Below are 228,532 nucleotides of genomic sequence, written 5' to 3' on the forward strand. Positions count from 1 at the left end.
TCGTAGTCCCAGTCGCCGATCTTCTGGTTGCCGCCGGCAACGTCGGTGGCGATGGTCTCGATGTTCATGCCGACGTCGATGAGGTTCTGCTTCACAGCTTCACCCCAGCGCTGCCAGGTCTCGCCATAGGCGAGCGGCAACAGGCGGATCTTCTCGCCCTTGTAGCCGGCTTCCTTCAGCAGGGCCTTGGCCTTGGCCGGGTTGTAGGGATATTTCGGCACGTCGTCGGTGTAGTATTTGATGGTCGAGGCGGACGGGCCGGTCGCGACCTTGCCGAGCCCGTTCCAGATCACGTCCTTGGCGAAGTCACGGTCGATCGCATACATGATCGCCTGCCGTACCCGTTTGTCGGCGAGCGGACCCTGGCGGTTGTTCAGCCACAGCCATGCCAGTGGCGAGAAGAATTCCCAGCCGGCGCCGGTGACGCAGGTGTCCTTCAGCTTCGACAGCCGCGGCACGTCGAAATTCTCCACCGAACCGCCGGGCAGCACGTCGACCTTGCCGGTTTCAAACGCAACCGAGCGCGCAGCGGCGTCGGGGATGATCTGCCAGTAGATCTCGTCGAGATAGGGCTTGCCCTTCTCGTAGTAGTTCGGATTCTTGACCAGGCGGATGAACGAGCCCTTCTGCCATTCCTTGAACATGAAGGGGCCGGTGCCGACCGGTGCATTGTTGTAGGGGTTGGTCTTCCAGTCGGTGCCTTCGTAGAGATGCTTCGGCACCATCGGCATCGAGCCGACCTCGAAGATGCCGAGGAACGGGCCGAACGGCTGCTTCAGCGTGAACACCACCGTGTAATCGTCGGGCGCCTCGACCTTGTCGACCTGCGCGAGGTTGTTGCGGGCGCGCGCATGGGTCTGCTTCAGCATCTCGACCGAGAACAGCACGTCCGCGGCGGTGAAGGGCTTGCCGTCATGCTAGGTGACGCCCTTCCTGAGCTTGAAAGTATAGGTCTTGGCGTCCTCGCTGGCGCTCCAGCTTTCGGCGAGCTCCGGCAGCGGCTCGAGCTTGGGGCTGTAGCGCAGCAGGCCCTCGAAGATGTTGCCCGAGACCATCTGGGTCGGACCGTTCTGGATCATCGCAAGCATCAGGCCGGGCGGCTCGGGCTGGATCACCGCGTTGATCACACCCCCTGTTTTTGGCTCTTGCGCCAGCGCCGAGGCCGTGAGGCCGCAAGCCAGGAGGACACCAAGCAACACTCGTTTCGGCATGTCTTATCTTTCTCAAGCGAGGCCAGCCGCAAACGCTTCGCGAGTCATGGCGTGCAAAGCTACGGCCGGCCCATCCCAGTCCCCATCCGATATCGAGGCTCACACAGTCTCGTTCGGCGCCGCAAGATGAAAGTCTCGACAGCGTTCGCACAAAAAATGTACAGCCCGTCCTGTTTTCACTTGATTCACGATCTTGTCACGGAGACAAGTCGGCCATGGACAATGCCACACGCTCCGAACGGTCCCGCAACGCTGCGCTCGAGGCGGCGATCGCGATCATCGCGCGCGACGGGCCCGGCCGGCTGACGCTCGATGCGATCGCGCGCGAGAGCGGCCTGAGCAAGGGCGGCGTGATGCATCAGTTCCGCACCAAGGAGGCGGTGCTGAAGGCGTTGCTCGATCGGCAAATGGCGCATTTCGAGGAGTTCTCGAACCAGTATCAGGCCAAGGTGGGCGCGACGTCTGCGAACCCCGAGCTCGCCACCCAGCTCGCGACCGTGCGCGAAGCCGCCGGTGCGCCGAATTCCGCGGCGCTGGCTCTGGTCGCCGCCATGGTCGAGAATCCGCAGCTGATGTCGCTGCCGCGCGAGCGCGAGATGAAGCGTGTTGCGGCGATCAAGGCCGAGGCCGCCGATCCGGATCTGGCGCTGTTGCGCTGGGCGGCGGCGAGGGGCCTGCTGCTGAGCGGCCTGTTCGGCATGTCTCCGCTCAGCAAGGCGGAGCATGATCGGCTGTTCGCGCGCTTGCTCGACGACAAGCAGTGGACCGGCCTCGAACAGCCGGCCGACCCGCGCTCCGCAAAATCCGGCGCGGCGAAGGCGGCGCCCCCGCGCAAGCGCAGCTGATTCGTCGTTAACGAAATCCCACCGGCGACTGCCCAAATCCGCGCCTGCGGCCAAATGTGCCACGGCGCCATTTCCGCACTTTACAAACCGTCTAGTCGGTTTTATAAATAGAAACACTGAGACGGCCCGAGGCTTCTGACATGGCCCCGGACGATGCCTTGGGCCGGTGTTGGTGAGCGCCGCAGCCGCGTCTGGTCCCTAAACGCGGTTGCGGTCCCCATCGCCTGTCCCAAACACCGCAAGAGGAGTCTGGAATGGATCGCTCGATCGCCCTGCGCGGTCTGGGAACGCTGCTGCTTTGCGTGGCCTCGGCCGGCTGCGCCTCGGTCGCGCCCGTGCCCTATGCCGAATTGGCGTCCTCGTCCTACATGGTGCCGGACAAGTCCGACGCCTCCGGCCGCGTGCCCTACCGCTACTCCACGCCGGTCGACTGGCGCGCTTATCACAAGGTGATCCTCGATCCGGTCGTGGTCTATCGCGGCAAGGATCATCAGTTCGGCGACATGTCCGACAAGGACAAGGCGGCACTGGCCGCCTACATGCAGAATTGCTTCGCCGAGCGGCTGCGCGGCCGCTTCGCGCTGGTGCGCGAGCGCGGACCGGAGACGCTACGGATCCGGTTGACGCTGACCGGTGCCGTCGCCAACACGCCGGTGCTCGGCACGCTCTCGCGCTTCGACGTCGCCGGCGCCGTCTACAACGGCGTGCAGGCCGCGCGCGATGGCGAAGGCACCATGACCGGCTCGGTCATCTACGGCATCGAGATCTTCGACGCCGCCACCTCGCGGCTGCTCTCCGCCTACGTCACCAAGCAATACCCCGCTGCCTACGACATCAAGGCCAGTGTCGGCGCGCTCGCCGCCGCCAATGCCGGCCTCGACAGGGGCGCCGATGCGCTGATGGCGCAACTGAACTGACGCCGCGATCCAACCAACGAAAGGTGCTGTCGATGAACATTCTCCTTCGCTTCCTGCTGCGTGTCGCGATCACCATCGTGATGACGGTCTTGGGAGGGCGCGCCGGCGTGGGCGCGCCGACCGATCCCAGCGGCACCTGGCTCGTCGAGGACGGCCGCGCCCGCATCCGGCTCGAGCGCTGCGGGCCGTCGCGCGACCGCATCTGCGGCTTCATCGTCTGGATGAAGGAACCGGCCGACAAGCGCGGCCAGCCGCTGCGCGACAAGGAGAATCCCGATCCCGACAAGCGGGCCCGTGCGCTGCTCGGCCATCAGCTGATCATGGGCCTGCAGGCGACGCCCGAGGGGCGCTTTGCCGGCGAAATCTACAATGCCGAGGACGGCAGATCCTATTCGGTTTCGCTGTGGCGCGATTCCACCGACCGGCTCAAGCTCAAGGGTTGCCTGATCAAGCTGCTGTGCCAGACCCAGACCTGGCAGCAGACCCTCGACGTCCAGCCCGGTCAGCTCGTCGGCCTGACCGGCGATCTCAACGGCCCGCGTGCCGACAAGGAATGGGCGGCCGTGCCGGCACCGAAGCCGATACAGGCGAAAGCGAAATAGCGCGCGGCTTCAGGGCGTGCGCAGCGCCCGCTGCAGCTCGGCAAGCGCCTCCGCGAGTTGCTCGCGATGCGCGATGTCGTCCTTGGGGAGGGCCGCGACGCTGCCCGCGAGCTCGCGCAGGATGCCGGCGAGCAGGCCGAAATTGAGGTGCAGGTGCACCGATTTGCGTTCATCGGCCGCGCCCGGATGCTGCAGCACCAGCGCAACGCCGCTGCCGTCGAGACGCGCCTCGAACCGGGATGAATGCTCGAACGTGCCGACATAGAACTTGTCGGGATATTCGAGCGCGATCTCTGCCTTGTCGGGAACCGGCTTGGACATGTCAGCCTCGTCAATATTCGCCATTGTGGCCGGGAATGAGCCGAGCCGCCTTGCGATAGGTCAGAGGCGGATCCGCTGCGAATTTGATCCGGATCAAAGCCAGGCCGCCGCTGCTGCGATCTGATGGTCAAACGCGTCAAGCTTCGCGTTCCCGGTCAAGTGCGAGTGCGTCGGCGATGGATGTCCTTTCCACCCTCCCCGAAACGGATTCAGATTCAGACGACCTCGCCATCCCTCCCGCGGATGAGGCCGCGGCGCGCTGCGCGCAACTGCTTCGCGATGCCGGCCTCCGGCCCACGCGTCATCGTCTGGCGCTCGCCCGGATGCTGCTGCTCGGCGATCACCGTCATGTCACCGCGGAAGGCCTCTATGACGAGGCGATGGCCGCCAATCTGCGGCTGTCGCTTGCGACCGTCTACAACACGCTGAACCAGTTCACCGAGGCTGGTCTGCTGCGCCGGATCGCCGCCGACGGGATCAAGTCGTTCTTCGACACCGATACATCGGTGCATCCGCACTTCTATCTGGAAGGTGAGGATGTGCTGGTCGATGTCGCCGGCGGGCTCGCCTTCACCAAGGTGCCGGCCCCGCTTCCCGGCCACGAGATCACGCGGCTCGACGTCATCGTCCATCTGCGGCGAAAGCGCCTGATGTAGCCGGGACATGACGGTCGTCTACCGCAACCCCGCGCGCCGGAACCCCTCCAGATAGTGCTCGCGATCGGCATCATTGGCCCACGGCAGCTGCGTCGCGATCCAGTGCAGCGAGATGTTGGGCTGGGTGCGACGGAGTTCGCCCAGCGCCGTCTCCGCGAGCAGGCTGTCGCCGGTCATGCCGGCGGACACCGCCAGCACGCGATAGCCGCCGGTGAGGTCGCCGCGGTGGCGGATCGCCTCGCGCGCCAGCGCGATCGCGTCGTGGTAGCGCTGCTCGGTGAAGCGCGCATAGCCGGCGATGCCGTGATAGATCGCCAGCGACGGATCGCGGGGTGAGAGCCGGATCGCCCGTTGCGCCGCCTCGAACGATTCTCCGGATCGTCCGGCATAGGACAGCGCCAGCGCGTAATAGCCCTGCGCCAGCGAGAAATTCGGGTTGAGCGCGAGTGCCTGCTCGAACTCGGAGAGCGCGTCCGCAAGCCTGCGCGTCGAAAAGCAGACGCTGCCGAGCGCGGCATGCGCCCAGGCATCCTCATGGTCGCAGCGCACTGCGGCGAGCGCGGCGGCTTCCGCCACCGGCGCCACCTTGGCAAGCTCGGCCCAGCCGAGATGCACGCCGAACATGTGGTTCGCCGCCAGCACCGCCAGCGCCTGGCCGTAATTCGGATCGATCGCGATGGCGCGCTCCAGCAGCGCCCGCGCGGCTTCGTGATCCTGCCGCGTTACGCGCCAGGTGTGCGAGAGCGCGCGCATCAGCAAGTCCCACGCGTCGAGGCTCGCGGGCGGCTTGCGATGGCTGCGGAAGTTCTCCGCCGCATGGATCTGCGGCTCGATTGCCGCGGCGATCGCGTTGGTGATCTCGTCCTGCACGGCGAAGACGTCGACCAGCTCGCGGTCGTAGCGTTCGGCCCAGAGGTGGCCGCCGGTGGTGGCGTCGTTGAGCTGCGCGGTGATGCGCACGCGGTTGTCGGCCTTGCGCACGCTGCCCTCGACGATGTAGCGCACCCCGAGCTCCTCGGCGATCTGCCTGATGTGGACCGCGCGTCCCTTGTAGGTGAAGGACGAGTTGCGAGCGATCACCATGAACCAGCGCTGCTTCGACAGCGCGGTGAGGATGTCCTCGCTGATGCCGTCGCCGAAATATTCCTGCGCGGGATCGCCGCTCATGTTCTCGAAGGCGAGCACCGCGATTCCCGGTCGCTCCGCCGCGATGCGCGCGGGGGCAGGGGCGGGTTCGGCAGGCGCAAGCGTGCCGGCCGCTTCCTCCCGGACGTCGCCGACGAAGCGAAAGCCCTTGCGCGGGATGGTCTTGATCAGCCGCTGTGTCGCGCCGTCGTCGCCGAGCGCCTTGCGCGCGGCGTTGATCCGGCTGTTCAGCGCCGAATCCGAGACGATGCGGTCGCTCCAGATCTGGCTGATCAGGTCATCCTTGCTGACCACTCGGGCGCGCTGCGCGACGAGATAGAGCAGCAGATCGAACACCTGCGGCTGCAACGGCACGGCTGCGCCGCCGCAGGTGAGCTCTCGCAGGTCGCCGTCGAGCACGTTGTTTTCAAAGACAAATCGCACGTTTCTGTCGTCTCAAGCAAAAATCAAAGTCGTCTCAGGCGAAAATCAACCGTCCGCGAAAGCCTGGGGCACTCCGATCCGGCATGGTGCGAAGACCAAACAGTGCCGATGCCTCGGCACAACGGAGCGTTTTATGACCCAACTTGATCACCATGTTGATTCCATCGGCCCGGAGGTTACGGGCTCACGCATTTTCAAGTTCATCGCCTTTCTGTACGGAATTGCGGCATATCTCGTGTTTTTCGTCACCATTCTCTATGCCATCGGCTTCGTCATGGGGCTGGTGGTGCCGAAGACCATCGACACCGGAACCGACACGCCGGCGGCTGAAGCCGTCATCGTCAATCTGCTGCTGATGACGCTGTTCGCCGTTCAGCACAGCGTGATGGCGCGCCAGCGCTTCAAGGCGTGGTGGACGCAGTTCGTGCCCAAGCCGGTCGAGCGGAGCACCTATGTGCTGTTCGCGAGCCTGTCATTGCTGCTCCTGTTCTGGCAGTGGCGCCCGATGCCCACGGTCATATGGGATGTCGGAAACCCCGATCTCGCCGTGACGCTGGTCACGCTGTCCTTCGCGGGCTGGGTGCTGGTGTTCACCTCGTCCTACATGATCAACCATTTCGAGTTGTTCGGCCTGCATCAGGTGACCAACCATCTCATCGGCAAGGAGGCGGCGCCGACGCGCTTCAAGACGCCGATGCTCTACAATTTCGTGCGTCATCCGATCTATCTCGGATTCATCATCGCGTTCTGGACCGCGCCGGTCATGACCGTGGGCCATCTGCTGTTCGCGGCCGTGACCACGATCTACATCTTCGTCGGCATCGCGCTGGAGGAGCACGACCTCGTCGATCTCTTCGGCGACGAATACCGGCAGTACAGGGAGCGGGTGTCGATGCTGATTCCCTGGCGCAAGTCGGTATAGTTCGCGCGTCTTTCCGTCGCGTCCGCCGAAAGGAGGACGCGCGGCGGCGTTGAGGCGCGTAACTGACCTTGCCGGATTCCTCCTCCATCGTTTCTCGGGGTGATTCCCCCTCACCCCGAAGCCTCTCCCCGCATCCATCTTCGCCGCGATTTCGGCGAACGGGAGCGGGGAGAGGAATTTCAACCTTCATCAACGGAGACGACCAAATGAAACACGTCGGAAACTGCTTCTGTGGCGCGGTCACGATCGAGGTCACCGGCGAGCCGGCGGCGATGGGCTATTGCCATTGCCGTTCCTGCCGTTCGTGGTCGGGCGGACCGGTGAACGCCTTCAGCCTGTGGAAGCCCGAAGCCGTGCGCATCACCGAGGGCGCCCAGCACGTCGAGACCTTCGCCAAGACGCCGCTCAGCCAGCGCAAATACTGCAAGAAGTGCGGCGGTCATCTCATGACCAACCATCCGCCGCTCGACCTGATCGACGTCTTCTCCGCCACCATCCCCACGCTCGCCTTCACGCCCGGCGTCCACGTCAACTATTCCGAGACGGTGCTGCCGATGCGCGACGGCCTGCCCAAGCTGAAGGATTTCCCGGCCGAGTTCGGCGGCAGCGGCGAGATGATGCAGGAGTAGGGGCTTTTTCCTTCTCCCCTTGTGGGAGAAAGTGGCACAGGCGGCCTTGGGCCGCCGTTATTAAGAACGCCGAAGCAAAAGAACGCCGAAGCAAAGCTTCGGCTATGGCGCCGGATGAGGGGTTCTCTCGACTCGCAAGATCGCTCGCGAGGATAGGAACCCCTCACCCGGCTTCGATGCTTCGCATCGAATCCACCCTCTCCCACAAGGGGAGAGGGTGCACCGTCAGTGTGGCGAGCTATCTCATTCCCGCGCGCCGAAACCCTTCGAGATAATGCTCGCGATCCTCGGCGCGCAGCATCGGCAGTTCGCGCCTCAGCCAGGCCAGCGAGAGGCCCGGCTGGGTGCGCTGCAGGCCCTGCAGCGCGGACGCCGCGAGCTCGGAATCGCCCAACATGCCGGCGGCAGCCGTCAGCACGCGATGGGCGCCGACGAAATCGGCGCGCTGCCGCATCGATTCACGTGCCATCTGCACGCTCGCCTCGTAATTGCGGCCGATGAATTGCGCATAGGCCGCAACGCCGCAATAGATCGCCGCCAGCGGATCGCGCGGGCTGAGCCGCAGCGCGCGGCGCGCGGCCACATCGCCGTCCTGCCATTGTCCCGCGTAGCACAGCGTCACGCCATAAAAGGCGTGCGCCATCGCGAAGTTCGGATTGAGCGTCAGCGTCAGCTCGAACTCCGCCAGCGAATCGTCGAAGCGGCGGCGGAATAGATAGGTATAGGCGAGGCCGTGATGCGCCCAGGCGTCCTCGCGGTCGGCCTCCACCGCCGCAAGCGCTGCCCGCTCGGCGACCTGCACGGTCGCGGTCATGTCGGCCCAGCCCATATGCGCGCCGAAGATATGGCTGGTCGCGAGCAGGCCCAGCGCCTTGCCATAGGCCGGATCGATCGCGGTCGCCTGTTCGAGCAATGCCTGCGCGGCGGCATTGTCCTCGCGCGTGATGCGCCAGTAATGCGACAGCGCGCGCATCACCAGGTCCCAGGCATCCAGGCTGCCCGGAGGCTTCTGCTGGGCGCGAAAGCTTTCGGCGGCGTAGAGCTGCGGCTCGATCGCGGCGATGATCGCTTCCGTGATCTCGTCCTGCACGGCAAAGATGTCGGCGAGCTCGCGGTCGTAGCGCTCGGCCCAGAGATGGCTGCCGGTCGAGACGTCGTTGAGCTGGGCCGAGATGCGCACGCGATCGCCGCTCCGCCGCACGCTGCCTTCGAGCACATAGCGGACACCGAGCTCGCGCGCGACCTCGTGGATGTGCACCGCGCGGCCCTTGTAGACGAAGGAGGAGTTGCGCGCGACGACGAAGAACCAGCGCAGCTTCGACAGCGCGGTGATGATGTCCTCGCTGATGCCGTCGGAGAAATAATCCTGCTCGCGGTCGCCGCTCATATTGGTGAAGGGCAGCACCGCGATCGCAGGCCGGTCGGGCAGGGCAAGCGCCTGCGGCGCCTGGGCGAGGCGGCCGAGCTCCGGTGGCACCGCGCCGAGCTGCGTCTGGACATCGCCGACGAAGCGAAAGCCCTTGCGCGCGATGGTGCGGATCAGCGCCTGGTTCGCGCCATTGTCGCCGATCGCCTTGCGCGCCGCGTTGATCCGGCTGGTGAGGGTGGATTCCGAGACGCTGCGGCCGTGCCAGATCTTGTCGATCAGCTCGTCCTTGCTGACCACCCGGTCGCGGTTTTCCATGAGGTGGACGACCAGGTCGAAAACCTGCGGCTCCACGGCCACGGGAACCTGCTCGCGGCTCAGTTCGCGCCGATCGGTATCGAGAAGGTGGTCCCGGAACATGAACTGCACGTCGAAAACTCAGTCCTCACAACGACATCAGGCAATGATGAAATCAAAATGGTCTTTGACTGGAGTCTGTGAGTCCGCCGAGCGGTCGACCCGGTTCACCACGATCGCGTGATGGCAGCCATGCTGTTTTCGGATGAGAATACAACCTCGGTGAGAATGTGAAGGCTTGTGGCGGATTGTCGCGAGCTGCACTGAGCCTGACGCTTGCCGAGCGTACAATCCATCGCCGTCACCCCCGCGCAATCGCGAAGCGATTGTCGCTGGAGGTGGCCGCTTCTTCAGCGGCCCTCGAAGGGCGACGGCCCGGCTGCATCCCAGCCGTTCATCCTTCGAGGCTCCCGGCGCGCCGCCTTTGCGTCGCGCCACTCGCACCTCAGGATGACGGATCAGATAGCTCGAGTCTTGGGCGCGAGATGATCGCGCGTCGCCGAATGTGTGGTCACGTCCGAATGTCCATTGCCGAACACCGCCGCCTGCGTAAGCTGCGCCCACACAAAACGCCAACCATAAAGAAACGCCCATGCCCGCTTTCCCAGCCTCGACCACCGTGCTCGACTCCATGCTGTTCCGCGACGCTTTCGGCACGCCCGGGATGCGCGAGGTGTTTTCCGACGTCGCGCTGGTCGGGCGCTATGCCGAGGTCGAGGTCGCGCTGGCCATGGCGGAAGCAAAGTGTGGTGTGATCCCGCAAGCCGCCGCCGACCAGATTGCGGCGCGGACGGATGTCGCCGCGCTCGATTTCGACCTGTTGCGGCAGGAGACCGACATCGTCGGCTATCCGATCCTTCCTTTGGTGCATCAGATGGTGAAGCAATGCGGCGAGGCCGGCCGCTACGTGCATTGGGGCGCGACCACGCAGGACATCATGGATACCGCCGTGGTCCTGCAATTGCGCGCGGGGCTCGAGCTCGTCGAGCGCGACATCAGCGAGCTGCGAAAGATCCTGGCGGACCTCTCGAAGCGCTACCGCGACACGCCGATGGCCGGCCGCACCCATCTCCAGCAGGCGCTGCCGGTGACCTTCGGTTACAAGACCGCGATCTGGCTAGCGATGTTCGATCGCCATGCCGAGCGTCTGGCGCAATTGAAGCCGCGCGTCCTGGTCGGCCAGTTCGCCGGCGCCGCCGGTACGCTCGCCTCGCTCGGCAACAAGGGGTTCGAGGTGCAGGAGGCGCTGTGCGCCGAGCTGAAGCTCGGCGTTCCCGCCTCGACCTGGCACGTCGCGCGCGACGGCTTCGCCGAAGCGGTCAATTTTCTCGCGCTCGTCACCGGCTCGCTCGGCAAGATCGCGCTCGACATCATGATCATGGCCTCCACCGAGTTCGCCGAGCTCTACGAGCCCTTCGTCAAGGGCCGCGGCGCATCCTCGACCATGCCGCAGAAGCGCAACCCGATCTCCTCGGAGCTGATGCTCGCAGCAAGCAAGGCGGTGCGCCAGCACGCCGGCCTGATGCTGGATGCCATGGTGCAGGATTTCGAGCGCGCCACCGGACCCTGGCACGCCGAATGGATGGCGATCCCCGAAAGTTTCGTGCTCTCCGCCGGCGCGCTGCATCAGGCGAAGTTCGCGCTCGCCGGCCTCATCGTGGACGAGGCGAAGATGAACGACAATCTCGGCATCAGCCGCGGCCTGATCGTGGCCGAAGCGGTCATGATGGGGCTCGCGCCCCAGATCGGGCGGCAGGAGGCGCATGACGTGGTCTACGATGCCTGCCGGCTCGCCAACGAGAAGGGTCTGACGCTGGCGGATGCGCTCTCGTCCGACTCCCGCGTTTCGACCCGCATCGACCGCGCGACGATCGATGCGCTGACTTCACCGAAAAATTACCTCGGCCTTGCGCCTGCCATGGTCGATCGGGTGCTGAAATCGGCAACGCGTTGAAAGCCAACATGCGCGAAATTGCGTATCTTTCATGTGTCGCAGGGCGCTCGCACACTTGTGTCCCGCGATGCTAGACCTAGATTGAACGGACAATTTCGGCAGAGGACCCCGCATGACCGACTACCGCAATTCCGCCACGACCATTGATCCCGTGAAGCTCGACCGGCTGGCCGAGGTGGCGGTGAAGGTGGGCCTGGGCTTGCGGCCAGGACAGGATCTGCTTTTGACGGCGCCCGCGATCGCGCTGCCGCTGGTGCGGCGGATCGCCGTTCATGCCTACAAAGCCGGCGCCGGCATCGTGACGCCGATCCTGTCGGACGAAGAGATGACGCTGGCGCGCTATCGCCACGGCCACGACAACAGCTTCGATCGGGCCGCCAACTGGCTCTACGAGGGCATGGCGAAAGCGTTCTCGGACAATACCGCGCGGCTTGCGATCGTCGGCGACAATCCGATGCTGCTGTCGGGTGAAGATGCGTCCAAGGTCGCGCGTGCCAGCAAGGCAAATTCCATCGCCTACCAGCCGGCGTTGGAAAAAATTGTCAATTTCGACACCAACTGGAACATCATCGCCTATCCGAGCGCAGCGTGGGCCAAGCTGGTGTTTCCTAACGATCAGGAAGAGGTCGCGATCGGCAAGCTCGCGGACGCGATCTTCGCCGCGTCCCGCGTCGATCGCGAGGACGCCACGGCCAATTGGGCGAGTCACAATGCGGCGCTGCGCGAGCGCACCAACTGGCTCAACGGCCAGCGTTTCCGCGCGCTGCAATACTCCGGACCGGGGACCGACCTCACCATCGGGCTCGCCGACGGCCATGAATGGGAAGGCGGCGCTTCGCTGGCCAAGAACGGTATCAGCTGCAACGCCAACATCCCGACCGAAGAGGTCTTCACCACGCCGCATTGCCGGCGTGTCTACGGTCATGTCGTGAGTTCGAAGCCGTTGTCCTACCAGGGCACGCTGATCGACAACATCGCGGTGCGCTTCGAGGACGGCAGGATCGTCGATGCCAAGGCCTCGCGCGGCGCGGAGGTCCTGAACAAGGTGCTCGACACCGACGAGGGCGCGCGGCGGCTCGGCGAAGTGGCGCTGGTGCCGCATTCCTCGCCGATCTCGCAGAGCGGATTGTTGTTCTACAACACTCTGTTCGACGAGAATGCGGCCTCGCACATCGCGCTCGGCCAGTGCTATTCGAAGTGCTTCGTCAACGGCGCCCAGCTGACGCCGCAGCAGATCGCGGCCCAAGGCGGCAACCAGAGCCTGATCCATATCGACTGGATGATCGGCTCGTCCGAGACCGACATCGACGGCATTCTGGCCGACGGCAGCAAGGTGCCGGTGTTCCGCAAGGGCGGGTGGGCGAAGTAACGCTGCTGCTCGTCATGCCCGGGGTTGTCCCGGGCATCCACGGTCTTTGTGCCGCCAGGCGTGGATGGCCGGGACACGCCCGGCCATGACGATCCGGGAAAGTTCAGACTCCCTTCACGCCGCTGCGTTGCGCAGCATCGGATTGTTGTCGACGCTGAAACGGTTGAATAGCGTCGTGAACGGGCAGCCGTCGGTCGCCCGCACGATGGCGTCGGACGCGGCGACCGCCTCGTAGAGGGCACCGACTGGATCGTCCGCCTCCGGCAGGTCGAGCGCCCTGCGGATTTCCTCGCGGGCTTCGTTGACCTCGTCCTCGTCGTCGAGTGTGGCCTCCAGCGCATTCGCTGCGCGGCGCATTTCCTCGAGATCACCGCCGGCGGAGAATTTGAGGATATCCAGCCAATACGGGCGGGCTGCGACGAGTTGAACGAAGGCCTCGAACGTATCGGCGATAATTCCTGCGCGGCCCTCCGATGAGACGTAGAGCACATTCTGCGACGGCAGCAGCACGAACGCACCGCCGGCGCCGTCACCGCCGATCTGCCGGGGGCTCTCGACGCCGTCGATGGTGAACCAGGGCTCGTCGTCCGGCGCGAACGAGACGTCGAGGCTGCCGAGCCGGGCGACGACCTCGCTGTTGGCTGTCAGAACCTCTGGGGTGAGGGGCATCGGCATGGCTCCTTCGATGGTCACTTGCGCGCACTTTGTCGCACCCCGGAAAAGACGGGTTCATGTGCGCGAATTTGCAGGCAAATCCCGACGTTAACCGCTTCGCATCTGCAACTTGCGGCTGATTTTCGGGGCCTGCGTAAGAAAGAATTAAAAACCGGCTACTAGCGTTCCAACATCTTTCGAAACAATCCGGGCCGAGACCCGGTCATTCATATTTTATTCCCTGGGGAAGTAGATGTCGCGCGCATTGATTGAAATCGGTAGTTGCAATGTGGACCTGGAACTGCGGCCGATCGAGCCGTCCTGGATCATCGAGGGCAATCCGGTATCGCGCTCGCACATCCTGTCCACCAGCGATGACGGCACCGCCTCGACCATTATCTGGCATTGCACCGAAGGTCGCTTCAACTGGTACTACGACATCGACGAGACGATCATGATCATGGAAGGATCGATCGTGCTCGAGAGCGACGGCATGCCGCCGAAGCGCTACGGTCCCGGCGACGTCATTTTCTTCCGCGACGGCGCGCATGCCAAGTGGCATGTCGAAGGCCACGTCAAGAAGATCGCTTTCTGCCGCAAGACCAATCCCGTCGTGATCGGCTTCATGATACGCGTCGTCAACAGGCTCAAGCGGATGTTCGTCTCCGCCGGCGAGCGCCGCCCCGCCTCGCTGCTCGGCGCAGGCTAGTCAGTTTTCAGGTTTCAAGGACGCTTCCCAGCGGCCACGACGAAGAGGGGGCGGGATCAACATCCCGGCCCCTTTTCTCGTCATGACGCAGATCTTGTCACGACGGCAAGTCGAGCCGGTAGACATCGATTGCAGTCTGCGAGAACAGCGATGTTTTCTCGGCCTCGCTCAGCGGTGCGGCGATGCGCTTGAAGGCGTTGAAGATCACCTGGTAGCTGCACTGGCCCTTGTCCGGCGGAAAATTGCTTTCAAACATCGCGCGTCCCGGGCCGAAGGCCTTGATGCAGGTCTCGATATAGGGCCGCCAGGCCGCGGCAAGCTGCTCCGATGACGGCGGCGTCTTGCGCAAATGAAAGTCGTAGCCGAGCAGGCACATCGCGAGGCCGCCGAGCTTCACCACCACGTTCTCGCATTTCGCGATCTCCTGGATCGACGCGCGCCACTGCGGAAACACCTCCTCGCGCCGCCCTGCAAAGCGGCCGATTCCGGCCGGGCCGCCGCAATGGTCGAGCACGATTCTGGTGTCCGGGAAGGCGTGCGCGAGCTCGGTCAGCTCGCCGATCTGCGGGTGGAACAGCCAGGCATCGAAGCTGAGATTCAGCGGCGCAAGGCAGGCGAAGCCCTTGCGGAAGGTCGGGTCCTGCAACAGTCCCTTCGGCCGGTTCGCATACATGCCGGCGACGGCAGGGTCCTCGTCCCAGGCCGAGGAATGCCTGATGCCGCGGAAGCGGCCGTTGCCCGCCGCGATCTCCGCCTCCAGCACCGGCCTTGCGGCGTCGCCCAGCAGCAGATTGGCGTGGCTGACGATGCCGGCGCAGATCGCCGCCTTGCCGTAAGCCCCGCTCGCGCTCATCGCGGCAACGCCGTTGGCGAACTCGACCTCGCCGACGGGCCTGAAAGCCTCGGGCCCATGCGCGCGATACATCGAGCGGCAGTCGACATAGACGGTAGCGACGACGTTGTGGCCGGAGGCGATGTCGTCCGCCATCTCCTCGATCAGGTAGCGGTGCCCGCGATTCCAGAGATGGTGATGGGGATCGACGATCGGGCGGGCAGGATCGATGATCTCCTCCTGATGTTGCGCGAGCCAGTCCTCGCGCGGCTCGACGAATAGCCCGCTGGTGTTGGCAGGCAGACCGCTTGCAGCCATCGGTGTTCGCTCCCTCTATGTTTCTTGTAGAGGGAGCCTAGCACCTGATCCCTGCAATCAGCAGCGCGCGTTGCGCAACCGCACCCGTCACCGCGAGCAGGCCACATCTCAGCGGTTCACAGAGGTCGTCATGCCCGGGCTTGTCCCGGGCATCCACGTTCTTTGTCGCCTAAAAGGAAATCCGTGGATGGCCGGGACAAGCCCGGGCATGACGCCAAGGAAGCTTCAGCGCTCCCGCCAGAGCGGAGCGTCTCACACGCCGTCGAGGACGATCACCGTCGGAGTCGTCGGCAGCGCATCGCGCGACATCCGGAAGGAACGCTCGCTGCGGCGGTCGATCTCGAACGGCTGGCCGATGCCGCGCAGGAAATCGTCGAGCGGAGTCGCGAAGCGGTGCATCGGAAGCACTACGGACGCACGCAGCCGCTTGGTGATCTCGGCGACGCCGCCCAGCGACATGGTGTAGGTGCCGTCGATCGGCACCATCACGATGTCGAGCCGCCCGATCTGGGCGAAGTGGCTGTCGTCGAGCTTGTGGTGGAGATGGCCGAGATGACCGATGCAGAGGCCCGCCACCTCGAAGATGAAGATCGAATTGCCGTCGCGGATCATGTCGGCGCCGGCATCGTCGCCGAAATAGCGGCGGATGTCGGTCGTGACATTACGAACGAAGGTGTCGCCGATGCGTTCCGACACGATGGCCGGCTTGCCGTCCTCGCTCCAGCCATGCAGCACATGCGGAATGCGTTTGTCGGGGAATAAAGTGTAGTGGGTGCTGTGCGCGCGGTTCATCGTGGCGACATCGGGCAGCCGGCCGACCTGATAGGCGCCGCTATAGTCGGTGGCGATGCGCAGGCCGCCGGGCGTGTCGATGTAATAGGTGGAATGGCCGGCATAGGTGATTTGGACCTCGGCCGCGGCTGCCGCCTGACGAAACGCCACCGGCATGACGCGAGGCGGGGCGCTCGCCATCGCCAGGCATTCGCTGCGCTGGGGCTGCTGGGCGAGAGCAGGTGAGAGGTGCGCGCCAAGCAGCGCCAGGACCGCCGAAACCAATCGCCACATGAAACCGTCCCCAATGACGCCCAGGGGAAAGTCTAGCGTGCAATGCAGCGCGTGGCCAATAGGGCGTGATCAACGGCGCGTCAGTGTCGCACCTTTCACGCCCGGTCCTCATTCATGCTTTGGGCTGAATTTCCAGGTAACGGCAACGAGGCCAGCCGTGATCAATCCGCTGATCAGGCCGGCGATGGGCATGGTCAGCAGCAGGGCGGCGGTGGCAGCCCAGCCGATCGAGGAGAAGGCCTCGGCAAAGGTCGCGAGCCGCGACGAGGTCTGGCGGCGGCGGAATTGGCTGCGCCGGGCCTGCACCCGGAACCAGAGCTGGATCGCTGTGGCGGAGGCCGCGCTGATGATGACGGCAGCGGCGCTGACGGCGGCCTGGATCGGTGACGCGAAAGCCAGCGCCGCGATCAACGGGCAGAAGATCACGGCGATCGCGAGCAGCACCACCTCGATTTTGGCGCGGATGACGCTGGACGGGGTCAGCGGCGCGGTTGCGACCAGGTCAGGCGCGTCCTCGCCGGAAATTGTCAGCCAGGCGAGCCCGCCGGCGAGCTGTCCCGCCGCCATGACGATAACAGGCGTGATCAGCGTCACCGCCGCGGAGCTGTCGGCAAAGCTTCGCCAGAGCAGCAGCGCCGGCGGCACCAGATAGAGCAACTGCATCAGGGTTTGCGAGATCAGCCAGGGATCGCGCCACAGCAGCGAAAATTCCTTGCGCCGCAGCGCTTGTTGCCGCGATCCGCTCCGGAACGGGCGTTGCTTGGCCCGCTTGCTGCCGGACCGGCCGTAGGCGGCCGCATCGATCGCGGTGTCGGCGAAGTGGCCCGAGAAGATCGCCATGACGCTTCCGAGCAGCATGAGGCTGAGGGCCAGGAGCAGCAACAGCGCCTCGCTGTCGCCCAAGGCCGCTCGCGCCGGCCACCACCAGATACTGTCGACATCGGGAGCGTGTTCGGCAAAGGTGCCCGATGTCAGGATGGTGATGCGCGACAGCGTGCCGTACGACATGATCGCGGCGACCTGCAACGCGATCACGAAGCCGGCGCCGATGATCGCGGCGAGGATCTGGGCCACGAAGCGCGTCCGCGCCGGGCCGATCAGGCGGAACAGCAGGATGGTGACGGCAATCGCGACCGCCGCGGCCGACAGGCCCATGGCGACGACGACGCCGAACGCCGCCAGCCAGCGCGCGCCGCCGCCGAACACGAGCACGTCGATGAAGGGCGTCGAGAACAGCAGCGCCAGCACCGTCACGGTGAGTGCGATCGCAGCGATGCGCACCGAGAACAGATTGGCCAGCGTCGCCGGCGAGGACATGATGAGGTCGAGATCGGCGCGGGCGTAAAACACCCGTGTCACCGATTCGATCGCCTGCGACAGCATCAGGGTCCAGGCGAGGAGAATCGTGGCCGACATCACGATCAGCGAGGATTTGTCGAGCGGTAGTTGCAGATTGGCGAAGCGGCCGATCACGGCCCATGCCGGCAGATGCAGCAGAACCGCGAAGGACAGCAGGCCGATCACGGCGGCGCGCGCCCGCTTGCGCCGGCCGCCGGTCATCATCGCGAACCATTCGCGCCAGGCGAGGCGCAGCTCGTGGCGCGCAAACCAGGAGAGCGCGGTCGCCGAGCTCATGCGGCTTCCTGGAGCGTCACCAGCGCGATGAAAAGATCTTCCAGGCTGGTGTCGGCATGACCGTTCTGCTGGCGTAGTTCGGTGAGCGTTCCTTCCGCGACCAGGCGGCCCGCGGCGATCACGCCGATGCGGTCGGCCATGCGCTCGGCAACCTCGAGAATATGCGTCGTCATGATGATGGTGCAGCCGGCCTGAACGCGCTCGCTGAGGAGGCCCTTCACGTGACGGGCAGAGACCGCATCGAGTCCGGTCAGGGGCTCGTCGAGAATGATGAGGCGGGGATCGTGCACCAGCGCGCCGGCGAGAGCGACCTTCTGGCGCATGCCCTTGGAGAAGCCCTCGCAGCGTTCGTGACGGTGCGGCTCGAGCCCGAGCGAATTTAGCAGCTCCTGCGCGACCGGTTCCGAGATGGATGGCGCGATGTCCCAGAGGCCGGCGACGAATTCGAGATATTCGAGCGGCGTGAGCTTGTCGTAGATCATCGGCTCGTCGGAGACCCACGCCATCACCTGCTTGGCCGCGACGGGGTTTTGGAGCGCATCGATGCCGAAGATCGAGACCCCGCCGTCGTCGGGCCTGAGCAGGCCCGCAACCATGCGCAAAGTGGTGGTCTTGCCGGCGCCGTTGGGGCCGACCAGCGCATAGAATTCGCCGGCATGAATGGTGAGATCGAGGCTATCGACCGCCAAACGGTCGAAACGCTTCGTTAACCCTCGGACTTCGAGCGCCGAGCTGTCCGGCTTCATGACGGCCACACCATTCGGTTTTGCATCGGTCGCGACCATGACCTGAAGATGTTTCGGCCCCGTGAATCGCGCCGCTGCAAAATCCGGCATCCACCTTGGACTAAAGGCAAGACACCCTGAAGTCACCGTTTGTTGACAGCGCTTGGCGGTTCAGGCTGAATTGACGCCGGGACAAGTGGCGCTAACGCGGCGAAATGACTGCGTAGCGGCTGGACACAAGATGCGACAAGGCGGTCGTCAAGAACCGCTGGTTGTATCGGGAGGACGCGGCGATGCTGGATTTCGTTCAGCAGCTGGTCAGCGGTGTTGCGCTCGGCTGTGTCTACGGCCTGATCGCACTCGGCTTCGTGCTCGTCTACAAGGCCACCGAAGTCGTCAATTTCGCCCAGGGCGATCTGATGATGCTGGGCGGCTTCTTCGCCTTCACTTTCATCGGCATGATGGGCTTGAACTACTGGATCGGCTTTGCCGGTGCAGTGGCCGCGATGGCGCTGTTCGGCATGCTGGCGGAGCGGATCGTGGTGCGGCCGATCCTCGGCTATCCGCAGTTCTCCATCATCATGGCCACCATCGGGCTCGGCTACTTCCTGCGATCGATCGCCGGCATGATCTGGGGCACCGACGATCTCAAGATCGAGACGCCGTTCAGCCAGGGCGTGCTGCGCATCGGCTCGCTGGTGCTGGCCTACGACAAGCTCTCGGTGATCGCGGCGACGATGATCCTGTGCACGCTGCTCTGGCTGTTCTTCAACAAGACCACGCTCGGCACCGCGATGCGCGCCAGTTCGGAGAACATGCTGGCGGCCTACTACATGGGCATTCCGGTCAAGCGGGTGGTGTCGATCGTCTGGGCGATCAGCGCGGCGGTGGCGACCTGCGCCGGCGTGCTGCTGGCACCGATCACCTTCATCCACTCCAACGTGGGCCTCGTGCTCGGCCTGAAGGCATTCCCGGCCGCCGTGCTCGGCGGCTTCGGCTCGATCCCGGGCGCGGTGGTCGGCGGCGTCCTGATCGGCGTGATCGAGAGCATGGCCGGCTTTTATCTCGCCGAGGGCTGGAAGGACGTCGCACCCTACATCGTGCTGCTCGCCGTGCTCTTGCTCAAGCCCGAAGGCCTGTTCGGCCTTCACGTCCGCAAGAAGGTCTGAACCGCCATGCGCTTCCTGTTCAAGACCGACTATGAGGACGACATCAGGCTGTTTCCGCATTCGGGCTACATCGTCTCCTACGGAGTCCTGCTGGCCGTGCTGCTGATCGCGCCCTATTTGCTCTCCAGCTATCTGATGAGCCAGCTCGTCTTCGTCTGCATCTACGCGACGGTCGGCGTGGCGCTGATGATCCTCACCGGCTTTACGGGGCAGGCTTCGCTGGGTCATGCCGCGTTTCTGGCGATCGGCGCCTACACGGCAGCCTATTTGCAGAAATACAACGTGCCCTTTCCGGTCTATTTCCTTGCCGCAGGCGCCCTGACCGGCCTGATCGGTGCGATGGTCGGTTTCCCCGCGCTCCGGCTCCAGGGCATCTATCTCGTCATCGCCACCATCTCCTTTGCCTTGATCGTCGAGGAGATCCTGGCGCGCTGGGAGAGCGTCACCAACGGCAACGAGGGCATGCGGGTCAAGACGCTGTCGCTGCTCGGCGTCGCGGTGCCGCGCGACAGTCCGACCTTCTATTTCCTCTGCCTTGCCGTGCTGGTGCTGACCATCATCGGCACGCTCAATCTGCTGCGCTCGCCGACGGGCCGCGCCTTCGTCGCGATCCGCGACAGCGAGACGGCCGCGCGCAGCATGGGCGTCAACGTCGCGCTCTACAAGGTCAAGTCCTTTGCGATCTCGGCGGCGATCACCGGCTTTGCCGGCGTGCTGTTCGCGCACAAGCTCTCCTTCATCTCGCCGGAGATGTTCACGCTGCAGCTCTCGATCGAATTCATCATCGTGATCCTGATCGGTGGCTCCTTCAGCCTGCACGGCGCGGTGCTGGGCGCGATCTTCATCGTGATGATCGACCCGTTCCTGACCTATTTAAAGGACGACATGCCCGGCATCATCGCCGGCATCGCGGCGACATTCGGGGCCGGGGTGGCGATCACGGGCAATATCCAGTCCAAGGTCGCGGCCTTCGCCTCGCTCAACGGCCTCAAGGGCGCGATCTACGGCATCATCATCGTCCTGTTCGTGCTGTTCGAGCCGCTCGGGCTCTACGGCCGCTGGCTGAAGATCAAGCTCTTCTTTCAGCTGTTCCCGCTCTACAAGCGCGCCACCTTCAAGCGGCAGAAGATCTACGTGAAGTCGGAGCGGAATAGATGAGCTATTTCCGCGCCGAGAACCTTTCGCTGCATTTCGGAGGCCTCAAGGCGGTCGACGCGGTGTCCTTCGCGGTCGAGCGCGGCGAGATCCTCTCGATCATCGGTCCCAACGGCGCCGGCAAGAGCTCGATCTTCAACCTGATCTCGCGGATCTACCGGCCGACCTCGGGCCGCATCTTCTTCGAGGACCAGGACATCACGGAGCAGCCGCCCTACGACATCGCAAGGCTCGGCATCGCCCGCACCTTCCAGAACATCGAGCTGTTCGAGAATGCCACCGTGCTGTCGAACCTCCTGGTCGGCCGCCACCGGCATTCGACCACGCAGCTCTGGCAGGAGGTGCTGTTCCTGCCCAGCGTGCGCGCCAACGAGAAGATACACCGCCGCCGCGTCGAGCAGGTGATCGAGTTCCTCGATCTCGAAGCTTATCGCGACAAGCTGATCTCGGGCCTTCCCTACGGCGTACGCAAGGTGATCGAGCTCGCGCGCGCGCTGTGCTCGGAGCCGAAGCTGATCCTGCTCGACGAGCCGTCCTCCGGCCTCAATGTCGAGGAGACCAACGACATGTCGTTCTGGATCCGGGACATGAAGAGCGAGCTCGGCGTCACCGTGCTGATGGTCGAGCATGACATGTCGCTCGTGAACCGCGTCTCCGATCGCGTCATCGCGCTGAACTACGGCCGGGTGCTGGCGATGGGCTCGCCCGCCGAAGTCCAGCAGCACCCCGACGTCGTCGCCGCGTATCTGGGAGCCTGACGCATGGACGCCGCGGTGACGCCGGACATCATCCTGAAACTCTCCAACATCGAGAGCTATTACGGGCCGATCATGGCGATCCGCGGCATCTCGCTCGAGGTGCCGCGCGGCCGCATCGTCACGCTGCTCGGCGCCAACGGCGCCGGCAAGACCACGGTGCTGAAGACCGTCTCCGGCATTCTCGATCCGCAGAAGGGCTCGATCGAGTTCATGGGCAAGCCGATCCAGCGCATGGAGGCGGACCGCATCGTGCGCCTCGGCCTCAGCCATGTGCCCGAGGGACGCGAGGTGTTCCCGTTCCTCTCGGTACGCGAGAACCTGATGATGGGGGCCTATCCGCGCAAGGACCGTGACGGCGTCGCGGAGGATCTGGAGCGCGTCTACGGCTATTTCCCGCGGCTGAAGGAGCGTATCAACCAGCCGGCCGGCCAGCTCTCCGGCGGTGAGCAGCAGATGCTCGCGATCGGCCGCGCGCTGATGAACCGGCCGACGCTGCTGCTGCTCGACGAACCCTCGCTCGGTCTGTCGCCGCTGCTGGTGAAGGAGATCTTCACGATCATCCGCCGCGTCAACGAGGAGCAGGGCATGTCGATCCTGCTGGTCGAGCAGAATGCCAAGGTGGCGCTGGAGACGGCGCATTATGGCTATGTGCTCGAGATCGGACGCGTCGTGATGAACGACACCTGCGACCGCTTGATGCATTCCCAGGACATCCAGGAATTCTACCTTGGCGCCAGGGAAGAGGGCGCGCGAGGCGAGCGGCGCTGGAAAAAGAAGAAGACGTGGCGTTGAGAGGACGTGGCGTTGAAGAGGCACTGGCGTAGAATGAACTGACCCGTCCGCAACAATAGACCGCCGGCAAGGCAGGCAGCGGAGGGACAAGCGACAAGGAGGGAATGCGCATGGCCAGACCGGCGGTGCTGACAGTCGCCGACACGATCGCGAAAAGCTTCTTGCGCGCCGCGGAGACGCGGGGCGACAGGCCGGCCATTCGCGAAAAGAAGTTCGGCATCTGGCAGCCGACGAACTGGCGCGAATGGCTGGCGATCTCCAGGGAGATCGCCTACGCGCTCCATGCGACAGGCTTCAGACCGGGCGAGGTCGCCTCCATCGTCGCCAACGCCGTGCCGGAATGGGTCCATACCGACATGGGCATCCTGTGCGCCGGCGGCGTCTCCTCCGGAATCTATCCGACCGATGCATCGTCCCAGGTCGAATATCTCGTCAACGATTCCCGGACGAAGGTGATTTTCGCCGAGGACGAGGAGCAGCTCGACAAGATCCTCGCCTGCCGCGCGCGTTGTCCGTCCCTGCACAAGATCATCGTGTTCGACATGGAGGGTCTCAGCGGCTTCTCCGACGACATGGTGATGTCGCTCGACGAGTTTCGCGCGCTTGGCCGCAACCACATGGTCGGCCGCGAAGCGCTGTGGCAGGAGATGATCGACAGCCGCAGCGCTGAAGATCTTGCCATTCTCGTCTACACCTCGGGCACCACTGGGCCGCCCAAGGGCGCGATGCATGCCAACCGCAGCGTCACGCATCAGATGCGGCACGCCAACGACTTCATCCCCGCGCAAGAGGACGAGGACCGGCTGATCTTCCTGCCGCTCTGCCACGTCGCCGAGCGCATCGGCGGCTATTACATCTCGGTCGCGCTCGGCTCGGTGATGAATTTTGCCGAGAGCCCGGAGACCGTGCCGGATAATCTGCGCGAGGTGCAGCCGACCATCTTCCTCGCAGTGCCGCGCATTTGGGAAAAGTTCTATTCCGCCATCACCATCGCGTTGAGGGACGCAACGCCGCTCCAGCAATGGGTCTACCGCCGCGCCATCCAGGTCGGCTACCGCATGGTCGATTGCCGCATCGAGGGCAGGGCGCCGCCGCTGTCGCTGCGCATCGCCAATGGCATCGCGTACCGGATCGCCTTCCGCAACATCCGCCGCATGATCGGGCTCGACCGCTGCCGCATCGCCTTCACGGGTGCGGCGCCGATCGCACCGGAGCTGATCCGCTGGTATCTCGCGCTCGGCATCGACGTCCACGAGGTCTACGGCCAGACCGAGAATTGCGGCGTCGCGACCATGATGCCGGCGGAGCGGATCAAGCTCGGCTCGGTCGGCACCGCGGTGTCGTGGGGCGAGGTGGCGCTGTCGCCCGACGGGGAGATCCTGATCAAGGGCGACTTCCTGTTCATGGGCTATCTGAACCAGCCGGAGAAGACCGCCGAGACCGTCGACCATCGCGGCTGGCTGCACACCGGCGACGTCGGCACCATCGACAACGAGGGCTTCGTTCGCATCACCGACCGGATGAAGGACATCATCATCACCTCCGGCGGCAAGAACATCACGCCGTCCGAGATTGAGAACCAGCTGAAGTTCTCGCCTTACATTTCGGACGCCGTGGTGATCGGCGACCAGCGGCCGTATCTGACCTGCCTCGTGATGATCGACCAGGAGAACGTCGAGAAGTTCGCCCAGGACCACGACATCCCCTTCACCAATTACGCCAGCCTGTGCCGGGCAACCGAGATCCAGCACCTGATCTGGCGCGAGATCGAAGGCGTCAACGGCAATTTCGCCCGCGTCGAGACCATCAAGCGGTTCTATTTGATCGACCGGCAGCTCACCCCGGAGGACGAGGAGCTGACGCCGACCATGAAGCTGAAGCGCGGTTTCGTGAACAAGCGCTACGCCGCCGAGATCGACGCGATGTATCGCGAGCGTGCGGTGGCGTGAATCATATCGTTTGAAAAGAGCGAAGGAGCGATGGCCCCCGTCCTTCGCACGATACGGGCCCCAAGGAGAGGAGACGTCAATGTCGAGATCGTTCAACGCGTTCGGCCTTGCTATCGGCGCCGTGGCGCTCAGCTGTCTGCCGGCCACAGCGCAAACCAAGGTTACCAATGACGGCATCTCGGCCACCGAGATCGTCATCGGTACCCATCAGGATCTGTCGGGCCCGATCAAGGGCTGGGGCGTGCCGGTGTCCAACGGCATGAAGATGGCGGTCGAGGAGATCAACGCCGCCGGCGGCGTACAGGGGCGCAAGATCAGGCTGGTGGTCGAGGACAGCGGCTACGATCCGAAAAAGGCCGTGCTGGCCTCGCAGAAGCTGATCGAGCGCGACAAGATCTTCGCGATGGTGGGACCGATGGGTTCGCCGACCGTGCTCGCCGCGCAGGATATCCTGCTCGATGCCGGGGTGCTTCAGCTGTTCCCACTGACCGCGGCCGAATTCACCTTCAAGTTCGATCCCGCCAAGCCGCAGGAGCGGCTGAAGTTCAACAATCTGCTGCCTTACGTGGAGAGCACGCGGGCCGCGCTGAAATACATGATGGAGTGGAAGAACTTCAAGAAGCCGTGCATCATGCATCAGGACGATGAGTACGGCAAAAACGTGCTCGACGGCTTCAACCAGCAGCTCGGCGCCATGAAGGTGCAGCCGGCCTCGGTCACGAGTTACAAGCGCGGCGCCTCCGATTTCAGCGCCCAGGTCGCCAAGATGAAGTCCGACGGCTGCGACCTCGTCGTGCTCGGCGCCGTGCTCCGTGAGCCCATCGGCGCGATGACGGAAGCCAGGAAGCTCGGCTGGGACGTCACCTTCCTCGGCGCCACGCCGACCAACGTGATGGAGGTGCCGATGCTCGGCAAGGAAGCCGTCGAGGGCCTCTACGCGGCGTCCGGGTTCGAGATCCCCTATGAGGACACTGCCAAGGGCAAGGTGAAGGACTGGCTGGTCAACTACAAGAAGATGTTCGGCACCGACGCCAACACCCAGGCCATCATCGGCTACAACGCGGTGATGACGTTTGCGTTCTACGCGGACAAGGCGGGCAAGGATCTCACGGGGCAGAAGATGCTCGATTCACTCGAATCGGGCGACAAGTTCCTCGACATCTTCTCCTCGCCGCCGACCAAGTTCTCAAAGACCGACCATCTCGCCAACACCATCACCCAGGTGCAGCAGGTCAAGGGCGGCCGCTGGGTGCTGGTGAAGGACAATCTGATGTTTTGACGGCTTACCCTCCCCTGGAGGGGGAGGGTCGATCGCGCGAAGCGCGAGCGGGGTGGGGTGATCTCTCAACACGGGCAGTGCTCGATGTGGAGAGACTGTCACCCCACCCCGCTACGCATTCCGCTTCGCTACATGCATAGCGACCCTCCCCCTCCAGGGGAGGGTAAGAGTCTACGACCCCCCGCCCGCCGTGCCGGAATTCACCGGCGCCAGCTCGTCTTCCCGGCAGCGCCAGCCGTCGGCGGCTTTCACGAAGGCGAACGTCCGCTGGATCCTGAGGCGGCGCGTGACGTTGAAGGCTTCTCCGGAGCGCTCCCTGCCGCCGATGCCCGGCTGCGGAAGTCCGGTCCTCGGGTCCCAGCAGGTGCCGGTGCAGGAGGATGCGATCTTGCTGCACGTCGTGAAGGGCGCCAGCACGACCATCTCGATCTCGCCGGTGACCTGCGCCTCCTGGTCGGCGATCTGGTTGTCGAGCGCGTAGACGCGGTTGATGCGGAGGAAATTGCCGCAGGAATTGGCGGCGTGAATCCGCGCGGCGCAGAAGTCGACGGCGTCGGTGTCGGGGATGCGGGCCGCGACCTGCCGGCCGAACACTTTCTTCGGATCGCCCTTGGCGGCGGCGATGTCGTTGGTCTTGCGCTTGAGATAGTCGGCAAGACACTCTTCCGCCGACTCGAGCTCGGCAAGCGGCACGTTCTCCTTGCCGACCAGATTGCACTTGCGATCGCGCTCTCGCGTCCACCGTCCGTATTCGGCGAAGGCAAAGCGTGCTGCTGTCGAGTCCAGCTTGCCGATCAGGCCGAGCACCTGGCCATTGAGCTCGGTTTCCGCAAGCGCCAGCGACGGGTCCGCGCAGATCACCGCGCCCGCCGCGGTGTTGGCCGCCAGACAGTCGAAATCCGGATCGCGCAGAATCGCGGCGCGCTCCTCGGTGACCTTGAGCAGGCACGCCTTCACCCGCTCGACATCGTCGGCGCGGATCGCGGTCTGGCCGATGATGCCGCAGCCGAGATTGCGCTGGCGGATCCAGATCGCGTTTTCCTCGATTCCAGGCAGGCGGTCGGGCAGGCGGGCCAGCCGGGCCTCGATCGCCGTGCTCAGCCTGTCGGCGGCGGCGGTCAGCTCGGCATCACCGCAGAACAGTTGATTGCCGGGGTCGCGGATCTGCTGGCAGTTATTTTTGGCGAACAAAGGCAGCTTGTCGGCGATGGCGCGGTCGGATTGCGCGAAGCCTGGTCCCGCGGGCAACGCCAGCAGCGCAAGCACAGTCAGCACGATGAACCGCATTCCAGTCGCCCCCGCATCGGAGGCGCCATGCTAGCGTTCCCGCCCGCGCGGTGGAATGGCTTTGTGGGTGTGAGGGCTACAGGCGGGCTCAGCGAGCCTCGGACATCCGCACGGGCTCGTCGACATATTTCATCACGGCCGACTGGTATAGCACGAACAGCGGCTGGTAGGTCTGTGCGGCCTCGTCCTCGACCATCGCCATGCGGCGGTTGTCGAGCATCAGCCAGTGGCCGTCGAGCTTTGCGGCGGCAACCGCGTGCTCTTCGCCAGCCCTGACATCGCGGACCACGACGATGCGGAGGTCCTCAGCCGCGACGCCCGCGAGCCGCAGCGCGGCCAGCTTGGCGATGGCGTAGTCTTCGCAGTCGCCGGCGCCCCGCGCAAAGGTCGCAAGCGGCGAGCTCCAGATATCGTCGGTGCCGTCATTGGCGGCCCGGATGGCAAGGTTGATGGCGCGGTTGGTCTCGCCCAGCCGCGCGCGGCCGTCGCGGCTGCGAGCTTGGTCGACGATGGCGAGCAGCTTCAGCGCCGCGGGCGAAGCGCAATTGTCCCGGTCGCCGTCGCAGAGCGCCAGCTGCACCATGTCGTCGTCGAGCTTGTGCGTCAGCGCCAGCCATTTCTGCTGCAGGCCGCCGGCGGAGATGGCGAAGGCGAACACGCCGAACGGCTCGGCGGATTTGCGCACGAGCAGGCCTGCGCCCGGCGACAGCAGCGTGCCGGCGCGAAGCTCGGCGGCCGATCCGAGCAGGATCAATCCGCACAGCACAACGATTGCGCGCCAGGCGCGCGAGCGAGCAGCGGTCTCCATCTGACATCCCCTTCCGGCTTCGCCTGGTCCCCCTTCGACCTCGACGTGCCGGGCTTTGTTGCTTTCGCGGAGATAGTGCGAGGCGGGCCGTTTTGTTCTGCTTAACGCGCCCGGCAGGGGGCCCAAAACCGCGGGACAGGCTGAAACGGGCCTGCCCAAATTGCGTAAAATTTTACGATTCGCCGGCTAGGAGGGCTCTGGCGGCCGCGAAATGGAACCGATTGCAGGCGCAGGTTGTGGGGGCGCTGATTCGGCGCTTTATGGCTAACAGCCCGCTATTTCACGGATTCTGTTAGTTAGGTCACAGATTTTGTCCCGTATTTGCCGCAGGGTGCTGCGGGGCGCCACGAACAAAAGATGACACAAGTATCTGCTGCTAAAGCGGTGCCGCTTATGACTTTGGATGACTTGGAATGAGCGAAATTATGCCAAATTCGACCTTGGCTTACTTGAGATATTACTTCATTTCCTCTGGGCGAGTGCCGCCATGTGGGGGGTCCCACGGCCAAGTGACGCGAAATCACACAAGCAATAGATGGTTTCGCTAAGGACTTGGTAATGCTATGCAAGCTTAGGCGGTCGATACTTACTTAGATTTTAACCCTTTTTACGGTGCCCGGTTGAATTACGCTGGCAAATTTGACGCCGCGATTTCCTTGGACGGCCAGGGTTTCCGCTCGCCCGCCGATGGCCCTGTCGATTCCTTTACGGCCAAGCCCATTACTGTAAAGGCGCACGGTCACGTGCCCGATGGCGCGGTCGTGGTTCCCGACCCGAACCTGATCTTCAACGGCGAGTTCAAGCGCGCGGGTCTCGACCTCGTGCTGTCTCACGACGGCCACGAGTTCGTCGTTCACGATTATTTCAGGGGCGACAAGCGCGCGGCGATCGCCTCGCCCGATGGCGCCCACCTCAGCGGCGACATCGTCAACGCGCTTACGGGCCACGTGCAATATGCGCAGGCCGCGGGCGGCATCGCCGCGGCCCAGATCATCGGCCACGTCACCAAGCTGTCCGGTAGCGCGACCGCGGTCCGCAACGGCGTCTCGGTCATCCTGAACAATGGCGACAACGTCGAGAAGGGCGACGTCGTCTCGACCGGCGGCGACTCGACGCTCGGCATCACCTTCATCGACGGCACCGTGTTCGGCCTGTCCTCCAACGCGCGGATGGTGCTGAACGAGATGGTCTACGACCCCAACGGGTCGAGCAATTCCTCGCTGCTCAGCCTGGTGGCCGGCACCATCACCTTCGTCGCCGGCGAGACCGCCAAGCACGGCGACATGAAGATCGACACGCCGGTTGCCACCATGGGCATCCGCGGCACGGCGGTGCTGACCCAGATCAACTTCGTCGTTCCCGCCGGCGGCGGCGATCCGCAGCCGCAGGCGAGCTTCCAGGTGCTGGTCGAGCCGAACGGCACGACCGGCTCCTACATCCTGTTCGACAAGGTCACGCTGCTGCCGATCGCGACGGTCAACCAGGCCGGCCAGATGATCCAGATCAGCGGCGGCAACGTCTCGATCACCAATGCGCTGATGTCGCCCGACATTCAGAAGCTGATCAGCGACGTGTTCACGCTGAAGTTCACCGACAACAACACCAACACCAAGCTGACCACGAACTTCACCGACACGATCACGCCGACCAGTGATGGTCTGATGCTCAAGACCCAGGGCGGCTATAGCGCGACCGCGGTCTACACGAACACCACTCAGCAGGGGTCGGATCCCGGGCATAATCCGGGGACCAGCAACCGCATTCCCGGTCCGCCCGATGCGCGCAGCCTCGATGCCAACGGCAATGTGAGGTCGGCGTTCTCGCTGACCGAGCGCGCCGACAAGACCGGCGACACCGTGGATTCCGACACGGTCTCCGGCCGGATCACCTTCGTTGATCAGAACCTGGGCGACCGGCCGACGGTGAGCGTCAATCTCGCCGGCGCGCCGAACTACGTCTACAAAAGCGCTGGCCAGCAAGACGTCACCGGCTCGCTCACCGATCTGCAGAAGCAGGACATCGCGGCAACGCAGATCCAGATCAGTGTGGTCCCGGACGGTGCCAACGCCAACAATGGATCGGCGGTCTGGACCTACACGATCCCCGACCACGTCTTCGACTTCCTCGCGGCCGGCGAAACCCTGACGCTGACCTACATGGTCCGCGTCGACAACAATTTCTCCGTCAACCCCGAAACCACCTTCATCCCGATCACCATCACGATCACGGGGACCAACGACAAGCCGGTGATCACCACCAGCGTGCCGGTCATCACCTTCGAGGGCGGCACCAGCGTTCCGGGTGGCCCGCTCAACAGCGATGTGCCGACCTCGGGGACGCTGAACTTCGACGACGTCGATCTCACCGACAAGCATACGGTGTCGGTGGCGCTGACCAGCGCGACCCTTCCCGATGGCACGGTGCCGCCGGGCCCGCTCGCGGCGTTCCAGAGCGCGATGTCGGTTGCCATCGCGGCGGGCGCCGACAGCACCGGCGATGGCACCGGCACCATCAACTGGTCGCTGGCCGATCTGCCGGTCTATCTCGCCGACTTCATCCCGAAGAACGCGGTGCTGACGCTGGTCTACACCGTGACGCTCACCGATTCGCAAGGCGCGACCTCGCAGCAGACCATCACCGTCACGATCACGGGCACCGACGCGCCTGCGGTGGTGTGGATCGCGACAGACAAGCCCGGCGTGCCCTCCGGCGGGTTCTGGAAGGATGCGGGCAACTGGGCGACCGGTACGGTCCCGACCATCAATGACGACGTCATCGTCATCACCGATCAGCTGCACGGCCTGACGCCGTCCTATCCGGTGACGATCGACACGGCTGCCTACGCCAAGTCGATCACGATGAACGACTTTGGCGGCCCGCCGCCGAAAGTGATCAACCAGAGCTCGCTGACGATTTCCGGCGCGCTCAACATGAGCGCCGATTCGATCTTTTTCAACGTCGCGTCCGGCACGATGTCGGTTGGCGGCAAGGCCGAGATCCTGAATACGGCCGTCTTCAACAATGCCGGCTATCTGACGCTCCGGGGCGGCGGTGATTTCGCTGTCGGGACGACAATCACTAACTCAGGCACGATCGAGCTGTCCGGCGGCACGCTGAAGACGTTGGCCACGATCCACAATGCCGGCGGCACGCTGAAGGCCGACGCCGGCACGACGTTGATCGTCGATGCCGCGACCGTCGACGGCGGCACCTTGACCGTTCTGGGTACGCTGGAGCTCGATGGCACCAGCTTGATCGAGAACGGCGCGCTGAACAATTCCGGCACAGCCAACGTCAAGGGTGCGGTCGAGTTCGCCCACGAGACCGTCTCCAACACCGCGACCGGTCTGATCAAGGTGCTGGCAAACGGCTGGCTGACGATCCATCAGGGCTCCGGCGTCACCAACACCGGCAACATCACCGTCGATGCCGCCGGCAAGCTGACGGTCAACGGCGCCACGATCAGCGGCGCCGGCACGGTCACGGACAACGGTGAGATCGACCTCACCGGCAATGCGGTGCTCAGCGGCGGGACCCTGAAGAACAACGCGATCTTCAACGTCAGCGGCACCGGCAACGCGCTCCACAACGAGGCGGTCACTAACGCCGCGACGGGCACGATCGAGGTGCTCGCGAACGGCGCGCTGATCATCGATCAGGGCTCGTCCGTCACGAACACCGGCAATGTCACGGTCGATGCCGCCGGCAAGCTGACCGTCAACGGCGCCACGATCAGCGGCGCCGGTACGGTCACGGACAGCGGCGAGATCGACCTCACCGGCAGTGCGGCGCTGAGCGGCGGCACGCTGAATAACAACGCGACCGTCAAGGTCAGCGGCACCGGCAACGCGCTGCATAACGAGGCGGTTACCAACAGCGCGACCGGCACGATCGAGGTGCTCGCTAACGGCGCGCTGGCCATCGACCAAGGCTCGGTGGTCACCAATACGGGCAACCTCACCGTTGATGCCACCGGCACGCTGACGCTTGCCGACGCCACGATCACCGGCGGCACCGTCAATGGCAGCGGCACGATCGACGTCACCGGCGCCAGCAAGATCGACGGCGGCGCGACACTGAGCACGAGCACCGTCATCGTTGATGCCCAGCTGACGCTGGACGGCATGACGGTGTCGGGTTCGACGATCACGGACAAGTCCAGCATCGTGCTGACTAACACCGTTCAGCTCAAGGGCGGCGCGACGATTCAGGGGGCCTCCGCGGCTTTGCTCGGTGCGATCACCAACAACGGCACGCTGGAAATCGCCGGCGCCGCGACGCTGCTCAACGACGTCGTGACCAATGGCGGTACGGTGAAGGTCGACGGCGGCCAGACGCTGACGCTGTCCGGCACGGAGATCAGCGGCGGCGCGATCAACGGCAGCGGCACCATCGACGTCACCGGCGCCAGCAAGATCGACGGCGGCGCGACACTGAGCACGAGCACCGTCATCGTCGATGCCCAGCTGACGCTGGATGGCATGACGGTGTCTGGTTCGACGATCACGGACAAGTCCAGCATCGTGCTTGCCAACACCGTTCAGCTCAAGGGCGGCGCGACGATCCAGGGGGCCTCCGCGGCCTTGCTCGGTGCGATCACCAACAACGGCACGCTGGAAATCGCCGGCGCCGCGACGCTGCTCAACGACGTCGTGACCAATGGCGGCACGGTGAAAATCGACGACGGCCAGACGCTGACGCTCTCCGGCACGGAGATCAGCGGCGGCGCGATCAACGGCGGCGGTACCATCGACGTCACCGGCGCCAGCAAGATCGACGGCGGCGCGACACTGAGCACGAGCACCGTCATCGTCGATGCCCAGCTGACGCTGGATGGCATGACGGTGTCTGGTTCGACGATCACGGACAAGTCCAGCATCGTGCTCGCCAACACCGTTCAGCTCAAGGGCGGCGCGACGATCCAGGGGGCCTCTGCGGCCTTGCTCGGCGCCATCACCAACAACGGTACGCTGGAAATCGCTGGCGCCGCGACGCTGCTGAACGATGTCGTGACCAATACTGGCACGGTGAAGGTCGACGGCGGCCAGACGCTGACGCTGTCCGGCACGGAGATCTCGGGCGGCACTGTCAACATCGCAGGCACGCTGGAGTCGATCGGCACGAACGCCATCGACGACGCGGACATCAATGTTGCTGACACCGGAACGATCTCCGTCACCAGCGGCACGCTGACGATCGATTTGGCGGTAAGCCATACGATCACCAATCACAATCTGATTCAGGTAAGTGACGGCGTGCTCGAGATTTCCGGCGAGTGGATCGTCAACGCCGCGGACCTCAAGGCGGTCGATGACGGTATTCTGAAGCTGACGTCTCTCGCGGTCGACAACGAGGTCGGAACAGTCACGGTCGGTGAAGGCGCAAAGCTCTATCTGTCGGGTGTGACGATCAACGACGGAAGCTTGGACAACTCGGGCAACCTCTATGCCGTCTCCGGCCTCAATACCATAACGGCCGTCGTCGCCAACGCCGGCGTCATCGAGGTTCAGGCCGGCACGCTCGATCTTGCGGGCGGCATTACCGGAGCCGGCGAAGTGATTGTGGACCTCGGCGCCACACTGGAGTTTTCGGGCGCGATCGGATCGGTTCACATCGTCAATTCCGGTTCGATCGTGAGTGCCGGCAGCGGTGCCGCGATCCACATCGAGCAGGCGGCCGGTTCGGTGATCGACAATAACGCCACCATCGGGCCAGCCGTCGGGCAGTTGACCTCCACGACCGACGCGATCGTCGTGGTCGACGGCAGTATCACGATCAACAACTTCGGCCACATCAACGGCAACATCTCGGTCGCCACCGCCACGTTCAACAACAACGCGGGCGGCACATGGACCGTCGCCGGCACCAGCGTGTTCGGCAACGCGTCCACGATCGTCAACCACGGCGATATCGATCTGCATGGGATCGGTCTGAATGTAGCCTCGATTTCCGTAACCGGACTTGGCATCGAGAACGACGCGACCATCAATAGTTGGGGCACCGCGTCGATCACTGGCGACATCACCAATACCGATACCGGCTCGATCGAGGTTCACACCGGCACGCTGACGCTGTTCGGTTCGCTGTCGGGCTCGGCGACGGGTTCGGTCATCGTCGATGCCCTCGCGACGCTCGTAGTGAAGGGCACGGTCGAGCAGACAATCACACTTGCTGGCGACGGCGCTGAGCTTCGGATCGATGCGGGGACCTTCGGCGGATCGATCGCGGAGCTATCCGTGGGCGACAAGATCGACCTATCGAGCATCGTCTATGACGACGGCACATCGGCGACATATAACGCGGCGACTCACGAACTCGTCGTGAGCGATGCCTACAGTCATACGATTACGCTGAGACTCGCCGCTGGCGTCGACTACAGCAATTATCATTTCGCCGGCAGCGATGATGGCACCGGCCACACGCTGATCACGATCAACGCGAACGACGATGCGCCGGTGTTCGACACCGCCACGGCGAAGCTGACCGCGAGCGTCTCCGAACAACCGAACGCCACCGGCGATTCCTTGACGCTCGATCCGACGTCGGCTGCGACCGGCTCGATCGATTTCAGGGACGTGGATTTGACGGACCTGCCGACGGTGACCAACGTCCATCAGGTCACCACCTCGCTGGCTGCGGACAGCACCGACCTCACCACGTCGCTGACGACCGGCGAGATCGCGGCGTTGCAGAGCGCGCTGACTTACCAGCAGACCGGCAAGAACAACGGCGCAGTCACCTGGCACTATTCGATCGCCGACAATGCGCTCGATTTCCTCGCCAAGGGCCAGACCGCGACGGTGGTTTCGACCATCACGCTCGATGACCACCAGGGCCACACCACGACGGCCGACGTCACCGTCACCGTCACCGGCGCCAACGATGCGCCGACGCTGGCGCCGGTGACTACGGGTCCACTCGTGGATACCGCCGTGTCCGACAGCTTCCCGGATATCACGGGGACGCTGGTCGGAGCCGACGCCGACCATGGCGAGACCGCGACGCTCAAATATGCCGTGCTAGATGCGACGAACCATCCGACGACGACTGTTGCGGGGCACTACGGCTCCCTGACGGTCAACGACGACGGTACCTACGACTACGTCCCCGACGCCGCCGCAATCAACGCGCTGTCGGCCGGATCCTATGCCGATACGTTCACGGTCCAGACCACGGACGCGCAGAACGCCGTCGGGACGGCCACGTTCAAGGTGAACGTGACCGGCGCCAACGATGCCCCGACGATCGCTGCCGCGAGTAGCGACAGCGCTGGCGGGACCGCGAACGAGGCCAATGCGGGTCTGGACAAGACCGGCACGCTGACCCTGTCCGATCTCGACGCCACCGATCACGTGAGCGTCTCACTCGACCACGTCACCATTTCGCTCGAGGGTCATCTGCAGGCCGACGGCGTCGGCAGCCTGTCGAATATGGACCTGCTGAACTATTTCACTGTGCCGTCTGGCGAAATCCTGAACGGCACGGCCAATCATGCCCAGTTCGGCTGGGAGTTCAATTCGGGCGATCAGGCCTTTGATTTCCTCGCCGCGGGCCAGACGCTTTCTCTGCAATACACGATCGTTCCGGACGACGGTCATGCCCCGACGGGCACCGGCAACGGCGTGGTCACAATCATCATCAATGGCACCAACGACGCGCCGACGCTCGACAGCACGACGTTGGCGTCTGTCGTCGGCAATGACAGCGATCCGGCTGGAAGCAAAATCAGCGATCTCTTCGCTACCAAGTTCCATGACGTCGACGCCAACGCGAGCCTGAAGGCCATCGGGGTGACGTCGGATGCCGCGACAACCGACCAGGGCGTCTGGCAGTACGAGCTCGGAGGCAGTTGGGTCGATATCGGTTCGGTCAGCGACACCCAGGCGCTGGTGCTGAGCTCTAATACGCTGATCCGGTTTGTCCCCGCGAACGGATTCAGCGGGACGCCCGGCGCGCTCGACGTCCATGCGCTCGACGACACCTATACAGGTACCGTCACTACGACGGCATCGGCTGCCACGATCGACATCACGAATGCAGGCATCGGCCACGGCGGCACCACGCCGGTGTCGGACCTGGCTGCATCGATCGGCATTGAGGTGACCCCTCCGCCAGACATCCTCGTCGCAAACGACGATACGATCGACAATTCTGCCTCGCCCTTGCCGGCAGATGGCTGGGTTCTCGATCCCGCGAACGGGCACTATTATCGCTTTGTTTCAATGGATTCCGTCGAGTACGGGACGGCTGCGACTAACGCCGCAAACGACGGCGCCTATCTGGCGACGATCACCAGCGCGGACGAAAACAGCTTTGTTCACTCAGTGGTGGGGAATCACGTCGGTTGGCTTGGAGGCACGACGGGCAATGCCAATTCGGATGGCAGCAGTGACGGAACAACGGATACCGGCGCGGTCTGGAGCTGGACGTCCGGGCCGGAAAACGGGACGCTGTTCTCCTACACCAATTGGGGTGGAGGCGAACCCAATGGCGGCTTCGGATCGACGTCGGCGGTCGTGCTGTTAAAAGCGGACGGGAGCTGGAATGACGCTCCACCCTGGTGGACCAATGATCAGGGTTACGTCGAGGAGTGGGGCGGGCAGGCCGGCCAGGTTGCGTTCCGGGAGAATACCGGGGCCACGCTGACCACCGCGCAATTGCTGGCGAACGATACCCATTCCGCGAGCAATCCCATCACCGTTACGTCGGTGGGGGGTCTCTCCGCCCACGGCGGAACGGTCGCGCTCAATGGCAACATCATCACCTACTCGCCGGCGACCGACTATTTCGGCGCCGACAGCTTCACCTACACCATCTCGGACGGCGTCAAGACCTCTACCGCGACCGTGTCCTTCACCGTTGACCAATCGCCGGTGATCGACACCTCGCATGTCGTCCATACCCACAACGAGAACAACAGCGACACGTTGACGGGCCTGTCGGTTTCAGGGCCGTCAGACGGGACCTACAGCCTGAGCGCTGTGACCGCCGGCTCCGCCGTTGGCAGCAGTGTCGCTCTCTCGCAAGGGGACGGTCTCTCTCTCAACGATGTCAATACAGACATCGCCAATGTGACCTACACCCCCGGACCGACGCCGCCGGCCAACGACATGATCGCCTTCACCGTGACCGACAGTCACGGCGTCAAGGATACCGTCAACCTGATCTTCAACGTGACCGAACAGAGCGCAGTGACTCTCACGGGCACGACAAGCAAGGATGTGTTCTTCGGCACCAACTACCAGGATCAGTTCGTGTTCGCGGCCAATTCGAACCACGATGTGATCGTAAATTTCACGTCCGGCGAGGACCACATCGACCTGTCGGCCGTCACCACCGCGAATGGCGCGACCTGGCTTGGTCAGCACACGACCCAGGTCGGGAGCGATACGCTGATAACGATCGACGCCCATGACAGCATCCTCTTGAAGAACGTTGCTCAGGTTCAGGCCAGCGACTTCATTTTCCATGCCTGAGAGCGGCGCAAAGGGGGCCGGCCGTCGGGACGTCCGATGTCGCTGCCATTTGCTCGGGCGGCGTGATATCCCACCCCCATGAAAACTCCCAAAATCCTGCGGCGGTGGTTTTCGCGAAAGTTCGGCTTTGCGCGGCTGATGTGTCTGGCGCTGCTGGTGCTGTTTGCCGGCGCGCGGCTGTGGGATCCGCCGCCGATCCAGGAATTGCGGCTGCGCACCTTCGACATGTTTCAGCTGATCGACCCGCGCCAGAAGGCGGCGCGGCCGGTCGTCATCGTCGACATCGACGACAAAAGCCTCGCCAGGCTCGGCCAGTGGCCGTGGCCGCGGACGCGGATCGCGGACCTGATCCAGAATCTCACCAACAACGGCGCGGTGGTGATCGGCTTCGACGTGGTGTTCTCGGAAGCCGACCGGCTCAACCCGGATCTGGTCGCGGGCCAGATGCGCTATCTCGACGACGCCACCCGCGCCAAGCTGCGCGAGCTGCCGAGCAACGACCAGATCCTTGCCGAAGCGATCAAGCGCTCGCGCGTCGTGCTGGGCGAGACCGGGCAGCGGGCCATTTCGTCGGAGATCGACAAGACGCTGCCGCTCACCGGCGTTGCGACCGTCGGAGAGGAGGGCGCCGATAACTTCCTGTACGAATTCCCGGGCCTTCTCCGCAACGTGCCTGCCATCGAGAAAGTCGCCGCCGGCCGCGGCCTGTTCACCATCCGCACCGAACGCGACGGCCTGATCCGCCGGGTGCCGATGGTGATGCGCGCCCAGGGCAACATCATGCCCTCGCTCAGCCTCGAGATCCTGCGGGTCGCGACAGGCACGCCGACCCTGCTGGTGCGCACCGACAAGACCGGCATCCGCGCCGTCCGGCTCAAGGGCGTGGAAATCCCGACCGACCGGAACGGCCAGCTCTGGGTGCACTATGCGCCGCAGGATCCCTCGATCTACGTGTCCGCCGCCGACGTGCTCGACAACACCGTGCCGCCGAACAGGATCGCCGGCAAGCTGGTGCTGGTCGGCACCTCCGCAGTCGGATTGAACGACATCAAGACCACGCCGGTGTCGAGGGCCATGCCCGGTGTCGAGATCCACGCGCAGGTGCTGGAGAGCGTGCTGAGCAGCGCGGTGATCTCGCAGCCCAACTATGCGCTCGGCGTCGAGTTGCTCGCGGCGCTCTTCATCGGCCTGCTCGTCATCATCTTCACGCCGAATCTCGGTCCGGTGAAGCTGGTGCTCGCGGGCGCAGCCTTTGCCGCGGTGCTGGTCGGCGTCTCCTGGTTCTTCTACGCGCAGTACCGCTATCTGATCGACTTCACCTATCCGTTGTTCTCGACCACCGCGATCTACCTGACGCTGATCTTCGCAAGCTTCGTGCGCGAGCAGCGCCAGCGCGTGCAGATCCGTGGCATGTTCGCGCAATACATGTCGCCGGTGCTGGTCGAGCAGCTCGCTCAGTCGCCGGAAAAGCTCGTGCTCGGCGGCGAGGAGCGCGAAATGACGATCATGTTCTCCGACGTGCGCGGCTTCACCACGATCTCGGAGACCTACAAGCACGATCCGCAGGGGCTGATCGCGCTGATGAACCGATTCCTGACGCCGCTCACGGACGTGATCATCGATCAGAAGGGCTACATCGACAAATACATGGGCGACGCCATCATGGCGTTCTGGAACGCGCCGCTCGACGATGCCGCGCACGAGGTCAACGCCTGCGAGGCCGCGATCCAGATGCTGGAGCGGATCGACGCCGTCAACAAGGTGCGCGAGCAGGAGGCCGCCGACGGCGGCCACGTCTACATCCCGCTCAATGTCGGCATCGGCCTCAACACCGGTATCGGCGTGGTCGGCAACATGGGCTCTGACCTGAAGAAGAACTATTCGGTGCTCGGCGACAGCGTGAATCTCGCGTCGCGCCTCGAAGGCCAGTCGAAGGAGTACGGCTTCCCGATCATCGTGGGATCCCGGACCGCGCTCGCGGCCAAGGACAAGTTCGCGATCCTCGAGCTCGACTTCATCATGGTCAAGGGCAAGACCGAGCCGGAGGTGATCTATGCCATCGCCGGCCGCAGCGACGTGATGCAATCGGGACCGTTCCAGCGCCTGCGCAACATCACCATCGAGATGCTCGGCTGCTACCGCAGTCGCGACTGGCAGGGCGCGCTCGACGCCATCGAACGCGGCCGCCGCAGCGAGGATGCCGACACGCTGGAAAAGCTGTTCAAGCTCTACGAGGTCCGCATCAAGGATTTCCAGCTCAACCCGCCGGCCGAGGGCTGGACCGGGGCCTATGCGCTGCTGACGAAGTAGGGCGGGCGAGAAGGCTCCGCTGGCGCCACAACAATGGTGTCGTCCCCGCGAAGGCGGGGACCCATAACCCCAGGGAGCGGTTATAGCGCGAGCTCGCAACTCCGAATCTTCGCCAAATCACTTCCTGTGGCTATGGATCCCGGGTTCGCGACTACGTCGCGCCCCGGGATGACGTCAGTGCTTGACGCGGCAGCTCGTCCCCTCACTCCACCCCGATCGTCGTCAGGTCCTGGAACCAGTGCTGGGCCTGCACGAGCTGCTTGATCTTCGGCGACAGCGCATGCGGGTTGGTGTCGTGCACGACCCACACCAGCGCGGCGTCGTCGACGATCAGCGCGTGGGCCTGGGCCAGCAATTCGTCCTGCTTGGTGGCATCGAAGATCTGCTTGGCTTCGTCGATCAGCGCGTCGACCTTCGGGTTCTTGTAGCCGCCCCAGTTGACGCCGACCGGCGCGATCTGGCCCGAATGAAAGAAGCGGACGATGGCGTAGAGCGGGTCGGAGGTGACGTAGGCGATGTTGTTGGCGGTGATGCCGGCGTTCATCTCGTCGGCCGCGCCCTTGCGCCAATGCGTATAGAGCGTCTCGAGCTCGACGACCTTGAAGTCGATGTCGATGCCGATCTCCTTGAAGCTCTGCTGCAGGAACTCGTTCATCGGCAGCGACAGCATCTGGCCGGTGCCGCCCTGCGCGATGATGAAGGTGGCCTTCAGCGGCTTGGCCTTGGAATATCCGGCTTCCTCGACCAGCTTCTTCGCGGCGGCAAGATCGTATTTCAGCTCGAAGCTCGGCTTGCCGAACCACGGGCTCGACGGATCGACCTGGCCCTTGGCGGGTTTTGCGAGGCCATTCATCAGGCCGACCACGGCCTCGCGATCGATTGCGAGGTTCAGCGCCTTTCGCAGGCGGATATCGGTCCAGGGCGAGCCCGGCAGCACGCTGAGGTGATAATTCCAGACGTGCGGCGTGACGTTGTCGACCAGCTTCATGCCGGCGGCCTTGAGCTGAGGCACGGCGTCCGGCGCCGGCGTCTCGATCAGGTCCACCTGTCCGGCGAGCAGCGCGTTGGTGCGCGTCAGCGCTTCCGGCATCGGCACCAGCACGAGCTTGTCGACCTTGGGAATGCGCTTCTTGTTCCAGTAATCCGGATTCTTCGTCAGCTCGGCGAGCTCGCGCGGCACCAGCTTGGTCAGCTTGAACGGGCCGGTGCCGGAGGGCTGGCTGGCGAACTTGTCCCAGTCCTTGCCGAGCTTCTCGTACTGCGCGGGGCTCGACACCAGGAACCAGAGCATCTGATAGGGGAAGAAGGAATCGACCGTCTTGGTGGTGATCTCCACCGTGGAATCGTCGATCTTGGCGTAGCTCGCGACCGACGGAAGCCGCGTCTTCACCTGTGCGCTCTGCCGCTTGTCGAATTGCGGCGCCTTGTCGTTGAGCACCTTGTCCAGATTCCAGATCACAGCGTCGGCGTTGAACTCGCTGCCGTCGTGGAACTTCACGCCCTGGCGCAAGGTAAAGCGCCACTTCGTTTTGTCCTTGTCGTCCACCTTCCATTCGGTGGCTAGCCCCGGCACCAGCTTGCCCGGCCGGTCGGCGACTTCCATCTCCCAGGCCACCAGCGGATCGTAGATCGTGTAGGCGGTGAACTGATAGGCGCCGGCGCCGCGATCGGGCTGGCCGGTCGTCAGCGGAATGTCCGCCATCGAGATGCCGTAGCGCACCACCGTTTCGGCATGCGCCGAGATTGCAGAAGCCGCCAGCGCAAGCACGGCGAGACAAGTCGATAGTCGGGTACGCATGGCCCAGGGCTCCAGGAGTAAATTGGGGAGAAGTCAGAGCCAAACTTGCAATCTTGATGCCAGAATAGGCAGCGCCGCGGCTTTGCGCCCCGACAATCACAAAGACTTGTCGTCGCAGGGGGAATTTGCAGAAAAAGTTTCTCTTTGGCATAGCCATTGCATACGTTTGCATCAAAATTAATCATCGTAAGCCGGAAAAGGATTGAGGCGATGCTTATCAAGACGACCACACGTGCGGCGCTGATTGCGGCGCTGGCTCTGACGACGGCGGCCGCGTGGCCGCACGTGGCCAGTGCCGAGACCGTGCTGCGCATCGGCATGACCGCTGCCGATATTCCGCGCACGCTGGGCCAGCCCGATCAGGGCTTTGAAGGCAACCGTTTCACCGGCCTCACCATGTATGACGCGCTGACCGGCTGGGACCTCTCGTCCGCCGACAAGGCGAGCACGGTGATCCCCGGCCTCGCCACCGAGTGGAAGGTCGACGACGCCGACAAGACCAAATGGACCTTCAAGCTGCGCCCCGGCGTCACCTTCCATGACGGCTCGCCGTTCAATGCCGACGCCGTGGTGTGGAACGTCGACAAGGTGCTGAAGCAGGATGCGCCGCAGTTCGACGCCAGCCAGGTCGGCGTCACGGCATCGCGCATGCCGACGCTGGCCTCCGCCAGGAAGATCGACGACATGACGGTCGAGCTCACCACCAAGGAGCCCGACAGCTTCCTGCCGATCAACCTCACCAATCTGTTCATGGCGAGCCCGGCGAAGTGGCAGCACTTCTATGAGAAGGCCGAAGGCGCCGATGCCAAGGCGAAGTCGCAGGCCGCCTGGACGGCGTTTGCCAAGGACGCCGCGGGCACCGGCCCGTGGAAGATGGCGAGCTTCACCCCGCGCGAACGGCTCGAGCTGGTGAAGAATGCGAGCTATTGGGACAAGGCGCGCGTGCCCAAGGTCGACAAGATGGTGCTGGTGCCGATGCCGGAAGCGAACGCCCGCACCGCGGCACTGCTCTCCGGTCAGGTCGATTGGGTCGAGGCGCCGGCGCCGGATGCGCTGCCCGAGCTCAAGCAGCGCGGCTTCAAGCTCTACGCCAACGAGCAGCCGCACGTCTGGCCGTGGCAGTTCTCGCGCATCGAAGGCTCGCCGTGGAACGACATCCGCGTGCGCAAGGCCGCAAACCTCTGCGTCGATCGTGAAGGCCTGAGGGACGGCCTGCTCGCCGGCCTGATGGTGCCGGCGACCGGCACCTTCGAGCCCGGCCATCCCTGGCGCGGCAAGCCGACCTTCGAGATCAAGTATGACAAGGCGGCCGCCCAAAAGCTGATGCAGGAGGCCGGCTTCGGCCCGTCCAAGAAGCTGACGGTGAAGATCCAGACGTCGGCGTCGGGATCGGGCCAGATGCAGCCGTTGCCGATGAACGAATATCTCCAGCAGGCGCTCGCCGAATGCTATTTCGACGTGAAGCTCGATGTCATCGAGTGGAACACGCTGTTCACCAACTGGCGCCGCGGCGCCAAGGACCCCAGCGCCAACGGCTCGAACGCGACCAACGTCACCTATGCGGCGATGGACCCGTTCTTCGCGCTGGTGCGCTTCCTGCAGTCGAGCATGGCGCCGCCGGTCTCGAACAATTGGGGTTTCATCAACAATCCCAAGTTCGACGAGCTGGTAAAGAAGGCGCGGCAGACCTTCGATCCCGCCGCGCGTGACGCTGCGCTCGCCGAGCTGCACGCAGCCTCCGTCGACGACGCCGCCTTCCTCTACGTCGCCCATGACGTTGGCCCCCGCGCCATCAGCCCGAAGGTGACCGGCGTCGTGCAACCGAAGAGCTGGTTCATCGACTTCTCGCTGGTGTCGATGCAGTAGCCTATCGCAACGTACTCGGTGCACCCTCTCCCGTTGTGGGAGAGGGTGGCTTCGCTTTAGCGAAGCCGGGTGAGGGGTCTCTCTCCGCGGATGCGGACCTCTCCATCGAAGCAATTTCGTCCGCGGACACAACCCCTCATCCGGCGCTTGCGCGCCACCTTCTCCCACAAGGGGAGAAGGGAAGAAAGAATCCGACGTGCTCGCCTATATCGCCAGACGCATCGTCTACGTCATCCCGATCGTCATCAGCGTGGCGCTGGTGTGCTTTCTGCTCGTGCACATCACGCCGGGCGATCCGCTCGTCGCGGTGCTGCCCGCGGATGCCTCGCAGGAGCTCGCGGCGCAGCTGCGCGCCGCCTATGGTTTCGACCGTCCGCTGCCGGTGCAGTTCGGGCTGTGGCTGCTGCGCGCGCTGCACGGCGATCTCGGCAATTCCATCGCCACCGGGCGTCCCGTGCTCGCCGAGGTCATGCGCGCGGTCGCCAACACCGTCACGCTGGCGATTGCCGCCGCCATCATCGGCTTCACCATGGGCATCCTGCTCGGTCTGATCGCCGGCTATTTCCGCGAGACCTGGATCGACAAGGTCGCGACGTCCTTTGCCATCGCTGGCGTGTCCGTGCCGCATTACTGGCTCGGCATGGTGCTGGTCATCATCTTCTCGGTTCAGCTCAACTGGCTGCCCGCGGTCGGCGCCGGTCCGAACGGCTCCAACTCCTGGGCCTGGGACTGGGCGCACATGAAATATCTGGTGCTGCCGGCAATCACGACCTCGGTGATCCCGATGGGCATCGTCACCCGCACCGTGCGCGCGCTCACCGGCGACATTCTCTCGCAGGACTTCGTCGAGGCCTTGCGCGCGAAGGGCCTGCACGAGACCGGCGTGTTCCGCCACGTCATCAAGAACGCCGCGCCCACCGCGCTCGCAGTGATGGGACTTCAGCTCGGTTACATGCTCGGCGGCTCGATCCTGATCGAGACCGTGTTCTCCTGGCCGGGCTCGGGCTTCCTGCTCAACTCGGCGATCTTCCAGCGCGACCTGCCGCTGCTGCAGGGCACGATCCTGATCCTGGCGCTGTTCTTCGTCTTCCTCAATCTGCTGGTCGACATCGCGCAAGCCGCGATCGATCCGCGCATCAAGCGGGGCTAGCCGATGAGCGAGCTTCCGTTGTCAGCCACCGCCGACGCCGCGCTCCAGGCGGCGCCCGCGACCAAGGCGCGCGGCTATTGGGCCACCGTCGGCCGCCGCATCCGGCGTGACAAGGTCAGCATGGCCTGCGCGCTGGTGCTGCTACTGATCTTCCTCTCCGCGATCCTTGCGCCGTGGCTCGGGCTCGAAGATCCCTACAAGGGCTCGATGATCCGCCGCCTCCGCCACATCGGCACGGTGGGCTATCCGCTCGGCACCGACGAGCTCGGCCGCGACATGCTGGCGCGACTGATCTATGGCGGGCGCCTGTCGCTGGTCATCGGCATTTTGCCTGTGATCCTCGCCTTCTGCATCGGCACATCGCTCGGCCTGGTCGCCGGTTATGTCGGCGGCAAGCTCAACACCGCGATCATGCGTACGATCGACGTATTCTACGCCTTCCCGTCCGTGCTGCTCGCGATCGCGATCTCCGGTGCGCTGGGGGCCGGTATCCTCAACTCCATCGTATCGCTGACCGTCGTGTTCGTGCCGCAGATCACCCGCGTCGCCGAAAGCGTCACCACCGGCGTGCGCAACATGGACTTCGTCGAGGCCGCGCGTGCCTCCGGCGCGGGGCCCTTCACCATCATGCGCGTGCACATTCTCGGCAACGTTCTGGGCTCGATCTTCGTCTATGCCACCAGCCTGATCTCGGTCTCGATGATCCTGGCCGCCGGCCTTTCCTTCCTCGGTCTCGGCACCAAGCCGCCGGAGCCGGAATGGGGACTGATGCTCAACACGTTGCGGACCGCGATCTACGTCAACCCGTGGGTCGCCGCGCTTCCGGGCGCGATGATCTTCGCGGTCTCGATCTGCTTCAATCTGCTCTCGGACGGCCTGCGCAGCGCCATGGACATCAGGAATTAAGATGATGATGCACATGCACACTGGCGTGGCACAGAAGCTCGTCATGCCCGGGCTTGTCCCGGGCATCCACGTTCTTTGTGTCGCGTGTCAAGGCGTGGATGGTCGGGACAAGCCCGGCCATGACGGTGAAGGACGGCGGCCATGAGCGAAACCAACACCCCCGTCGCCATGCTGGAGCCGATCGAAGACCTTGGCGGCGCCGCGCAGCCGCTGCTTCAGGTCAACGGTCTGACAAAACACTTCCCCGTGCGCGGCGGGCTGTTCGCCGCCAAGCGCACCGTCCGCGCCGTCGACAACGTCTCCTTCTCCGTCGCCAAGGGCGAGACGGTCGGCATCGTCGGCGAGTCCGGTTGTGGCAAGTCGACCACCGCCCGTCTCTTGATGCACCTGATGCCGCGCGATGTCGGCGACATCATCTATGACGGCATGACAGTCGGGCAGTCCCTGAGCTTGCGCGAACTTCGCCGCGGCATGCAGATGGTGTTCCAGGACTCCTACGCCTCGCTCAATCCGCGCCTGACGATCGAGGAATCCATCGCCTTCGGCCCGAAGGTGCACGGCATGGCGGAGGGCACGGCGCGTGCCCTGGCGCGCGAGCTGCTCGGCAAGGTGGGCCTGGTCCCTGCAAACTTCGCCAACCGCTACCCGCACGAGATCTCCGGCGGCCAGCGCCAGCGCGTCAATATCGCGCGTGCCCTGGCGCTGTCGCCGCACCTGGTCATCCTCGATGAAGCGGTCTCCGCGCTCGACAAATCGGTCGAGGCGCAGGTGCTCAATCTGCTTGCCGATCTCAAGCGCGAGTTCGGTCTGACCTATCTCTTCATCAGCCACGACCTCAACGTCGTCCGCTACATCTCGGACCGCGTGCTGGTGATGTATCTCGGCGAGGTCGTCGAGCTCGGCCCCGTTGACCAGGTCTGGGACAGCCCCGCGCATCCCTACACGCGCGCACTGCTTGCTGCGATGCCGTCGTCCGACCCGGACCGCCGCACCGAGAAGCCGCCGATCTCGGGCGATCCGCCCAACCCGATCGATCCGCCGCCGGGCTGTCGCTTCCACACCCGCTGCGCGTTTGCGGAGCCGCTCTGCGCAAATGCCGCACCAAAGCTGACGGCCGTCGATACAATGGGCCACGAAGCCGCGTGCTACATGGCGATCCCGGGTTCAGGCCATAGCCGCGCGCCCGCAGAGGAAACCGCATGACGAGACCGACACCCAAAGAGATCAAGCCGATTGCGCAAGTGGCCGGCGTTCCCGTCGACGACGAGATCGCAACCCGCATCTCCAATTCGATCGGGCCGGCCTTCGAAGGTTTTGAAGCCATCGCCGGCACGTTGCCGTTCGACCTCGAGCCCGCGCTCTATCCGATCGCGCAGACGCTGAAGGTGTCGAAATGAGCACTGAGCCAGCCTTGATGACGCTCACCGAGGTCGCGCGTGCGATCGCGATGAAGCAGGTGTCCTCGCACGAGGTGACGCGGGCGCTGCTGCACCGCATCGCGCAGTGGCAGCCGCATCTCAACGCCTTCATGTCGATCGAAGCGGAGGCTGCGTTGAAAGCGGCCGAGGCCGCCGACGCCGAGCTTGCCAAGGGCAATGTCCGCGGTCCGCTGCATGGCGTGCCGCTGGCGCACAAGGATATGTATTACGATGCCGGCAAGGTCTCGACCTGCGGCTCGCTGATCCGCCGCGATTTCGTGCCGACCGTGACCTCCACCGCCCTGCAGCGGCTGAAGGATGCCGGGCAGGTTCGCCTCGGCACGTTGCATCTGGCCGAGTTCGCCTACGGCCCGACCGGGCACAACCATCACTATGGCCCGGTGCGCAATCCCTGGAACGTCGCGCACATCACCGGCGGCTCCTCGTCCGGCTCCGGCTCGTCGGTCGCCGCGCGCCTGACGTTTGCCGCGCTCGGCTCCGACACCGGCGGCTCGATCCGCATGCCCGCGCATTTCTGCGGCGTCACGGGCCTGAAGACCACCGTCGGCCGCGTCAGCCGCGCCGGCGCGATGCCGCTGTCGCAATCGCTCGACACCGTCGGCCCGCTCGCGCGGACCGCGGAGGATTGTGCGCTGCTGCTGGCGTTGATAGCTGGTCTCGATCCCGCGGATTCGACCACCAGCCACGAGCCGCTGTCGGACTATGTCGCGGCGACCAAGGGCTCGCTGAAGGGCCTCAAGATCGGCGTGCCCGCGTCGTTCTATGTCGACGATCTCGACAGCGAGGTCGCGCGCGTGCTCGACGAGACCATCGCGGTGCTCAAGCGCGAAGGCGCCGACATCGTCAAGGTCGAGCTGCCGGACCAGCGGCAATTGTCATCGGCAAGCCAGCTCGTGCTCGCGGCGGAAGCGGCCGCCTTCCACAAGCGCTGGATGATCGAGCGTCCGCAGGATTACGGCCCGCAGGTCCTGATGCGGCTTCAGAACGGTCTCGCCGTGCCCGCCATCACCTATCTCGAAGCGATGCGCTGGCGCGGTCCGGCGCTCGCGGCTCACAATGCGGCCACGGCCGGAGTTGACGCGATCATCGCGCCGGCTTCGCCGGTGCCGGCACCGACGATCGAGGAGAGCGACGTCGGTGGCGGTCCGAACGCGCCGGCCATGGTGCAGCGCCTGACGCTGTTCACCCGTCCGGTGAATTATCTTGGCCTGCCGTCGCTGACCATTCCCTCGGGCTTCACCAAAAGCGGCCTGCCGGTCGGCATGCAGCTGATCGGCCGCTCCTTCGACGAGGCGACCCTGCTCACCATCGGCGCCGCGTTCCAGCGCGTCACCGACTATCACGACCGGATACCCAAGCTGCCGTCATGACAAAGCTCGTCGACATCTCAGGCCTCAACATCCGCTTCACCGGCGAGCGCACGGTCTATGCCGTGAACGACCTCAGTCTCTCGCTGGGCGACGGCGAGGTTCTGGGCCTGCTCGGCGAGTCCGGTTCGGGCAAGAGCGTGACATTGCGTGCGCTGATGCGGCTATTGCCGAAGAAGCGCACGCAGATCAAGGGCAAGGTCAACGTGATGGGCCGCGACGTTCTGGCCATGAACGACGAGGAACTCTCGTCGTTCCGCGGCCAGACGGTGTCGATGATCTTTCAGGAGCCCGCGCTCGCGCTCGACCCGGTCTACACCATCGGCGCGCAGATCGCCGAAAGCGTGGTGCGTCATGAGGGCAAGTCTTACGCAGAGGGCAGGGCGCGTGCACTCGATATGCTCGAGGTCGTGCGAATTCCCTCGGCCAGGCGGCGTCTCGACGCCTATCCGCACGAGATGTCCGGCGGCATGCGCCAGCGCGCGATGATCGCGCTGGCGCTGGCCTGCCGCCCCAAGATCCTGCTCGCGGACGAGCCGACCACCGCGCTCGATGCCACCGTGCAGATCCAGATCCTGCTGCTGTTGCGCGAGCTGCAGCGCGAGTTCGGCATGTCCGTCATCTTCGTCACCCACGACATCGGCGTCGCCATCGAGATCTGCGACCGCGTGGCGGTGATGTATGCCGGCCAGATCGCGGAGCAGGGCACGCTGCGCGACATCGTCCGCAGCCCGGTGCATCCCTACGCCAAGGGCCTGCTCGCCTCGACCATCCACGGCGCCAAGCGGGGGCAGCGCCTCGAAACCATCCCCGGGACCCCGCCCTCGCTGGCGGAGAAGCCGAACAGCTGCTCCTTCGCCCCGCGCTGCAAGCTCGCCGAGCCGCGCTGCCTGGAGCAATTGCCTCCCAATGTGGCGGTCGGACCGGGCCGGGCGGCGCGGTGCGTGCTGGCGGAGCCGGTGGCGGCGACGTAGCCGGTACGCTCCCTCGCCCCGTTCTTACGGGGAGAGGTCAGGAGAATCGCGGGCTACCAAATTCCTCCACGACAACACCGACTTGTCACACTTGGCCGCGCACCAAGCGTCGAACCCGTTTCTACTGTGCATGGGGTTGTTTTCGACATTTTTGTTCCGGCAAGCGCAACCAGGCGGCAGGGAACCGCATTCACACCCCATTCATTCCGGTTCCCGTTCCATGCGAGGCATTCACGCCAGAGGGATCTCACTGATGTACATTTCCAACGAAGGCCTGCTCGTCATCCTGTTCGTCGGCCTGGTGGCCGGCTGGCTGGCCGGAAAGATCGTGCGGGGTGCCGGGTTCGGGATCATCGGCGACATCGTCATCGGCATCTGCGGCGCGCTGGTAGCCAGCCTGTTGTTTCCGAAGCTTGGCATTCGCATCGGCACGGGCCTGGTGTCCGAGATCGTCTATTCCGCCATCGGTGCGGTCATCCTGCTGCTGGTCGTCAGGCTGGTGCGCAGCGGCGGCCGGCTTTAGCAGCTGCCTCGGCTCAATCGGAGCTTTCGCCTCTCCCCGGCTGGGGAGAGGCCGCGATGTCTGCTATAAAAAGCCGCAAAGACTGTGAAATACCTGACTTGCGTGCGAGGCCGTCAGGGGGTGATGTGACCCATCAGGGTCCCGGATTAAATCGGCTGCGCTCGGCGCAGCGGGAAGACCATGTTAATCCGGGTCGATTACCCCTGAACTGCCTGTGAAATCAGGGGCTCCGGCCCCTCACCTGAAAGAGATCAGACTGATGGCAGCCGTACCTGGCGTCCGCCGTTCAGAGCTCGGTGACGCCTTGCGCGCCTGTCGCACCGCGTTCATCGGCGTCGGCTTGATGAGCTGCATGATCAACCTGCTCTATCTGACCGGGTCGATCTTCATGCTCGAGGTCTACGACCGGGTGCTGCCGAGCCGCAGCGTTCCGACCCTTGTCGGCCTGATCGTCCTCGCCAGCTTCCTCTATGCCGCGCAGGGCGTGCTCGACATGATCCGCAACCGGATCCTGGGGCGGATCGGCACCGCGCTCGACGAGGCCCTCAACAAGCGCGTGTTCGACACCATCGTGCGCCTGCCTCTGCTGGTCGGCAACCGCAACGAGGGCCTGCAGCCGCTGCGCGACCTCGACAATGTCCGCTCCTTCCTCGGCGGTATGGGCCCGAGCGCGTTCTTCGATCTGCCCTGGCTGCCGCTCTATCTCGCCATCTGCTTCGCCTTCCACGTCATGATCGGTGTGACCGCCCTGGTCGGCGCCATCATCCTGGTCGGGCTGACGGTGGTCACCGAATTCATGTCCCGCCAGCCGGCGAAGGAGGCGATGGGCCTTGCCGCCCAGCGCAACGACATCGCCCAGTCCAGCCGCCGCAATGCCGAAGTCATGGTGTCGATGGGCATGACCGGCCGGATGAACCAGCGCTGGAGCGAGGCCAACGAAAAATATCTCGACGGCAACCAGCGTGCGAGCGACGTCGCCGGCGGTCTCGGCGCCGTCGCCAAGGTGCTGCGCATGATGCTGCAATCGGCCGTGCTCGCGGTCGGCGCCTATCTCGTCATCCACCAGGAGGCCACCGCCGGTATCATCATCGCCGGCTCGATCCTGTCCGCCCGCGCGCTGGCGCCGGTCGATCTTGCGATTGCGCACTGGAAATCCTTCGTCGCGGCACGCCAGAGCTGGCATCGCCTCACACGCCTTTTGGAGCAGATGCCGGCGCAGACGATGCCGACCCAGTTGCAGGCGCCCACCAGCCGCCTATCGGTCGAGGGCATCGCCATGGTGCCGCCGGGCGACCAGCGCCTCATCGTGCAGGACGTCACTTTCGCGCTCGCCGCCGGCAACGGCCTCGGCGTGATCGGACCGAGCGGCTCCGGCAAATCCTCGCTGATCCGCGCGCTGGTCGGTGTCTGGCAGCCCGTTCGCGGCAAGGTGCGGCTCGACGGCGCGGCGCTCGACCAATGGTCGAGCGACATGCTGGGTCGCCACATCGGTTATCTGCCGCAGGACGTCGAATTGTTCGGCGGCTCCATCGCGCAGAACATCAGCCGGTTCGATCCCGCGGCGACCTCCGACGGCATCATCGCCGCGGCCAAGGAAGCCGGCGTGCACGAGATGATCATCAAGATGCGTGAGGGCTACAACACGCAGGTCGGCGAGCAGGGCACCGCGCTCTCCGCAGGCCAGGCCCAGCGCGTGGCGCTGGCGCGTGCCCTCTACGGCAATCCGTTCCTGATCGTGCTCGACGAGCCCAATTCCAATCTCGACACCGAAGGCGACGAGGCGTTGACCCGCGCGATCCGCGGTGCACGCGACCGCGGCGCCATCGTCATCGTGGTGGCGCACCGACCGATCGGCGTCGAGGCGGTCGACCAGATCCTGGTGCTGCGCGACGGCCGCATGCAGGCCTTCGGACCGAAGGAGCAGGTGCTCGCGCAAGTGCTGCAGCCGCGCGTGACGCCGCCGGCACCGATCAAGATCGTCAGCGAAGGCGGCAAGTCATGAGCACGATGACGATAGGCGGCAAGCCAGCCGCGAAGAGGACCGTGCGGGACTCGATCCGCTTTCACCTGATGCTCGGGCTTGGGATCGTGCTGGTTCTCGTGGTCGGCCTCGGCGGCTGGGCATCGACCGTGCAGATCTCCGGCGCGCTGATCGCGCCGGGCCAGATCGTGGTCGAATCCAACGTCAAGAAGGTGCAGCACCCGACCGGCGGCGTGGTCGGCGAGCTGCGCGCCCGCGACGGCGACGTGGTCAAGGCCGGCGACATCGTGGTGCGACTGGACGATACCGTCACCAAGGCGAACCTCGCCATCGTCACCAAGAATCTCGATGCTGCGCAGGCGCGCGCGGCGCGGCTCCAGGCCGAGCAGCGCGGGATCGACACGATCGACTTCCCGCGATCGCTGCTCGATCGCGGCAACGATCCCGACGTCAAGGCGCTGCTGTCCGCTGAGACGAAATTGTTCGACGTGCGCGTCAACGGCCGTGCCGGCCAGAAGGCGCAGCTGCGCGAACGCATCCAGCAGCTCAACGAAGAGATTGCGGGTCTGTCCGCGCAGGAAAAGGCCAAGGACAAGGAAATCTCGCTGGTGCAGCAGGAGCTGGTCGGCGTGCGCGATCTCTATGAGAAGCATCTGGTGCAGATCTCGCGCCTGACCACGCTGGAGCGCGACAGCGCCCGCCTCAACGGCGAGCGCGCCCAGTACATCGCCTCGCGCGCGCAGGCCAAGGGCAAGATCACCGAGACCGAGCTCCAGATCATCCAGGTCGACAAGGACATGGTCAGCGAGGTCTCCAAGGATCTGCGCGAGACCAACGACAAGATCGGCGAAATGATCGAGCGCAAGGTCGCCGCCGAGGACCAGCTTCGCCGCGTCGACATCCGCGCGCCGCAGGACGGCATGGTGCTGCAATCGACCGTTCATACCGTCGGCGGCGTCGTCACCGCCGGCGACGCCCTGATGCTGATCGTGCCGCAGGCCGACGATCTCCAGGTCGAGGCCAAGGTCAATCCGGTCGACATCGACAAGCTGCAGATCGGCCAGAAGACGCTGCTGCGCCTCTCCGCCTTCAACCAGCGCACCACGCCCGAGCTCAACGGCGTCGTCAGCCGTGTCTCGCCCGACGTGACCACCGACCAGCGCACCGGCCAGAGCTACTACACCATCCGCGTCTCGCTGCCGGCGGACGAGATCGCCCGCCTCGGCGACTCCAGGATGATCCCCGGCATGCCCGTGGAAGCCTTTGTCCAGACCGGCGACCGCACCATGCTGTCCTATCTGATGAAACCCCTGCACGACCAGTTGATGCGGGCATTCAGAGAGAAGTGACGCGCGAAAGCGCGGCATCCCGGAGCGCGCTTAGCGCGCATCCGGGATCTCGTGCGCCGGGCTTGATTTCGTGGGGTGGGTTAGGCGAAGCCGTAACCCACCACTTCTATGTCTGCTGAAGCAGAGGTGGTGGGTTACGCTGCGCTAACCCACCCTACGCGTCCTCGTTCTTTGCTATAGTTCGACTCAAGCTCCAAGCAATCCGGCGGTCGAACCATGCAATCCCCACCCTCCGTCGCCACCAAATCCTTCACCGACGCCGGTCCCGCCGTCGCCCGGCTCGAAGAGATCTACGAGCGCAACACGAAATTCCTGCGTGACAGGTTCGAGGCTTATGTCAGCGGGGAAGCGATCACGGCCCGGGTGCGGGCCTATTATCCCTTCGTGCGCATCACCACCGCGACGCATGCGCGGCTGGACTCGCGCCTCGCTTACGGCTTCGTCGCCGGCCCCGGCGTGCACGAGACCAGCGTGACGCGGCCGGATCTGTTTCGCGCCTACCTGACCGAGCAGATCGGCCTCCTGATCCAGAATCATGGCGTGCCCGTCGAGATCGGCGAGTCCGCCGAGCCGATCCCGATCCACTTCGCATATCGCCGCGACATCAACATCGAGGCCGCCATCACCACCAGCGAGAATTCGCCGGTAGCGCGGTCGCTGCGCGATGCGTTCGACGTGCCGGATCTGGCCACCATGGACGATTCCATCGCCGACGGCACTTTCGAGCTTCAGCCTGGCGCGCCCGAGCCGTTGTCGCTGTTTCGCGCCGCCCGCGTCGATTACTCGCTGCGCCGGCTCTACCACTACACCGGTACCGACCCCGAGCATTTCCAGAACTTCGTGATCTTCACCAACTACCAGTTCTATGTCGATGCTTTCGCGCAAGCCTGCCAGCAGCGGCTGCAGTCCGGCGAGGCCGGTCTCGAAGCCTTCGTTGCGCCCGGCAATGTCGTCATGCGCAGTGGCGGGGCGACCAGCGGCGCAGCGCCGGCGCGCGTGCCGCAGATGCCGGCCTTCCACCTGGTCGCGCCGGGCTATCGCGGCATCACCCTGATCAATATCGGCACCGGTCCGTCCAATGCGCGCAATGTCACCGATCACGTCGCCGTGCTGCGCCCGCATGCCTGGCTGATGCTCGGCCATTGCGCCGGCCTGCGCAACACGCAGCGGCTCGGCGACTACGTGCTCGCCCACGGCTATGTCCGCGAGGACCATGTGCTCGATCGCGAGCTGCCGTTATGGGTGCCGATTCCGGCGCTGGCCGAGATGCAGGTCGCGCTCGAAGAGGCGGTCGAGGACGTCACGGGCCTCGAGGGTTTCGAGCTCAAGCGCCTGATGCGGACCGGGACGGTGGCCAGCGTCGACAACCGCAATTGGGAGATCAGCGGGCCCGAGGTGATCCGCCGCCTGTCGCAGTCGCGCGCGGTCGCGCTCGACATGGAATCGGCCGCGATCGCCGCCAACGGCTACCGCTTCCGCGTCCCCTACGGCACGCTGCTTTGCGTCTCCGACAAGCCGCTGCACGGCGAGATCAAGCTCGCCGGCATGGCCAGCGAATTCTACCGCCGACGTGTCGGCCAGCATCTCGAGATCGGCCTGAGGGCGCTGGAGCGGCTCAAGCAGCAGGAATCCGAGCGGCTGCATTCGCGAAAACTCCGCAGTTTCGCCGAAGTCGCGTTCCAGTAGAGCGCTTCAACCTCTTTGCGGCTGACAAGCCCGGCAATCCCAAGCATTGTCGGCGCGGGGGCCGACCGGACCGCTTTCCATGCCGCTGATGCGTGACAAGATCATTGGCCATGATCTCGAACGACTCGCCTTTCGCTTCACCATGCTGAGCGAGGGCGACATCGTGCAGTGCCAGATCAGCGACGCCGCGATGGACGAGCTGGCGGGCATGCAGGGCACCGAAAGCAGCGCGCGCCAGGCGCAGTTCCTGTCCTTGCGCGAGACCATCGAGCGGATCGCGTCGGATATCTATGACGAGGCGCCGCGGGTGCACGGCTATGTGGTGCGGATTTTCATGCGGCATTTGGGAAGGTGAGGCGTGCGCCATATTCCGCTGTCATCGCCCGGCTTGACCGGGCGATCCAGTACGCCGAGGCCGTCTTGATTGATCGATGGGCCGCGGCGTACTGGATGCCCCGCCTTCGCGTGGCATGACAGCCGTGTTTGTGGCGATGCTCTCCCGAGTCGCGCGAGTCGTCAAAGCAGCTCACTCCTCCAATTTCCTCAGCAACAACTTCAGCGCGGTCGCCGCAAAGACCTGCATATTCGCGAGCCGGTCGCCGCTCCCCGTCTCCAGCGTGATCACCTGCGCCGCGGGGCCGGATACCGCCATGCAGCTATGGCCGGCGGCGTCGCCGTAGCGGTTGCCGGTGGGGCCGGCGGCGCCGGTCTCGGACAGGCCCCAGTCGGCGCTGAACCGGCTGCGCATCTGGTCGGCGAGGAGTTTGGCGTAGGGCTCCGAGGAGGAGCGAAAGCCCTTCATTCCTTCATCCGAAATATCCATCAGCATGCGCCTGGCATCGCGGGTGTAGACCACGGCGCCGCCGAGGTAATAGGCGGAGGCGCCGGGGACCGCGAGCAGGCTCGCCGAGATCAGGCCTCCGGTCGAGGATTCGGCGACCGCAATGGTCTGTTTACGCGCGATCAGTTGGGCCGCGACCTGTTCTGCAATGCCGACGAGCTCTTTCATCCCTTGATCCTCTCATTCCTCGCAACCGAGCTGCGCCTTCCTAGCATATGCCAGTCGCCCTGGCCGAGTTGCGGACGACGGGCAGGCCTGCTTGAATGGCAGGTGCAAGACGGCGCGGTGAAGCGCTGCGCGAAGTAACGTCACGAGGAAACGCAACAAGGAGACGTGATGGCGTCCCTGATCGCCGGCGGGGTGGATTGCGACGTGCATCCGGCCGTGCCGCATCTGACCAGCCTGCTGCCGTACCTGAACGACTATTGGCGCGATCAGGTGACGACGCGCGGTATGGTCGACCTCGTCTCGCAATCCTATCCCGAGCATTCGCCGATCACGGCGCGTCCAGACTGGCGGCCCGAGAGCGGCAAGCCGGGCGAGAGACTGGAGGACATGCAGCGCCACGTGCTCGATCCCTTCCAGCTCGAGCTCGCCATCTGCAATCCGCTCTATGGCGTGCAGATGGTGTTCTCGGAAGATTTGCAGGCCGCCTTCTGCCGCGCGCTGAACGAGTGGCTCGCGAAGGAATGGCTCGATCGCGATCCGCGGCTGCGCGGCTCGATCGTCATTCCCACGCAAAGCGTCGACAAGGCGGTCGCCGAGATCGAGCGCTGCGCGCAGGACAGGCGCTTCGTGCAGGTCCTGATGCTGGTGATGGGCGACACGCTGCTCGGCAAGCGCGCGCTGTGGCCGATCTATGAGGCCGCTGAACGGCTCGACCTCGCCGTCGGCATCCACGCCGGTTCCGCCTATCACAATCCGCCGACTGCGGTGGGGTGGGGGTCCTACCACATCGAGGATTATGTCGGTCAGGCCCAGGCGTTCCAGGCTCAGCTCACCAGCCTGATCGTCGAGGGCGTGTTCGCCAAATATCCGCGGCTGAAAATGGTGATGCTGGAATCCGGCGTGTCCTGGATCTCCCCCTATCTCTGGCGGCTGCACAAATTCTGGCGCGGGGTGCGGATGGAGACGCCCTGGGTCGATCGCGCGCCGCTGGAAATTGTGCGCAGCAACATCCGCTTCTCGTTACAGCCATTTGATGCACCGCCGGAGGCGGAGACATTAATTCGCCTGTTTGATCATATGCAGTCGGACGAATTGGTCCTATTCTCCACGGACTATCCGCACTGGCAGTTCGACGGCCAGGACGCGCTGCCCGAAGGTCTGTCTCCCGATCTCGTGCGCAAGATCATGATCGATAATCCGCATGCGACCTATCCCCGCCTGAAAGAACTCCCTCCCAAGGAGGCAAGGCCATGAACATCCAGTTCCGCGAACAAACGGATTCCGTCGCCCCCCTCACCGTGAAAACCGCGATCGCGGATTGCGACATCCATCCGGCGCGCGCGACCCGTACCGAACTCTATCCTTATCTGGCCAAACGCTGGCAGCATCATCTCGAAGTCTACGGCGTCCACGCCTATCAGGGCATGATGGAAGGCCCGCCCTATCCGAAGGCCCAGCCCAACGCCTCGCGCCGCGACGCCTATCCACCGGAAGGCGGCCCGCAGGGCTCCTCGCTCTCCTTCATGCAGAAGCAGCTGCTCGATCCCAACAATGTGCAGCTCGGGGTGCTCAATCCGCTCAACACCGGGCAGGGCATCCGCAATCACGAGCTTTCGGCTGCGCTGTGCTCGGCGATCAACGACTGGCAGATCGACAAATGGACCAGCAAGGACAAGCGGCTAAAGGCGTCCATCGTCGTCGGCAATGAGGACGGCCTGTCCGCTGCCGCGGAGATCCGCGAGCGCGCCGGCGACAGGAATTTCGTCCAGGTGCTGCTGCTCAGCCGCAATGTCGAGCCGCTTGGCCAGCGCCGCTACTGGCCGATCTATCAGGCTGCGGAAGAGGCGGGCCTGCCCGTCGGCGTCCACGCCTTCGGCTTCGGCGGCAACCCGATCACGCCGTCGGGCTGGCCGTCCTATTACATCGAAGAGATGGTGGGACATTCGCAGTGCCAGCAATCGGCGCTGGCGAGTCTCGTCCTGGAAGGCGTGTTCGAGCGCTTCCCGAAGCTGAAGATGGTGATGATCGAGGCCGGCTTCGGCTGGGCGCCGTCACTGGCCTGGCGGCTCGACAAGGTCTGGCAGCGTCTGCGGAGCGAGGTGCCGCATGTCAAACGGCCGCCGTCGGAATATATCCGCGAGCAGGTGTGGTGGACCACGCAGCCGATGGAAGATCCTGAAAGGCGCGAGGATCTGTTCGACGTCATCAAATGGATCGGCTGGGACCGCCTGCTGTTCGCGACCGACTATCCGCATTGGGACTATGACGAGCCGTCGCGCGTGTTGCCGGCCGGCGTCAGCGAAGCCAATCGCGAGGCGTTCTATCTCGGCAATGCGAAGAAGCTGTACGGAATTGCTTGATGGCGCGTCATGTCATCGCGCCGGTGGATGAGCTTCCACCGGGCACGCGAAAATTCCTGGAGATCGACGGACGGCCGATCGCGGTCTTCAACATCAAGGGCGAATATTTCGGCCTGCTGAATCGCTGCCCGCATCAGGGCGCGGCGCTGTGCGAGGGCCCGTTGATCGGGCTCGCGCAGTCGAGCGATCCCGGCGAGATCGAATACACCAAACTCGGCGAGATCATCCGCTGCCCCTGGCACGGCTGGGAGTTCGACATCCGCACCGGCCAGTCCTACTGCGACCCCCGCCGCTTCCGCGTGAAAGCGTACCCGGCCCACGTCGAGCCGGGCGCGAGCGTTGTGAAGGGGCCGTATGTGGCTGAGACTGTCACGGTGAAGGTCGAGAGCGATTACGTGGTGGTGGAGCTGTAAGCGGTGCCCTTCACCCTCCCCCTCCAGGGGAGGGTGAAAGTCGGCGGCGATCGAAGTGACCATCAATGTCCCGCGACCGGCTCCGCCGCCGTGTCATAAGTTGTCACCGCCCTGCCGCCGCCGCGATAGACGACAAGCGCGGCGATGATGCCGAGCGCGGCCGCGAACATCAGCCAGAGACCGGGCGCGGCCTTGTTGCCGGTGTAGTCGATCAGCAGGGTCGAGGCGAACGGCGTGAAGGTGCCGAACAGCGCAGCCGCAAGCGCGAACGCCAGCGAGAAGCAGGTCGTACGCACATGCGCCGGCACGATCTCGACCAGCGCGCCGAGCATGGTGCCGCTGTACATGCCGAAATAGAACGAGAACATCATCTCGACCGCGAGCAGCTTGCCGAAGGTCGGGGCTGCCACCAGCCAGCTCAGCGCCGGGTAGGCGGTGAGCAGCGCCAGGGTGGCGATGCCGACCAGCACCGGCTTGCGGCCGATCCGGTCCGACAGCGCGCCGCCGACCGGATTCCAGAAGAAGTTGGTGACGGCGACGAGCAGCGTCACCAGCAGCGCATCCTGCGACGACAGCTTCAGCACGGTCTTGCCGAAGGTCGGCGTGTACACGGTGACGAAGTAGAACGTCGTCGTGGTCAGGATCGCGATCATCATGCCGAGCAGCACGATGCGCCAGTTGGCGAGCGCGGAGGCGAACACTTCGTTCGCGCTCGGGTGCTTCTTCATGGCGAGGAAGGCCGGTGTTTCCTCCAGCGTGCGCCGCAGGAAGAAGATCAGGGGAATGATCAGGCAGCCAACGAAGAACGGAATGCGCCAGCCCCAGGCGGCCACGGTGTCGGCCGGCATCACCTCGGAGAGGAGGAAGCCGAGGATCGACGCCACGAAGATCGCGACCTGCTGGCTCGATGACTGGAACGAGGTGTAGAAGCCGCGATTGCCGGGCGTCGAGATCTCCGCGAGATACACCGACACGCCGCCGAGCTCGACTCCGGCGGAGAAGCCCTGCAGCAGGCGGCCGATCAGCACGATGACCGGCGCCGCGATGCCGATGGTCGCATAGCTCGGGCAGAACGCGATCACCACGGTGCCGATGGCCATGATGCCGAGCGTGACGATCAGGCCCTGGCGGCGGCCGATGCGGTCGATATAGGCCCCGAGCACGATCGCGCCGACGGGCCGCATCAGGGCGCCGAGCCAGAACACACCAAACGTATTGAGCAGCGACGCCGTCTCGTTGGTGGAGGGGAAGAACGCCTTGCCGATGGCCGCGGCGTAGAAGCCGAACAGGAAGAAGTCGAACTGCTCGAGGAAATTGCCCGAAGTGGCACGCAGGATCGCGCCGATGCGCGACTTGATTTCGGGCGGATTGGTTGCTGGTCCAGCCATGACGTTACTCCCTGAAGACGCGGCCGGACCGGAACTCATTTCACGGCAAGGCGACAGATTGATGCTGTGACAATCTGTCCTACCCCTCTCGCGCAGGGCGCGGCGAGTCAACCGATTTTGCTAGGGAAGCTGATGATTTCTCAGGCTTTATTCTGCGTTGCCGCAATCATCCAAGCGCGGAACGCGGACAGCTTCGGGGCCTCGCGGCGGCCCTCCGGGGCGACCAGGTAGAAGCCGGCATCGGCCGGCAGCGCGATCTTGAAGGGCACCACGAGCCGGCCCTTGGCGATGTCGTCCTGGACGTAGGAGGTCCGGCCCATCGCCACGCCGATGCCGTCGATCGCGGCCTGGATGGTCATGAAGATCATGTCGAAGGTGATGCCGGGCTGCCTGGCAATATCGACCGGCAGCCCCGCCGCGGTCAGCCACAGCCGCCAATCGTCGCTGTTGGCGTTGGAGGTGTGCAGCAGCGGATAGCCTCGGAGATCCTCGGGCTTCCGCAACGGCTTGTCGCCGCGCAGCAGCGACGGGCTGCACACCGGAAACAGCTCGTCGGCCATCAGCCAGTCGGCGCGCAGGCCCGGCCATTGGCCGCGGCCGTAGCGGATCGCGGCATCGACATTGTCGCGCTGGAAGTCGACCAGGCTGGTCGACGTGGTGATGCGGACGTCGATGCCGGGATGCTGTTCCTGGAAATCGGTCAGCCGCGGCAGCAGCCATTTTGCCGCGAGCGAGGCCAGCGTCGAGACGGTCAACACCTTGTCGTCGTCCTTGCGCAGCAGCCGGTCGGTGGCGAGGCGGAGGTCGTTGAAGGCGGCGCGGACGCCCGGCAGGTAGTCGCGCGCCTCCGGCGTCAACGCCAGTGCGCGGTTCTGCCGGATGAACAGGCGGATGCCGAGCTCTTCCTCGAGCCTGCGGATCTGATGGCTGATCGCGGTCTGCGTCACGTTCAGCTCGCTTGCGGCCAGCGTGAAGCTGAGATGGCGCGCGGCGGCTTCGAAAGCCCGCAATCCGTTCAGGGAGGGCAATCTGGCAGTCATCTGGCAGCAGGATACATGACGTTATTTCATGCGAAAGGGTACAAATTGTCGTTTGTCGCAGTGCACTCAGAGGCAGATATTCGCAGGCAAGTTAGCTCAAGGAGCTGAAAATGTCCATTTTGACCCAGAATTCAGTGACAAATCATCATGCGTCTGGCCTGCTCTCCCAGATCGGGGAGACCCTGCATGTCTGGCACGAGCGCTATCGTAACAGGCGTGAACTGACCCACTGGACGGCCCGCGATCTGCACGACGTCGGCCTGTCCTGGACCGACATTGCCTACGAGGCTGACAAACCCTTCTGGCGGGCCTGATTGGCCGCCAGGCCGGCGCCGCCTGACTGTGGGGGCGCCGGCGGTCCCTTTCTGTCTTGGGCACGTGTCATGAACACTCTCCGCCTGGAAGACCTGAAGCAATATTCGGACACGCTGCATACCAGGGACGGCGGGGCACTCAACGTCCGTTTCGTCGAGCCGCGCGACACCGAGGAGCTTCAGCACTATTTTCGCTCGCTCACGACGCGGTCCCGCTACAACCGCTTCTTCGGCGCGATCAGCGAATTGCCGAAGGGCCTGCTGAGCGAATTCCTGGATGTCGGCGGGCGCGAACGCTTCACCGTGGTTGCGACCAAATTGGTCGACGGCTTCGAGACCATCGTCGCCGAAGCGCGCTATGCCTTCCATGCCGAGACCGCGACGCTGGAGTTCGGCCTGTCGGTCGATGACCGCTGGCAGGGCCACGGCATCGCCACTGCGCTCATGAAGAATCTGGAATGCCGCGCGGCTGCGCTCGGCGCCGAGCATCTGTTCGGCGACACGCTGCGCGCCAACGACACCATGATTTCGCTCGCGCGCAAATCCGGCTTCGCCTTCGTCAATCATCCCGATGACTGGAAGTTGGTGCGCTTCGACAAGGAAATCAGCGTCGCACCGAAAGACATTCCCTGCGCGAGCTGGCGCCTCGCCGCCCTTTCCCGTCAGGCCGAAAGCCCCTCAGCCTCGGCCTGACGCCACTGCGAGCCCGGCCTGGTCATCCAGAGCCGGGCATTTTTTTGCGCTCACACCCCGTCATCCTGAGGTGCGAGACGCGCGGAGCAACGCGCCGCGCGGGGAGCCTCGAAGGATGAGCGGCCCCGCTGCTTCCCTGGCATTCGCATCTCGGCAGCCACAGACGGGCTGTCGCCCTTCGAGGGCCGCTGAAGAAGCGGCTACCTCAGGGTGACGGTCAGCGATTGGCGAATGCCCTACTTCCCCGTGAACACCGCTTTCCGCTTCTCGATGAACGCCTGCACCGCTTCCTTGTGATCGGCGGTCGTGGTCAGGCGGATCAGCCGCTCGGCTTCGTGGTCGCGCGCGGTCTCGAAATCGAACAGCAGGGCTTCGTCGAGATTGTCCTTCATGTAGCGCAGCGCGAGGCGCGGGCCTTCGGCGAGCGACTTTGCCAGGGCGAATGCTTCGGCTTGCAGCTTGTCGTCGGGGACGACGCGGTTGACGAGGCCGATGGTTTCGGCCCGCGCGGCGTCGACGCGATCGCCGGTGAACAGCAGCTCGCGCGCCCGGGCGGTGCCGACCAGGCGCGTCAGCAGCCAGGCGATGCCGTAATCGCCGGAGAGCGCGATGCGGGCATAGCCGGTGGCGACGAAGGCCGATTGCGCGGCGATGCGGATGTCGCAGGCCATCGCGATGGCAAGCCCCGCGCCGACCGCGGGTCCGGGCAGGGCGGCGATGGTCGGCTTGCGTACCGAGACCAGCGCGCCGGTCAGCAGCCGCTGCCGCTCCTGGAGATCGGCGACCTTGTCGTCGAACGACATTTCAAGCTTCTTCGGGTCGCGATGCGCGCCCATGCCCTTGACGTTGCCGCCGGCGCAGAACGCGTCGCCCGCGCCGGTGAGCAGCAGCGCGCCGACATCGGGACTCTCGCCGCAGGTCCGGATCATCGAGCGCAGCGCGGGCGTCAGCGTATCCGACAGCGAGTTACGCGCCTCCGGCCGGTTCAGCGTGATCACCGCGACACGGTCGCGGATGACGCAGAGCAGTTCATTGGTGCCGGTGTCGATGGTCGTTTCCGTGGTCATTGTCGCTCCCTAATCTTGTAGGGTGGGCAAAGCGAAGCGTGCCCACCATTCCTGCTTCCGTGGCGTCAATGGTGGGCACGGCGCTTTGCGCCTTTGCCCACCCTACGGCAGTCACGTCTTAAAACGTCTCCACCCAGGGCCGCAGCTCCAGCTCCCAGCTCCAGGCACTGCGCGGCTGCTGCAGCACGTTCCAATAGCTCTCCGCGATCGCGTCGGGATCGAGCATCGAATCCGGCTTGTCAGGTGCTTCCGTGCGTGTCTCGCTCTTGATGCCGCCGTCGATGACGAAATGCGCGACATGGATGCCTTGCGGCGACAATTCGCGCGCCAGGCTCTGCGCGAGTCCGCGCAACGCGAACTTGCCCATCGCGAAGGAGGCGGATTGCGCGTAGCCCTTGACGCTGGCCGAAGCGCCGGTGAACAGGATCGCGCCAGACTTGTTCGGCAGCATGCGCTTGGCCGCCTGCTGCGCCACCAGGAAGCCGCCATAGGCGCTGATCGCGATCGCCTGGGCCACATCGGCCGGTACGAGGTCGACGAACGGCCCGCGCGTGCGGCCGCTGGCGTTGTAGACGACCAGATCGGGCGTGCCGATCTCGCGCTCGACCAGCCCGAACAGGCGCTCGACCTCCTCCGGTTCGGTGGCGTTGCAGGCATAGGCTTTTGCGTCGGTCTCGCTGCACAGCGCGCCGAGCTTTTCGATCTTGCGAGCGGCCAGCGCGACACGGATGCCCTGGGCGGACAGCAGCCGCGCCAGCGAGGCGCTCAGGCCTGCGCCGGCGCCGACGATGAGTGCGATCTTGTATTTCGGATGGTCCATGACGTGGTCCCTCGAGGATCAGGAGCCGCTGATCTATGCATGCCGCGCGCGAACAGCCAGCGGGGGCATCGAGGAGCATGATCACAATTCCGCAGAGCGAATTGCTCCCTCGCGGCGATCATGCCTCCCTGACAATTTGCGGCTTTATCCAATCTGTCGGCTGGAGCATGATCGACATCATCCCAAGCGGCAAGCGCAAAACAGCGCAAAATGTCCGCAGGGCGCGGAAACGAAGAGGACGATCATGCACAAGCCGGTCACAGCGCAGCCAAACAATGTCGCGGCCGCACCATCCGGCTTGCTGGCGCCCGATACCACTGGCATGAATTTCTATCGCGCCGATCAGGCGCTGACGGATCTGCTGCGTATCCACCTGCCGGAGCCATTATTCCGTCACATCGAGCCGCACCTCGATCGTCTCGGCGAGCTCGCCGGCGGCCGGCTCGATGAGTGCGCGCGGCTGGCCGACCGGCATACGCCGGTGCTGCACCAGCGCGACAAGTTCGGCCGCGACGCGCAGTGGATCGAATATCACCCGGCCTATCGCGAACTGGAGAACGCCGCATTCGGCGAGTTTGGCATCCACGCGCTCTCGATCCGCAAGGGCATCATGGGCTGGCCGGACAAATATCCGGTGGTGGCAAAACACGCCTTCACCTTCCTGTTCAACCAGACCGAGTTCGGCATGGGTTGCCCGATCAACGTCACCGATGGCTGCGCAAAGCTGCTGGCGAATTTCGGCAGCGAGGCGCTGAAGGCGAAATATCTCGATGGCCTCACCCAGACCGACATGAGCAAGCTGACGCAGGGCGGCCAGTTCATGACCGAGAAGGAAGGCGGCTCGGACGTCGGCACGCTCACGACGACGGCCGTGCAGGAGGGCGACCATTGGCGCTTGTACGGCGAAAAATGGTTCTGCTCGAATGCCGATGCGAAAGTGGTGATGCTGCTGGCGCGGCCCGAAGGCGCCGGCCCCGGCACGCGCGGCGTCGGCCTGTTCCTTGTGCCGCGCTTCCTCGACGACGGATCGCAGAACCACTACCGGATCGTGCGCCTCAAGGACAAGCTCGGCACCCGCTCGATGGCTTCGGGAGAGATCAAGCTCGAAGGCGCGATCGCCTATGCGGTCGGCAAGCTCGATCGCGGCTTCGTGCAGATGGCCGAGATGGTGAACTCGTCGCGGCTGTCGAACGGCGTCAAATCCACCGCGCTGATGCGCCGCGCCTATCACGACGCGATGACGGTGGCCAGGAATCGCGTGGTGTTCGGCAGCCGCATCATCGATCTGCCGCTTGGCCGAAGGCAGATGCTGAAGATCATGCTCCCGGTCGAGCAGGCGCTGTCGATGAGTTTTCTCACCGCCGACGCGCTCGACCGCGCCGAAGCGGGCAGTCAGGACGCAGCCGCGCTGCTGCGCATCCTGACGCCGACGCTGAAATTCCGCGCCACGCGCGATGCGCGAAAGGTCTGTGGCGATGCGCTCGAGATGCGCGGCGGCATCGGCTATATCGAGGAATTCGCCACCGCCCGCCTGCTGCGCGACGCGCATCTCGGCTCGGTCTGGGAAGGCACCGGCAACATCGTCGCGATCGATGCGCTCCGGCGCGCGGTCGGCCGGCATGGCGCTGAATCCGCGCTATCGGCCGATCTGCATGCCCGCCTCGACGACAGCGCCTCGGTGCCGCAGGCCTGGCGCGACAATCTGCGCGGCCTCGTCGATCGCGCCGTCGGTTTCGCGCGCGAGGTGGCCGGGACATCCGAGAACGAGGCCGATGCGCGGCGCGCCACCAGCCTGCTCTACCATGTCGCAAGCGCCGTTGCACTCGCCTGGGAAGCGCATCGCATCCACGACATGCGCGGCGATGCGCGCCGGCTGCTGCTGTCGAGGCTGGTCATCGATCATCGCGTGGCGCCGAACGATCCGTTCCGGCTGACGGAAAATGCCGCGCAAGGGAAGATCGCCGCGCTGCTGCTGGGCGATCGCGAGGCCGGCATGAGCGAGGTTGGCGAACTGGTTCTGGCGGCGTAGGCTGTGCTCGCGTTCAAACCAAGAAAAGCGACAGGGAGTGCTCGATGAAGGCCGCCGTCCTCTATGAAGTCAACAAGCCGCTGGTCATCGAGGATGTCAGCCTGCCGAAGCCGGGCCCGCGCGAGGTCCTGATCCGAACGACGGTGGCCGGTCTCTGCCACTCCGATCTCCATTTCATGGAAGGGCTTTATCCGCATCCGCTGCCCGCGGTGCTCGGGCACGAGTCCGCCGGCGTCGTCGAGCAGGTCGGCTCCGACGTGACCTATGTGAAGCCCGGTGACCATGTCGTCACCTGCCTGTCCGTGTTCTGCGGCACCTGCGATAATTGCACCACCGGCCGCACCGTGCTCTGCACCGACACCACCGTAAAGCTGCTGCCGGGCGTCTCCAACCGGATGCAATGGTCGAAGCCCGAAAAGCTGCACCAGTTCCTCAACTTGTCGTCCTTCGCCGAGCAGATGCTCGTGCACGAGAACGCCATCGTCAAAATCCGGAAAGAAATGCCGCTCGATCTCGCCGCGCTGATCGGCTGCGGCGTCATCACCGGATACGGCGCTGTCGTGAACACCGCGAAGGTGACGGCCGGCGAGACCGTGGCGGTGATCGGCTGCGGCGGCGTCGGCATGGCCGCGATCAACGGCGCGCAGATCGCGGGCGCCGGACGCATCATCGCGATCGACACCAATCCGGCAAAACTCCAGCTCGCCACCAAGCTGGGCGCCACCGACATCATCAATCCCGCCGATGGCGACGTGGTCAAGCAGGTGCGCGACCTCACCAATGGCGGCGTGCATCATTCCTTCGAGGTGCTCGGCCGCAAGGAGACCGCCGAGCAGGCGTTCGGTATGCTCGCCTCGGGCGGTACCGCGACCATCGTCGGCATGATCCCGTTCGGCCAGAAGATCGAGCTGCATGGTTTTGACTTCCTGCGTGAGCGTAGGATCCAGGGCTCGTCGATGGGCTCGAACCATTTCCGTGTCGATATGCCGAGGCTGGTCGATTTCTACCTGCGCGGACGGCTGCACCTGGAGGACTGGATCTCGGCCAAGCTGAAACTCAGTGAGATCAACGAGGGCTTTGCCAGCATGAAAGCCGGCAAGACGCTGCGCAGCGTGATCGTGTTCGATAGCTGAAGCAACACAGGTGTCATCGTCCGCGAAGGCGGGCGATCCAGTACGCCGCGACCGGAGTCGTGTAAGCCAACTACCGCCGCAGAGTACTGGATGCCCCGGTCAAGCCGGGGCATGACAGCCAAATGTGGAGCGCAAGGTCCCGCCTTCGCGGAGAGCTTCAATCGTCGAACATCTTCGGCGGCACGAACCCGCCAAATTCGCGCTCGATCAGCTCGGCGAGCTTGAGCGGCGTGCGGTCCTCCAGCCACGGGCCGACGATCTGCACGCCGACGGGCAGTCCATTCGGCGCAAAACTCGTGGGGATCGCGGTCGAAGGCAGGCCGGGCAGCGTTGCGATGCCGGGCCAGACGAGCTGGTCAGTATAGACGTGCTCCTTGCCGTCGATCGTGATCCGGCGCTTTTCCTGGTCCGGTGAATGGTCGTGCGGATAGGCCGCCGTCGGCATCACCGGGCAGATCACGGCGTCGAACGTCCTGAACAGCTCGCGCCATTGCGCGCGCAGCCGCGTGCGGCCGGCGTTCGCCATCTGCCAGTCGCGATGGCTGAGCGCGATGCCGCGCAGCCGCTCGGCGCCGAGGCTGGTGTCGCCTTCCGGCAGCGCCTCGGCCGCCTTCTTCGCGCCGGCATAGACGTCGGGCGGGAAGCCCGCCCCCAGGAACGACAGCAGCATGCGCATATAGAGCCGCGACGAGGCCGCGAAATCCGGCAGCAGCGGGCTGCTGCGCTCGATCCTGACGCCTGATCTGGCGAGGTTGTCGGCGAGCGTGTTGATGGTGCCGCGCACCGCGGTATCGGTCGGCAGCACCGGATCGGTATCGATCACCAGCACACGGAAATCCTTGAATGCCGTGTGTCGTGCGGCCGGCAACTCCAGCCGGTAGGCGAGGCCGGCATCGATCGGATCGGGCCCGGCCATCACGTCGAGCACCAGCGACAGGTCGGCGGCGCTGCGCGCCATCGGGCCGATCACCGAGAGGTCGCGCTCGAACGGCAGGGGCGGCAGCGGCGGCGGGGTGTGGCCCCGCATCGCCACGAGATTGAAGGTCGGCTTGTGTGCATAGACGCCGCAATGAAACGCTGGCACGCGCAGCGAGCCGCCGATGTCGGAGCCGATCGACAGCGGGCCGTAGCCGGCCGCGAGCGCGGCCGACGAGCCGCCCGAGGATCCGCCGGGCGTGCGGTCGAGATCATAGGGGTTGTTGGTGGTGCCGTAGATGTCGTTGTAGCTCTGCCAGTCGCCGAGCCCGAGCGGCACGTTGGTCTTGCCGACAACGACGGTGCCGGCGTCCTTCACTCGCGTCACCGGCAGCGCGTCTTCCTTGGCGATGAAATCCTTCTGCGCCGGAATGCCCCAGGTCGTCGGCAGGCCCGCGACGTTGTAGGATTCCTTCACCGTCATGGGCAGGCCGAGCAGCGGCTTTGTTTCGCCGCGCGCCAGCGCCGCATCCGCCGCGCGTGCGGCGTCGAGCGCACGATCGAAATCCCGCACGCAGATCGCATTGACCTTGCCGTCGTGCCGTTCGATGCGGTCGATCGCATCCTGCGTGAGTTCGACCGACGAGACCTTCTTCGCGGTCAACGCGGCCGACAGCTCGACCGCGCTCTTGTAACTCCATTCCGACTTGGCCACGACATGCTCCTGCGCTTCACTGACGGGATGATGCGCAGTTTGGCGAACGCTGCAACCGCCGTTTGACGGCGGTTGATATGCCGGTGAGGCTCGTCGGGCGGCGGCCAAAACGTCGGTGTCATCGCCCGGCTTGACCGGGCGATCCAGTACTCCGAGACGGTTGTGATTGAATTGAGGGGCCGCAGCGTACTGGATCGCCCGCTTTCGCGGACGATGACAGTGAGTGTGAGGCTGGAGCTACGCCGCCCCGATCAATATCCCCACCGCCAGCACGATGGCGCCGCCGAGCACGATCTGGAACACGGCCTGGAGGAACGGCGTGTCCATGTAGCGCGCGCGGATGAAGGCGATTGCCCACAATTCGAAGAACACGACGACACCGGCGATCGCGGTCGCGATCCAGAACGCATTGGCCCAATGGTCCGGCACGAGATAGGGCAGGGTGTGGCCGAGGCCGCCGAGCGTCGTCATCGCTCCGCAGGTGAGACCGCGCAGCCAGGGCGAGCCGCGGCCGGTCAGCGAGCCGTCGTCCGAGAGCGCTTCCGCAAAGCCCATGCTGATGCCGGCGCCGATCGAGGCGGCGAGGCCCACCAGGAAGGTCTGCCAGTTCTGGTGGGTGGCGAAGGCCGCCGCAAACAGCGGCGCGAGCGTCGAGACCGAGCCGTCCATCAGGCCGGCGAGGCCCGGCTGCACGTATTGCAGCACGAACATGCGGCGGTTGGTGCGATCCTCCTCCGCGCGCACGTCGGGGCTGAGAATCTGGTCCGTCAGCTTTGTGGCCATTTCCTCGTGGCCTTTCTCGGCTTCGGCGAGATCGCCGAGCAACCGACGAACGCCGACGTCCTGCGCCTGCTCGGCCGCCTTGACGTAAAAGCGTTCGGCCTGCATCTCCATCGTCTCGACCTCCCTGCGGATGGTCTCGAGCGACAGGTTTTTGGTGAGCCAGACCGGGCGGCGGCGCAGGAAGCCCTTGACGTCCTCGCGGCGGATGGGGGGCAGATGGGGACCGAAGCGCTGCTCGTAGGTTTCCAGCAGCATGTGGCGATGGCCGCGCTCTTCCTCCGCCATCTGCTCGAAAATCTTGGCGGAATCCGGGTACCGCTCCCTCAGATCCTCGGCGAAAGTCATGTAGATGCGGCTGTCTTCCTCCTCGGAGGAAATCGCGACCGCAAGCACCTCGCGCTCGGTCAAATCGGCAAAATTCTTCATCGGGCCCTACAGTTTAGAATTATTCTAATCTATAGGAGGTCGTTCGCGTCGGGTCAAATTGCTCGGCCGATTTTCAGTCGGGCCCATGGTGGAACCCGACACTGATCCCAGCCGTTCTTGAACCGGGAAATTTCGGCATCGATGGGGCTGTCATGAGCAAGGTAAAATATCGCTTGAACGATCCGCGGCTGGCGCCGCGGCGGACCAAGCTCGAGATTCCGGGCTGGGCCGGCAAGCGTGAGCCGCGTGCGGATGGCTCCCGGGAACAGGTCTGGCACTGCGTCCCGTTCTCGGAGGGCGCGCAGTACGGCATCGAGCTGTTCTATCCCTATGACTTCGAGCTCCACGTCAGCACGAGAGAGAATCGTCTGGTGTTGGAAGCTGATTGGGGCGAACCGCCGGACAGCGGCGTGCAGTGGCCGCCGTTCCGGAATTTCGGGGATGTCTTCTACACCTATCAGATACTGCTCGATCTGAAGGTCGAGAAAGGCATGGCGATCCGGACTGAACCGCACCCGCGGTTCTATACCGATCGGACCGACACGGTGCCGATCGCGGTACCCGCACTGGTGCGAAACTGGTGGCCGATGCTGTTCTTCACCGTCTTCAAGGCCCCGGCCGAGGGGCGTACCCACATCTTCAGGCCGAACGAGCCGTTCGCGCAGATCATCGTGATTCCAGAAGAAGCCAATTTCGAGCTCGAGCAGATGGACGCGGAGGAGGCTTCCGAGCGCGAACTGCAGGCCCGGCGAATCTACCACAGCCGCCCGACCCTATCGGCAGGGACCGAATGGACGTCATCGACGGATACGGTTTTCGATGGAACCTATCGGCATCTGCATCGCGCGGCCAAGGATAAGTCCCGGGAAGAATAGACCCGCCGTTTCCCCCCAACCAACGCTCGGGAGGAAAAACAGGGCCCGTAGGCCCTGGTCTGCTGTGGCGAGCGCGGCTCAATAGTCGCGGCGATAGAAACTGTGGTGGTGATGGTGATGATGGTGGTGATGGCGGAACCGATATCGCGGCACCACGACCACCCGGGGCGCGTAGCGGCGATAGAAGCCGTGATGGTGATGATGGTGGTGGTGATGATGGTGATAAAACTGCGCGAGCTGTACATTCTCGTGCGGCTGTACCGGTGCGGTTTCGTCGATAGCTTGCAGCGTTGCGGCCGCATTGGGAATCGGTTGCAGCAGCTCCGCGAAGGAATTTGCCTGCAGAACGTCCGTCGGGGCAGGCGTGGCTTGGGCGGAACCCACAGCGCCGAGCGCTGCCATGGCGCCCAATAGTCCCGCGATTTTCTTTTCCATAGATGTTCTCCATATCTCCGGACGCAACGCCGGCATCCCGCAACGCCAGCCATTGCCGAATGTTCCCGATAGTGGAGAATGTACGCTTCGATGCGCCGCGCGCGAGGCGCCTATGCTTTTGCACGCGCCAGGAAGTCGAGAAGCAGGCGACTCACCTCGGCCGGCTGCTCCTGCTGCACCCAATGACCGGCACCGTCGATCAAATGGCAGCCGAGCATCCTGGTGCAGGCGCTCGTCTGCATCGCCTCCAGCACGCCTGGGCGCTGATAAATACCCCAATCCTGCCTCCCCGAGATGAAGCAGGAGGGCACGTCGATGCTGCGGCCGGAGAACAGCTGCAACTCGTCGTTGAGCAGGCCTGTCGTGCCGTAGCGGTACCATTGCAGGCCGCCCTGGAATCCAGTCCGGCCATATTCGGCGCTGTAATAAGCGAGGTCGCTATCCGGCAGCCATTGGTTGGCGGCAATCGCGGCCGGCGACGGCATCTCCTTGCCGACCGTCTCGGCCATCGTCTCGCCGGCGTCCATCACGTAATAGGTCGGCAGTTTTGCCAGCTCATTCGCCGACCATGACTCAAGCGGATACGGCCTGTTGTCGGTCCAGTCCGCGCTCTTGTGGTGGTAATAGGCGCGCAGGAAATCATGCACGCCCTGCGGCGCGTGCTGCATGTCGGCGTTGGCCGCGCGTGTCGAATAGTACCACTGATAGTGTTTGCGCGGACGCGGCAGCGCGGCGAGCTCTCGATGCACGGGATCTTCGATCGCGGGTCTTATCGGCGCATCGACGGTGTTGAACGGCAGTGCCGGGGCGCCACCGAACGGTGCGCTCATCAATGTCACCGAACGAAACACGTCGGGCCGGATCAGCGCGCACCAGGCCGCGACCGGGCTGCCGAAATCATGTCCGGCGAGGTCAACCTGCCTGTAGCCGTATGCCGACACCAGAGCGAGCGCGTCACGCACGAGGTTGAGAAGAGAGAACGGCGTGAGATCGCCGTCGTAATCCGCCGTCCATCCCGTGGTGCGGCCATAGCCGCGCTGGTCCGGCGCGATCACGTGATAGCCGGCAGCCGCGAGCGCCGGCATCACCTTGCGCCAGGAGAAGGCGAGCTCCGGAAAGCCGTGCAGCAGCAGGATGCAGGGCCGTCCCCTCGTCTCGAAGCCGGCCTCGAGCACATGCATGCGCAAGCCGTTGATGCCGTCGATGTAGCGCGAGCGGATGCCGGCGGGGAGGGGAATGTCGGGGAGCGCGTTCATCGTTTCCTCCTTATCCTCCCCTGGAGGGGGAGGGTCGATCGCGCGAAGCGCGAGCGGGGTGGGGTGATCTCTCAACACGGGTAGTGTTCGATGCGGAAAGACCTTCACCCCACCTCGGTTCGCATTCCGCTTCGCTCCATGCGACCCGATCCTCCCCCTCCAAGGGAGGATGGGAGTTCGCGGCGCGAACTGCGCTACTTCAGACCGCCGCGCAGACGAAGCCGCTGCCCTTGCGCCGGATCTTCCCCACTGATGGCGAGGGGAAATGCGCGGTGCAGCACAGTGTGTGGGTGTCGCAATAACGCTCCAGGAAGCTGCGGCGGGTGGTGGCCGCCGCGGCCGGATCGACATCGAACTTCACCGACATCTCCGGATAGAGCGCCTGGATCGGCGAGTGCATGAGGTCGCCGCTGAAGACAGCGTCGTCCTTGCCGCGACCGAAAGTGAACGCGACGTGGCCGGGCGTATGTCCCGGCGTCGGCAGGATGCGGACGTGATCGCCGATATGATGGTCGTTGCCGACCGCCTCGTGTCGCCCCGCCTCGACCACCGGCAGCACGCTATCGACGAAGGGCGGCACGGGCGCCTTCGCGTTCTGCTCGGTCCAGTAGTCGAATTCCTGCTTGCCGAACACGTAGCGCGCCTTGGGAAAAGTCGGCACCCAGCGGCCGTTCTCCAGCCGCGTGTTCCAGCCGACGTGATCGACGTGGAGATGCGTGCACATCACGAAATCGATGTCGTCAGGCGAGAAGCCCGCGCTCGCGAGTCCGCGCAAGTACGTGTCGTCGGTCTTCATGTTCCATTTCGGCCGCTGCGGCCGCGGCTTGTCGTTGCCGATGCAGCTGTCGACCAGAATGGTGTGATGCGGCGTCTTGATTACATAGGACTGGAAGCAAAGGATCAGCGTATCCTGCTCGTCCAGAGCCTTCGCCTGCCGCATCCATGCGCGGTTCTCGGCCAGCACCTCCGGCGTCAAACCCGGCAACATCTCGAGCGCCGGCAGGAAGGTCGCCTCCTGCTCGATAATGCGATGGATGGTGAGGTCACCGACCGCGAATGTAAGGCTCATGAGAACTCCAGCTTCTATGCGGCCGGCGGCACCGAGATTTTCACGGAGGGCCGCTCCAGCATCTTCTGGTGGAACGCGTCGAGCTTCGGATAGGCCTTGCGCCAGCCGCAATCTGCGAAGCGGAAGTCGGCATAGCCGAGCACGCAGACGAGACCGATCTGCGAGATGTCGAACGGACCGTTCAGCACGTCAGGCATGTTCTCGAACCGCGCCATGCCTGTCCAGGCCCGGTTCCAATGGTCGTCCGACCACGCCTGCCATTGCAGGCCCTGCGGCCGTACCATCTTCTCGTAGCGGCACAGCAGCATGGAATCGAGCATGCCGTTGATCAGGGAGTGATTGGTCTTGGCCTTCCAGCGCCGCGGACCGTAGTCCGGGATCAGGCTGCCACCGGCCATCTCGTTGAGATATTCGACGATGACATAGGAATCCAGGATGACGTCGCCGTCGTTGGTGATCAGCACCGGCAGCTTCTTCAGCGGCGTGATCTTCGAATAGTCCTCGTTGGCCGTGCCCGGCACCACGGCTGCCGGCGTGAATTCGATCTTGTCGATCAGCCCGAGTTCGATCGCGGCGATGCGCACCTTGCGGGCGAAGGGCGAGGCGGCGGAGAAGGAGAGTTTCATGGCGGACATCCGAAAATGAAAATTGGGGGTCGTCATTGCGAGGAGCGAAGCGACGAAGCAATCCAGAGTGTCTCCGCGGTGGGATTCTGGATTGCTTCGCTACGCTCGCAATGACGGGGAGAGAGCGGGGGCCTTACGCCGCCACGATCTCCTGGCGCTGCTCGCCGAGACCCTCGATGCCGAGCGTGATGACGTCGCCGACATTGAGGAAGGTCGGCGGCTTCATGCCGAGGCCGACGCCGGGCGGGGTGCCGGTGGTGACGATGTCGCCGGGCTCGAGCGTCATGAACTGCGAGACATAGGAGATACACTTGGCCATGGAGAAGATCATGGTCTGGGTCGAGCCGGTCTGGCGGCGCTGGCCGTTGACGTCGAGCCACATCGACAGGTTCTGCACGTCCTTGATCTCGTCCTTGGTGGCGAGCCACGGCCCGACCGGGCCGAACGTGTCGTGCGACTTGCCCTTGGTCCACTGACCCAGGCGCTCGGTCTGGAAGTTGCGCTCGGAGACGTCGTTGCAGACGCAATAGCCGGCGACGTAGTTCAGCGCATCGGCTTCCGAGACGTATTTGGCGCGGGTGCCGATGATGGCGGCGATCTCGACCTCCCAGTCGAGCTTGGTCGAGCCGCGCGGCTTCTCGACGACGTCGTTCGGGCCGGACAGCGACGTGTTGGCCTTCAGGAAAATGATCGGCTCGGTCGGGATCGCAGCGCCGGTTTCCTTGGCGTGGTCGCTGTAGTTGAGGCCGATGGCGACGAATTTCGAGATGCCGGTCACGGGCGCACCGAACCGCGGCTTGCCGGAGACGGCGGGCAGCGAGGCGGGATCAAGGGCTGCCAGCTTCTTCAGCGACTCCGGCGAATAGGCCTCGCCGGTGAGGTCCTTCACATGCGCCGACAGGTCGCGCAACTGGCCGGATTTGTCGATCAGGCCGGGCTTTTCCGCACCCTTTTCGCCGTAACGAACAAGCTTCATTCTCGTTTCTCCCTGGAGATGGACCGATCGGTTAAATAGCTTCATGGAACAGGGCGGCGGGAAATTCAACCGCTCAAAACGGGGCGCATTGCAGCCCTTACTTTGTAGGGTGGGCAAAGGCGCGAAGCGACGTGCCCACCAATGCTTTTGGTCGACTGAGATTGGTGGGCACGCTTCGCTTTGCCCACCCTACGATTGCAGCGCCACAAACTTGAACGCGTCCCCATCCCGCTTGATATGCCCCGCCGAGAAATGCCCGCCGATCACCAGCGTCGGCGTATCGGCAAACCGGCCGAATAGCTCGCGGCGCGTCGCCGCCGACTGTGTCTGGTCGGAATCCGCCGTCGAGGACCAGCCGAGATGCTTCATCTGGCAGGGATGATGGGCGACGTCGCCGGTCAGCAATCCCTGCTCGCCGTCCGACTGGATCAGGATGCTCATATGGCCGGGGCTATGGCCGGGGGTCGGGATCATGCTGATGTCGTCGGACAGACGGTGATCGCTCGGAATCAAATCGGCCCGGCCGGCATCGACGATCGGCTTCACGGAATCGCCAAACACTGCCTGCTTGTCCGGCTCGGTCGAATGGTCGCGCCAATGCTCGTATTCGGTCCTGCCGAAGACATAGCGCGCCTTCGGAAAGGTCGGCACCCATTTGCCGTCGACGAGCTTCGTATTCCAGCCGACATGGTCGACGTGAAGATGGGTGCACAGCACGGTGTCGATGCTGTCGGGGGCAAAGCCCGCCGCCATCATGGTCTCCAGGAACGGCGTGGTCCGGTTATTCCAGGTCGGGACGTTGCGGCCCTGCTTGTCGTTGCCAAGGCCGGTGTCCACCACGATGCGCTGGTTCGGCGTCTCCACCACCAGCGAATGGATCGACATCTTCAGCCGGCCTTCTTCCGTCGCAAAGTGCGGAATCAGCCAGGGCAGCTTCTGGATTTCCTCGTTGCTCGCCAGCGGCAGGATGAAGCGGGTCGAGCCGACCGTCTCCAGCTCCACAATCTTGGTGATTTTGACCTTGCCGACCTTCCACTGCATGCGGTGTGTCCCCATGTTCTCATTTTGACGCCGAAAGATGCGCACTTTCCGTTGCGCAGCGCAATGGATCATCTGTCGTGATCCTGCGTTATCGAGGGAACCCATCGAGATCCAAAGGGGGAGCAGATGCCAGAGCTTTCGATTTCCACCGAGAAGGTGACCTTCATCATCGAGAAGGCGCGCGAATTCGACGTCAAGGAAGCCGCCTCCGATCCGGATTCGGGCTCCAATCCCGCGGACGATGGCGAGACGGACGTGCTGGAGGACACCGCGTCCGATCCGGTCGCCGGCGAGCTTTCGGGCTTCATCCTGGCGATGAACGAAGACGAGCAACTCGACCTCGTCACGCTGATGTGGCTCGGTCGCGGCGACGGTACGGTGGAGGAGTGGGACGATTTGCGCGCCCGCGCCATCGAGGCGCGCGCCGAATACAAGAAGCCCAGGCAAGAGGCGGTGCAATATCTGCTGGGCGAGCCGATGCTCGGCGATCTCCTGGCCGACGGCATGGATGAGCTCGGCATCGACTGGACCGACGAGCGGACCACGCCGGTTGTGTAGGGCTCACCGCGCGCAGTCGACGATCACGGTGCCGAGCTTGTCGCCCTTCTCGACGGCCAGGTGCGCCTGTGCCGTGTCCGACAGCGCGAACTGCGCCGCGACATTGTGAAGCCGCGGCCCCGCCGCCAGCCATTTCGAGATGTCGGCCTGCGCTGCGGCAAGCAACGCCGGCGGCAACGCGAACAGCACCAGCGCGCGCAGCGCGATGCACTTTTCCATCAGTTCGCGCATCGGGATTGTTGGCGTGCGGTTGCCGTTGGTGGCGTAGACCGCGATGGTGGAATTCACCGCCATCAGCTTCAATGTGGTTGCGATGTTGCCGCCGAAATCGACGTCGACGACGTGGTCGACGCCGCGTCCGCCGGTGAAGGCCATCGCCTTGGCGACGACATCATCGTCCCTGTAGTTGATCACGAGATCGGCGCCGGCGCGCCTCGCCTGCTCGCCCTTCATCGCGGAGCTGACCGTCGCGATCACCTGCGCGCCGCCCCATTTGGCGAGCTGCACGGCATAGTGCCCGACTGCGCCGGCACCTCCGGTGACCAGCACGGTCTTGCCGACGATCGGGCCGTCCGCAAACAGCGAGCACCACGCTGTCATCGCGGGGATGCCGAGCGTCGCGCCTTCCGCAAAGGAGAGACGATCCGGCAGCGGCGTCACCAATTGCTCGGCGAGCGCGATATATTCGGCTGCCGTGCCGAAGGCGCGGCCGTTGCGCTGGCCGTTGAACAGCCAGACGCGATCGCCGACCCTGAAGCGCGTCACGCCGTCGCCGACATGGTCGACGAAACCCGCGCCGTCGCTGTTCGGAATGACGCGAGGGTATTCCATAGTCCGGTAGCTGCCGCCACGTCGTCCGACATCGGCCGGATTGACGCCGGAGGCTTCCAGGCGAATGCGCACTTCGCCCGGGCCCGCGACCGGCGTCGGCATCTCACCAAAGGTGAGGACGTCGGCCGCCGGTCCTGTCTGCTCGTACCAGACTGCTCTCACAGCGTTCCCGGGAAGGCGCCACCATCGAGCAGGATGTTCTGCCCAGTGATGAAGCCGGCCTTGGCGCCGCACAGGAACGCACAGGCATAGCCGAACTCGTCGGGCTGGCCGAAGCGGCCGGCCGGGTTGAGCTTGGCGCGCTCGGCCAGGACCTGCTCGGGGGTCGTGCCACGCTTGTCGGCTTCGCCCTTCGCGGTGCTCGTCAGACGATCGGTCTCGAACGGGCCCGGCAGCAGGCCGTTGATCGTGACGTTGTTGATCACGGTCTTGCGCGACAGGCCGGCGATGAAGCCGGTGAGGCCGGCGCGCGCGCCGTTGGAGAGGCCGAGGATGTCGATCGGCGCCTTCACCGCGGCCGAAGTGATGTTGACGATGCGGCCGAACTTGCGCGCCATCATGCCGTCCACAGTCGATTTGATCAGCTCGATCGGCGTGAGCATGTTGGCGTCGATCGCCTTGATCCAGTCGTCACGGGTCCAGTTGCGGAAATCGCCGGGCGGCGGGCCACCGGCATTGTTGATCAGGATGTCCGGCTCGGGGCAGGCCTTCAGAACGGCCTCGCGCCCCGCGGGCGTCGTGATGTCGCCGACGATCTCGGTGACCTTCACGCCCGGATAGAGCTTCCGGATCTCGTCGGCCGTCTTCTTCAAAGCTTCGGCGCCGCGTGCGGTCAGCGTGACGTCAACGCCGGCTTCGGCCAGCGAGAAGGCGCAGGCGCGGCCGAGGCCCTTGCTAGATGCGCAGACGATGGCGCGGCGACCTTTGATCCCAAGATCCACTGTTTCACTCCCGTAATGTCAGGCAGGTTTTAGAGGGCCGCACTCTAGCCAATCGTGGTGCCGCTGATAAGGGAGGGGCCCGCACCAAAATGCATGCTCGCCGGCGCGGCGATGCAAATGCGCCTGATCAGATGCGCCGCTCCTGCTTGAGGCGGTCGATGGCGGCGGCGGCTTCCGGCGGCAGTGTCTTGAAGCCCATCTGTCCCATGGCCGAGAACAGCGGCCGCAGCCGCGAGCCGGCGAGAAATGGCGGCTGGCGGTTGGCCGGCACGATCTGGTCGAACACCAGGACCAGCGTGGTGGCGACGAGGCCGACCCTGATGGCGCCGAGCGCGGCGCCTCCGAGCCGGTCGCCGATGCCGGCCTCGCGGACCGTATCATCCAGCACGAAGCGGCCGATATAACCCAGCAACATGCCGACCACCAGAAAGATGCCGAAGAACCAGATCCAGGTCTGGAGCTGCGGTGAATTCGGATCGCCGGCGATCTGCGGCGCGATCATCGGCATCAGCGAAACCGCGATGGGGGCGGCAAGCAGATAGGCGAGGATAGTCATGGCGCTGCGGAGCAGGCCGGTCCGGAAGCCGAAGCCGACCGTGATGACGAGCGCCGCATAGACCGCGAGATCGAAACTGTTCATGAGCGAGAGCCTGCGATGGAACGAATGAACGTCCCAACGATCATTCCGGTTTCAGATCGCTAAAATCGTCTGTATTGATGGCTGCAAAGTTCGAGGGATTGCGCCCAAGGAAGTGTCAGGGAAATCGTCATGTCAGACCTATTCGACGTCAGTAAAGAAACCATCCTCGTCACGGGCGCAAGCCAGGGATTGGGGCGGCAATTTGCCCGGGTTCTGGCGGCCAACGGCGCGGCCGTCGTGCTTGCGGCGCGGCAAACGGACAAGTTGAAGAGTCTGGAACAGGAAATCCGCGGCAAGGGCGGCCGCGCTGCCGCGGTTGCGCTCGACGTCACCGACATCGCTTCGATCGCCAAGGCAGTCGATACGGCAGAAGCCGCGCTCGGTCCGATCACCGTGCTGATCAACAATGCCGGCATTGCCATCGAGAAGCTCGCGACCGAGCAGACCGAATCCGACTGGGACGCGGTGATCGGCGCCAATCTGAAGGGCGCCTATTTCCTCGCGACCGAGATTGCGCGCCGCATGATCGCGCGCAAGCAGGAGGGCAACATCGTCAACATCGCCTCCGTGCTCGGCACCGGCGTGCTGAAGGCGGTGTCGCCTTACGCGATCTCCAAGGCCGGCATCATCCAGGCGACCAAGGCGATGGCACTGGAGCTCGCCGGGCAGAACATCCGCATCAACGCGCTCGCCCCCGGCTATATCGACACGGAAATGAACCACGCGTTCTGGTCGACGCCGCCAGGCGAGCGGTTGGCAAAACGCATCCCGCAACGCCGCGTCGGCGCCGAGTCCGATCTCGACGGCGCCATCCTGCTGCTGGCCTCGAAGGCGTCGAGGTACATGACGGGGAGCGTCATCACCGTCGATGGCGGGTTTTTGCTGAATTGAGCCCAGCTGTCGTCCCGGGGCGCGCGTAGCGCGAGCCCGGGACCCATACCCACAGGAAGCAATTTGGCGAAGACTCGGAGTGATCATCTCGCGCCGCAACTACTCCCTGTGGTTATGGATCCCCGCGTTCGCGGGGATGACAACGGAGGATGATGCGACAGCTTCACACTACCGCATCTCCCCCCTGATCATATCCGCCGCCTTCTCCCCGATCATGATGGTCGGCGCGTTGGTGTTGCCGCCGATCAGCGTCGGCATGATCGAGGCGTCGACGATGCGCAGGCCTTCGACGCCGTGGACCTTCAGCGTCGGGTCGACCACGGCCATCGCGTCCAGGCCCATCTTGCAGGTGCCGACAGGGTGATAGACGGTGTCGACGCGGCTTCGCAGGATGGCGCGGATGTCGTCGTCGGTGCTGACATCGGACGTGAACATGTCCTTCTTCTGCAACGCGCGCATCGCAGGCGTCTCCATTAGCCGCCGCGTGGTCTTGAAGCCCGCGACCATCGTTTCCAGGTCGGCTTCCTCGCCCAGAAAATTCGGATCGATCATGGGTGAAGCGAGCGGATCGGCGCTTTTCAGCCAGACGCTGCCGCGGCTCTTCGGCCTGAGCAGGCAGACATGGCATGAGAAGCCTGCTTCCTTGTGCTTCTTGCGGCCATGGTCATCGAGCATGGCGATGATGAAGTGCAGCTGAATGTCGGGCACATCGAGATCGGGGCTGGTCTTCAGGAAGCCGCCGCACTCGGCGAAATTGGTGGTCATCAGGCCGCGCCGCTTGCTGCGGTACTGCTGGATGGCGCGAAGCAGGGACGGCAATCGGCCGAGCGACGCGTGAACGAAGTGCGGATAGTCGGAGGCGTAGACGAACACGAAATCCGGATGGTCCTGCAGATTGCGCCCGACGCCCGGCAAATGATGCACGACGCCGATGCCGTGCGCCGCAAGCGCTTCGCCATCGCCGACGCCCGACAGCATCAGCAGTTGCGGTGACTGGAACGCGCCGGAGGCGAGGATCACCTCGCGCCGGGCGCGCAGCTGCTTGGTCTGCTTGCCCTGCAGATATTCGATGCCGACCGCGCGGCCGCCTTCGAACAGGATTTTCGTGGCATGCGCCCCCGTCTCGACGCGCAGATTCGCGCGCTTGTCCATGTGGGGCTGCAGATAGGCGCGTGCCGCGCTCCAGCGCTCGCCATTGTGCTGGGTCACCTGGTAGCTGCCGAGCCCTTCGTGGTCCTCGCCGTTGAAATCCTCGCGGATGCGGAACTGTGCCTCGCGCGCGGCCTGATGGAAGACGTCATGGATCGGATTGTCCGAGCGCAATTTGTTGACATGCAGCGGGCCGCCCTTGCCGTGATACGCGCCGTCGAAATCGCTGTTGTTCTCGGAAGCCTTGAAATAGGGCAGGACGTCGGCGTACGACCAGCCGGCATTGCCGAGCGAGGCCCAGTGGTCGTAGTCCCATTTGTTGCCGCGGATGTAGACCATGGCGTTGATCGCCGAGGAACCGCCGAGGCCCTTGCCGCGCGGTTGATAGCCGATGCGGCCGTTCAATCCCTTCTGCGGCACGGTCTCGAAGGCCCAGTTGGCCGCGCTGTAGGGCAGAGCGAGCCCGAATGGCGTGGTGATCCGCCAATTGTCGTTCCGTCCGCCGGCATCGAGCAGCGCCACGGATGTCGCCGCATCCTCCGACAGCCGCCCGGCGACAGTGCAGCCGCCCGAGCCCGCGCCCACGACGACGAAATCGAATGTGTCAGTCACTGATGTTTCCCCCTGAGAGTCTTTTTGTTTGGTCGTCATTCCGGGGCGCGACGAAATCGCGAGCTATGATGCGCAATTGCGCATCTGAGAATCCATCTCACCACCATTGATGCGGACAAATGGATTCTCAGATGCGTAATTGCGCATCATAGCTCGCGCTACGCGCGCCCCGGAATGACTGATAGCTGCGACATGAACCGCATCAGCTTCTCCAGCCGCGCGATCTTGCCGCCATAGGGCGGGTAGAGATCGGCGAGGCGGTTGAACTTCGAGCGATAGAACACCGGCTTCAGCTTGCTGAACGTCTTGAAACCCCATTCGCCGTGATAGGCGCCGGTGCCGGAGGCGCCGACGCCACCCATCGGCTGGTTGGCCTGCGCGAAGTGGAACAGGCAGTCGTTGATCGTGACCCCGCCGGAGATGGTGCGCGCCAGCACCTCGTCGCGCGCGGCGCGGTCCGTGCCGAACCAGTACAGCGCCAGCGGCCGGTCGCGGGCGTTGACGAAGGCGATCGCGTCGGCCGGCGAGCGCGTGCCGAGCACCGGCAGCACGGGTCCAAAAATCTCCTCCTGCATCACCGCCATGTCTGCGGTCGCACCGACGATCAGCGTCGGCGGAAATTTGCGATGGGATTTCCAGTTGGGATCGTCCGCCTTCGCCGGCTGCAGGATCTTGGCGCCGCGCTGTGCCGCATCGGCGACGAGGCCTTCCAGCCGCGCGTAATGCCGGTCGGAAATGATCGAAGTGTAGTCCTTGTTGGCGGGATCGGTGCCGAACATGCGCCGCATCTGCGCGCGTACTTTTTCGGCGAAGGCCTGCAGCGAGCCCTCCGGCACCAGCACATAATCCGGCGCGATGCAGGTCTGCCCGGCATTGAGCAGCTTGCCATAGGCGATGCGCTCGGCCGCCTCCTCGAGATCGGCGGAGCCATCGATGATCGCAGGCGACTTGCCGCCGAGCTCGAGCGTGACAGGCGTCAGATTGCGCCCTGCGGCTTCCGCGACCAGCCGCCCGACCCGCGTCGAGCCGGTGAAGACGAGATGATCGAACGGCAGCGAGGCAAAGGCTTTTGCAATCTCGTCCTCGATGCCGGTGACGAGCAGCTCGGTTGCGTCGAACCTCGCGGCGACGGTCTCCCTCAGCAGGCCGGCGAAGTGCGGCGCGAGCTCGCTCGGCTTGATGATGACGCGATTGCCGGCGGCGATCGCGCCGATCGCGGGCGCCAGCGTCAGCTGGAGCGGATAATTCCAGGGCGCGATGATGCCGACCACGCCGAGCGGCTGCGGCATCAGCCGGTTGCGCGCGGGCAGGAATTGCAGCGTGGTGGCGATTCGTTGCGGTGCCATCCAGCTCTTCAGCTGCTTGGTCGCATGCCGGATCTCGGAGAACACCATCATCGTCTCGGCAATGGTGGTTTCGACCGCGGAGCGATGGCCGAAATCGGCCGAGATCGCCTGCCGGAAGCGCTCCTCGTTGTCGGCGACCACGGCGCGCAGCCGCGCCAGCCGGTCGAGCCGCTCGGCAAGGTCAGCCGCCGGCTCGGTCCGCGACCGCAAGACCATGGCCTGGAAGGAATCCGCCAGAGCTCCCAGCGGAACGCTCGTCGGGGATCGATCCAAGGCGTTTGACAAGGCGTTGCTCCCTGACATGGCGTTTCCCTTCGCTTTTGTTGCCGCAAGCTGGCCCTTTGTGGAACTTCTGGCAAGAGCGGGCCAAACCGGCCGGAATTCGGCCCACCGCCCTGTCATAAAGTCGAAAAAAACGTCCCCGCAGCCCTTTCCAAAGGCGGTGCGGGTTGGTACATACGCCCCGCACCCAATGGGCTTTGCCCGGGGTTGCCTTCCAAGGAAGCCTTTGGGACGGACCGAGCAAGCCACGCGAACAGCGTCGGCCCTTCATCCACCGTCCCCGGCATTTTCGCGAAGGCACGCAATGGTTTAACGCGGGGTGGAGCAGCCCGGTAGCTCGTCAGGCTCATAACCTGAAGGTCATAGGTTCAAATCCTATCCCCGCAACCAAATTTGGATTTCACCGGATCCGATACGAAAATGGCTCGCATCACGCGGGCCATTTTTGTTTGGGGCGCTGCTCGGTGAAAACGTCAGCGATACCTTCCCGTACATTCGCTGCTACGAGCAAATCCCCTCACTCCGGAAAACTCAAAATCATCTTCAACAATTTCGGAAACCGCGCGTTGATGTCGTCCTCGCGCACGACGTTGCGGTGCTGAACACCCTGCTTCGACGTCCGGATCAGGCCGGCCTCGCGCAGGATGCGGAAATGGTTCGACAGGGTCGATTTCGCCATGTCGGGGCAGGGCGCCGCCTCGGTGCACGACATACAGGCGTTTTCCGCGACGAGGCTCTTGACGATGCGCCGCCGCATCGGATCCGCGAGGGCTGCGAGCACCCCGGCCAGTGTGATCTCGTCCCGCGATGGGTGAACGAACTGCACCATGCCTAAAATATAGCACCTGCCTTGAACTCCTTCAATAGTTCACTAGTATTGAACTATTGAATATCGGCATCCCGCCGAACAACGGAGATATGCGATGACCAGGAGACTCGAAGGCAAAGTTGCGCTCGTGACCGGCGCATCCAAAGGCATCGGTGCCGAAATCGCCACGCGGCTCGCGGCCGAGGGCGCGGCGGTCGCCGTCAACTACAGCGCCAGCAAAGAGGCCGCCGACCGCGTGGTCGCGGCGATTCTCGCCAAGGGTGGCAAGGCCGTCGCGGTCCAGGGCAACCTCGCCGACGCCAACGACGTGAAAAGCGTGGTCGCGGAGACCGTCAAGGCGCTCGGTGCGATCGACATCCTGGTCAACAACGCGGGCGTCTACGAATTCGCTCCGCTCGAGGACATCACGCCGGAGCATTTCCACCGGCATTTCGACCTCAACGTGCTCGGCCTGCTGCTGGTTTCGGGCGAAGCGTCGAAGCACTTCAACGCCAATGGCGGGAGCATCATCAACATCTCCTCCGGCGTCTCGACCATCGCGCCGGCGAACACCGCCGTCTACACCGCGACCAAAGCGTCGGTCGATGCGATCACCGCCGTGCTGGCGAAGGAGCTGGCGCCGCGCAAGATCCGCGTCAACGCCGTCAATCCGGGCATGATCGCCACCGAAGGCGTCGTCTCGGCCGGCCTGCACGAAGGCGACATGCGTAGCTGGATCGAATCCACCACCCCGCTCGGCCGCATCGGCAAGGTCGAGGAGATCGCGGCCGCGGTGGCCTTCTTCGCGTCGGACGATGCGTCCTACGTTACGGGCGAGACGCTTCACGTCACCGGCGGCCTGCGCTGACGGCTGACCTGATTGGACTGTAACGGTCCCGATGGGAAAATGGCCCGCTTCACGCGGGCCATTTTGCTTTGACCGGGCGCAGCAGAGAGAAGGCCTGGCGCAGATCGTCACTTTTGCTGAATGCGACTGAGGTAATCGACGACAGCCAGGATGCGTTTTTGCACGACGACGTCCGGGTTCTGCTCCGGCCCGGCCATCTTCCAATAGGAGGGATCGACATAATGGGGCAAGTTGACGATGGGATTGAATCGGTCGCCCCAAATCGGCATTTCACGAATGCCGTGAGCGGGAGGTAGTTTCGATCCGTCGATGGCTTTGTAGACAGCGTCCGCGGGAAAGACGCCGTTGTTGTTCCTGGCCAGCATGGTCAAGTCAGCAGGCGCTATCTTGAGCTGGTCGCTGACCGGTCCTTTGCCCCTTGCATCGGCACCGTGACAACTCGCGCACGAAGATTGAAACTCCCCTTTGCCGACGTCGAGGTCTTCAGCCTGGGCGACGACGGCGAACCCGGCGGTCAGGCCGGAAATCATCAACCATTTCACGCCGCATTTGACCATGTCGCGCTCCGACGCCGGCTGGAAAGAACCGGATGGTAGCGGCCTGGCTCTCCGGCAGATTGACGCACGTCAAGACCGCGCACCGCGCACCGCGCGTCGAAGGACGAGAGGCGATTCCCGCCATTCGTGAGTAAATCTTATAAGTTTATGCCGATTTCAGTGTCTAATCGCGTGATCCTCCCTGGCGTAGAGTGCTGCGCAACAATGGAGGTCCATCATGCGCATCACACGCAGCGGGGCGCAGGCTTCGGCGAGCGGCCCTGCCGAATATTTCACCGGGACCGTGCGGATCGATGCGCCGTTCGCCGGTGAAGATCCCGCGCGCATCGGCGGCGCGACCGTCACGTTCGAACCGGGCGCCCGCACGGCCTGGCACACCCACCCGCTCGGCCAGACCCTGATCGTGACGTCGGGGCTCGGCTGGGTGCAGCGCGAGGGCGGCCCGATCGAAGAGATCAGGCCCGGAGACATCGTCTGGTTCGCGCCGGCGGAAAAGCACTGGCACGGCGCCACGCCCGCGACCGCGATGACGCATATCGCCATCGCCGAAAAGCTGAACGGCAGTCCGGTCGACTGGCTGGAGAAGGTGACCGACGCGCAATACGCGGCCGGGACCAAGACCTGAAGAGATCGAGAGGCAAGCTATGTTGGGAACTGTTCTTCACGGCCCCCGCGACATCCGTTGCGAACAGGTGCCGGAGCCGAAAATCCTCAAGCCCACGGACGCCATCATCCGCCTCGCCGCCACCTGCATCTGTGGCTCCGATCTCTGGCCCTACCGCGGCTTGAACGAAACGACCGGGCCCCAGGCGATGGGCCACGAATATTGCGGCATCGTCGAGCAAGTCGGCGGCGCCGTGAAGAACGTGCGGCCGGGGCAGTTCGTTGTCGGCTCATTCTGCCTGTCCGACAACACGTGTCCCCATTGCCGGTTCGGCTTCCAGTCGTCCTGCGAGCAGCGCGAATTCATGACCGGCGCGCAGGCGCCGCTTGCGCGAGTCCCCCTGGCCGACGGCACCCTGGTTGCGACGGCCGAGCTGCCGCCCGCCGATCTGATCCCCAGCCTGCTGGCGACGTCGGACGTGCTCGGTACCGGCTGGTATGCGGCCGACGCGGCGCGCGTGCAGCCGGGATCGACGGTCGTCGTCGTGGGCGACGGTGCCGTAGGCCTGATGGGCGTGCTCGCCGCCAGGCAGATGGGCGCAGCCCGCATCATCGCGATGAGCCGCCACAAAAAGCGGCAGGAGCTCGCGCTCGAATACGGCGCGACGCACATCGTGTCGGAGCGCGGCGAGGAGGGCATCGCCAGGATCAAGCAGCTGACCCAGAATGTCGGCGCCGATTCGGTCCTGGAATGCGTCGGCACCAGGGAATCGATGGACCAGGCGCTGGCATGCGCGCGGCCGGGTTCGATGATCGGCTATGTCGGCGTCCCGCATGGCGTCACGTTCGACGGGCAGCAGCTGTTCTTCTCGCAGCGCGGCCTGATGGGGGGACCGGCTCCGGTGCGCAGATTCCTGCCGCACCTGATGCATTTGGTGCTCCAGCGCAAGATCAATCCCGGCAAGGTGTTCGACCTCGAGCTGCCGCTTGCCGACGTCGCTGAAGGCTACCGCGCCATGGACGAGCGGCGCGCCGTCAAGGTCATGCTGCGCCTGTGATGGCGGGAGGGCGGAAGGTGCGTTGGGGCAGGCGAGGTGCCTGCCTTAAACGCGATCAGCCCCGGCATCATCATGACCTCGCTTGCCAAGGATGAGCTCGCAGGACCCTGGGGCCAGCTACCGGCTCCCATGAAAAACGGCCCGCCTCGCGCGGGCCATTTTTGTTTGGCGACCCGAAGTCCTCACAACTCCGGATCGTCTCCCCGCCAAGGTCAGGATCTGTGCGGGCAGACCATCGTCAGATGAAGCAGCGTCGGCTTGTCCGAGCCCTTCTTGTACTCCCACTCCAGCCGGATCTCGTGCCGGTGGGCATAGGCATCGCTGGCCGCGTGGGTGATGATGTTGGTCTTCATCGGGATCGGCGGCTCCGAATTGAAGCATTTCCGGACGCAGGCATCGAGCAGGTCGCATCGCGTCAGCGGAATCACGCCCGGCTCGTCCCTGGATAGCGGGACCGTGTTCGGCTGCGTGCTGAGATCGAGACGAGCGCGGCCCTTCTCCTTGTGCCAGTACTTGGCGCTTCCCTGCGGCCACTTCGACGGCGGATTCAAAATCAGGTGGTACTGGCCGTATTCCAAGGTGGGCAGGTCGATGTCGTCCGATGCCTTGAGCTTCGCGACGCTCTTTTTCATGTTCGCCAGGGGAAAATAGTTGCTATTCATCAAATCCCTGAAGGCCTTGCCGCCATACGTCCTGCCGCCCATCGCCCTATCCTTCGATATGATCCAATCAATCGGGACAACGTGCAGCCCGGCAAAGCTCGAGGACCACAATAAAAGCCTCGGTGCCCCAGGATGCCGGCCCCATTTTCGCGCGGCGACGACGCTACCACCCGAAAATGTATTTCGTCCAGAGAGCCACCTTTGCCAACACAGGTATGTTTCGCTGCAAGTTCGATTGCCATGCATGTCGCGATAGGTATTCTTACGCTGAGCTCCCCGCGAGTACCGGTCGGCAGAGAACGCCGTCGTGACTTTTGAAGGCACAGGAATGCATTGTGTCGCGTGTCAGTCGACGATCGACCCGAGCGATGGCTGGTGCCCTAAATGCGGGCTAGCCGTGCGACGCTCCGATCCCGATAGCGAACGTCGATTCGTCACGATCCTCCGCGCTGATGTCATCGATTCCACCGGGCTCATTGCCGAGCTGGAGCCGGAGGAGGCGGTCTCGCGGCTGGAACCGGCCTTGGCCGCGATGAGAGGCGCGGTGCGTCGGTTCGGGGGAATCGTCAGCAAGGAACTGGGCGACGGGGTCGCGGCGGTGTTCGGTGCTCCGATCGCGGATGACAACCATGCGCCGCTGGCCTGCCATGCGGCGCTCGAACTCGTCCGGCGCGTCGCAAGCCTTGGCGATGCCGGGCTGCAGGTGCGGGTTGGCCTCCATTCGGGACACGTGGTCGCCTACATGGTCGCCAGCGAGTTTTCTAAGGTCTACGAGATCGGCGGCGCCGCCCAGCATCTGGCAGCCCGGCTGGAGTCAGTGGCCGAGGCGAATCAAATCTACGTGTCGGAAGCCTGCCAGAAGCTCGCGGATGGGCATGTCCGGTTTGAATTCCTGGGTGGCAGGACCTTGCGTGGCTTCAACCAGCCCCTGCCGGTCTATCGAATCGTCGGCGCCAGCGATCTTTCGAGTTGGCGAGTCCGGCGCGCGCGCAGCGTTTCACGGTTCGTCGATCGTGTGACGGAGCGCGCGCTGCTCGGCCGCGCCGCAGACAGCGTGGTTGCGGGTCGGCAGACGGTCCTGCTGCTGGGTGATGCGGGCATCGGCAAGTCGCGGCTGGCGCATGAGTTCGCCCAGGAGCTCAAGGCCAATGGCTGGCGCCTGGTCGATGCCGAGTGTAGCCCGAACCTCCAGGGCGCGCCGTTCAGCACGCTCAAGCGCCTCTTGCTCTCGCTGCTGGAGGCAACCGCAAAGGATCCGGACGGCCCGGGAGACCCAAGAAGCGATCTGCCGCTGATCCAGCAATGTGCCCTCGATGCCGTGCTGGATCTGCCGATCTCGGAGCCGCAGTGGAACGAGCTGGAGCCTCACGCACGAGGACGGGCGATTGCCGATGCGAGCTGCACGATCGTCGCGAGCGCCGCCCGTCGTCACCGCATGGTGCTGCTGCTCGAGGATCTGCACTGGATCGACCGGGCCAGCGATGCGGTCGTGGCGGCAATTGCTTCGTTGCAGGCGCCCGATCTTCTCGTGCTCCTCACCTCCAGGCCGAACGGCATGCCGGTGTGGATCGCACGCTGCCACGCCGAGATCGTCGCAATGCGTCCCCTCGACGACGATTCGGGGCTCGCCATGCTGTCAGACATGCTCGGCCCCTCCGCGGCGAACGCCGATCTGAAGAACCGGATCATTTCGCACACGGCCAATATCCCCTTGTTCATCGAGGAGGTCTGCCGCGGACTGAGGGATAGCGGAACGCTTCGCGGTCAGTGGGGCGATCTCGCGCTCGTACGTCCCATCGATGAACTCGGCATTCCCAGCAGCATCCAGGGCGTGATCGCATCGCGTCTCGATCGCGTGTCGAGGCCGGAACGATCCATCTTGCAGATTGCCGCGGCACTCGGACCGCGATCGAGCGTCGCCATGCTGCGGCAGATCGTCGAGTTGCCCGAAGATGTCCTGCAGGACTGTCTTGCGGCGCTCGATCGTACCGAACTGCTGGTCAGGATCGACAGCGAGTTGCACGACGCACTCGAGTTTCGGCACGAGATGGTTCGCCAGGTCACGTACGACTCGATGGTCGAAAAGGTGCGCGAGGACATTCACGCTCGCATTCTAGCGACGCTTGAGCGCGACGACACGTTTGCCGATGAGCCGGATACGTTGTGCTATCACGCGGTGCGAGCCAAGAATTGGCAGAAGGCTTTTGGTCACGGCAGAAGCGCGGGACAAAAATGTTTGAGCCGGTCGGCATTTGCGGATGCGGCCAACTATTTCGAGATCGCGATGGACGCCCTCGATAGGACGCCTGTGACGGGTCTGCGGGAGGCCGCCGCCATCGATCTTCGGATGGAAGCGCGTTCGGCGTTCATCGCATCCGGTCACGTTGCCGAGTGGCTGGATCTGGGAAAAGAGGCCGAACGGCGCTCCGACGCGATCGATGACATCGGACGCAAGGTCGCCGCGATGACGGTCAGAGCCGGCGCGCAGAACTTCTATGGTGCGCCGGTCGAAGCGGTCGCGGTCAATGAAGAGGTCGTTCGCCTCGCGGAGGGGTGGGGCAATCTGGGGTGGCTCAATCTCGCACGATATGGGCTTGGGCAGGCCTATTTCCTCGCCGGTCGCTACCGTGACGCAGTGCTGACACTGGCACTGGCTCACGACCAATTGGCGAGTGTGGAAGCCAGCGCTCCGATCGGGACGACTCCAAAATACCTGCTCCTCCTCTGCTGCATGATGAAGAGCTTTACCCACACCGTCATGGGCGAGTTCGACGTCGCCGAACAGCTCCAGCAGCAGGCCGCTGCGATCGCGGAGGAGACGGGCCGTCCCTATGACCGCGTCGGAGCCGCCTATAGCGGCGGCTGGCTATTGCTTGGTCGCGGCGATCCGGCGGCGGCCGCCGCCATTCTCGAAGATGGCTTCGTCCTGGCGCAGAAGCACGGCATCCGGTTGTTCGTGCCGGTGCTCGCCTGTCACCTCGGCATCGCCTATCTGGAGCAGGGGCTGTTCGACCGGGCGCGCGGCATGCTGGCCGAGGCGCGGGAGGAGGCGAAGGCGGTCGGTTATACCTCGGCGGTGCTGCGCAGCTCGATCTACCTCGCGCTCGCCACCAGCGAGCTCGGCGACGTCCAGGCGGCGCAGAACATGCTGCGCGAGGCGCGCAACACCGCCCGCCAGCAGGGCTTCGCCGGTCTCGAGGCCGAGGCCCTGTTCGGCGTAGCCGTCGTGACGCCGGCCGCCGGCGCGGCGAACCAGGCGGCCAATCTCGCTGCCCTGCGCGCCGCCATCGCGATCGCTTCCGAGAGCGGCGCACGGCCGCTGCAGCACAAGGCCGAGGCGATGCTGAACGAGGCGCTCGCCCGGGGCGACGAGTTCACCTGAGCTTCGGGTCGAGGCTTGCGATCGTCCCGTCGTGGCGATGTTCCTGCCCGACGGGTTGATTGGATTTTGTAACTAATACAACGGCTTGGCTACTGTGCATGGGGTTGTTTTCGGCGTGTTTCGAGGAGAGGCCCCTGCGGTCGTTGTGACCAACCCCCTTGCACGAACGCCAAGGTCGGCTACCGTCGGCACCAGCCGCAAGGCTAGGCGACTTTTGTTTTACATTTTTTAGCATCCCATTTTGCCGGCGCCGCACAGGCGTGACGCCCATCGCGGAAGAGGCGGGGTCATGATCACACGGGACCAGTCAGCTCTGTTGGCGCCGGTCGAGCGCGATTTGCGGCTCGATCTCTTCCGCGGCATCGGCCTGTGGATGATCTTCCTCGACCACATCCCGCACGACGTCGTCGCCTGGCTGACGCTGCGCAATTACGGCTTCAGCGACGCCGCCGAGTTCTTCGTCTTCATCTCCGGTTATCTGGTCGGCTGGATCTACGGGCCGATCATCGCCGGCGGCTGGTTCATCGCTGCGCTGAAGCGGCTGTGGCGGCGTGCGGCCGAGCTCTACGTCGCCCACATCATGCTGTTCCTGCTGTTCACCGCGCAGATCGCCCGCACGGTCAGGCGGTTCGACAACCCGATGTATGCGGACGAGTTCAACGTTCACAACTTTCTCGACCATCCGGACATCCTGATCGGTCAGGCGCTCTCGCTGCGCTACAAGCCGGTCAATCTCGACGTGCTGCCGCTCTACATCACGCTGGTGCTCGCCGCGCCCTTCATCGTGTGGGGCCTGTCGCGCCGGCCGAACCTGACGCTCGCCGCCTCCGTGGTGCTCTACGTGCTGTCGCGCCGGTTCGACTGGAACATCGCCTCCTATCCGCCCGGCACGACCTGGTACTTCAACCCGTTTTGCTGGCAGCTGATGTTCGTGTTCGCGGCCTGGTGCGGCATCGGCCAGATCGGGAAGATCGCGACCTGGGTGTGGTCGAAGACGGTGATGGGCCTTGCCGCGGCGTGGATCGCCTTCGCCCTCCTGATCGTGATGACTTGGCACATCCACGCGCTCGAGGCGATGATCCCGAAATGGATGATCAAGGCGATCTACCCGATCGACAAGACCGACCTCGACATGCTGCGCTTCACGCACTTCCTGGCGCTGGCGATCTGGGTGATCCATTTCGTTCCCCGCCACTGGAGGGCGCTGCATTCGAAATGGCTGCGGCCGGTCATCCTCTGCGGCCAGCATTCCCTGCCGCTCTTCTGTCTCGGCGTGTTCCTGTCATTCTCCGCGCACTGGATCCTGACGCAATACACCGGGGGCGTCTGGGAGCAGCTCGCCGTGTCCTTCGCCGGCATCATGATTCAGATCGGTGCCGCGTGGCTGCTCGACCGCGCGCGCCAGGTGCCGGAGCTGTTCGTGAAGGTGACGGAGGAGGAGGAGCCTGACGAGGTCACGCCGCACAGCACGCCGGCGGCAACTGCCGCCATGGCGCCCGCCAGCCGTTGAAGAAACGCGTCGCCCGCCTTCTCGTGGAGAGTTTCATGTCCAGACGTTTGTTGACGATCGCCGGCGTCCTCCTGCTTCTCGCCGGCGGCGCGTCCGCCGAGCCGCCGTCGCGGGAGGCGATGACCGCGGCGCGCAAGCTCGTGGTCACGCTGAGGATCGCCGACCAGTACCGCACGGCGCTTCCGCAGCTTCTGCTCAAGCTGCGGCCCGTGGTCGCGCAGGACCGACCGGAGATCGAGCGCGACTATGACGCGATGACAGCGCCCGGCGCCGAGATTTACGCCCCCTACGTCGCCGCGATGATCGACCAGATCGCCTCCGTTTATGCCGCGACCTTCACGACGGAAGAATTGCGCCAGATCGAGGCGTTCTATGCCCTGCCTGCCGGGCAGAAATATCTGGAGAAGGCGGATGCCCTGGCGGTGGCCAGCGCGCAGATCGGCCAGGATGTCAGCCAGAAGGCCGCCGACGAGCTGAAGCTGCGCCTCATCGAGGCGCTGCGCCAGAAGGGACGCAAGCCCTAGAGCATGATCCGGAAAAGTGCGCAGCGGTTTTCCGAAAAGATCATGCTCAAACAATATTCTAAAGCGCGATGAGGATTCATCCTAATCTCATCGCGCTTTAGGCCAGAAACGCGCGGAACCGGCGCAGCGCGATCAGGAAGAAGACGACGCCGATCAGCGTGAGCGCGACCAGCTGCGGCCATACGGCCTCGAGCCCCGCGCCGCGGAACAGGATGGCTTGCGCGAGCATCACGAAATGCGTGTTGGGCGCCGCCAGCATGATGTCCTGGACGAATTGCGGCATGCTCTCCCGCGGCGTCATGCTGCCGGACAAGGTCTGCAACGGCAGCAGGATCATGATCAGCAGCAGCCCGAATTGCGGCATCGAGCCGGCGACGGTGGCGAGGAAGATGCCCATGCTGGTGGTGGCAAAGAGGTGCAGCGCCGCGCCGACGAGGAACAGCGCCACCGAGCCGTCGATCGTCACCGCCAGCCATCCCTTGACCACGAAGATGATCGATAGGGCGGAGGCGACCAGCACCACGGCTCCCATCGACCAGACCTTGCTCACCATGATCTCCAGCGGCGTGACCGGCATCACCAGCAGGTGCTCGATCGTGCCGTGCTCGCGCTCCCTGATCAGCGCCGCGCCGGTCAGGATGATCGAGAGCATCGTGATCGACATGATGAGGTGGTCGATCGCGCCGAACCAGGACCTCTTCAGCTCCGGATTGAAGCGGGCGCGCAGCGCGAGATCGATCTGCGGCGTCTGCGCCTGCCTGCTGCGCGCCAGGAATTCCGCGATCTCGGCGCTGACGATCTGTTCGACATAGCCGCTGCCGTTGAAGGCCTGCGAGATCCGCGTCGCGTCGACGTTGAGCTGGATGGTCGGCGCCTTGCGCGCCAGCAGGTCGCGCTGGAAGTCCGGCGGGATGTCGAGCGCGAAGGTGTCGAGACCGGCATCCATCCGCTGGTCCATCTCGTATTGCGAGATCAGCCGGGGGTGGAGAAGTAGGGCTCGGTGAACGCCATCCCGATCCGGGTCGAGATCGGCGAATGGTCCTCATCGACGATGGCGATCGCAGCGCGATTCAACGTCTCCGGCAGCGTGTTGGCGCCCTCATAGACCGCGAGCGTGAAGGAGTAGGCGATCAGCACGAGCAGCACCGGGTCGCGCGAGAGGCCCCGCAATTCCTTGATGCCGAGCTGGAAGAGGTTGCCGAGGCGCATGGTCAGCGGGCCTGTTTTTTCAGGAGCAGCGCGCCGGCGGCGAGCAGCACCGGGATCGTGACGGCGAGCGCAAGCAGGTCGTTGTGAAGCGTTGCGAAGCCGAGACCCTTCGAGAACGCGCCGCGCGAGATGGTCACGAAATGGCTGGTCGGGTAGATGAGCCCGATCAGCCTGCCCGCTCCCTGCAGTGAGGAGACCGGATCGATCAGGCCGGAATATTGGATCGCCGGAATCAGTGTGATCAGCACGGTGCCGAACAGTGCGGCGATCTGGCTCTTCATGAAGGCCGAGATCACCAGCCCCATGGCGGTCGTTGCCGTGACGTAGAGCAGCGCGGCGAGCGCGTAGGCCGGAAAGCTGCCTGTGAAGGGCACGCCGAAGACGGCGAGCGCGAAGGCGACGAGGAGGAGGAAGTTTCCGAATGCCAGCACGACGTAAGGCAGCTGCGTGCCGAGCAAGAACTCCAGCCGCGTCACCGGCGTGACGTAGAAATTGACGATCGAGCCGAGCTCCTTCTCGCGCACCACCGCAAGCGCCGCGAGCACAGCGGGGATCATGATCAGGAGCAGCGGGATGATGCCGGGCGCCATCGCGACGACGCTTCGCACGTCCGGATTGTAGCGATAGCGCATCGCGAGCTGATAGGTGCCGGCGATCGCCGTCTCGCCATAAAGCTCGCGGCCCTTTTGCGCGAGCCAGGTCGCGTGGATGGCCTGGGCATAGGAGCGCAGCGTCTCGGCGCGGGTCGGGTTCGCGCCGTCGACCCAGGCGCCGATTTCGACATGCCGGCCGTGACTGACGTCCCGGCCGAAGCCGGGCGGCAGTTCGATGGCGAGGCCAATCTCGCCGGCACGCATGCGGCGGTCGAGATCGGCATAATCCGTGATCGGGGATTTTTCGGTGAAGTAGCGCGAGCCTGCGATCTGGAGGCTGTAGTCGCGGCTGATCGCGCTGTCGTCGCGGTCGAGCACGGCGAAGGTCAGGTTCTCGACGTCCATGCTGATGCCGTAGCCGAGCACGAACAGGAGCAGCACGCTGCCGAGGACCGCGAGCGTGGCGCGGATCGGGTCGCGGCGCAGCTCCAGCGTCTCGCGCCGGGAATAGGCGAACATGCGGGTCGGATTGAACGTCGCGCTGCGCCTGCGCGGAGGCGCGGCCGTCGCAGCCGGCTCGGGCGATGCGGCCTCCGGCTGGCTGGTTTCATCCGCCGCGTCCGCACCGGCCTGTTCCAGGCAGGCGATGAAGGCCTGCTCCAGCGTGGCGGCGCCGTGCGCGGCGATGATCGCGGCAGGCGTGTCCGACGTCAGCACCTTGCCGGCATGCATCAGCGAAATGCGATCGCAGCGCTCGGCTTCGTTCATGAAATGGGTCGAGACGAAGATGGTGACGTTGTCCTTGCGCGCGAGCTCGGCCAGACTCTGCCAGAAGCGGTCGCGTGCGACCGGGTCAACGCCGGAGGTCGGCTCGTCGAGGATGAGGATGTCGGGCGCATGGATCATGGCGACCGCCAGCGACAGCCGCTGCCGCAGGCCGAGCGGCAGCGCATCGGGCATGGCATCGGCCACGTCGGCAAGATCGAACCTCGTGATCATCTCGTCGATTCGCGCGGCGATAGTCTCCGCCGGCAATTCGAACAGCCTTGCATGCAGATCGAGATTCTGGACGACAGTGAGCTCCGAATAGAGCGAGAAGCCCTGCGACATGTAGCCGATGCGCCGGCGCACGGACATGTCGCCGGCATCGATCGCCTTGCCGAAGAGCCGAGCGCTGCCTTCGCTCACGGGCAACAGGCCAGTGAGCATCTTCATGGTCGTGGTCTTGCCGCATCCGTTCGAGCCGAGGAAGCCGAAGATCTCGCCCTTGCTGATGCGGAAGCTCACATCGTCGACGGCGACGAAGCCATTGAACCGCCGGCTCAGGTGGTCGGCCTCGATCGCAATCTCGTCGTGGTCGCCGCTGCGCGGCGGGATGACGACGCCGGTATGGCTGCCGCGATCTGCCTCCGGCAAGAGCCGGATGAAGGCGTCATCGAGCGTGTCGGTGCCGGTCTGGCTCTTGAGTGAGGCGGGCGTTCCGGTCGCCAGCACGCGTCCCGCGTTCATCGCGATCAGGAAGTCGAACTGCGCGGCCTCTTCCATATAGGCGGTCGAGACGATCACGCTCATGCCGGGCCGGCCGCCTCGGATCGAGGCGATCAACTCCCAGAACTGGCGCCGCGACAACGGATCGACGCCGGTCGTCGGCTCGTCGAGAATCAGCAGCTCGGGATCGTGGATCAGGGCGCAGCAAAGGCCCAGCTTCTGCTTCATGCCGCCGGAGAGCTTGGCCGCCGGGCGGTCGGCGAAGGGGGTGAGTCCCGTGTCGCGCAACAGGCCCGCGATCCGCCGCGTTCGTTCCGCCTTCCCGTGTCCGAACAGGCGGCCGAAGAAGTCGATGTTCTCGAACACCGACAGCGTCGGATACAGGTTCTTGCCGAGCCCCTGTGGCATAAAGGCGATGTCGGGACACACGGCGCGGCGATGGCGCGAGCTCGCCATGTCGCCGCCGAGCACATGGACATGTCCTTCCTGAATCTCGCGCGCGCCGGCGATCAGCGCGAGCAGGCTGGATTTGCCGACGCCGTCAGGGCCGATCAATCCGACCATGCAGCCGGACGGCAGGTCGAGGGTAATGGCGTCGAGCGCCCGGGTCTTGCCGTAGCTCAGGCCCACGCCTTCCAGATGCACCACGCTGCCGGGCCCGGCCGGTGCGTCGGCTGCGGCAGTCGAGCTCATCGGGTCAGCTTGATCTTGAGATTGTCGGGCCATGGCGCGGCCGGATCGAGTTGCACATAGGCCATGCCGGGCAGGCCGGTCTTCACGTGCTCGACGTGCTGGCGCAGCAGCTCCGGCGCGATATGCGCCTTGATGCGGAACATCAGCTTCTGGCGCTCCTCCTCGGTCTCGACGGTCTTGGGCGTGAATTGCGCGACGTCGGCGACGAAGGTGGCCTTGGCCGGGATCACATATTGCGGAATAGCGTCGAGCACGAGGCGGACCTCGGATCCGATCGCAACGCGGCCGGCAGCGGCCGTCGGCAGGAAGAACGTCATGTAGACGTCGCCGAGATCGACCATGTTGAGGACGCGGCCGCCGGCCGCGAGCACCTCGCCCGGCTGCGACACCCGATATTGCACCCGGCCTTCGCGCGGCGCCTTCAGTACGCTGTCGTTGAGGTCGGCGTTGATGCTTTCGATCGCAGCCTTGGTGGCGTCGACCGAGGCGCCGGCATCGATCACCATGGCGCGGGAGGAGCTGATCGCGGCCTCGGATGCGGCGACCTGCGCCTGGGCAGCGGCAAGCGCCGCCTTCGCCGTGGCATTGGCCGAGCGGTCGTCGTCCAGCACCTGCTGCGACACCGCGTTCGTCCTGATCAACTGCTCGGAACGATCCAGCTTGCGGCTCGCGCTGTCGAGCTGCGCGATGCGCTGATCAACCACGGCCTCGGCAGCCCTGCGCTCGGCCTCGCGCTGGTTCACCAGGCTCTTTGCGGTCTCGACATTGATCGAAGCGCGCTGGAGTTGCGCTTCGGCCTGGCGGCGCTGCGCCTGCAATTGATCGGTGTCCATCCGCGCCAGAACCTGGCCGGCTTTCACGAAATCGCCTTCGTTGACCAGGATCTCGCGAATCCGGCCGGGTGTCTTGGTAGCGATATCGATCTCGACCGCTTCAATGCGGCCGTTGCCGCGGGCGAAGCCTGCCGGCAGCGGGTTGGAATCGCGGTGCAGCCAGTAGTAATAGCCGCCGCCCGCGACGAGGATGGCGATCGCCGCGGCGATGCGACCCGGTGTGAAGTTCATCTATTCATAACGCCGCCAGCGGCGCCCACATGTTGAGACACAAACGCCCGGCCGCAGCTGATACCTCTAGGGTGCAAGCTGCGCAGCCGGAACCGGCCCAACATTGCAGGGATTTTTGCGGCGCAACTTGATGCAGATCAGACTGCGCGACCGTCGCCTCTGCTCAAGGTTCAAGCAGCCTCCTGGCCTGGAAAGCTCCGGAAGCGCCTAGTGGATCGCCGCGTACATGATCCTTTCCTCCGTCGCGTCCAGCGCGGAGAATTCCTCCACGACCTTGCCCTGGCGCGAGACCAGGATGCGGTCGGAGAGAGCCATGATCTCGGGCAGGTAGGATGAGATGACCACGACCGCCTTGCCCTCGTCGGCGAGCTGGTTGATCAACTCGTGGATCTCGACGATGGCGCCCACGTCGACGCCGCGCGTCGGCTCGTCGAAGATGATCAGGTCCGGCTCCTGCACCAGCGATTTTGCGATCACGACCTTTTGCTGATTACCTCCCGAGAGCTCGACCACCTTGCCGTGGTCGCCGATGGCGCGAACCCTGAGCTTCTGGATCCAGGTCTTGCCAACCGCATCGGTTTCCCGCCGCGACAGGATCATGCGTCCCTTGGGAAATTTCGACAGCAGGCCGAGATAGATGTTGCGCGCGATCGAGGACGTCTCGAAGAAGCCTTCGACCTTGCGATCCTCGGTGACATAGGCGATGCCGGCCTTGACGGCCGGCGCCGGCACCCGGTAGCGCACCGGCTTGTCGTGCAGCAGGATTTCGCCGCCGTGGAAGAAGTCGAGCTTGAGCACGCCCGAGACGATCTTGAACGTCTCGGTGCGGCCCGCGCCGACCAGGCCGAACACGCCGGTGATCTGGCCTGCAAACACTGACAGCGAATTGTTCTTCACCATCGGCGCCATCTTCAAATTCTGCACCGTGAGCACGCGCGCGCCGGCCGACCGCACGGTGCTCTTTCGGGCGCCGTAGAGCGTGTTGGAGAGGTCGCGGCCGACCATCGCTTGAATGATGGCGGCGCGATCGAATTTGGCGGCATCGTCGGTCACGACATGCTTGCCGTCACGCAGCACCGTGATGCGGTCGGCCAGCAGCAGGGCCTCTTCCAGGGCGTGCGAGATGAAGACGATGGACACGCCGCGCTTCTTGAGATCGCGGACGAGGTCGAAGAAGTATTTCTTCTCCTCAGGCGTCAGCGCTTGATCGTTGGCCTCGCGCTCAGCCGGTCCATCGACAACTTCCTGTCGCCGGCGAGCTTCGCCGACACCGCGCGGCAGGCCGGAGAGATCGGTTTCATCGCGCTCGGGCTTGCGCTGGTCGTCATCGTCGGCGGTATCGATCTGTCCGTCGGCTCGAGCCTCATCGAAGTTCAGAAACCCTCCGGGCAGGTGACCATCCGCGCCGATCACCAAGATCGTCTTGAGCGATGGGACGCGCTGCGCGACGTTGGCCGCCTTGGTCCAGATCGCGCGATCGGCCGCTTCGGCTGGGATCACCAGCACAGTCGCGTTCTGCGCCTCGAGCAGGTCGGCGATCGCGTCTTCGTTGAGGAGATAGTTGATCGAACTCGCAACACCGGCGATCTGGGCACCTAGCAAAGCCGGAAACAGTGGCGGCAGGATCGGGCAGAGAAACGCGGCTGTTCCGCCGCTCTTGCCGATCCCGTGCGACCTGAACAGATTGGCAGCGCGAATGATGTCCGCAAGCAACTGACGATGCGTCAGCGTCACGTCATCAGGCTCGCGCGAGCCCCTGGTCAGCACCGTCAGCGCGGGACGGTCGGGATGCAGGCGTGCCGTGGCTTTGAACAGGTGCAGGAGATTGCGGGCAGGGATGAGGGAGTCGTACTGCCGCTGCTCCAGCGCCTCGATATCGGCGATGGTCCTGACCGGCTGCGTGAACCGCGTTGTGATTTGCGGCGACAAGGCGCTGCTCACGGGCATCGCCATTCGGGCGGCACGGCAAGCTGTGCAGCAGTTGACTGGACCTGACGCAAGCGAACGTTTCCCGCCTATTTTGTGGACTGCTTTTTGTTCTTCATAGGCCACATGCCGGAACGCGGCTTGCTCCGGAGCGCAAAGCTTTTGCTTCTCCGCGCAAACCGGTCTTGCGTGTAGGCGGCGGCCATCTAGAATCTCGATGCTTGGCCGACTTGTGCGATGCACAAACGACGTTCATCATGGCCTTGCAAGTGATGGGCGGACGATGAACCTGGTATTTTCGACGGACGATCTGGAGCCAGCCAAACGCTACGCTGCGTGGCAAGGCGCGATCTGCGATGTCTACGTCCATGTCGACGTGAATGCCGAGGAGCGGTCCGACTATCACGGCTTCATTCGCGAGGCCCGGTTCGGCGCCGTCACGATGACGGATGTCCTGCTGTCGGAGCAGCGCATCTCGCGCCGCGAGCGCCACATCGCAAAACTCGACAAGGATTGCTACTACGTCGAATTCGTCCAGCAGGGCCGGGTCAACGTGCTGCAGGCGGGCCAGACCTTGCTGTCGAATCCCGGCATGGGGGCGATCTTTTCGGCCTCCGAGGCCTACGATCTCGAATGTATCGGCAAAGTGCGATCGCTGTATCTCGAGATCCCGCGCAAGGAGTTTTCCGCGCGCCTCAGTGACGGGCGCCTGCCTGTCGTCACGACGATGGCGACGGGCCGCGGCCTTGGGCGGATCGCCGCCGAGTTCTGCGCGACGCTCGCCGCGGAAGGTGCGTCGCTGGACGAGGCCGCGAGGACGCGGCTCGGCGCCGAGCTGATGGACGTGCTGGCGCTCGCGCTCGACATGGGCGAGCGGGACGAATTCTCGGAAGATGCGAGCGCGCAGCAGGCGCGCCTGCGCTCGGTCAAGGCCTGGATCGAGGCGCATCTCACCGACGCGGATTTGTCGCTGGAGCAGATCGCGAAGAGCAACGGCGTCTCGCTCAGGCATCTGCACTATCTGTTCCGGCTCACCGATGTGTCGGCGTCCGAATGGCTCCTGGATCGCCGGCTGCAGCGCTGTTACGACCTGCTGACCCGCCCGGAGCTGCGGTCGCTGTCGATCACTGAAGTCGCCTATCAACTGGGCTTCAGCAGCTCGTCGTATTTCAGCACGGCGTTCCGCAGGAAGTTCGGCCACAGCCCGTCCGACTTGCGGCGGCGCTAGAGGACCTGCACCGCGCGGCGATGCAGGTCCGTCATCGGCGGCGTTACTTCACCAGCGGACAGCCGCCGTCCTTCAGCGGCCGGAAGGCCTGGTCGGCGGGGACTTCGGCAAGCAGCTTGTAATAGTCCCACGGGCCCTTCGACTCCTCGGGCTTCTTCACCTGGAACAGGAACATGCTGTGCACCATGCGTCCGTCCTCTCGCAGGATGCCGTTGTCGGTGAATGCATCCTTCACCGGCAGCTCGCGCATCTTTGCCATCACCGTCTTGGTGTCCTTGGTGCCGGCGGCCTGCACGGCCTTGAGGTAATGCAGCGTCGCGCTGTAGGTGGCGGCCTGGTTCATCGTCGGCATGCGCTTCACGCGCTCCATGAAACGCTTGCCGAAGGCGCGGGTCTTGTCGTTGAGGTCCCAGTAATAGGCCTCCGTGATGATCAGGCCCTGCGCCAGCTTCAGCCCCAGGCTGTGCACGTCGGAGATGAACATCACGATCGCCGCCAGGTTCTGGCCGCCGGCGACGATACCGAACTCGCCGGCCTGCTTGATCGCGTTGATGGTGTCGCCGCCGCCATTGGCAAGCCCGATGATCTTGGCCTTGGAGGCCTGGGCTTGCAGCAGGAAGGACGAGAAATCGGCCGTGTTGAGCGGGTGCTTGACGCTGCCGAGCACCTTGCCGCCGGCCGCCCTCACCACGTCGCCGGTGTCGCGCTCGATCGAATGGCCGAACACATAGTCCGCCGTGAGGAAGAACCATGTGTCGCCGCCGTTCTTGACGATGGCGCTGCCGACGGTGTGGGCGTTGGAATAGGTGTCGTAGGTCCAGTGTGCGGTGTAGGGCGAGCACGACTTTCCGGTGATGTCGGAGCTCGCCGCATCGGTCACGATCATGATCTTCTCATACTGCTTCGACAGCTCCATCACCGCGAGCGCGGTGGCGGAAGTCGGCAGGTCGATGATCATGTCGACGCCTTCGGTCTCCCACCATTTGCGGGCAATGGTCGAGGCGACGTCGGGCTTGTTCAGCACGTCGGCAGAGACCATGTCGATCGGCTTGCCGAACATCTGCCCGCCGAAATCCTCGATCGCCATCTTGGTGGCCTCGACATTCCCCTGGCCGCCGATGTCGGAATAGACCGAGGAGAAGTCGGAGAGCACGCCGATCTTCAGCGGCGTCTGCTGAGCCAGAGCCGGGTCGATGGCGAACCCGGCAAGCAGTCCGGCCGCAAAAGCGGCGCGCGCAATTCGATACATGTATACTTCCCCCCGTTTTTATATTTTGGTGCGCGAGCCTAGAGTTGACTCTCTGAGGCGTCAATTCTTGCGTGACGGCGCCGCGCCTCCGCATGATTTGACGCGGCAGGTTGCGCCGACTACGCTTTGGGCAAACGCGACATTCGTAAGCGCAATGGCCTGAGATGCGTCCAGGTCGGCCTTCACGCAGACTGAAATTCCCGGGGGACGGAAATGCCGAACGATACCGCAGCCACCATCTCGAAAGCGCGCGAGCACTCCATCGGCGATCTCCTGCGCCGCTCGGCAGGCCGCGAGCCGAACAAGCTTGCGGTGAGCTGCGGCCATGTGAGCTGGACCTTTGCCGAGATGGATGCGATCTGCAACCGGCTCGGCCGCGGCCTGCTCGGCCTCGGCGTCGGGAAGGGTGATCGCGTCGCCGTGCTCTCGCGCAATTCGCATGCCTTCGCGGCGCTGCGTTTCGCGCTGGCGCGGATCGGCGCGGTGCTGGTGCCGATCAACTTCATGCTCAATCCGGACGAGATCAATTTCATCCTCAAGAGCTCCGGTGCAAAGCTGCTCGCGACCGGCCCCGATTTCGTCGAGCCCGCGAAGGCCGCAAGCGCCAGGGATTGCGCGGTCGAGAAGATGATCTGGCTGCCGGGCGAAGAACCCGCGGCGCCGCCGGCGGGACTGACCACCTTCGACGATCTCCTCGACCCCGATGGCTCGTTCCTGGAAGCGTCCGTCGACAGCCGCGACCTCGCGCAGATCGTCTACACCAGCGGCACGGAGTCGCTGCCCAAGGGCGCGATGCTGACCCATGAAGCGGTGATGTGGCAATATGTCAGCTGCGTCATCGATGGCGGCATGAGCGTGGACGACAAGTTCCTGCACGCGCTGCCGCTCTATCATTGCGCCCAGCTCGACGTCTTCCTGGGGCCACAGATTTATCTTGGCGCCTCCGGCGTCATCACCGGCAAGCCGACCGCCGACAACGTCCTGGCGCTGATCCAGGCGCACAAGATCACCTCGTTCTTCGCGCCGCCGACAATCTGGATCGCGATGCTCCGCTCGCCGTCTTTCGACAAGACCGATCTGTCGACGCTGCAGAAGGGCTATTACGGCGCCTCGATCATGCCGGTGGAAGTGTTGCTCGAGTTGCAGCGCCGCCTGCCCAACGTCAAATTCTGGAACTTCTACGGCCAGACCGAGATCGCGCCGCTCGCGACCGTGCTGCGCCCGGAGGACCAGCTGCGCAAGGCCGGCTCGGCCGGCAAGCCCGTGCTCAATGTCGAGACGCGCGTGGTCAACACGGCGATGGAAGATGTGAAGGTCGGGGAAGTCGGCGAGATCGTGCATCGCTCGCCGCATCTCCTGTCCGGTTACTACAATGACCCGGTGAAGACCGCGGCCGCCTTCACCGGCGGCTGGTTTCACTCCGGCGATCTCGCCACCGTCGACGACGAGGGCCACATCACCGTGGTCGACCGCGTCAAGGACATGATCAAGACCGGCGGCGAGAATGTCGCCAGCCGCGAGGTCGAGGAGATGGTCTATCGCATCCCCGGGGTTTCCGAGGTTGCCGTCGTTGGCCTGCCCGATCCGCGCTGGATCGAGGCGGTGACCGCGATCGTCGTGGTCAAGACCGGCGAGAAGCTCGACGAAGAGTCCGTCATCAAGCATTGCGCCGGCCAGATGGCGCATTTCAAGGTGCCCAAGCGCGTGATCTTCGTCGATGCCTTGCCGAAGAATCCGAGCGGCAAGCTGCTCAAGCGCGAGCTGCGCCAGCGCTTCGTCGGCGGCGAGACGCTCGACAAGGCGGTCCAGAAGAGCTTCGGCACCTGAGATGGAGCGATCGGCATGAGAGCCTGGCAGGTCGCGCGCGACTGGTCGATCGAGGGGATGGAGCTGGCCGACCTGCCGGAGCCCGCCCCCGGTCCGGGCCAGGTTACCGTGCGGATGAAGGCGGCGTCGCTGAACTACCGCGATCTGCTCACGATTCAGGGCAAGGGCGGTGTCACTCGGTTGCCGCTGATCCCGTTCTCGGATGGCGCGGGCGAGGTGATCGCGCTCGGCGAGGGCGTCACCCGAGTCGCGGTCGGTGACCGAGTCTGTCCGATGTTCTTCCAGTCCTGGATCGACGGGAAGGTGTCGGCGACCAGCCGCCGCTATGCGCTCGGCGGCACGCGGCCGGGTGTGCTGCAGGAGGTGATGCTGCTCGACGCCGAGGGCGTCAGCCGCATTCCGTCGCATCTCTCGTTCCAGGAGGCTGCGACGCTGCCCTGCGCCGGGCTCACGGCATGGCGCGCCTTGTTCGAGGAGGCCAACGTGCGGCCCGGCGATACCGTGCTGGTGCAGGGCACCGGCGGGGTGTCGATCTTCGCGCTGCAGTTCGCAAAGCTCGCCGGCGCGAGCGTGATCGTGACGTCGTCGAGTGACGCGAAGCTCGAACGCGCGCGTGCGCTCGGCGCCGACCACACCATCAACTATCGTTCGGTGCCGGAATGGGGCAAGGCGGCTTCGGAGTGGACCGGCGGCGGCGTCGACCATGTCGTCGAGGTCGGCGGCAAGGACACCTTCTCGCAATCGCTCGAGGCCGCGCGGGTCGGTGGCAACATCCTGGTGATCGGCGTGCTCTCCGGCTTCTCGCAGCAGATCGCGATCCCCACCCTGTTTTCCAAGAACCTGCACGTCACCGGCCTGTCGGTCGGCAGCCGCCGCATGTTCGAGGGGATGACAGCAGCGGTCGGCCGCAACGCCATGAGGCCGGTGATCGACCGCGTGTTCGGCTTCGACGCAGTGCCCGATGCGCTCCGGCTGATGCAGCAGGGCGGGCACTTCGGCAAGATCGTGGTGGAGTTTCCGTAGCAGGTGCTCGGTCAGTCGGGGGCGCTCCACACGTTTCCCACCGTCATTGCGAGCGCAGGGAACCATCTCTCCGCGGAAAGATCCCGGTTGCTCGTTGCATCGATCTAATAACTGTACTATATGTACATTATTAAATGCGACGCAACGATGCGTTTGCTGGACCGGCACGATCGATGCATCGTTGTCTCGGCGGGCGCATTTTGTGGCCGCGTGAGCGGGGTTGATCGATGACGGCACAGCGCGACTACGAAATCTTCGAGGCCGGCGATGTCGCGCTCCAGTCCGGCGCTGTCTTCCCCGCGCTGAAGCTCGCCTACCAGACCTACGGCACGCTCAGCCCGGCCAAAGACAACGTCATTCTCTATCCGACTTCCTTCAGCGCCCAGCACTTCGACACCGAATGGCTGATCGGTCCCGACGGCGTGCTCGATCCCACGCGCTACTTCATCATCATCCCGAACCTGTTCGGCAACGGGCTGTCGTCCTCGCCGTCGAACTCGGCCGTGCCTTTCCCGCAACTGACCTATCACGACGCCATCGCGGTTCAGCATCGGCTGCTCATCGAGCGCTTTGGCATCACAAAGCTCGCGCTGGTCTATGGCTGGTCGATGGGCGGCATGCAGGCCTATCACTGGGCGGCGCTGCACCCTGACATGGTCGCGCATGCGGCGGTGGTCTGCGGCAGTGCGCGCTGTGCGCCTTACAACTACGTCTTCCTCGAAAGCGTGAAGGCCGCCTTGACCGGCGACCCCGCCTTTCGCGATGGCCGCTTCGTCGAGAAGCCCGTGGCGGGCTATCGCGCGATGGGGCGCGTCTATGCCGGCTGGGCGATGTCGCACGGGTTCTATCGCGACGAAATCTGGCGCGAGGCCGGCTTCACCTCGCTGGAGGACTATCTCGTTCGTGCATGGGATGCCGCGTTCGCGCGGCGCGACGCCAACGACTTGCTGGCGCAGGTCGGCATCTGGCAAGGCGGTGACATCAGCCGCTGCGCCGCCTTCGGCGGCGATCTCGACCGCGCGCTCGCGGCGATCAAGGCGCACATGCTGCTGATGCCGGGCGCCACCGACCGCTACTTCGACGTCCGCGACAACGAGGACGAGCTCGGCAAGCTGGTCAACGCGAAATCGGCCGTGCTGCATCCGATCCCGTCGCTGCACGGCCATCGTGCCGGCAATCCCGTCAACAATCCGCCCGACCAGGCTTTCATCAAGGCCGAGATCGCAGCGCTTCTCAGCAAATAGGTCAGGCATCCGATCATGAGCGACGCGACCGTTTCAGAGCCCGGCCACCGCCTCAAGCCGCTGACGCCGGCGATGCTGCGCGAATTGTCGGTGCGCTCGAATCTCAGGGGTGCCGCCCAAAGCCTCGGCCATTACGGCATGATCATTCTGGTCGGTGTGCTGATCTGGAAGGTGACGTCGAGCTACGGCGTGCTCCGGGCGCTGCCGCTGATGGCGGTGCAAGGCTATCTCGTCGCCTTCCTGTTCATGGCGGTGCACGAGACCGCGCACAAGACCGCGTTCAAAAGCCGTGGCCTCAATCTCGCGGTCGGCAATCTCTCGGCCTTCATCATCGGATTGCCGTATGAATATTACTGCCTGTTTCACTGGGATCATCACCGCTACACCCAGGATGCGGACAAGGACCCGGAGCTGATCGTCGGCGTGAAGCCGGCCACCGATACGCAGCTCGCGATCGCCTATAGCGGCCTGCTTCAGGTCGCCGGCCGGCTCCGGCTGATGCTCGGCCATGCCGTCACCGGCAAGGTCGTCGTGCCCTGGATTCCCGAAGGCAAGCGCGCCACCATCGTGACCGAAGCGCGGGCCTATGTCGCGCTCTATGCGCTGCTGTTCGCGCTGTCGCTATGGTTCGGATCGGCGCTGCTGCTCTGGGTCTGGATCGTGCCGCTGATCATCGGGCAGCTCTTCCTGCGGCCCTATCTCTATGCCGAGCATACCGGCTGCGACACCACGCGCAGCGCGTTCCAGAACACCCGCACCACCTATACCGGCGCGATCGTCAAATGGTTCGCGTGGAACATGCCCTATCACGTCGAGCACCACGCCTATCCCTCGATCCCGTTTCATGCGTTGCCGAAGCTGAACGAGATCGTTGACGGCGAGATCCTCTATCGCGGCCAGGGCTACATCAGAACGACACGCGAGACCTGGGCGTGGTTTCGCCGGCATCGGCAGGCGAGCTAGTCAGCCAGCAGCGTGGATGCGCTTGCCGTGCGGTGTTTGCCGTACCCGTAGAAATGCGGTTATCGCAATCCGAGCTTTTGCGTGTTTCCGATAAAGGACTTTACGCCGCGCTAAGCGCAAATTTCGATCGATTTGCGCACTTGGATACCTTGCCTGTCCGGAAGCGTCGGTGGCCAAAAGTAATTCAATCGCATCAATGGGTTGGAGGGCGCTCAGGCACGCCAGCGCCGCTGGTTAGCGATGTCTTACAGAGACGGGCGACTTTTAGCAAAAGGCTTTCACTACAAGTCTAGCCATCCTGCCTAGCGTCTCTGCCGGGAGACGACATGTCCAACGCCACGTCCAAAACGCAGCGCCCAGGCTTCAGGCGAATCGACCGGCTTGCGCGCCAGGTCGGTCGCTACGGCAGCGCGCTGTTCGGCGTCGCTGCGATCGGACTCGTCTGGATCATGATCTTCTACATATTCGCCGGAGACAAGGCGCGCACCGAGCAGGCGGTGCAGCAGAACGGAACAAATCTGGCGCGGACTTTCGAAGAGCAAATCGTTCGCTCGATCCGGGCCGCCGATCAGACCCTGCTCTACGTCCGGGACAGTTACGCGAGAGACCCGGATAATTTCGACTTCTCGCTCTGGATCAAGAACAGCCAGTTCCTGTCGGACTTCTCGTTCCAGGTCGTCATCATCGACAAGACGGGGATCATGTTGATGAGCAATATCGATCCGAGCATCAAGGGCCTCGATCTGCGCGACAGGGAGCACTTCCGCATCCACGCCGACGGCAAGGACGATGTCCTGTTCATCAGCAAGCCGATTTTTGGGCGGGTTTCGAACAAATGGTCGATCCAGCTGACCCGGCGGATCATCGCGAGGGACGGCGGTTTCGGCGGCGTGGTCGTGGTGTCGCTCGATCCGGAATATCTCTCGCGCTTCTACAATTCGATCGACATCGGCAGAAAGGGCTCGGCGTCGCTGGTGGGACTCGACGGCATCGTTCGCGCGCGCGGTGCGAGCGGTCCCTCGCTCATTGGTGAATCCGTTCGCGAGGCGCCGTTACTCGGGTATCTCTCGCATCGCTCGAGCGGGTCCTATGTCGCCCGCAGCACGCTGGACGGAGTGGAGCGCATCTTCTCCTTTCGAAAGGTCGACGGATACCCGCTGGCCGTCGTCATTGGGCAGGCCAAGGAGGAAGTCTTCGCAAACTACCGCCGCGAACGGGACAGGGACATCATCGCGGGTACATTGCTGAGCCTCGTGTTCGGCGTCGTCACCGTTCTCATCATCCGCTACCAGCGGGGTCTGGCGAAATCGCGGGATGCGGCGGAAGCCGGCTCGCGCGCCAGGTCAGAATTCCTGGCGATGATGAGCCACGAGATCCGGACGCCCATGAACGGCGTCATCGGCATGGCCGACATCCTGCTAACCACCGAGCTGTCTGCCGATCAGAAGCAGATCGCGGCGACATTGCGGGATTCGGCCGACTATCTCCTGCAGATTCTCAACGACGTTCTCGACTTTTCCAAGCTCGATGCCGACCGGCTCGAGCTCGAGCACATCGCGTTCGACATTCGCAGATCAGTGTCGGCGGTGGTCGACCTGCTCGCCTTGCGCGCCCAGGAGAAGGGCCTGCGGCTGTCCTGCACGGTCGGAGAAGCGGTTCCGCCGATGATCGTGGGCGACCCCGCGCGCATCCGGCAGGTGCTGTTCAATCTGGTCGGAAACGCCATCAAGTTTACCGAAACCGGCAGTGTCGAGGTGACCGTGAACGCTGTACCCGCCGGGCCGGGGCGATCGAGGCTGGAATTCGCCGTTCGCGATACCGGTGTTGGAATTCCCGCGGACGCCATCGGGTTGCTGTTCATGGAATTCTCCCAGCTCGACAGCTCCATCTCCCGCCGTTTCGGCGGCACCGGACTGGGACTTGCGATCTGCAAACGCCTTGTGACCTTCATGGGCGGCGAGATCTCGGTCCGGAGCACTCCCGGCGGAGGTAGCACGTTCGCATTCTCGGTCGAGGTCGCAGTCGGCAGCGGAGCCGCCACTTCCATGCGCCTTGACATGGAACAGTCCACACCAGGCCGGGCCGGGGGCGCGGACCTTGGATCGCTGCGTGTGCTGGTCGCGGAAGACAACATCACGAACCAGTTCGTGATCCGCAAGCTTCTCGAAAAGCTTGGTTCGAAGCCCGACGTCGTCGACACCGGCCTGAAGGCGGTGGCGGCCGTCGAAGGAGGCGCTTACGACCTGGTGCTCATGGACATGATGATGCCGGAGATGGACGGCCTCACCGCCGCTCGCGCGATCCGCCAGCTGCCGCCGCCGGCAAGAGACGTCCACATCATCGCGCTGACCGCCAATGCGACGCGGCAGGATGAGCTGGCCTGTGTGGCCGCCGGAATGAATGATTTCGTCACCAAGCCGGTGACGCGCGAACAACTCGGCGCGGCATTGCAGCGCAAGTTCGTCGCCGAGGAGAGGAAATGTATCGCATGACGACGTGCCCGGCCTTTGAAAAGGACACGCTTCGCCTTTTGGTTTCCGAGCTGGGACCGGAGGACACGGCGGAGGTTCTGCAGGCGTTTCTCGACGACACCGGCCGCAAGATCGGCGCGCTCGCTGCGATCCCTCCTGATCCGGCGCTGTTCCGGCGCGAGGCGCATTCCATCAAGAGCTCCGCCGGGACGTTCGGCTTCCTCGAACTGTCCGGTCTTGCGCTGAGCGTCGAGCAGGATGCGCTGCGCATGACGCCGGACCAGCTCGCGCGCGCTGCTGCGGCGTTGGGCGAAGTTTTCGAACGGACTGCTGATTTTGCAAGGTCGGTGCTGCTGGCCTCGAACATGGAGATTGCGCGATGAGAGAATTTTCCCGCGAGACGGACGAATCGCTGGGACGGCTACTGGTCGTCGACGATGATCTCGTGCAGCGGACAGTCGTCGGAAAGATCGGCGCGAAGACCGGCTATGATTGTCTGGTCGTGCCTTCGCTCGAGCTGAGCGAGTCGGCCCTGTCGAAAGAAGCGTTCGACGTCATGGCGGTCGATCTCTCTCTTGGCGAGCGCGACGGAATCGAGTTGCTTCGGTTCGTCGCGGAGCGAGACCTCCGCGACATGTCGATCGTGGTCATCAGCGGCTGCGATGGCCGCGTTCTGAAATCGACGAGGCGCGTGGCGGAAAGCCTTGGATTGTCGGTGATCGGCGTCCTCAGCAAGCCGCTCAACCTGGACGAACTGAAGGACCTGCTGCAGTTGCCGCGACGGAAGCGAGCTTCGGCGGATCTGCGGTCCGCGACGGTCGATGTCTCGCCGGAGCGCATCGCGGCGGGCATCCGGCAGGGCGAGTTTCTGGTCGAGTTTCAGCCGAAGGTGGAGCTGGAGAGCGGACGGGTCGTCGGGGCCGAGGCGCTTGCGCGCTGGCGCACCTCCGAATTCGGCATCATTTCTCCGGTGACGTTCATACCCATCGCCGAGCAGTGCGGCCTGATGCCCGAGCTCACCGACACGTTGCTCACCTCGGCGATGTCGCAGGGGCGCAAGCTGATCAATCGATATCCAGACTTCACGATCGCCGTGAACGTGTCCGGATCGTTGTTGTCGGATCTGACCTTGCCGGAACGAATCGAAGAGGTGCTGCGCAAGGAGCAGGTGCCGCCGCATTGCCTGATCGTGGAAATCACCGAAACGACCGCAATGGCGGATGTCGATCGCGCCACCGACGTTCTGGTGCGGTTGCGCCTGAAGAATATCGGAACCGCGATCGACGATTTCGGAACCGGCTATTCGTCGCTCGCGGCATTGGCAAAGCTGCCGTTCAGCGAGCTCAAGATCGACGGGTCTTTCATCAACGGCTGCGAAGCGGACGAAGATATGGCGAAGATCGTCGAGGCATCGGTCGGTCTGGGGCGCGCCTTCAACATGAAGGTGGTCGCCGAAGGCGTCGAGACCCCGGAGACGCTGGCACGAATCCGGCGTGCGGGATGCGACATCGGCCAGGGTTACTTCTTCAGCCCGTCCTTGCGGCTTGCCCGGGCTGAAAGTTGGGTGTCGCAGCGCAACGAATTCGTGAGCCAGCGCATAAACTGGCTGAACCACCGCTCGCAGGTCGCGCCCGACGGTGACGCTGCAGCGACCAGAATTGCCTAGATACGGAGATCGGAACGGAGCTGGGCTCGAGTCCGCAAAGCCCCGATCGCGGCGCGATCGGGGCTTTGTCGGACACGCCTGAAATCAGTAGATCCCGTACGCGCAGACATTCACAACGCGGACGCGCAGGCCGTGGCGGGTGCGGACGACGCGCTCCTGGTAGCAGTTGTTGAGGCCGGTGTTGACGTAGATGCCGCCAAAGCCCCAGCCGGGACCCCAGTGATGGTGGAAGCCGTGCGCCGAGGCGGCGGTGGGCGCCAGAGCAGCAGCGCCGAGCGAAGCGGCGGCGATCAGACCAAGTGCGAGCTTACGAAACATTGTCATTCTCCAGTGTGGCGCGGGGCCGTTGTTGTGTCCCTGCATCTCGGTCGAGCCCAAGCGCGAACGCGTTCATGGGGGAGTGGAGAATCGTGTTTCAGGATTGTTTCGTGGGCCTCGGCGACATGCGCCGATATCAGGCTTTTCGCGCCGCCCGCTTCGCGGCATGCGTCGATGCGCGATAGCGCGCGGCCATGGCCTGCGTCAGCTCCGCCATCTTCTCGCGCAGATCGGCCGGCTCCAGCACTTCGGCCTCGGGCCCAAGCCGCAGCAATTCGGCCGCTGCGTGCCATGACGTCTTGCCGGTCGGCACTCTGGCGATACGCCAGCCGTCAGCGTCAGCGGTCTCTTCAAGCTGCGTGCGCGCCTTGACGTAAGGCTGGCTCAGCGCATCGAGCAGCTTGACGCCGAACGGGGACAGCCGGACGATCGCGACATTGGGATGCATCTCGGCCTTGAGGCGGAGCGTCGCGGCCTGCCAATAGGCGGCGAGATCGAAATCGGCGGGGCGATCGAAGCGATCGTCGAGCGCGGTGCAGTCGAGCACACGCGCGATGCGATAGGTGCGCACGCTGCCGTCGACGAGACCCGCGATATACCAGCTGCCGCCCTTGAGCACGAGGCCGAGCGGCGCGACGCGGCGCTGCTTCTCGGCGCGCCAGCTCTGGTAACGAATCTGGATCAGTGTTCCGCGCAGAGCCGCGCCGGCGATGGTGCGCAGATATCTGGGTTCTTCCGCCTCGCCGAACCAGCCGGGCGCATCGAGGTGAAAACGCTCCTGCATCCGCCCGGCATCTTCGCGCAAGTTCGCAGGCAGTGCAGCCATCAGCTTGTTCTGCGCGGCGATCATCGCGGCATCCAGCCCGAGCGCGGCGGCCGGGCCCGGAAGTCCTGTAAGGAACAGCGCGCCCGCTTCGCTCTGCGACAGACCGTTCAACCGCACACGATAGCCGTCGAGCAGGCGATAGCCGCCCTCGGCGCCGCGATCGGCATAGACGGGAACGCCGGACGCCGCGAGCGCGTCGATGTCGCGATAGATCGTGCGCACCGACACCTCGCAAGCTTCCGCGAGCTCGGGCGCGGTGACCTGCCCCCTGGCCTGGAGGGTGGTGAGGATCGACAGCATCCGGCTCGCGCGCATGATCGCTTAAACCATACCTGACACAGGATGTCAGGTATGGTCCGCTACAACCGCCATCGCCAACCGGCCAGATGGAGACCTGCCATGACCGATTCCCGCCGCATCACCCTGTATTATTCGCCGCAAAGCCGCGCCACCGGCACGCGGGTGCTGCTGGAGGAGCTGGGGGCGCCCTATGATCTCCATGTCCTCAACATGAAGGCCGGCGAGCAGCGCCAGAGCGGTTATCTGGCCATCAACCCGCTCGGCAAGGTGCCGGCGATTCGCCATGGCGAGGCGCTCGTGACCGAGCAGGTCGCCATCACCATCTATCTCGCCGATCTGTTTCCGCAGGCGGGTCTGACGCCTGCGCTGGATGATCCGCTGCGCGGTCCCTATTTGCGCTGGATCGCCTATTACGGTTCGTCCTTCGAGCCGGCCCTGATCGACAAGTTCATGCAGCGCGAGCCGGCGCCGATCACGCAATCGCCCTATGCAGATTACGACACCATGCTGGGCGCGCTGGAGACGCAACTGTCGAAGGGGCCGTATCTGCTCGGCGAGCGCATGACCGCCGCCGACGTCCTGTGGGGTATCGCGTTCAGCTGGACCATGATGTTCGGCATCGTGCCGAAGAAGGACGTCTTCGTCCGCTATGCCGAGCGCATGACGTCAAGGCCCGCGTTCCAGCAGATCAATGCGGCCGATGACGAGATGGCGGCCCAGCATGCGGCGGCGATTGGGGCCTGAGCGCGCTCCTCAATCTCTGCTGTCGTCCCGGGGCGCGACGAAGTCGCGAGCCCGGGACCCATAGCCACAGGAAGGAGTCTTGCGAAGACTCGAAGTTACCAGCTTGCCGCCATAACCACTCCCTGTGGCTATGGGTCCCGGGCTCGCGCTTTGCGCGCCCCGGGATGACAGCGAGGATGAGGCGCGCCTTCACGCTCCCTGACACCCCTCTTCAAAACCGCGGCGCCCGCTTCTCTCCAAACGCCTTGATGCCTTCCTTGATCTCGTCGCCGCGCATGCTGTCGCGGTGGCGCTGGTCGGCGGCGCGTTCGTCGAGCTCGCCGCGGGCGAATTCGTTGATGGCGCGCTTCATGCCGCGCATCGCCTGCGGTGCGTTGCCGGCGAGGATGCCTGCGAGCTTGTCGACTTCCTCGTCGAGCGTCTCCTCCGGCACCATGGCGGTGAGATAGCCGATCCGCAGCATCTCCGGCGCGCTGATCTTCTGCGCCGTGAGGAACAGCTTCTTCGCGTTGTCGACGCCGAGCCGCGTCACGTAGCGCTTGATGCCGCTCCTGTAATAATGCAGTCCGAGCCGCGCCGCCGGCATGAACATCTCGGCGGTGTCGACCCCGATGCGGAAATCGCAGGCGAGCGCGAGGTCGGTCGAACCGCCATAGACGCCGCCATTGAGCCGGCAGATCGTCGGCACGCCCAGATCCTCCAGCCGGTTGACGACCACTTCGAACGCGGAGCCCGCGCTCTGCTGCTCGTTCGCGCTCACCGCGCGTTCGGCAACCGAGTTGAGGTCGTAGCCGGCGGAGAATGCACGGCCGGTGCCGGTCAGCACCAGCACGCGGATGTCGGGATCGGCCTCGATCCGGTCGAACAGCTTGACCAGGTCGCCGAGATCCTCGGCCTGAAGCCGGTTGAGATGCTTCGGCCTGTTGAGACGGATGGTGGCGCGCGCGCCGCTGATGTCGAGCACGGGGCCGGAGGCCGCGTCGGCGGTATCGGACATTGTTGTCTCCATTTACTTGTTTTCGAGCGTGCGGCGCCTGGCTTCCGCATCGATGGTCTCGGCGAGATCCGGATGCCGCGCCATCAGCACGCGGAAATCGACGAGGTCCAGCACCAGCAGCCGCGACACCTTCGTGGTCGAGACATTTGCGCCGCGCGAATTGTTGCCGAGCAGCGCCATCTCGCCGAAGAAGGCGCCCTCGCCGAGCTGGACCTTCTTGCCCGGCAGGTCGACCTCGACCTCGCCGGCGGCGATGAAATACATGCAGTCGCCCTGCGCGCCCTTGCGAATGATCATGGTGCGCGCCGGCAGCTCCATGGTGCGCAGCATGTGGGTGACGTCGGCGATGGCCGAAGGCCCGAGCGCTGCGAAGAACGGCACCTTGCTGACGGATTCCCAGGTCTTGAGGAAGTTGTCGCGGCGGGTCTCGGCGGCAAAGCCGGTCGCCAGAATACCGGTCCACAGGCCGAACACGCCGAGGCCGGAGATCATCACCAGCGCCGCCACCATGCGTCCGAGCGGCGTTACCGGCACGACGTCGCCATAGCCGGTCGTCGTCAACGTCGTCACCGCCCACCACAGCGCGGCGGGGACGCTGCCAAAGGTCTGCGGCTGCACGTCCCGCTCCAGGAAATATTCGGCGACGGAGGCGAGGAAGACCACCATCAGGAAGATCACGAGCACGCTCACCAGCGGTCCCGATTCCAGCACCAGCACCCGGCGAAGCTGCCGCAGGCCGGGAATGCCGGGCACCACTTTCAGGACCCAGAGCACGCTGAGCAGCCAGGCTGTCTTGGGCTCGACGCCGAGAAGCAGTGCGACCGGTACGGCCAGGGCGCCGACGGCATCGACCAGCCCGGCGGAAGAGGACATGTAGAGCGACAGGCGTCCCGTGCGCGCCATGTGACGCAGCCGGACCACCCATTCGAACACGAAGTAGACGAGGCAGGCCCAGAGCAGGGCATCGACCCAGCGGTGCGCCGTCTCATAGGCCGGGCTGACGGTCAGCAGCACCATGCCGAGCACGCCGACACCGACCGCCACATAAGCCGCCTTGGTCATGTTGCGGCCGGCCGTGGCGGCCACGAACTGGGCCAGAGCGGGGATCAGCGGCTTGGACATGCGGGGAGGCGGGCTCGGTCGTGGATTTTTGCGGTCCCGATCGGGACCTCGACGCCAAAGTGCCCGCCCGGGGAGGGGCCGTCAACGACGCGCTGGCCGCCGCAATCTCGTTGAACGGGGGGCGCGGACCCCAAGCCGCAGCGGACCGGGCCGCTATCTGAAATGCGGCGGCTCGTCGTAGCCGCGGCGACTGCTGAAGAACAGCAGCATCATCAGGCCGATGCCGACGACGACGAAAAACCCCGCTCCCAGCGCCAATGTCACATAGCCCCCGGCGGGATCGGATCACCCTCGATCGTCATCGCGAATAGGCGAAGTAGCCAACCGCCGTCAGCATTCCCAGAAGGATGACGATGAGGAGTGCACGCATGCTGCGTTCTCCGGTTGTATCTGGAAACCAACGGCTGTGGAAGGTGACGGTTCCCGCGCTTTGGCCGGTGATCACCGGAAATGCCGGCGTACCGCGGTCTCGAGCTCTCCGATCGATAGGTCAGGCACTCTGAGCCGTCTTCACCACCACGACATTGGTGTCGTCGTGCGGGGGAGGAGCCGTATCCTGGGCGACCTTGTCGGCCTCTCCGGCATGGCGCTTGAGGTAGTCGCGGCGCATGCCGATTTCGTCGCGGACGAATTCGTAGCCGAGCTTGAAGGTGTCGAGCCCGTCGGTGCTGATCGTGCCGTCCCTGAGGCCGATGACGGCGCCGCGCAAGATGCCCTCGAGCTCGTCCTGGAGACATTCGAGCTGATCGAGCGAATGGGCGTGCTCGATGCGTTCGCCGATGTCGAGAATGGCGGTGGAGAGCTCGCTGGCCTTCTCCGGCGCGATCCGGGTGATCTTGGCGTAGATCGCAGCGAAGATCGAGCCGATGACGCTGAGCGCGGCGGCGCCCAGATACATCAGGTCGCTGTACTTATCCATGAACGACTTGGTGTCGTCGTTGATGTAGTCGGCCGCCCCCTGATGCGCCATCACGAAGGCGTCCTTCTCGACGGAGGCCGGCTCGATCCTGCTGGCGAAGCCGTTGTCGAGGCGGAGCGCGGACTTGTTCTCGTAGATGGTGCGTGCGAGGTCGCCCGCCGTGCTCGCGGACATCCTGGATTGCGCGACCAGCAGCCATTCCAGCCCGATCGTGTCGAGGTCGTCGTCGGGGATCTCGGGAGAGGCCGACAGCGTGCCGGCTGTCAGCGTCTCGTTCGAGAGGCCGGGGAATTTGCGCGCCAGTGCCTTGGCCTCGTCGATGGCGTTCAGCGTGAAGCCGCCGCGTTTTGCGACCTGCTCATAGGCCTTGTCGCGCACCGCCCTGGAGGCGTGGACGATGGCGATCACCGCGCCGAAACCGCTCGACGGTGCAAACAGCTTGTCGAGCGTTGCGCCCTGCGGCGCCATCTGGACCCTGGCGGCATCAGGACCGTCGGGGATGTCGAGGATGCTGCGCACGAAGGCGAGCGAGGATTCGTTCTCGGCGACGACCGCGACCTTCTTCTTCTTCAGCTCGGCAAGTGACTTGATCTTCTTGTTGCCGGGACCGAGCAGGAGCACGAGATCGTGCTCGAGGATCGCGAGCGTGCGAGCTCGCAGCGGCACCTTGGCGTCGGTGCGCAGCACGGCGAGGTCGGCCTGCTTGCGGTCGAACTGTGCGAGCGCCTTGGCGTTATCGCCGTTGTTGACGATCTTGATCCGAAAGCGCGAGGCGTTGTTCTTCAGGACGGTGGCGAGCTTGGCGGCGAACAGCGCTTCGTCGCTGTTGGGGCCGCCGACGGCAAAGGTCAGCGTCTCCGAATTGTGCAGCAAGGCGCGTCCGCCCCAGACGGTCGCGAGCGACAAAAGCAGGGTCAAAACGACGTAGAGAAACACCTGCTGCTGATTGGTCTTGATCACCTTGGGGCGCCGCGGCGGCGGCTCTGTTGGTGACGTCGTGGGGCCTTCAGCACTCATGGCAGCACTCTGGCCTTATGTCTGGATGGCGGTGGCTCGCGGGATGCGATCGCGGCGGGCGCCCTATAATTCCTAAACGTCTGAAAAAAGAACGATATTATCTATCTTCAATGATAGCTCGCCGATGCCGGAAAGCAAATTTCGAGCCGAAGGTAACCTTACTCAACTCAGGCGCGGCGATTGGTCATCCTATCACCAGTTAGCCACAGTTGGCGATTTTCCGGTTCCCCCCGGCTGCAATCCGCCGCGGGAGATGTCATAAATCAGAGGTCCCGGCGATTTGACCGGTCCAAGAAGAAGTTGCGCTGAACGCTCCAATTTTTCTTGTCACCTCAATGAGGGCGTCAGCTTGTCGTTTCCACCCATGTCATCGGCGATTCCGGTCGAAGCGCTCATTGGCTGGATGTTGTTGCTCACCTTCAAGCACATCATCGCCGATTTCGTCCTGCAAACCGCGTGGATGGCGCACGGCAAGGATCAGAAGCACGGCTGGGCGCTGCCGCTGCTCGTGCACTGCCTGATTCACCTCGCGGTTGCGCTACCCCTGATCCTGATCGTGGCGCCCAAATTCTGGTTCGTGGCGCTGATCGACTTCGTGATCCACATCACGATCGACCGCGCCAAGGGACTCGTCTCGGCCAATTTCGGCGTCGACCTGCAGCATCCCTGGTTCTGGACCCTGATCGGCGTCGACCAGGCGCTGCATCATTTGACCGGCTTCGGCCTCTCCATCTTCATGGCGTCGAACTGAGGCTCTTTGCGGTTGAGCCTCGGCGATAGCATTCACGAGAGGTCGTCATGCCCGGGTTTGTCCCGGGCATCCACGTTCATCGTGCCGTGCGGCCAGGCGTGGATGGCCGGGACAAGCCCGGCCATGACGCCGGGAGAGCATTGTGCCCCACTGATTCGCGGCCGGCGCGCAAGCACCCCGGGTGACTACCGGCGAGGTTGGTTAACCTTTCATTAGAGAATTGCGCTGCATCTTCCCCACACGAGGGAGAACTGCAATGTTTTCAAGCCGCGACGCCTTTGAAAGCGATTTCTGCCCGGTTCAGGACGAACTCCTTGGCGAGATGTATCGCGCCAGCGAGAGTGGCCTGCCGAGGCTGGTTGAGAGTGTTTCCCCAGACGCACGCGCGAAGCTGGCGCTGTTCTGCTACCGCCGCAGCCATCTGCACTCGCTGGCTGTTGCGATCGCAGGCAGCTGCAATGAGCGCGACCTGATCGAGAACGGCGGCCGTGTCGGCTCGACGCTCTACGCGCTGTCACGCGAAAGCTCGGCAAAGGCATCGCCGTCGCTGTCGGGCGGCCGCAAGCCGATCACGCTGTCGACCAAGCCGCTCTCGGTGCTCGCGCCGCTCGATGACGAGCTCGACGACGAGATCGGCGAAGCGGTCCCCGCTTAGACGGCTTCGATCACCGGCAGCCCGAACTTCCGCCGCGCCATCGCGCATTCGGCATCGCCCGGCATGCAGGTGCGGCACACTTCCGGCCGCACGTCATAAATGCCGCAGGCCGTCTGCTTTCCGATCTCTCCCTTGAGCGCCGAACAGCGATCGCCCTCGCAGCGCATGCCGGATTGGCGGGCGTTGACGAACGCTTCCGGGATTGCCGCAAGCTCCTCGTCGCTCTCGATCGAGAAGCGCGGCCAGTTCTCCGAATAGCCGCAGCAGGCGCCGCAATTCTGGCAGCAGGTCGACAGGTCGATGGGGGAGGTCTCTTCCATCGTCGTCACGTGTCCTTTGGCGGGCCCCAGACCAGGCTCTGCCGCCATCTTGCGCGCAGCACGTCGCGCCTTTCCGGATATTTGTCGTCGAGATAGGTTGCGTCCACCACGCGGTCGGTGCGGAAGCTGCGGAAGTCGCTGCGCAGCTCGCACCAGGCCGCGAGCAGGCGCACGGCTTCGAGATAGCCGACCGAGATCGGCCAGATCATGCGCTCGCTGGGGCGGCCCTGTTCGTCGCGATAGCGCAGCATGATCTTCTTGCCTTCGTGGATCTGGGCGCGCGTGCGCGCCATGTCCAGGCGGTCCGGCTCCCTGTTCCAGCTTGGCCGCGCGCGGCTCGCGGGCTCCAGCACAAACGGGCGCAGCCGTTCTGGCACGGTGTCGGCAATCTTGGCCATCAGATCTTCGGCCGCGCGTGCCAGCGTGGAATCGGCATGGCCTGCGACCCACTGCGCGCCCAGCACCGCCGCCTCGATCTCGTCGGGTGTCAGCATCAAGGGCGGCAGGTCGAATCCCTTCTCCAGGATGTAGCCCATGCCGGCTTCGCCGCGGATCGGCACGCGCTGGCCCATCAAGGTCGCGATGTCGCGATAGATGGTGCGCTTCGAGGTCTCGAGCTCGGCCGCGATCGCATCCGCGGTCAGCGGCTTCCGCGTGCGCCTCAGCACCTGGATGATCTGAAACAGCCGGTCGGCGCGTCTCATGATGATTCTCTCATCGGGGGCGGATCAGACAACAGCGCGTGGATGCTGACAGGATGTTGGCAGCAGGGGAGTTCTATACCGGGACAACACATCGACTGAAGAGGATTTGTCCATGATCATTCCAACCCATGTCGGCTCGGCGGCGCCGCTGTGGCGAGCGCAGCTGTGGCACGCCCGTGCGTTCGGCCGCCTCGTCTCGCTTGATCTCATGGCCGTCGACCTCCGATTTGCAGTCGCAAGCGTGGTTGCACGCTCGCTGGCCCAGGCCGCGGACGCGCTGGTTCGCCATGTGATGGGCCGCGCCTGGCGGGGAGCCCGTTTCGCAGAAGATATCACGGCTGCTGCCACCATGGTGGCAGCAGCCCGGCACTAGGTTCCGTCAACTCTTTCGGTCGTTCAGGAGAGCTTTCATGATCACGCTTTATGGCTTTGGCGCCGGCTTCGGCCTGCCGGAAATCAGCCCCTTCGTCACCAAGACCGAGGTGCAGCTGAAAATGGCGGGACTGCCCTACCGGAAGGACCGAGCGATGCCCCCGGCCTCGCCCAAGGGGCAATTGCCGTTCATCGACGACGGCGGCGAGGCGGTGGCCGATTCCACCTTCATTCGCGCCCATATCGAGCGCCGCTACGGCTTCGATTTCGACGCCGGCCTGTCGCTGGCCGAGCGCGCGCAGGCCTGGGCGTTCGAGCGCATGATCGAGCATCACGTCTATTGGGCGCTGGTCGGCGCGCGCTGGGTCGATCCGGTCAATTTCGCCAAGGGCCCGGCGCATTTCTTCGACGGCGCACCGGAGCACAATCGCGAGAAGCTGCGCGAGGACGCGCAATTCCGTGTCGCCGAGAACTATCTGCTCTCCGGCCTCGGCCGCCACGGGCCGGACGACGATGTCGATCTCGCGGTGCGCTCGCTGTTCGCGCTGTCGGTGCAGCTCGGTAACAAATCCTACCTGATGGGCAACAAGCCCTGCGGCGTCGATGCCACTGCCTTCGGCGCGCTCGCGGGAATTCTCACGCCGTTCTTCGAATCCGGACTGCGCCAGCGGGCCGAGGGATTTCCGAACCTCACCGCCTATGTCGACCGCATGATGGACGCGTACTATCCGGAGTTCGCCTGGGCCCCGCTGCGGCAGGCGGCCTGAGAAACAAAAAGAGCCGGCCCATCGGGCCGGCTCTCGTCATCTCAAACCTGTCGCTGCGTCTACTTCACCAGCGAGTACTTTCCGTTCTTCACGGTGAGCAGGATGCGTGAGCGCTCGTCGAGGCCGTAGCGGTCCTTCTCGGTGAAATTGTAGACGCCCTGGCTCGCGGCCATTTCCTTTTCCGACAGCAGCGCCTGACGGATCGCTTCGCGGAATTCCGGCGTGCCGGGTTTTGCCGTCTTCAGTGCCGCCGGGATCACGCGCTTGAGGATCTCGAACGCATCGTAGGAGTGACCGGCGAACTGGCTGCGGCTGTTCGGGCCGTACTTGCCTTCATACGCCGTGTTGAGCGCGAGGCCCGGCTTCTTGGTGGCGGCCTCGTCCGGCTGGTCTTCGGGATCCATCACCGGACCCGACGCCATCAACACGCCTTCGGCTGCCTTGCCGGCGATGCGGATGAAATCCATGCTGGCCGCGCCATGGGTCTGATAGATCAGGCCCTGATAGCCGCGCTCGCGCAGCTCGGTCTGCGGCAGTGCGGCCGCGGTGCCGGAAGCGCCGACCAGGATCGCGTCGGGATTGGCGGCGACGAGCTTGAGCACCTGTCCGGTTACGGACGTGTCGGGGCGGGCGAAGCGCTCTTCGTCGGCGATGGTCATGCCCATCGGCCCGGTCTGGGCCTTCAGATCGTTGAACCAGAGGTCGCCATAGGAGTCGGAATAGCCGATGTAGCCGATCGTCTTCACGCCCTTGGACTTCATGTGATCATACAGCACCTTGCCCACGATCGGGATCGGCTGCGGCATCGCCACCGACCACTTCATGCGCTCCGGCGTGATCGGGAATGGCGCGAGGCCGAAATGCGGAATGCCGGCTTCATTGGCGACGTTGGAGACCGCGATGGTCGGCGGCGTCAGCGCCGAGCCCATGATGATGTCGGCCTTGGATTCGGTGACGAAGCGGCGGGCGTTGGTGGTCGCGGTGGTGGGATCGCCGCCGTCGTCGAGCACGATCACCTTCAGCGGCACGCCGCCGATTTCCTTCGGCACGAATTCCAGCGCGTTGCGCTCGGGAATGCCGAGTGCGGCGCCGGGGCCGGTCGTGGTGGTGGTGATGCCGATGGTGACTTCGGCGGTCTGGGCCAGTGCGGGCAGGGCCGGCAGGGCAAGCGTCGCCGCGGCGATGGCGGCGGTCAGGTAAAAGCGTTTCATTTATTCCTCCCTTTACGTTGTTTCTTTGAAAGCAGAAATCGGGGGGTAATTCAGCCCCTCTTTTGGCGATGCGGCGATTTAGCTCCGGACCTCACTCCCCGTGAATTTGGCTACCATTTCCGCAGGAAATGGAGCCGATTTCAGCTTGTCGGGGTTAACGGGGTCGCGACCGACCAGCACGCGGGTCTCAAACCCCTCGATCGCCAGCGCCTCGCCCTTGTAGACGTTGTGCTTCACCTCGAAGCTCGAGCGCTTGATGCTCTCGATTTTGGTTTCGATGGTGATCCAGTCGCCATAGGTCGAGGGGATGTAGAATTTGGACCGCGTGTCGACCATGGGGATGCCCACCAGGCCGTATTTGCGGACCAGATCCTGCTTGGAGAATCCGGCGACCTCGAACAGGGTCGACGTCGAATCGTCGAACATCGCGAAATAGCGCGGGTAATAGACGATGTTGGCGGGGTCGCAGTCACCCCACTGAATCTGGACGTCGCGCCGGTTCACGAACATGTAGAGGGCCTTACTTCGGCGCCATGCGCAGCGAGCCGTCGAGACGCACCACTTCGCCGTTCAGGTACGAGTTCTCGACCATGTGCAGGGCAAGGGCCGCGAACTCGTCGGCATTGCCGAGCCGGCGCGGGAACGGGATCGCGGAGGCGAGCGAGTCCTGGGCCTCCTGCGGCAGGTTGGCGAGCAGCGGCGTGAGGAACAGGCCGGGCGCGATGGTGAGCACGCGGACGCCGAACTGCGCCAGCTCGCGCGCGATCGGCAGTGTCATGCCGACGATGCCGCCCTTGGAGGCCGAATAGGCCGACTGGCCGATCTGGCCGTCATAGGCGGCGACGGAGGCGGTGTTGATGATGACGCCGCGTTCGCCGGTCGCCTGCGGCTCGAGCTTGGACATCTCGGTCGCGGCAAGGCGCAGCATGTTGAAGGTGCCGATCAAATTGACCTTGATCACCTTGTCGAAATCGGCGAGCGCCATCGGGCCGTCGCGGCCGACGACGCGCTTGGCAACGCCGATGCCGGCGCAATTGACCAGCACGCGCGGCGCGCCGAGGGCCTTGGTCGCCTGCGCGATCGCAGCTTCCGCGGAGGCGGCGTCGGAGACGTCGCAGGTCACGGCGACGCCCTTGATCTCGGCCGCAACGGTTTCCGCGAGCTTGGTATTGAGGTCGAAGACCGCGACCTTGGCGCCCTGCGCGGCCAGTCTTCGCGCAGTCGCGGCGCCCAGTCCCGATGCGCCGCCGGTGACGATGGCTGCCTGATCTTTCAACAACATGGCGTTCTCCTATAATGATGGTTTCTTAGCCGACCGATATCACACGGTCCGAGGGATTGGCAGCGTAGAGCTCGTCGATCAGTGCGCCGCGATGCTCCAGCACCGCGCGCTGGTTGATCGAGCCCTTGTCGGTGACCTCGCCCTTGTCGATCGACAGTGGGGTGTCCAGCAGGATCGCGCGCGTGATCCGCGTCGAGGACCCCGTGGCCTGGCTCAGGAAGCGCGTCAGGCGCTCGCGGAAGGCTTCGCGCACCAGCCGGTCGCGCGCGGTGACGGTGAGGTCGTCGGCCGGCAGCGTCGGGTTGATCAGCCGGCAGCCGTCGAGATCGAGCAGCACGAGGGCAGAGACCTCGTCGCGGTTGATGCCGGCGATGACGACGTCGCGTACCAGCGGCGCGCAGGCCGCAACCAGACGGGCGCGCAGCGGGCCGACGCTGACCCAGGTGCCGCTGCCGAGCTTGAAGTCCTCGCTGACGCGGCCGTCGAAGTCGAAGCCGGCATTGAGATCGTCGGGGTCGACCGCCTTCAGTGCATCGCCGAGCTTGTAAAAACCTTCCTCGTCGAAGGATTTCGCGGTGATGTCGGGCTGGCGCCAGTAGCCGGGCATCACGTTCGGGCCCTTGCAGCGCACTTCCATCTTGCCGTTGTTCGGCACCAGCTTGGCGTCGTTGCCTGATACTGGCAGGCCGACATGGCCGGAGCGGCTGGTGCGCGGATTGACCGACATGAAGAACGGCGCGGTCTCGGTGGCGCCAAGGCCGGTCAGCATCGGCACGCGATAGCCTTTTTCCTTCACCGCGAGCTCGTCGAGGCTGTTCCAGACGTAGGGCGAGAGCGCCGCGCCGGAGAAGAACATCGCATGCAGCCGGTCGAAGAATTTTGCACGCAGGCCCTGGTCGTCGCGCAAGTAAGGCAGCAGCGACTCGTAGCCCTTGGGCACGTTGAAATACACCGTCGGCGAGATCTCCTGGAGATTACGCACGGTCTCCTCGATGCCTCCAGGCATCGGCTTGCCGGCATCGAGGTACATCGAGCCGCCATTGTACAGCGTCAGCCCGATATTGTGGTTGCCGCCGAAAGTATGGTTCCAGGGCAGCCAGTCGATGATGACCGGCGGCTCGTCCTTGAGGAAGGCGAGCGTCTCGCGCAGCATCACCTGGTTGGCGCAGATCATGCGCTGGGTGTTGATGACCGCCTTGGGATTGCCGGTCGAGCCCGACGTCAGCAGGAATTTTGCGATCGTATCGGGGCCGATTTTGTCGTGCACCGCGTCGAGATCGTCGCGGACCGGCGTCGCCATGAGGTCGGCGAGCAGCGTGACGTTGCGGCCCGGCACGCTGCCATAGGAGGCCGCGATCTCGGTGCCATCAGAGACATTGGCGGCAAGCGCATCGGAAAACTTGTCGGCATCCTCGGCGAAGACGAGGCCGGGCGTCAGCAGCTTCATCAGGTAAGACAGCTTGCCGTAATCCTTCGACACCAGCGAATAGGCCGGCGACACCGGGCAGAACGGAATGCCGGCATAGAACGCGCCGAAGGCGAGCAATGCATGGTCGATCGAATTGCCGGAGAGGATCACCACCGGCCGTTCCGCCGACAGGCCGCGCTGGATCAGCGCGGACGCGATATGCCGGCTCGCGGTGAGCAGCTCGGCATAGGTGATCTTGCGCCAGCCGCGGCCGCCTTCGCGCTCCGCCATGAAGACGCGGTCCGGCGTGGTGGTCGCCCAGTGGTGCAGGCGGTCGGTGATGCGGACGGGATAGTCACCGAGCGGCTGTTTTGGCCTGAGGTAAATCGTGCCGTCGTCGCGACGGTCGATGTCGACGACCGGATCGCCGAACGAGATCGGCCGCAGCGGGAAAGTGCTCGCGCCGCGCTCCATGCTGGAAGAGGACGGCTGCGCGCTCATGGCTTCGGCTTCACCTTGGCGGTCTTGTGCTCGAGAAATTCGCGGATCCTGCGCTTGGCCTCCTTGTCGCTTTGCGCGACCGTTGCCATCAGCGATTCCATCAGCAGGCCGGTCTGCGGATTGGCCTCCGCGATCATCGGCAGCGCCTGCAGCACGGCGAAATTCGTCAGCGGCGCGTTGGAGGCGATCTTGGTCGCTAGCTCCAGCGCCTTGCCGAGCCCGTTGCCGGCTTCCGTCAGATATTGCGCGAAGCCGTAGGAGGCGCCCTCGGTCGCGGTGTAGACGCGCCCCGTCAGCATCATGTCCATCATCCTGGCAACGCCGATCAACCGCGGTAGCCGCACCGAGCCGCCGCCGCCGACGAAGATGCCGCGTTGTCCCTCCGGCAGCGCGAAATAGGTCGAGGGCTCGGCGACGCGGATATGCGCGGCGCAGGCGAGCTCCAGCCCGCCGCCGATCACCGCGCCCTTCAGCGCCGCGATCACGGGCACGCGGCTGTACTGGATGCGGTCGAATACCCGGTGCCACATCTGGGAATGGAGCAGGCCGCCGGTGGCGTCGTGGTCCTGCAGTTCGGAGAGGTCGAGGCCGCTGGAGAAATGGTCGCCGATGCCGTGGATGACGACCGCGCCGATGTCCTCGGGCAGGGACGCAAAACACTCGCCGATCTCAAGGATGATGCCGTCGTTGAGCGCATTGCGCTTGGCGGGGCGGTTCAGACCGACGGTCAGAACCCGGTCCGCCCGCTCGATCCGGAGCAGCCCGGAGGCGCCCGCGTCAGCGGTGTTGGCGTTTCCCTGTGTCATTTGCGTCCTTATCAGAATAGTTATGTTGTATAACGAATTCCGGGGGAGTCAATACGGGGCTGACGTCTCCCGGTGCGTCGCAACGGGCGGTCGGGCCTGGACGTTCGGTGGTATTCGTTAGTGCGCGAAGATGTTGCCGGTCTGGATCGAGCAGGTCGGCGATCCCGTGCTGACACTGGTGATCTCATACATGGCGCCATCGGGCCCGCGGCGCCTGATCTGGGCACTGCCTTCCTTGGCGTCGATTACTGACAGCGAACAACCGGCGAAAGATGAATCGAAGCTGGCAATGTACCGACGGGCGCCGCTGGCAAAGGCCTCGGTGCCGATCAGCTTGTCGCCTTGGAAACTGACGCTGCGGGATCCGCCGCCCTCGCCCGGCGCGAGTTCTCCCTCTCGGGTTGCCCTGCCTCCGCGCACCTCCGCGCGCAGGAACGGACGACCTGCCGAGCTTATATATACTATCCGCGTATTGACGTTCGAAAAGCTGACACTGGTGCCGTCCGCCCGCTTGCCGGTCCCGCTCGTGCTCCATGACATCGTGACTGTCTTGTCTAGGAGGCCGGCTGGCGCGCCGCCTGCAACGGCGGGACCCGCGAACAGCACGCCAGCGCATCCAAGCATTCCCAGCAAATGGCGCATTGATCGAACGTTCATCATCGCCCCCCAGAAATCAAATCTGCTAAAACTAATATTCGCAATCGCTCGATACTAATTTTGCGGCCCTCTCTCTGCAAGCAACCTCCCGGGCGATGCCGACCGAGTCACACCACCTGATGCACGTCGATCACCACGCGGTCGGCATGCCGCGCGGCGGAGCCGACGAAGATGCGCTCCATCAGCCAGCGATACTTCTCATGTCCCGTCTCGAACCTCGGGACCGTGCGGAAATAGATCAGCTTGGGATCGACCGGCTCGCCCCGCTTGAGCTTTTGCAACAGCTCGACCGGGCCGAAGCGCATGCCTTTGTTCTCGACATAGACGACGGCGCCGTCGTCAGTTTCGAATGCGTACTTCGCCTCGAGGTCGATCAGCTCGTTGGGGCGGATGGTCTGGAAGTCGGCGCCGAACGGCAGCACCTTGCCTGATATCGCGCCCGTCACCTCGCCACCGATGATCGGGATGATGCGGCGGACACCGATGCCGGTCTCGCCGGCGGTGACGACGTCGCCGATGCGCGCTGTGATGGTGAAGACGTATTTTGTTTCGAGCGTCGGTGTGGTCATCGCTTATCTCCAATCGATCGCGCCATGCGCAGGGCCTTTCCTTCTCCCCTTGTGGGAGAAGGTGGCGCGTAGCGCCGGATGAGGGGTTGTCTCCGCAAGTGCAAGTGTGCATGCGGAGACAACCCCTCACCCGTCTCGCCACTATCGCGGCGAGCCACCCTCTCCCACAAGGGGAGAGGGGGAGACTGCGCCGCGCCGTCCGTGTCGCATTCTCAATGCGCCATCATCCGCGTCGGCAACCACGTCGCCAGCAGCGGGAAGGCGATCAGGATCACCAGCCGCACGAGGTCCGTCGCCACGAACGGGATCACGCCCCTGAAGATGGTGGAGAACGACACGTCCTTCACCACGCTTTTGATGACAAAGACGTTCATCCCGACCGGCGGATGGATCAGGCCGAGCTCGACGGTCATCACGATGATGACGCCGAACCAGATCGGATCAAAGCCGAGATGCATGATGACGGGGAAGATGATCGGCACGGTCAGGATGATCATCGCCATGGCGTCCATCAGGCAGCCGAGCACGAGATACATCACCATGATCAGCGCCAGCACGCCGTAGGGGCCGAGGCCGAGGCCGGTGAGGAACTCGGTGACCTTCTGCGGCGTCTGCGTCACCGTGAGGAAATAGCCGAAGATCAGCGCGCCGATCAGCACGGTGAACACCGCGGCCGCGGTGCGCGTGGCCTGGAGCAGCGAGGCCAGGATCTTCTCGCGGTCGAGCCGGCCGGTCAGCACGCCGATGATGAAGGCGCCCGCGGCGCCGACGCCGCCGGCCTCCGTCGGCGTGAAGCGCGGCAGGAAGGGCAGGCCGTAGAGGCCGCCGATGACGAACACGAACAGCAGCACCGGCGCCCAGATGTCCTTCAGGCCGGCGAAGCGCTCGCGCCACGGCAGCACCTTGCCCTTGGGCAGGAAGTCGGGCCGGAAATAGCCGATCAGGAAGATCGTCATCATGTACATGGTCATCGCCAGGATGCCCGGGATGATGCCGGCGATGAAGAGCTTGCCGATGTCCTGCTCGGTGATGATGCCGTAGACCGCGAGCACCGTGGAGGGCGGCAGCATCGCGCCGAGCGTGCCGCCGGCCGCGATCACGCCGGTAGCAAACGACTGCGGGTAGCCGAAGCGGCGCATCTCGGGGTAGGCGACCGCGGAGAAGGTCGCGGCGGTCGCGACCGACGAGCCGCAGATCGCGGCAAAGCCGCCGCAGGCGCCGACGGTGGCGATGCCGAGCCCGCCGCGCAAATGCCCGACAAAGCCGTTGGCGGCGCGGAACAGCTCGCGGCTCATGCCGGAATTGCTGACGAAGGAGCCCATCAGCAGGAACATCGGAATGACGCCGAAAGTGTAGTCGGTGACGGTGCGCATCGAGGTCTGGCCGACCAGCTTCAGCGCCGGCGTCGCGCCGACCAGATAGGTGAAGCCGGAAACGCCGACGAGGCCCATGGCCATGCCGACGGGCACGCGCAGCAGCATCAACGCGAACAGGGAAACGAAGCCGATTACGGCGACGGCATCGGTACTCATGGTTACTCCGTCGCCTTCAGCTTGGGGTCGTGCATCTCTTCGGGATGGAAGATCAGCCGGTAAGTGCGGATCGCGATCAGCAGCACGGCCGCGGCGTCGCCGATCCAGGCGATCGCGAAGAACGGCCAGGTCGGCATGTGCATGTCGAAGGTCTGGACGTTGTCGTTGTAGGTGCCGCGCACCTTGTCGAACAGCGTCCAGGTCTGCACCGTCACCACGAACAGCAGCACCAGGGTCGCGAATACGTCGATCCAGCGCTGGTAGCGCGGCCCGACATTGCCCCAGACGAGGTCGACCGTGATGTGGGTGCCGCGATAAGAGGTCGCGGCGATGCCCCAGAAAATCAGGATGCCGAGCAGCATGCGGCCGATGTCGAACGAGTCGGGGATCGAATAGTTCAGCGTGTTGCGCAACAGCACCGACAGGAAGATGTCGAGCGCGACGATGCCGACGAAGGCCGCCGCGATCCATTCGATCGAGTCGATGACGCGATCCATCCAGGAGCGCTTCATGGGTGTTTCCTAACGGGTGACGTCATTGTTTGATCCGGATCTCGCCGCGCACTCCGCCTCTCCCCGCGTGCGGGGAGAGGCCGCATCGCATCGAAGATGCGAGGCGGGTGAGGGGGACTCTCCGCGAATCCATCTTTCACTATTCTTGCGGAGGCAGCCCCTCACCCCAACCCTCTCCCCGTAAGAACAGGGAGAGGGGGAGGAAGAGCCCGCCATCGCCTCACTCCGCCAGCGCGTTGTACTTCTTCAGCGAGGACTTCAGATCCGCCATCGCGGCGTCTGGATCGGCGCCGGCCTTCTTGGCGCCGTCGCCCCAGGTCTTGACCAGCGGTTCGGCGGCCTTCTTCCACGCGGCGGTCTGGTCGGGCGTGAGCTTGTAGACCTCCTGGCCGGCTTCGGCCTTGACCTTGTCGATGCCGGCGTCCTCGAACTTGCCCCAATACTCGCCGACCACGCCCGCCATTTCGGTCGAGCAGTTCTTGTCGATGGCCGCCTTCTGCTTGTCGGACATCGCATTGTACTTGTCCTTGTTCATCACGAACACGAAGGTCGTGACATAGAGCGGCGCGTCCATGTGGAATTTGGTCACCTTGTCGACGCCGAACAGGACCAGAGAGCCCCACGGGAAAGTCACGCCGTCGGCGACGCCGCGCTCGATGATGTCGCGCACTTCAGGTGCGGAGGACTGCACGTTGGTGCCGCCCAGTGCGGTGACGAAGTTCGCCATCGTGGCATGAGCCGGGCGGATCTTCATGCCCTTGACGTCCTCGGGCGTCACGATCTTCTTGGTGCGTACATGGAAGGACGACGGCGAGTGGACGAAGGCGAGGCAGTATTTGACGTCCTTCATCTCCTTCTCGGCATATTTGCGATACCAGGCGTCCAGTCCCATCGAGCCGCCCTTGGCGTCCGAGATCAGGAATGGCAGTTCGCCGGCGCCGATGATCGGGAAGCGGCCGGGCTGGTAGCCGGGATTGACATAGGTGACGTCGGCGATGCCGTCGCGCGCCATGTCGTAGTGGTCGAATGCCTTGCCGAGCTGCTGGGCGGGAAACACCTTGCCCGTGATGGTGCCGCCGGAATCCTTGTTCACCGCGGCTACCCAGTCTTCCAGCGACTTTTGCAGCGGATGCGAGGCCGGCACCCAGTGCGAGACCTTCAGGTCGAAGGTCTTGTCCTGCGCGAACGCAGGCGTCACGCTTGCTGCGAGCAGCAAAGCCAGACAGGCTTTCTTCATCGGTCGTCTCTCCCTGTTTTCGACGGCGGGCTTCGATGGCCCGGTCTCTTTAATTAACATGTTATCTAATTGGCCGGCGCGTTCAAGCCGGAACTGGCCTCTCGTTGACGTCAAACAATGTTGCATGGATTTGTCGCAGCCAGCGGCGACGCGCACTCCCCTTTTGCCCAACCGTTATATGATATAATTATCGTGCGCGGACGACCGCGACAAGCGAGCCGCGACGAAAGCCTACAGGATCGGGAGGAGCAAGTATTGCGGACAAAAGTCGCAATCATCGGGGCCGGGCCGGCAGGATTGTTGCTTGGGCAACTGCTGCATCAATACGGCATCGACAATGTCATTCTGGAGCGGCAGAGCCCGGATTACGTGCTGGGGCGCATCCGCGCCGGCCTCCTGGAGGAAGGAACGGTTGGGCTGCTCGATCAGGTCGGGGCCGGCGCGCGGGCGCATGCCGAAGGCCTGGTGCATGAGGGCATCGAGCTCGCCTTTTCCGGCCGCCGTCACCGCATCGACATGAAGGCCGCGACCGGCAAGACGGTGATGATCTACGGCCAGACCGAGGTCACGCTCGATCTGATGAATGCGCGCAAGGCCGCCGGTCTCACCACGGTCTACGAGGCGAGGGATGTGCAGCCGCATGATTTCGACGGTGCTCACCCGCGCGTGACCTGGGTGAAAGACGGTGTCACCCACACGCTCGATTGCGACTTCATCGCCGGTTGCGACGGCTTTCACGGCGTCAGCCGCGCCAGCGTCCCGTCGTCGGCGATCGAGGAGTTCGAGCGGGTCTATCCGTTCGGCTGGCTCGGCATCCTGTCCGAGACGCCACCGGTCAGCCATGAGCTGATCTATTCCAACCACGCCCGCGGTTTTGCGCTCTGCACCATGCGCTCGCTGAAGCGAAGCCGGCACTATGTGCAATGTTCGCTCGACGACCATGTCGACCAGTGGCCGGACGACCGTTTCTGGGACGAATTGAAGCGCCGGCTCGACCAGGAGGCCGCTGACAGCCTCGTCACGGGCCCCTCGATCGAGAAGAGCATCGCGCCGCTGCGCAGTTTCGTCGCCGAGCCGATGCGCTTCGGCAGGATGTTCCTGTGCGGCGATGCCGCCCACATCGTGCCGCCGACCGGCGCCAAGGGCCTGAACCTGGCCGCCAGCGATGCGCATTATCTGTCGAGCGCGTTCCGCGAGTTCTATGACGAGAAGTCCAGCGCCGGCATCGACGCCTATTCGGCGAAGGCGCTCGCGCGGGTCTGGAAAGCCGTGCGCTTTTCCTGGTGGATGACCTCGATGCTGCACAAATTCCCCGACAACGGCAGCATCGGCGCGCGGATCCAGCTCGCCGAGCTCGACTACGTCACGCAGTCCCAGGCCGCGATGACGTCGCTGTCGGAGAACTACGTGGGGCTGCCGTTCTGACCACAGGTGTCATGCCCCGCGGAGGCGGGGCATCCAGTACGCCGCGGCTCATTGATTGAACCACGACCGTCTCGGAGTACTGGATCGCCCGCTTTCGCGGGCGATGACAGTCTTGGTGAGGCACGGCGGAGGCCGTTTCAAACGCCTGCGCAAATGCCGTTTAAAACTTTGTAGTTGATGCAACCGTCACGTCCCTCGCGTTCAATGCTGCCGACACAGAAACGCGAGACAGCCATGACCAGTACCGACATTCCCGCCGGCTTCGAGCCGCATTTCCGCAAGGCTCCGCTCACCGATCCCTGGGAGCCGCTTTACTCGAAAAAGACCGACAAGGCCGTGATCATCGGCCTGCGTCTGGCGACGCCGCACACCAACGCGCGGGGGCTGATCCATGGCGGTCTGATCGCGGCGCTGGCCGATGCTGCCATGGGCTATAGCTGCGCACAGGCGACGGGCTGGACGACGTCGTTTGTCACGATCTCGCTCTCCGTCGACTACGTCGGCTCCGCCGAGATCGGCCAGTGGCTCGCGATCGAGGGCGAGGTGATCAAGACCGGCAGCACGATCTGCTTCGCGCAGTGCCTGGCAAAAGCCGACGATGCCGTGATCGCGCGCGCCAGCGGCACGTTTCGCGTGGTGCCGAAGAAGGGGTAGCCTTGCCCTCTCCGTGCCCCGGACGCGGTGCGGCGCGAAGTGCCGCTCCGCAGAGCCGGGGCCCATCCATCCGCAGCTCGTACCCGGGCTTTTCTGGGCCCCGGCTCTGCGCAGCAACGCTATGCGTTGCAGCGCATCCGGGGCACGAGAATCACCCAAACCGCCACTCCGCCGTCTCCACCACGAGATCGACGAACGCGCGCACCTTGGCCGAGAGCAGGCGTGAGGTCGGATAGACGATGTGGATCGGCAGCGCCGGCGGCTCGTATTGCGCCAGCACGATTCTGAGCCGGCCGCGCTTCAGCCCCTCGGCGGCCTGATAGGCCAGCACGCGCGTGATGCCGCCGCCGGCTTCGGCGTATTGCAGGGCGGCGTCGGCGCTGTTGCTGGTAAAACGAGGCGTCGGCATCACCTCGACCTCACGGCCGTCCTGCACGAAGCGCCAGCTGGCGGACGGGCCGAACTGGATGGTCTGATGCGCGAGCAGCGCTTGCGGCGTCTTCGGCTCGCCGTGACGCTTCAGATAGCCCGGCGTTGCCACCACGATCCGCCGCATCTCGCCGACCTGGCGCGCGACCAGCGAGGAATCGGCGAGGTGACCGATGCGGACGGCGGCGTCGACGGCATCCTCAACGAGGTTGACGAGGTGGTCCGACAGCCGCAGCTCGCAGGTCACCTCCGGATAGCGTTTGAGGTAGGCGGTCATGACAGGGCCGACATGGAGCCGGCCGAAACCCACCGGTGCCGACACCACGAGACGCCCGCTCGGCCGATTGCGCTCCTCGCGCGCGGAGCCGTCGGCCTCCTCGACGTCGGCGAGGATTCGCCGGGCGCGCTCCAGATAGCGCGTTCCGACGTCGGTCAACGTCACTTGCCTTGTGGTCCGCTGCAGCAGCCGCGCGCCGAGATGCTCCTCCAGCGCTGCGATCAGCCGGGTCACCGCCGAGGGCGACAGGTGCAGCTTGCGCGCCGCCGGCGCAAAGCCGCGCAGGTCGGCGACGGTGACGAAGACATGCATGGCTTCAAGGCGGTCCATGAACATTATTGCATATATCGCAATGATGAAGTGTCAAGCGGCCTGATTGTTTTGACGTCCGGAAGGTCCATGTTTTGAGGCGAAAGACGCAGAGATGCGCCGGAATCTTCAGGAGATGTTCCGATGACGACTGCAGCCCATACCTATGCCAGTGACGTAGCCTTTACGCCCGCGGTGAAGCAGATTCAGACCCGCAAGGGGTCGCGCGAGGCGTATGCCCGGGCCGAGCAGCACGGCTGGCGTACCGAAGTCGATGATAAGCTGGCCGGCTTCCTCACTGAGGCCAACAGCTTCTATTTCGCCACCGCGGCAGCGGACGGCCAGCCCTACATCCAGCACCGCGGCGGCCCGAAGGGGTTTCTGAAGGTGCTGGACAAACAGACGCTCGCCTTTGCCGACTACGCCGGCAACCAGCAATTCATCACGCAGGGCAATCTGACGGAGAATCCAAAGGCCTACATCTTCATCATGGACTACGCCCATCGCCGCCGGGTGAAGATCTGGGGCGAGGCTCGCGTGGTCGAGGATGACGAGGCGCTGACGGCGTCGCTGATGCCGAAGGGCTATAGGGCGCGGCCGGAGCAGGTGATCCTGTTCAAGATCGCAGCGTGGGACACCAACTGCCCGCAGCACATCCCGCAGAAGTTCGATGCCGCGGATGTCGCGGCCGCGCTGGCGGCACGGGATCAGCGGATCTCGGAGCTTGAGGCGGAGTTGGCGGCGCTGAAGGGCGAGAAGGCCGGCTAAGCACCTGTCTCCGCCTCTACCGCCGCCAGTGTCATGCCCCGCGAAGGCGGGGCATCCAGTACTCCGCGGCGTTTCGGTTCAAGCACAGCCGCCTCCGGAATACTGGATCGTCCGCCTTCGCGGACGATGACAGCCCAGATTAGGGAGGCATCTCAGAACTATACTGCGCTCGCGCCTTCATGCTGGAAGCCGAGATAGCTCGCCGCAACCCGCTCGTTTGCCGCGACGTCGCTGGCCTTGCCGCTCAGCACGAACTCGCCAAGCTCCATCACATAGGCCTGGTCTGCGATCTTCAGCGCGGCCTGCGCGTTCTGCTCGACCAGCAGCACGGAGACGCCGGCGGCACGCAGCTCTGTGATGATGCGAAAGATGTCGGCAACGATGATCGGCGCGAGCCCGAGGCTTGGCTCGTCCAGCATCAGCAGCTTCGGCTCGCCCATCAGCGCGCGGCCCATCGCGAGCATCTGCTGCTCGCCGCCGGAGAGCGTGCCGGCGAGCTGCTTGCGGCGCTCCTTCAGCCGGGGAAACAGCGTGTAGACGCGCTCCATCGAGGCTTTCGCCTTGCGCTTCTCGATGCGGAAGGCCCCGAGTTCCAGATTGTCCTCGACATTCATGGTCACGAACAATTCGCGGTGCTCCGGGACGAGGCCGAGTCCCATCGCGACGCGGTCCTCGATCTCGAGCCGGGCGAGGTCCTGACCGGCAAAGGCGACGCGGCCCTTCAGCGGCAGGATGCCCATGATGGCCGACAGCAGCGTGGTCTTGCCGGCGCCATTGGCGCCGACGATGGTGACGATCTGGTTGGCCCCGACCTCGAGCGAGACCGAGCGCACCGCCTCGACCTTGCCATAGGCGACATGCGCATCCGCGACGGACAACAGCGCGCTCATGCCGCCACTCCCAGATAGGCCTTGATCACTTCGGGATTGGTCTTGATCGTGGCGGGTGTGCCTTCCGCGATCTTGGTGCCGAAATCGAGCACCACGATACGGTCGGCGAGGTTCATGACGAAGCCCATGTCGTGCTCGACCAGCAGCACGCTCATGCCGCCGTCGCGCAATTCGCGCAGCAGCGTCGCGAGGCGCTGCTTCTCCATGTGGCGCAGGCCCGCGGCCGGCTCGTCGAGCAGCAGCAGCATCGGATCGACGCAGAGCGCGCGCGCGATCTCGACGATGCGCTGCTGGCCGAGCGACAGGCTGCCGGCGAGCTGATGCATCTGCTCGGCAAGGCCGACCCGCTCGATCTGGCGCGCGGCTTCCGCCAGCAGCCTGGCCTCATCGGCGCGGTCGAGCCGCAGCATCGAGGAGATCGGCCCGGAATGGCCGCGCAGATGCGCGCCGATCGCGACATTCTCCAGCACGGTCATATCAGGGACCAGCTTGACGTGCTGGAAGGTCCTGCTGATGCCGAGCTTGACGATCTCCTGCGGCGGCGCGTTGTCGACCTTGTTGCCGAGCACGGAGATCGAGCCCGAGGTTGCCGACAGCACGCCGGTGATCAGGTTGAAGGTCGTGCTCTTGCCGGCGCCGTTCGGCCCGATCAAGGCGACGATCTCGCGAGCCTGGACGTCGAACGAAACGTTGTTGACCGCGATCACACCGCCGAATTGCTTGCGCGCCTTCTCGACCTGAAGCAGCACGCCGGACTGGACGGCCGAGCGGGTGCGTTGTTCCAGTTTCAGCGAGGTATCCGGCTTCCTGCCGCGGGTGCGTTCGGGCAGGAGCGACATCAGCCACGGCCAGACGCCGCCGGGCGCGAGCTGGAGCAGCGCCACCAGCATGATGCCGAACACGATGGTCTCGACCTGGCCGGAGCCGGGCAGGATCAGCGGCAGGTAGCTTTGCAGCACCTCCTTCAGGACCACGACGATCGCCGCGCCCAGCACGCCGCCCCAGACATAGCCGGCGCCGCCGACTACCGCGATGAAGAGATATTCGATGCCGGCCTGCGCGCCGAACGGCGTCGGGTTCACCGCGCGCTGAAGATGCGCGTAGAGCCAGCCGGACAGGCCGGCGAGCACGGCGGCGTGAATGAACACCAGCAGCTTTGCGCGCGGGGTATGCACGCCGAATGCTTCGGCCGCGACATGGCCGCGGCGCAGCGCGCGAATGGCGCGGCCGGTGCGGGAGTCCAGCAGGTTCATCGTGAGCAGGGCCGAGACGATCACGGCGACCCAGATCGCGTAATAGATCGAACCGGGCGAGAGCATCTTCAACGCGCCGATCGACAGCGGCGGGATCGCCGAGATGCCGTCGTTGCGCCCGAGGAATTCCAGCTTGCTGAACAGGTAGAACAGGCCGAGCCCCCAGGCCAGCGTGCCGAGCGGCAGATAGTGGCCGGAGAGACGGACCGTGACCAGGCCGAGCAGCACCGCCAGCGATCCGCTGACCAATAGCGACAGCGGCAGCGTTAGCCAGGGCGACAGGCCGTAGGTCGTCGACAGCACCGCGGTGGTGTAGGCGCCGAAGCCGACGAAAGCTGCCTGTCCGAACGAGGTGAGGCCGCCGACGCCGGTCAGCAGCACGAGGCCCATCGCGACCAGCGCGGCAAGGCCGATATTGTCGAGCAGCACGATCCAGAACGGCGGCATGCCGGGGACGAACGGGATCGCCGCCATGACGAGTGCGAAGACGAGGGTGGGAAGCCGGCTCTGCATCTTGGCCTCAGTCCTTCTCTTCCTCGACCGCGGGGGCTGCGAGCGAGCGCAGCAGCAGCACGGGGATCAAGAGCATGAAAACGATCACCTCCTTGTAGTTCGAGGCATAGAAGGACGAGAACGCCTCGACGATGCCGACCACCAGCGCGGCAATTGCGGTGAGGGGATAGCTGACGAGACCGCCGATGATGGCCGCGACGAAGCCTTTCAGGCCGATCAGGAAGCCGCTGTCATAGTAGAGCGTCGTGATCGGCACGATCATGATGCCCGACAGCGCGCCGATGACGGACGCCAGCAGGAAGGCGATCTGCCCGGACAGCGTGGTGCGGATGCCGGCGAGCCGTGCGCCGAGCCGGTTGACGGCGGTCGCACGCAGCGCCTTGCCGTAAAGCGTCAGGCCGAAGAACAGCCAGAGCCCGACGATGAAGGCGATGGTGATGCCGTAGACTGTGAGGCTCTGGCCGGTGAAGCGCAGCGCGCCGGCGGTGAAGGAGCCGGACAGCACGGCAGGCCCGCGCTGGCCTTCGGCACCGAAGAACAGCAGGCCCAGTCCTTGCAGCGCCAGGTGCACGCCCACCGATGCGATCAGCAGCACCAGCACCGAGGTGTGCGCCAGCGGCTGGAATGCGACCCGGTAGAGGAACAGGCCGATCATCGCGACGATCACCAGCGAGAGCGCGATGCAGATGGCGACCGGCGGCTTCTGGCCGGCGAAATAGACGGTCAGCGCCAGCACGGCGGCCGGCAGCACGATATTGGTGAGGAAGCTGCGTACGACCAGGCGTCCGTGCAGCGCCTTGCGGGCCACGAACATGTCGAAGGCGAAGGCGCCGATGCCGAGAGCGAGCGCGAGGTTTGCCGTGCCCGGCATCTGGCCCGCCGCGAGCGAAGCGTAAGTCAGCGCGCCATAGGTGACGAATTCGCCCTGGGGAATCAGGATCACCCGGGTGACGGCGAACACCAGCACCAGCGCCAGGCCGAGCAGCGCGTAGATCGCGCCATTGGTGATGCCGTCCTGCACCAGGAACAGCATGATGGTGGTGTTCAAGACCGGACGCTCCCCCTCAAGATGGCGGACCGGTCTCCGCGATTGCGGTGGATGGTCCGCTCACAGCCATTGAAATACGACGGCGATATTTGATATGGTCCATAACAATTATCAAATATAACTTCAAGGGTGGCAGACGACCTTCCCGAATTTAGCGGGATTACGAGCACGAGGCGATGACCGTTTCCAAAACTGCTGAAAAACCCGGTGACGCGACCAAGGGCCGCAAGGACGCAGGCGACGCCCAAGGCCAGGGTCATGCCGACGTCCTCCAGCTCGGCGAGCTCTCGGAGCAGCTCGGCTATGTGCTCAAGCGCGCCCAGCTCAAGGTGTTCGAGAACTTCCTGCGCTGCATGGCCTCACTCCAGCTCACGCCCGCGCAGTTCTCCGTGCTGCTGCTGGTCGAGAAAAACCCCGGCCGTAACCAGACCGAGATCGCCTCCACGCTCGGCATCCTGCGCCCGAACTTCGTGGCGCTGCTCGACAATCTCGAAAGCCGCGACCTCTGCGCGCGGATCCGCTCCACCAACGACCGCCGCTCGCACATCCTGGTCCTGACCGACAAGGGCAAGGCCGTGCTGACGCGCGCCAAGAAGCTCGTCGCCACCAAGCACGAGTCGCGGCTGAACGAGCTGCTCGGGCAAGCCAACCGCGAAGCCCTGCTCGAGATGCTGTCGAAGATCGCCAACGAGTTTTGAGAGGCGGCGCGGCCAACCCCATTCTCCGCCGTCATCGCCCGCGAAGGCGGGCGATCCAGTACTCCGAGGCGGATGTGATTGACCGAGAAGCTGCGGCGTACTGGATTCCCCGCCTTCGCGGGGAATGACAGCGAGACCTCGGCAGCCGCCTCAATCCACCAAAATCACCCGGATATCGTTCACATTCGTCAGCGTCGGTCCCGGCTGCAGCAGATCCCCCGTCGCCTCGAAGAACGTCGTCGCGTCGTTGTTGTCCAGATACGCCTGCGGTTGAAGTCCCTGCGCCTTCATCTTCGCAAACGTCGCCGCATCGATCAGCGCGCCGGCGGGGTCGGTGGGATGGCCGGCGCCGCCGTCGGCGCCGTCGGTGTCGCCGGCGAGCGCAGAGATTCCGGCGGTGTCCTTCAACAGGTCGGCGAGCGCCAGCGCATATTCCTGGTTCGGGCCGCCGCGGCCGTTGCCGCGCACGGTGACCGTCAGCTCGCCGCCGGAGAGGATCGCGAGGCGCTTGCCTTGCGCGCGCGCCGCAAGCGCCAGCCTGGCGTGATCGGCGGCGACCTCGCGCGCTTCGCCTTCGAGATCGGCGCCGAGATCGATGATCTCGTAGCCGGCGTCCCTGGCGAGTGTCACGGCGGCGTCGAGCGATTGCTTGGGCCGTGCGATCAGCTCGAACGTCGCGCGTGCAAAGGCAGCCTCTCCCGGCTTGGCGCTTTCATTGGCGGGATCGTCGAGCGCGCGGCGGACGGCGTCGTCGATGTCGAGCCTGTATTTCGCGACGATGGCGCGCGCGTCCGCGAGCGTGGTCGGATCTGGCACCGTGGGGCCGGAGGCGATCGCGGAAGCGTCGTCATGCGGCACGTCGGAGATCGCGAGCGTGACGATCTCGGCGGCATTTTTGCCGGCGCGCGCGAGGCGGCCGCCCTTGATGCGCGAGAGATGCTTGCGCACGACGTTCATCTCGCCGATTGGCGCGCCCGAGCGGAGCAACGCCTTGTTGACCGCCTGCTTCTGCGCGAAGCTGATGCCGTCCACCGGTGCGATCCAGTTCGCCGAGCCGCCGCCGGTGAGCAGCACCAGCAGCAGATCGTCGGGGCCAGCCTCGCCCGCCAGCGCCAGCGTGTCGGCCGCGCCCTTGAGGCCAGCCTCGTCAGGCACCGGATGCCCGGCCTCGACCACGCGGATGCGGCGCGTCGGCACGCCGTAGCCGTGGCGCGTGGTGGCGATGCCGACGAGGCGCTCCGGCGCGAGCCCGAGCGTGTCGAGATAGTGCCGCTCCGCCGCCGCGGCCATCGCGCCCGCGCCCTTGCCTGCGGCCAGGCAGATCACGCGCCCCTTCGGTGCGGGCCGCAGATGCGGCGCCAGAATCGTGTTCGGATGGGCGGCGGCAACGGCGGCATCATAGAGCGCGCGGAGCAGGGGACGTCGGTCGGTCATGACGAAAAGCCTTCGGCGAACTGTAGCAGCGACATGCCTAGCGCATCGGGCGCCAAAGCGTAAGCAGGCTTTGCCATCATTCGATTATGCAATCGCGTGATCATAATAGGGACGCAAGCAAAAGCCCCCTGCGAAGGTTCGCAGGGGGCTGCTGTCGTGCGCGATGGAGGCGGTTAGCCGCCTGTGTCGGCGCTGATCACGTCGCCGAACAGTTCCCAGCGCTCGCCCTTGAAGCGCTGGAGCTGGAGCGAGCTGATCGGCGCGAAGTCGCCCGGCCCGGTGTTGATCTTGATGCCGGGCAGCAGCATCTCGGTGCGGAAGTCCTTCAGGCTGGCGGCCTGCTTCATCACGTTCTCACGCGTGAGATCGTCGCCGCACTGTTTCAGGACCTGAACCAGTGTCTGTGCGACGCCGTAGCCGACGACCGTGCCGTTGTCGGTCTTGTCGCCTTCCGGAAAGTACTTCGTCATGAACTCGACATAGGCCTTCATGCCGGCGTCGTTGTCCCACTGCTTGTCGGTGGTGTCCTTCAGATATGCGGCCGAAACCACGTCCTGTGCGGCATCGAAGCCCGCCGGCTTGATCACGCTGCCGACCGACGCCGAGACGTTGTTGAGGAAGTGCAGCGGCTTCCAGCCGATCTCGGCGTTCTTCTTGATGGCCTGCGCGGCAAACTTCGGCGTCGTGATGTTCATGAAGACGTCGGCGCCGGTGGCCTTCAGCTTGATGATGTGGTTGTCGATCGTCGGCTCCGAGGTCTCGTAGCTCTCTTCCATGACGATCATCGAGGCGGCCTTGGACCCGAGGCCGTCCTTCAGGCCCTTGAGGTAGTCCTTGCCGTAGTCGTCGTTCTGGAACAGCACCGCGATCTTGGCGTCCGGCTTGTTCTTGAGCAGCCATTTCGCGTAGATCTGCGTCTCGCTCTGGTAGGAGGGCTGCCAGCCCATGGTCCAGGGAAAGTTCTGCGGGTCGTTCCACTTGGTGGCGCCGGTGGCGACGAACAGCTGCGGCACCTTCTTCGAGTTCATGTATTTCTGGATCGCCGAGTTCGACGGCGTGCCGAGCGAGTTGAAGATGAACAGCACCTCGTCGCTCTCGACCAGCTTGCGGGCCTGCTCCACGGCCTTCGGCGGCGAATAGGCGTCGTCATAGCTGATGAAGTTGATCTTGCGGCCGTTGATGCCGCCCTCTTCGTTGATCTTCTTGAAATAAGCGGCTTCGGTCCGTCCGATGATGCCGTAGGCGGAGGCCGGTCCGCTATAGGGCATGATGTTGCCGATCTTGATCTCGGTGTCGGTCGCGCCGGAATCGTATTTCTTCTGGGCCGATGCAGTGGAGGTCGAGGCCGCAATGAGCGCGAGCGCGAGCGACGCGGCCGCGAGTTTGCCGGTGACAGCAGGCATTCCTATCTCCCTATTTTCTTGGTGTGTGCGTCCCTTTTCTTGTCTGATTGTTTTTGGCGACGCGGTCGCAATTCAATACGATTTGCGCGAAAGCTTCAAGGAAAAGCCCCCGCGGCAAAGCCGCGGGGGTTGCGTCTTTAGTTGACTGCTCGAGCTCAGCCGCCGACGTCGGCGCTGAGGATTTCACCAAACCGCTCCCAGGTCTCGCCCTTGAACCTGATCAATTGCAATTGCGAGAGCGGCGCGAAGTCGGTGGCCGAGGTGTTGACCTTGATGCCCGGCAGCAGGCCGGCCGGCTCGTAGTCCTTGATGCTGGCCGCCTGCTTCATGACGTTCTCGCGGCTGAGATCGTCACCGCAGGCCTTGAGCACGTGCACGAGGCCCTGACTCACGATGTAGGCATACATCACCGACGCGTCGGCACGGTTGGCCTCTGGATAGTATTTGTCCAAGAACTGGTTCCAGCCGATCATCGCCGGGTCGTTCTTCCATTGCGCATCGGTCGGGTCCTTGAAGTATTGCGACGAGATGATCTCCTGCGCGTTCTCGAAGCCGGCCGGCTTGATGACACTGCCGATCGAGCCGGAGACGTTGTTGAGGAAATGCAGCGGCTTCCAGCCGAGCTCGGCGTTCTTCTTGATCGCCTGCGCCGCGAATTTCGGCGTGGTGATGTTCATGAAGACGTCGGCACCGGACGACTTCAGCTTCACGATGTGCGAGTCGATGGTCGGCTCGGAGACTTCATAGCTGTCCTCGATGATGATCAGCGAGGCTGCCTTGGCGCCGAGCCCGTCCTTGAAGCCCTTCAGATAGTCCTTGCCGTAATCGTCGTTCTGATAGAGCACCGCGATCTTGGCATCCGGTTTGTTCTTCAGGATGTACTTCGCGTAGATGATGGTCTCGCTCTGGTAGTTGGGCTGCCAGCCCATCGTCCAGGGGAAGTTCTGCGGGTCGTTCCACTTGGTGGCGCCGGTGGCGACGAACAGTTGCGGCACCTTCTTCTGGTTCAGATATTTCTGGATCGCCGAGTTCGGCGGTGTGCCGAGCGGGTTGAAGACGATCAGGACCTCGTCGCTCTCGACCAGCTTGCGCGCCTGCTCCACGGTCTTCGGCGGCGAGTAGGCGTCGTCATAGCTGACATAGTTGATCTTGCGCCCGTTGATGCCGCCCTCCGCGTTGATCTTGCGGAAAAAGGCCTCCTCGGTCTTGCCGATCACGCCGTAGGCGGAGGCGGGTCCGCTGTAGGGCATGATGTTGCCGATCTTGATTTCGGTGTCGGATGCGCCGGTGTCGTATTTCTTCTGTGCCGATGCTGCCGTGGACAGGGCGGCAGCCAGCAGGAGGGCAGCCGAGAAGGCCCCCAACCGCACATGCATTGCAGGCATCTTGATCTCCCTGGACGAGGTTTGAATGTGTCGCTTGTTCTTGATTGGGAGCGATCGTTGCGCGTCGCTCCGTCCTCACATTCAATACCCATCTATCGCCGCCAGCAAGGAAAACGCCCCTGCAGAACCGTCGCAGGGTGCGCGATCTATTCGGGGCGGTGCGGAATATTGCGGTGCGTGAGATTTTGTGCGCCGCTAATTAGCTGCGCTTAAGTTGCCTGACTTGAAGCTGGCTATCTTGAATTGCGCGGCAATCAATGCCCGATCTCGCTCGAGATGATGTCGCCGAACAGTTCCCATTTCTTGCCCTTGAAGCGCATCATCTGCAACTGCTCGATCGGGGCGAAATTGTCGGCTGCGGTGTTGATCTTGATGCCGGGCAGCAGCGTATCGGGCGCGAAGTCCTTCAAGGAAGCGGCCTGCTTCATGACGTTCTCGCGGGTGAGGTCGTCACCGCACATCTGCAGCACCTTCACCATGGTCTGCGCCGCGGCATAGCCGAACACCACGCCGGCATCGAGCTTGTTGGCCTTGGGGTCGTATTGCGCGAGGAAGTTGTAGAACTTCTTCATGCCGTCGTCGGCGTTCCACTGCGGGTCGGAGCCATCCTTGGTGTAGCTCGCGGACAGGATGCCTTGCGAGATCTCGATCCCCGCCGGCTCGAGCACGCCGCCGACCGAGGCCGAAACGTTGGAGATGATGTGCACCGGATGCCAGTTGATCTCGGCCGCCTTCTTGATCGCTTGCGCGGCGAATTTCGGCGTGGTGATGCTGATGAAGACGTCGGCGCCCGAGTCCTTCAATTTCACGACGTGCTCGTCGATCGCAGGCTCGGAGGTGTCGTAGCTGTCCTCCATTGCGATCATAGAGGTCCTGGCGCCGAGGCCCTCCTTCAGGCCTTTTAGGTAGTCCTTGCCGAAATCGTCGTTCTGGTAGAGCACGCCGATCTTCGCGTCGGGCTTCTCCTTCATGACGTATTTGGCGTAGATGCGCGCCTCGCTGGCGTAGCTCGGCTGCCAGCCCATGGTCCACGGATATTGCCTGGGATCGTTCCACTTCGAGGCGCCACTGGCCACGAACAATTGCGGCACCTTTTTCTCGTTCATGTATTTGCGGATGGCGCCGTTGGTGGAGGTGCCGAGCGAGCCGAAGATCAGCAGCACGCCGTCGCTCTCGACCAGCTTGCGCGCCTGCTCCACCGTCTTCGGCGGCGAATAGCCGTCGTCATAGGAAATGAACTTGATCTTGCGGCCGTTGATGCCGCCCTCGGCGTTGACCTTGTTGAAATAGGCCTCCTCGGCCTTGCCAATCACGGCATAGGCGGAGGCCGGCCCGCTATAGGGCATGATGTTGCCGATCTTGATCTCGGTGTCGGATGCGCCGCTGTCGTATTTCTTTTGCGCCAGCACCGGGCTGTTTATCGCAGTGCACAACGCGAGCGCGCCTAAAATGGACGCAACCTGAAATCGAACGGCAGTCATCTTTCTCCCACCCCGGAATGGATCGGCGCGCCGCATTGAACAAGATTGCGGCCTGACGTCAACAAAAAGCCCCCGCGGTTTCCCGCGGGGGCTTTGTCTTTTCGGATGAGATGAGATTTGGACTATGGCACCAATGTCATTCGGAGGCGATGTCGCCGCTGATGATCTCGCCGAACAGTTCCCACTTCTCGCCCTTGAAGCGCTGCATCTGTAGCTGCGAAATCGGCGCGAAGTCGGTGGCGCTGGTGTTGATCTTGACGCCGGGCAGCAGGGTGTCCGGTGCAAAATCCTTCAGGCTTGCGGCCTGCTTCATCAGGTTGGCGCGGGTGAGGTCGTCACCGCACATCTCCAGCGTCTTGACCAGGGTCGAAGCTGCGCCGTAGCCGTAGACCATGCCGGTGTCGGTCTTGTCGGCGCCGGGCATGTACTTGTCGACGAACTCGTTCCACCTCTTCATGCCGGGATCGTTGCTCCACTGCGGGTCGGTGGAATCCTTGGCATAGGCGGCCGACAGCACGCCCTGCGACGCCTCGAAGCCGGCGGGCTTCATCACGCTGCCGACCGAGATCGACACGTTGGTGAGGATCTGGAGCGGCTTCCAGCTGAGCTCGGCGGTCTTCTTGATGGTCTGCGCGGCGAACTTCGGCGTCGCGTAGATCAGCAGCACATCGGGATTGGCGGCCTTGATCTTGACGATGTGGCCGTCGATCGAGGGCTCGGAGATCTCATAGCTCTCTTCCATGATGATCATGGACGCGCCCTTGGCGCCGAGGCCGTCCTTGGTGCCCTTGAGGTAGTCTTTGCCGAAATCGTCGTTCTGATAGAGGATCGCGACCTTGGCGTTCGGCTTTTCCTTCATCAGCCATTTCGCGTAGATCTGCGCTTCGCTCTGGTAGGAGGGCTGCCAGCCGATGGTCCAGGGGAAGTTCTTCGGGTCGTTCCACTTGGTGGCGCCGGTGGCGACGAACAGCTGCGGGATCTTCTTGGCGTTCAGGTACTTCTGGATCGCCGTGTTCGAGGGCGTGCCGAGCGGGTTGTACACGGCCAGCACCTCGTCGCTCTCGACCAGCTTGCGGACCTGCTCGACGGCCTTCGGCGGCGAATAGGCGTCGTCATAGGTGACGAAGTTGATCTTGCGGCCGTTGATGCCGCCCTTGTCGTTGATCATCTTGAAATAGGCTTCTTCGGTCTTGCCGATGATGCCATAGGCCGACGCCGGACCGCTGTACGGCATGATGTTGCCGATCTTGATCTCGGTATCGGACGCGCCGGTGTCGTATTTCTTCTGGGCAAGTGCTGCGCCGGAGGTGAGGGTCGCGACCGCCGTTACGAGTGCGGTGGTTCGCAGTATTCTTTCGAGAAGCAAAACGAAGTCTCCTTGCTTGAGTGGTTTCAGTTCTTCCTGAGCTTACCGGCGAGTTGTTGGCCCAGCATCGCGACTTGCCTTGCGCCATGCGGCACGAGGTAGATGACGAGGAACAGCAGCACGCCGAACACCGCGCCGGAGAGGCCCTTGGAGATGCCCTCCGCCATGTTCGGCACGAAGATGATGAAGGCGGCGCCGACGATCGAGCCGGGCAGCCAGCCTACGCCGCCGACGACCATGCCGAGGAACAGCGAGATCGCGAGCGTGATGGTGTAGCTGTCGGGCGCGACGAACTGCACCGCGATGGCGCCGAGCGAGCCGGCGATGCCGGTGATCGCAGCCGACACGCCGAAGGCCAGGGTCTTGTACAACGCAACGTCGACGCCCATGGCGGAGGCCGCGATCTCGTTGTCGCGGATCGCCATGAAGGCGCGGCCCGAGCGGGAGCGCAGCAGGTTCACCGAGAAGATGTAGATCGCGAGCACGACGGCAAGCGAGAAGTAGTACAGCCACATGTCCTGCGACATCGGCAGGCCGAACGGCGCATCGGGCTTGGTCACGACGAGGCCTTGCACGCCGCCGGTCCAGTGCTCGAGGAAGTTCAGCTTGAGGAGCTGCGGCATCGCGGTGGCGAGCGCGAAGGTCGCGAGCGCCAGATAGACGCCGGACAGCCGCAGCGCCGGCTGTCCGAACAGGAAGCCGAAGGCGAAGCAGACCACGCCTGCGATCGGCAAGGTCAGCGCGTAGTTGACGTTGAAGTGCTCCATCAGCACCGCGGTCGTATAGGCGCCGACGGCGTAGAAGGCGCTCTGGCCGAGCGAGAACTGGCCCGAGCCGCCGGTCAGGATGTTCAGCGCCAGCACCGCGAGCCCGTAGATCAGGAGCATCGTCATCTGGAAGATGATGAAGTTCTTGACGAAGATGGGCATGATGATCAACGCGGCGAGCACTACCAGCGAGGTGCCGGTGCCCAGCGTCATGGCCCGCTTCGGAACGGCCTCGACCGCCTGATGGCCTTCTGCAACGACTTCTTCTGCAGCGCTCATGATCAAACTCGCTTGACGATGTGCCGGCCGAACAGGCCAGCGGGTTTGACGACCAGGACGGAAATGATCAGCGCGAGCGCGATGGGCAGTTTCAGCTCGTTGCCGACGCCGGGGATGTAGGTGCCGGCGAGATTTTCGAAGATGCCGACCAGGAAGCCGCCGACGACGGCGCCGAACGGGCTGGTCAGCCCGCCGAGCACCGCCGCGGCAAAGCCGTAGATCAGCACGCCGCCCATCATGTTGGGCTCGAGGAACACGACCGGGGCGATCAGCATGCCGGCGATCGCGCCGATCGCGGTCGCCATGCCCCAGCCGAGCGCGATCATCCAGCTCGTGTTGATGCCGACGAGGCGAGCCGATTCAGGCACCGAAGCGGCCGCGCGCATGGCGAGACCGATCCTTGTGTACTGGAAGAAGAAGTAGAGGGCGAGCAGCAGCATGATCGTGACCCCGATCATGCCGGCCTGGTGAGTCGAGATCAGCTGGCTGCCGAGGAACGGCGAAGAGCCGAACGGGGTAGGATACTGCTTGATGGTGAAGTCCCAGATCAGGCCGGCCGACGAGTTGATGATCGCAAACAGCGCGATGAAGCCGGCGACGTTGGTCAGCACCGGCGCCTTCGCCAGCGGCTTGAACAGGATGCGCTCGATCGCGATGCCGGCGATGAAGGAGAAGATCAGCGTGACCGCGAAGGCAGCCCAATAGGATAAGCCCCACTGCATCAGCTGCCAGGAGATGAAGGTCGAGAACATCGCCATCTCGCCCTGCGCGAAGTTGAGGTGGTCGATCGCCTGGTAGATCATGACCACGGCGAGCGCCATACAGGCGTAGATCGCGCCCGTGGCGATGCCGGCCAGCACTTGGTTGGTGAATAGCTCCATCGTGCCGGCTCCTCAGTAACCCAGATAGGATTTGCGGATTTCTTCGTTGTTCGCGATGTCCTTGGCATTGCCCGACATCACGATGCGTCCGGTCTCGATCACGTAGGCCTGGTCGGCGAGCTCGAGCGCGAGCTGGGCGTTCTGCTCGACCACCAGGATCGACACCTTGTCCTCGCGGTTGATCTTGCCGAGGATGCCGAACAGGTCGCGCACGACCAGCGGGGCGAGGCCGAAGGACGGCTCGTCCAGTAGCATCAGCCGCGGCCGCAGCATCAGCGCGCGGGCGACCGCGAGCATCTGCTGCTCGCCGCCCGAGAGCGTGCCAGCCTGCTGGGTGTGGCGCTGCTTGAGCACCGGGAAGTGCGCATACATCCGCTCGATGTCGGATACGATGCCGGCGCTGTCCTTGCGGGTGATGGCCCCGAGCTGCAGGTTTTCTTCCACCGTCATGGTGGTGAAGGTGCCGCGGCCCTGCGGCACATGGGCGATGCCGAACCGCACGATGCTCTCGGTGGAGCGGTTGTTCAGCGGCTTGCCGTCGAACTCGATCCCGCCGGTGGAGCGCACCATGTTGCAGATCGCGCGCAGCGTGGTGGTCTTGCCGGCGCCGTTGGCGCCGAGCAGTGTCGTCAGCGATCCCTCGTTGAGCGAGAAGGACAGGCCGTGGAGCGCCTGGACCTGGCCGTAATAGGCGCGCAGGTCCTTGACGTTGAGCAGCGTCGTCATTGGTCCTTGCTCCCGAGATAGGCCTTGATGACGTCGGGGTCCACCTGCACCTGGGCCGGCGTGCCTTCCGCGAGCTTCTTGCCGAAGTTCAGCGCCACGACGTGATCGGCGATCGACATCACGAGGCCCATGTGATGCTCGACCAGCAGCACGGTCATGTGCCGTTCGTCGCGGATGCGCCGGATCAGGTCGCCGAGCACGTAGACTTCCTCGTGGTTGAGGCCGCCGGCGGGCTCGTCGAGCAGCAGGATCTTCGGATCGGCCGCGAGCGCACGTGCCAGCTCGACGCGCTTCTGCGTGCCGAAGGGCAGGCCGGACACGACGGTGTGGGCGACGTCCTCGAGCTTGAGATAGGCGAGGATCTCGTGAACTTTCTTGTTCACGTCGTTCTCGCTGCGCCGGACCCACGCCAGTCTCAGCGAATCGCTGATGATGTCGCTGGAGGTCTTCGAATGAGCGCCGACGCGGACGTTGTCCATCACCGTGAGGTTCGGAAACAGCGCCACGTTCTGGAAGGTGCGGCCGATGCCGATCTCGGCGATCCGGTGCGGCGGCCGCGACAGGATGCTCACGCCATCCATCAGGATGTCGCCGGAGGACGGCTGGTAGAGCCGCGAGAGACAGTTGAAAAGTGTGGTCTTGCCGGCGCCGTTGGGGCCGATCAATCCGAGGATCTGGCCCTTGTGCATGTCGAAGGACACGCCGTTGAGCGCGACGATGCCGCCGAACACGACGCTGACGTCGCGAACCGCGAGCAGGGGCGATGTTCCCTGCGCGAGCTGTGCCTGCGTCATGTCGTCTCGCCCACGACGTTCAGTGGGCGAAGGGGCGATGCGAACCGCTCCCGGTTATGACAAAGGCTATCTGAACCCCTCGGCCACTCGAGCAACTTTTCCTCCTGATTTCAGCTTTTTGCTGACTTCTTTTTGGATTGCGGCATCAGTCCACCGAGTGCCGCTTCGATGTTCCTTACCATCGCAAGCAGACGCGGTCCAATGTCGTTGATCAAACGCTCTTCCGTGAAGCGGAATGCGGGCGCGCCGCAATTGAATGCGTAAGGTCCGGTTCCGTCGTTGAGCCTGAGCGCGACGCCCGCGGCGCCGATGTCGTCATGCCAGTCGCCGACGGAAATCGCGAAGCCGTATTTCGCGACGGTTTCGCCGGAACGCTCCAGTCCGTCGCGCATCTTGGGCCAGCGGCTGCCGTAATGTTCACGCAGGACGCGCGACACTTCGGCGCGATTGTCTTCGTCGAGCGCCCAGAAATAGGCGCGGCCCATCGCGCTGGTTGCAATCGGCACGCGAGAACCGACGTCCAGTTGAACGCCGACCGTCTCGCTGCCGCGACTCTGCCCGAAATAGATCATGCTGTGACGGTCGCGGCCGCCGATCGCGACGGCGCCGCCCGTCGCGCGCATCATGTCGTCGCGGAACGGTTCGGACAAATGCCGAACACCGAGATTGGCCAGCGCCGCGTAACCGAGCGCCATCGCGGCCGGCGCGAGCTGATATTTCTCGAAACGGGGAACCGGTGTCAGGTAGCCAAGCTTCGTCAACGTGTAGGTCAGCCGTGACACCGTCGGCTTCGGCAGATTCGTGCGGGCCGCGATTTCCTGGTTGCCGAGAAGGCCGTCGCTGGGGTGGAATGCGCGCAATACATCAAGTCCGCGGGAAAGCGCGACGACGAAATTCCGGTCGGTCGCTGTCTTCTTTCCTGTACGCTTCATCCCTGATCTGCTTCTTGCGCGGAGTCGTTGACAACGTCCGTGCTTCAAAATAACCCTGCCGTCAAGATGCGGAATTAAATTCCGCACCGCGAAATCGAACAAAGTAGCATCCCCACCAAGGAGGGACACCGTGAGCGAAGTGGTCAAGCTTGAGCGTCATGACGAAGTCGGGATCGTCACGGTCAACAGTCCTCCGGTCAATGCGCTGAGTGCCGCAGTCCGCGGTGGAATTCTGGAATGCATCAAGGCCGCGATCGCCGATCCCGCCATCAAGGGCATCGTGCTGACCTGCGCCGGCCGCACCTTCATCGCCGGCGCCGACATCACCGAATTCGGCAAGCCGCCGAAGCCGCCCGGCCTCAACGAGGTGCTGGCCGAGATGGAGAACTCGCCGAAGCCGATCGTTGCCGCGATTCACGGCACCGCGCTCGGCGGCGGCCTTGAGGTCGCGCTGGCCTGTCATTTCCGCGTGGCTGTTAAAGAGGCAAAGCTCGGCCTGCCCGAGGTGAAGCTCGGCCTGTTGCCGGGCGCCGGCGGCACCCAGCGCCTGCCGCGCGCTGTCGGCCCCGAGCTTGCCGTCAAGATGATCGTCGGCGGTGACCCCATTGGCGCTGCTGAAGCGCTCAAGAACGGCCTGATCGAGGAGATCGTCGAAGGCCCGGCTTCCGGTGGTGAGGCTTTCGTCCGCAAGCTGCTCGCCGAGAAGCGTCCGCTGCGCCGCCTGCGCGACGACGATTCCAAGCTCGCAGCTGCGAAGGCCGATCGCTCGATCTTCACCAATGCGGTCGCTTCGATGACCAAGAAGTCGCGCGGCCTGGAAGCGCCGTTTGCGGCCGCCGACGCCGTCGGCGCGGCCATCGACCTGCCGTTCGACGAAGGTCTGAAGAAGGAGCGCGAGGGCTTCTTGAAGCTCGTCGCCAGCGACCAGTCCAAGGCGCAGCGCTACGCCTTCTTTGCCGAGCGCGAGGCGGCCAAGATTGCCGGCGTCCCCGAAGGCACCAAGTCGCGGCCCGTTAACCGTGTTGCCATTCTCGGTGCCGGCACCATGGGCGGCGGCATCGCGATGTCGTTCGCCAATGCCGGCGTGCCCGTCACGCTGATCGAGACCGGCGAGGAGCAGCTCAAGCGCGGCATGGGCATCATGCAGAAGAACTGGGAAGCCACCGCCGCGCGCGGCGGCATCCCGGCGGATGCGCCGGCCAAGCGCATGGCGCTGATCAACGGCGTCGTCGGCATCGAGAACGTCGGCGATGCCGACCTCGTCATCGAAGCCGTGTTCGAGACCATGGCGGTCAAGAAGGAAGTGTTCGGCAAGCTCGACCAGTACGTCAAGCCGGGTGCGGTGCTCGCCTCCAACACCTCGTACCTCAACATCGACGAGATCGCGAAGTCGACCAAGCGTCCGCAGGACGTGCTCGGCATGCACTTCTTCTCGCCGGCCAACGTCATGAAGCTGTGCGAGATCGTCCGCGCCGACAAGACCGCGCCGGACGCGCTGGTGACTGCCGTCACCATCGCGCGCAAGATCGCCAAGGTGCCGGCCGTGGTCGGCGTCTGCGACGGCTTCGTCGGCAACCGCATGCTGGCGCAGCGTGGCAAGCAGTCCGAGAAGCTGCTGTTCGAAGGCGCGCTGCCGCAGCAGGTTGATGCCGTGGTGACGAAGTTCGGCATGCCGATGGGACCGTTCGCGATGGGCGATCTCGCCGGTCTCGACATTGGCTGGCGCTCGCGCAAGGACCGCGGCATCAAGTCGGAGATCGCGGACGCGCTGTGCGAGGCCGGCCGCTTCGGCCAGAAGACCGGCAAGGGCTATTACAAGTACGAAGCCGGCTCCCGCTCCGCGCTGCCGGATCCCGAAGTCGAGAAGCTGATCGACGAGACGCTGCTCCGCCTCGGCCGCAAGAAGCGCGTCGTCAGCGACGACGAGATCCTCGAGCGCATGATGTATCCGATGATCAACGAGGGCGCGAAGATCCTCGAAGAGGGCATCGCGGCGCGGCCCTCCGACATCGACGTGGTCTGGCTCTACGGCTATGGCTGGCCGATCTATCGCGGCGGCCCGATGTTCTGGGCCGACAGCGTCGGTCTCAAGCACATCGCCGATCGCCTGGCCTTCTACGCCAAGGAAACCAACGATCCGAGCCTCGAGCCCGCGCCGCTGCTGAAGAAGCTCGCGGCCGAAGGCAAGACCTTTGCCTCGCTGGCGGCGGGCTCGAAAGCGGCGTGATGGCCGCTGTCTATCCTCTCGTCATTCCGGGATGGCCCGAAGGGCCAGGCCCGGAATCCATTCCGCCGTCGAGTATGCCGCTCGATGGATTCCGGGCTCGCGACTTCGTCGCGCCCCGGAATGACATCTGATCCAGTCGCAGAAAATGACCCATCCCGGCGAACAGTTTTACCCCGAGGGCGTGCGTTGGGACGATCCCATCGCCCAGGGCACGCTGCCAGACCTGTTGTCGAACGCCGCCGCGAACTACGGCCCGCGCACCGCGCTCGAATTCCGGGAGCGTCCGATCACCTATACCGAGCTCGCCGCGATGGCCGAGCGCGCGGCGGCGGCGTTCCTGCGCGCCGGCTGCGGCAAGAATAGCTCCGTCGCGCTGTTCCTCGGCAACACGCCGGACCATCCCGTCAATTTCTTCGGCGCGCTCAAGGCCGGCGCCCGCGTCGCGCATCTGTCGCCGCTCGACGGCGAGATCGCGCTGACCCACAAGGTCTCGGACTCCGGCTCGCGCCTGCTGGTCACCTCGAATCTCGCGGCGCTGCTGCCGACGGCACTGAAGTTCCTGGAGAAGGGCCTGATCGACCGCCTCGTCGTCTGCGAGGACGACAATTGGGGCAAGGTCGGCACGCCGCAGGCCGCGATCCCTGATGATCCCCGCATCGTCACCTTCAAGGCCTTCGTCGAGGGCGCGGCCGCGCCGGCGCAATGGCCTGTTGTCACGGCCGACGACGTCGCGCTGCTGCAATATACCGGCGGCACCACCGGTCTGCCCAAGGGCGCGATGCTCAGCCACGGCAATCTCACCGCGGCGGTGTCGGTCTACGACGTCTGGGGCAAGCCGGCGCGGGCGGCGCGTGGCGGTGTCGTCGAGCGCGTGATCTGCGTGCTGCCGCTATTCCACATCTACGCGCTCACCGTCGTGCTGCTGTCCTCGCTCAGCCGCGGCAATCTGATCTCGCTGCACCAGCGCTTCGACGTCGAAGCCGTGATGCGCGACATCGAAGTGAAGCGCGCGACCTATTTTCCGGGCGTGCCGACGATGTGGATCGCGATCGCGGCGCTTCCGGATCTGGACAAGCGCGACTTTTCCTCGCTCGCCACCGTCGGCTCCGGCGGCGCGCCGCTGCCGGTGGAAATCGCAAGTCTGTTCGAACGCAAGGTCGGCAAGAAGCTCAAGAGCGGCTGGGGCATGACCGAGACCTGCTCGCCCGGCACCGGCCATCCGCCCACAGGCCCGGACAAGCCGGGGTCGATCGGCCTGATGCTGCCCGGCATCGAGCTCGACGTCGTCTCGCTGGAGAACCCGACCAGGGTGCTGCCGCCGGGCGAAGTCGGCGAGATCCGCATCAAGGGCCCGAACGTCACCCGGGGCTACTGGAACAAGCCGAAGGAATCCGCGGAGTCCTTTGCCGACGGCCGCTTCCTCACCGGCGACATCGGCTATGTCGACACCGACGGCTATTTCTTCCTGGTCGACCGCAAGAAGGACATGATCATCTCCGGCGGCTTCAACGTCTATCCGCAGATGATCGAGCAGGCGATCTACACCATTCCGGGCGTGCACGAGGTGATCGTGCTCGGCATCCCCGACCAGTATCGCGGCGAGGCGGCCAAGGCCTTCATCAAGCTCAAGCCCGGCGCAAAGCCGCTCACGCTCGACGAGCTGCGCGCGCAACTCGCCGGCAAGGTCGGCAAGCACGAATTGCCGGCCGAAGTCGAATTCGTCGACGAACTGCCGCGCACGCCGGTCGGAAAACTGTCGCGCCACGAATTGCGCCAGCAGCAGAAACCCGCACAATCCACTCCATAGACAAGAAAGCTCACAGGAGGATCCGATGGATCTCGCATTCACGAAAGAAGAGCAGGCGTTTCGCGAGGAAGTGCGATCATTCTTCCGCGACAACGTGCCGCCGGATACGCGGCGCAAGCTGGTCGAGGGCCGTCATCTCTCGAAGGACGAGATGGTGACGTGGTGGCGCATCCTCAACAAGAAGGGCTGGGGCACCAGCCACTGGCCGACGCAGTATGGCGGCACGGGGTGGAGCTCCGTGCAGCACTACATCTTCAACGAGGAGCTGCAGTCCTATCCGGCGCCGCAGCCGCTCGCCTTCGGCGTCAGCATGGTCGGCCCGGTCATCTACACCTTCGGCAACGAGGAGCAGAAGAAGAAGTACCTGCCGCGCATCGCCAATGTCGACGACTGGTGGTGCCAGGGCTTCTCCGAGCCCGGCTCCGGCTCCGACCTCGCCTCGCTGAAGACGAAGGCCGAGCGCAAGGGCGACAAGTGGATCATCAACGGCCAGAAGACCTGGACCACGCTGGCCCAGCACGCCGACATGATCTTCTGTCTCTGCCGCACCGACAACAATGCCAAGAAGCAGATGGGCATCTCCTTCATCGTGTTCTCGATGAAGTCGAAGGGCGTCACGGTGCGTCCGATCCAGACCATCGACGGCGGCCACGAAGTCAACGAAGTCTTCTTCGACAACGTCGAGGTGCCCATCGAGAATCTGATCGGCGAGGAGAACAAGGGTTGGGATTACGCCAAATTCCTGCTCGGCAACGAGCGCACCGGCATCGCGCGCGTCGGCGTCTCCAAGGAGCGGCTGCGCCGCATCCGCGAACTCGCCGGCAAGGTCGAATCCGCAGGCAAGCCGATCATCCAGGACGCCGCCTTCCGCGAGAAGCTGGCGGCCTGCGAGATCGAGCTGAAGGCGCTCGAGCTCACCCAGCTCCGCGTCGTCGCCGACGAAGGCAAGCACGGCAAGGGCAAGCCCAATCCGGCGTCGTCCGTGCTGAAGATCAAGGGCTCCGAGATCCAGCAGACCACCACCGAGCTCCTGATGGAAGTGATCGGACCCTTCGCCGCGCCCTACGACGTGCACGGCGACGACGGCTCCAACGAAGCCATGGACTGGACCGCCCAGATCGCGCCGAGCTACTTCAACAACCGCAAGGTCTCGATCTACGGCGGCTCCAACGAGATCCAGCGCAACATCATCGCCAAGGCGGTGCTGGGGCTGTGATCGATTGAACAAATGACGCTGTCGTCCCCCGCGAAGGCGGGGGACCCAGTACGCCGCGGCGGTCGTGAGTCCCATAGACGCTTGCGTTTACTGGATTCCCGCTTTCGCGGGGATGACATCCGAGGGTGAGGCGACGGCAGGGCAATTTCCGCCGATTTGGAGAGAAACATGGATTTTGATTTGACCGAGGAGCAGCGGCTTCTCAAGGATAGCATCGACGGCCTCTTGACCGATTCCTACGATTTCGAGAGCCGCAAGAAGTATATGAAAGAGAAGGGCGGCTGGAGCAAAGCCGTCTGGGGCAAGCTCGCCGAGCAGGGCCTGCTCGGACTTCCCTTCGCGGAAGCCGATGGCGGCTTCGGCGGCGGCGGCGTGGAAACCATGATCGTGATGGAAGCGCTCGGCAAGGCGCTGGTGCTCGAGCCGTATCTCGCCACGGTCGTGATCGGCGGCGGCTTCCTGCGCCACGCCGGCACCGACGCGCAGAAGGCCGCGCATGTGCCCGGGATCATCGACGGCAGCAAGACGCTCGCTTTCGCCCAGCTCGAGAAGAACTCGCGCTATGATCTGTTCGACGTCACCACGACCGCGAAGAAGAAGGGCGACGGCTGGGTCATCGACGGCGAAAAATTCGTCGTGCTCAACGGCGAGAACGCCGACACCTTGATTGTCACCGCGCGCACCAAGGGCGCCCGCCGCGACACCGGCGGCATCGGCGTGTTCCTGGTGCCGGCGAACGCGAAGGGCGTGACGAAGAAATCGTATCCGACCCAGGATGGCCTGCACGCCGCCGACATCACCTTCACCGCTGTCGAGGTCGGCGCTGATGCCGTGCTCGGCAATCCCGAGGACGGCCTCGCGCTGATCGAGCGCGTCGTCGATGAGGCCCGCATTGCGCTCTGCGCCGAGGCGGTCGGCCTGATGGACGAGTCGCTCAAGACCACGGTCGAGTACATCAAGACGCGCAAGCAGTTCGGCGTCGCGATCGGCTCGTTCCAGAGCCTGCAGCATCGCGCCTCCGACATGTTCGTCGCCGCCGAGCAGGCGCGCTCGATGTCGATGTTCGCGACCATGGCCGGCGATTTCGAGAACGCCAAGGAGCGCAGCAACGCGATCGCCGCGGCCAAGGTGCAGATCGGCAAGTCGCTGAAGTTCGTCGGACAGCAGGCGATTCAGCTCCACGGCGGCATCGGCATGACCATGGAGGCCAAGATCGGCCACTACTTCAAGCGCCTCACCATGATCGAGAACAGCTTCGGCGATACCGACTATCACCAGCGCCGCGTCGCGGATGCGGGCGGGTTGATCTGATCCACGGGTGCTGTCATCCCCCGCGAAGGCGGGGGATCCAGTACGCCGCGGCCTCTCGATTCAAGTCGCGCCGTCTCTGGAATACTGGATCGCCCGGTCGAGCCGGGCGATGACACCGAGCAAGTTGTAACAACGAGCCCAACACCCATGAAAAACACCCCGTTCGATCTCACCGGCAAGGTCGCCATCGTCACCGGCTCCAGCCGCGGCATCGGTCGCTCCTCCGCCGAATTGCTCGCAAAGCTCGGCGCCAAGGTCGTGGTGTCCTCGCGCAAGGCCGACGCCTGCAAGGAAGTCGCCGACGGCATCAATGCTTCCGGCGGCGACGCCACCGTCATCCCCTGCAACATCGCGCGCAAGGCCGAGGTCGAGGCGCTGGTTGCGGGCACCATCAAGCATTACGGCAAGATCGACATCCTCGTCTGCAACGCCGCCGTCAATCCCTACTACGGCCCGCTGCTCGACATCACCGATGAAGCCTTCGACAAGATCATGGGCAGCAACGTCAAGAGCAACATCTGGCTCTCGGCGCTGGCGATCCCTGGGATGGCCGAGCGCGGCAACGGCTCCGTCGTCATCATCTCATCGATCGGCGGCCTGCGCGGCTCCACCGTGATCGGCGCCTACGGCATCTCGAAAGCGGCTGACTTCGCGCTGTGCCGCTCGCTCGCCGGCGAATGGGGCCCGAAAGGCGTCCGCGTCAACTGCATCGCGCCCGGCCTCGTCAAGACCGATTTCGCCCGCGCCCTCTGGGAAGACGAAGCCAACCTCAAGCGCCGCACCGCCACCACCCCGCTCCGCCGCATCGGCGAACCCGACGAAATCGCAGGCGCCGTGGCGTACCTGGCATCAGATGCGTCGAGCTTCATGACGGGCCAGACCATTGTCATCGACGGCGGCGTGACGACGGCGGCGGTGTAGGAAGTTTGCGATATCTCCGAGTTCGTCGTCCCGGACAAGCGAAGCGCAGATCCGGGACCCATAGCCACAGGGAGTGGTTTGGCGAAGACTCGTGGTTGCCGGCTCGGGCGACAATGTTCTCCTGTGGCTATGGGTCCCTGCTTTCGCAGGAACGACGACGGAGCTTGGGGCGCGCTCAGGGATATTGACCTTGCGCTTCCAATCCGCTCCCTTTGGCCCGACAAATGATCCCCTCACGGGAAACGCCAAGAAAACGCCAGGGTAGCTACCATGTCTTTCGTCCTCGCCATCGACCAGGGCACCACCTCGTCGCGCGCCATCGTTTTTCGCAGCGATATCTCGATCGCCGCCCGCGCGCAGCAGGAGTTTCCGCAGCATTTTCCGGCCTCGGGCTGGGTCGAGCACGAGGCGGAGGACATCTGGACCTCGACCGTGATGGTCTGCCGCGACGCGATCGCGCAGGCCGGCATCACCGCGAAGGACATCGCCGCGATCGGCATCACCAACCAGCGCGAGACCACCGTGGTGTGGGACCGCGCGACGGGGCAGGCCGTGCACCGCGCCATCGTCTGGCAGGACCGCCGCACCGCCGACATCTGCGCAAAACTGAAAGCCGACGGCCACGAGCCGGTGATCTCGGAAAAAACCGGCCTGATCATCGATCCCTATTTCTCCGGCACCAAGGTCGCCTGGATTCTCGATCACGTCCCCGGCGCGCGTGGGCGCGCCGCGCGCGGCGAGCTGATGTTCGGCACCGTCGATTGCTACCTGCTCTGGCGCCTCACCGGCGGCAAGGTGCACGCCACCGACGCCACCAACGCCTCGCGCACGCTGCTGTTCAACATCCACACCGGCCAGTGGGACGACCAGCTGCTGGAGATCATCGGCGTGCCGCGGTCGATGCTGCCCGAGGTGAAGGATTCCTCTGCCCATTTCGGCGAAAGCACGCCGGACCTGTTTGGCGGCGCCATCGCCATTTCAGGCATCGCCGGCGACCAGCAGGCCGCGACCATCGGCCAGGCCTGCTTCCGCCCGGGCATGATGAAGTCCACCTACGGCACCGGCTGCTTCGCGCTGCTCAACACCGGCACCACGCCGGTGGCCTCGAAGAACAAGCTGCTCACCACCATCGCCTATCAGCTCGACGGCAAACGCACCTACGCGCTCGAAGGCTCGATCTTCGTCGCAGGCAGCGCGGTGCAGTGGCTGCGCGACGGCCTCGGCATCATCAAGCACGCCGCCGAGACGGGCCCGCTCGCCGATCAGTCGGACTCGATGCAGAGCGTCTACCTCGTCCCTGCTTTCGTCGGTATGGGCGCGCCCTACTGGAATCCGCGCGTGCGCGGCGCACTGTTCGGCCTCACCCGCAACACCGGCCCGGCCGAGCTCGCCCACGCCGCACTGGAGAGCGTCTGTTACCAGACTTTCGATCTCTGGGCCGCGATGCGGGCGGACTGGCCGAGCTCGGAGACCGCCAGCGTCGTGCTCCGCGTCGACGGTGGCATGACCGCCTCGGACTGGACCATGCAGCGCCTCGCTGATCTCCTGAATGCACCGGTCGACCGCCCCGTGATCCAGGAGACCACGGCGCTGGGCGCCGCCTATCTCGCCGGCCTCCAGGCCGGCGTCTATCCCGAGCCGACCAAATTCGCCGACAACTGGCGCCTCGAGCATCGCTTCAAGCCGGCGATGAGCCAGGCGACACGCGAGCGGAAGCTGGCCGGCTGGGCGCGCGCGGTGAAGGGCGTGCTGGCGAGTGATGAGGGGGAGGAGTAGCGCGCCTCTATCCACGCGGTCGTCCCTGCGAGAGCAGGGACCCACACCGCGGAATCGATCTGGAGATTGCGGTAGGAGTACCGAACGCAGAGTCTTCGCCAAACCGCTCCCTGTGGCTATGGATCCCGGATCTGCGCTCCGCTCGTCCGGGACGACGACGGAGTGTGTCGCGCCAATTCTGGAACGTTCTCGCAATGAAATCGAGCAAACAAGGATGATCCTCCCCGACGGCTATTCCGACGTCCCGGCCGGCAAGATCGCCGCCGTCGTCACCCATCTGGAGATGACCGCACGTCCCGCGCGCCGTGACGATCCGCCGGGCAGCTGGACCCTGCGCAAGGTCGACGCGCCTGCGCTTCATTGGTATCGCGATCTCCACCGCCGCGTCGGTGAGGAGTGGCTGTGGTTCTCGCGGGCGCGCATGAACGATGCGGAGCTTGCCGCGATCATCCACGCGGCGGGAATCGAAGTCCATGCACTGGTCGTGGACGGCCGCGATGAAGGCCTGCTCGAATTGGACTTTCGCGAGGCCGGCCAGTGCGAGCTGGTCTATTTCGGCGTCACCGCCGGGCTGATCGGCACCGGCGCCGCCCGCTTCCTGATGAACCGCGCGATGGAGATGGCGTGGTCCCGCGACGTCCGCCGCGTCTGGGTGCACACCTGCACTTTCGACCATCCGTCCGCCGTCGCGTTCTACCAGCGCTCCGGCTTCCGCCCGTTCCGCCGCCAGATCGAGATCGCCGACGATCCGCGCCTCGACGGCACCGCCCCGCGCGATGCGGCGCGGCATGTGCCGATCATCGAGTAGTGTGCATCTGCTTCCCCGCATTCCGCTCCGCTCTACGCGGGCTACAAGCTCAAAACACCTCCTGCTTCGCCCTTGCCAGCGAAAACCCGCGCTGCATCGCGTTGAAGCAGGTCAGCCCGGTCTGCTCCGACCGACACGTAAACCCCGCCCGCTGCCACACTTCGCCATAAGCCAGCACCGGCAGCGACGGGTCCATGATGGTGTCGCCGGCGCAGATGCGGCCCGCGTTGCCCTTCGCGCTCATCTCGAAGGCGTTGCCCCATTCCAGCTCGCAATCGGCGGGGCGGCGCGGGCGGGTGTCCAGGTTCATGATGTCGCAGCGGAGCACGCCCTGGCCGTTGTCGGTGAAGAACTGGCAGGCGATGTTTTTGGACGGCGTCTGGAAGCCGATCGGGCGGTCCTGGGCATAGGCCGTGACGGTCGATAGAGAGATGCCGACGAGGAAGAGTAGAAAATATTGCATGGGATTTCTGCCCCGAATGAACGCGTCATGCCCGGACTTGATCCGGGCATCCATCAATCTCTAATCTGAGGAGAGATGGATTGCCGGGTCAAGCCCGGCAATGACAGGAGATATGCAGATGTTCCTGATCGGCCAATACGACTCCCCCTTCGTTCGCCGCGTCGCGATTGCGCTGCGGCTTTACGGGCTCGCCTTCGAGCACAGGCCGTGGTCGACCTTCGGCGATGCCGACAGGATCGCGCCGTATAATCCGCTGCGCCGTGTGCCGACGTTGGTGCTTGATGATGGCGAAGCGCTGATAGAGAGCGCGTTCATTCTCGACCACCTCGATGAGCTTGTCGGTCCCGACAAGGCGATGCTGCCGCGCGCGGGCGCCGAACGGCGCCGGCATCTGCGCATCTGTGCGCTCGCCTCCGGCCTCGGCGACAAGGCCGTGAGCCTAGTCTATGAGCGCGTGCTGCGAAAGGAGCAATTGGCGCTGTGGGTCGCGCGCTGCGAGGCGCAGATCAACGACGTGCTCAGGGTGCTGGAAGACGAGCGGGCGAGGGTGCCGACGCCCTACTTCCTCGGCGAGCGCATCGGCCACGCCGACGTGATCGTCGCCTGCGTCCTCCGCTTCACCCGCGAAGCCCATCCGCAATTGTTCGAACCAGCGCGCTATCCGGCGCTCGCAGCGCATGCCGAGCGTTGCGAGGCGCTGGCGCCGTTCCAGGAGATCGTCCAGCCGCTGGCGCCGCCGAAGGGGTGAGCAGCCTTACCCTCCCCTGGATGGGGAGGGTCGATCGCGCGCAGCGCGAGCGGGGTGGGGTGGGGTGATCTCTCCACTCGGGCACCGCATCTGTGGAGAGACTGTCACCCCACCTCGGTTCGCTTTCCGCTTCGCTGCATGCGAACCGATCCTCCCCCTCCAGGGGAGGATGGAGACCGGGAGTGCCGACTGACCGATCTCATCGCGCTAGGCAAAGCCGACCTTGATCAAGATGGTCAGAAAAAGTCCCCCGACGACCGCGCAGACCGCGGCGCCGATCAGCGGCCCCAGCGCGCCTTCACGGCTTGCAGGCTCCAGCACCGCATGCCCCGGCCGCTCCGGATCGTAATGGACCTGAACGGTCTGCCCCGGATGATACTTCGCTGCGGCCTTTTCGGCGACTTCGCGCAGCCCGGAGATCATGGTGCCGCCCCAGTTGATTTCGGTGCCGATGAAGTCGCGCTGGCCGACCTTGTAGGCGTAGCGGAGGTCGACCTGATAGCGGTGTACAAGCTTTGAAGTCGTCGGCCTGTTGTCGTGTTCGGTCTTTTCCTCGATGATCTCCTCGACCAGGGCGCAACGGGTGACCTTGCCGGCCGCGGTCGGCCAGCGCAGGCTGGCGCTCGCCAGCCGGCGCGTGCTGACATACTCGATCACGCAGAACACGCCACCGATGAGCACGATGACCGGCAGCGCGAAAGCGAACAGCGGCACCCCGTTGCCGGCGTAGAGCACGTGCCCCGCGACCGAATGCGCGGTCAGGGTGGCGGCGATCAAGCCGAACACGATCGTGAATGCGACGAGCGCGGCGAGGTTCTGCGCCGCGGCCGGCTCCAGCAGCGCCTCGGCCGGCTGCTTCGGGTCGACATAGACGTCGACATGGGCGCCGACCGGATAGCGTCCGGCCAGCTTGGCCGCGAGCACCTTCGTCGTCATGGCGATGCCGCCGACGAAGACCTTGTCGCCTTCCAGCTCCTCGCCGCCCGCACGATAGCGATAGCGGATGACCGGCTTGGCATCGTTCTGATCGTCGGAGACGTGGGCCTCGGGTTGCTCGACGGTGGAGACCGTGATGATGCCCTCCACCTTGTCCCAGTTCCGCGCGGCCTGCATCCGGCCCCGCATACGCACCAGATTGACCAGCATCAATCCGAACAGAAGGACCGAGATGCCGGCGGCAATCTGCGTCCACATCAATTGTTGGGCATTCAGCATCCCGTTCCCTGCTCCCCTGCGGCGACCGCCATTGGTCGCGGCGGGCGGCCGGTGCGTTCACGGTGCCAGGCAGGCTTCTTACCGTCCCCAGGAGAGGGAGGGGAATCGCATATGACTTTTCGGAGGGGCCGGAGCGAGCGCCTCGTCCTTCGAGACGACCGCTTCGCGGTCTCCTCAGGATGAGGCTCCGTTGCAGCGATATCCGTTGAAATTGCCGCCACGCGCTCCGCCCTCATCCTGAGGGCCCGCCAAAGGCGGGCGTCTCGAAGGATGGCCGCAGGCGAGCTGCCTCCGACTTTCTTTCATATGCGATCCTCCCCCGCAAACGCCCTCCAGGGGAGGATGAAGACTTCACCCTCTATCAGCCTGTCTCCGCGTGCAGGGGTTGACGTCACCCGCCGCCGTTTTCATGACGATCGGATTTGGCGACAGCCTGATGCCGAAGAACAATTGAGAGCCGGACACCTTGTCCTCTGCTCCCTCATGAACGTCGAGGTCGAGCTTCGCCGCGATCTCGGATGTCAGCTTGGCCTTCTCCTCCATCGAAATCTTGTTGGTATATCTGATCTCGTAGACGACATCGGCCTCCAGGACGGACCGCGTCTGGCACACGACGCCGCCGCCCGAAATGTTCTGGGTGACCGCGTCCTCGCATTCGGACTTCAGCAATGCATTCCGTGTCGAGATCAGCGACTCGTCGGAGATCAGCAGGATGTTGGCGTTCTCGAGCTTGAGGTTGACCGCCTCGACCTGCTGCATCCCGGCGACGGCCGACAGCTTGTCCCTGACCTGGGCCGACACGTCGAGCTTCTTCTCGAGCGACTGCTTCAGGTCCCGGTCCATCGTCCGCGATTTCTGGATCTTGTTGACCAGCAAATTCGGATCGACGTCGCAGGTCGGATGCAGTTCCAGCCTGCCATTGCTCAGATATTCGATCGTGTTGATGGTGCCGGGACCGCCGAAGGTGCTTGGCGGCACCACCTCGAAATATCCGGTCTCGGAGAGGATGGCGGTGATCGTCTGTTTCTTGCGCGGGTATCCGGCGTAGACAGCAACCATCACCAGCGCGATCGCGACAAAGACGCCGCTACTTAGCCAAAACCACCCGCCGCCAACTACTTTCCCGGGCAGCACAACTGATTTTTCTCGCCGCATGGCACGTAGCCTTTCGGACAGTCCGCCGCGGCAATCGTGGGCAGCACGACGAGAGCGATCGCGGCGACGAACAGTGCAATGAACTGCTTCATATGTTCGATCCCAAGCAAATCGTCGGTTTGGTAGTGCACCGATAGACTAACCAACCGAGGTTGAGTGGACAAGTGAACGAGTTCACACGGGCGCGGTTCCCGCGAGATAATCATGCGGCGAGTTGCAAGGCGGCGCGGCTTTCGTGTCGGTTGCAGTTGAACACAGCTGTCGTGCCCGGACGCAGCGCTGCGCTTCCCTGGCGATGCGCAGCATCGTCCAGTGCAGCGGTGCGCTGCAGAGCCGGGGCCCATCTCATCGCATTCTCGGGTGCCGCCTTCTGGATCGCGGCTCGCGCTTCGCGCGTCCGGGACACGAGATTGGCGCACAGCATCTGACGAAGCCCGAACGCGCGGCTGGCGATGATGGAATATTACAGGTGTTTTGCCCGACGGAGCAAGCAAATTCGCTAAAACAGAAATTCTTCAAACCTTTCAACCCCATTCCTACTGTGCATGGGGTTGTTTTCGCACTTCTGTTTTGAAGGCGGGGCCTACCCCGCCCCCGCGCGCTTCTTCTGCCAAACCAGATGCACCGCGCAGGTGCAGCCCGGCGGATGCGAGGCGAGGTCCTTCGACGTCTCGTCGTTCGCCGGTGTCGCCGCGAACGCCTTGTCGGCTCCCTCGCGCGACGGGATGTAGTTCAGCACCGGCGCGAGCCAGCGCTCGGTCTCCGCCACCGTCATGCCCTTGCGCGCGGCGTAGTCCTCGACCTGGTCGCGCTCGATCTTGCCGACGCCGAAATAGTAGCTCTCGGGGTTCGCAAGATAGAGCCCGGACACGGAGGAGCCCGGCCACATCGCAAAGCTCTCGGTCAGCTTCACGCCGGCGGTGGCTTCGGCGTCGAGCAACTCGAACAGCGTCGCCTTCTCGGTGTGATCGGGCTGGGCGGGATAGCCCGGCGCAGGGCGGATGCCCTGGTATTTTTCGAGGATCAGCTCGTCGGTCGACAGCGCCTCGTCCGGCGCATAAGCCCAGAACTCGCGGCGCACGCGGGCATGCATGCGCTCGGCGAAGGCTTCGGCGAGGCGGTCGGCCAGCGCCTTGCACAGGATCGAGGAGTAGTCGTCGTTGGCCATCTTGAAGCGGTCGGCGACGGCGTCCTCGCCGATTCCGGCGGTGACGACGAAGCCGCCGACATAGTCGGGAATGCCGGTGTCGGCAGGCGCGATGAAGTCGGACAGCGCCGCGTTGAAGCGGCCCTCGCGCTTCTCGAGCTGCTGGCGCAGCGTGTGCAGCGTCGCGATCGTCCTGGTGCGGCTCTCGTCGGCATAGAGCACGATGTCGTCGCCTTGCGCGTTCGCCGGCCAGAAGCCGACCGTGGCGCGCGCCCGGAACCATTTCTCCCTGACGATCAGGTCGAGCATCTTTCGCGCGTCGTCATACAGCGAGCGGGCGACCTCGCCGACCTTGGCATCGTCGAGGATGGCGGGGAAGCGACCGGCGAGCTCCCAGGTCTGGAAGAACGGCGTCCAGTCGATATAGGGCACGAGCTCGGCGAGGTCGTATTCGTCGAAGCTGCGAATGCCGAGGAAGGTCGGCTTCACCGGCTTGTGCGCGGCAAAATCGACCGGCACGCGGTTGGCGCGGGCTACCTCTAGCTTCAGCCGCTTCTTGTCGGCCTGCGCGCGGAAATGCGCATCCGAGATCTTTGCGTATTCGGCACGCACATCGGCCGCATAGGCCTCGCGCCTCTCCGGCGACAGCAGCGAGGAGGCGACGCCGACGGCGCGGCTGGCGTCGTTGACATGCACGACGGGACCGGCGCGATAGCTCGGATCGATCTTCACGGCGGTGTGCACGCGGCTGGTGGTGGCGCCGCCGATCAACAGCGGCAGCTTCAGTCCTTCGCGCTGCAATTCGGCGGCGAAGAACGCCATCTCGTCGAGCGAGGGCGTGATCAGGCCGGACAGCCCGACGATGTCGGCCTTCTCCGCCTTCACGGTCTCGACGATCTTCGAAGCCGGCACCATCACGCCGAGGTCGATGACCTCGAAATTGTTGCACTGGAGCACGATGCCGACGATGTTCTTGCCGATGTCGTGGACGTCGCCCTTGACGGTTGCGAGCACGATCTTGCCGGCGGAGCTTGAGCCTTCCGTGCCGATGCCGTTGGCAAGGTTGCGCGCCTTCTCCTCCTCCATGAACGGCATTAGCCAGGCCACCGCCTGCTTCATCACGCGCGCCGATTTCACCACCTGCGGCAGGAACATCTTGCCGTCGCCGAAGAGATCGCCGACCACGTTCATGCCGGCCATCAGCGGGCCTTCGATCACGTCGAGCGGGCGCGAGGACTCCTTGCGGGCCTCCTCGGTGTCCACTTCGATGAATTCGGTGATGCCGTGCACCAGCGAATGCGACAGCCGCTTGGCCACCGGCCATTCGCGCCAGGCCAGATCGGCTTCCTTGGTCTGGGTCTTGTTACCGCGGAATTTCTCCGCCAGCGCCAGCAGGCGCTCGGAAGCGCCGGGGTCGCGGTTGAGCACGACGTCTTCGCACACCTGGCGCAGCTCGGCGTCGATGTCGTCATAGACGATCATCTGCCCGGCATTGACGATGCCCATGTCCATGCCGGCCTTGATGGCGTGATACAGGAACACCGAGTGCATGGCCTCGCGCACCGGCTCGTTGCCGCGGAACGAGAACGACAGGTTGGAGACGCCGCCCGAGATATGCGCGCCCGGCAGGTTCTGCCGGATCCAGCGCGTCGCCTCGATGAAGTCGACGCCGTAATTGTTGTGCTCCTCGATGCCGGTCGCGATCGCGAAGACATTCGGATCGAAGATGATGTCCTCCGGCGGGAAGCCGACGCGGTCGACCAGGATGTCGTAGGCGCGCTTGCAGATTTCGGTCTTGCGCGCGAACGTGTCGGCCTGGCCGGCCTCGTCGAACGCCATCACCACCACGGCCGCGCCGTGGCGGCGCGCGATGTTGGCTTCGTGAATGAACTTCTCCTCGCCTTCCTTCATCGAGATCGAGTTGACGACCGGCTTGCCCTGCACGCATTTCAGGCCGGCCTCGATCACCGAGAATTTTGACGAATCGACCATCACCGGCACGCGGGCGATGTCGGGCTCGGCGGCAACGAGGTTGAGGAAGGTCACCATTGCCGCTTCGGAGTCGAGCAGGCCCTCGTCCATGTTGACGTCGATGATCTGCGCGCCGTTCTCGACCTGGTCGCGCGCGACCTGCAGCGCAGCCGTGTAATCGCCGGCGGTGATCAACTTGCGGAAGCGCGCCGATCCCGTGACATTGGTGCGCTCGCCGACGTTCACGAAGGGAATCGCGTCCGTCAGCACGAACGGCTCGAGGCCGGAAAGCCGCAGGCGCGGTTCGATCTCCGGCACGATGCGCGGCTTGTGCGGAGCGACCGCGGCCGCAATCGCCGCGATATGCTCCGGCGTGGTGCCGCAGCAGCCGCCGACGATGTTGACCAGGCCGTCACGCGCGAACTCGCCGACCAGGCGCGCCATGTATTCCGGCGTCTCGTCATACTGGCCGAATTCGTTGGGCAGGCCGGCGTTCGGATAGGCGCACACCAGCGTATCGGCGACGCGGCCGATATCAGCGATATGCGCGCGCAGGTCTTCCGCGCCGAGCGCGCAGTTGAAGCCGATGGTGACGGGCTTGGCGTGCCGCACCGAATGCCAGAACGCCTCCGGCATCTGGCCCGAGAGCAGGCGGCCGGACTTGTCGGTGATGGTGCCTGACACCATCACCGGCACGTCGATGCCGCGCGCTTCGGTGATCTCGGCGATCGCATAGAGTGCCGCCTTGGCGTTCAGCGTGTCGAAGATGGTCTCGACCAGCAGCAGATCGACGCCGCCGTCGAGCATTCCGTTGATCTGCTCGCCATAAGATTTGCGTAAGTCGTCGAAGGTGACGGCGCGGTAGCCGGGATTGGAGACGTCGGGCGAGATCGAGGCGGTACGGTTGGTCGGGCCGATGGCGCCGGCGACGAAGCGCGGCTTGCCGTCCTCGGCCTCGACGCGCCGTGCGGCATTGCCGGCGAGGCGGGCACCTTCGCGCGCCATCTCGTAGACGATGTCGGTGAGGTCGTAATCGGCCTGCGCGATCGAAGTGGTGGAGAAGGTGTTGGTGGCGACGATGTCGGCTCCGGCGCGCAAGTAGGCGGCGTGGATGTCCTCGATCGCCTTGGGCTGGGTCAGGATCAACAGGTCGTTGTTGCCTCGCAGGTCGCGATGGAAGTTCTTGAAGCGCTCGCCGCGGAAGGCGGCCTCGTCGAACTGGAGATTCTGGATCATCGTGCCCATGGCGCCGTCGAGCACGAGAATACGCTCGCGCGCCGCATTGAGCAGGGCAGTTCGCTTGGGAGAGATGGGTACCGTCATTTCGATTACGCCGCCTTCTGCGCGCTCTTGGCGCGGATGCCGAGCAAATGGCTGATCGCGAATACGAGATCGGCGCGGTTCATGGTGTAGAAATGGAAGGTGTTGACGCCGTTCTTGGCGAGCTTCTGCACCTGGCCGGCCGCGACGGTCGCGGCGACCAGCTTGCGGGTCTCGGCGTCGTCATCGAGGCCTTCGAACTTGGCGGCGAACCAGTCCGGCACGCTCGTGCCGGCGCGGGTGACGAAATTCCGGGCCTGCTTGAAATTGTGCATGGGCATGATGCCCGGCACGATCGGGATGTTGATCCCCCGGGCGCGGACGCGATCGAGATAGCGGAAGTAGAGGTCGTTATCGAAGAAGACCTGCGTGATCGCGCGGGTCGCGCCGGAATCGACCTTGGCCTTCAGCGTGTCGATATCCGCGTCGAAGTCGCGCGCTTCGGGGTGCTTCTCGGGATAGGCCGAGACAGAAACTTCGATATCGGCGTGCCGCTTCTTGATCCCCGCGACGAGATCGGCCGAGCTCTGGTAGCCGTCGGGATGGCTGGAATAGGGCGTGCCGATGCCGCCGGCCGGATCGCCGCGCAACGCCACGATGTGGCGGACGCCGACCTCGTGATAGCGGTCGACGATCTCGTCGATCTCCCCGCGCGAAGCGCCGACGCAGGTCAGATGCGCGGCCGGCAGCAGCGCGGTCTCCTTCAGGATGCGGGCGATGGTCGAATGGGTGCGCTCGCGGGTCGAGCCGCCGGCGCCATAGGTCACCGAGACGAATTTCGGATCGAGCGGGGCCAGCCGGTTGATGGTGTCCCAGAGATTCCGCTCCATATCTTCCGTCTTGGGCGGAAAGAACTCAAAGGAGATCGCAGGCCGCTTGACGGCCAGGTGACCGTCTTGCCCGTCGGCGTGGGCAGGCGTCGTCGGATCGGTCATGGCACCACTCACTCCAGATTTTGGCGGCCGGCGGTCAGCTCTAATTGGAAGAGGCTAAGATAGGGCAAAGGGGGGCTTCTCGACAGCCCATCGGAGATGGGAAATAGCCCATCAATTGCGAATATATGTCAAATATTGCGCTGCATCCTTTCCGAGTGGGAAGTCCTGGAAGAAAATAATTACCTAGAAATATCAGATATATGGTCAAATATTTGAGGCTGGTGGGTTGGCTTGTCTCAGGTGGGCAATGTGTATGTCGCGTTACGGAAGGCAATTTTGTCCCAACGTTGCGTTCCGGTCAGGCAAGCGGGTTCGCGGCCGGCACACGTCAGACCTGCGCTATGTGCCCATTGCCGCTCCGCCAGCCTCCACTAGGTTAGCGCGCCATGATTCCGCTTTCAGTCCTCGACCTCTCCGTCGTCACCACGGGCACAAAACCCGCCGCGGCGCTGCGCAACAGCATCGATCTGGCGCGTCACGTCGACGGGCTCGGCTATGTCCGCTATTGGCTCGCCGAGCATCACAACCTCGCCTCCGTCGCGAGCCCGGCGCCCGATGTGATGATCGGGCAGATCGCGGCGGTGACGAAGCACATCCGCGTCGGCTCCGGCGGCGTCATGCTGCCCAACCATGCCCCACTGGTCGTGGCCGAGCGCTTCAAGATGCTGGAGGCGCTGTTTCCCGGCCGCATCGACCTTGGCCTCGGCCGCGCGCCTGGCACCGACGGCGCCACGGCTTACGCGCTCAGAAGCCGGCTCGACCGCCGCGAGGGCGACGATTTCCTGGAGCGGCTGCACGAACTGATTTTGTGGCAGACCCGCGAATTCCCGGCGGGACATCCGTATCACAACGTCGTGGCGATGCCCGACGACACGCCGTTGCCCCCGATCTGGCTGCTCGGCTCCAGCGATTACTCGTCGGAATTGGCGGCCCAGGTCGGCATGGGCTTCGCCTTTGCGCATCACTTCGCATCCCATGATGCGATCGACGCGATGGGGCATTACCGCACCCGCTTCCAGCCGTCGGCTTGGCGCGCGAGCCCGCATGCGATCCTCGCCGTCGCGGTCATCACGGCTGACACCGACGAGGAGGCCGAAAAGCTCGCGACGTCCTTCGACCTCAACCGGCTGCGCCGCGACCGCGGCCAATATCTGCCGCTGCCGAGTGTCGAGGAGGCCGTGGCCTATCCCTATACGGACTCTGAGCGCACCTCGATCCTCCGCAACCGCTCGCGCCTGTTCGTCGGCAGCCCCGCGACGGTGCAGACGAAGCTTCAGCCGCTGCTCGATTCCAGCAAGCCGGATGAGCTGATGGTGATCACGGCGGTGTACGACCACGACGCGCGGAAGAGGTCGTATTCGCTGCTGGCGGAAGCTTTCGGGCTTAAGGCGGCTGCGTAGAAGCTCTCATGCCCCGGACGCGGCGCAGCACGCAGTGATGCGCTGCAGAGCCGGGGCCCATCGCGCTCCGAGCATCGCAGTCTCTGGGGCCCGGCTCGCGCTTTCGCGCGTCCGGGGCACGAGATCATTCCATCGTCGCGCGGAACGGATGGCCCGGATACACACCGACGATGCGGAATTCGCGCGAGAAGAATTTCAGTTCCTCGATCGCGAAGGCGAGGCCCTTGTCGTCAGGATGGCCATCGACATCGGCGTAAAACTGCGTAGCGAAGAAATTGCCGTCGACCATGTAGCTCTCTAGCTTGGTCATGTTGACGCCATTGGTGGCGAAGCCGCCGAGCGCCTTGTAGAGCGCGGCGGGAAGGTTGCGCACCCGGAAGACGAAAGTGGTAACCAGCGGGCCCGAACCTTGCGCCGCCCATTTCGGCTCGCGCGCCAACACCACGAAGCGCGTGGTGTTGTGGGCCTCGTCCTCGATGTCCTCGGCGAGGATATCGAGCCCGTAGATATTCGCGGCGAGGCGCGAGGCGATCGCGGCGACGGTCTTGTCGTTGCGCTCTGAGATGTCGCGGGCGCTGCCTGCGGTGTCGGCATGCACGATCGGTTTGATGCCGAGCTTGCGGATGATGCGCCGGCACTGGCCGAGCGCATGGACATGGCTCTCGACGGACTTGATGTCTTCAATCCTGGTGCCCTTGACCGCCATCAGTTGATGGCGAATGGGCAGAAACCATTCGCCGATGATGAAGAGGCCGGAGGCCGGCAGCAGGTGATGGATGTCGGCGACGCGGCCGGCGACCGAGTTCTCGATCGGGATCATGCCGAGATCGGCCTCGCCCGACGAGATCGCCGACAGTGCGTCCTCGAAGGTGGCGCAGGGCATCGGCTCGGCGTCGGGATAGGCCTCGACGATGGCGATATGGGAATTGGCCCCAGGCTCGCCCTGGAATGCGATTTTCAGCTTGCTCATGACGGGCCTTGTAACAGCGGCTCAGGATTTGGAAAGGATGCTGCGGGCGGTCTCGAGGTCCGCCGGCGTGTCGACCCCACGGGGCACGGTATCGACGATGGTGAAGTCGATCCGCATCCCGGCTTCCAGCGCCCGGAGCTGCTCGAGCTTCTCCTGCAACTCCAGCGGCGAGGGCGGCAGCCGGACGTAGCGCTCCAGCGCGGCGCGGCGATAGGCGTAGAGGCCGATATGGTGGTAACGCGGTCCGTCGCCGGTCGGGGCGGTCGCGCGGGTGAAATAAAGTGCGCGCATCCGCCTGCCACCTACCGAGGTCCCCACCGCTTTCACGACGCTCGGTGCGAGGTCCTCCTCCTCGGTATGGATCTGCGAGGCCAGCGTCGCGATGTCCACGGCCGGATCGTCCAGCGGCGGCAGCACATCGCGGATGTTGTCGGTCGTGATCGTCGGGAAATCGCCCTGGAGATTGATCACGATCTCGGCCTGCCCGCCCGGATCGAGCTTCTGCATGGCCTCGTGTATACGGTTCGAGCCGTTGGGGTGGCTGGGGCTGGTCATCACCGCCTCGCCGCCATGGGCTGATACCACAGACGCGATCTCGGCCGTGTCGGTCGCCACCGCGACCCGGCCGATCCCGGCGGATTCAGCGCGGCGCATCACATGGACGATCATCGGCAGGCCGGCGATGTCGGCGAGCGGCTTGCCGGGCAGGCGGGTGGCGGCCATGCGGGCCGGGATCAGCACCAGGATGCGGGGATCGATCATCGGTTCAAAGGCCTGGAAACGGGGCGTTTTCCGCGCCGGGAAATGGGGTGGGGACTGGCCGAAGGCCGGTTCGCTTATACGGGTTGCCAGACCCCGGGCAAACCGATATCTCAATGGCAAAACTCGGGGAAACAATAAGGAACGTTTGATTCTCCCGAGGCTCGTCCTGGCGGCCGTTCGGCCGCTTATTCCTTCTTGCGGTGTGGGGCCTGGCCGGAAATGGACTCTTTCGAACTCAACAAGATTCTCGGTGCGGTGCTCGGCACCTGTCTCATCCTGCTGGTGACGAGCTTCACCGCCAACGCGCTGTTCTCGCCCAAGCTGCCGGAAAAGCCGGGCTTCGAGATCGCCGTGAAGGAAGATGCCGGCCATGGCAAGGAAGGCGGCGCTGCTGCCGCGGCCTCCGAGCCGATCGAAAAGCTGCTCCAGACCGCCTCCGTCGAGAAGGGCGCTGCCGCTGCCAAGAAGTGCGGCGCCTGCCACACCTTCGAGAAGGGCGGCCCGAATCGTGTCGGCCCGAATCTGTTCGGTGTCGTCGGCCGCGCCCGCGGCACGGAAGCCGGCTTCAATTATTCCGCCGCCATGAAGGGCAAGGGCGGCAATTGGGATTTCGAAGCGCTCAACGCGTTCATCACCAACCCGAAGGCCGCCGTTCCCGGCACCGCGATGGGCTTTGCCGGTATCCCGAAGGACTCCGAGCGCGCCGACGTGATTGCCTACCTGAACTCGATGTCCGACAAGCCGGCCCCGCTGCCGACCGCGTCGAAGTAAGGTTCTCGGCGTCGTCAGACGATCTGCGGCCAGGCCACGTGCCTGGCCGTTTCCGTATCCAGGCCTCGCGGTGAGTTTATCGGGGCGTTTGGCCGCATCGGATAGGCTGACTGGCCTTCCAAGATGAGGAAAAAGCAACATATTCCGTCGAAACCTCGCCTATATTGGGAACTTAAAGGAGTAGCCTCCTTCAAGACAGGAATGTTGATTTGGCCATTACCCGACGCGATCTCCTGCTCACCGGCACTGCTGCCGTAGCGCTCCCCGCTCTTGGTTCCGTTGCGGGCGCCCCCGTGATCGGCGCAGCCCATGCGCAATCCGCCGGCGAGGCGGCTTCAAGTGCGCTCCCCTGGCGTCATGCCTTGTCGCTGTTCGGAAAGGTCAAGTACCCCGCTGACTTCAAGCGCTTCGACTACGTCAATCCGGACGCGCCCAAAGGCGGTGTCGCACGCCAGATCGCGGTCGGCACCTTCGACAATTTCAACATCGTGGTGTCGGGGGTGAAGGGACAGGTCGCCGGCGCCGTCGCATTCATCTACGAATCCCTGCTGACGCCCGCGCTCGACGAAGTCTCGACCGAATACGGCGCGCTGGCCGAAGCCGTCAGCCACCCGGACGACTTTTCCTTCGTCTCCTATCGCTTGCGGCCGCAGGCCAAATGGCACGACGGCAAGCCCGTCACCGCGGACGACGTGATCTTCTCGCTGGATTCCTTCAAGAAGCATCACCCAATGTACTCGGCCTATTACAGCCATGTGGTGAAGGCCGAGAAGGTCGGCGAGCGCGAGGTGAAGTTCGTGTTCGATGCGCCGGGCAACCGCGAACTGCCGCAGATCGTCGGGCAGCTCACGGTGTTGCCGAAGCATTGGTGGGAAGGCACGGACGCGCAGGGCCGCAAGCGCGATGTCTCCGCCACCACGCTCGAAGTGCCGCTTGGTTCCGGCCCCTACAGGGTCAAGGAGTTCGTTGCCGGACGGTCGATGACGCTGGAGCGGGTCAAGGATTATTGGGGGCGCGATCTGCCTGCCAATGTGGGCCGCAATAATTTCGACGAGATGCGCTACGAATATTTCCGCGACGCCACCGTGGCGATCGAGGCCTTCAAGGCCGATCAGGTCGATTGGCGTACCGAGAACAGCGCGAAGAACTGGGCGACGGCCTACGACTTCCCGGCCGTGACGGAAAAGCGGGTGATCCTCGAGGAGTTCGCCAACCGCAGCTCCGGAGTCATGCAGGCTTTCGTGCCGAACCTGCGCCGCGCCAAGTTCAGTGATCCCCGCGTGCGTCGTGCGCTCAACTACGCGTTCGACTTCGAGGAGATGAACAGGCAGATCTTCTACGGTCAGTACAAGCGCGTCAGCAGCTATTTCGACGGCATCGACGAACTGATGGCAACCGGGGTGCCGCAGGGCAAGGAGCTCGAGATTCTCGAGACCGTCCGCGCCGACGTCCCGCCCGAAGTCTTCACGACGGCCTATACCAATCCGGTCGGCGGCAGTCCGGAAGCCGTGCGCGACAATCTGCGCGAGGCGTTGCGCCTGTTCAAGGAGGCCGGCTACGAGGTGCGCGACCGCAAGCTGGTCGACGTCAAGACCGGTGCGCAGTTCACCATGGAGCTGCTGAACCAGGATCCGAGCTTCGAGCGGGTCACGCTGTTCTACAAGCCGTCACTGGAGCGGCTCGGCATCGCCGTGAGCGTGCGGACGGTCGATCCGACCCAATACGAGAACAGGACGCGCGAGTGGGATTTCGACGTCGTCACCAACTCCTGGGGCGAGTCGCAGTCGCCGGGCAACGAGCAACGCGAGTTCTGGTCGTCCAAGACGGCCGATATTCCCGGCTCGCGCAATATTAACGGCATCAAGAACCCTGCGATCGACAAGCTGATCGAGCGGGTGATCTACGCCAGGGATCGCGACGATCTCGTTGCGGCAACCAAGGCGCTCGACCGCGTGCTGCTGTGGAATCACTACGTCGTGCCGCAATGGACCTATTCGAAGGTGCGCACGGCGCGCTGGGATCGCTTCGGCCGGCCGGCGGAACTGCCAAAATACGGTCAGTCCGGCTTCCCGTTCGTCTGGTGGTACGACGCAGACAAGGCGGCGCGGATCGCAAAGAAGTCGTGAAGGACGCTGCCCGCATGACGCAGATGTCACGCCGCCATGTGCTGGCCCTCGGTGCCGGCGGCGCCCTCGGGGTGTCCCTCGGCGCACCGCTGTCGCGCGGTGCGCCGGCTTCGGAAGCGGGAGGCGAGGCGCACGGCATCTCGGCGTTCGGCGATCTCAAGTACCCGGCCGATTTTCACCATTTCGACTACGTCAATCTCGATGCACCGAAGGGAGGCATGTTCTCTCTCATTCCGTCGGTGCGCGCCTACAATCAGTCCTACCAGACCTTCAACTCGCTCAATGCCTACATCCTGAAGGGCGACGGCGCGCAAGGCATGGACATGACGTTTGTGCCGCTGATGGTGCGCGCAAGCGACGAGCCGGACGCGATGTACGGGCTTGCCGCGAGATCCGTGCAGATATCGCCGGACAGGCTGGTCTATCGCTTCACGATGCGGCCCGAGGCGAAATTCCACGACGGCACCAGGCTCACCGCGCACGATGCCGCGTTTTCGCTGATGTCGTTGAAGACCAAGGGCCATCCGCTCATCATCGTGCAGATGCGCGACTTCGTCAGCGCGGAAGCTGTCGACGATGCGACACTCGTCGTCACCTTCGCCAAGGGACGGGCGCGCGACGTGCCGCTCTATGTCGCGAGCCTGCCGATCTTCTCGAAGGCTCATTATGCGTCTCGCCCGTTCGACGAATCGTCGCTGGAGATTCCGCTCGGCTCGGGCCCGTACAAGGTCGGCAAGTTCGAGGTCAATCGCTACGTCGAATTCGAGCGCGTGAAGGACTGGTGGGCTGCGGATCTTCCGGTCTGCCGCGGCAGCTATAATTTCGATGTCGTTCGCTACGAGTTTTATCGCGATCGCGACGTTGCCTTCGAAGGCTTCACCGGCAAGAACTATCTCTATCGCGAGGAATTCACCTCGCGCATCTGGGCGACGCGCTATGACTTTCCTGCCGTGAAGGATGGTCGCGTCAAGATGGAGGTCGTGCCCGACGATACGCCGTCCGGCGCGCAAGGCTGGTTCATCAACACGCGTCGCGACAAGTTCAAAGACCCTCGTGTGCGCGAGGCCTTGATCAATGCCTTCGACTTCGAATGGACCAACAAGACCATCATGTACGGTGCCTATGCCCGCACCGTGTCGCCGTTTCAGAATTCGGACCTCATGGCGGGCGATGCGGCCCCTTCGCCCGAGGAACTGAAGCTGCTGGAGCCGTTCCGCGGTCAGGTCCCGGACGAAGTGTTCGCGGCGCCGTTTACGCCGCCGGTCTCGGACGGCTCCGGGCAAGACCGAAGCCTGCTCCGCAAGGCGCAGCAACTGCTGACCGAGGCCGGCGTGCCGATCAAGGACGGCAAGCGGGTATTGCCGAATGGCGAGGTATTCAGGATCGAGTTCCTGCTGGACGAGCCTTCGTTCCAGCCGCATCACGCGCCCTACATCAAGAATCTGGGCACGCTCGGCATCGAAGCGAGCGTGCGTCTCGTCGATGCCGTGCAATACAAAGTGCGCCAGGAGGATTTCGATTTCGACATGACGATCCAGCGCTTCAGCATGTCGGCGACGCCGGGCGATGCCATGCGCTCGTTCTTTTCCTCCCAGGTCGCGGCAACCAAGGGCTCATACAATCTCGCGGGCATCGCCAGCCCGGCCATCGACGCCATGATCGAGAAGATCATGGCGGCCGACAGCCGCGAGGAGTTGACCATCGCCTGCCGCGCCTTCGATCGTCTGTTCCGCACCGGCCGCTATTGGGTGCCGCAATGGTATAACAAGACGCACCGGCTGGCTTATTGGGACCAGTTCGGCCATCCGCAGAAGCTGCCACGCTACGCCAACGGCGTCGGTGCTCCCGATATCTGGTGGCATGACGGCGCCAAGGCGGCCAAGCTCGAGCAGGCGAAATAATCATGAGTGCCTATATCGCCCGCCGCATTCTCCTGATGATCCCGACCCTGCTCGGGATCCTCTTCGTCTCCTTCATCGTCGTGCAGTTCGCGCCGGGCGGCCCGGTCGAGCGCGTAATCGCGCAGCTCTCGGGCGCCGACACCGGCGGGACCTCGCGCATTTCGGGTGGCAGCGATTTCGCGCAACGCGCGCCGGGACAGGTCGGCGCCGGCGCGGATGCCATCAACTCGAAATATCGGGGTGCGCAGGGCCTTGACCCTGATTTCATCAAGAAGCTCGAGGTGCAGTTCGGCTTCGACAAGCCGGCGCCGGAGCGCTTCGCGCTGATGGTGTGGAATTTTGCCCGCTTCGACTTCGGCAAGAGCTATTTTCGCGACGTCAGCGTGCTCCAGCTCGTCAAGGAAAAGCTCCCCGTCTCGATCTCGCTCGGCATCTGGCTGACGCTCCTGACCTACCTGATCTCGATTCCGCTCGGCATCCGCAAGGCGGTCAAGGACGGGACACGCTTCGACACCTGGACGTCGTCCGTGCTCGTGCTCGGCTATGCCATACCCGGCTTTCTGTTCGCGATCCTCCTGATCATCCTGTTTGCCGGGGGCTCGTTCTTCAACTGGTTCCCGCTGCGCGGACTGACGTCGGACGGCTGGTCGCAATTTCCCTGGTACTGGAAGATCATCGATTATTTCTGGCATCTGACGCTGCCGCTGATCGCCATGGGGCTCGGCGCGTTCACCACCATGACGTTCCTGACCAAGAACTCGTTTCTGGACGAGATCCGCAAGCAATACGTCATGACCGCGCGCGCGAAGGGCTGCAGCGAGAACCGGGTGCTCTATGGCCACGTCTTCCGCAACGCGATGCTGATCGTGATCGCAGGCTTTCCCAGCACCTTCATTCACGCCTTCTTCTCGGGCTCGCTTCTGATCGAGACCATCTTCTCGCTGGACGGGTTGGGATTGCTCAGCTTCGAAAGCGTTCTCAACCGCGACTACCCCGTGGTGTTCGGCACGCTCTTCATCTTTTCGCTGGTCGGGCTCGTGGTCAACCTCATCTCGGACCTGACTTACATGTGGATCGATCCGCGGATCGATTTCGAGGCACGGGAGGTCTGATGACGCTGACCGCCCCCACCCCGATCGAGACCACCGCGAAGTCGCCGCTCGGCGACGCCGTGCCGATCACGCGCAAGCCGTTCGTGCCGTCGCCGCTCAACAGGCGGCGCTGGCAGAATTTCAAGGCGAACCGGCGTGGCTACTGGTCGCTCTGGATCTTCATGTTCCTTTTCGTGGCCTCGCTGTTCGCCGAACTGATCGCCAACGACCGGCCATTCCTGGTCAAGTTTGACGGTCATCTCTACTGGCCGGCCTTCGTGACCTACTCCGAAACGACCTTCGGCGGCGATTTCGAAACCGCAGCCGACTATCGTGACCCCTATCTGCAGAAGTTGATCAAGGAGAAAGGCGGCAGCATCGTCTGGCCGCTGATCCGCTACTCCTACGACACCCATAATCTCGATCTGCCGACGCCGGCGCCGTCGCCGCCGACCTGGATGCTGACCGAAGCGCAGTGCAAGCCTGTGGTCGAGAAAAAGGGGCTCAAAAGCTGCCGTGACCTCGAATACAACTGGCTCGGGACCGACGATCAGGGCCGCGACGTGATCGCGCGCCTGATCTATGGTTTCCGCATCTCGGTGCTGTTCGGCCTCTGCCTGACCATTGTCTCCTCCGTCGTCGGAATCGCCGCCGGCGCGGTGCAAGGCTATTTCGGCGGCTGGATCGACCTGCTGTTCCAGCGCTTCATCGAGATATGGACCGCGATCCCTTCGCTCTATCTGCTGCTGATCCTGTCGTCGGTGCTCGTGCCCGGCTTCTTCGTGCTTCTTGGCATCCTGCTGTTGTTTTCCTGGGTGTCGCTGGTCGGACTCGTGCGCGCGGAATTTCTGCGGGGGCGCAATTTCGAGTACATCCAGGCGGCGAGAGCGCTCGGCGTGTCGAATGCCGTGATCATGTTCAAGCATTTGCTGCCGAACGCCATGGTCGCGACGATGACGTTCCTGCCGTTCATCGTCTCCTCGTCGGTCATGACGCTGACGGCCCTCGACTTCCTCGGCTTCGGTCTGCCGCCCGGCTCGCCGTCGCTCGGCGAGCTGCTGGCGCAGGGCAAGTCCAACGTGCAGGCGCCCTGGCTCGGCTTTTCCGGCTTCTTCTCGGTCGCGATCATGCTGTCGCTTTTGATCTTCATCGGCGAAGCGGTGCGCGACGCCTTCGATCCGCGCAAGACCTTCAGGTAGACGATGGACGCGATCAACCAGCCCCTGCTTAGCGTGCGCGACCTCTCGGTGGCCTTCCACCAGGGTGGCGCCACGACGCTTGCGGTCGACAAGGTCTCGTTCCAGATCAAGCGCGGCGAGTGCCTGGCGCTGGTCGGCGAATCCGGGTCCGGCAAGTCGGTCAGCGCGCTTTCGATCCTGAAGCTGCTGCCCTATCCGAACGCGTCGCATCCCTCGGGCAGCATCCGCTTCAAGGGACGCGAGCTGATCGACCAGTCGGAGCAACAGATGCGGGAGATTCGCGGCAGCGACATCTCCATCATCTTCCAGGAGCCGATGACTTCGCTCAATCCGTTGCACACGATCGAGGCGCAGATCGGCGAGATCATCCAGCTGCACAATCCGACCAGCAATGCGCAGGCGCGCAAGCGGACGCTGGAATTGCTGACGCAGGTCGGCATCCCCGAGCCCGAGACGCGGCTTAACAGTTATCCGCACCAGCTTTCCGGCGGCCAGCGCCAGCGCGTGATGATCGCGATGGCGCTCGCCAACGAGCCGGATTTGCTGATCGCGGACGAGCCGACCACTGCGCTCGACGTCACCGTGCAGGCGCAGATCCTGGCGCTGCTTGCCGACATCCGCGCGCGGCTCGGCATGAGCCTGCTGTTCATCACCCACGATCTCGGCATCGTGCGCCGCATCGCCGACCAGGTCTGTGTCATGAAGGGCGGCGAGATCGTCGAGCAGGGACCGGTTGAGCAGGTCTTCAAGACCCCGAAGCACACTTATACGCGGGACCTGCTGGCGGCGGAGCCGAAGCCGGATCCGGCGCCGCCGCAGCCGGGCGCGCCGGTGGTGATGTCGGCCGACGATCTGAAAGTATGGTTTCCGATCAAGCGCGGCTTGATGCGCAAGACGGTCGGCCACATCAAGGCGGTCGACGGCGTCAGCCTCGCCGTGCGCAAGGGCGAGACGCTCGGTGTGGTCGGCGAATCCGGCTCGGGCAAGACGACGCTGGGGCTCGCACTGCTGCGCCTGATCTCCTCGAACGGACGCATCGTATTCCTGGGCAAGGACATCCAGGGCTTGCGCTTCAAGGAGATGCGGCCCTTCCGGCGCGACATGCAGATCGTGTTCCAGGATCCGTTCGGCTCGCTCAGCCCGCGCATGTCAATCGCGGACATCATCGCCGAAGGCCTCTCCGTGCACCAGCCAAAGCTGTCGCGCGAGGAGCGTGAGGCGCGCGTCGTCAAGGCGCTCGAAGATGTCGGGATGAAGCCGGACACCCGCTACCGCTATCCGCACGAGTTTTCGGGCGGGCAGCGCCAGCGCATCAGCATCGCGCGGGCTGTGGTGCTGGAGCCGGATTTCGTCGTGCTGGACGAGCCGACCAGCGCGCTCGACATGCTGTTCCAGGCGCAGATGGTGGACCTGTTGCGCGAGCTTCAGCGCAAGCGCGAGCTCACCTACATGTTCATCTCGCACGATCTGCGCGTCGTGGCCTCGCTTGCGAGCCATCTCATCGTGATGCGCGGCGGCAAGGTGGTCGAGGAGGGACAGGCGGCCGAGCTGTTCAAGAACCCCAAGACCGATTACACGCGTGCGCTGTTTGCGGCGGCGTTCCGGCTGGAGACGGCTGGGAACGGGTCGGTCGCGACCTGATCTTGCGTGATCACGATCACGGCGGCTGAGCGATCGCCGCGACATCCTGTACGCATGGCCGCGAGGCAGTCTCGCGACGGCGACAGGAGTGCAGAGATGACGTTCATTGCAATCGACGCGGAGGCGACGCGCGAGCTATCCGCGATCGAGCTCGACGGGGTCGTCGGGGGCGCGGCTCCGCGGGGAGGTTACGGTCAGATTTACGACGTGCCGCCGCCGCCGCGCGTTGTGAATGCGCCCCAATTGGGCGGCGGAGGCCCGACGAACCTGCCGCACTTGCATGCATTCTGAGGCGAACGGACCTCGGCAAGGCGGGTAGGGCGGGCGATGGGTTTCGCTCCGCTCTACCCATCCTGCGAGGTGTCGCTAGAGTCGTTTGATCGCCATGACCTCGCTGCCGGCCGCCTTGATCCGCGCAAGGGCCGGTTCGATCGGCTCGATCGCCGTTGCCATATGGTGGGCGTTGGCGTGGACCATGGTGCCGCCGTCGCGGACGATCGCGACATGGCCCTTCCAGAAGATCAGATCGCCGCGCCGTAAGCTGTTGCGTTCGTGCGGCTCCAGTGCGCGGCCGAGCCCTGCCTGCTGCATGTCGCTGTCGCGAGGACAGCCGATGCCTGCGGCGGTCAGCGATACCTGCACCAGACCCGAGCAATCGATGCCCAGACTGCTTTTGCCGCCCCAGAGATAGGGCGTGCCGACGAAGCGCTCGGCGACGGCGACGAAATCCGGCTCGCGATGATCGAGCGGCGCAAGATGCGTTCTCGGCAGAAAGGCGCCGTCGGGTGTCACGGCGAAAGTGCCGTCCTCGCGCGCCACCGCGATCTTGGAGCCAAGCACCAGCGTATCGGCCGGCGGTAGCTTGATCGAAGGTCCGGGGAAGGCAAACGTCCGTAGCGCACTGACGACGTGGGTCGGTGTGGCGGTTGGCTTCATGAGCGCTGCATCGGGCAACCAGCCGACATAGCCGTCGCCATCGAGCTGGCCCCAGGCCCAGCCCTCGCCGTTGCGATCGTAGACCGTGACGCGCTCGCCGCGCAGCGCTTGCGTCATCAGCATGGCGCCCGAGGAAGGCTGCTCGCGCACCGGCGCGATCGGATCGACCACCTCGAACGCCTCGCCGGTGACGAAGCGGTCCGCTTTCACCTTGCCTTCGAGGTATTTCGCGGCGAGGTCGCCGCGCGCTGGCGTCAGCCTTCGGTCGATTCTTGGTTCGATTCCGGGATCAATTCCTGGATCATGCATAGCGCTCACTCAGCAATGCGTAGATGGCACGCGCGGCTTGGCATTCGCCGCCTTCGGGCCGCGCCGGCTTCGCCGAAGGCGTCCAGCCGTAGATGTCGACATGCAACCAGCTTTTGGCCTGCTCGACGAAGCGTTGCAGGAACAGCGCGCAAATGATCGAGCCGGCGAAGCCGCCGGACGGCGCGTTGGTGATGGTGGCGGTCTTGGAATCCAGCCACGCATCGTAAGGCGGCCATAGCGGCATGCGCCACAACGGATCGTTCTCCTTCACCGCGCAGCGCGCGACGTCGGCAGCAAGCGTCTCATCATTGGTGTAAAAGGGCGGTAAATCCGGCCCCAGCGCGACGCGTGCGGCGCCGGTCAATGTGCCGAGGTCGATCAGGAGGTCCGGCTTCTCCTCGTCGGCCAGCGCCAGCGCGTCGGCGAGCACCAGCCGGCCTTCCGCGTCGGTGTTGCCGATCTCCACCGTGATGCCCTTGCGCGAGGTGAAGATGTCGAGCGGGCGGAAAGCGTTGCCCGCGACCGCGTTCTCGACCGCCGGAATCAGCACGCGCAGCCGGACCTTCAGCTTGGCGTCCATCACCATGCGGGCCAGCGCCAGCACGTTGGCGGCGCCGCCCATGTCCTTCTTCATGATCAGCATGCCGCTCGACGGCTTCAGGTCGAGTCCGCCGGTGTCGAAGCAGACGCCCTTGCCGACCAACGTCACCTTGGGATGAGCCGGATCGCCCCAACCGATGTCGATCAGCCGCGGCGCGCGGTCGGAGGCCATGCCGACGGCGTGGATCAGCGGAAAGTTCGTCTTGAGATCCTCGCCGATGGTGCAGGCGAAGCTTGCGCCGAATTCGGCCGCGAGGTCTTGCGCGGCCGTAGCCAGCTCCGCTGGCCCCATGTCGTTGGACGGCGTGTTGATGAGATCACGCGCCAGCATCGCGGCATCCGCGACGCGAGCGATCTCGGCCGCATCGACGCCATCAGGCGGCACCAGCCGGACGTCGGGACGATCAGCCTTGCGGTAGCGCGCGAAGCGGTAGCACCCAAGTGCGAAGGCGAGCGCCGCCAGCCGTGCATCGTGCGGTGCGTTGGCAAAGCGGTAAACGCCTGGCGGCAGCAGGCCGGGCAGCGCGCCCGACCGGAACAGATCGCGCGATCTGGCATCGTCGTCCTCGAGACCGAACAGCACTTGCGCGATCGCACCGTCGGGCGCGGGCAGCGCAAGGCAGCCGCCCGGCTTGGCGGCAAAGCCATTGGCGGTGGCGAATTGGCGCTGCGGCGGCGGCAGTGTCTCGCGCACCGCATCCCAACTCGATCTGGTGACGAAGGTGATCGGGATGGCGGCGGACGATGTCTCGAAGATGGCAGGCATTGGCGGGTCCAAACAGGTCCTACGAACGGACGAGACTTCGCAGAGTTTTGCCGCGGCCGCAATCGGCATTGCTGTCTCCGCGCGGCGAGCCGCTACTCGCGGCAAGCCGGCCATGCTAGGTTCCGGCAACGGCTGCCGGATCTGCAGACAATTGTGCAGGAGACTGCCGGCGACCGAAGACGGAGCCTGCCGGGAGGAAATGCAATGGAATTTGTGTGGAGCGTGGTCACATTCATCGGCCAGGCCGTCGAGGCAATTTTCGGCTATGTCGAGCATCACCATTGGATATTCGCATTCCTCGCCGGCGGTTACGTCTTCTATCTCCACGACCGCTCCGTCCACGCGCGGTTCGACGCACTCGACAAGCGCATCGACGAAATCCGCAAGCGGCTTGCCATCGAATATTGATCGAGCGAGACGAAACCATCGCCGGGCGATCTCGTATTCCTTGCTTGAGAACTGCCGTTCACGAGAGCGCGGCCGCGGGGCTTTACTAGCGCTACGGTTGTGGCATTATCGATGAATATTATAGATTGTGCCGGGCGGTTCTGCACGTCGAGCGCATGGACGCTGCGGTAAACGGTCGATACCCACCTCAGTCGATAGCAGCCTGGAAACGTTCGTCTAAGGCATTTCTCTCAATCGTTTGGGCGACGCAGCATTCGCAATGAGCGGCGCAAAATGGATAGATCGTTCGTCATTGCGCAGATCTCCGACCTGCATCTGGACGGGTCAGGCCGGCTGCTTGCGGCGATCGAGGCGCTCAGCGCCGAGATCGGCCAGAGGATGGCGGCCTTTGCCGATGCTCCCGATCGCATTCTGCTGATCACGGGCGATCTCGTGGACGACCCGACGCCGCGCGCGCTCGACGAAGCGCTCGCCGTCATCGCGTCCTTCCGGCAGACCGGCCTGTTCACCGACATCCAGGCGATTGCCGGCAATCATGACATCAAGCGCCCCAACCAGCGCGCTGGTCTCCACGACGCCTATGACTACCTGCATCTGCCGCGGACCTCGAAGAGCGTCTACTACCGCCAGGCCGGACTCGATCTTGTGCTGCTGGATTCCAACCGGGCGAGCCTCACGACGCTCGCGAGCGGCAATATCGACGAGAACATCTACCAGGCGATGGTTGCGGATTCCGCGCGGCTGAGCGTCGAGCTCGCAGGCAGCATGGGTTCGGCCGGGCGTGCCGATTTTGCCGAGCCGGCCGAAAACCTGGTGCGCGTGCTCGCGCTGCACCATCATCCGTTGCCGCAGGCGACCGGAGAAGGAAAGCGGTTTCTCGGCGTGCCCGACGAGCCGCTGATGTATCTGGCCGCGCCCGCGACCTTCCTCGAAGCGGCAACCTCGCTCAACGTCAATCTGGTCCTGCACGGACACAGGCATGTCGAGGGATTGACCCGCTATTCGATCCCCGATCCGCGCGCGACATGGAGCAAGAGCGGTGAAGCGTTCTGGCGCACGATCTATGTGCTGTCCTGTCCGTCCTCGACCGGGCAGGCCGGTGACGATGCCGGTTTCAATATCATCCATTTTGGCCCATCGTCTCATGCCGGCCGCACCGAGCATCGGTTCGCGATCACCCGCTACTCGCGGTCGCGCAACGATGGCGCCTTCAGGCCGCTCGATTCGAACCTGCCTGACGGCGTCATCAGGCTGCCGGCAGGGCGGGATTTTTCCCGTGATCCAGCCGTCCAGTCGGCGATCGAGATCGGCTCATGCACGACGCTGAAGCGAGATCAGGTCGCAACATTCGCCCGCCGGCTCCTGAGCCGCCGCGCCTTCTATGTCGACGCCGAGGTGGACTGGGCGAGCGCGCTCCACGTCTATCTTGTCACCTCGCAGGCCTGGGGTGATCTCGAGGGCAAGGCCGCGAGGTCCGCACGCAAGCACGACGTCGAGGCGCTTGCCACGGCGAAATTGATGCTGCACCGGTTGATCGAGCTCTCCGCCGACGTGCTCGGCATCGATCGTGTTCAGCTCGACGAGCTTCGTACCAAGCGTCTGTTCAATCGCGACGATCTCCGGCGCGAATGGACGGGCGCGCCGCGCGCGGGAATCGACATCGCGGAGCAGCTGCGGCGAAGGCTGCAATTGCTGCGGGATCTGGACGGGCAGGTGAGGGCGATCGGCCCGGACCTCGGCCTTGGTGGCGACCCGCCGCCGCAGACGCCGCCGTGAAGGAGCGGAAAATACTGCGTTAACCGGCCGTTAGGGTTAACAGTCTATTGCTGGCGCGTTCGGCTCGATCAATCGGCTCGAGAGTCAAAGCGTCATGCGTCAACGGTTCAGTCTTGCCCGGCTTCTCGCGTCCACCTCGCTGGTCGCGGTAGTGGCCATGGGCCTCGGCGGCTGCACGGCCATGTCGAAACTCTCCGATGTCACGGGCTCCGTCGGTCCGCGGGCGGAGGCCGCTCCGACCGATCCCGCGCGCGCCGTCGAAGCCTATGGCGAGCGCTATCGCGCCAATCCCAAGGACGCCGACGCGGCGCTCGGTTACGGCCAGGCCTTGCGCGCCAACGGCCAGCGTGCCCAGGCAGCCGCCGTGCTCGAGCAGGCGACCATCGCCAATCCCGGCAACAAGGCGCTGCTCGCCCAATACGGCCGCGCGCTCGCCGACAACGGCAATTTCCAGCAGGCCTTCGACGTGCTGTCGAAGGCCCACTCGCCCGACAATCCGGACTGGCGCCTGCTCTCGGTGCAAGGCACCGCGCTCGATCAGATGGGGCGTCACGAGGAGGCGCGTTCCTACTATGCGAGCGCGCTGAGAATCGCACCGGGTGATCCCGGCGTGCTCTCCAATGTCGGCCTGTCCTACATGCTGTCGAAGGATCTGCCGAAGGCCGAGGAGGCGCTGCGGCAAGCCTACGCGTCGCCGCGCGCCAGCAGCCGGGTGCGGCAGAATCTCGGTCTCGTCGTCGGCCTCCAGGGCCGCTTCGCCGAAGCCGAGACCATCGTGAAGGCTGACCTGCCGCCGGATCAGGCCGCGGCCAATGTCGCCTACCTCAAGGACATGCTGAGCCGCAACGATGCCCCGCGCGGTGCGCCGAAGCGGACTCCAGTCGCCTCGCTCAGCCAGCCCGACTGATCATCTGATCTTCCACGCTGGAAGCCGCCTGCGGACCGCGCGCGGTCCGCGCCTGCTTCAGTGCAGCTCGGAGATCTTGATACCAGTCGGTCCGAGAATGACGACGAACAGCACCGGGAGGAAGAACAGGATCATCGGCACGGTCAGCTTCGGCGGCAGCGCGGCGGCCTTCTTCTCGGCTTCGTTCATGCGCATGTCGCGGTTTTCCTGCGCCATGACGCGCAGGGAATGGCCGAGCGGGGTGCCGTAACGTTCCGCCTGCTGGAGCGCAAGACAGACCGACTTGACGCCCTCGAGCCCGGTTCGCCGCGCCAAATTCTCATAGGCGACCTTGCGATCCTGCAAATAGGACAGCTCGGCCGTGGTCAGGGTGAACTCCTCCGACAGCGCGATCGACTGGCCGACGATTTCAGTGGCGACTTTCCGGAACGCCATTTCGACCGACATGCCGGATTCGATACAGATCAGCAGCAGGTCGAGCGCGTCGGGAAAGGCGCGCTTGATCGAGAGCTGGCGCTTGGAGATCGCATTCCTGAGGAACAGCATCGGCGCCTGGAGGCCGAGATAGGCCGCGCCGACGCAGATGCCGATCTTGATCGGCATCGACTGCTCCATATGCGCGATCAGGAAGACGTAGACGACCGAGCCGACGAACAACACGATCGGGGCGACCATGCGGGCAAACAGGAAGGTGATATAGGGCGCATGGCCGCGGTAGCCCGCCATGATGAGCTTGTCCCGCGCAGCCTCCTGCGCGAGCCATTTGGTCAGGTTGAAATCCTCGACGACCCTCGAGACGAGCTGCTTCGGCGTCTGGCGCAGCGTGACCTTCTCGTTCTTGTTGAGGCGCTCGCGCTCGCGCTGCCGGATTCGCTCACGCTCGCTCGCCACCGCCTTCATGCGCTTCGAAAGACCTTCGCCGGCGAACAGCGGCATCACCAGCGTATAGACGGTCGCGCTGGCGGCGATGGCCGCCAGCAGCATGGTCATGAAGTGGACGTCGTGCAGCTTCGTGACGAGGAGATCGACCATACGGCACCATCAGAAATCGAAATTGATCATCTTCTTCATCACCAGGATGCCGATCGACATCCAGACGACGCAGGCGACCAGCATCAGCTGGCCGGTGGGATGAGTCCACAGCAGCGAGATATATTGCGGCGTCGAGAGATAGACGAGGAACATGACGATCGGCGGCAGCGAGCCGATGATGCCGGCCGAGGCCTTGGCCTCCATCGACATCGCCTGGATCTTCTCTTTCATCTTCTTGCGGTCGCGCAGCACCTTGGAGAGGTTGCCGAGCGCTTCGGAGAGATTGCCGCCCGACTTCTGCTGAATCGATACAACGATGCCGAAGAAATTGGCTTCCGGCAGCGGCATGCGATCATAGAGCCGCGTGCAGGCCTCGCCGAGCGGCATGCCGATCGCCTGCGTCTCGATAATCTGGAGGAACTCGCTGCGCAGCGGCTCCGGCGCGTCGGCCGCGACGACTTTGATCGATTCGAACAGCGGCAAGCCGGCCTTGATGCCGCGGACGATGACGTCGACCGCATCTGGCAGCGCCTTCAGGAATTTCGCTTCGCGCCGATTCTTCAGATAACCCAGCGCCCAGCGCGGCAAGCCGAAGCCGCCGGCGAAGGCGAGGCCGGCGGCACCGAGCATGCCGCCTCCGCCGAACAGAACGCCGGCGAAAAACACACCCGCCACGACAGCGGACACGATCCAGAATTTCTGCGGTGTCCAGTCGAGGCCTGCCTGTGACAGGCGGACGCTGAGCGGTACGCTCTTCTCCTGCTGGCGCCGCGCCTCGAGATCCTTGAGCGAGGTCTCGACCTGTTCGCGGCGCGATCGCTGGCTCTTTTCAGCTTGCTTGACCGCAGGCGCCTCTGCACGCGCGATCGACGCGCGGCGGCCTTCCGCCTTCCGTTCACCGGACAGGAGCGGATAGAGGAACACCCAGGCGATGCCGCCGACGGCGGCGGTGGCGAGGAAGGCGAGGGCGAGGACCTGGATGTTCATGACTGCGCCGATCTCATCATGTCTTCGGCGCGACTTCCGCCGCGTCGAGCGCAGCGGCAAGGCGTTTCTCGTCGCCGTAATAGCGCGCGCGCTCCCAGAACTTCGGGCGGCCGATGCCGGTCGAGCGATGCCGGCCGATGATCTTGCCGTTGGCGTCCTCGCCGACCATGTCGTAGAGGAAGATGTCCTGGGTGATGATGGTATCGCCTTCCATGCCCATCACCTCGGTGATGTGGGTGATGCGGCGCGAGCCGTCGCGCAAGCGCGCCGCCTGCACGATGACGTCGATCGAGGCGCAGATCATCTCGCGAATGGTGCGTGACGGCAGCGAGAAGCCGCCCATCGTGATCATGGATTCGCAGCGCGAAAGGGCTTCGCGCGGATTATTGGCGTGCAGCGTGCCCATCGAGCCGTCATGGCCGGTGTTCATGGCCTGGAGCAGGTCGAACGCCTCGGGTCCGCGGACCTCGCCGACGATGATGCGTTCGGGGCGCATACGCAGGCAGTTGCGCACCAGCTCGCGCATGGTGACCTGCCCCTCACCCTCGATGTTGGGCGGTCGGGTTTCCAGTCGCACCACGTGGGGCTGCTGGAGCTGGAGCTCGGCGGCGTCCTCGCATGTGATGACGCGTTCGTCGTGCTCGATATAGTTGGTCAGGCAGTTGAGCAGCGTGGTCTTGCCCGAGCCGGTACCGCCGGATATCAACACGTTGCAGCGGACGCGGCCGATGATCTGGAGGATCTCGGCGCCCTCCGGCGAGATCGCGCCGAACTTGACCAGCTGATCGAGCGTCAGCTTGTCCTTCTTGAATTTTCGGATGGTGAGCGTGGGCCCGTCAATCGACAGCGGCGGCACGATGGCGTTGACGCGGGAGCCGTCGGCGAGACGCGCGTCGCAGATCGGCGAGGATTCGTCGACGCGCCGGCCGACCTGGCTGACGATGCGCTGGCAGATGTTGAGGAGCTGCTGGTTGTCGCGAAAGCGGATGCCGGTCTTCTGGATCTTGCCGTTGACTTCGATGAAGACCGTGTTGGCGCCGTTGACCATGATATCGGCGATGTCGTCGCGCGACAGCAGCGGCTCGAGCGGACCGTAACCCAGCACGTCGTTGCAGATGTCGTCGAGCAGCTCTTCCTGCTCGGCGATCGACATCACGATGTTCTTGATCGCGATGATCTCGTTGACGATGTCGCGGATTTCCTCGCGCGCGGATTCAGAGTCCAGCTTGGCGAGCTGGGCAAGGTCGATGGCCTCGATCAGCGCGCCGAAGATGGTTGCCTTGACCTCGTAGTAATTGTCCGAGCGGCGGGACTCCATGGATGGCGCCGGCTTCGCCGGGGCGAGCGGCGGCGAGGCGATGGCCGGCGGGGGCGGCGCGCGCGACACCGCGGGCGCCGGAGCCTGGACAGGCTCTGGCGACACGGCGCCGGGCTTGGGAGCCCGAGTATCGGTGTCTGTTCCGCTACGCTTACCGAACACTTAACAACTCCATGCGGCGGCTTATTTTCCCCGCAACTTGTCAATCAGGGGTGAAAGCAGGGACGACTTTTGCTTCTTCGTCTCGCTGCGGCCGGTCAGGCGCTGGGCGATCTGAAGGAACATCTCGATCGATTTGTGGTTGGCCGAGATCTCCGCGATCATCTGGCCGTTGTTGGCGGCCGAGCCGAATATCTGCGGCTCGAACGGGATCGAGACGACCGGCTGGCTCTCGATCGCCTTGGCAAACTCCGCGGCGGCGATTTCGGGCCGTTTCGGGACGCCGACCTGGTTCAGGCAGTAGAGCGGCGGCCGGTCGTTGGGCCGAGAGGCCTTCAGGAGGTCGAACAGGTTCTTGGTGTTGCGCAAATTGGCGAGGTCGGGCGCCGCCACGATCAGGATGTCGTCCGCCCCGATCAGGGCGCGCTTGGTCCAGCCCGACCATTGGTGCGGAACATCGAGCACGATGCAGGGCATGGTGGAGCGCAACGTGTCGAACACGGCGTCGAAGGCGTCGGTGCCGAAATCATACACCCGGTCGAGCGTCGCGGGCGCCGCCAACAGGCTGAGATGATCGGTGCATTTCGACAGCAGGCGGTCGATGAAGGCGGTATCGACCCGATCCGGCGAGAACACGGCGTCCGCAATACCTTGCGGCGGGTCCTGGTTGTAGTCGAGCCCGGCGGTGCCGAAGGCAAGGTCGAGATCGGCAACGACCGCGTCCATCGCGAGATCGCGCGCGATCGCCCAGGCGACGTTGTGGGAGATGGTGGACGCGCCGACGCCGCCCTTGGCGCCGACCACTGCGATGATACGGCCGACTGCCTTGGCTTCCGGCGCGGAGAACAGGTTGCAGATCGAGCGCACCACGTCGATCGCGCCGACCGGCGCGAGCACATAGTCGCTGACGCCGCGGCGCACCAGCTCGCGATAGAGCGTGACGTCGTTGATGCGGCCGATCACGACTACGCGGGTGCCGGCGTCGCAGACCGTGGCGAGATGGTCGAGCCCGCTCAAGAGGTCGTTGCGGCCATCGCTCTCGAGCACGATCACGTTCGGCGTGGGAGCCGAGCGGTAGGCTTCGATCGCGGCCGCCATGCCGCCCATCTGGATCTTCAGATGGGCCTTGCCGAGGCGGCGGTCCTCGCCGGCCGACTGCACTGCGGCTGCTGTCTCCACGGTCTCGCAGAACGCCTGGACCGACACGCGCGGCGCGGGCGCAATATGTTCCTCGACCGGGGGAGGCGCATCCGGCTGCTCTTCTTGAGTCTGGCGAGCGTAGCTGATCATTTGCCGGTATCGCTGAGTTTGGCCTTGTCGGCTTCAGGATAGGTGGTCGCTGTCGTCACTCCCCTGCGATACTTCTCGAAGGCCGTGGTGCGACGCGCCGTGTAGGACGGCGTTTCGGGCCGCGGCTGCTCGAGGTCCGACGGATTGTCGACCATCGCAGCGAGGTTGCGCTGCGAGGCGCAGCCGTAATTGTAGTAGTCCTTGTTCTCGAACCAGCTCTTGTTCTTCATCGAGGGGCCGATGTCCTCCGGCCAAAGTCCACAGGGACCCGCGACCGCGGCGATCCTGGAATAGGTGAGCCGGATCGGTGGCAGGAAACGCTTGTCTTCCGGCTGGTAGGGGCGAACGCTGACTCCGCGCGGTGGAACACCTGCCGCCGCCAGCATCGCCTGGATTTCGCGCATCGTGTCTGCGACCGGACGCGCGTTGGGCGTGCCGGATGGTGCGTCGATACGGATGGCGCCGGTACCCTCGTGCAGCCAGGCCGATGCGACGCCCATCACGTCGGCGCGCTGGGCCGCGGTCAGCCCGCCGCGGGCGTGGCCGACGAAGACGACGATCGAGCGGTTCTGTTCCTCGATCGCGATCGGGTGACGTTGCTTGTAGTCGTCGGGAATCGAGGCGGTGGTCACTTCGTCGTGCTGGCAGCCGCCGAGTGCAAGCGCGATACCGACAAGCACGCCACCGAAGCCGATGGCGCGTTTGCGAATCTGGGGTGGTCTTGTGATCATAACTGGGTCCCCGTTCCGCATCAGTCGGTGATGAAGCCGTATGTGCCGCGGTAGTTCTTGGCCGGCTCGGTTTTGCCGGGCACGCCGTAGATGCGGTTGATATTGCCGATCAGCTCGGCCTGCGGATCCGCAGGCGCGGCGAAGCCGTCATCCGGCCGCGACAGGTCCTTCGGCGCGACCGCGCGAACGACATAGGGCGTCACGATCACGACCAGCTCGGTGCTGTTGTTGACGAAGTCGCGGCTGCGGAACAGCGTGCCGAGGATCGGAAGCTGCATCAGTCCCGGCAATCCGCTGACCGCCTGCTTGGTCTGCTGCTGGATCAGGCCGGCCATCGCCATCGCGCCGCCGGAGGGAATTTCCAGCGAGGTCTCCGCGCGCCGGGTCTTGATCGAGGGCACCGTCAGCGAGTTCACCGACGTCGAGGTCACGGCCTGAGACAGCGTGATCGCATTCTCGTTCGACAGCTCCGAGACCTCGGTCATCACGCGCAGGCTGATCTTGCCCTCGCTCAGCACCACGGGGGTGAAATTGAGCGAGATACCGAACTTCTTGAAGCTGATCTGGGTGGTACAGACATGCGTAGTGGGATCGCACGAATAGCCCGCCGGGACCGGGAATTCACCGCCGGCGAGGAATGTCGCTGACTCGCCCGAGATCGCGGTCAGGTTCGGCTCGGCCAGCGTCCGGATCACGCCTGCCGTTTCCATCGCGCGCAGGGTCGCCTGCACCGACGGTGTCGCGCCGAATTTCGTGGTCAGTGCGTTACCATCCACCAGGTTCTTGCCGAGAGCCGTGAAGGGGTTCGAGTTGGAGAAACTCACCACCGACGTGCCGTAGTTCAGGTTCGCGGTGAGGTCGATGCCGAGCTGCTTGACCACGGTGCGCGCAACCTCGGCGACCGTTACCTTCAGCATGACCTGGTCGCGGCCGCGGACCACGATCGAATTCACCACCTTGTCGATGCCGCCGGTAAGGCGCACGGCGAGATCGTTGGCCTGCTGTGCTTCCAGCGGATTCGCCGCCGTGCCGGTCAGGACGACGCCGTCGCCGAGCCCGTCGATCTGGATGTCGGAGTTGGGCAGGACCTGCTTCAGCGCGGCCCGAAGGCCATTGAGGTCGCGCTTGACCGCGATGTCATAGGCCGCGATCTGCTGGCCGGCGGAGTCGAAGAACACGATGTTGGTCTGACCGACCGAGGCGCCGATGATGTAGGCGCGCTGCGATGACCGCACCACCGCATTGGCGATCTTTGGATCGGCGACAAGCACGTCCTTGATGTCGCGCGGCAGGTCGATCACGATCGACTTGCCGACGCCGAGCGAGAGGAAGCGTGCGTTCATCTGGCCGTCGGCGGCTGCGACCTGCGCAACGGGCCGGTAGTCGGCGGCGACCACGGGCGTGAGCACCGGGTTGAGCGTCAGTGCGAAGACGGCCGAAAACGACAGGGCGCGGACCACAGAGGTCCGCATCGTTGCCAGATCTGCCCCGCATTTCATATCGACAGTCCTCATTGTGCCTTCGCCGTCGAGCTTGGGATACCGTAGCGAATGATCGAAACGCTATCGCGCTTCCGCGTGGAGTCATCGAGCGTGATCTCGCTCATCTTGACGTCGACGATGCTGCGCAGCGCCAGCGACAGCGTGCCGCTCTGCCGGGCCGCGGACAACGTCGCGGTCTGGGCGGGATTGAGCTCGAGGGTGACGGTCTTGCCGATCACCGCGTTCTGGCCGTCCTTCTCCTTCGGCGCCTGGTCGATCGCCAGCACGCGGACATTGGCCAGGATGATCTCGGACGTCACGATGTCCTGGGCGGCGGCGCTCTGGTCGGGATTCTTGAGGCGGCGCGTCAGAAGCACGTCGACGCGATCGTTCGGCAGGATGAAGCCGCCGGCGCCGGTCTCCGGCGAGATTTCGGTCGAGATCGCGCGCATGCCGGTCGGCAGGATCGCGGCCATGAAGCCGGAGCCCTCGGCCTTGACCAGCTTCTGGTCGCGGATCGGTTCACCCTGGATGAAAGGGGCGCGCGCAATCGAGCCGGTGACCTGGGTCACGCCCTCGGGACGCTCGTTGCGGCGGATGAAGGTGGCGCTGGCGGTCGCAGCCGGCCAGGTCTGCCATTGCACGTCTTCCGGCTTCACGGTCTGGCCGAGGCCGATGTCGTTCTTGGCCACCAGGACGTCGACGGTCGGAAGCTGCGCGACCGGAGCCGCCGGTGGCGGCGCAGTGTCCGAGCCGCTCGCCAGGTACGCGGCGACACCGCCGGCGCAGATGGCGACCGTCAGGACGACAATGCGTGCCCTATTCATACGCTTCACTTTCCAACAAAACGCCGCGACGCTGCCGCCGCCGTAATCGGCAGTTGACCAGCTATTCGTCAAAGCATGGTTAATGAGGCGTATCTAAATCGCCTTAACGCCGGGTTTACCCGGTGTGTTCAGCGCAGTGCGAGATGGGCAAGGTCGATCGCCTTCACCCATTCGGTCTCCGGGTAGACCGTCAGCGCGCCAAGCGTGAGCGCGATGCCATACGGAATCCCGCTCTCCTTGGCGTGCAGCCGTGCGAGCCAGGCCTGGCCCGCCAGTCCGTAAGGCAGCGGCCATTGCCGGAACTGGAGCAGGAGCAGCGTCAGCGCTCCGCCGAACAGCGAAGCGTACAGCAGGAAATCCATCAACTGGGCGAAGCCGAACCAGAGCGCAACGGAAGCTGCGATCTTGGCGTCCCCGCCGCCCATCCAGCCCATCGCAAAGCAGGTGAAGGCCACGGCCAGGAGCAATGCACCGGCGCCGACATGGGTCAGCATCTCGTAAGGTGCCATGCCACCGGCAAGAGCGAGCACGAAGAAGCCGGCGACCAGCGCCAGCGACACGCGGTTCGAGATGGTCATCGTGAAGAGATCGCTCGCGGCGGCGAATGCCATCAGGGCCGGGAAGAGCAGAAGGCGCGCAAGGTCGAGGATCATGGGCTGCGTCTTGAGCCTGGGTTCGTCGCGGGATCGAAGCGTCGCCGCATGCTAGCCGGCAGTGCTAAACAAACCGAAAACGGAGGCTGCGGCTTTGTGTGCGGGAAGCCGCCGATGGCCCGCTCACCAAATGCTGGCAATGCGCAACGCGATGGCGGCCATCGCAACCAGCAGCGCGAGGCAAACCCAATAGGCCGGCGTCTCGGTTGACGCCGTCTCGCTGGCCGCAACCGCGGCATCGGTTCTGTACTTGCGCAACGCCACTTGAACTCGCCGTACTCAAAAAAACAAAGGCCCCGGAGATCCGGGGCTTTTGCCATCGTTGGTCGGTCGCTTACTTCAGCGAAGAGCTGATCGAGCCGAACTTGGTGTTCAGCGAGGTGCCGAGATTGTTGACGACCGTGATGATGGCCAGCGCGATGCCGGCGGCGATCAGGCCGTACTCGATGGCGGTGGCGCCGGATTCATCCTTCGCGAAACGTGCAATCAGGTTCTTCATGAACTAAACTCCATCGGGGGTTGGATCGCCTCGTTCGGCGCTGTGATTGACGCGATGACCATGTGAGCCGAGCTCTTTCGGTAGAGTTAATTCGATCGCTCAAACCCGTTTCCTGCCCGATGCTTTTGCCCAGAGTGAATTTCGCCTTAAGGCGGCCGTTGAATTTCGTTCCGGCTCCAAATGCAGCGCAATCGCCGCCGACTTCATCCTCCCTTAAATTTCGCGGAGTAGGCCTAGGCAGGATCAGGATTCGGAAGAGAGGCGACGATGTCCAGCTTACCCATGCAGGTCGCCCTGATGCTCGGCGAGACCATCGAGAAGGTGATCCCCGTCACCTTCGTGCTCGCGGCGGTCTTCACCGTGCTCGAGCATTTCTGGGCGTGCAATCCCGGCGCGCCGTGGTGGCGCAAGCGCGAGATCATCACCGACATCTGCTACTGGTTCTTCGTTCCGGTGTTCGCCCGCACCATGCGGATCGGGCTTCTGATCGTCGGTGCCGGTGCCCTCTTCAACATCCACGACGCCGACGAGCTCATCGCCTTCTACGACGATGGCCATGGCCCGCTGGCGCAATTGCCGCTGTGGCTGCAGGCCGTCCTGTTTCTGGTGCTGTCTGATTTCATGCTGTACTGGGTGCACCGGCTGTTCCACGGCGGCGGGTTCTGGAAGTACCACGCCATCCATCATTCGTCGGAAGAGATCGGCTGGATTTCCGCGGCCCGGTTCCATCCCGTCAATCTCTTGCTCGGGACGATCAGCGTCGACGTCGTGCTGCTGATAGCCGGCATTTCCCCGAACGTCATGATCTGGGTCGGCCCATTCACCACCTTCCATTCGGCCTTCGTGCACGCCAACCTGAACTGGACCTTCGGGCCGTTCAAATATGTGCTGGCGACGCCGGTGTTCCACCGCTGGCACCACACGGGGCTCGAAGTGGGCGGCGACACCAATTTCGCCGGGACGTTCCCGATCTGGGATGTGCTGTTCGGTACCTTCCGCATGCCCGCGGGCGAACTGCCGAAGGATTACGGCAAGGACGAAGCGACCATGCCGAAGGAGATCGCCGGCCAGCTCGCCTATCCGTTCCGCCAGTAGCCGACCTTCTGGGGCAGCAAAACGCCAGTCCGTTCAAACAATAGTCGGCGAGTTTGCGGAACGTTCACGAATTAAGGGCAGGTTAGCCGGGTCGGGCACCGGCTCCGCTGTATCTAGTCGCTTCTGCCGGTTTGTGACGTCCCGGGGGTAAGAGTATGCGTAAAGAGTTGCTGCGCCGCCATGCGCGCGTTTGTCTTCTGGTCGCGGCCGCGGTGCTGGCATCGCCGGCTGCCGGCCTTGCCGAGCCCACTGCCGAGACCATCGCCGTCAATGTCGACCAGGCCAAGCTGGTCCGGCTCCCCGGCAAGGTGGCGACCATCGTGGTCGGCAATCCCCTCATCGCCGACGTCACGCTCCAGCCTGGCGGCATGATCGTCGTGACCGGGAAGGGCTACGGTGCCACCAATTTCATCGCGCTCGACCGGGGCGGCGAGATCCTGGTCGACCGCCAGATCCAGGTCGAAGGTCCGAGCGACCGGCTCGTCACCGTCTACCGCGGGATCGAGCGCGAGTCCTATAGCTGCATGCCGGTCTGCCAGCGCCGCGTGACGCTGGGTGATAGCGACACCTATTTCAACAACACGATGAGCCAGGCCGGTTCGCTGAGCAGCAGTGCCAGCGGTGGTGCCGGCGCGGGCGCCAAACCCAACTAGACTAAGCAGGGCTAGTTGGCGGGTTGGCCCGGGCAGGATCGTCTGATCCTGTAGAGCGCGCAGGCTTCCTTCGGACATGAAAAAAGGCCGTGCATTGCGCACGGCCTTTTCCTTTGGCTTGCTGGAGAACCGATACGGGCCGAAGGCCCGCAGGCTCAACCTGCGGCGCGGAGATTGTCCGCTGCCGACTTGCCGGAACGGCGGTCGGCCACGATCTCGTAGGAGATCTTCTGGCCTTCGCGCAGCGAGCCGAGGCCGGCGCGCTCGACGGCGCTGATGTGTACGAAAACGTCCTGGCCGCCGTCGTCGGGCTGGATGAAGCCGAAGCCCTTGGTCGCGTTAAACCACTTCACGGTTCCCATGCTCATGGGGTAGTCCCTTCTCAGATCACACAATGTCAAAGCCCGCTCGCGCGGGCAGGTTAGATCGAATTTTTGGAAGGGTCGTCAGCGTGTCTGAACCGGCTGTACCGGTGGATGCTAATGTCGTCCGGCCGAAAATCGATTAGCTCATTTTATTGGAGTTAGAGCCCCAAAACAATCCTGACGTGCACGATTTTTTGATCCGCCGTGCGCGCACGGCGGATCAGAATACAGGCCGGAATTTTAGTTCCGTGCTTGCGCGCGGATTGGCCGTTTAGCGGCGACGGAACTGGCCGCCGCGCTGTCCGGGACGGGGAGGTCCGCCCACGCCACTGGGACGCTCGTCCTTGTGACGGAAAATCAGCCGGCCCTTCTCGAGGTCATAGGGCGACATCTCCACCGTCACGCGGTCACCCGCCAGCGTCTTGATGCGGTTCTTCTTCATCTTGCCGGCGGTGTAGGCAACGATCTCGTGTCCGGCGTCGAGTTGCACGCGGTAGCGCGCGTCGGGGAGGATTTCGGTGACCAGTCCTTCGAACTGGATCAGCTCTTCCTTAGCCATGAATATCTCCAGGTCGTGGACGGCTAGTGCGAATGGGGTTTGCGGTTCGGTTGGGCAGTCGGCCGACTCTCACGGCGCAAAAAGGCCACGCCTTGTATCCCATCAGATGCTCCGGCGCTATGCGCGGAACGCTGTTCTGAACGGTCGTTTTGCGACGAATGCCCCTTCCCACCGGAGTGAGGGCGACGAGGCCCCTTCGAGGTCTTCGGGCCGTTGCCAGGCCTGCTGTCAGCGCGCCGGCCTTCACCGGGCCGTCCTTCGCCCTGCTTGCTGGCGCTGTGGTGGCGTCCGTCGGAATGCCGTTCGTCGTTACGCCGTCCTTCACCGCTCCGCGCGCCTTGCGGACGCTGGCCCGGGCGGCCTCCGCGGCCCTGTCGTTGCTGCGCCGGGGGAGGACCCGCATCGCGGCGGCCGGCGTCGGTGCGGAGATCCTCACGCGGCAGTGCGACCTTGATCAGCCGCTCGATGTCGCGGAGATAGGCAAGCTCCTCGCCGCCTGCGACCAGAGAGATCGCGGTGCCTTCGGCGCCGGCGCGTGCGGTGCGGCCGATGCGGTGCACATAGGTCTCGGGCACGTTGGGCAGGTCGAAATTGATGACGTGGGTGATGCCGTCGACATCGATGCCGCGGGCGGCGATGTCGGTGGCGACCAGGGTGCGGATATCGCCGGAGCGGAACTGGGCGAGCGTGCGCTCGCGATGGTTCTGCGACTTGTTGCCGTGGATGGCGCTGGCGGGAATGCCGGCCTTCTCGAGCGTCTTCACGACCTTGTCGGCGCCGTGCTTGGTGCGGGTAAAGACCAGCGCGCGGTTGACCGGCTCCTGCTTCAGCAGCTGGGCGAGGAACGCCGGCTTGGCGGAGAAGTCGACCTGGATAATGCGCTGCTGGATCCGCTCCACGGTCGATGAGACCGGAGTCACCGCGACGCGGGCGGGGTCACGCAGCATGGCGTCGGCGAGCTCGGCGATGTCCTTCGGCATGGTGGCCGAGAAGAACAGTGTCTGCCGCTTGATCGGCAGCTTGGCGACGATTTTGCGGATGTCGTTGATGAAGCCCATGTCGAGCATACGGTCAGCTTCGTCGAGCACCAGGAATTCGACGCTTGAAAGCTTCAGCCCGTTGCTCTGCACGAGGTCGAGCAGGCGACCGGGCGTGGCGACCAGCACGTCGACGCCCTGCATCAGGGAGCGGACCTGGCGGCCCATCGGCACGCCGCCGATGGCGAGCATCGAGGACAGGCGGATGTGACGGCCATAAGCGTTGAAGCTGTCGAGGATCTGGCCGGACAGCTCGCGGGTCGGTGAGAGCACCAGGACGCGGCAGGTCTTGGGCTGCGGCTTGATGCGGTTCTCGAGCAGGCGATGCAGGATCGGCAGCGCGAAGGACGCGGTCTTGCCGGTTCCGGTCTGGGCGATGCCGACGACGTCCCGGCCGGTCAACGCCGTAGGAATGGTCTGGGCCTGGATGGGGGTGGGGGTGACGTATTTCTCTTCGGCGAGAGCACGGGCGATGGGTTCGGCGAGGCCGAAGTCCTGAAACGAATTCAAAAGATGGGTTCTTTCCATGTCAAAAGCGGGCAGCCGGCGCTTTCAGCGCGGCGCGCGCAAAAGGGTGTCTAGAAGACACCTGCGTGTTTAGGGTGTCGGATGGCTTGGGAGATATGGGGCAAGCCAGAGGCCCGGAGGGGCTTAAGAACACGCGGCTCGCAACGACCCCTTGATTCGAAAAGAGGTCTCGTGAGCTCATATGGAACATCGAGGGGGCGCTTTCAAGGCAAGTCTTCGCCAAAGGGCGATTGCAGTGCAAAAATAGTTGTGCCGGAAAATTAGACATAGGCACCGATTTGCTCAAAAAACGGACTGACTGCCGCATTGGCATACATTTTATTGGCCCAATTTTTAGGCGTTTGACTTGTGTCGAAACTTGGATTGCGGTAAAATTGTCTAGTCTGACCAATAGGTTGGCATGTGCTCAGCCCATGGCATGGTTCTTGCGATTCCGTTAATCGCAGGCGGCCGTGGGGCCGTTTCGCAGCGTCTTTTTCACGTCTGCGTCAGGGAGATGATACAATCATGCTTACCAAATCCACTCACGATATAGCGGCTTCATTTAGCCGCCGCGGTCTTTTCGCCGCGACCGCCGGACTGATGCTCGGTCTGGCTTCCATTTCCGGTGCAAAGGCCGCGGACGACACCATCAAGGTCGGTGTGCTTCACTCTCTCTCCGGCACCATGGCCATCAGCGAAACCACGCTGAAGGACACCATCCTCTTCCTGATCGACGAGCAGAACAAGAAGGGCGGCGTGCTTGGCAAGAAGCTCGAAGCCGTGGTCGTCGACCCCGCCTCGAACTGGCCGCTGTTCGCCGAAAAGGCCCGCGAGCTGATCACCAAGGACAAGGTCGCGGTCGTGTTCGGCTGCTGGACCTCGGTGTCGCGCAAGTCGGTGCTCCCGGTATTCAAGGAGCTGAACAACATCCTGTTCTACCCCGTGCAGTACGAGGGCGAAGAGTCCGAGCGTAACGTGTTCTACACGGGCGCTGCACCGAACCAGCAGGCGATCCCCGCCGTCGACTATCTGATGAAGGACGAGAAGGTGAAGCGCTGGGTGCTCGCGGGCACCGACTACGTCTATCCGCGCACCACCAACAAGATCCTGGAAGCCTATCTGAAGTCGAAGGGTGTCGCCCAGGAAGACATCATGATCAACTACACGCCGTTCGGTCATTCCGACTGGCAGACGATCGTGGCCGACATCAAGAAGTTCGGCTCGGCCGGCAAGAAGACCGCGGTGGTTTCGACCATCAACGGCGACGCCAACGTTCCCTTCTACAAGGAGCTCGGCAACCAGGGCATCAAGGCCAAGGACATCCCGGTCGTGGCGTTCTCGGTGGGTGAGGAAGAGCTCGCCGGCATCGACACCAAGCCGCTGCTCGGCCATCTTGCCGCCTGGAATTACTTTCAGTCGATCAAGTCGCCGGAGAACGAGAAGTTCATCAAGGCGTGGCAGGCCTACACCAAGAATCCGAAGCGCGTGACCAACGATCCGATGGAAGCGCACGTGATCGGCTTCGACATGTGGGTCAAGGCGGTCGAGAAGGTGAAGTCCACCGATCCCGACAAGGTCATCGACGCTCTCCCGGGCATCGAAGCCAAGAACCTGACCGGCGGCACCTCCAAGATGCTTCCGAACCACCACATCACCAAGCCGGTATTCATCGGCGAGATCAAGGCGAACGGTCAGTTCGACGTGGTCTGGAAGACCCCGGGCCTCGTGGCCGGCGACGCCTGGTCGAAGGAGCTCGATGGCTCCAAGGACCTGATCGGCGATTGGGTCGGCAAGAAGTGCGGCAACTTCAACACCAAGACCAACAAGTGCCTCGGCTCGGGTTCCTGATCCGGATCTGACGCTCCACTTCACGACCGGAGAAGGCGGCTATCCCGCCGCCTTCTCCACCATTTTCTGCCGGGGTCATTCACAGTGTCAGCCAATTTTCCCGCCCGTCTCGGTTCGCTCCTGCTCTCGTTATTTTTGATTGCGTTCGCACTGCCTGCCTTCGCTGGTCCATTCGAGGATGCGGTCGCCAAATTTGCCAACGATGATTATTCCGACACGGAAGAGGCGATCGGCGTGGTCGCGGGCAGCGGCAATCCGCTGGCCTTCCCCATCATCAGCGCGCTCCAGGACGGCCGGCTCATGGCCGACCTCGATAGCAAAAAGGTTTACGTCACCGGCGCCGACGGCAAGTCGATCGACGCCGCGACCGGCCAGCCCGTTGCCAGCGTTCCCGACAGCGCGAGCGCGGTCCGCCTCAACAACCGCCTGCGTCGCAGTGTCGATGCTGCGATCGGCGGCCTGACGCTGCAGTCTCCGGACATCGGAACGCGGCTGCAGGCCGCGCAATCCGTCTTCAAGTCGCATGAGGAGACTGCGCTCGAGGCGGTCGATGGCGCGCTCGTCAAGGAGACCAACAAATCCGTCAAGGCTGCGCTCGGCGACGCCCGTGCGGCGATCCTGCTGTTCAAGTCGGACGCCACCGAGGTCGAGAAGCTCGAAGCGGTCGCCACCCTCAAGGCGCGCGGCGACCAGGAGGCGATGGCCCTGCTCACCGGCATGGGCGATCAGCCGGCCTCGGTAACGAAGGCCGCCGCGAGCGCGATCGGCTCGATCCAGAGCTCGCTCGCGGTCTGGTCCACGGTTCAAAATGCCTGGTACGGCCTCTCGCTCGGCTCGGTGCTGCTGCTCGCGGCGATCGGGCTGGCCATCACCTTCGGCGTGATGGGCGTCATCAACATGGCGCATGGCGAGATGGTGATGATTGGCGCCTACACCACCTTCGTGGTGCAGGAGGTAATCCGCACCCGCTATCCCGGCCTGTTCGACTATTCGCTGCTGATCGCCGTGCCGCTCGCCTTTCTCGTCGCTGGTGCGCTCGGTGTCGTGATCGAGCGCAGCATCATCCGCTTCCTCTATGGTCGTCCGCTGGAAACGCTGCTCGCGACCTGGGGCCTGTCGCTGGTGCTGCAGCAGGCGGTGCGCACCATGTTCGGCCCGACCAATCGCGAGGTCGGCAACCCCTCCTGGATGAGCGGCGCGTTCGAGCTCGGTCAGATCACCATCACCTATAACCGGCTCTGGATCCTCGTCTTCACGCTCGCGGTGTTCGCGATCCTGCTCGCGATGCTGCGCTATACCGCGCTTGGTCTCGAGATGCGCGCAGTGACGCAGAACCGCCGCATGGCCGCCTCGATGGGCATCGCCACCTCGCGCGTCGATGCGCTGACCTTCGGTCTCGGCTCGGGCATTGCGGGCATCGCCGGCGTCGCGCTGTCGCAGATCGACAATGTCAGCCCCAATCTCGGCCAGAGCTACATCATCGACAGCTTCATGGTCGTGGTGTTCGGCGGCGTCGGCAATCTCTGGGGCACGCTGGTCGGCGCCTTCACGCTCGGCATCGCCAACAAGTTCCTGGAACCCGTTGCCGGCGCCGTGCTCGGCAAGATCGCGATCCTGGTTCTCATCATCCTGTTCATTCAAAAGCGCCCGCGCGGGCTGTTCGCGCTCAAGGGCCGTGCGGTGGAAGCATGACCCCTCACATGCTGACGCGATCGCTGGACCGCGGCGCGACGATCTTCCTCGCCGTCGTCGCGGCCTGCGGAATTCTCATCCCGCTGTCCAACCTGCTGCTGCCCGCGGGCTCGTTCCTGCAGGTGCCGACCTATCTGGTCGCGCTCTGGGGCAAATATGTCTGCTACGCCATCCTGGCGCTCTCGATCGACCTGATCTGGGGCTATTGCGGCATTCTCTCGCTCGGCCACGGTGCCTTCTTCGCGCTCGGCGGCTACGCCATGGGCATGTACCTGATGCGGCAGATAGGCACCCGCGGCGTCTACGGCAATCCGATCCTGCCCGACTTCATGGTGTTCCTGAACTATTCGAAGCTGCCCTGGTACTGGTATGGCTTCGACATGTTCTGGTTCGCGGCGCTGATGGTGCTGTTCGTGCCCGGCCTGCTCGCCTTCTGCTTCGGCTGGCTCGCCTTCCGTTCCCGCGTGACCGGCGTCTATCTGTCGATCATCACGCAGGCGATGACCTATGCGCTGCTGCTCGCCTTCTTCCGCAATGATTTCGGCTTCGGCGGCAACAACGGCTTGACCGATTTCAAGGACATTCTGGGCTTCAACGTGCAGGCCGAGGGCACCCGCGCCGCGCTGTTCGCGCTGAGCTGCCTCGCGCTGATCGTCGCCTTCCTGATCTGCCGTTCCGTCGTATCCTCCAAGCTCGGCAAGGTTCTGATCGCAATCCGCGACGCGGAATCGCGCAGCCGGTTCCTCGGTTACCGCGTCGAATCCTACAAGCTTTTCGTGTTCACGCTGTCGGCCTGCATGGCCGGTGTCGCCGGCGCGCTCTATGTGCCGCAGGTCGGCATCATCAATCCATCCGAATTCGCGCCGGGCAATTCGATCGAGGCGGTGATTTGGGTGGCGGTCGGCGGTCGCGGCACGCTGATCGGCGCGGCGCTCGGCGCCGTCGTCGTCAACTACGCCAAGACGTTCTTTACCTCGGGCATGCTCGCGCCTTACTGGCTGTTCATGCTCGGCGCGCTGTTCATCCTGGTGACGCTGCTGCTGCCGAAGGGCATCGTCGGCACCTTTAATGCCTGGTGGGACCAGTCGAAGGAAAAGCGCGCCGCGACCGCGGCGAGTGCCGCGGCCGAAGACGGCGTCACCGAACCTGACATGGCGGAGTAGGCGGCAATGAACGTCATGGACACCCGCGCAACTTCCGCGATGCTCTATCTCGACGGCGTGCACGTCTCGTTCGATGGCTTCCACGCCATCAACAACCTGTCGCTGACGCTCGAACCCGGCGAAATGCGCGCCATCATCGGCCCGAACGGTGCCGGCAAGACCACGATGATGGACATCATCACCGGCAAGACCAAGCCCGACGAGGGCACGGTGCTGTTCGACGGCGTCACCGACCTGACGCGGCTGGACGAGACTCGCATCGCCGAGCTCGGCATCGGCCGCAAATTCCAGAAGCCGACGGTGTTCGAGAGCCAGACCGTGCAGGACAACCTCCTGCTCGCGCTCAATGTCGATCACAGCGTCAAGGGCACGCTGTTCTGGCGCGGCAGCAAGGCCGAGTCCGAGAGTATCGACAAGGTGCTGGAGACGATCCGCCTCACCGAGGCGCGCAACCGCCTCGCCGGCAGCCTCAGCCACGGCCAGAAGCAGTGGCTCGAGATCGGCATGCTGCTCGCGCAGGATCCGAAGCTCCTGCTGGTCGACGAGCCCGTCGCGGGCATGACCGACGTCGAGACGCATCTCACGGCGGAACTGCTGAAAGAGATCAACAAGACCCACACCGTGATGGTGGTCGAGCACGACATGACGTTCGTGCGCGAGCTCGGGGTCAAGGTGACCTGCCTGCACGAAGGCACGGTGCTCGCGGAAGGAACCATCGACCAGGTCTCGTCCAACGAGCGGGTCATCGAAGTGTATTTGGGACGCTGAGCAATGCTTGAGGTCAAGGACATCAACCTGTTCTACGGCGCGGCGCAGGCGTTGCGCGGCGTCTCGATCGCCGCAGAGCCCGGCAAGGTCACCTGCGTGCTCGGGCGCAACGGCGTCGGCAAGACCTCGCTCCTGCGTGCCATGGTGGGGCAGTATCCGATTTCCTCGGGTGCGATCATGCTCGACGGCAGCGACATCACCGGGCTTAAGCCCTATGAGCGGGCGCGCAAGGGCATCGGCTTCGTGCCGCAGGGCCGCGAGATATTTCCGCTGCTGACGGTCGAGGAGAACCTCAAGACCGGCTTCGGTCCGCTCAAGCGCGAGGATAAGCACATTCCTGACGATGTGTTTTCGCTGTTCCCGGTGCTGCAATCCATGCTCGGCCGGCGCGGCGGCGACCTCTCCGGCGGCCAGCAACAGCAGCTCGCGATCGGGCGTGCACTGGTGATGCGGCCAAAGCTGCTGCTGCTCGACGAGCCCACCGAAGGCATCCAGCCCTCGATCATCAAGGACATCGGCCGCGCCATTTCCTATCTGCGCAACCTCGGCAGCATCGCGATCGTGCTGGTCGAACAATATCTCGACTTTGCCTGCGAACTCGGCGACAGTTTCGCGGTGATGGATCGCGGCGCGGTAAAATTCACCTGCGACCGATCCAATCTCGACCCGGCCGAAATCAGCCGCCAGATGGCGCTGTAAGTCATTCCGACGCGGCCGGCTGGGGAGGCGGATGCGGAGCGACCTATCAGTCACATCAGGAGTTTTCGAGGCCAACCGTGCCCGTGGCGCTGTTCGCTTCGACGTCCACGCGCGCGATGGCGTGACGCGGCGCGGCGTCCTGCATGAGTCCGGCTCCCTGCGCGTGCGCTTTCCTTCGCCGGAGGGCGAGGGACTCTCCGGCGTGTTCGTCAACACGGCCGGCGGTGTCGCTGGCGGCGATCGCTTCGACATCGAAATCACGGCCGCTGACGCCGCGCGGCTGACGCTGACCACGGCGGCGGCAGAAAAGATCTACCGCGCGCCGGGACAGGCGGCAGAGCTCAGTATCGCGCTCAAGGTCGGCGCCGGCGCGCATCTCGGCTGGCTGCCGCAGGAGACGATCCTGTTCGATCGCGCCCGGGTTCATCGCCGCTTCGATATCGCGCTCGACGAGACCGCTTCGCTCCTGCTTTGCGAGATCGTCGTGTTCGGCCGTACCGCGATGGGCGAGCGGATGGAGCAGGGCGAGTTCGTCGACCGCTGGCGGCTCGCCCGCGGCGGCAAGCTGGTGTTCGCCGAGACTGTCAGGCTCGATGGCAATATCGGCGCGAAACTTGGGCGATCAGCGGTGGCCAATGGCGGCGCCGCGATCGGTACGGCGCTGATCGTTCCCGGCGACGAGGCGCTGGTTGAGCGTATCCGCGAGGCGTCGGACTCCTTCTCCGGCGAGGTCGGGATATCCGCCTGGAATGGATTTGCAATGGCGCGGTTCTGTGCCCAAGATGCGGCGCGCCTGCGTGCCGACATGATGGCCGTGCTGGCGCGCACCGGTGCGGCGCTGCCGCGGCTCTGGTTGAATTGAAGTGTTGAACGGAAGAGATTTCGCATGAACCTGTCTCCCCGCGAAAAGGACAAGCTTCTGATCTCGATGGCGGCGATCGTGGCGCGCCGGCGGCTGGATCGTGGCGTCAAGCTCAACCATCCCGAGGCGATCGCGATCATTTCCGATTTCATTCTCGAAGGCGCACGCGACGGCCGCACCGTCGCCGAGCTGATGCAATCCGGCGCGCAGGTGCTGACCCGCGACCAGGTGATGCCGGGCATTCCCGAGATGATCCACGACATCCAGGTCGAGGCGGCCTTTCCGGACGGCACCAAGCTCGTCACCGTGCACGAACCGATCAGGTAGGAGGGAAGCATGATCCCCGGCGAACTCTTCATCCAGGACGGCGAGATCGAGCTCAATGCCGGCCGCAAGACGGTGACGCTGACGGTGGCCAATACCGGCGACCGCCCGATCCAGGTCGGCTCGCACTACCATTTCTTCGAGACCAACCCGGCGCTGAAATTCGACCGCAAGAAATCCCGCGGCATGCGCCTCGACATCGCCGCCAGCACCGCCGTCCGCTTCGAGCCCGGCCAGACCCGCGACGTCCAGCTCGTCGCCGTGGCGGGGAAGAAGACGATCTATGGTTTTCGCGGCGAGGTGATGGGGAAACTGTGAGCGTGATGAGCGCGAGCGCAACGCGACGCGATTGAGATGAGTGCCGTGAGCTACAGTGAGGTGAGCGCAACTGTCTCGCTCCCTCCCCCCTTGCGGGGGAGGGCAGGGGAGGGGGGTCTGCCGCGAACTCGGACCCAAGTAACTTCGCGAGCCTGCGTCGACCGCGGATGTTGCCATCAAGGAGCGGTGTGACCTCGATGCTGCCCGCCATCCGTCTCATCTCTAAAGCCGCTGAGCTGGCCGCGCGCCGGCACAATGGTATGGCGCGCAAGGGGCGGGGGAACGAACCTTACATCAATCACCTCGCGGAGGTTGCGAACCTGCTCGCGACCGCGACCGACGGTGCCGATGCCGAGCTCGTCGCAGCCGGCTGGCTGCACGATGTCATCGAGGACACCGACACCACGCGGGACGAAATCGCGCAAAGATTCTCCGACCGGGTCGCCTCGCTCGTCGTCGAATGCACTGACGACATGAGCCTGCCGAAGGCCGAGCGGCGGCAGAAACAGATTGCGGACGCTCCGCACAAATCGCCAGGCGCCAAGCTGATCAAGATCGCCGACAAGATCAGCAACATCGGGGCGCGCATCCATTCCGATCCGTCCGCCGAAGAGCTCGAGGATCTCGCCGACTACACCGGCTGGGCTGAGAAAGTCGTTGCCGGATGTCGAGGCGGCAACGGCGCGCTCGACCGGATCTTTGACGACACCGTCGAGCTTGCAAGGAGCACGCTATGACGGACTGGCTGCGCATGTCGATTTGCATTGGCGCGGTTGCCGTTGTTGCATCGGTTGCGCTCGGCTCCAGCGCGCGTGCGGCCGAAGGCGACGTCCAGTGGCGCGTCTCCGATCAGGACCATAGCGCGCTTCTCGTCACTGCGGACAGTGAGGCCACCGACAATTTGGGTCCGTTGCTATTCCACTGCAAGAAGGGCTCCGGAAGGGCCACAGCCGAAGGCGACATGAGCGAAGACGCACGGAGCGCCATCGCGGCGACGATGCTTCACGATGAGGAGCCAAATCTCGTGGTGACGCCCGAGGATGCCAGCGCCTTCGGACCCGAGTTTTTCACCGGCATGAACGGATGGCGCTATCGTTTCCAGCTGTCTGTGACAGGGCCTGCGTTCGAGCAGTTCGAACGCACCGGTGGTTTCCGCTTCAAGCTCGGCGATAGCTCGGTCAGCAGCGATTTCAAGTTGGGCCTGGAGAACATTCGCAAGTTCCAAGAGCTCTGCAAGCGTCCCGCCACATGAACCGTTCACGTCGAATTCAATCCCGGAGTTGGAGCACACCATGTCCGTCAAGATGAAGCGTTCCGTCTATGCCGACATGTTCGGCCCGACCACCGGCGACAAGGTGCGGCTGGCCGACACCGATCTCATCATCGAGGTGGAGAAGGATTTCACCACCTATGGCGAGGAGGTGAAGTTCGGCGGCGGCAAGGTGATCCGCGACGGCATGGGGCAGTCGCAGGTCACCAACAAGCAGGGCGCGGCCGACACGGTCATCACCAATGCGCTGATCGTCGATCACCGGGGCATCGTGAAGGCCGATGTCGCCATCAAGGACGGCATGATTTCGGCGATCGGCAAGGCCGGCAATCCCGACATCCAGCCGGGCGTCACCATCATCATCGGCCCCGGCACCGACGTGATCGCGGGCGAAGGCAAGATCCTCACCGCCGGCGGCTTCGACAGCCACATCCATTTCATCTGCCCGCAGCAGATCGAGCACGCGCTGATGTCCGGCGTCACCTCGATGCTGGGCGGCGGCACCGGCCCGTCGCACGGCACTTTCGCGACCACCTGCACGCCGGGGCCGTGGCACATGGGGCGGATGATCCAGTCGTTCGACGCCTTCCCGGTCAATCTCGGCATCTCCGGAAAGGGCAATGCCTCGCGGCCAGCAGCCCTGGTCGAGATGATCAAGGGCGGCGCCTGCGCGCTGAAGCTGCACGAGGATTGGGGCACGACGCCGGCTGCGATCGATAACTGCCTGTCGGTGGCCGACGATTACGACATCCAGGTGATGATCCACACCGACACGCTGAACGAATCCGGCTTCGTCGAGGATACGATCAAGGCCTTCAAGGGCCGCACCATCCACGCCTTCCACACCGAGGGCGCCGGCGGTGGTCATGCCCCTGATATCATCAAGGTCGCAGGGCTCAAGAACGTGCTGCCGTCCTCGACCAATCCGACGCGCCCCTTCACGCGCAATACCATCGACGAGCATCTGGACATGCTGATGGTGTGCCACCACCTCGATCCCTCGATCGCGGAAGATCTGGCGTTCGCCGAGAGCCGTATCCGCAAGGAGACCATCGCGGCCGAGGACATCCTGCACGATCTCGGCGCGCTCTCGATGATGTCGTCGGATTCCCAGGCCATGGGCCGCCTTGGTGAGGTCATCATCCGGACATGGCAGACCGCGGACAAGATGAAGAAGCAGCGCGGATCGCTGCCGCAGGACAAGGGCAGGGACAACGACAATTTCCGCGTCAAGCGCTACATCGCCAAATACACCATCAATCCGGCGATCGCGCACGGCGTGTCGAAGCTGATCGGCTCGGTGGAGAAGGGCAAGCTCGCCGATCTCGTGCTGTGGTCGCCGGCCTTCTTCGGCGTCAAGCCGGATTGCATCGTCAAGGGCGGTATGATCGTCGCAGCTCCGATGGGCGATCCCAACGCCTCGATCCCGACGCCGCAGCCGGTGCACTACCAGCCGATGTTCGGCGCCTTCGGCAAGGCGCGCACGGCGTCGTCGGTGGTGTTCACGTCGAAAGCCGCGATCACCGGTGGCCTGGCGCGCAAGCTCGGCATCGAGAAGAAGCTCTATGCGGTCCAGAACACCCGCGGCAAGATCTCCAAGAAGAGCATGATCCACAACGACGCCACGCCCAATATCGAGGTCGATCCGGAGACCTATGAGGTCCGCGCCGACGGCGAATTGCTCACCTGCGCACCCGCCGAGGTGCTGCCGATGGCGCAGCGATATTTCATGTACTGAAATAGCGCCTCAACGCATGTCCCGAGCGCATATCCGGGTGGTCTTTCCGGTTTTGCGTTCGGTCCCGCCTGGTCTAAGGTCCCGCCCGGTATCGTGAACCCAGAAGAAAAGCCGGGAGGATTTCTCGTGATCTACGTCGTTGCCACCCTGACCATCAAGCCCGAGACGCGCGCCGAATTCATTGCAGCCGCCACCGCCTGCATCAAGGAGACGCGGAAAGAACCCGGCAATATCGCCTATGACCTGCATGAGAGCGTCACCGATCCCGCCAAGATGGTGTTCGTCGAGCAGTGGGAGAATGCCGAGGCCCTGGTGCCGCATCGTGGCATGGAGCACATGAAGACCTTCGGCCGCGTCGCGGTGAAGTGCTTTACGGCCCCGCCGAAGATCGAAGTGATCACGCCCGAGAAGGTCGACGTCCGCTAACAAGAACAACAGGGAACAATCCCATGATCTACGTCATCGCCACCACGCCCATGAAGCCGGAAAACAAGGACGACTTCATCAAGGGACACAAGGCCTGCACCGTCGAGACCCTCAAGGAGAAGGGCTGCATCTCCTATGACGGCAATGTCAGCGTCAACAACCCCAATCAATATGTGGTGGTCGAGCGCTGGGAGACCCGCGACGATCTCACCGCGCATGCCAAGGCGCCGCACATGAAGGTGTGGCGCGAATATTCCGCGCAGATGAAGACGGGACCGACGGTGATCGAGATCATCAGCGACGGCAAGGTCGAGAAGCTCTGAGGATATAGCGCATGATCCGGGCGACGCAGGTCAAAGGACAGCACCGCTTCACCGAAGCCGCAGCGGATACGGTCGTGCTCGATTTCGACGATCGGCACCGCCGCCGCATGGCGATGACGGGGACGCGGGGCCTCGAGTTCCTGCTCGACCTGGAGAATGCCGTCGCGCTGCGCGGCGGCGACGCGCTGGTGCTGGAAGACGGCCGGCTGGTCGAAGTGGTCGCGGCGCCCGAGCCGCTGCTCGAGATTCGCGGCCACGATCCGCATCATCTCATCCGCGTTAGCTGGCATCTCGGCAACCGCCATTTGCCGACGCAGATCATGGCCAAGAGCCTGCGCATCCGCCGCGACCACGTCATCGAGGCCATGGTGAAAGGCCTCGGCGCGCGCGTGATCGAGATCGAGGCTCCGTTCGATCCGGAAGGCGGCGCCTATGCCGACGCCAGCCACGCGCATGGCCACGACGAACACGCCCATCACGATCACGGTCATGATGATCACGGGCACGGTCACCATGATCATCACGGCCATGACCATGCCGCGCATGACCATGGCCACGATCACCACCACCATCACGACGAGCATTGCGACCATCCCGACCATCATCACGGCCACAAGCATGCTCATGACCACAAATGAGCCGGTTCGTGCCGGTGACCTCGCCGAGCGCGAGGCGGCGGCGCTGTACCGGCTGATGACATGGCTGTCGCCGGCGTTTCCGGTCGGCGGGTTCTCCTATTCCAGCGGCATCGAATGGGCGGTCGAGGCGGGCGATATCATCGACATTGCGACGCTCGCGGACTGGCTCGACGCGATGCTCGGCGACGGCTCCGGCTTTTGCGATGCGACGTTCCTGGTCCATGCTTACCGGGCCGCTGAGGCCGGCGAGGAGAGCACTCTAAACGATATCGCCGAACTCGCCGCCGCCTTCGTGCCGTCGCGCGAGCGGCAACTCGAGACGACCTCGCAGGGCCGCGCCTTCGTCGAGATCTCTCGTGCCGCATGGGACGCGGAGGGCCTCGATGCCATGGTTGCGGCGTGCGGCGCGCCACTGGTCTATCCCGTCGCCGTGGGCCTGGTTGCCGCGATGCACGGCGTGCCGCTGGCACCGACCCTGCACGCCTTTCTTCATGCGCTGGTTTCGAACTGGATCTCCGCAGCCAGCCGCCTCGTTCCGCTCGGCCAGACCGACAGCCAGCGCGTGCTGGTGAGGCTGGAAGCCGTGGTCGCCGCGACCGCCAATCGTGCGCTGAATGCGACATTGGACGATCTCGGCGGCGCGACGTTTCGCGCCGATCTCGCCAGTCTCCGGCACGAGACGCAATATACGCGGCTGTTTCGGTCGTGAGCAGTGCGGCCTTCACCCCATCAAGAGAGAACGAGTGATATGTCGAAATCTCACGGCCCCTTGCGTGTCGGCGTCGGTGGCCCGGTCGGATCGGGCAAGACCGCGCTGATGGACCTGCTCTGCAAGACCATGCGCGAGCGCTATGACATCGCCGCGATCACCAACGACATTTACACCAAATGGGACGCGGAATTCCTGGTGCGCTCGGGCTCGCTGACGCCCGACCGCATCGCCGGCGTCGAGACCGGGGGCTGCCCGCACACGGCGATCCGCGAGGACGCCTCGATGAATCTGGCCGCGGTCGCGGACATGCGTGCGAAATTCCCCGGCCTTGATCTCGTGCTGATCGAATCCGGCGGCGACAATCTCGCTGCCACTTTTTCCCCGGAATTGGCCGACCTCACCATCTACGTCATCGACGTCGCCGCCGGCGACAAGATCCCGTCCAAAGGCGGCCCCGGCATCACCCGGTCGGATCTTCTGGTCATCAACAAGATCGACCTCGCGCCCCATGTCGGCGCCTCCCTGGAGAAGATGGACACGGACGCCAAGCGGATGCGCGGCGCGCGCCCCTTCGTCATGACCAATCTGAAGAAGAGCGAGGGGCTCGACCAGATCGTCGGTTTCATCGAGGCCAAAGGTGGCTTGAAGCGGGCGGGCTGATGGCGCGACGACATGGCGCACGTGGTTTCCGCCGTTGACGCCCGTGGGAGGCCGTATTTGCGGAACAAATTTCGGACACGGGGATTAACTACCTCCGTTGTCCGAAGCGAAGCCGTCATGGCCAGCCCATCGGCCGGGCGGATTAAGCTTTTCAGGCAACCGAAGTTGCGTACTGATGCCTCCTCATTCATTATCTCCGGTACTGGGGTCCACTCTGTTTCGGCACAGTCCCGTTCGAGCGGCTTTCACATGCTCCGTGTTTATTGCCGACCTGCCGCTTTTGCCTGAGTAGTCAATTGGTCCGGCTGGGATTCATCATCGGCTTCATCGCTCTGCTCGGGGTTCTGCTCTCCGGGCTCGCGGCCTATCGCGTCCACGACCAGGAGCTGGCGCTGGACCGGATCGCGCTGGCGCGTGCGATCGACGTGCATGCGAGCCTGGTCCAGGACCGGCTGACGGAGCGCGAGCTGCTCGCGCGCGTCGCCTCAGGCCTGTTCCGCGCGCCGTCCGTGCTCAAGCCGAACATGCTGGAGCCGCTGCGTTCGGCCATCTATGCCTTCAAGACCGACTTCGTGGTGGCTGGCTGGATAGCCAGGCTGCAGCCGAACGAACTGACCGCGGCGCAGGCTGCGATCGCGGCCGCCGGCTTCCCCAATCCGCAAATCCGCGACTACGGCGACAAGCCGATCGATCCCTCCAGCCTTACCCGGCCGATCGACGTGCTGATGGACCTCGAGCCGCGCAGCGACGAGACCAAGGCGCTGCCCGGCCGCAGTTATGATCTGGACCCGGTGCGCAGCGCGATGCTGGCCCGCGCCAGGATCGAGAAGAGGTCTGTGGCCTCCGACCCGGTGCCGCTCCTGCGCGGCAACGGTCCGGTCGGCGTCATCGTCGCGGCTCCCGTCATTCCCGAGGGCGCGACCGAGCCTGTCGGTTTCATCACGTTTTCCTATGAGCTTGCCTCGCTGATGCTGACCAACGACGACATGTCGTTGTTTGCGGTCGCCCTCAAGGACCCGCGCAAGGACGGCGGCGAGCTCGTTGCCAACGACCAGGGCGCGGTCTCTGCGCGCACCACGGCGGAGGATGGGCCGGCTCCATCGGCGACGCGCACGGTCAGCTTCGGCGGGCGCGACTGGCAGCTCGGCTATTACGCGAAGTCCAATTCGGCGCGTCGCGCCGAGCAGACCGCGATCATCGTGGCGGCGATCGGTTTTGCCATCACCGTGATGGTGTGCGGCCTGTTCGGCTATGTCGCCTACAACAATCTGCGGCTCAGCCGCGAAATCCAGGTGCGGATCGGCTTCGAGCGCCGCCTGACCGCGGTGATCGACGAGCTCAACCACCGGGTCAAGAACATCCTGGCGGTGATCCAGTCGATCGTGACGCGCACGCTGCGTCACGGTTCGGACATCGACGTCGCGCGCGAGCTGCTGATCGGCCGCATCCATGCCATGTCCAACGTGGTCTCGCTGCTCAGCGAGAGCCAGTGGCAGGGTGTCAAGCTGAAGGGCCTGTTCGAGGCGCGCGCCATTCCGCATGCCGACCGCATCGCCGTCACCGGCCCCGATATCGCCGTCAGCGCGCGTGCGGCGCAGAGCCTGTCGCTGCTGTTCTTCGAGCTCGCCTCGCACTCCGACGAAGGCCTGTCGCTGGTCGGCAAACATCCGCACATCACGGCCAATTGGACGGTGACGGGCGAGGGGACCGACGAGGTCTTTCATTTCCGCTGGGAGGAGTTCAACACCAGCGAGGCGACCCGGCGCCCGGATTCCGATTTCGGTCTGATCCTGCTCGACCGTGTCGCGCCTGAAGCGTTGGGCGGCACCGCAAAGCGCTTCTTCACCGACGTCTCCTACGTCTACGAATTGACAGCGCCGATGGAGACGGTGGTCGACATGACCGAGCGCGACCGCACGGAAAAGCTCTCTCAGCCGGTGAAGCCGGTACGATAGAGGGCGCGCTTCTAAAGCGTTTTCGAGCGAAGTGGATACCGGTTCGCGTAAAGAAAACGCGTCAAAAGAAGAAGCTAGAGCCCCGCTCCGATTCCATCGGAGCGGGAAAGGCTCTAGCCCTTCGGCCGCAACACCAGATCGACCAGGGTGCGCGCATAGGCCGGCGTGATCGGCGCGATGCCGAAGACGTAGCGGTAGAACAGGCTGCCATAGATCGCGTCGTAGAGATCCTCTGGCTGTCCCTCCGCCAGAATGCTGCCGTCCTTCTGGCCGGCGGCGATCATCTCGACCAGCGCGTCACGGCGGAATTGCAGATAGCGCGCGTAGAACAGCTCCGCCGAGCCGGTCTTCGAAATGCATTCGGAGATGACGGCGAGCTGGACCTTGCCGAATTCGTCCTGAAGCGCCTCGGCATAGGCCGCGGCATGGCGGCGTGCGCGCGCCGCGGGCGTGCCGGAACTCGCAGGCGGTAGCGGCAGCATCTGCGCGGCGTGGTGGAGGAAGGCGTCGATCAGCAGCGCTTCGCGCGATGGCCACCATTTGTAGATCGTCATCTTGGAGACGCTGGAGTGGCGTGCGATGGCGTCGATGGTGGTGGCGGCAAGGCCCGTGGCGGCCATCAGCGCGTAGGCGCTTTCGAGAATGGCGTTGGTGGTCTCGATCGACCGCGGCCGGCCGCGCCGGGGCGCGCTGACGGCCTCATCACCCCCGCCTTTCACCATCGCCAGGCCCGGTCCTCTCATACAAAGCCATTCGGCATAGCGCAGCCACAGCTTTCGGCCTAGCAGAATCGCACGATTATTTGACCCGACCGTTTTCGAGCGAACGAGAATTCAGAGTCCCGCTCCGACTCCATCGGAACGGAAGGGGCGCTAGGCCTGCTGCCGGAAGGCCGCCGGAAGGTCCTGCCGCTTCGACCAGGAAATATAATAGGCGACCGCGGTCATGGCCGCGAAGCCGACGAGGCTCACCGCGATCTGCATCACCACGAGGTTCGCCCCGGTGATCAGGATCAGATGCCCGGCGAGCGACAGGAACACGGCGACGCAGAAGACCGCGAGCCATTCCTCGCCGCATGTGATCACCGCCTGGAGCGGCCGCCACTTCAGGCCGGGGTGATCGGCCGGGATGAGATGGGTCGCGATGAAGGCGAGCGCGAGGAAATGGACCACGCGATAGGGTGCGAGGTTCTCCTTGTCGGTCGGCGCGATGCTGTTGAGGAGGAAGTCCGGTAAATAGGCCGATAGCGCCGGCGAATGGCGCATCAGGGTGACGGCCATCGCGAACACGATATAGGCGCCTGCCAGCAGCCGCAGCCAGGCCATGTTGTGCAACGCGCGGCCGGATGCGCCGGTCACCGCGAACCAGCCGCCCAATACCATCAGCATCTGCCAGCACAGCGGATTGAAGGTCCACTCCTGATCGGGGTAGACACGGAAATTCCAGTCGAACCAGCGGGCCGCAAGATACAGTGCGACCGACGCCGCAAGCGTCAGGTTCGGCCGCCGCAACAGGCCCCACAGCGCAAACGGAAAGAACGCCATCAGCGGGATCATCAGTTGCAGGAGGTCCAGGTTCAGCGGCTCTTCCTGCAGCACGAGGCCGCGGACCAGAATGCGCAGCGGGTGCTCGAGAATGCCGGAGATGTTGTATTCGTGGATGATCTCCGGCGCCATCGATTGTGAGGCGACATAGGCGATGGTGTCGATGTAGATCACGAACAGCACGGCATAGGCGGCGTAGAGCCGCCAGACGCGACGGAAGATGCGCGTCGCCGCAACGAGATAGCCGCGTTCCAGCGCCATCCTGCCGTGGATGATGGCGACGCCATAACCCACCACGAACACGAACAGGTCCGCCGCGCCGCTGAAGCCGAAGTTTCGCAGCGTCAGCAAATTGACGACGTTATTCGGGATGTGGTCGACGAACACCGACCAGTTGGCAATGCCGAGCGTCAGATAGAGCCTGGCGTCGTGATGGAATGCGGCGGGGTTCGCCTTGACCGACGGTCTCATCGCGGAAAATGACTTCTGGAATCAGGGGCGCTGCTTTTAGCGGCAACTACCTGCCTATCCGAGTAGCGTTTGCGTGATGGAGACCGGATTTTTCCCGGGTGACGCAAAATTGCGCACAGGCGGCGCCGTCAATTTCCAGCAGATATGTCGGTCCAGGCTGCCGCGAAATCCTGCTGGCGCCTCATCGCTACTCGGCAGGTTCGGCGGATGCCTCGTCGGATACACCGGCGCGGCTCGCCATGATGCCGAGCGCGACGCCGCCGATCGCCAGGATCGGCAACAGCCGCTTGATGCCGATGGCGCGAACGATCTGAAGGCCTGTGGCTATCAGCATGGGGTCGGCGAGCATGCTTTGCGCCGCCGACTTCGCTGCACGCTCAGCGGCGATCCGGGCGCGCTTCTGCATCTCGCGCTTGTAGCCCCAATAGGAGCCCGCCGCGGTGAGCGTCAGCAGGAAGAAAATGCCGGCACCTGCGAGGCAGGCCTGCACCGCGCCGTATGTCTCCAGCACCGAGATGAACGCGGCAGCACAGAGGAAGCATGTCGTGATGAAGAGCGCGAATGCCGCGCCAGCGGCGAGTGACGTCAGCCGGACCGTCGTTCCGGTGGATGCGCTGATGCCGTCGATGATGCGTTGCAACATGGACTTGCTCCTCAAATCCCCACAAGCCAATAGCGGCGGCGCCGCAGCGCCGCCGTAAACTCACGAACGCCGCGCGCTCAACGGCGCCAGACGGCACCGATCAGGAAGCCGATGCCGAGTGCGATCCCGACGGTCGCGAGCGGCCGCTGCGTGATTGCGTCTTCAAGGGATTCCTCGATCGAGCCATAGGCCTCCTGCGCCGCGCCCATCATGGCGCTGCCGCGCTCGGACATGTCGTCGAAGGTCGAATCCATGTTCTCGCGGGCCTGCTTGTAACCGCGTCGGGCCTGCTTACCCGTCGCGTTGGCAAAGGTGTTGAGTGCGTCGGTGATCTGGTCGGTGAGGGCGGCGATATCGTTTTTCACGGCTGCTACATCCTTCTCGAGGCGTTCTGCGGTGGCTTTGTCGGTCCAGTCTCTCATCCTGGCTTCGCCATCGGCTATTGACATGACAGGCTCCGAACTGTTGGCGGTGAGACGGGCGGAAAACGTTTCGTTGTCGGGGAAGTTCCGTTCGGGAAGATTCGTCATCCCTGCGGAAGCTGCGGCGAATTTTCCGGCATCAGATGCTCCTTCATGATCAGCCCGACGATCAGGAGCGGCGACGACAGGAACGCGCCCATCGGGCCCCACAGCCAGGTCCAGAACGCCAGCGCGATGAAGACGGCGAGCGCGTTCAACGACAGCCTGCGGCCGATGATGGTGGGCGTCACGAAGTGTCCTTCCAGGAAGGTGATGCCGCCGAAGGCGAGCGCCGCCATCAGGCCGCCGCCGATGGTCGGGAAGGCGACCAGCCCGACCACCGCCAGCACGACGAACATCGCGACCGGCCCGATGATCGGGATGAAGTTGAGCGCAGCCGCAAGCGCGCCGAGTCCGGCCGGATTGGGCATCCCGGTGACCGCACAGACGATGCCGGTGGTGATGCCGACGCCGACATTGATGACGGTGACGGTCAGCAGGTAATTGCCGAGATGAACCTCGATCTCGTTGAGGATCCGCAGCGTGCGCAGCCGCGCGTCGCGATCGCCGAAATTCATGATCATGGCGCGCCGCAGATCGCGCCAACTCGCGATGAACAGGATCAGGGTGGCGAAGAACAGGAGGAATTCGGCGAAGGTCGGCGACAGGAATTCCAGTGTCGCTTGCAACCATTCGGCTTTCGGCAGCGGAAGGCTCGGCAGTCCCTCGGAGCCGCCGACCATGGTCTGCAGCTCCTTCCATAGGGCCAGCGGCCGGTCGAACACGTGCATCTTCTCCTTCAGCTGCGCGCCCAGCTCCGGCAGGCGTGAGCTCCACTCCATTGCAGGCACTGCAATCAGCGCGACGACGAAGGCGACCACCGTCGTCACCGCGATCACGATCAGCACGGCGCCGAGTGCTCGCGGCACGCCCCGCCGTTCCAGAAAGCTCGCGGCCGGCGAGAGCATGGTGCCCGCGACGACGGCCATTACGACCGGGAGGAAAAACGCCTTGGCAAAATAGAGCACAGCGATCACAGCGATCAGCAGCAGGCCGGCGAGGGCGTAGGCGACGAACTCGGTGCGGCGAATGACCGGCGGCAGCTCGCTACGGCTGTCGGGAAGCGGGGCACCTTCGCTATTGCCGGACATCAAGCGTTCACTGGGAAGGACGCGCACAATATCTCTCCCGCACGGAGGTGTCCGGGCGCCCATTGGTGATCATAAAACGCCGGGGAAGCGTTCCGGTTCCATCGCGGTTTCGTGAAGTTGCGCTCGCTTGACTGTGACGTCGATGCCGCGACTGGCCGTGGAACTTGAGTCGGTCCTGCTGCGTTTGTTGAGAAGCCGCATCACAGAGATGCACATCCCACGGGGCAAGCCCATGACAAAGTTCTCTGCAGTCCGTCGCAGCCTCTCGCCGCGCGCCGTCACCGCTTTTGCCTTCGCGACCGCGTTGCTGGCCATGCCGTTCGCGGCACAGGCCCAGACGCTCGGTTACGCACCGATGCAGCCGCAGGGCTATCCGCAAGACCAGACGTATTCGCAGGGTTACGCAAACCAGGGCTATGCGACCGACGAGCCGCAAGCGGCCGACGAAGATGCTGTGCTGCCCGATCGGCTGCGCCGGCAGATTGTCAGCTTCGACCGCAACGAGCCGGCCGGCACCATCGTGATCGATACCGCCAACACCTACCTTTACTATGTGCTCGGCAATGGCCGTGCCATGCGCTACGGCGTCGGCGTGGGGCGCGAGGGCTTTACCTGGGCGGGAGTGCAGACTGTCAGCCGGAAGGCGGAGTGGCCGGACTGGCATCCGCCGGCTGAGATGATCGCGCGCCAGCCCTATCTGCCGCGCTTCGTCGCCGGCGGTCCCGGCAATCCCCTCGGGGCCCGTGCGATGTATCTCGGCTCGAGCGAATATCGCATCCACGGCACCAACGATCCCACCACGATCGGCAAGTTCGTCTCGTCCGGCTGCATCCGATTGACCAACGAGGATGTGAGCGACCTGTTCAGCCGCGTCACTGTCGGCACCAGGGTCGTGGTGCTTCCGAAGAACGCGCCGCTGATGGCGAAGGGCGGCGATCCCGTTCGCAAGCGTCCTGCCGTGACGACACTGCCCTCGGGTCGGCAGGCCCTGAACGTCACGACATCGGCCGTGAACTGAGAGTTGAGCAGATGAAGAGACGTTCGATCGGCAAACTGGCCGGCAGCGCGGCGGCGGTCTTCGCCGTCGCCTCCCTCGGTCTCGCGCTGGCGCCATCGGCGCATGCGGAGGATTTCTTCTCGGCGCTGTTCGGCGGATTCGGACGGCGGCCGCCTCCGCAGATTCAAATGCCCTTCGCCAACGAGGACTTGCCGCGCTATGACACACCGCGCCAGCGCGCTTCCTATGGCGGCGGCACGGCCTATTGCGTGCGCGGCTGCGATGGCCGTTATTTCCCGGCGCAGGGAAGTGATGCCGAGAGCAAGGCGCAATCCTGCAAGAGCTTCTGCCCGACCTCGGAAACATCACTGGTCTATGGCAGCAATATCGACAACGCTACGACCGAGGCCGGGAAATCCTACTCCGACTTGCCGAACGCGTTCCGCTACCGCAACGAGATCGTTGCGGGCTGCACCTGCAACGGCAAGGATCCGGCGGGGCTCGCGCAGCTCAAGGCCGAGCAGGATCCCACCTTGCGCAAGGGCGACATCGTCGCAAGCGCGGACGGCTTGGTGGTCGCCAACCGCAACGCCAACGATCGCCGCGGTGTCGCGATGAACTTCTCGCCCTTGCCGGAATCGGTGCGTGCCAGATTCCGGCAGGTGCCGGTGGTGGCGAAGGAGTAGGATATAAGCGGTTGGCTGAGTAGCCGCGCTAACAGCCGAATTGAGACTGTCGTCCCGGACAAGCGAAGCGCAGATCCGGGACCCATAACCACAGGACGTAGTTTGGCGAAGATTCGGAGTTGGCGGCCAGCGCCATAACCAATTCCTGTGGGTATGGATCCCCGCGTGCGTGGGGACGACACCGAGGGTGTAGCGCTAATGCAGCCCTACGCCGCGCGGATCTTGCCCAGGAAGTCGCTGACCTGTTCACCGAGCTGGCGGCTCTGTGTCTCCAGTATCTCCGATGCCTGCTTGACGTTGTCCGCGGCTCCGGCTGCGGTGTCGGCATCGGCCTTCACGCCGGTGATGTTGTCGGAGACGTTCTTGGTGCCTTGCGCGGCATATTGCGTGCTGCGGGTGATCTCCTGCGTCGCCGCGCCCTGCTCCTGCACGGCGGCCGCGATCGCGGTGGCGACTTCGTTGACCTCGCCGATGATGCCGCCGATCGCCTGGATCGCGTTGATGGCGTCACCGGCGACCTTCTGGATGTCGGCGATCTGCTCGGAGATTTCCTCCGTTGCCTTCGCGGTCTGGCTCGCCAGCGACTTCACCTCCGAGGCGACCACGGCAAAGCCGCGCCCGGCCTCGCCGGCACGTGCGGCTTCGATCGTGGCGTTGAGCGCGAGCAGGTTGGTCTGCGCCGCGATCGTGTTGATCAGGCCGACGACCTCGCCGATACGGCCTGCGGATTGCGCCAGCCCTTGAACGGTGCCGTCGGTCTCGCGGGCCTGGTTGACGGCGCGGCTGGCGATGCCTGCGGCATGGGCGGCCTGCTGGCTGATGTCGTTGATGGAGGCGGAGAGCTCTTCGGCGGCGGCCGCGACGCTCTCGACGCTGGAAGAGGCTTCGTTTGAAGCTCTGCCTGCAACTTCGACGCGCTCATTGGTCTGGCGCGACACTTCGGACAGATCGCCCGAGGTCTTGCGCATCTCGCTGGAAGCCTCGCTCAATTCGCCCAGTGATTTGTGCACCACGCCTTCGAACTCGCCGACATAGGTCTCGATCGCGCGCTGGCGCGCGGCGGCGCCGGCGTTGCGTTCGCGCTCCTGCTCCTCGATCTTGAGCTTGTCGACCGCCTGTTGCTTGAAAGTCTCTAGCGCGCCGGCAAGCGAGCCGATCTCGTCCTTGCGGTCGAGATAGCCGCTGTCGACGCCTAGATCGCCACCGGCGACCTTGAGCATGGCATCGCGAATCCGGTGCAGCGGGGTGATCACGCGGCGGCTGACCGCGAGCATTGCGGCGCCGGTCAGAACGATTGCGGTGACGAGCAGGGCCAGCTGGACCAGCAGGGATTGCAGGGCTCCGGCGCGCTGGGCAGCGGCGTGATCCCTGGCTGCGGCGAGCGCGGAATCGGCGAGCTTGATCGCGCTTGCCATGCGGCCGACCGAGAAGGGGCTCCACTGGTTGGCGGTCATCGACGCCTTCTCGCCTTTGGCCACCGCCGCGATGATGCCATCACGCGTGCCGGTATATTGCGGGTCGAAATAGACCGACTTGGTGTCCGCCATGGACGCGGACAGCGCCGGGGGCAGTTGCATGCCAGTGGCGGCCAGCTCGATCGCGCTCCAGGCGGCGTCGGTAGCACCGACGAATTTCGTGAAGGCCAATTGTGCCTCCGGCGGGACCTTGCCGCTGGTCAAGGCATTGCCGACGATGACCGATGATTCGCCGGCGTTCTGGCGCAGCAGCCAGGCCATCTGCTTGATCATCAGAAGCTGGTCGATCGTGGCGTCCTGGTGGTTGACACTGGTTGCGAGCACGGGCGACAGCTTTTCAAGGATGGTCATCAGTCCATCCTCGCTATCGAGATATTCCTTGGCGAGCGCGAGCCTGCGTGAAGCCTTGGGCTTGGCGACTTCGGTCCAGAACTCGCCTTGCTGCGCCAGCAGCGCCTTGTTCAACCGCGCCAGATCGGCCACGATCGTGTCACGCTGCGGAATGTCGATCGAGGGAAGGATGTCGATTGCGCGCGCCAGGGCCGGCATCAGTTCGTCGCGAATGCCACGAATGTATTTCTCGATGTCGGGATCGACCTGGATGTCGCTGGTCAATTGGCGGTTTGTGGTCGAGCGGTCGGCCCGGATGTTGGCCATGGCCTTGAATACGTCGGCCGAGGCCGCGGCAATGTCGACGATCCGGCTGGCCTGCTGAAGCCGAATCCATGAGCTCCATGCGCTGATCGAGAAGCCGATGACGACGACGAGCGCGGTGGAGAAGATCACCGCCTTCAGCAACGTGGAAACGGACAAGCGATTGAGCATCAGACACTCCGGTACGCGATTCAAAGTTCGTGCCCCCGAACGGCAGCCCCACGAACTTCGAAACCAAGGGATGCACGCAATCGACGCGCGTGCCCCGAGGCATGCGCCTGGAACTCATTTGGCCTGAAAAGGGTAAAGACTTAGACAGCGTTCCGGCCGTAAAATTACGGGGCAATCGTGGTGGTGGCAGGCTGCATTGCTGGCGTTTCAGACTACGCTAGCGCCCCAATGTCCGCCGTCGTCCCGGACAAGCGAAGCGCCGATCCGGGAGCCATAACCACAGGACGTAGTTTGGCGAAGACTCTGCGTTGTCAGCTCGTACGACAACATCTCCCTGTGGCTATGGATCCCCGCTTTTGCGGGGATGACATCGAGAGTGTTGCGCTGACGCGGCTTACGCCGCGCGGATTTTGCCGAGGAAGTCGCTGACCTCGTGGCCGAGCTGGCGGCTCTGGGTCTCCAGCATCTCGGAGGCGTGCTTGACGTTGTCCGCGGCGGCTGCGGCAGCGTCGGCATCGGTCTTCACGCCGCTGATATTGTCTGTGACGTTCTTGGTGCCCTGCGCCGCGAATTGTGTGCTGCGCGTGATCTCCTGGGTCGCCGCACCCTGCTCCTGTACTGCGGCGGCGATCGCGGTCGCGACCTCGTTCACTTCACCAATGATGCCGCCGATGGTCTGGATCGCGTTGATGGCGTCGGTCGCGACCCGCTGGATGTCGGCGATCTGGCCGGAGATTTCCTCGGTGGCCTTTGCGGTCTGGCTGGCCAGTGATTTCACCTCGGAAGCGACGACCGCGAAGCCGCGGCCGGCTTCCCCGGCGCGCGCGGCTTCGATCGTCGCGTTGAGTGCGAGCAAATTGGTCTGCGCCGCGATGGTGTTGATCAATCCGACGACTTCGCCAATGCGTCCCGCGGACTGTGCCAGTCCCTGCACGGTGCCGTCGGTCTCGCGCGCCTGGGTGACGGCGCGGCTGGCGATGCCCGCGGCATGGGCGGCCTGCTGGCTGATGTCGTTGATCGAGGCAGAAAGCTCCTCGGCGGCGGCAGCAACGCTATCGACGCTCATGGAGGCGTCATTCGAGGCCTTGCCCGCGACCTGGACGCGGTCGTTGGTCTGGCGCGACACCGCCGAGAGATCGCCGGAGGTCTTGCGCATCTCGCCGGAAGCTTCGCTCAGTTCGCCCAGCGTCTTGCGCACCGCGCCCTCGAATTCACCGACATAGGCCTCGACGGCGCGCTGGCGCGCGGCTGCGCCGAGATTGCGTTCGCGTTCGTGCTCCTCGATCTTGAGCTTCTCGGTGGCCTGCTGCTTGAAGGTCTGCAGCGCGCCCGCCAGCGCGCCGATCTCGTCCTGGCGGTCGAGATAGCCGCTGTCGACCGCAAGGTCGCCGCCCGCCACCTTCAGCATGGCGTCGCGGATGGTGTTGAGCGGAGTGATGACGCGGCGGCTGACCAGCGCGATGGCGCCGACGGCGAGCCCGATGGCGAGCGCCAGCAGCGCGAGCTGAACGATCAGCGCGCGCTGGGCGGCACCGCGCTGCTCCTGGGTATGGCCCTTGGCGGCATCAAGCGCGGATTCGGCCACCGCGACAGCGCTCGCCATGCGGCCGACCGTGATCGGGCTCCACTGGTTGGCGGTCATCTCGGCCTTCTCGCCCTTGACCAGTGCGTCCGCGAGACGGTCGCGCAGGGCCAGATATTGAGGCTCGAAATAGGCCGTCTTGGCCGCAGCCATGGCGGAGGCAAGGCCAGCCGGCAATTGCATGCCCGAGGTCGACAATTCCAGCGCCTTCCACATCGCAGCTGTGCCGCCGACATATTGGGTATAATTGTAGCGGCCCTCCGGCGTGATCTTGCCGGCCGCAAGCCCGGTCGAGACGATCAGCGAGGCTTCGCCCGCGGTGTTGCGCAGTAGCCAGGCGCTCTGCTTGATCGACAGCAACTGGTCGATCTCGGCGTCTTGGTGGTTGACGGTCGCGGCCAGGGTGTTCGACAGCTTGTCGAGCACGTCGAGCAGGCTCTGCGTCGTCTCCAAATATTCCTTCGACAGGCCCGCGCGGCGCTGGTCCTTGGGCTTGGCGACGTCCTCCCAGAACTGCTTCTGCTCCTCGACCAGCAGCTTGTAGAGACGCGACAGCTCCGGCACCATCGTCCCCGATTGCGGGAAGTCCATGCTCGGCAGCAGCTCGAGCGCGCGTGCCATCGCCGGCATCTGCGCATCGCGGAGCGCACGCAGATATTTCTCGATCTCGGAATCCATCGGCTCGGTCGCGTTCAGGAGCCGCGTGGTGGTCGAGCGGTCGGTACGCAGATTGTGCATCGCCTTGAACAGATCGGCGGAGGCATCCGCAATCTGCGAGATGCGGTTTGCGGTCTTGAGGCGATCCCAGGACGCATAGGCGGTGAGCGAGAGCGCAATCACCACACAGACCGACGTGATCGCGATCACCGCCTTCAGCAGTGCGGATACGGTCAGACGATTGAGCATCGAAGTCCCCCCAAGTCCTATTTTCAAAGTACGTGAAGACGCCCGGCAACATGGAAAACAGTGGGCGCCGCAGATCGGCAATCGCATGCCGTTCGTGGCGCGCGGCCCAAACGGTTTCTGCATCTGAAAGGAAAAGGGTAAAGTTTTAGGCAGACAGCCTGCCTGTAGAACTACGGAATTACTAGAAGTTGTAATGGGTTGCCTGAATGGAACCGGCGCGGGAGATGGGCGTTAGAATACCGTTAGCAATTTGCCTGAAGGGGGCCTCGCGATGTTGGTCGGCGTACTCGTCACATTCCTCGTCGTCATTCTCGTGCTCTATCTCATCAACATGCTGCCGATGGACGGCCGCGCCAAACAGATCGCGCGGGTGATCGTCATCATCATCGGTATCGTGTCGCTGCTGAAATATCTGGCGGTATTCTAGCCGTCCTGTCTCGACCCAAACAAAAAAGCCCCGGCGTGAGCCGGGGCTTTTGGTGTTCGCATGATCCGGCTCAGCCGGCCGCTTTCGCCTCGCGACGACGGGCGGTGAGGATGTATTCGGTGTAGCCGTTCGGCTGCTCGCGGCCCTTGAAGATGAGGTCGCAGGCGGCCTTGAAGGCGACGCCGTCGAAGGCGGGCGCCATCGGCTTGTAGATCGCATCGCCTGCGTTCTGCTTGTCGACGACGACGGCCATGCGCTTGAGCGATTCCATCACCTGCGCTTCGGTGATCACGCCCTGGTGCAGCCAGTTGGCGAGATGCTGGCTGGAGATGCGCAAGGTGGCGCGGTCTTCCATCAGGCCGACGTCATGGATGTCGGGGACCTTGGAGCAGCCAACGCCCTGGTCGATCCAGCGCACCACATAGCCAAGGATACCCTGGCAGTTGTTGTCGATCTCCTGCTTGACGTCGTCGGGCGCCCAGTTCGACTTCGACACCGGAATGGTGAGGATATCGGAGAGCTTGGCGCGAGGGCCGCCCTTGGTCAGCTCCTGCTGGCGGGCGGTGACGTTGACCTGGTGATAGTGCAGGGCGTGCAGTGTCGCCGCGGTCGGCGAGGGCACCCAGGCGGTGGTGGCGCCGGCCTGCGGATGGGCGAGCTTCTGTTGCAGCATGTCCGCCATCTTGTCGGGCGCGGCCCACATGCCCTTGCCGATCTGGGCGTGGCCGGGCAGGCCACAGGTCAGGCCCATGTCGACGTTCCAGTCCTCGTAGGCCTTGATCCAGGCTTGCGCCTTCATCTCGTTCTTGCGGATCATCGGACCCGCTTCCATCGAGGTGTGGATCTCGTCGCCGGTGCGGTCGAGGAAGCCGGTGTTGATGAACATGATGCGCTTGGAGGCGCGCTGGATGCAGGCCTTGAGGTTGACGGTGGTGCGCCGCTCCTCGTCCATGATGCCGATCTTGAGCGTGTTCTCGGGCAGCGAGAGCATCTTCTCGACGCGGTCGAACACCTCGCAAGCGA

The 228,532-nt window shown here is 64.3% G+C and carries 200 protein-coding genes, 1 tRNA gene and 4 pseudogenes (2 of these 205 cut by a window edge); 104 read left to right on the top strand and 101 right to left on the bottom strand.

From position 1 onward, the window contains the following. Window positions 1-1,211, bottom strand: a pseudogene (locus tag F8237_RS19085) (ABC transporter substrate-binding protein) (it extends 340 nt beyond the left edge of the window). 215 nt (window positions 1,212-1,426) lie between these two features. On the opposite strand from F8237_RS19085, the gene F8237_RS19090 reads away from it, so the two are divergent. From F8237_RS19090 to F8237_RS19100, 3 genes are all read left to right on the top strand, one after another. After that, window positions 1,427-2,056: a TetR/AcrR family transcriptional regulator gene (locus tag F8237_RS19090; protein ID WP_151646916.1), complete on the top strand. Its 630-nt coding sequence runs from the start codon at window positions 1,427-1,429 to the stop codon at window positions 2,054-2,056. A 254-nt stretch (window positions 2,057-2,310) separates the two neighbouring features. Further along, window positions 2,311-2,973, top strand: a complete 663-nt coding sequence (locus F8237_RS19095) for a DUF3313 domain-containing protein (RefSeq protein ID WP_151646918.1) — start codon at window positions 2,311-2,313, stop codon at window positions 2,971-2,973. A gap of 32 nt (window positions 2,974-3,005) precedes the next feature. Continuing rightward, entirely contained in the window at window positions 3,006-3,575 is a 570-nt protein-coding gene (locus F8237_RS19100) for a DUF2147 domain-containing protein (RefSeq protein WP_151646920.1), read from the top strand. Between the two features lie 9 nt (window positions 3,576-3,584). Here F8237_RS19100 and F8237_RS19105 read toward each other — a convergent pair whose 3' ends face one another. Continuing rightward, the gene (locus F8237_RS19105) at window positions 3,585-3,896 is read right to left on the bottom strand and encodes a hypothetical protein (RefSeq protein ID WP_151646922.1); all 312 of its coding nucleotides are present in this window, start codon (window positions 3,894-3,896) and stop codon (window positions 3,585-3,587) included. A gap of 176 nt (window positions 3,897-4,072) precedes the next feature. Here F8237_RS19105 and irr point away from each other — a divergent pair, with 176 nt between their 5' ends. After that, a complete protein-coding gene (gene irr, locus F8237_RS19110) occupies window positions 4,073-4,552 on the top strand; it encodes a Fur family transcriptional regulator Irr (RefSeq protein ID WP_151646923.1) in 480 nt (159 codons plus the stop codon). Between the two features lie 18 nt (window positions 4,553-4,570). Here the strand turns inward: irr and F8237_RS19115 are convergent, their stop codons facing one another. Next, window positions 4,571-6,121: a winged helix-turn-helix domain-containing tetratricopeptide repeat protein gene (locus tag F8237_RS19115; RefSeq protein ID WP_151646925.1), complete on the bottom strand. Its 1,551-nt coding sequence runs from the start codon at window positions 6,119-6,121 to the stop codon at window positions 4,571-4,573. 133 nt (window positions 6,122-6,254) lie between these two features. Here F8237_RS19115 and mddA point away from each other — a divergent pair, with 133 nt between their 5' ends. Both mddA and F8237_RS19125 read left to right on the top strand, forming a co-directional pair. After that, window positions 6,255-7,043 carry a methanethiol S-methyltransferase gene (gene mddA / locus F8237_RS19120; protein ID WP_162006122.1) on the top strand — a complete coding sequence of 263 codons (789 nt, stop codon included), beginning with the start codon at window positions 6,255-6,257 and terminating at the stop codon, window positions 7,041-7,043. A 206-nt stretch (window positions 7,044-7,249) separates the two neighbouring features. Continuing rightward, window positions 7,250-7,672, top strand: a complete 423-nt coding sequence (locus F8237_RS19125) for a GFA family protein (protein ID WP_014439467.1) — start codon at window positions 7,250-7,252, stop codon at window positions 7,670-7,672. A 238-nt stretch (window positions 7,673-7,910) separates the two neighbouring features. On the opposite strand, the gene F8237_RS19130 is transcribed toward F8237_RS19125, so the two are convergent. After that, window positions 7,911-9,467, bottom strand: coding sequence for a winged helix-turn-helix domain-containing protein (locus F8237_RS19130; RefSeq protein WP_151646927.1), 1,557 nt, complete (start codon window positions 9,465-9,467; stop codon window positions 7,911-7,913). A 520-nt stretch (window positions 9,468-9,987) separates the two neighbouring features. Between F8237_RS19130 and F8237_RS19135 the strand changes: the two genes are divergently transcribed. Next, entirely contained in the window at window positions 9,988-11,349 is a 1,362-nt protein-coding gene (locus F8237_RS19135) for a class-II fumarase/aspartase family protein (protein ID WP_151646929.1), read from the top strand. A gap of 112 nt (window positions 11,350-11,461) precedes the next feature. After that, the gene (locus tag F8237_RS19140) at window positions 11,462-12,718 is read left to right on the top strand and encodes an aminopeptidase (protein ID WP_151646931.1); all 1,257 of its coding nucleotides are present in this window, start codon (window positions 11,462-11,464) and stop codon (window positions 12,716-12,718) included. A gap of 114 nt (window positions 12,719-12,832) precedes the next feature. Here the strand turns inward: F8237_RS19140 and F8237_RS19145 are convergent, their stop codons facing one another. Further along, window positions 12,833-13,387, bottom strand: a complete 555-nt coding sequence (locus tag F8237_RS19145) for a hypothetical protein (RefSeq protein WP_151646933.1) — start codon at window positions 13,385-13,387, stop codon at window positions 12,833-12,835. A 238-nt stretch (window positions 13,388-13,625) separates the two neighbouring features. Here F8237_RS19145 and F8237_RS19150 point away from each other — a divergent pair, with 238 nt between their 5' ends. After that, complete coding sequence (locus F8237_RS19150) at window positions 13,626-14,081, top strand: cupin domain-containing protein (protein ID WP_151646935.1); 456 nt, start codon at window positions 13,626-13,628, stop codon at window positions 14,079-14,081. Between the two features lie 97 nt (window positions 14,082-14,178). On the opposite strand, the gene F8237_RS19155 is transcribed toward F8237_RS19150, so the two are convergent. From F8237_RS19155 to F8237_RS19170, 4 genes are all read right to left on the bottom strand, one after another. After that, window positions 14,179-15,231 carry an amidohydrolase family protein gene (locus F8237_RS19155; protein ID WP_151646937.1) on the bottom strand — a complete coding sequence of 351 codons (1,053 nt, stop codon included), beginning with the start codon at window positions 15,229-15,231 and terminating at the stop codon, window positions 14,179-14,181. A gap of 252 nt (window positions 15,232-15,483) precedes the next feature. Then, the gene (locus tag F8237_RS19160; RefSeq protein ID WP_151646939.1) at window positions 15,484-16,296 is read right to left on the bottom strand and encodes an MBL fold metallo-hydrolase; all 813 of its coding nucleotides are present in this window, start codon (window positions 16,294-16,296) and stop codon (window positions 15,484-15,486) included. 108 nt (window positions 16,297-16,404) lie between these two features. Further along, window positions 16,405-17,931 carry a permease gene (locus F8237_RS19165; RefSeq protein ID WP_151646941.1) on the bottom strand — a complete coding sequence of 509 codons (1,527 nt, stop codon included), beginning with the start codon at window positions 17,929-17,931 and terminating at the stop codon, window positions 16,405-16,407. Next, a complete protein-coding gene (locus F8237_RS19170) occupies window positions 17,928-18,677 on the bottom strand; it encodes an ABC transporter ATP-binding protein (RefSeq protein WP_167527481.1) in 750 nt (249 codons plus the stop codon). The genes F8237_RS19165 and F8237_RS19170 overlap by 4 nt, the downstream gene beginning before the upstream one ends. 272 nt (window positions 18,678-18,949) lie before the next feature. Here F8237_RS19170 and F8237_RS19175 point away from each other — a divergent pair, with 272 nt between their 5' ends. From F8237_RS19175 to F8237_RS19200, 6 genes are all read left to right on the top strand, one after another. Continuing rightward, the gene (locus F8237_RS19175) at window positions 18,950-19,825 is read left to right on the top strand and encodes a branched-chain amino acid ABC transporter permease (RefSeq protein ID WP_151646945.1); all 876 of its coding nucleotides are present in this window, start codon (window positions 18,950-18,952) and stop codon (window positions 19,823-19,825) included. Between the two features lie 6 nt (window positions 19,826-19,831). Next, window positions 19,832-20,983, top strand: coding sequence for a branched-chain amino acid ABC transporter permease (locus F8237_RS19180; protein WP_151646947.1), 1,152 nt, complete (start codon window positions 19,832-19,834; stop codon window positions 20,981-20,983). Beyond that, entirely contained in the window at window positions 20,980-21,738 is a 759-nt protein-coding gene (locus F8237_RS19185; RefSeq protein ID WP_151646949.1) for an ABC transporter ATP-binding protein, read from the top strand. Before F8237_RS19180 ends, F8237_RS19185 begins: the two co-directional genes overlap by 4 nt. Before the next feature lie 3 nt (window positions 21,739-21,741). Next, window positions 21,742-22,530 carry an ABC transporter ATP-binding protein gene (locus F8237_RS19190; protein WP_151646951.1) on the top strand — a complete coding sequence of 263 codons (789 nt, stop codon included), beginning with the start codon at window positions 21,742-21,744 and terminating at the stop codon, window positions 22,528-22,530. Between the two features lie 110 nt (window positions 22,531-22,640). After that, window positions 22,641-24,479, top strand: a complete 1,839-nt coding sequence (locus tag F8237_RS19195; RefSeq protein WP_151646953.1) for an AMP-dependent synthetase/ligase — start codon at window positions 22,641-22,643, stop codon at window positions 24,477-24,479. A 79-nt stretch (window positions 24,480-24,558) separates the two neighbouring features. Further along, complete coding sequence (locus F8237_RS19200; protein ID WP_151646955.1) at window positions 24,559-25,758, top strand: ABC transporter substrate-binding protein; 1,200 nt, start codon at window positions 24,559-24,561, stop codon at window positions 25,756-25,758. Window positions 25,759-25,929: 171 nt separating this feature from the next. Here the strand turns inward: F8237_RS19200 and F8237_RS19205 are convergent, their stop codons facing one another. Together F8237_RS19205 and F8237_RS19210 are read right to left on the bottom strand one after the other, a co-directional pair. Next, window positions 25,930-27,045, bottom strand: a complete 1,116-nt coding sequence (locus F8237_RS19205; RefSeq protein WP_151646956.1) for a lysozyme inhibitor LprI family protein — start codon at window positions 27,043-27,045, stop codon at window positions 25,930-25,932. 88 nt (window positions 27,046-27,133) lie between these two features. Continuing rightward, window positions 27,134-27,853 (bottom strand): transglutaminase-like cysteine peptidase, encoded by a 720-nt coding sequence (locus F8237_RS19210; RefSeq protein WP_151646958.1) that lies wholly within the window; start codon window positions 27,851-27,853, stop codon window positions 27,134-27,136. A gap of 620 nt (window positions 27,854-28,473) precedes the next feature. On the opposite strand from F8237_RS19210, the gene F8237_RS19215 reads away from it, so the two are divergent. Then, complete coding sequence (locus F8237_RS19215) at window positions 28,474-37,329, top strand: VCBS domain-containing protein (protein WP_162006123.1); 8,856 nt, start codon at window positions 28,474-28,476, stop codon at window positions 37,327-37,329. A gap of 78 nt (window positions 37,330-37,407) precedes the next feature. Beyond that, a complete protein-coding gene (locus tag F8237_RS19220) occupies window positions 37,408-39,639 on the top strand; it encodes a CHASE2 domain-containing protein (RefSeq protein WP_151646962.1) in 2,232 nt (743 codons plus the stop codon). 202 nt (window positions 39,640-39,841) lie between these two features. Here the strand turns inward: F8237_RS19220 and F8237_RS19225 are convergent, their stop codons facing one another. Then, a complete protein-coding gene (locus F8237_RS19225) occupies window positions 39,842-41,437 on the bottom strand; it encodes an ABC transporter substrate-binding protein (protein WP_151646964.1) in 1,596 nt (531 codons plus the stop codon). 210 nt (window positions 41,438-41,647) lie between these two features. On the opposite strand from F8237_RS19225, the gene F8237_RS19230 reads away from it, so the two are divergent. From F8237_RS19230 to F8237_RS19285, 12 genes are all read left to right on the top strand, one after another. Beyond that, entirely contained in the window at window positions 41,648-43,303 is a 1,656-nt protein-coding gene (locus tag F8237_RS19230; protein WP_151646966.1) for an ABC transporter substrate-binding protein, read from the top strand. A gap of 196 nt (window positions 43,304-43,499) precedes the next feature. Continuing rightward, window positions 43,500-44,453 carry an ABC transporter permease gene (locus tag F8237_RS19235; protein ID WP_151646968.1) on the top strand — a complete coding sequence of 318 codons (954 nt, stop codon included), beginning with the start codon at window positions 43,500-43,502 and terminating at the stop codon, window positions 44,451-44,453. Between the two features lie 3 nt (window positions 44,454-44,456). Next, on the top strand, window positions 44,457-45,359 hold the full coding sequence (locus F8237_RS19240; protein WP_014439493.1) for an ABC transporter permease: 903 nt from the start codon (window positions 44,457-44,459) through the stop codon (window positions 45,357-45,359). Between the two features lie 141 nt (window positions 45,360-45,500). Then, window positions 45,501-46,562, top strand: a complete 1,062-nt coding sequence (locus F8237_RS19245) for an ABC transporter ATP-binding protein (RefSeq protein ID WP_162006124.1) — start codon at window positions 45,501-45,503, stop codon at window positions 46,560-46,562. Then, entirely contained in the window at window positions 46,559-46,756 is a 198-nt protein-coding gene (locus tag F8237_RS19250; RefSeq protein ID WP_014439495.1) for a hypothetical protein, read from the top strand. Before F8237_RS19245 ends, F8237_RS19250 begins: the two co-directional genes overlap by 4 nt. After that, the gene (locus F8237_RS19255; RefSeq protein ID WP_151646970.1) at window positions 46,753-48,168 is read left to right on the top strand and encodes an amidase; all 1,416 of its coding nucleotides are present in this window, start codon (window positions 46,753-46,755) and stop codon (window positions 48,166-48,168) included. The genes F8237_RS19250 and F8237_RS19255 overlap by 4 nt, the downstream gene beginning before the upstream one ends. Beyond that, complete coding sequence (locus F8237_RS19260) at window positions 48,165-49,139, top strand: ABC transporter ATP-binding protein (RefSeq protein ID WP_151646972.1); 975 nt, start codon at window positions 48,165-48,167, stop codon at window positions 49,137-49,139. The genes F8237_RS19255 and F8237_RS19260 overlap by 4 nt, the downstream gene beginning before the upstream one ends. Before the next feature lie 253 nt (window positions 49,140-49,392). Beyond that, complete coding sequence (locus tag F8237_RS19265; RefSeq protein ID WP_151646974.1) at window positions 49,393-49,662, top strand: GlsB/YeaQ/YmgE family stress response membrane protein; 270 nt, start codon at window positions 49,393-49,395, stop codon at window positions 49,660-49,662. Between the two features lie 259 nt (window positions 49,663-49,921). Further along, on the top strand, window positions 49,922-51,664 hold the full coding sequence (locus F8237_RS19270) for a type I secretion system permease/ATPase (RefSeq protein ID WP_151646976.1): 1,743 nt from the start codon (window positions 49,922-49,924) through the stop codon (window positions 51,662-51,664). Further along, window positions 51,661-52,992, top strand: coding sequence for an HlyD family type I secretion periplasmic adaptor subunit (locus F8237_RS19275; RefSeq protein ID WP_151646978.1), 1,332 nt, complete (start codon window positions 51,661-51,663; stop codon window positions 52,990-52,992). The genes F8237_RS19270 and F8237_RS19275 overlap by 4 nt, the downstream gene beginning before the upstream one ends. A 216-nt stretch (window positions 52,993-53,208) precedes the next feature. Continuing rightward, entirely contained in the window at window positions 53,209-54,678 is a 1,470-nt protein-coding gene (locus tag F8237_RS19280) for an AMP nucleosidase (RefSeq protein ID WP_151646980.1), read from the top strand. A gap of 79 nt (window positions 54,679-54,757) precedes the next feature. Further along, the gene (locus tag F8237_RS19285) at window positions 54,758-55,033 is read left to right on the top strand and encodes a DUF1488 family protein (RefSeq protein ID WP_143842027.1); all 276 of its coding nucleotides are present in this window, start codon (window positions 54,758-54,760) and stop codon (window positions 55,031-55,033) included. 171 nt (window positions 55,034-55,204) lie between these two features. Here the strand turns inward: F8237_RS19285 and F8237_RS19290 are convergent, their stop codons facing one another. Continuing rightward, window positions 55,205-55,687 carry a CinA family protein gene (locus F8237_RS19290; RefSeq protein ID WP_151646982.1) on the bottom strand — a complete coding sequence of 161 codons (483 nt, stop codon included), beginning with the start codon at window positions 55,685-55,687 and terminating at the stop codon, window positions 55,205-55,207. A 168-nt stretch (window positions 55,688-55,855) separates the two neighbouring features. Here F8237_RS19290 and F8237_RS19295 point away from each other — a divergent pair, with 168 nt between their 5' ends. Genes F8237_RS19295 through F8237_RS19305 form a run of 3 tightly spaced genes read left to right on the top strand, consistent with a single transcriptional unit; the run spans window position 55,856 to window position 58,460 of the window. Further along, window positions 55,856-56,941 carry an amidohydrolase family protein gene (locus F8237_RS19295; protein WP_151646984.1) on the top strand — a complete coding sequence of 362 codons (1,086 nt, stop codon included), beginning with the start codon at window positions 55,856-55,858 and terminating at the stop codon, window positions 56,939-56,941. Beyond that, on the top strand, window positions 56,938-58,047 hold the full coding sequence (locus tag F8237_RS19300) for an amidohydrolase family protein (RefSeq protein ID WP_014439505.1): 1,110 nt from the start codon (window positions 56,938-56,940) through the stop codon (window positions 58,045-58,047). Before F8237_RS19295 ends, F8237_RS19300 begins: the two co-directional genes overlap by 4 nt. Further along, window positions 58,047-58,460: a Rieske (2Fe-2S) protein gene (locus F8237_RS19305; RefSeq protein WP_151646986.1), complete on the top strand. Its 414-nt coding sequence runs from the start codon at window positions 58,047-58,049 to the stop codon at window positions 58,458-58,460. The genes F8237_RS19300 and F8237_RS19305 overlap by 1 nt, the downstream gene beginning before the upstream one ends. Window positions 58,461-58,522: 62 nt before the next feature. Here F8237_RS19305 and tcuC read toward each other — a convergent pair whose 3' ends face one another. Both tcuC and F8237_RS19315 read right to left on the bottom strand, forming a co-directional pair. Continuing rightward, a complete protein-coding gene (tcuC, locus tag F8237_RS19310; RefSeq protein WP_151646988.1) occupies window positions 58,523-59,848 on the bottom strand; it encodes an MFS transporter in 1,326 nt (441 codons plus the stop codon). A gap of 140 nt (window positions 59,849-59,988) precedes the next feature. After that, entirely contained in the window at window positions 59,989-60,888 is a 900-nt protein-coding gene (locus F8237_RS19315; protein ID WP_151646990.1) for a transcriptional regulator GcvA, read from the bottom strand. Window positions 60,889-60,998: 110 nt separating this feature from the next. Between F8237_RS19315 and F8237_RS19320 the strand changes: the two genes are divergently transcribed. Beyond that, entirely contained in the window at window positions 60,999-61,202 is a 204-nt protein-coding gene (locus F8237_RS19320) for a DUF1127 domain-containing protein (RefSeq protein ID WP_151646992.1), read from the top strand. Between the two features lie 69 nt (window positions 61,203-61,271). Then, window positions 61,272-61,895: a GNAT family N-acetyltransferase gene (locus F8237_RS19325; protein WP_151646994.1), complete on the top strand. Its 624-nt coding sequence runs from the start codon at window positions 61,272-61,274 to the stop codon at window positions 61,893-61,895. Between the two features lie 236 nt (window positions 61,896-62,131). Here the strand turns inward: F8237_RS19325 and F8237_RS19330 are convergent, their stop codons facing one another. Both F8237_RS19330 and F8237_RS19335 read right to left on the bottom strand, forming a co-directional pair. Further along, window positions 62,132-62,962, bottom strand: coding sequence for an enoyl-CoA hydratase (locus F8237_RS19330; RefSeq protein ID WP_151646996.1), 831 nt, complete (start codon window positions 62,960-62,962; stop codon window positions 62,132-62,134). A gap of 118 nt (window positions 62,963-63,080) precedes the next feature. Next, the gene (locus F8237_RS19335) at window positions 63,081-63,782 is read right to left on the bottom strand and encodes an SDR family NAD(P)-dependent oxidoreductase (RefSeq protein ID WP_151646998.1); all 702 of its coding nucleotides are present in this window, start codon (window positions 63,780-63,782) and stop codon (window positions 63,081-63,083) included. Between the two features lie 244 nt (window positions 63,783-64,026). Here F8237_RS19335 and F8237_RS19340 point away from each other — a divergent pair, with 244 nt between their 5' ends. After that, on the top strand, window positions 64,027-65,811 hold the full coding sequence (locus F8237_RS19340; RefSeq protein WP_151647000.1) for an acyl-CoA dehydrogenase family protein: 1,785 nt from the start codon (window positions 64,027-64,029) through the stop codon (window positions 65,809-65,811). 44 nt (window positions 65,812-65,855) lie between these two features. Beyond that, on the top strand, window positions 65,856-66,944 hold the full coding sequence (locus F8237_RS19345) for a Zn-dependent alcohol dehydrogenase (RefSeq protein ID WP_151647002.1): 1,089 nt from the start codon (window positions 65,856-65,858) through the stop codon (window positions 66,942-66,944). Window positions 66,945-67,101: 157 nt separating this feature from the next. Here F8237_RS19345 and F8237_RS19350 read toward each other — a convergent pair whose 3' ends face one another. Beyond that, window positions 67,102-68,574 carry an amidase gene (locus tag F8237_RS19350; protein WP_151647005.1) on the bottom strand — a complete coding sequence of 491 codons (1,473 nt, stop codon included), beginning with the start codon at window positions 68,572-68,574 and terminating at the stop codon, window positions 67,102-67,104. 237 nt (window positions 68,575-68,811) lie between these two features. Beyond that, window positions 68,812-69,783, bottom strand: coding sequence for an iron exporter MbfA (mbfA, locus tag F8237_RS19355; RefSeq protein WP_151647007.1), 972 nt, complete (start codon window positions 69,781-69,783; stop codon window positions 68,812-68,814). Window positions 69,784-69,935: 152 nt separating this feature from the next. On the opposite strand from mbfA, the gene F8237_RS19360 reads away from it, so the two are divergent. Further along, on the top strand, window positions 69,936-70,658 hold the full coding sequence (locus F8237_RS19360; RefSeq protein WP_151647008.1) for a hypothetical protein: 723 nt from the start codon (window positions 69,936-69,938) through the stop codon (window positions 70,656-70,658). Window positions 70,659-70,736: 78 nt separating this feature from the next. Here F8237_RS19360 and F8237_RS19365 read toward each other — a convergent pair whose 3' ends face one another. From F8237_RS19365 to F8237_RS19390, 6 genes are all read right to left on the bottom strand, one after another. Beyond that, window positions 70,737-71,093, bottom strand: coding sequence for a hypothetical protein (locus F8237_RS19365; protein ID WP_151647010.1), 357 nt, complete (start codon window positions 71,091-71,093; stop codon window positions 70,737-70,739). Window positions 71,094-71,203: 110 nt separating this feature from the next. Beyond that, a complete protein-coding gene (locus tag F8237_RS19370; protein WP_151647012.1) occupies window positions 71,204-72,349 on the bottom strand; it encodes an alpha/beta hydrolase in 1,146 nt (381 codons plus the stop codon). A gap of 199 nt (window positions 72,350-72,548) precedes the next feature. Next, complete coding sequence (locus F8237_RS19375; RefSeq protein ID WP_151647014.1) at window positions 72,549-73,418, bottom strand: MBL fold metallo-hydrolase; 870 nt, start codon at window positions 73,416-73,418, stop codon at window positions 72,549-72,551. A 14-nt stretch (window positions 73,419-73,432) separates the two neighbouring features. Beyond that, window positions 73,433-74,044, bottom strand: a complete 612-nt coding sequence (locus tag F8237_RS19380) for a glutathione S-transferase family protein (protein WP_151647016.1) — start codon at window positions 74,042-74,044, stop codon at window positions 73,433-73,435. A gap of 133 nt (window positions 74,045-74,177) precedes the next feature. Beyond that, complete coding sequence (locus tag F8237_RS19385; protein ID WP_151647018.1) at window positions 74,178-75,020, bottom strand: fumarylacetoacetate hydrolase family protein; 843 nt, start codon at window positions 75,018-75,020, stop codon at window positions 74,178-74,180. A 189-nt stretch (window positions 75,021-75,209) separates the two neighbouring features. Next, entirely contained in the window at window positions 75,210-76,061 is an 852-nt protein-coding gene (locus tag F8237_RS19390) for an MBL fold metallo-hydrolase (protein ID WP_162006125.1), read from the bottom strand. A gap of 126 nt (window positions 76,062-76,187) precedes the next feature. Here F8237_RS19390 and F8237_RS19395 point away from each other — a divergent pair, with 126 nt between their 5' ends. After that, entirely contained in the window at window positions 76,188-76,619 is a 432-nt protein-coding gene (locus F8237_RS19395; RefSeq protein ID WP_151647022.1) for a DUF3775 domain-containing protein, read from the top strand. A 3-nt stretch (window positions 76,620-76,622) separates the two neighbouring features. On the opposite strand, the gene F8237_RS19400 is transcribed toward F8237_RS19395, so the two are convergent. The 3 genes from F8237_RS19400 to F8237_RS19410 all read right to left on the bottom strand — a co-directional run bounded on the left by F8237_RS19400 (window position 76,623) and on the right by F8237_RS19410 (window position 79,031). Beyond that, window positions 76,623-77,612, bottom strand: coding sequence for an NADPH:quinone reductase (locus tag F8237_RS19400; protein WP_151647024.1), 990 nt, complete (start codon window positions 77,610-77,612; stop codon window positions 76,623-76,625). Continuing rightward, window positions 77,609-78,391, bottom strand: coding sequence for an SDR family oxidoreductase (locus F8237_RS19405; protein ID WP_014439524.1), 783 nt, complete (start codon window positions 78,389-78,391; stop codon window positions 77,609-77,611). The genes F8237_RS19400 and F8237_RS19405 overlap by 4 nt, the downstream gene beginning before the upstream one ends. A 127-nt stretch (window positions 78,392-78,518) precedes the next feature. After that, entirely contained in the window at window positions 78,519-79,031 is a 513-nt protein-coding gene (locus F8237_RS19410) for a CvpA family protein (protein WP_151647026.1), read from the bottom strand. Window positions 79,032-79,160: 129 nt separating this feature from the next. Between F8237_RS19410 and F8237_RS19415 the strand changes: the two genes are divergently transcribed. After that, window positions 79,161-79,922 carry an SDR family NAD(P)-dependent oxidoreductase gene (locus F8237_RS19415; RefSeq protein ID WP_151647028.1) on the top strand — a complete coding sequence of 254 codons (762 nt, stop codon included), beginning with the start codon at window positions 79,161-79,163 and terminating at the stop codon, window positions 79,920-79,922. 168 nt (window positions 79,923-80,090) lie between these two features. Here the strand turns inward: F8237_RS19415 and F8237_RS19420 are convergent, their stop codons facing one another. Both F8237_RS19420 and F8237_RS19425 read right to left on the bottom strand, forming a co-directional pair. Continuing rightward, entirely contained in the window at window positions 80,091-81,683 is a 1,593-nt protein-coding gene (locus tag F8237_RS19420; protein WP_162006126.1) for a GMC family oxidoreductase, read from the bottom strand. Between the two features lie 158 nt (window positions 81,684-81,841). Further along, window positions 81,842-83,302 carry a coniferyl aldehyde dehydrogenase gene (locus F8237_RS19425; protein ID WP_374761610.1) on the bottom strand — a complete coding sequence of 487 codons (1,461 nt, stop codon included), beginning with the start codon at window positions 83,300-83,302 and terminating at the stop codon, window positions 81,842-81,844. 322 nt (window positions 83,303-83,624) lie between these two features. Between F8237_RS19425 and F8237_RS19430 the strand changes: the two genes are divergently transcribed. Continuing rightward, window positions 83,625-83,701, top strand: a tRNA-Met gene (locus F8237_RS19430). Window positions 83,702-83,828: 127 nt separating this feature from the next. Here F8237_RS19430 and F8237_RS19435 read toward each other — a convergent pair. Then, window positions 83,829-84,140, bottom strand: coding sequence for an ArsR/SmtB family transcription factor (locus F8237_RS19435; RefSeq protein WP_151647033.1), 312 nt, complete (start codon window positions 84,138-84,140; stop codon window positions 83,829-83,831). A 94-nt stretch (window positions 84,141-84,234) separates the two neighbouring features. Here F8237_RS19435 and F8237_RS19440 point away from each other — a divergent pair, with 94 nt between their 5' ends. Then, complete coding sequence (locus F8237_RS19440; RefSeq protein WP_151647035.1) at window positions 84,235-84,987, top strand: SDR family NAD(P)-dependent oxidoreductase; 753 nt, start codon at window positions 84,235-84,237, stop codon at window positions 84,985-84,987. A gap of 107 nt (window positions 84,988-85,094) precedes the next feature. Here the strand turns inward: F8237_RS19440 and F8237_RS19445 are convergent, their stop codons facing one another. Continuing rightward, window positions 85,095-85,544: a c-type cytochrome gene (locus tag F8237_RS19445; RefSeq protein ID WP_151647037.1), complete on the bottom strand. Its 450-nt coding sequence runs from the start codon at window positions 85,542-85,544 to the stop codon at window positions 85,095-85,097. A gap of 217 nt (window positions 85,545-85,761) precedes the next feature. Between F8237_RS19445 and F8237_RS19450 the strand changes: the two genes are divergently transcribed. Continuing rightward, window positions 85,762-86,169: a (R)-mandelonitrile lyase gene (locus tag F8237_RS19450; protein WP_151647039.1), complete on the top strand. Its 408-nt coding sequence runs from the start codon at window positions 85,762-85,764 to the stop codon at window positions 86,167-86,169. A gap of 19 nt (window positions 86,170-86,188) precedes the next feature. Next, window positions 86,189-87,205 (top strand): zinc-dependent alcohol dehydrogenase family protein, encoded by a 1,017-nt coding sequence (locus F8237_RS19455; RefSeq protein ID WP_151647040.1) that lies wholly within the window; start codon window positions 86,189-86,191, stop codon window positions 87,203-87,205. Between the two features lie 212 nt (window positions 87,206-87,417). On the opposite strand, the gene F8237_RS19465 is transcribed toward F8237_RS19455, so the two are convergent. Then, window positions 87,418-87,909, bottom strand: a complete 492-nt coding sequence (locus F8237_RS19465) for a hypothetical protein (RefSeq protein ID WP_151650606.1) — start codon at window positions 87,907-87,909, stop codon at window positions 87,418-87,420. Window positions 87,910-88,195: 286 nt separating this feature from the next. On the opposite strand from F8237_RS19465, the gene F8237_RS19470 reads away from it, so the two are divergent. From F8237_RS19470 to F8237_RS19480, 3 genes are all read left to right on the top strand, one after another. Continuing rightward, the gene (locus F8237_RS19470; RefSeq protein ID WP_151650607.1) at window positions 88,196-91,249 is read left to right on the top strand and encodes an ATP-binding protein; all 3,054 of its coding nucleotides are present in this window, start codon (window positions 88,196-88,198) and stop codon (window positions 91,247-91,249) included. A gap of 289 nt (window positions 91,250-91,538) precedes the next feature. Next, entirely contained in the window at window positions 91,539-92,759 is a 1,221-nt protein-coding gene (locus F8237_RS19475; RefSeq protein WP_151647042.1) for an OpgC domain-containing protein, read from the top strand. Window positions 92,760-92,794: 35 nt separating this feature from the next. Then, the gene (locus F8237_RS19480) at window positions 92,795-93,283 is read left to right on the top strand and encodes a DUF2059 domain-containing protein (RefSeq protein ID WP_151647044.1); all 489 of its coding nucleotides are present in this window, start codon (window positions 92,795-92,797) and stop codon (window positions 93,281-93,283) included. Between the two features lie 97 nt (window positions 93,284-93,380). Here the strand turns inward: F8237_RS19480 and F8237_RS19485 are convergent. From F8237_RS19485 to F8237_RS36925, 4 genes and pseudogenes are all read right to left on the bottom strand, one after another. Further along, window positions 93,381-94,492: pseudogene (locus tag F8237_RS19485) on the bottom strand (ABC transporter permease). Window positions 94,493-94,494: 2 nt separating this feature from the next. Further along, window positions 94,495-97,266 (bottom strand): ribosome-associated ATPase/putative transporter RbbA, encoded by a 2,772-nt coding sequence (gene rbbA, locus F8237_RS19490; protein ID WP_167527482.1) that lies wholly within the window; start codon window positions 97,264-97,266, stop codon window positions 94,495-94,497. Further along, entirely contained in the window at window positions 97,263-98,330 is a 1,068-nt protein-coding gene (locus tag F8237_RS19495) for an HlyD family secretion protein (RefSeq protein WP_151647049.1), read from the bottom strand. Before F8237_RS19495 ends, rbbA begins: the two co-directional genes overlap by 4 nt. A 207-nt stretch (window positions 98,331-98,537) precedes the next feature. Then, window positions 98,538-100,277 (bottom strand): ATP-binding cassette domain-containing protein, encoded by a 1,740-nt coding sequence (locus F8237_RS36925; RefSeq protein WP_244625933.1) that lies wholly within the window; start codon window positions 100,275-100,277, stop codon window positions 98,538-98,540. Window positions 100,278-100,539: 262 nt separating this feature from the next. Here F8237_RS36925 and F8237_RS19510 point away from each other — a divergent pair, with 262 nt between their 5' ends. Beyond that, window positions 100,540-101,484: a helix-turn-helix domain-containing protein gene (locus F8237_RS19510; RefSeq protein WP_151647051.1), complete on the top strand. Its 945-nt coding sequence runs from the start codon at window positions 100,540-100,542 to the stop codon at window positions 101,482-101,484. Window positions 101,485-101,527: 43 nt separating this feature from the next. On the opposite strand, the gene F8237_RS19515 is transcribed toward F8237_RS19510, so the two are convergent. Continuing rightward, window positions 101,528-102,733: an ABC transporter substrate-binding protein gene (locus tag F8237_RS19515; RefSeq protein ID WP_151647052.1), complete on the bottom strand. Its 1,206-nt coding sequence runs from the start codon at window positions 102,731-102,733 to the stop codon at window positions 101,528-101,530. A gap of 213 nt (window positions 102,734-102,946) precedes the next feature. Between F8237_RS19515 and F8237_RS19520 the strand changes: the two genes are divergently transcribed. From F8237_RS19520 to F8237_RS19550, 7 genes are all read left to right on the top strand, one after another. Beyond that, complete coding sequence (locus tag F8237_RS19520; protein ID WP_151647054.1) at window positions 102,947-104,560, top strand: acyl-CoA synthetase; 1,614 nt, start codon at window positions 102,947-102,949, stop codon at window positions 104,558-104,560. Between the two features lie 15 nt (window positions 104,561-104,575). Then, window positions 104,576-105,583, top strand: a complete 1,008-nt coding sequence (locus F8237_RS19525; protein WP_151647056.1) for a zinc-dependent alcohol dehydrogenase family protein — start codon at window positions 104,576-104,578, stop codon at window positions 105,581-105,583. Window positions 105,584-105,810: 227 nt separating this feature from the next. Then, window positions 105,811-106,827, top strand: a complete 1,017-nt coding sequence (locus tag F8237_RS19530; RefSeq protein ID WP_151647058.1) for an alpha/beta fold hydrolase — start codon at window positions 105,811-105,813, stop codon at window positions 106,825-106,827. A gap of 15 nt (window positions 106,828-106,842) precedes the next feature. Next, a complete protein-coding gene (locus tag F8237_RS19535; protein WP_151647060.1) occupies window positions 106,843-107,790 on the top strand; it encodes a fatty acid desaturase in 948 nt (315 codons plus the stop codon). Window positions 107,791-108,116: 326 nt separating this feature from the next. Continuing rightward, on the top strand, window positions 108,117-110,282 hold the full coding sequence (locus F8237_RS19540; protein WP_151647062.1) for a hybrid sensor histidine kinase/response regulator: 2,166 nt from the start codon (window positions 108,117-108,119) through the stop codon (window positions 110,280-110,282). Then, the gene (locus tag F8237_RS19545) at window positions 110,279-110,644 is read left to right on the top strand and encodes an Hpt domain-containing protein (RefSeq protein ID WP_162006127.1); all 366 of its coding nucleotides are present in this window, start codon (window positions 110,279-110,281) and stop codon (window positions 110,642-110,644) included. The genes F8237_RS19540 and F8237_RS19545 overlap by 4 nt, the downstream gene beginning before the upstream one ends. Continuing rightward, window positions 110,641-111,927 (top strand): EAL domain-containing response regulator, encoded by a 1,287-nt coding sequence (locus F8237_RS19550; protein WP_151647066.1) that lies wholly within the window; start codon window positions 110,641-110,643, stop codon window positions 111,925-111,927. The genes F8237_RS19545 and F8237_RS19550 overlap by 4 nt, the downstream gene beginning before the upstream one ends. Before the next feature lie 84 nt (window positions 111,928-112,011). Here F8237_RS19550 and F8237_RS19555 read toward each other — a convergent pair whose 3' ends face one another. Both F8237_RS19555 and F8237_RS19560 read right to left on the bottom strand, forming a co-directional pair. Further along, window positions 112,012-112,245 carry a hypothetical protein gene (locus tag F8237_RS19555; RefSeq protein ID WP_151647068.1) on the bottom strand — a complete coding sequence of 78 codons (234 nt, stop codon included), beginning with the start codon at window positions 112,243-112,245 and terminating at the stop codon, window positions 112,012-112,014. A 136-nt stretch (window positions 112,246-112,381) separates the two neighbouring features. Continuing rightward, entirely contained in the window at window positions 112,382-113,386 is a 1,005-nt protein-coding gene (locus tag F8237_RS19560) for a helix-turn-helix transcriptional regulator (RefSeq protein WP_151647070.1), read from the bottom strand. A gap of 84 nt (window positions 113,387-113,470) precedes the next feature. Here F8237_RS19560 and F8237_RS19565 point away from each other — a divergent pair, with 84 nt between their 5' ends. After that, complete coding sequence (locus tag F8237_RS19565) at window positions 113,471-114,115, top strand: glutathione S-transferase family protein (RefSeq protein WP_151647072.1); 645 nt, start codon at window positions 113,471-113,473, stop codon at window positions 114,113-114,115. A gap of 211 nt (window positions 114,116-114,326) precedes the next feature. Here the strand turns inward: F8237_RS19565 and F8237_RS19570 are convergent, their stop codons facing one another. The 4 genes and pseudogenes from F8237_RS19570 to F8237_RS19585 form a co-directional block, all read right to left on the bottom strand. Then, entirely contained in the window at window positions 114,327-115,112 is a 786-nt protein-coding gene (locus tag F8237_RS19570) for an enoyl-CoA hydratase/isomerase family protein (RefSeq protein ID WP_151647074.1), read from the bottom strand. 12 nt (window positions 115,113-115,124) lie between these two features. Beyond that, complete coding sequence (locus tag F8237_RS19575) at window positions 115,125-116,234, bottom strand: cyclic nucleotide-gated ion channel (RefSeq protein ID WP_151647076.1); 1,110 nt, start codon at window positions 116,232-116,234, stop codon at window positions 115,125-115,127. A gap of 153 nt (window positions 116,235-116,387) precedes the next feature. After that, a pseudogene (locus F8237_RS19580) lies at window positions 116,388-116,604 on the bottom strand (hypothetical protein). A 120-nt stretch (window positions 116,605-116,724) separates the two neighbouring features. Further along, window positions 116,725-118,170 (bottom strand): TAXI family TRAP transporter solute-binding subunit, encoded by a 1,446-nt coding sequence (locus F8237_RS19585; RefSeq protein WP_151647078.1) that lies wholly within the window; start codon window positions 118,168-118,170, stop codon window positions 116,725-116,727. Window positions 118,171-118,573: 403 nt separating this feature from the next. Here F8237_RS19585 and F8237_RS19590 point away from each other — a divergent pair, with 403 nt between their 5' ends. Further along, the gene (locus F8237_RS19590; RefSeq protein ID WP_201280222.1) at window positions 118,574-118,921 is read left to right on the top strand and encodes a DUF3307 domain-containing protein; all 348 of its coding nucleotides are present in this window, start codon (window positions 118,574-118,576) and stop codon (window positions 118,919-118,921) included. Between the two features lie 256 nt (window positions 118,922-119,177). After that, a complete protein-coding gene (locus F8237_RS36100) occupies window positions 119,178-119,576 on the top strand; it encodes a hypothetical protein (RefSeq protein WP_014439561.1) in 399 nt (132 codons plus the stop codon). On the opposite strand, the gene F8237_RS19600 is transcribed toward F8237_RS36100, so the two are convergent. Together F8237_RS19600 and F8237_RS19605 are read right to left on the bottom strand one after the other, a co-directional pair. Then, window positions 119,573-119,896: a YkgJ family cysteine cluster protein gene (locus F8237_RS19600; RefSeq protein WP_162006129.1), complete on the bottom strand. Its 324-nt coding sequence runs from the start codon at window positions 119,894-119,896 to the stop codon at window positions 119,573-119,575. The two genes, F8237_RS36100 and F8237_RS19600, sit on opposite strands and share 4 nt — an antisense overlap. 5 nt (window positions 119,897-119,901) lie before the next feature. After that, complete coding sequence (locus tag F8237_RS19605; protein WP_143841941.1) at window positions 119,902-120,600, bottom strand: helix-turn-helix transcriptional regulator; 699 nt, start codon at window positions 120,598-120,600, stop codon at window positions 119,902-119,904. Window positions 120,601-120,712: 112 nt separating this feature from the next. Here F8237_RS19605 and F8237_RS19610 point away from each other — a divergent pair, with 112 nt between their 5' ends. Then, entirely contained in the window at window positions 120,713-120,973 is a 261-nt protein-coding gene (locus tag F8237_RS19610; RefSeq protein WP_151647082.1) for a hypothetical protein, read from the top strand. A gap of 37 nt (window positions 120,974-121,010) precedes the next feature. Next, window positions 121,011-121,739 (top strand): glutathione S-transferase family protein, encoded by a 729-nt coding sequence (locus tag F8237_RS19615; RefSeq protein WP_151647084.1) that lies wholly within the window; start codon window positions 121,011-121,013, stop codon window positions 121,737-121,739. A 59-nt stretch (window positions 121,740-121,798) separates the two neighbouring features. On the opposite strand, the gene F8237_RS19620 is transcribed toward F8237_RS19615, so the two are convergent. From F8237_RS19620 to F8237_RS19665, 10 genes are all read right to left on the bottom strand, one after another. Further along, a complete protein-coding gene (locus tag F8237_RS19620) occupies window positions 121,799-122,950 on the bottom strand; it encodes an ABC transporter substrate-binding protein (protein ID WP_151647086.1) in 1,152 nt (383 codons plus the stop codon). Window positions 122,951-123,028: 78 nt separating this feature from the next. Further along, entirely contained in the window at window positions 123,029-123,460 is a 432-nt protein-coding gene (locus tag F8237_RS19625; RefSeq protein ID WP_151647088.1) for an acyl-CoA thioesterase, read from the bottom strand. 10 nt (window positions 123,461-123,470) lie between these two features. After that, window positions 123,471-124,232, bottom strand: coding sequence for an SDR family NAD(P)-dependent oxidoreductase (locus F8237_RS19630; protein WP_151647090.1), 762 nt, complete (start codon window positions 124,230-124,232; stop codon window positions 123,471-123,473). 25 nt (window positions 124,233-124,257) lie between these two features. Beyond that, on the bottom strand, window positions 124,258-126,141 hold the full coding sequence (locus F8237_RS19635) for a feruloyl-CoA synthase (protein ID WP_151647092.1): 1,884 nt from the start codon (window positions 126,139-126,141) through the stop codon (window positions 124,258-124,260). Beyond that, the gene (locus tag F8237_RS19640; protein ID WP_151647094.1) at window positions 126,138-126,947 is read right to left on the bottom strand and encodes a crotonase/enoyl-CoA hydratase family protein; all 810 of its coding nucleotides are present in this window, start codon (window positions 126,945-126,947) and stop codon (window positions 126,138-126,140) included. Before F8237_RS19640 ends, F8237_RS19635 begins: the two co-directional genes overlap by 4 nt. 117 nt (window positions 126,948-127,064) lie before the next feature. Next, window positions 127,065-127,553, bottom strand: coding sequence for a hypothetical protein (locus F8237_RS19645; RefSeq protein WP_151647096.1), 489 nt, complete (start codon window positions 127,551-127,553; stop codon window positions 127,065-127,067). A 158-nt stretch (window positions 127,554-127,711) separates the two neighbouring features. Then, window positions 127,712-128,173: a DUF3237 domain-containing protein gene (locus F8237_RS19650; RefSeq protein WP_151647098.1), complete on the bottom strand. Its 462-nt coding sequence runs from the start codon at window positions 128,171-128,173 to the stop codon at window positions 127,712-127,714. 212 nt (window positions 128,174-128,385) lie between these two features. Continuing rightward, window positions 128,386-129,705, bottom strand: a complete 1,320-nt coding sequence (locus F8237_RS19655; protein WP_151647100.1) for a TRAP transporter large permease — start codon at window positions 129,703-129,705, stop codon at window positions 128,386-128,388. A gap of 2 nt (window positions 129,706-129,707) precedes the next feature. After that, window positions 129,708-130,217: a TRAP transporter small permease gene (locus F8237_RS19660; RefSeq protein ID WP_151647102.1), complete on the bottom strand. Its 510-nt coding sequence runs from the start codon at window positions 130,215-130,217 to the stop codon at window positions 129,708-129,710. A gap of 220 nt (window positions 130,218-130,437) precedes the next feature. Beyond that, a complete protein-coding gene (locus tag F8237_RS19665) occupies window positions 130,438-131,454 on the bottom strand; it encodes a TRAP transporter substrate-binding protein (RefSeq protein ID WP_151647104.1) in 1,017 nt (338 codons plus the stop codon). A gap of 255 nt (window positions 131,455-131,709) precedes the next feature. Between F8237_RS19665 and pobA the strand changes: the two genes are divergently transcribed. Together pobA and F8237_RS19675 are read left to right on the top strand one after the other, a co-directional pair. Further along, on the top strand, window positions 131,710-132,879 hold the full coding sequence (gene pobA, locus F8237_RS19670; RefSeq protein ID WP_151647106.1) for a 4-hydroxybenzoate 3-monooxygenase: 1,170 nt from the start codon (window positions 131,710-131,712) through the stop codon (window positions 132,877-132,879). A 234-nt stretch (window positions 132,880-133,113) separates the two neighbouring features. After that, window positions 133,114-133,533: a PaaI family thioesterase gene (locus F8237_RS19675; RefSeq protein ID WP_151647108.1), complete on the top strand. Its 420-nt coding sequence runs from the start codon at window positions 133,114-133,116 to the stop codon at window positions 133,531-133,533. A 151-nt stretch (window positions 133,534-133,684) separates the two neighbouring features. On the opposite strand, the gene F8237_RS19680 is transcribed toward F8237_RS19675, so the two are convergent. Then, window positions 133,685-134,569, bottom strand: a complete 885-nt coding sequence (locus F8237_RS19680) for a LysR family transcriptional regulator (RefSeq protein ID WP_151647110.1) — start codon at window positions 134,567-134,569, stop codon at window positions 133,685-133,687. A 123-nt stretch (window positions 134,570-134,692) separates the two neighbouring features. On the opposite strand from F8237_RS19680, the gene F8237_RS19685 reads away from it, so the two are divergent. Next, window positions 134,693-135,316 carry a pyridoxamine 5'-phosphate oxidase family protein gene (locus F8237_RS19685; protein ID WP_151647112.1) on the top strand — a complete coding sequence of 208 codons (624 nt, stop codon included), beginning with the start codon at window positions 134,693-134,695 and terminating at the stop codon, window positions 135,314-135,316. Between the two features lie 158 nt (window positions 135,317-135,474). On the opposite strand, the gene F8237_RS19690 is transcribed toward F8237_RS19685, so the two are convergent. Genes F8237_RS19690 through F8237_RS19700 form a run of 3 tightly spaced genes read right to left on the bottom strand, consistent with a single transcriptional unit; the run spans window position 135,475 to window position 139,020 of the window. Continuing rightward, on the bottom strand, window positions 135,475-136,206 hold the full coding sequence (locus F8237_RS19690) for an ABC transporter ATP-binding protein (RefSeq protein WP_151647114.1): 732 nt from the start codon (window positions 136,204-136,206) through the stop codon (window positions 135,475-135,477). Continuing rightward, on the bottom strand, window positions 136,203-137,972 hold the full coding sequence (locus F8237_RS19695; RefSeq protein WP_151647116.1) for a branched-chain amino acid ABC transporter ATP-binding protein/permease: 1,770 nt from the start codon (window positions 137,970-137,972) through the stop codon (window positions 136,203-136,205). The genes F8237_RS19690 and F8237_RS19695 overlap by 4 nt, the downstream gene beginning before the upstream one ends. 7 nt (window positions 137,973-137,979) lie before the next feature. Then, complete coding sequence (locus F8237_RS19700; RefSeq protein WP_162006130.1) at window positions 137,980-139,020, bottom strand: branched-chain amino acid ABC transporter permease; 1,041 nt, start codon at window positions 139,018-139,020, stop codon at window positions 137,980-137,982. Window positions 139,021-139,196: 176 nt separating this feature from the next. Here F8237_RS19700 and F8237_RS19705 point away from each other — a divergent pair, with 176 nt between their 5' ends. Continuing rightward, a complete protein-coding gene (locus tag F8237_RS19705) occupies window positions 139,197-139,718 on the top strand; it encodes a MarR family winged helix-turn-helix transcriptional regulator (protein ID WP_151647118.1) in 522 nt (173 codons plus the stop codon). 150 nt (window positions 139,719-139,868) lie between these two features. Here the strand turns inward: F8237_RS19705 and F8237_RS19710 are convergent, their stop codons facing one another. The 10 genes and pseudogenes from F8237_RS19710 to F8237_RS19755 form a co-directional block, all read right to left on the bottom strand. Next, entirely contained in the window at window positions 139,869-141,152 is a 1,284-nt protein-coding gene (locus F8237_RS19710; RefSeq protein ID WP_151647120.1) for a glycerate kinase type-2 family protein, read from the bottom strand. Window positions 141,153-141,325: 173 nt separating this feature from the next. Beyond that, window positions 141,326-142,555, bottom strand: a complete 1,230-nt coding sequence (locus tag F8237_RS19715; protein WP_151647122.1) for an ABC transporter substrate-binding protein — start codon at window positions 142,553-142,555, stop codon at window positions 141,326-141,328. A 155-nt stretch (window positions 142,556-142,710) separates the two neighbouring features. Continuing rightward, window positions 142,711-143,940 carry an ABC transporter substrate-binding protein gene (locus F8237_RS19720; RefSeq protein ID WP_151647124.1) on the bottom strand — a complete coding sequence of 410 codons (1,230 nt, stop codon included), beginning with the start codon at window positions 143,938-143,940 and terminating at the stop codon, window positions 142,711-142,713. Window positions 143,941-144,194: 254 nt separating this feature from the next. Beyond that, window positions 144,195-145,421 (bottom strand): ABC transporter substrate-binding protein, encoded by a 1,227-nt coding sequence (locus F8237_RS19725; protein WP_151647126.1) that lies wholly within the window; start codon window positions 145,419-145,421, stop codon window positions 144,195-144,197. 136 nt (window positions 145,422-145,557) lie between these two features. Further along, entirely contained in the window at window positions 145,558-146,787 is a 1,230-nt protein-coding gene (locus tag F8237_RS19730; protein WP_151647128.1) for an ABC transporter substrate-binding protein, read from the bottom strand. A 26-nt stretch (window positions 146,788-146,813) separates the two neighbouring features. Then, window positions 146,814-147,833, bottom strand: coding sequence for a branched-chain amino acid ABC transporter permease (locus tag F8237_RS19735; protein ID WP_151647130.1), 1,020 nt, complete (start codon window positions 147,831-147,833; stop codon window positions 146,814-146,816). Window positions 147,834-147,835: 2 nt separating this feature from the next. Continuing rightward, window positions 147,836-148,714 (bottom strand): branched-chain amino acid ABC transporter permease, encoded by an 879-nt coding sequence (locus F8237_RS19740; RefSeq protein ID WP_151647132.1) that lies wholly within the window; start codon window positions 148,712-148,714, stop codon window positions 147,836-147,838. Between the two features lie 12 nt (window positions 148,715-148,726). Beyond that, window positions 148,727-149,440 (bottom strand): ABC transporter ATP-binding protein, encoded by a 714-nt coding sequence (locus F8237_RS19745; RefSeq protein WP_008135694.1) that lies wholly within the window; start codon window positions 149,438-149,440, stop codon window positions 148,727-148,729. Then, the gene (locus F8237_RS19750) at window positions 149,437-150,234 is read right to left on the bottom strand and encodes an ABC transporter ATP-binding protein (protein WP_151647134.1); all 798 of its coding nucleotides are present in this window, start codon (window positions 150,232-150,234) and stop codon (window positions 149,437-149,439) included. The genes F8237_RS19745 and F8237_RS19750 overlap by 4 nt, the downstream gene beginning before the upstream one ends. Window positions 150,235-150,300: 66 nt before the next feature. Beyond that, window positions 150,301-151,166, bottom strand: a pseudogene (locus F8237_RS19755) (IclR family transcriptional regulator). A 130-nt stretch (window positions 151,167-151,296) separates the two neighbouring features. Between F8237_RS19755 and F8237_RS19760 the strand changes: the two are divergent. From F8237_RS19760 to F8237_RS19790, 7 genes are all read left to right on the top strand, one after another. After that, entirely contained in the window at window positions 151,297-153,393 is a 2,097-nt protein-coding gene (locus F8237_RS19760; RefSeq protein ID WP_151647136.1) for a 3-hydroxyacyl-CoA dehydrogenase NAD-binding domain-containing protein, read from the top strand. Between the two features lie 145 nt (window positions 153,394-153,538). Next, on the top strand, window positions 153,539-155,200 hold the full coding sequence (pimA, locus tag F8237_RS19765) for a dicarboxylate--CoA ligase PimA (protein ID WP_151647138.1): 1,662 nt from the start codon (window positions 153,539-153,541) through the stop codon (window positions 155,198-155,200). 25 nt (window positions 155,201-155,225) lie between these two features. Further along, window positions 155,226-156,416, top strand: a complete 1,191-nt coding sequence (gene pimC / locus F8237_RS19770; RefSeq protein ID WP_151647140.1) for a pimeloyl-CoA dehydrogenase large subunit — start codon at window positions 155,226-155,228, stop codon at window positions 156,414-156,416. A 168-nt stretch (window positions 156,417-156,584) separates the two neighbouring features. Continuing rightward, window positions 156,585-157,727: a pimeloyl-CoA dehydrogenase small subunit gene (gene pimD / locus F8237_RS19775; RefSeq protein WP_151647142.1), complete on the top strand. Its 1,143-nt coding sequence runs from the start codon at window positions 156,585-156,587 to the stop codon at window positions 157,725-157,727. Between the two features lie 147 nt (window positions 157,728-157,874). Beyond that, window positions 157,875-158,648 (top strand): SDR family NAD(P)-dependent oxidoreductase, encoded by a 774-nt coding sequence (locus F8237_RS19780; RefSeq protein ID WP_151647144.1) that lies wholly within the window; start codon window positions 157,875-157,877, stop codon window positions 158,646-158,648. A gap of 270 nt (window positions 158,649-158,918) precedes the next feature. Beyond that, a complete protein-coding gene (glpK, locus tag F8237_RS19785; protein ID WP_151647146.1) occupies window positions 158,919-160,424 on the top strand; it encodes a glycerol kinase GlpK in 1,506 nt (501 codons plus the stop codon). 214 nt (window positions 160,425-160,638) lie between these two features. Continuing rightward, entirely contained in the window at window positions 160,639-161,232 is a 594-nt protein-coding gene (locus F8237_RS19790) for a GNAT family N-acetyltransferase (protein ID WP_151647148.1), read from the top strand. Between the two features lie 49 nt (window positions 161,233-161,281). Here F8237_RS19790 and F8237_RS19795 read toward each other — a convergent pair whose 3' ends face one another. Beyond that, window positions 161,282-161,695, bottom strand: a complete 414-nt coding sequence (locus F8237_RS19795; protein WP_151647150.1) for a DUF6636 domain-containing protein — start codon at window positions 161,693-161,695, stop codon at window positions 161,282-161,284. Window positions 161,696-161,813: 118 nt separating this feature from the next. Here F8237_RS19795 and F8237_RS19800 point away from each other — a divergent pair, with 118 nt between their 5' ends. After that, on the top strand, window positions 161,814-162,443 hold the full coding sequence (locus tag F8237_RS19800; RefSeq protein ID WP_151647152.1) for a glutathione S-transferase family protein: 630 nt from the start codon (window positions 161,814-161,816) through the stop codon (window positions 162,441-162,443). 207 nt (window positions 162,444-162,650) lie between these two features. Here F8237_RS19800 and F8237_RS19805 read toward each other — a convergent pair whose 3' ends face one another. From F8237_RS19805 to metF, 5 genes are all read right to left on the bottom strand, one after another. Beyond that, window positions 162,651-163,658, bottom strand: coding sequence for a DUF3592 domain-containing protein (locus tag F8237_RS19805; RefSeq protein WP_151647154.1), 1,008 nt, complete (start codon window positions 163,656-163,658; stop codon window positions 162,651-162,653). A gap of 351 nt (window positions 163,659-164,009) precedes the next feature. Continuing rightward, window positions 164,010-164,717, bottom strand: coding sequence for a hypothetical protein (locus F8237_RS19810; protein ID WP_244626152.1), 708 nt, complete (start codon window positions 164,715-164,717; stop codon window positions 164,010-164,012). A gap of 56 nt (window positions 164,718-164,773) precedes the next feature. Further along, window positions 164,774-164,905, bottom strand: a complete 132-nt coding sequence (locus F8237_RS37235; protein ID WP_259173430.1) for a hypothetical protein — start codon at window positions 164,903-164,905, stop codon at window positions 164,774-164,776. Window positions 164,906-165,396: 491 nt separating this feature from the next. After that, a complete protein-coding gene (gene metH / locus F8237_RS19815; RefSeq protein WP_151647158.1) occupies window positions 165,397-169,254 on the bottom strand; it encodes a methionine synthase in 3,858 nt (1,285 codons plus the stop codon). 5 nt (window positions 169,255-169,259) lie between these two features. Next, window positions 169,260-170,186 carry a methylenetetrahydrofolate reductase [NAD(P)H] gene (gene metF, locus F8237_RS19820; protein WP_162006131.1) on the bottom strand — a complete coding sequence of 309 codons (927 nt, stop codon included), beginning with the start codon at window positions 170,184-170,186 and terminating at the stop codon, window positions 169,260-169,262. 386 nt (window positions 170,187-170,572) lie between these two features. On the opposite strand from metF, the gene F8237_RS19825 reads away from it, so the two are divergent. Next, window positions 170,573-171,586 (top strand): LLM class flavin-dependent oxidoreductase, encoded by a 1,014-nt coding sequence (locus tag F8237_RS19825; protein ID WP_151647162.1) that lies wholly within the window; start codon window positions 170,573-170,575, stop codon window positions 171,584-171,586. Window positions 171,587-171,710: 124 nt separating this feature from the next. Here the strand turns inward: F8237_RS19825 and F8237_RS19830 are convergent, their stop codons facing one another. Then, window positions 171,711-172,556 (bottom strand): prephenate dehydratase, encoded by an 846-nt coding sequence (locus F8237_RS19830; protein ID WP_151647164.1) that lies wholly within the window; start codon window positions 172,554-172,556, stop codon window positions 171,711-171,713. Window positions 172,557-172,577: 21 nt separating this feature from the next. After that, window positions 172,578-173,318: a 3-deoxy-manno-octulosonate cytidylyltransferase gene (locus tag F8237_RS19835; protein WP_151647166.1), complete on the bottom strand. Its 741-nt coding sequence runs from the start codon at window positions 173,316-173,318 to the stop codon at window positions 172,578-172,580. Between the two features lie 219 nt (window positions 173,319-173,537). Here F8237_RS19835 and F8237_RS19840 point away from each other — a divergent pair, with 219 nt between their 5' ends. The 7 genes from F8237_RS19840 to F8237_RS19870 all read left to right on the top strand — a co-directional run bounded on the left by F8237_RS19840 (window position 173,538) and on the right by F8237_RS19870 (window position 182,338). Next, window positions 173,538-174,089: a c-type cytochrome gene (locus F8237_RS19840; RefSeq protein ID WP_151647168.1), complete on the top strand. Its 552-nt coding sequence runs from the start codon at window positions 173,538-173,540 to the stop codon at window positions 174,087-174,089. Between the two features lie 209 nt (window positions 174,090-174,298). Then, a complete protein-coding gene (locus F8237_RS19845) occupies window positions 174,299-176,215 on the top strand; it encodes an extracellular solute-binding protein (protein ID WP_151647171.1) in 1,917 nt (638 codons plus the stop codon). Window positions 176,216-176,229: 14 nt separating this feature from the next. Continuing rightward, window positions 176,230-178,116, top strand: coding sequence for an extracellular solute-binding protein (locus tag F8237_RS19850; RefSeq protein WP_162006132.1), 1,887 nt, complete (start codon window positions 176,230-176,232; stop codon window positions 178,114-178,116). A 2-nt stretch (window positions 178,117-178,118) separates the two neighbouring features. Beyond that, complete coding sequence (locus F8237_RS19855; RefSeq protein WP_014439613.1) at window positions 178,119-179,228, top strand: microcin C ABC transporter permease YejB; 1,110 nt, start codon at window positions 178,119-178,121, stop codon at window positions 179,226-179,228. Continuing rightward, window positions 179,228-180,406 carry an ABC transporter permease gene (locus tag F8237_RS19860; RefSeq protein ID WP_151647175.1) on the top strand — a complete coding sequence of 393 codons (1,179 nt, stop codon included), beginning with the start codon at window positions 179,228-179,230 and terminating at the stop codon, window positions 180,404-180,406. The genes F8237_RS19855 and F8237_RS19860 overlap by 1 nt, the downstream gene beginning before the upstream one ends. A 3-nt stretch (window positions 180,407-180,409) precedes the next feature. Further along, a complete protein-coding gene (locus tag F8237_RS19865) occupies window positions 180,410-182,047 on the top strand; it encodes an ABC transporter ATP-binding protein (protein ID WP_151647177.1) in 1,638 nt (545 codons plus the stop codon). Window positions 182,048-182,143: 96 nt separating this feature from the next. Then, window positions 182,144-182,338 carry a hypothetical protein gene (locus tag F8237_RS19870; protein WP_151647179.1) on the top strand — a complete coding sequence of 65 codons (195 nt, stop codon included), beginning with the start codon at window positions 182,144-182,146 and terminating at the stop codon, window positions 182,336-182,338. Between the two features lie 75 nt (window positions 182,339-182,413). Here the strand turns inward: F8237_RS19870 and F8237_RS19875 are convergent, their stop codons facing one another. Further along, a complete protein-coding gene (locus tag F8237_RS19875; RefSeq protein ID WP_151647181.1) occupies window positions 182,414-183,292 on the bottom strand; it encodes a C40 family peptidase in 879 nt (292 codons plus the stop codon). After that, window positions 183,285-184,658, bottom strand: coding sequence for a leucyl aminopeptidase family protein (locus tag F8237_RS19880; protein ID WP_151647183.1), 1,374 nt, complete (start codon window positions 184,656-184,658; stop codon window positions 183,285-183,287). The genes F8237_RS19875 and F8237_RS19880 overlap by 8 nt, the downstream gene beginning before the upstream one ends. A gap of 204 nt (window positions 184,659-184,862) precedes the next feature. Between F8237_RS19880 and F8237_RS19885 the strand changes: the two genes are divergently transcribed. From F8237_RS19885 to F8237_RS19895, 3 genes are all read left to right on the top strand, one after another. Then, complete coding sequence (locus tag F8237_RS19885; RefSeq protein WP_018454690.1) at window positions 184,863-185,066, top strand: hypothetical protein; 204 nt, start codon at window positions 184,863-184,865, stop codon at window positions 185,064-185,066. Between the two features lie 273 nt (window positions 185,067-185,339). Beyond that, the gene (locus F8237_RS19890) at window positions 185,340-186,842 is read left to right on the top strand and encodes a metallophosphoesterase family protein (RefSeq protein WP_151647185.1); all 1,503 of its coding nucleotides are present in this window, start codon (window positions 185,340-185,342) and stop codon (window positions 186,840-186,842) included. 94 nt (window positions 186,843-186,936) lie between these two features. After that, on the top strand, window positions 186,937-187,749 hold the full coding sequence (locus F8237_RS19895; protein WP_151647187.1) for a tetratricopeptide repeat protein: 813 nt from the start codon (window positions 186,937-186,939) through the stop codon (window positions 187,747-187,749). A gap of 57 nt (window positions 187,750-187,806) precedes the next feature. Here the strand turns inward: F8237_RS19895 and F8237_RS19900 are convergent, their stop codons facing one another. The 10 genes from F8237_RS19900 to F8237_RS19940 form a co-directional block, all read right to left on the bottom strand. Next, window positions 187,807-188,781: a type II secretion system F family protein gene (locus F8237_RS19900; RefSeq protein WP_151647189.1), complete on the bottom strand. Its 975-nt coding sequence runs from the start codon at window positions 188,779-188,781 to the stop codon at window positions 187,807-187,809. Between the two features lie 9 nt (window positions 188,782-188,790). After that, window positions 188,791-189,768 carry a type II secretion system F family protein gene (locus tag F8237_RS19905; RefSeq protein WP_151647191.1) on the bottom strand — a complete coding sequence of 326 codons (978 nt, stop codon included), beginning with the start codon at window positions 189,766-189,768 and terminating at the stop codon, window positions 188,791-188,793. Window positions 189,769-189,784: 16 nt separating this feature from the next. After that, window positions 189,785-191,248 carry a TadA family conjugal transfer-associated ATPase gene (locus F8237_RS19910; protein WP_151647193.1) on the bottom strand — a complete coding sequence of 488 codons (1,464 nt, stop codon included), beginning with the start codon at window positions 191,246-191,248 and terminating at the stop codon, window positions 189,785-189,787. A gap of 21 nt (window positions 191,249-191,269) precedes the next feature. Beyond that, on the bottom strand, window positions 191,270-192,535 hold the full coding sequence (locus tag F8237_RS19915; protein ID WP_151647195.1) for a CpaE/TadZ family protein: 1,266 nt from the start codon (window positions 192,533-192,535) through the stop codon (window positions 191,270-191,272). Then, complete coding sequence (locus F8237_RS19920; protein WP_151647197.1) at window positions 192,532-193,266, bottom strand: CpaD family pilus assembly protein; 735 nt, start codon at window positions 193,264-193,266, stop codon at window positions 192,532-192,534. The genes F8237_RS19915 and F8237_RS19920 overlap by 4 nt, the downstream gene beginning before the upstream one ends. 20 nt (window positions 193,267-193,286) lie before the next feature. Continuing rightward, window positions 193,287-194,765: a type II and III secretion system protein family protein gene (locus F8237_RS19925; protein ID WP_162006386.1), complete on the bottom strand. Its 1,479-nt coding sequence runs from the start codon at window positions 194,763-194,765 to the stop codon at window positions 193,287-193,289. An 11-nt stretch (window positions 194,766-194,776) separates the two neighbouring features. Further along, window positions 194,777-195,574: a Flp pilus assembly protein CpaB gene (gene cpaB, locus F8237_RS19930; RefSeq protein ID WP_162006133.1), complete on the bottom strand. Its 798-nt coding sequence runs from the start codon at window positions 195,572-195,574 to the stop codon at window positions 194,777-194,779. 128 nt (window positions 195,575-195,702) lie between these two features. Beyond that, entirely contained in the window at window positions 195,703-196,227 is a 525-nt protein-coding gene (locus tag F8237_RS19935; RefSeq protein ID WP_143841879.1) for an A24 family peptidase, read from the bottom strand. A 123-nt stretch (window positions 196,228-196,350) separates the two neighbouring features. Beyond that, a complete protein-coding gene (locus F8237_RS36390; protein ID WP_167527483.1) occupies window positions 196,351-196,491 on the bottom strand; it encodes a hypothetical protein in 141 nt (46 codons plus the stop codon). A 70-nt stretch (window positions 196,492-196,561) separates the two neighbouring features. After that, a complete protein-coding gene (locus F8237_RS19940) occupies window positions 196,562-196,726 on the bottom strand; it encodes a Flp family type IVb pilin (protein WP_151647203.1) in 165 nt (54 codons plus the stop codon). A gap of 267 nt (window positions 196,727-196,993) precedes the next feature. Between F8237_RS19940 and F8237_RS19945 the strand changes: the two genes are divergently transcribed. Together F8237_RS19945 and F8237_RS19950 are read left to right on the top strand one after the other, a co-directional pair. Next, the gene (locus F8237_RS19945; RefSeq protein WP_151647205.1) at window positions 196,994-197,821 is read left to right on the top strand and encodes a sterol desaturase family protein; all 828 of its coding nucleotides are present in this window, start codon (window positions 196,994-196,996) and stop codon (window positions 197,819-197,821) included. Between the two features lie 155 nt (window positions 197,822-197,976). After that, window positions 197,977-198,474 carry a pilus assembly protein N-terminal domain-containing protein gene (locus F8237_RS19950; protein ID WP_151647207.1) on the top strand — a complete coding sequence of 166 codons (498 nt, stop codon included), beginning with the start codon at window positions 197,977-197,979 and terminating at the stop codon, window positions 198,472-198,474. Window positions 198,475-198,629: 155 nt separating this feature from the next. Here F8237_RS19950 and F8237_RS19955 read toward each other — a convergent pair whose 3' ends face one another. The 3 genes from F8237_RS19955 to F8237_RS19965 form a co-directional block, all read right to left on the bottom strand. After that, a complete protein-coding gene (locus F8237_RS19955; protein WP_014439634.1) occupies window positions 198,630-198,842 on the bottom strand; it encodes a cold-shock protein in 213 nt (70 codons plus the stop codon). A 268-nt stretch (window positions 198,843-199,110) separates the two neighbouring features. Continuing rightward, window positions 199,111-199,398, bottom strand: coding sequence for a translation initiation factor IF-1 (gene infA / locus F8237_RS19960; RefSeq protein ID WP_008131890.1), 288 nt, complete (start codon window positions 199,396-199,398; stop codon window positions 199,111-199,113). Between the two features lie 23 nt (window positions 199,399-199,421). Then, complete coding sequence (locus F8237_RS19965; protein ID WP_151647209.1) at window positions 199,422-200,963, bottom strand: DEAD/DEAH box helicase; 1,542 nt, start codon at window positions 200,961-200,963, stop codon at window positions 199,422-199,424. A 507-nt stretch (window positions 200,964-201,470) separates the two neighbouring features. Here F8237_RS19965 and urtA point away from each other — a divergent pair. The 17 genes from urtA to F8237_RS20050 all read left to right on the top strand — a co-directional run bounded on the left by urtA (window position 201,471) and on the right by F8237_RS20050 (window position 216,341). Continuing rightward, window positions 201,471-202,793, top strand: coding sequence for an urea ABC transporter substrate-binding protein (gene urtA, locus F8237_RS19970; RefSeq protein WP_162006134.1), 1,323 nt, complete (start codon window positions 201,471-201,473; stop codon window positions 202,791-202,793). Between the two features lie 84 nt (window positions 202,794-202,877). Beyond that, a complete protein-coding gene (urtB, locus tag F8237_RS19975; RefSeq protein WP_151647213.1) occupies window positions 202,878-204,485 on the top strand; it encodes an urea ABC transporter permease subunit UrtB in 1,608 nt (535 codons plus the stop codon). After that, entirely contained in the window at window positions 204,482-205,648 is a 1,167-nt protein-coding gene (gene urtC, locus F8237_RS19980) for an urea ABC transporter permease subunit UrtC (RefSeq protein WP_151647215.1), read from the top strand. The genes urtB and urtC overlap by 4 nt, the downstream gene beginning before the upstream one ends. A 6-nt stretch (window positions 205,649-205,654) precedes the next feature. Then, window positions 205,655-206,416, top strand: a complete 762-nt coding sequence (gene urtD, locus F8237_RS19985) for an urea ABC transporter ATP-binding protein UrtD (RefSeq protein ID WP_014439639.1) — start codon at window positions 205,655-205,657, stop codon at window positions 206,414-206,416. A 3-nt stretch (window positions 206,417-206,419) separates the two neighbouring features. Beyond that, window positions 206,420-207,115: an urea ABC transporter ATP-binding subunit UrtE gene (urtE, locus tag F8237_RS19990; protein WP_151647217.1), complete on the top strand. Its 696-nt coding sequence runs from the start codon at window positions 206,420-206,422 to the stop codon at window positions 207,113-207,115. 31 nt (window positions 207,116-207,146) lie between these two features. Further along, window positions 207,147-207,977, top strand: a complete 831-nt coding sequence (locus F8237_RS19995) for an urease accessory protein UreD (RefSeq protein ID WP_151647219.1) — start codon at window positions 207,147-207,149, stop codon at window positions 207,975-207,977. A gap of 24 nt (window positions 207,978-208,001) precedes the next feature. Next, on the top strand, window positions 208,002-208,304 hold the full coding sequence (locus F8237_RS20000) for an urease subunit gamma (RefSeq protein WP_151647221.1): 303 nt from the start codon (window positions 208,002-208,004) through the stop codon (window positions 208,302-208,304). 9 nt (window positions 208,305-208,313) lie between these two features. Then, window positions 208,314-208,619 (top strand): urease subunit beta, encoded by a 306-nt coding sequence (locus F8237_RS20005; protein ID WP_151647223.1) that lies wholly within the window; start codon window positions 208,314-208,316, stop codon window positions 208,617-208,619. A 197-nt stretch (window positions 208,620-208,816) separates the two neighbouring features. Further along, window positions 208,817-209,356, top strand: coding sequence for an HD domain-containing protein (locus F8237_RS20010; RefSeq protein ID WP_151647225.1), 540 nt, complete (start codon window positions 208,817-208,819; stop codon window positions 209,354-209,356). Continuing rightward, window positions 209,353-209,871 (top strand): hypothetical protein, encoded by a 519-nt coding sequence (locus F8237_RS20015; protein ID WP_151647227.1) that lies wholly within the window; start codon window positions 209,353-209,355, stop codon window positions 209,869-209,871. Before F8237_RS20010 ends, F8237_RS20015 begins: the two co-directional genes overlap by 4 nt. A 40-nt stretch (window positions 209,872-209,911) precedes the next feature. Continuing rightward, window positions 209,912-211,627, top strand: coding sequence for an urease subunit alpha (gene ureC, locus F8237_RS20020; protein ID WP_151647229.1), 1,716 nt, complete (start codon window positions 209,912-209,914; stop codon window positions 211,625-211,627). A gap of 126 nt (window positions 211,628-211,753) precedes the next feature. Continuing rightward, window positions 211,754-212,053, top strand: a complete 300-nt coding sequence (locus tag F8237_RS20025; protein ID WP_014439644.1) for a putative quinol monooxygenase — start codon at window positions 211,754-211,756, stop codon at window positions 212,051-212,053. A gap of 23 nt (window positions 212,054-212,076) precedes the next feature. Then, on the top strand, window positions 212,077-212,376 hold the full coding sequence (locus F8237_RS20030) for a putative quinol monooxygenase (RefSeq protein WP_014439645.1): 300 nt from the start codon (window positions 212,077-212,079) through the stop codon (window positions 212,374-212,376). Between the two features lie 11 nt (window positions 212,377-212,387). Then, window positions 212,388-213,014 (top strand): urease accessory protein UreE, encoded by a 627-nt coding sequence (locus F8237_RS20035; protein ID WP_151647231.1) that lies wholly within the window; start codon window positions 212,388-212,390, stop codon window positions 213,012-213,014. Then, a complete protein-coding gene (locus F8237_RS20040; protein WP_151650610.1) occupies window positions 212,995-213,723 on the top strand; it encodes an urease accessory protein UreF in 729 nt (242 codons plus the stop codon). The genes F8237_RS20035 and F8237_RS20040 overlap by 20 nt, the downstream gene beginning before the upstream one ends. 39 nt (window positions 213,724-213,762) lie before the next feature. Next, on the top strand, window positions 213,763-214,386 hold the full coding sequence (ureG, locus tag F8237_RS20045) for an urease accessory protein UreG (protein WP_151647233.1): 624 nt from the start codon (window positions 213,763-213,765) through the stop codon (window positions 214,384-214,386). Between the two features lie 296 nt (window positions 214,387-214,682). Further along, the gene (locus tag F8237_RS20050; protein WP_151647236.1) at window positions 214,683-216,341 is read left to right on the top strand and encodes a CHASE domain-containing protein; all 1,659 of its coding nucleotides are present in this window, start codon (window positions 214,683-214,685) and stop codon (window positions 216,339-216,341) included. A 113-nt stretch (window positions 216,342-216,454) separates the two neighbouring features. Here F8237_RS20050 and F8237_RS20055 read toward each other — a convergent pair whose 3' ends face one another. From F8237_RS20055 to F8237_RS20075, 5 genes are all read right to left on the bottom strand, one after another. Next, on the bottom strand, window positions 216,455-217,084 hold the full coding sequence (locus F8237_RS20055; RefSeq protein ID WP_151647238.1) for a TetR/AcrR family transcriptional regulator: 630 nt from the start codon (window positions 217,082-217,084) through the stop codon (window positions 216,455-216,457). Window positions 217,085-217,213: 129 nt separating this feature from the next. Further along, window positions 217,214-218,356 (bottom strand): OpgC domain-containing protein, encoded by a 1,143-nt coding sequence (locus F8237_RS20060; RefSeq protein ID WP_151647240.1) that lies wholly within the window; start codon window positions 218,354-218,356, stop codon window positions 217,214-217,216. Between the two features lie 187 nt (window positions 218,357-218,543). Next, window positions 218,544-218,999: a hypothetical protein gene (locus F8237_RS20065; protein WP_151647242.1), complete on the bottom strand. Its 456-nt coding sequence runs from the start codon at window positions 218,997-218,999 to the stop codon at window positions 218,544-218,546. Window positions 219,000-219,076: 77 nt separating this feature from the next. Further along, entirely contained in the window at window positions 219,077-219,448 is a 372-nt protein-coding gene (locus F8237_RS20070) for an ElaB/YgaM/YqjD family protein (RefSeq protein WP_162006387.1), read from the bottom strand. A gap of 77 nt (window positions 219,449-219,525) precedes the next feature. Continuing rightward, a complete protein-coding gene (locus F8237_RS20075; RefSeq protein WP_162006135.1) occupies window positions 219,526-220,638 on the bottom strand; it encodes an AI-2E family transporter in 1,113 nt (370 codons plus the stop codon). 205 nt (window positions 220,639-220,843) lie between these two features. On the opposite strand from F8237_RS20075, the gene F8237_RS20080 reads away from it, so the two are divergent. Next, the gene (locus tag F8237_RS20080; RefSeq protein ID WP_162006136.1) at window positions 220,844-221,629 is read left to right on the top strand and encodes a L,D-transpeptidase; all 786 of its coding nucleotides are present in this window, start codon (window positions 220,844-220,846) and stop codon (window positions 221,627-221,629) included. Window positions 221,630-221,640: 11 nt separating this feature from the next. Further along, window positions 221,641-222,294: a DUF2865 domain-containing protein gene (locus F8237_RS20085; RefSeq protein ID WP_151647250.1), complete on the top strand. Its 654-nt coding sequence runs from the start codon at window positions 221,641-221,643 to the stop codon at window positions 222,292-222,294. 206 nt (window positions 222,295-222,500) lie between these two features. Here F8237_RS20085 and F8237_RS20090 read toward each other — a convergent pair whose 3' ends face one another. Together F8237_RS20090 and F8237_RS20095 are read right to left on the bottom strand one after the other, a co-directional pair. Further along, on the bottom strand, window positions 222,501-224,594 hold the full coding sequence (locus tag F8237_RS20090; RefSeq protein WP_151647252.1) for a methyl-accepting chemotaxis protein: 2,094 nt from the start codon (window positions 224,592-224,594) through the stop codon (window positions 222,501-222,503). Between the two features lie 394 nt (window positions 224,595-224,988). Next, complete coding sequence (locus F8237_RS20095) at window positions 224,989-227,082, bottom strand: methyl-accepting chemotaxis protein (RefSeq protein ID WP_162006137.1); 2,094 nt, start codon at window positions 227,080-227,082, stop codon at window positions 224,989-224,991. Window positions 227,083-227,353: 271 nt separating this feature from the next. Between F8237_RS20095 and F8237_RS36395 the strand changes: the two genes are divergently transcribed. Further along, a complete protein-coding gene (locus F8237_RS36395; protein WP_008546817.1) occupies window positions 227,354-227,509 on the top strand; it encodes a Thivi_2564 family membrane protein in 156 nt (51 codons plus the stop codon). A 70-nt stretch (window positions 227,510-227,579) separates the two neighbouring features. On the opposite strand, the gene F8237_RS20105 is transcribed toward F8237_RS36395, so the two are convergent. Further along, window positions 227,580-228,532: the end of a malate synthase G gene (locus tag F8237_RS20105; protein ID WP_151647256.1), read on the bottom strand. Its footprint extends 1,213 nt past the window's final position; the window shows 953 of its 2,166 coding nt (coding positions 1,214-2,166); its start codon lies off the right edge, out of view — the gene reads right to left on this strand; the stop codon is at window positions 227,580-227,582.

The sequence above is a fragment of the Bradyrhizobium betae genome, assembly GCF_008932115.1.
Lineage (GTDB): Bacteria > Pseudomonadota > Alphaproteobacteria > Rhizobiales > Xanthobacteraceae > Bradyrhizobium > Bradyrhizobium betae.

What these genes read in the sequence shown, in the direction of transcription:
- F8237_RS19090 (WP_151646916.1), top strand. Translation starts at nt 1,427, where the DNA reads ATGGACAATGCCACACGCTCCGAACGGTCCCGCAACGCTGCGCTCGAG.
- F8237_RS19095 (WP_151646918.1), top strand. Translation starts at nt 2,311, where the DNA reads ATGGATCGCTCGATCGCCCTGCGCGGTCTGGGAACGCTGCTGCTTTGC.
- F8237_RS19100 (WP_151646920.1), top strand. Translation starts at nt 3,006, where the DNA reads ATGAACATTCTCCTTCGCTTCCTGCTGCGTGTCGCGATCACCATCGTG.
- F8237_RS19105 (WP_151646922.1), bottom strand. Translation starts at nt 3,896, where the DNA reads ATGTCCAAGCCGGTTCCCGACAAGGCAGAGATCGCGCTCGAATATCCC.
- irr (WP_151646923.1), top strand. Translation starts at nt 4,073, where the DNA reads ATGGATGTCCTTTCCACCCTCCCCGAAACGGATTCAGATTCAGACGAC.
- mddA (WP_162006122.1), top strand. Translation starts at nt 6,255, where the DNA reads ATGACCCAACTTGATCACCATGTTGATTCCATCGGCCCGGAGGTTACG.
- F8237_RS19125 (WP_014439467.1), top strand. Translation starts at nt 7,250, where the DNA reads ATGAAACACGTCGGAAACTGCTTCTGTGGCGCGGTCACGATCGAGGTC.
- F8237_RS19135 (WP_151646929.1), top strand. Translation starts at nt 9,988, where the DNA reads ATGCCCGCTTTCCCAGCCTCGACCACCGTGCTCGACTCCATGCTGTTC.
- F8237_RS19140 (WP_151646931.1), top strand. Translation starts at nt 11,462, where the DNA reads ATGACCGACTACCGCAATTCCGCCACGACCATTGATCCCGTGAAGCTC.
- F8237_RS19145 (WP_151646933.1), bottom strand. Translation starts at nt 13,387, where the DNA reads ATGCCCCTCACCCCAGAGGTTCTGACAGCCAACAGCGAGGTCGTCGCC.
- F8237_RS19150 (WP_151646935.1), top strand. Translation starts at nt 13,626, where the DNA reads ATGTCGCGCGCATTGATTGAAATCGGTAGTTGCAATGTGGACCTGGAA.
- F8237_RS19155 (WP_151646937.1), bottom strand. Translation starts at nt 15,231, where the DNA reads ATGGCTGCAAGCGGTCTGCCTGCCAACACCAGCGGGCTATTCGTCGAG.
- F8237_RS19160 (WP_151646939.1), bottom strand. Translation starts at nt 16,296, where the DNA reads ATGTGGCGATTGGTTTCGGCGGTCCTGGCGCTGCTTGGCGCGCACCTC.
- F8237_RS19165 (WP_151646941.1), bottom strand. Translation starts at nt 17,931, where the DNA reads ATGAGCTCGGCGACCGCGCTCTCCTGGTTTGCGCGCCACGAGCTGCGC.
- F8237_RS19170 (WP_167527481.1), bottom strand. Translation starts at nt 18,677, where the DNA reads ATGAAGCCGGACAGCTCGGCGCTCGAAGTCCGAGGGTTAACGAAGCGT.
- F8237_RS19175 (WP_151646945.1), top strand. Translation starts at nt 18,950, where the DNA reads ATGCTGGATTTCGTTCAGCAGCTGGTCAGCGGTGTTGCGCTCGGCTGT.
- F8237_RS19180 (WP_151646947.1), top strand. Translation starts at nt 19,832, where the DNA reads ATGCGCTTCCTGTTCAAGACCGACTATGAGGACGACATCAGGCTGTTT.
- F8237_RS19185 (WP_151646949.1), top strand. Translation starts at nt 20,980, where the DNA reads ATGAGCTATTTCCGCGCCGAGAACCTTTCGCTGCATTTCGGAGGCCTC.
- F8237_RS19190 (WP_151646951.1), top strand. Translation starts at nt 21,742, where the DNA reads ATGGACGCCGCGGTGACGCCGGACATCATCCTGAAACTCTCCAACATC.
- F8237_RS19195 (WP_151646953.1), top strand. Translation starts at nt 22,641, where the DNA reads ATGGCCAGACCGGCGGTGCTGACAGTCGCCGACACGATCGCGAAAAGC.
- F8237_RS19200 (WP_151646955.1), top strand. Translation starts at nt 24,559, where the DNA reads ATGTCGAGATCGTTCAACGCGTTCGGCCTTGCTATCGGCGCCGTGGCG.
- F8237_RS19205 (WP_151646956.1), bottom strand. Translation starts at nt 27,045, where the DNA reads ATGCGGTTCATCGTGCTGACTGTGCTTGCGCTGCTGGCGTTGCCCGCG.
- F8237_RS19210 (WP_151646958.1), bottom strand. Translation starts at nt 27,853, where the DNA reads ATGGAGACCGCTGCTCGCTCGCGCGCCTGGCGCGCAATCGTTGTGCTG.
- F8237_RS19220 (WP_151646962.1), top strand. Translation starts at nt 37,408, where the DNA reads ATGAAAACTCCCAAAATCCTGCGGCGGTGGTTTTCGCGAAAGTTCGGC.
- F8237_RS19225 (WP_151646964.1), bottom strand. Translation starts at nt 41,437, where the DNA reads ATGCGTACCCGACTATCGACTTGTCTCGCCGTGCTTGCGCTGGCGGCT.
- F8237_RS19230 (WP_151646966.1), top strand. Translation starts at nt 41,648, where the DNA reads ATGCTTATCAAGACGACCACACGTGCGGCGCTGATTGCGGCGCTGGCT.
- F8237_RS19240 (WP_014439493.1), top strand. Translation starts at nt 44,457, where the DNA reads ATGAGCGAGCTTCCGTTGTCAGCCACCGCCGACGCCGCGCTCCAGGCG.
- F8237_RS19245 (WP_162006124.1), top strand. Translation starts at nt 45,501, where the DNA reads ATGAGCGAAACCAACACCCCCGTCGCCATGCTGGAGCCGATCGAAGAC.
- F8237_RS19250 (WP_014439495.1), top strand. Translation starts at nt 46,559, where the DNA reads ATGACGAGACCGACACCCAAAGAGATCAAGCCGATTGCGCAAGTGGCC.
- F8237_RS19255 (WP_151646970.1), top strand. Translation starts at nt 46,753, where the DNA reads ATGAGCACTGAGCCAGCCTTGATGACGCTCACCGAGGTCGCGCGTGCG.
- F8237_RS19260 (WP_151646972.1), top strand. Translation starts at nt 48,165, where the DNA reads ATGACAAAGCTCGTCGACATCTCAGGCCTCAACATCCGCTTCACCGGC.
- F8237_RS19265 (WP_151646974.1), top strand. Translation starts at nt 49,393, where the DNA reads ATGTACATTTCCAACGAAGGCCTGCTCGTCATCCTGTTCGTCGGCCTG.
- F8237_RS19270 (WP_151646976.1), top strand. Translation starts at nt 49,922, where the DNA reads ATGGCAGCCGTACCTGGCGTCCGCCGTTCAGAGCTCGGTGACGCCTTG.
- F8237_RS19275 (WP_151646978.1), top strand. Translation starts at nt 51,661, where the DNA reads ATGAGCACGATGACGATAGGCGGCAAGCCAGCCGCGAAGAGGACCGTG.
- F8237_RS19280 (WP_151646980.1), top strand. Translation starts at nt 53,209, where the DNA reads ATGCAATCCCCACCCTCCGTCGCCACCAAATCCTTCACCGACGCCGGT.
- F8237_RS19285 (WP_143842027.1), top strand. Translation starts at nt 54,758, where the DNA reads ATGCCGCTGATGCGTGACAAGATCATTGGCCATGATCTCGAACGACTC.
- F8237_RS19290 (WP_151646982.1), bottom strand. Translation starts at nt 55,687, where the DNA reads ATGAAAGAGCTCGTCGGCATTGCAGAACAGGTCGCGGCCCAACTGATC.
- F8237_RS19295 (WP_151646984.1), top strand. Translation starts at nt 55,856, where the DNA reads ATGGCGTCCCTGATCGCCGGCGGGGTGGATTGCGACGTGCATCCGGCC.
- F8237_RS19300 (WP_014439505.1), top strand. Translation starts at nt 56,938, where the DNA reads ATGAACATCCAGTTCCGCGAACAAACGGATTCCGTCGCCCCCCTCACC.
- F8237_RS19305 (WP_151646986.1), top strand. Translation starts at nt 58,047, where the DNA reads ATGGCGCGTCATGTCATCGCGCCGGTGGATGAGCTTCCACCGGGCACG.
- tcuC (WP_151646988.1), bottom strand. Translation starts at nt 59,848, where the DNA reads ATGGCTGGACCAGCAACCAATCCGCCCGAAATCAAGTCGCGCATCGGC.
- F8237_RS19315 (WP_151646990.1), bottom strand. Translation starts at nt 60,888, where the DNA reads ATGACTGCCAGATTGCCCTCCCTGAACGGATTGCGGGCTTTCGAAGCC.
- F8237_RS19320 (WP_151646992.1), top strand. Translation starts at nt 60,999, where the DNA reads ATGTCCATTTTGACCCAGAATTCAGTGACAAATCATCATGCGTCTGGC.
- F8237_RS19325 (WP_151646994.1), top strand. Translation starts at nt 61,272, where the DNA reads ATGAACACTCTCCGCCTGGAAGACCTGAAGCAATATTCGGACACGCTG.
- F8237_RS19330 (WP_151646996.1), bottom strand. Translation starts at nt 62,962, where the DNA reads ATGACCACGGAAACGACCATCGACACCGGCACCAATGAACTGCTCTGC.
- F8237_RS19335 (WP_151646998.1), bottom strand. Translation starts at nt 63,782, where the DNA reads ATGGACCATCCGAAATACAAGATCGCACTCATCGTCGGCGCCGGCGCA.
- F8237_RS19340 (WP_151647000.1), top strand. Translation starts at nt 64,027, where the DNA reads ATGCACAAGCCGGTCACAGCGCAGCCAAACAATGTCGCGGCCGCACCA.
- F8237_RS19345 (WP_151647002.1), top strand. Translation starts at nt 65,856, where the DNA reads ATGAAGGCCGCCGTCCTCTATGAAGTCAACAAGCCGCTGGTCATCGAG.
- mbfA (WP_151647007.1), bottom strand. Translation starts at nt 69,783, where the DNA reads ATGAAGAATTTTGCCGATTTGACCGAGCGCGAGGTGCTTGCGGTCGCG.
- F8237_RS19360 (WP_151647008.1), top strand. Translation starts at nt 69,936, where the DNA reads ATGAGCAAGGTAAAATATCGCTTGAACGATCCGCGGCTGGCGCCGCGG.
- F8237_RS19365 (WP_151647010.1), bottom strand. Translation starts at nt 71,093, where the DNA reads ATGGAAAAGAAAATCGCGGGACTATTGGGCGCCATGGCAGCGCTCGGC.
- F8237_RS19370 (WP_151647012.1), bottom strand. Translation starts at nt 72,349, where the DNA reads ATGAACGCGCTCCCCGACATTCCCCTCCCCGCCGGCATCCGCTCGCGC.
- F8237_RS19375 (WP_151647014.1), bottom strand. Translation starts at nt 73,418, where the DNA reads ATGAGCCTTACATTCGCGGTCGGTGACCTCACCATCCATCGCATTATC.
- F8237_RS19380 (WP_151647016.1), bottom strand. Translation starts at nt 74,044, where the DNA reads ATGAAACTCTCCTTCTCCGCCGCCTCGCCCTTCGCCCGCAAGGTGCGC.
- F8237_RS19385 (WP_151647018.1), bottom strand. Translation starts at nt 75,020, where the DNA reads ATGAAGCTTGTTCGTTACGGCGAAAAGGGTGCGGAAAAGCCCGGCCTG.
- F8237_RS19390 (WP_162006125.1), bottom strand. Translation starts at nt 76,061, where the DNA reads ATGCAGTGGAAGGTCGGCAAGGTCAAAATCACCAAGATTGTGGAGCTG.
- F8237_RS19395 (WP_151647022.1), top strand. Translation starts at nt 76,188, where the DNA reads ATGCCAGAGCTTTCGATTTCCACCGAGAAGGTGACCTTCATCATCGAG.
- F8237_RS19410 (WP_151647026.1), bottom strand. Translation starts at nt 79,031, where the DNA reads ATGAACAGTTTCGATCTCGCGGTCTATGCGGCGCTCGTCATCACGGTC.
- F8237_RS19415 (WP_151647028.1), top strand. Translation starts at nt 79,161, where the DNA reads ATGTCAGACCTATTCGACGTCAGTAAAGAAACCATCCTCGTCACGGGC.
- F8237_RS19435 (WP_151647033.1), bottom strand. Translation starts at nt 84,140, where the DNA reads ATGGTGCAGTTCGTTCACCCATCGCGGGACGAGATCACACTGGCCGGG.
- F8237_RS19440 (WP_151647035.1), top strand. Translation starts at nt 84,235, where the DNA reads ATGACCAGGAGACTCGAAGGCAAAGTTGCGCTCGTGACCGGCGCATCC.
- F8237_RS19445 (WP_151647037.1), bottom strand. Translation starts at nt 85,544, where the DNA reads ATGGTCAAATGCGGCGTGAAATGGTTGATGATTTCCGGCCTGACCGCC.
- F8237_RS19450 (WP_151647039.1), top strand. Translation starts at nt 85,762, where the DNA reads ATGCGCATCACACGCAGCGGGGCGCAGGCTTCGGCGAGCGGCCCTGCC.
- F8237_RS19455 (WP_151647040.1), top strand. Translation starts at nt 86,189, where the DNA reads ATGTTGGGAACTGTTCTTCACGGCCCCCGCGACATCCGTTGCGAACAG.
- F8237_RS19465 (WP_151650606.1), bottom strand. Translation starts at nt 87,909, where the DNA reads ATGGGCGGCAGGACGTATGGCGGCAAGGCCTTCAGGGATTTGATGAAT.
- F8237_RS19470 (WP_151650607.1), top strand. Translation starts at nt 88,196, where the DNA reads ATGCATTGTGTCGCGTGTCAGTCGACGATCGACCCGAGCGATGGCTGG.
- F8237_RS19475 (WP_151647042.1), top strand. Translation starts at nt 91,539, where the DNA reads ATGATCACACGGGACCAGTCAGCTCTGTTGGCGCCGGTCGAGCGCGAT.
- F8237_RS19480 (WP_151647044.1), top strand. Translation starts at nt 92,795, where the DNA reads ATGTCCAGACGTTTGTTGACGATCGCCGGCGTCCTCCTGCTTCTCGCC.
- rbbA (WP_167527482.1), bottom strand. Translation starts at nt 97,266, where the DNA reads ATGAGCTCGACTGCCGCAGCCGACGCACCGGCCGGGCCCGGCAGCGTG.
- F8237_RS19495 (WP_151647049.1), bottom strand. Translation starts at nt 98,330, where the DNA reads ATGAACTTCACACCGGGTCGCATCGCCGCGGCGATCGCCATCCTCGTC.
- F8237_RS36925 (WP_244625933.1), bottom strand. Translation starts at nt 100,277, where the DNA reads ATGCCCGTGAGCAGCGCCTTGTCGCCGCAAATCACAACGCGGTTCACG.
- F8237_RS19510 (WP_151647051.1), top strand. Translation starts at nt 100,540, where the DNA reads ATGAACCTGGTATTTTCGACGGACGATCTGGAGCCAGCCAAACGCTAC.
- F8237_RS19515 (WP_151647052.1), bottom strand. Translation starts at nt 102,733, where the DNA reads ATGTATCGAATTGCGCGCGCCGCTTTTGCGGCCGGACTGCTTGCCGGG.
- F8237_RS19520 (WP_151647054.1), top strand. Translation starts at nt 102,947, where the DNA reads ATGCCGAACGATACCGCAGCCACCATCTCGAAAGCGCGCGAGCACTCC.
- F8237_RS19525 (WP_151647056.1), top strand. Translation starts at nt 104,576, where the DNA reads ATGAGAGCCTGGCAGGTCGCGCGCGACTGGTCGATCGAGGGGATGGAG.
- F8237_RS19530 (WP_151647058.1), top strand. Translation starts at nt 105,811, where the DNA reads ATGACGGCACAGCGCGACTACGAAATCTTCGAGGCCGGCGATGTCGCG.
- F8237_RS19535 (WP_151647060.1), top strand. Translation starts at nt 106,843, where the DNA reads ATGAGCGACGCGACCGTTTCAGAGCCCGGCCACCGCCTCAAGCCGCTG.
- F8237_RS19540 (WP_151647062.1), top strand. Translation starts at nt 108,117, where the DNA reads ATGTCCAACGCCACGTCCAAAACGCAGCGCCCAGGCTTCAGGCGAATC.
- F8237_RS19545 (WP_162006127.1), top strand. Translation starts at nt 110,279, where the DNA reads ATGACGACGTGCCCGGCCTTTGAAAAGGACACGCTTCGCCTTTTGGTT.
- F8237_RS19550 (WP_151647066.1), top strand. Translation starts at nt 110,641, where the DNA reads ATGAGAGAATTTTCCCGCGAGACGGACGAATCGCTGGGACGGCTACTG.
- F8237_RS19555 (WP_151647068.1), bottom strand. Translation starts at nt 112,245, where the DNA reads ATGTTTCGTAAGCTCGCACTTGGTCTGATCGCCGCCGCTTCGCTCGGC.
- F8237_RS19560 (WP_151647070.1), bottom strand. Translation starts at nt 113,386, where the DNA reads ATGCGCGCGAGCCGGATGCTGTCGATCCTCACCACCCTCCAGGCCAGG.
- F8237_RS19565 (WP_151647072.1), top strand. Translation starts at nt 113,471, where the DNA reads ATGACCGATTCCCGCCGCATCACCCTGTATTATTCGCCGCAAAGCCGC.
- F8237_RS19570 (WP_151647074.1), bottom strand. Translation starts at nt 115,112, where the DNA reads ATGTCCGATACCGCCGACGCGGCCTCCGGCCCCGTGCTCGACATCAGC.
- F8237_RS19575 (WP_151647076.1), bottom strand. Translation starts at nt 116,234, where the DNA reads ATGTCCAAGCCGCTGATCCCCGCTCTGGCCCAGTTCGTGGCCGCCACG.
- F8237_RS19585 (WP_151647078.1), bottom strand. Translation starts at nt 118,170, where the DNA reads ATGAGTGCTGAAGGCCCCACGACGTCACCAACAGAGCCGCCGCCGCGG.
- F8237_RS19590 (WP_201280222.1), top strand. Translation starts at nt 118,574, where the DNA reads ATGTTGTTGCTCACCTTCAAGCACATCATCGCCGATTTCGTCCTGCAA.
- F8237_RS36100 (WP_014439561.1), top strand. Translation starts at nt 119,178, where the DNA reads ATGTTTTCAAGCCGCGACGCCTTTGAAAGCGATTTCTGCCCGGTTCAG.
- F8237_RS19600 (WP_162006129.1), bottom strand. Translation starts at nt 119,896, where the DNA reads ATGGAAGAGACCTCCCCCATCGACCTGTCGACCTGCTGCCAGAATTGC.
- F8237_RS19605 (WP_143841941.1), bottom strand. Translation starts at nt 120,600, where the DNA reads ATGAGACGCGCCGACCGGCTGTTTCAGATCATCCAGGTGCTGAGGCGC.
- F8237_RS19610 (WP_151647082.1), top strand. Translation starts at nt 120,713, where the DNA reads ATGATCATTCCAACCCATGTCGGCTCGGCGGCGCCGCTGTGGCGAGCG.
- F8237_RS19615 (WP_151647084.1), top strand. Translation starts at nt 121,011, where the DNA reads ATGATCACGCTTTATGGCTTTGGCGCCGGCTTCGGCCTGCCGGAAATC.
- F8237_RS19620 (WP_151647086.1), bottom strand. Translation starts at nt 122,950, where the DNA reads ATGAAACGCTTTTACCTGACCGCCGCCATCGCCGCGGCGACGCTTGCC.
- F8237_RS19625 (WP_151647088.1), bottom strand. Translation starts at nt 123,460, where the DNA reads ATGTTCGTGAACCGGCGCGACGTCCAGATTCAGTGGGGTGACTGCGAC.
- F8237_RS19630 (WP_151647090.1), bottom strand. Translation starts at nt 124,232, where the DNA reads ATGTTGTTGAAAGATCAGGCAGCCATCGTCACCGGCGGCGCATCGGGA.
- F8237_RS19635 (WP_151647092.1), bottom strand. Translation starts at nt 126,141, where the DNA reads ATGAGCGCGCAGCCGTCCTCTTCCAGCATGGAGCGCGGCGCGAGCACT.
- F8237_RS19640 (WP_151647094.1), bottom strand. Translation starts at nt 126,947, where the DNA reads ATGACACAGGGAAACGCCAACACCGCTGACGCGGGCGCCTCCGGGCTG.
- F8237_RS19650 (WP_151647098.1), bottom strand. Translation starts at nt 128,173, where the DNA reads ATGACCACACCGACGCTCGAAACAAAATACGTCTTCACCATCACAGCG.
- F8237_RS19655 (WP_151647100.1), bottom strand. Translation starts at nt 129,705, where the DNA reads ATGAGTACCGATGCCGTCGCCGTAATCGGCTTCGTTTCCCTGTTCGCG.
- F8237_RS19660 (WP_151647102.1), bottom strand. Translation starts at nt 130,217, where the DNA reads ATGAAGCGCTCCTGGATGGATCGCGTCATCGACTCGATCGAATGGATC.
- F8237_RS19665 (WP_151647104.1), bottom strand. Translation starts at nt 131,454, where the DNA reads ATGAAGAAAGCCTGTCTGGCTTTGCTGCTCGCAGCAAGCGTGACGCCT.
- F8237_RS19675 (WP_151647108.1), top strand. Translation starts at nt 133,114, where the DNA reads ATGACCAGTACCGACATTCCCGCCGGCTTCGAGCCGCATTTCCGCAAG.
- F8237_RS19680 (WP_151647110.1), bottom strand. Translation starts at nt 134,569, where the DNA reads ATGGACCGCCTTGAAGCCATGCATGTCTTCGTCACCGTCGCCGACCTG.
- F8237_RS19685 (WP_151647112.1), top strand. Translation starts at nt 134,693, where the DNA reads ATGACGACTGCAGCCCATACCTATGCCAGTGACGTAGCCTTTACGCCC.
- F8237_RS19690 (WP_151647114.1), bottom strand. Translation starts at nt 136,206, where the DNA reads ATGAGCGCGCTGTTGTCCGTCGCGGATGCGCATGTCGCCTATGGCAAG.
- F8237_RS19695 (WP_151647116.1), bottom strand. Translation starts at nt 137,972, where the DNA reads ATGCAGAGCCGGCTTCCCACCCTCGTCTTCGCACTCGTCATGGCGGCG.
- F8237_RS19705 (WP_151647118.1), top strand. Translation starts at nt 139,197, where the DNA reads ATGACCGTTTCCAAAACTGCTGAAAAACCCGGTGACGCGACCAAGGGC.
- F8237_RS19710 (WP_151647120.1), bottom strand. Translation starts at nt 141,152, where the DNA reads ATGACCGACCGACGTCCCCTGCTCCGCGCGCTCTATGATGCCGCCGTT.
- F8237_RS19715 (WP_151647122.1), bottom strand. Translation starts at nt 142,555, where the DNA reads ATGCCTGCTGTCACCGGCAAACTCGCGGCCGCGTCGCTCGCGCTCGCG.
- F8237_RS19720 (WP_151647124.1), bottom strand. Translation starts at nt 143,940, where the DNA reads ATGCCTGCAATGCATGTGCGGTTGGGGGCCTTCTCGGCTGCCCTCCTG.
- F8237_RS19725 (WP_151647126.1), bottom strand. Translation starts at nt 145,421, where the DNA reads ATGACTGCCGTTCGATTTCAGGTTGCGTCCATTTTAGGCGCGCTCGCG.
- F8237_RS19735 (WP_151647130.1), bottom strand. Translation starts at nt 147,833, where the DNA reads ATGAGCGCTGCAGAAGAAGTCGTTGCAGAAGGCCATCAGGCGGTCGAG.
- F8237_RS19740 (WP_151647132.1), bottom strand. Translation starts at nt 148,714, where the DNA reads ATGGAGCTATTCACCAACCAAGTGCTGGCCGGCATCGCCACGGGCGCG.
- F8237_RS19745 (WP_008135694.1), bottom strand. Translation starts at nt 149,440, where the DNA reads ATGACGACGCTGCTCAACGTCAAGGACCTGCGCGCCTATTACGGCCAG.
- F8237_RS19750 (WP_151647134.1), bottom strand. Translation starts at nt 150,234, where the DNA reads ATGACGCAGGCACAGCTCGCGCAGGGAACATCGCCCCTGCTCGCGGTT.
- pimA (WP_151647138.1), top strand. Translation starts at nt 153,539, where the DNA reads ATGACCCATCCCGGCGAACAGTTTTACCCCGAGGGCGTGCGTTGGGAC.
- pimC (WP_151647140.1), top strand. Translation starts at nt 155,226, where the DNA reads ATGGATCTCGCATTCACGAAAGAAGAGCAGGCGTTTCGCGAGGAAGTG.
- pimD (WP_151647142.1), top strand. Translation starts at nt 156,585, where the DNA reads ATGGATTTTGATTTGACCGAGGAGCAGCGGCTTCTCAAGGATAGCATC.
- F8237_RS19780 (WP_151647144.1), top strand. Translation starts at nt 157,875, where the DNA reads ATGAAAAACACCCCGTTCGATCTCACCGGCAAGGTCGCCATCGTCACC.
- glpK (WP_151647146.1), top strand. Translation starts at nt 158,919, where the DNA reads ATGTCTTTCGTCCTCGCCATCGACCAGGGCACCACCTCGTCGCGCGCC.
- F8237_RS19790 (WP_151647148.1), top strand. Translation starts at nt 160,639, where the DNA reads ATGATCCTCCCCGACGGCTATTCCGACGTCCCGGCCGGCAAGATCGCC.
- F8237_RS19795 (WP_151647150.1), bottom strand. Translation starts at nt 161,695, where the DNA reads ATGCAATATTTTCTACTCTTCCTCGTCGGCATCTCTCTATCGACCGTC.
- F8237_RS19800 (WP_151647152.1), top strand. Translation starts at nt 161,814, where the DNA reads ATGTTCCTGATCGGCCAATACGACTCCCCCTTCGTTCGCCGCGTCGCG.
- F8237_RS19805 (WP_151647154.1), bottom strand. Translation starts at nt 163,658, where the DNA reads ATGCTGAATGCCCAACAATTGATGTGGACGCAGATTGCCGCCGGCATC.
- F8237_RS19810 (WP_244626152.1), bottom strand. Translation starts at nt 164,717, where the DNA reads ATGGTTGCTGTCTACGCCGGATACCCGCGCAAGAAACAGACGATCACC.
- F8237_RS37235 (WP_259173430.1), bottom strand. Translation starts at nt 164,905, where the DNA reads ATGAAGCAGTTCATTGCACTGTTCGTCGCCGCGATCGCTCTCGTCGTG.
- metH (WP_151647158.1), bottom strand. Translation starts at nt 169,254, where the DNA reads ATGACGGTACCCATCTCTCCCAAGCGAACTGCCCTGCTCAATGCGGCG.
- metF (WP_162006131.1), bottom strand. Translation starts at nt 170,186, where the DNA reads ATGACCGATCCGACGACGCCTGCCCACGCCGACGGGCAAGACGGTCAC.
- F8237_RS19825 (WP_151647162.1), top strand. Translation starts at nt 170,573, where the DNA reads ATGATTCCGCTTTCAGTCCTCGACCTCTCCGTCGTCACCACGGGCACA.
- F8237_RS19830 (WP_151647164.1), bottom strand. Translation starts at nt 172,556, where the DNA reads ATGAGCAAGCTGAAAATCGCATTCCAGGGCGAGCCTGGGGCCAATTCC.
- F8237_RS19835 (WP_151647166.1), bottom strand. Translation starts at nt 173,318, where the DNA reads ATGATCGATCCCCGCATCCTGGTGCTGATCCCGGCCCGCATGGCCGCC.
- F8237_RS19840 (WP_151647168.1), top strand. Translation starts at nt 173,538, where the DNA reads ATGGACTCTTTCGAACTCAACAAGATTCTCGGTGCGGTGCTCGGCACC.
- F8237_RS19850 (WP_162006132.1), top strand. Translation starts at nt 176,230, where the DNA reads ATGACGCAGATGTCACGCCGCCATGTGCTGGCCCTCGGTGCCGGCGGC.
- F8237_RS19855 (WP_014439613.1), top strand. Translation starts at nt 178,119, where the DNA reads ATGAGTGCCTATATCGCCCGCCGCATTCTCCTGATGATCCCGACCCTG.
- F8237_RS19860 (WP_151647175.1), top strand. Translation starts at nt 179,228, where the DNA reads ATGACGCTGACCGCCCCCACCCCGATCGAGACCACCGCGAAGTCGCCG.
- F8237_RS19865 (WP_151647177.1), top strand. Translation starts at nt 180,410, where the DNA reads ATGGACGCGATCAACCAGCCCCTGCTTAGCGTGCGCGACCTCTCGGTG.
- F8237_RS19870 (WP_151647179.1), top strand. Translation starts at nt 182,144, where the DNA reads ATGACGTTCATTGCAATCGACGCGGAGGCGACGCGCGAGCTATCCGCG.
- F8237_RS19875 (WP_151647181.1), bottom strand. Translation starts at nt 183,292, where the DNA reads ATGCATGATCCAGGAATTGATCCCGGAATCGAACCAAGAATCGACCGA.
- F8237_RS19880 (WP_151647183.1), bottom strand. Translation starts at nt 184,658, where the DNA reads ATGCCTGCCATCTTCGAGACATCGTCCGCCGCCATCCCGATCACCTTC.
- F8237_RS19885 (WP_018454690.1), top strand. Translation starts at nt 184,863, where the DNA reads ATGGAATTTGTGTGGAGCGTGGTCACATTCATCGGCCAGGCCGTCGAG.
- F8237_RS19890 (WP_151647185.1), top strand. Translation starts at nt 185,340, where the DNA reads ATGGATAGATCGTTCGTCATTGCGCAGATCTCCGACCTGCATCTGGAC.
- F8237_RS19895 (WP_151647187.1), top strand. Translation starts at nt 186,937, where the DNA reads ATGCGTCAACGGTTCAGTCTTGCCCGGCTTCTCGCGTCCACCTCGCTG.
- F8237_RS19900 (WP_151647189.1), bottom strand. Translation starts at nt 188,781, where the DNA reads ATGGTCGATCTCCTCGTCACGAAGCTGCACGACGTCCACTTCATGACC.
- F8237_RS19905 (WP_151647191.1), bottom strand. Translation starts at nt 189,768, where the DNA reads ATGAACATCCAGGTCCTCGCCCTCGCCTTCCTCGCCACCGCCGCCGTC.
- F8237_RS19915 (WP_151647195.1), bottom strand. Translation starts at nt 192,535, where the DNA reads ATGATCAGCTACGCTCGCCAGACTCAAGAAGAGCAGCCGGATGCGCCT.
- F8237_RS19920 (WP_151647197.1), bottom strand. Translation starts at nt 193,266, where the DNA reads ATGATCACAAGACCACCCCAGATTCGCAAACGCGCCATCGGCTTCGGT.
- F8237_RS19925 (WP_162006386.1), bottom strand. Translation starts at nt 194,765, where the DNA reads ATGAAATGCGGGGCAGATCTGGCAACGATGCGGACCTCTGTGGTCCGC.
- cpaB (WP_162006133.1), bottom strand. Translation starts at nt 195,574, where the DNA reads ATGAATAGGGCACGCATTGTCGTCCTGACGGTCGCCATCTGCGCCGGC.
- F8237_RS19935 (WP_143841879.1), bottom strand. Translation starts at nt 196,227, where the DNA reads ATGATCCTCGACCTTGCGCGCCTTCTGCTCTTCCCGGCCCTGATGGCA.
- F8237_RS19940 (WP_151647203.1), bottom strand. Translation starts at nt 196,726, where the DNA reads ATGAAGAACCTGATTGCACGTTTCGCGAAGGATGAATCCGGCGCCACC.
- F8237_RS19945 (WP_151647205.1), top strand. Translation starts at nt 196,994, where the DNA reads ATGTCCAGCTTACCCATGCAGGTCGCCCTGATGCTCGGCGAGACCATC.
- F8237_RS19950 (WP_151647207.1), top strand. Translation starts at nt 197,977, where the DNA reads ATGCGTAAAGAGTTGCTGCGCCGCCATGCGCGCGTTTGTCTTCTGGTC.
- F8237_RS19955 (WP_014439634.1), bottom strand. Translation starts at nt 198,842, where the DNA reads ATGAGCATGGGAACCGTGAAGTGGTTTAACGCGACCAAGGGCTTCGGC.
- infA (WP_008131890.1), bottom strand. Translation starts at nt 199,398, where the DNA reads ATGGCTAAGGAAGAGCTGATCCAGTTCGAAGGACTGGTCACCGAAATC.
- F8237_RS19965 (WP_151647209.1), bottom strand. Translation starts at nt 200,963, where the DNA reads ATGGAAAGAACCCATCTTTTGAATTCGTTTCAGGACTTCGGCCTCGCC.
- urtA (WP_162006134.1), top strand. Translation starts at nt 201,471, where the DNA reads ATGCTTACCAAATCCACTCACGATATAGCGGCTTCATTTAGCCGCCGC.
- urtC (WP_151647215.1), top strand. Translation starts at nt 204,482, where the DNA reads ATGACCCCTCACATGCTGACGCGATCGCTGGACCGCGGCGCGACGATC.
- urtD (WP_014439639.1), top strand. Translation starts at nt 205,655, where the DNA reads ATGAACGTCATGGACACCCGCGCAACTTCCGCGATGCTCTATCTCGAC.
- urtE (WP_151647217.1), top strand. Translation starts at nt 206,420, where the DNA reads ATGCTTGAGGTCAAGGACATCAACCTGTTCTACGGCGCGGCGCAGGCG.
- F8237_RS19995 (WP_151647219.1), top strand. Translation starts at nt 207,147, where the DNA reads ATGCGGAGCGACCTATCAGTCACATCAGGAGTTTTCGAGGCCAACCGT.
- F8237_RS20000 (WP_151647221.1), top strand. Translation starts at nt 208,002, where the DNA reads ATGAACCTGTCTCCCCGCGAAAAGGACAAGCTTCTGATCTCGATGGCG.
- F8237_RS20005 (WP_151647223.1), top strand. Translation starts at nt 208,314, where the DNA reads ATGATCCCCGGCGAACTCTTCATCCAGGACGGCGAGATCGAGCTCAAT.
- F8237_RS20010 (WP_151647225.1), top strand. Translation starts at nt 208,817, where the DNA reads ATGCTGCCCGCCATCCGTCTCATCTCTAAAGCCGCTGAGCTGGCCGCG.
- F8237_RS20015 (WP_151647227.1), top strand. Translation starts at nt 209,353, where the DNA reads ATGACGGACTGGCTGCGCATGTCGATTTGCATTGGCGCGGTTGCCGTT.
- ureC (WP_151647229.1), top strand. Translation starts at nt 209,912, where the DNA reads ATGTCCGTCAAGATGAAGCGTTCCGTCTATGCCGACATGTTCGGCCCG.
- F8237_RS20030 (WP_014439645.1), top strand. Translation starts at nt 212,077, where the DNA reads ATGATCTACGTCATCGCCACCACGCCCATGAAGCCGGAAAACAAGGAC.
- F8237_RS20035 (WP_151647231.1), top strand. Translation starts at nt 212,388, where the DNA reads ATGATCCGGGCGACGCAGGTCAAAGGACAGCACCGCTTCACCGAAGCC.
- F8237_RS20040 (WP_151650610.1), top strand. Translation starts at nt 212,995, where the DNA reads ATGCTCATGACCACAAATGAGCCGGTTCGTGCCGGTGACCTCGCCGAG.
- ureG (WP_151647233.1), top strand. Translation starts at nt 213,763, where the DNA reads ATGTCGAAATCTCACGGCCCCTTGCGTGTCGGCGTCGGTGGCCCGGTC.
- F8237_RS20055 (WP_151647238.1), bottom strand. Translation starts at nt 217,084, where the DNA reads ATGAGAGGACCGGGCCTGGCGATGGTGAAAGGCGGGGGTGATGAGGCC.
- F8237_RS20060 (WP_151647240.1), bottom strand. Translation starts at nt 218,356, where the DNA reads ATGAGACCGTCGGTCAAGGCGAACCCCGCCGCATTCCATCACGACGCC.
- F8237_RS20065 (WP_151647242.1), bottom strand. Translation starts at nt 218,999, where the DNA reads ATGTTGCAACGCATCATCGACGGCATCAGCGCATCCACCGGAACGACG.
- F8237_RS20070 (WP_162006387.1), bottom strand. Translation starts at nt 219,448, where the DNA reads ATGTCAATAGCCGATGGCGAAGCCAGGATGAGAGACTGGACCGACAAA.
- F8237_RS20080 (WP_162006136.1), top strand. Translation starts at nt 220,844, where the DNA reads ATGACAAAGTTCTCTGCAGTCCGTCGCAGCCTCTCGCCGCGCGCCGTC.
- F8237_RS20085 (WP_151647250.1), top strand. Translation starts at nt 221,641, where the DNA reads ATGAAGAGACGTTCGATCGGCAAACTGGCCGGCAGCGCGGCGGCGGTC.
- F8237_RS20090 (WP_151647252.1), bottom strand. Translation starts at nt 224,594, where the DNA reads ATGCTCAATCGCTTGTCCGTTTCCACGTTGCTGAAGGCGGTGATCTTC.
- F8237_RS20095 (WP_162006137.1), bottom strand. Translation starts at nt 227,082, where the DNA reads ATGCTCAATCGTCTGACCGTATCCGCACTGCTGAAGGCGGTGATCGCG.
- F8237_RS36395 (WP_008546817.1), top strand. Translation starts at nt 227,354, where the DNA reads ATGTTGGTCGGCGTACTCGTCACATTCCTCGTCGTCATTCTCGTGCTC.